A 227,672-nucleotide genomic window follows, 5' to 3' on the forward strand; every position below is an offset into this window, starting at 1 on the left:
GTGGTGGGGGGCGCCCGGCGCGGGGGGGGGGCGGCCCCAAAATAATTCCCCCCCCCCCCCGCACACCGGGGGGGGGGCCCCCCCCCCGCCGGGGCCCCCCCCCCCCGCCGTGTTTCCCTTGCGCCTCTTTCCGGCCCTTCAGGAGTCGAAAACCACCCTGAAGACGCCGCGCACCACCCGTACCACCGTGCCGACCACCATCCGCACGACCCCTTCGGCGAGGCCCGAGGTAACCACCTCGGCCCCGATCTCCGCGACGTCGTCGGACACGCCCTCGCGCCGGCACTGCCGGTTCCGGCACACCCGGCGCAAGGGGCCCGTCACGGGCCTTCCGCATCGCTTGCACTGCCGCCCACGGTTCCCCACGACCGTCCCCCGATCCACTGCCGTCCGCACTGCTGTCCGTGCGTCTGTACGGGAGATGACGCGCTCGCGAGCGGAGAAGTTGCCCGCGCCGGTGCGCACGTCACAGCGGTCGTCGTTACAGCATTTCCAGGGGCTGCTTGCGTACGGGTGCGGGGAACGCGGTGTCCAGCGCCGACAGGTCCTCGGCGGTGAGGGCGAGGCCGAGGGCCGCGTGGTTGTCCTCGACGTGCGCGACGGTGGCGGCCTTGGGGATGGCGATGACGTTGTCGTCGCGCAGCGCCCAGGTGAGCGCCACCTGCGTCGCGGTCGCCCCGTGCGCCTCGGCCACGGACTCCAGCACCGGGTGTCCCAGCAGCCTCCCCTGTTCCAGCGGGGAGTACGCCATCACCGGCACCGAACGCTTGCGGCACCAGGGGAGGAGGTCGTACTCGGGGCCCCGGCGGGTGAGGTTGTAGAGGATCTGATTCGTCTCGGGGAGGTCACCGGCGGGCAGTTCCTCCAGGTCGTCCACGTCCAGGTTGCTCACGCCCCAGGCACCGATGCTGCCGTCGCTCACCAGGCCTTCGAGGGCCTCGACGGTCTCGGCCAGCGGAATCCCGCCGCGCCAGTGCAGCAGGTACAGATCGATGCGGTCCGTGCCGAGGCGGCGCAGGCTCGCGCGGCAGGCGTCCACGGTGCCCCGGGCGTCGGCGTTCGACGGCAGCACCTTGCTGACGAGGAACACGTCGTCGCGACGCCCCCGGATCGCCTCGCCGACCAGTTCCTCGGCCGCACCACCGCCGTACATCTCGGCGGTGTCGATCAGGGTCATGCCGAGGTCGATGCCCCGGCGCAGGGCGGCGAGTTCGTCGGCGCGCCGCGCACGGCTGTCGCCCATGTACCACGTCCCCTGGCCCAGGGCGGGCACGCTCGCGCCGGAGGGGAAGGTCACGGTCCTGGCCGTCGTCATGGTGGGTACCTCTTCCTGCTCGTACGGGTGTGACGGGTGGTGCTGTCGCTTCGTCACCCGTGTTGCGGTGTCGCGCCCAGCGAGCACCCCACCACGCCCACCCGCCGCCGCACAAACGCGGCCCCTGGTCGTCGCAGGTGGGCGTACCGCCGTTGTCAGTGGCGGATGTCAGCATCGGGGGTATGAACACGCATGCTTTCAACTGGCGGCGGTTCCTCGTCCGGTGGAGCGAGGAGTGGGCCGACGTGCAGGAGGAGGGGCAGCCCGCCGAGGACGGGCGGCCGCACGCCTGGCTCGGCGGCGAGCCCGCCAGCGAGGCCGACCTCACCGCCATGGAGGCCCGGCTGGGGTGCGCGATGCCGCCCTCCTACCGGGAGTTCCTGCGGGTCAGCGACGGCTGGCGGCACGCGGGCGGATTCGTGTGGCAGCTCGCCGGTACGCGCGAGGCGCACTGGCACGAGGACGCGAGCGGCCTCGGCGAGGACTTCGACGTGTACTGGGACGAGGAGGGCAACCCACCGGAGGTGCGGGCGCAGGTCGGCCTGTGGGCCCGCGCGCTCCGGCTCGACGTCGAGTCGGACGCCACCTATGTGCTGCTCGACCCGCAGGACGTGGGACCGGACGGCGAATGGGCGGTACGGGTGTGGGCGGGCCGGCACGCCGCAGACCCCGTGCGGTACGCGTCCTTCGCGGAGTTCATGGTCGACATGCACCGGGAGTTCCACTCCCTTCAGGCAGGGCGGGAGGAGCCGGACGGCAGCCCCGCCTTCGTCAACGCCACCACCCGCACCCAGGACGCCGCCGTGGAACGGGCCCGCGCGGCCGCCCTGGGCGGCCGCCCGGAGGAGGCGGCACGACTGTTGGTGGAGGCCGCGAAGTACGGTCGCCCCCGTACGGATGAACTCCTCGGCCAGATAGGCCGGTTGAACGGAACCCGCGAGGCGGGCAGGCGGCTACCGCACCCCGACAACCCCCGCTTCCGCACCGAGCTCTTCCCCCTCCAGGTCGTCGGCCTCCGCCACCGCGAGGACCCCCTCGACGAGCGCCTGCGCATCGACCCCGAAGCCTTCCCCGACGCGGCCCGGGCCGCCGACGCCATCCTGCGCGAGATGCGCGCGGGGACCTACCGGTACCGGCCCGGCGGTGCGTTCGGCGAAGCGGTGGACAGGGCGTACGAGCTGGCCCGCTGGGGCGACACCGACGGCGCCTGGCACACGCTGCGGGCCGCGATCCGGCTGTGGCAGCCGCTGGGCCCCGACCACATCGCCCCGCTGGGCCTGCTCGCCGACCCCGTCCTCGCCCCGGTGCTCACCCCCGCACGCCGCCTGGAACTGCTGGCCACCCCGCGCGGCGGCGTACCCGGCCCCGCGCCGGAGCCCGCACCCGACGAGGACACGGGCGGCGGCCTGTCCTGGCTCGCCCGGCCCGGGGAGCTGCGGTGGAGCGCCCAGACACCTGGCGAGTACCAGATGATCCTGGTCGAAGGAGCCGCACCGGACGAACTGCCCGGGCTCGTCGGTTCCGTCGGCGGGGCCGGCGGCCGCCCACTCTCCCCGCCGTTGCGCGGCGACGAAGTCGACCCGTACCACCGCGTCGGCCGGGGCCCGTTCTCCACGTCCGACGACCCGGTGCTGTTCCGCGTCGGACGTACGGCGGCAGGCGACTGGAGCTTCGCCTTCGACGACAACCCCGCCCCCTTCGACGCCGAACGCTTCGTCTCGCCCGCCCCGTCCGCGTCGGCGGGCGGCCGCCGGGCGATCGCGGTCCGGGCCGACCGGTGGGGCGGCCGACCGCCGCTGCTGCACGTGTCGTCGGCCCGGAACGGCACGATGCGGTACGCGTTCACGCTGCGCGGCGACGGCCCCGCCGAGACCGGCACCGGCGAGGTACCGGCCGGGCTGCTCCCGGCGGCGCACACTCCCTTCGCCGCCGCCGGGGCCCACGTCCTGGACGCCCTCGCCGCCCGGTACGGCATCTCCCTCCCCCGCTTCGCCCTCGCGACGGGCCGCCTCCACTCCTTCGCAGCACCCCCCTGGGTCCCCCTCCCTCCGGAGAGGCGCATCGGGGGACCCATGAGTGTGCCGTAACCGGGCAATCCACACCTGAGCGGAATGATGCGGGGCAAAAGACTCCTCCGTGCCCCACGCCGCCGTGTGGAAGGGACCCCGTGATGACTGAGCCTCGCGCACCCCAACGCGCCCCCGACCGAGCCGGCCCGACCGGTGCCCGAAGCCCCGCCCCCCTCCGCGTCGCACTCGCCGCGGTGCTGGTCGGGGCCCTCGCCCTCACGGGGTGCGCGGGTGGCAGAGGCTCGGCCGGGGCGGCGGGCGCGCGGCCCGTCGTCACCGTCTGGGCCGACGACCAACGAGCCGCCGCCCTCCAGGACTTCGCCCGCACCTTCGGCGAGAAGTACGGGGCCAGAGTCTCCGTGCAGGCCGTCTCCAAGGACCTCCAGACCACCTTCGTCACCGCCTCCCAGGCGGGCGAGGGCCCCGACGTCGTCGTCGGCGCCAACGACTGGATCGGCAACCTCGTCCAGAACGGCGCCATCGACCCCGTACGCCTGAGCACCCGGCAGCGCGACTCCCTCGAACCGCGCGCCGTCCAGGCCGTCACCTTCAACGGCCAGACGTACGCCATGCCCTACGCCCTGGAGAACGTCGCCCTCATCCGCAACACCCGCCTCGTCCCCGACGCCCCGGACACCATCGAGGAGGCCGTCGCGACCGGACAGCGGCTGAAGAAGGAGGGCAGGGTCAGCGAGATCATGTCCGTCCCGGTGGGCCAGGCGGGCGACGCCTATCACGCGTACGCCCTGTACTCCTCCGCCGGCGGCTACCTCTTCGGCCAGGACGCCCAGGGCGAGTACAACCCCGCCGCCCTCGGCCTCGGCACGGAAGCCTCGGTGCGGGCCCTGGAGAAGTTCCGCGCACTGGGCGAGAAGGGCGCGGGGGCACTGAAGCGCACCATCGGCGCGGACAACGCCATCCCCACCTTCACCACGGGCAAGGCCCCGTTCCTGATCTCCGGGCCGTGGGCGGTGCCCGACATCAGGAAGGCGGGAATCCCGTACGACATCCAGGCGGTGCCCCGCTTCGAGGGGACCCGGACCAAGGGCGGCCCCTTCATCGGCGTGCAGGCCTTCTACGTGGCCGCCAAGGCGAAGAACAAGGCGCTCGCCCAGGAGTTCGTCGCCCAGGCGGGCGGCAGCGAGCGGACCGCGATCGCCCTCACCGAGGCCAACCCGCGCCCGCCCGCGCTGAAGGCGGCCCTCGCCCACTTCAAGGACAGCAACCCGGACCTGCGCAAGTTCCTCGACGCGGGGGCCGACGGAGTGATTCAGCCCGCCATTCCGCAGATGAACGTCGTGTGGGACCCCTTCGGCAAGGCCGAGGCGGCGATCATCGGCGGCGCGCCGGTGCGGTCGACCGTCGTCTCCCTGACCCGGGCCGTCGCCGGGCAGATCGGCCTCGACCCGGACAAGGCCATCCGCCTCCCCGACTCCGACGACGGCAGGGGCTTCCCCGACTCCGACGACGGCAGGGGCTTCCCCGACTCCGACGACGGCAGGGGCTTCCCCGACTCCGACGACGGCAAGGGTGTCTCCGACCCCCACGACGGCACGGGCTTCCCCCGCCCCCACGACGGCAAGGACTGACGACCGCCGATGACCGTCCCTCCCCGCACCCCCGTCCCGCCCCCTCCTCTCGGCAGCGCCGGGGTCCTCGCCAAGGCGCTGCTGCTCGGGCTCGCCCTCGCGCTCGCGATCTGGGGCGCGTTCCCCCTGGTCGAACAGCGCGACTGGCTCGCCCTCGCCGTCCTCGTCGCCGCGACCGCGCTGATCTTCTGGGTCTACCTCGCGAAGCGCCGCATCCCCGCGAAGTACCTGCTCCCCGGCACGCTCTTCCTCATCGCCTTCCAGGTGCTGCCGATCCTGTACACGGTCTCCACCGCCTTCACCAACTTCGGCGACGGCCACCGAGGCAGCAAACAGGCGGCGATCCACAGCATCGAGGAAGCCTCCGTCTCCCCGGTGCCCGGCACCCCCGACTACCGCCTCAACCTCGCTGTCGACAAAGGCAGTTCACCGCTCGACGGCCCCCTGGTCCTGCTCCTCACCGATCCCGCCACCGGCAAGGAACGCGCCGCCCGCGCCGACCGGGGCACCGTCACCGACCTCGCCTCCCGCGACGCCCTCACCGTCCTGACCGACCCCCAGGCCGCCCGCCGGGGCGCCGAGCTCGCCGCCCTGCGCATCGCCGACGGCGCAGGAGCGATCCGTACCGAAGGACTGGAACGCGCCTACGTCGGTGCGCCCGCCCGCCGTTACGACGCGTCTTCCGACACCCTGCGCGACACGAAGACCGGCACCGTCTGGAAGGCCGACGACACCACCGGCACCTTCGTCACCGACGCCGGTGAACGCATCAGCTCCGGCTGGCGCGTCAACGTCGGCCTCAAGAACTTCGCCGACGTCCTCACCAACCCCACCATCAGCGCCTACTTCGGCCAGACCCTGGTGTGGAACATCGCCTTCGCCGTCCTCACCGTGCTGATCACCTTCGTGCTCGGCCTGTTCGTGGCGCTGTCCCTGCACCATCCGAGGATGCGCGGGCGCTGGTTCTACCGGGCGCTGCTGATCCTGCCGTACGCCATGCCCGCCTTCGCGATGCTCATGGTCTGGGCGGACATGTTCAACAAGGACTTCGGCCTGATCAACCGGCTCTTCGGGCTCGACGTCAACTGGCTCGGCGAGGCCTGGACCGCGCGGCTCGCGGTGCTGCTCGTGCAGCTGTGGATGGGCTACCCGTACATGTTCCTGGTCGCCACCGGGGCGCTCCAGGCCGTACCGGACGAGGTCAAGGAAGCGGCCCGGGTGGACGGCGCCGGGCGCTGGACCATCCTGCGCAAGGTGACGCTGCCGCTGGTGCTGGTCGCGCTGTTCCCGCTGCTCATCGCCTCCTTCGCGTTCAACTTCAACAACTTCAACGCCATCTACCTCACCACCGCGGGCGGCCCCTTCCCGCCGGACAGCCCGATGGCGGGGGCCACCGACCTGCTCATCACATACACCTACCGACTCGCCTTCGGCGGCCAGGGCGCCCAGTACGGGCTCGCGGCGGCGATCTCGCTGTTCATCTTCGTCATCGTCGCGGTGATCTCCCTGGTCAGCTTCCGCCGCGCCCGCGCCCTGGAAGAGGTCACCCACTGATGGCCACGCCGATTCCCCCCGTCACGCCGATTCCTCCCCCCGCCGTACCGCGCCCCACCGGGAAGACTCCGTCCCGCCGGGGCGGGGTCGCCCACCGGGTCGGCTGGTGGCGGCACGTCGTCGCCCTGCTCTGCGTGGTCTTCGCCCTGGTCCCGATCGTCTTCGTCGTCTCCGCGGCCTTCAACCCGCGCGGCACCCTCGGCTCCACCACCCTGTGGCCCTCGGGCGCGGGCCTGGAGAACTTCCGCAAGCTGTTCACCACCACCGACTACGGGCGCTGGTTCGGCAACTCGCTGCTCGTCTCGGCCGCCGCCGGGGCCCTGTCGATGTTCGCCTCCGCCTGCGGGGCGTACGCCTTCTCCCGGTTCCGCTTCCGGGGCCGCCGGGCGGGCATGACCGGGCTGCTGCTGGTGCAGATGTTCCCGCAGTTCCTCGCAGTGGTGGCGATCTACCTGATGTTCACCTGGATCACCGCCCGCTACCCCGGCATCGGCTTCAACACCTCGTGGGCCCTGATCCTGCTCTACCTGGGCGGCGCGCTCGGCGCGAACACCTGGCTCATGAAGGGCTTCTTCGACACCGTGCCGACGTCGCTGGACGAGTCCGCGAGGGTCGACGGGGCCTCGCACTCCCAGGTCTTCTTCACCATCATGCTGCCGCTGGTCTCGCCCGTCCTCGCGGTGACCGGACTGCTCAGCTTCATCGGCACCATGAACGAGTTCCTGCTCGCCAACATCTTCCTCACCGACCCCGAGTCCAAGACCCTCGCCGTCGGCCTCTACGGAATGATCCAGGAGGGCAACCGGGACGCCAACTTCGGCCTGTTCTGCGCCGGTTCGCTCCTGATGGCGATCCCCATCGTCGCCCTCTTCCTCTACCTCCAGCGCTTCATCGTCTCCGGCCTGACCTCCGGCGCGGTCAAGGGCTGACGACCGCCCTTGTGCCTGCTCCCGTACGGATTCTCGTACGGGCTTCTGTACGGGTACGAGCGCACCCCTCCCCCCTCGCAGCGAAAGGCGCCACCCCCCCCATGAACCACCCCGCACCGCGCGCCCCCTGGTGGCGCGACGCCGTGATCTACCAGGTCTACATCCGCAGCTTCGCCGACGGGAACGGCGACGGCATCGGCGACATCGCCGGGCTCCGCACCCGCCTGCCGCACCTGCGCGACCTCGGCGTCGACGCCCTGTGGATCAACCCCTGGTACGCGTCGCCGCAGGTGGACGCCGGATACGACGTCAGTGACTACCGGCAGATCGACCCCGCCTTCGGTACCCTCACCGAGGCCGAGGAGTTCATCGCCGAGGCCCATGCGCACGGGCTGCGGGTCCTCGTCGACCTGGTCCCCAACCACACCTCCGACCAGCACCGCTGGTTCCGCCGGGCCCTCGCCGCGGGCCCCGGATCGGCCGAACGCACCCGCTACCACTTCCACGAGGGCCGCGGCGCGCACGGCGAACTCCCGCCCAACAACTGGCAGTCCATCTTCGGCGGCCCTGCCTGGACCCGCGTCCCCGACGGCCAGTGGTACCTGCACCTCTTCGCCTCCGCCCAGCCCGACCTCAACTGGGACCACCCCGAAGTGCGCGCCGAGTTCGAGGACATCCTGCGCTTCTGGCTCGACCGGGGCGCCGACGGCTTCCGCATCGACGTCGCCCACGGCCTCACCAAGGACCCGGCCCTCCCCGACCTGGTCGAGACGGACGCCGAAATGCTCGGCTCGGCCCAGGCCGTCAACCACCCCTACTTCGACCGCGACGCCACCCTCGCGATCTACGAGGACTGGCGCAGGATCACCGACTCCTACGCGGGCGAACGCATCTTCGTCGCCGAGGCCTGGGTGTCCTCGCCCGAACGCATGGCCCGCTACCTCACCCCCGGCCGCCTCCACACCGCCTTCAACTTCGGCCTGCTGGGCTGCCCTTGGGAGGCCGCCGCGCTGCGCCGCGAGATCGACGCCACCTTCACCGCCCTCGCGGCGGCGGACGCCCCGCCCACCTGGGTGCTGTCCAACCACGACGTCGTACGTCATCTCACACGGTACGCACGCGAGTTGACCTCCCTCGCGGACGCCAAGCGGCAGTACGGCCGGCCCGCCGACCTCGCCCTCGGCCTGCGCAGGGCGCGGGCCGCCGCACTGCTCAGCCTCGGACTGCCCGGCGGGGCGTACGTCTACCAGGGCGAGGAACTGGGCCTCGAAGAGGTCGAGGACCTGCCCGAGGAGGTCTGGCAGGACCCCTCCCGGCTGTGGGCCGACCACACGGACCCGGTGCGCGACGGCTGCCGTGTCCCGCTCCCCTGGAGCGGCACCGAACCGCCCTTCGGCTTCTCGCCGCCCGATGCGCACACCGCGCCGTGGCTGCCGCAGCCCGTCGCCTGGAAGGACCGTACCGCCGAGGTCCAAACCGGGGACGGGGCATCGACGTTGGAGTTCTACCGCGAGGCGTTGCGTCTGCGGCGCGCGCTGCCGGACCTGGGGGAGGGGCCGATGGAGTGGCTGCCCTCGGACGACGGTGTCCTCGCTTTCCGGCGGGGAGCGGGGGTCATCGTCGTCGTCAACACGTCGGCGCGACCCTGCGGGCTGCCCCAGCATCGTGAAGTCCTGTTGTCCTCCGGTCCGTTGGAGGGTGAGAGCCTGCCGGGCGACACGGCGGTGTGGCTGGCGGGGTGAGGCGGTGCGGGGTGCCCCGGTTGATGCGCGGGGCACCCCGTGGTCGCTGTCGAGCGTCAGTCGGGCAGGCGTTCGCCCGTCACGTCCGAGAACAGGTGCAGTTCGTCCTGGCGCGGGATCACCCGGATCGTCTGGTCCCGCAGACCGCTCTCCCGCCCGAACGTCCTCACGGTGAGCGGGGTTTCAGCGGTGTCGTGCGGGCCGCCCTCGACCTCGATGGTGCCGTACGCGTACCCGTCCGAGCCCAGCTCCTCCACGGTGAAGAAGGTGACCGGGAGGCCCTTGTCGCTGTGCTTCGCGTGGAAGTCCAGGTGCTCGGGCCGGATACCGATCGTGACGGTCGGCCCGCCCGCCGCCGCCCGGGCCGCCGGGCTGATGCCCAGCACACTGCCGCCGAAGTGGATGCCGTCCTCGTGCAGGGGGAGGGAGATCAGGTTCATCGCGGGCGAGCCGATGAACCCGGCGACGAACTTGTTGGCCGGGCGGTCGTACATGGTGCGCGGCGAGTCGACCTGCTGGAGCAGCCCGTCCTTCAGTACGGCGACCCGGTCACCCATGGTCATCGCCTCGACCTGGTCGTGCGTGACGTACACGGTGGTGGTGGCCAGGCGGCGCTGGAGGTTGGCGATCTCGGCGCGAGTCTGCACGCGGAGTTTGGCATCCAGGTTGGAGAGGGGCTCGTCCATCAGGAACACCTGCGGTTCGCGCACGATGGCCCGCCCCATCGCGACGCGCTGCCGCTGGCCGCCGGAGAGGGCCTTCGGCTTGCGGTCCAGGAACTCGGTCAGGTCGAGGATCTTCGCGGCCTCCGCGACCCGGCGGGCGATCTCCGGCTTCTCCACCCGGGCGATCTTCAGGGCGAATCCCATGTTCTGGGCGACGGACATGTGCGGATAGAGGGCGTAGTTCTGGAACACCATGGAGATGTCCCGGTCCTTCGGCGGCACATGAGTGACGTCGCGTCCGCCGATGGAAATCGTGCCGCTGGAGACGTCCTCCAGACCGGCCAGCATGCGCAGCGTGGTCGACTTTCCGCACCCGGAGGGGCCGACCAGGACGAGGAACTCGCCGTCCGCGATGTGCAGGTCGAGCGCATCCACGGAGGGGCGCTCGGCTCCCGGATAGGTGCAGGTGGCCTTGTCGAACGTGATCTCTGCCATGGGTGCGTCGTCCCTTTTCACCGGCGGTACGTGCCGGACGATCCGAGTGGGGGATACGGGGGGTTCCTTCCGCCGAATTGCACTCCCTTTTAACGTGCATTCGCCGGACCGAATCCCCGCCATCATATTTCGGGCTCACCCTGCAAGGCGCCGCACCCATTGTCAAAGACCCCGCACACCTCAATCCCGACCGAATTCCCTGCCCCTTTCCCGGCCCCCTTTCCCAGCCGCCTTGGGCGGCGGGGCCGCCCCCCGGGGGCGGGACGGGCGGGCAAGGGGGCGGCCCTTCCCGCTCCCGGCCCACCCGGGTGCCGCCCCTGCCCCAGCCCCTACGCCGGACGCCCGTTCAAAGAGGCCCCGGCCCGCCTCCCAGCACCCGGGCACGCGCAGCCCCGCCCCGCCCGGGCAAGGGGTCCCCAGCCCCGCCCCTTCACCTAAACCCGCGGGGGCATGCACGGTTCCCGTGCAGGGGGTGGTGGGTCTCCGGCCCGTGCGGGTGCGTCGTGGTTGCTCGCGCAGTTCCCCGCGCCCCTGAAGGGGCGCTGCCGCAGCGGTGGCGAGTCGTGCGCGCCCATCCACCCCCTGCGCGCAGCCGCCCACCCCCAGCCCCGCATGATGAACCCCATGAACCACCGCACCCGCACCACCACCGTCCTCCTCGCCGCCGCCCTCCTCCCCCTCCTCACCTCCTGCGGCCTCACCGGCGTCCTCTCGCCCGCCGAGGTCCGCGGGGAGGCCGTCGACGACGGGAGGTCCGCGAGTGGGCCGGTGGACTGCGCCAAGGCGAAGTGCGTGGCGCTCACCTTCGACGGTGGTCCCAGCGCACCCACCCCGAAGGCCCTGGACGTACTGAAGGAGCAGAAGGTGCCCGCGACCTTCTTCCTCCAGGGGAAGGGGCACACCGACACCTATCCGCAGACCGTGACCCGCATGGCCAAGGAGGGGCACGAGGTCGCGAACCACACCTGGTCGCACAAGAACCTGACCGAGCTGACCCCGGACCAGATCCGGGCCGAGATCGAGCCGGTGCAGAAGGACATCGAGAAGGCGACCGGCAAGGCCCCCACCCTGATGCGCCCGCCGGGCGGGGCCACCAGCAACGACGTCTCCGAGGTCCTGGGGGAGCTGGGCCTGGCCCAGGTCCTGTGGAGCGTCACCGCGAAGGACTTCCAGGTCAAGGACCCGGCCGAGGTCAAGAAGCGGGTCCTGGAGCAGACGAAGCGCGACGGCATCATCCTGCTGCACGAGCGCTACCCCGGCACGATCCCCGCGCTTCCCGGCATCATCGGCGAACTCCGCAAGCAGGGTTATACGTTCGTGACGGTCTCCCAGCTGATGTCTCCGGCGAAGCCCGAGGCCGGTGAGGTCTACCGCCCCTGACCGGGCCCCCGCTCGCCCCGCCCCGGGCAGCTCCGTCCCCGCCGGCACGGACGGGTCGGCGATCGTCCGGATCGCGGTGACGCGGCCGTCCGTGACCGTGAAGGAGTCGTCGTGGAAGGGGAGTTGACGGCCTGCGCGGTGGCGTCCCGCGTCCGTCAGGTCTCCGGTGCCAGCAGTGCCGGGATGTGGCGGAGCTGGGCGCGGTTGGGCACGGCGAGCTTCGCGTACGCGTTGGAGAGGTGGTAGCCGACCGTCCGCGGGCTCAGGTGGAGGCGGGCGGCGATCTCCTTGTTGGTGTGGCCCCGTGCCGCATGGCGGCTGATCCGCCACTCCTGGTGGGTCAGGCCCAGCCGGGCGGGGGAGCAGGGCAGGTCGTGCGCGAGTTCGCGTTCGGCGCGGGCCTGCCAGGGGGCGGCGCCCAGCGAGGCGAAGATCGTACGGGCCGCTTCGAGCGCCGTACGCGCCTGTGATCTGCGGCGCAGGCGGCGCAGGCACTCGCCGTGCAGGAGGTGCGCGCGGGCCAGGTTGAACGGGCGGTGCGGGGTGCGGGCCGCCTCGGCCCGCACCGCCAGGGCGAGATGGGGGAGCGCGGACTCCCGGTCGTCGGCGAGCAGCCCCCGGATGCGGTGGGCGGTCACCCGGGCGGTGCCGGTGTCCTGGCCGCCCGCGCGGTCGGCGTGCTCCGCGTAGCCGGTGCAGAAGGCGCGGACCTCGTCGACGCGCCCGGCGAGCGCCGCCGCCTCCGCCACGTCCGCCGCGACCAGGGCGGCCGTCGGCGGGTGGGCCGCCGGGCCCTGGTCGGCGATGACCGGCAGCCAGTGGTCCAGGGCCTGCGAGGGGCGGCCGAGGCCGAGTTCGAGCAGGGCGAGGGCGGTGTGCGCGAGCGCGGTCATGAAGGCGCGCGGGTGCGGGGACAGCAGCCGCAGACCGGTGCTGACGTGGCGGCGGGCGTCCTGTTCGGCCCCGTGCAGGGCGGCCAGCCAGCCGAGGCCGATCTCACCGGCGCCCTGGAGCGCCACCAAATCGTTCTCCCGGGACAGTTGGACGGACTCCCGCAGGTGGGCGGCGGCGGGCTCCCACTGGCCGGAGAGGATCTCGGTGGCGGCCAGGTCCGTGAGGACCTCCGGCAACTGGGCCAGGGACGCACCCGTGCGCCGCAGTTGGCCGGCCTTGCGCAGATAGGCGTCGGCGGCCAGGTCCTCGGTGTCGGTGGACACCGCGTGGTGCGACGGTACGGGTCCCAGGTCGAGACCGGCGTCGTGCGGCGGACGCCGCAGCCGCGAGCGCGGCCAGTCGTCGCGGGCCACGGGCGTGGGCACGGAGTCCAGACTCAGCCGGATGCGCTGGTGCAGTTCTTCGGCGAGGTCCGCGTGCCCGGCGAAGGGGGGCAGGTCCTGCGCGAGGGCGGCGATGCCCGCGAAGTCGCCCTGGGACCACAGGGCCCGCACGGCCAGGTGCAGGGTCCCGCACGTGTACTCGGGGTCGGTGGGGGCCAGCAGGCGGGCCGCCTCCACGGCCAGCCGGGCGGCCCGCGCCGCCGAGCCGCCGAAGAACTCCGTCAGCCCGTGCAGGGCCAGCATCCGGCCCCGTACCGGCGCTGCGGCCAGCGCCGGATCGGCGCGCGACAGCAGCTCGCGGACCTGGCGCACGTCGCCCGCCAGCCACGCGGCGTGCGCCGCCTTCGCCAGCCGTACGGTGCGGTCCGCCGGGTCGCCGGAGAGTTCGGCCGCACGCACCAGCGCCTGGAGGGCCGCGTGCGGGGCACCGCGCTCCAGGCACTGTCCGGCATGCTCCTGGAGGGCCGCGGCGACGTCGTCGTCCGGGTCGGTGAGGACCGCCGCCCGGTGCCAGGTCCGCCGTTCCGCCGTGGTGACCTCGGCGAGCGCCCGGTGGGTGAGCATCCGGCGGACCGGGCCCGCCTCCTCGTACACGGTCTGCTGGAGCAACGGGTGGCGGAACTCCGTGCGGCCCCGGTCGAAGCGCAGCACACCGGCGGTGAACGCCTCGTCCAGGCCGCGCACGTCCAGGTCCAGGAGCGCGGCGGCCTTCAGGAGGACGTCCAGGGACTCGTGCTGTCCGGCGGCGGCCAGCAGGAGCATGCCCCGGGCGGGCGCGGACAGTTGGCGGACCTCGTGGGAGAACGCCTGCCCGACCGGCAGCGGACCGGTGGAGGAGGCGGCGGTGGCCGTGCGTACGGTCTCGACCAGGGCGAGCGGATTGCCCCTGGCCGTGCGCAGGACGCGCTCCACCGTCGCGGGATCGGCGCGGGGCAGGTGGTGGGCCACGACCTCGCGCGACTGGGCGTCGGTGAGCGGCGGCAGGACGTACGGGCGCAGATCGGCCCGGTCGCCCAGGTGCCGCATGCCGGGGCGGGCTGTGAGGACGGCGGCCACCGGGTGGGCGCGCAGCCTGCGCAGGGCGAACAGCAGCGCGTCGCACGAGTCGCTGTCCAGCCACTGGAGGTCGTCGACGAGCAGCAGCACCGGGCGGTCCTGCGCGAGCAGATGCAGGAGCTGGAACAGGGCGGTGGCGACCGGGAAGCGCTCGGCGCGCCCGGTTTCGATGCCGAGCGCGCACTCCAGCGCGGCCCGTCCGGCCGGGGGCAGCCGGTGCAGGTCCGCGGCGTGCGGCCAGAGCAGTTCGTGCAGGCCCGAGTACGGCAGACGGCTTTCCGCGAGAGTGCCCCGGCACTGGAGGACGGTGGTGGTGTCGGCCGCCAGATGCGCGGCCCGGTCCAGGAGCGTCGTCTTGCCCGACCCGGGATCGCCGACGAACAGGAGCCCGCAGCCGGTGCCTTGCGACGCCCGGTCAGCCGGTGTCCGTCCCTCGGACGTCTGTTCCTCGGACGTCCGGTCCTCGGACGCCCTGGAGAGGAGCCGGCGCACCGCGTCCAGCTCCGTCATTCTTCCGATCATCACTGCGGCGATGATACGGGAGCACGTTGAACGCTGAATGAACTGGCGACGGAGCGTGGCCGTGACGGATGCCGTGCGGAAGATTCCGGAAGCGTTATGGGCTGTTGCGTGGCCATGTGAGCCGACGCCCGGTCACACCCCGTCATGGCGCGGGGCGTTGGCCGAGGAAACCCGGTCACCGTGACAGATCCGACGACCGATCCGCTCCGGGCCCGCCCCGGCGACAGTGATCACCGCACGCGCCGGTCGGCGTCACCTGCCGGACAGGAGCGGTTCGCCGACGAGTAGCACGGTGCAAGGCGAGCAGCACTGAGCAAGGAGAGCGGTACAGCCATGAACAGCACGGAGTTCGACAACATCGTCGTGGGCGCCGGATCGGCGGGAGCCGTCGTCGCACGGCGGCTGGTCGACGCGGGCCGCAAGGTCCTCCTCGTGGAGGCGGGCCCGGTCGACGACACCGAGGCCATCCACGACCCCACGGGTTCGATCCAGCTCTGGAACAGCCCCTGGGACTGGGCGTTCCGGACCGAGCCCCAGACGTACGCCGACGGACGCGAACTGCCCTGGCCGCGCGGCCGGACGCTCGGCGGCTCCAGCTCGTTCAACGGCATGATCTACGTACGCGGCGCACGGGCCGACTACGACTCCTGGGCCTACCAGGGTGCGGCGGGCTGGTCCTGGCAGGACGTGGAACCGTACTTCCGCCGCATGGAGGACTTCGACGGCGGCGAGGCGGGCGGCCGAGGCGTCGGCGGCCCCCTGCACGTGCAGCGCAACCCCGGCCCGGACGCCCTGGTGCGGTCCTGGGTGGAGGCCGCCCAGCAGTACGGACTGCCGTACAACGACGACTACAACAGCGGCGACCAGCACGGCGTGAGCTACACCCAGCACACCATCAAGGACCGCCGCCGCCAGTCGACCTGGGTGGCGTACGGGCACGCCGTGCGGGACAACCCGCTGCTGACCGTGGTCACCGACGCACTCGTGACGCGGATCGTCCTCGACGGGGACCGCGCGACGGGCATCGCGTACACGGTCGACGGGCAGGAGCACATCGCCCGGGCCGCGCACGAAGTGGTGCTCTCCGGCGGTGTGTTCGGCACCCCGCAGCTCTTGATGCTGTCCGGCATAGGACCGGCCGAGCACCTGCGGTCCTTCGGGCTGCGGGTCCGCGCCGACCTGCCCGGCGTCGGCCAGAACCTCCAGGACCACTGGTCGGCACCGCTGATCTGGAAGTCGCGGCAGCCGCTGCCCGCCTGGGCGGCGCAGGGGCTGGAGGCCCAGTTCTTCGCCACCACCCGGCCGGGGCTCGCCGTCCCCGACGTCCAGCCGCTCTTCCTGTCGTTCCCCTACCCGGTGCCGGGCGCGGACCTGCCCGAGCACGGCTTCTCCGCCGTGGGCCAGCTGCTGCACCCGTACAGCCGGGGCGAGGTCAGGCTGCGCTCCGCCGACCCGTCGGCGCCGATGGTCCTGGACCCGAAGGTGTTCTCCGACCCGCGCGACGTGGAGACCCTCGTCGACAACCTGGAGCAACTCCGCGACGTCGCCGGGCAGGTCGCGCTCAAGGAGTGGAACGACGGCGAGGTGCTGCCGGGCGCGGGCACCGCGACGCGGGCGCAGCTCCGCGACCACGTGCGGGCCACCGTCGTCTCCGGCCACCACCAGGTCGGCACCGCGCGGATGGGCCTGGACGCCCTGTCCGTCGTCGACCCCGAACTGCGGGTCCACGGGGTGCGGAACCTGCGGGTGGCCGACGCGTCGGTCATGCCGCACGAGACCACCGGCAACACGAACGCGCCGAGCATCATGATCGGCGAGCGGGCGGCGGGCCTGCTGCTGGGGCGCGACGCGCGGTAGGCCGTCCCGTCGTCCCGTCGTGCTGCCGTCTCGCCGTCAGCCGTACGACCTCACCTCACCCGTGACAAGGCCGGTCGCCCGGCCCTGCCGTGGGCGGTGCCCGACAGAATCTGCCGCGCACCGCCCATGGCGTCCAGCCCGCCGACCGGGCACGCCCCCGCCCCTGCCCGCCGACCGGGCACACCTCCGCCCCTGCCCGCCGACCGGGCACGCCCCCGCCCCTCTCCCTCGAAGTAGGCCCCCATGCCCACCACCGTCACCGCAGCCGTCTCCCGGATCCCAGGCGAGGACTTCCGTATCGAGGAACTCCGGCTCGACGACCCCCGCCCCGACGAAGTCCTCGTCCGCTACACGGCCGTCGGCCTCTGCCACACCGACCTGGAGGCCGCCGCCGGACACCTCCCCACCCCGCACCCGGTGGTCCTCGGCCACGAGGGCGCGGGCACCGTCGAGGCCGTCGGCGCGGCAGTGACCGGCTTCGCCCCCGGCGACCGGGTCGTGCTGAGCCTCGACTCGTGCGGCGTCTGCCGCAACTGCCTCGCCGGGCAGCCCGCCTACTGCGACCAGCACCTCCCGCTGAACTTCCACTCCCGGCGCGTGGACGGCTCGGTGGGTCTGCGCGACGCCTCCGGCGCCCCGGTGCACGACCACTTCTTCGGGCAGTCCTCGTTCGCCTCGCACGGCCTCGCCCACCCCCGTGGCCTGGTCAAGGTCGCCGACGACCTGCCGCTGACCACGCTCGCCCCGCTCGGCTGCGGGCTCATCACCGGTGCGGGTGCCGTCCTCAACTCGCTGCGGGTGCAGGCCGGAAGCAGTGTGGCGGTGTTCGGCCTCGGCTCCGTCGGCCTCGCGGCGCTGATGGCCGCCGTCGCCTCCGGCGCGACCCGGGTCATCGCGATCGACCGGAACGCCGAACGCCTGTCCCTGGCAAAGGAGTTGGGGGCGACCGACGTCGTCGACGCCGCCGCCGTCGAGGCCGGTGCAGCCGTCCTGGAGCTGACCGGGGGGCGCGGTGTGGACCACAGCGTCGAGTCGACCGGCGTCGTCCCGGTGATGAACACCGCCGTCTCGGTCCTGGCGCCGCTCGGCTCGGCCGCCGTCCTGGGCGTCGCCGCGCTCGACGCCGACCTGAAGGCCAACGCCTTCGAACTCCTCAAGGGCCGCACCGTCACCGGTTCCGTCATGGGACACCAGGCGCCCGGCCTGCTGATCCCCCGACTCCTGGACCTCCACCGCCGGGGACGTTTCCCGCTGGAGCGCCTGGTGACCACGTACCCGCTGGCCGACATCAACCGCGCGGTCGCCGACGTCAGGGCGGGCAGCACCGTCAAGGCGGTCCTCACCCACCACGCCTGACGCCGACCACCCGCAACACACCTGCTCCGGACGGCATCCCGCCGTCCGGAGCAGTTCCTCGTGCCCCGCCCCGTGAGCGCGCTCCCGGCCCCCGAACCCGACGTACGAAGGCAGCAACCGCCATGTCCCCACCGCCCCCGCTCCCCGCACGGCCCCGACGCACGTCCCTGCGCGCGGGCCTCGGCCGTACCGCGGCGTACCTTCTGGCGTTCGCCGTCCTGCACGGGCTCGCCGTGTGGACACCGGTCGGCCAGCGGGCGGAGAACGCGCTGGTGGTGGGCTACGCCGACCAGGCGCGGATCTTCCCCTGGGCCCAGTCCTGGGGGCCGCCGCCCCTCACGCACGAGATCCCGCTTCTTGCCGTGGGTCTGGCCCTGGTCGTGACGATTGCCGTCGTACGGCGACGCCTGCGCGAAGGCTGTGCGGCTGTCGCCACGGTGGTCGGCACGCTCGCCGTCACCGAACTGCTCAGCAAGGTCGTCCTCGTACGCCCGGACCTCGTCGGTGCCGCGTACAACCTCCGGGAGGCGAGCTTCCCGAGCGGCCACGTGGCGATCTCCGCCGCACTGGCCCTGGGGCTCGTGCTCGTCGTTCCCGGGCAGGTTCGGTTCCCGGTGGCCGCCGTCGGCGCCGTGTGGGTGGCACTCACCGCGGGCGCCGTCCAGGCGCTGTACTGGCACCGGCCCAGCGACGTGCTCGGCGCCGTCCTGCCGGCCTGCGCCGCGTTCACCGTCGCCGCCGGCCTGCTCGGCCCGGGCGCGGCGGTCGGCGGAACCCGGCCGCGCCTCCGTCACGTCATGTACGTACTGCCCGTGGCGGCCGCCGTCGCCGTGCTCGCCGCGTCGCGCGAGGACGCGGTGGCCCGGCCGCTGGTGTTCGCCGGGGCGGCCCTGGTCTGCGCGGTGCTGGTGCTGGCTGCCGTCGTACGGTCCCCATCGGCACCCCGCGTGCAGGACATGCCCGTGCCGGGAGCCACGGCGGCGGCTCCCGGCAACGGGACGACGCGTACGCGCGCACCCGGGGGAGCCGTCAGGCCGGAACCCGGTCGGCCCGCGCGGGGGTGAGTTCCGCGAGGCGGACCAGCTCCGCCAGCAGCTCCTTCAGCAGGCTTTCGGTGAACTCGTCGGCGAGGAACGTCCCGTCGGCGTCGAAGCGCTGATGGGAACGGAAGACGGTGACCTCCGGGTGGGCCACCACGGGCGCCTGCACCCGGTGCAGGATCTGCCGCAGGACGAGCTGCCCCCGCGCGGTGCCGAACTGCGAGGGCGAGGCGCCCAGGATGGCGGTGGGCCTGCCGCGCAGGCTGGAGTCGCCCGACGGGCGGGACAGCCAGTCCAAGGCGTTCATCAGGACGCCGGGAATGGCCGAGTTGTACTCGGGCGTCGCGATGATCAGACCGTCGGCCTCCCGCACCCGCGCCCGCAGGTCCTCGACCGCGGCGGGCGGCACCTCCTCGCGGTCCTGGTTGAAGTACGGCAGCTCGCCGAGGCCCTCGTGGACCTCGACGGTGACACCGGCCGGGGCCAGGGCCTTGAGGGCGTGCAGCAGGCCGGTGTTGTGCGAGCCGCGGCGCAGGCTGCCGGAGAGTGCGAGGAAACGCAGGTCGGACATGGTGGGTTGCTCCGGTTCGGTAGAAGCGCTGGTCATGACGGTGACCCTAGGGAGATCGAACACTCCCGCGCATCGGTCGCCGTATCGGTCGGACCTGCCGCCGCCCCAGCCGGGCGACGGGCGGGGCCGCATAGGATCACAAGGAAATGGTTGTGCACGGGCGGTATCAGGAGAAGGCAGAGCTCGACCGGGTCCTCGACGGGGCGCGTGCGGGCACGGGGGCGGCAGTGGTGCTCTGGGGCGACCCGGGCATCGGCAAGACCGCGTTGCTGGAGTACGCGGCCGAAGGCGCGGGGGACTTCACCGTCATCGGCTGCCGGGGCAGCCGGATGGAATCGGGCCTCGCCTTCGCCGCCCTGCACGGGCTGCTGTGGCCGCTGGCCGACCGCATCGACACCCTGCCGCCGCCGCAGGCCGCCGCGCTGCACGCGGCGCTCGGCCACAGCGGAGACGTCACCGACCGGTTCCTCATCGGCGTCGCCACCCTCACCCTGCTCGCCGAACTCGCCGCCGACAAGCCCCTGTTGATCACCGTGGACGACGCTGACTGGCTCGACGAGCCGACCGCCGAATGCCTGGGCTTCGTCGCGCGGCGGCTGCGTGCCGAACCGGTGGTGCTGCTCCTCACGGGGCACACCGACCCCGCCGCGGGCGGCCCCTGGGAGGGGCTGCGGGCACTGCCCGTGCCCCCGCTGACCGACGCCGAGGCCGCCGCGTACCTGCACGCCGAAGTGCCGGACGCGGACGAGGAGACCGTGCGGCGCACGGTGCGGCTCGCCTGCGGCAACCCGCTCGCCCTGCGCGAACTCCCCCACCGGGCCGCCGACTCGGGGGAGCGGCTGCCCGTCGGACCCCGGCTGCGCCGCGCCTTCGGCGCCCGTACCGCACGGCTGTCCGCCGCCGCCCGCACCCTGCTGCTGGTCGCCGCCGCCGAGGACCGGGGCGACCGGGGACTGCTGCGGGAGGCGGCGGGGGCGCTCGGGGCCGGGGAGGCGGCCTGGGAGGAGGTGACGCGGTCGGGGCTGCTCGCCGTCCGCGACGGCCGGGTCCGCTTCCTCGCGCCGCTCGTCGGGGCGGTCGTCTACGAAGCGGCCCCGTTCGCCGAACGCCAGGCGGCGCACCGTGCGCTGGCCCAGGCCCTGCGTACGCACGGCACCGAGGAGGGACTGCGGGCCTGGCACCTGGCGGCAGCCGCCGACGAGAGCGACGAAGAGGTCGCCGCCCTGCTCGAACGCAGCGCGCACACCGACCGCTCCCGCGGCGGATTCGCCTCCGCCGCCCGCGCGCTCGGCCGGGCCGCCGAACTCTCCCCCGACACCTCGGACGCCGCCCGCAGGCTCGCCCTCGCGGCCCGCGCCGCCTGGGAGTGCGGCCAGGTCGCCAGGGCGCAGGACCTGCTCGACCGGGCCAGCAGGCTGGTGCCCGAACCCCGGGTCGCCGAGGACAGCGGCGGGCTGCGCGGCGTCATCGAGTTCGCCCACGGCGACCAGGAGCGCGCCCACCGGCTGCTGCTGCGCCACACCCACGCCGTGACCGACCGGGCCCAGGCCGTCGAACTGGCCTGCCTGGCGGTACGGGCGGGCTGGTCCGGCGGTTCCCCCGGACGGCAGGCATCCGCGCTGTGCCGGGTGGCCGAACTGGCGGCGGGCGCAGGCCTGCCGGAGGCCACCCTGCTGCCCACACTGACCCAGTGGTGGGGCGGCGAGGACGTCGCCGAACAGCTCTCGGCCGAGGAGACCATCACCCGACTCGGCGCGGTGTCCTGGCAGTTGATGCCGCCCGCACCGCTGGCCGTGGCCTGGGGCGTCGAACGGGTGCTGGCCGAGGCGTTCCGCCGCAAGGCGGAGGACCTGCGCCGGATGGATGCGACGAGTGCCCTGGTGCTGGCGGTGCCGCAGACCGTCGTGGTCGACATCATGGCCGGACGGTGGACCGAGGCCACCGCGAACGCCTCCGAGACGCTGAAGCTCGCCACCGAGATAGGCGCCGACCACGCCGCCTCCCAGTGCCGCAACGCGCTCGCCTGGCTCGCCGCACTGCGCGGCGACGAGGAGCAGGTCGCCGAACTCACCGCGCGGAGCCTGGAGTTGTCGGTTCCGCGCGGAGTGCGGGCGCTCAGTGCCGCCGCCCACTGGCACCGGGCCCAGGCCGCCCTGTTCGCCGGACGCCCGCAGGACGCCCTCGACCGGCTGCTGCCCCTGGCCGAACCCGGGCACCGGGCCGCCCACTCCACCTTCGCGCTGCTCGCCGCCGCCGACACGGTGGAGGCGGCCGTCCGTGCGGGCCGGCCCGAGGCGGGCCGGCCCGCCCTGCGGGTGCTGCGCGCCTGGGCGGACCGCACCGGTGCGGCCTGGGTGGTCGCGGCCGCCCACCAGAGCACGGCGCTGCTGGTCGCCGACCGCGCCGAGGAGGAGTTCCGGGCCGCCCTCGACGTACCCGGGGCGACGGACCGTCCGTTCTCCCGTGCGCGCACCCGTCTGCTGTACGGCGAGTGGCTGCGCCGCGCCCGACGGCGCACCGACGCCCGCGTCCAGCTCGCCGAGGCCGCCGACGCCTTCCGCCGGCTCGGCGCTACACCCCTGCTCGAACGGGCCCTGAACGAACAGGAACTGACGGGCCAGCAGCTCCGCCGCGACAGCGGACCCGACGGCGCCGCGCTCACCCCGCAGGAACTGCGCGTCGCCCGCCTCGCCGCCGAGGGCCTGACCAACCGGGAGATCGCCGCCCGCCTCCTGATCAGCCCCCGCACGGTCGGCCACCACCTCTCCAACGTCTTCCCGAAACTGGGCGTCGTCGCACGCGGCGAACTGGCCCGGGTGGACTTCGACAACGGCATGCGCCTGATGACCTGACGGACACGGCGAGGGGAAGCGGCTGCCGCCCACGAGGGACCCGCCGACCTCACGGCCGGGTGGCCGTGCCCCGCCACCACGGCACGCCCCCCGAGGTGTCGCGCAGGGCGTTGGTCGCGCAGTGGACCTCGCCGCCCGCCAGGTGGGCCCACCTGAAGTTCTCCACCCAGCTCACGCGCACGCCCTGGCGGCGCAGGGCGCGCTCCGTCGCCGTACGGAACAGGTCCGTGCCGCCCACGCGAGGGCCGTGCGGGTCCGGGGCCGCGTAGTCCCGCGCGGTGAGGGACAGCCCGTTGGCGAGGCCCGGGGAGAAGGCGATGGCGCGCTCCTCGGGGGCCGAGGGGTCGTAGTTCCCCCAGGAGTACAGGACGGGTACGCGCACCACCTCACCGGCGGGCAGGCCGGTTTCCCGCGCGAGAACGGCGACCTGGTCGTCGATGCGACGGGCGGCCTTCTCGTTCCCGGCGAGGAACTTCGCGTCGCCGAGCGCCGCGTCCACCGTCGGACGGTTCTCGGCGGTCGTCCCCTCGAAGAGACGGCGGCCGCCCTCGCCCCGCGCGGAGGCCTCGCGCAGCAGGCGCGTCGCCAGCCGGGGGTCGGAGACCATCAGGGTCCAGCCGCGGGCGCTGTCGGACCGTACGACATGGACCGTCTCGTCCGTGTGCCCCACCAGCAGCCAGGAGGTGTCGATCGCGATCGGGTCCTGCTGCCCCTGCGCGGCGAGCATCCGCACGAACGACGGGTCGGGCGCCCGCTTCGCGCTGGTGCCGTAGACGATGCGGCCCTGCGGGTGCCCGGGGTAGGGGGGTACGGACTCGAAGTTCCCGGCGAAGTTCTGGAGGTCGCTGACGTTCTCGGGGCGGGCGCGGGTGAACTGCTGGACCACGCCCACGTCCGGGCCGCGCAGCTCCCGGAAGAGCAGCCGCGCCGAACGGCTCAGCGTGCTGGGACCCAACGCGCTCGCGGGCCACACCACGGGCGCCCGCAGCAGGATCCGCATCCGGTGCACGCCGCCCGGAACCGGCATGCTCACCGTGGCGGGCTCGACCATGTCCTGCCGCCAGATGTCCCGCCACCACTGCGCAGTCCCGGGCGCGAACGTCACCTTGGCGCGCGGCAGCCCGGCCCGCTCGGCGGCCCTGCGCAGCGAATCGGCGAAGGGCTGCCACTCCGTCGGTCGGTAGCGCGCCCCGATCCACTTCGGCACGATCCCGCTGCCGGGTCCGGGCGCGGCCGCGAACACCGCCTGGGCCCGCTGGAGATCGTGCTGTACGAGGACGGGCGCGACCCGCATCCGCACCCGGTCGGAAGCCGCCGGGACACCCTGCTGACGTACCGTCAGAGTGAAGTCCACTTCGCCGTTCCAGCGGCGCGGATCGCGCACCACGTCCCGCCCCTCGACGGCGAGTTCCACCCCGGCCCGCAACTCACGGGCCGTCAGATCGCCTTTCAGTGACTCCAGTTGGCCGCCACGCCGGACAAAGAGGCGTACGTACGGGGCCTGGGCGGCCGGAATCCCGACGCGGCCGGTGGCGTCGTCGGCCACCCGCATCGGGCGCACCCGCAGCGGGGCCAGGTCCTGGGCGTCGCGCTCCCCGTCGACCCGCTCGTCGGCGGCGTCGTGGCAGGCGGCGAGCCGCTCGTCCACGGCCGGGTCGACGCGGTCCAGGTCGGCGGCGGTGACCCGGCAGCGGCGGCCGTCGTCGTCCAGGTTCGGCAGGAACACCGCGCCACGGCCCGGCCGCCACTGGTCCTCACCGGGCTCGTCGGAGTCGCCGGTCAGGTCGACGCGGCCGTCCTGGTTCACGTCGGCGCGCAGGTCGGGGGGTGGGGGAGCGGCAGCCGACGCGGGAGGCAGGGCGACGGCCGTCCCGGCTCCGGTTCCGGTTCCGGCGAGGAGGGCGGCGAGCAGAGCCGATGCCGTACGCGTGGAGTGTCGCAGCATGACGTTTCCTTCCGCGAAGGATGGAGGGGAGAAGGGGGAACGGAAGCTCGGCCCCACTTCCAGGCTCGCGGCGGTGGTCCCGGCACGCGTCATCCGGGGTGACGAAACGGACGTACATCGTTGTGCGCAGTCCCCTCGGCCGTCCTGACACCGGGCCCGCGCGGGGTGTTCACGGCGTCGGCCAGGAGTGCCAGTGTGGGGCGGCAGTAGTCGTCGGGCCCGGCAGAGGACCCGGCGCAGGCCCGCGAGGGAGCAGTTCCCATGGCCACTGCATCGATCACCGGAGCCGTCCTCACCGTCAACGTCGAGGGCAGCACACCCCTCCGGCTGGACATGTCCCTGCAACGCCACTCCTACCGGCACTGCGCGACCAGCACGGTCGCCGGGACCATCAACAGCCTCCTGCACTCGAACGTCGACGACGCGACGATCGTCGCCGAGGGCATCGAGGTCGGCGAGCAGGTCGAAAAGCTGCTGGCGAAGGCGAAGGGCGACTGGAAGTCACTGTTCGGCAAGTCCCTGACGGTCGCGTCGGGCCGCACCTACCTGGTCGACAACAGCGCCCTGAACCCCAACGGCTCGCCCAACCACTACTTCGTCACCGGCGGCGAGGACGTCTGGGCGAAGATCTCGCAGGCCGACTACACCGCCGCCCGCGACGTCCGCCGCGTGGAGGAGGCCATCGCCGCGCGGCGCCGGCGGGACGACACGTACGACTACCTGAACCCGAAGAAGTTCCACGACAAGGAGAGCGAGCCCGGCGGCGCGACCAACCCGGTGGTGCTGGCCGTACGGGCGGCCCGCACCAGCCTGGGCCAGGCCACCGCCGACGACACCACCCTGATCGCCGTCTCGGGCCGCAAGGACCTGGTCGCGCTGATCCGCAACGTCTGAGGGGAGGGGCGGCAGTATGGGGGAGGATCGCGATCTTCCCCCTACTCCGTCCCCACGGATTCCCCCGGAGGTCTCTCATGTCCGAGCAGCGGGACACGGCGCAGCAGGACGCGGCGGAAACGTTCCCGGCGGTCTGCGGGTACACGCACCTCTTCCCGGGGGTGCGCTGCCGCCTCCAGGGCCTGCCCGACGCGGAGGCCTTCGTCGCCGGGCCGTGGGCGGTGGCGGTGGACCTGAACTTCTCCGACGGTACGGTCGCCGACGCGAACCTGAGCGTCGACGGCCCCGTGGGCCCGGTGGTCCTCCGCGTACCGGCGCACACGACCGGCGCGGGGCACGACATCGGTGAACGTTCCTGGCTGGTCCGGGAGTTGACCCGGCACGGGGACGAGGTGGAACTGAAGCTGGCCGCCCTGCCCGCACCATGAGCACCGCGCCCGGCCCCGGGGCTTTCCGGGACCGGGCGCGGCAGACTCGTACGCCTCAGACAGCTCGTACGGCTCGTACGGCTCAGATGGTCGACGTGTCGATCACGAAGCGGTACCGCACGTCACTGTTCAGAACCCGCTCGTACGCCTCGTTGATCTTGTCGGCGTCGATCAGCTCGATCTCCGCGCCCAGGCCGTGCTCGGCGCAGAAGTCCAGCATCTCCTGGGTCTCCCGGATGCCGCCGATGCCGGAGCCCGCGAGGGTCTTGCGGCCGCCGATGACGGAGAAGAGGTTGAGGGAGACCGGCTCCTCGGGGGCGCCGACGTTCACCATCGCACCGTCCGTGCGCAGCAGACCGAGGTACTTGTCCAGCGGCAGCGGCGCGGAGACGGTCGAGACGATCAGGTCGAAGCTGCCCCTGAGCTGCTCGAACGTGGCGTCGTCGCTGGTCGCGTAGTAGTGGTCGGCGCCCAGCTTCAGGCCGTCGTCCTTCTTGCGCAGGGTCTGCGAGAGGACGGTCACCTCGGCGCCCATGGCGTGTGCGATCTTGACGGCCATGTGGCCGAGCCCGCCGAGGCCGACGACGGCGACCTTCTTGCCGGGACCGGCGTTCCAGTGGGCGAGCGGGGAGTAGGTGGTGATGCCCGCGCACAGGAGCGGCGCGGCGACGTCGAGGGCGAGGCCCTCGGGGATGCGCACGGTGTACGCCTCGTCGACGACGATGTGGGTGGAGTAGCCGCCGTAGGTGGGCTCGCCGTTCTTGTCGAGGGCGTTGTACGTTCCGACGTTGCCCTTGGCGCAGTACTGCTCCAGGCCTGCCTTGCAGTTCTCGCACTCGCGGCAGGAGTCGACCATGCAGCCGACGCCCACCCGGTCGCCGACGGCGAACTTCGTGACCTCGGGGCCGACCTCGGTGACGACACCGGCGATCTCGTGGCCCGGGACCATCGGGAAGATGCCCTCGCCCCAGCCGTCGCGCGCCTGGTGGATGTCCGAGTGGCAGATTCCGGCGTACTTGATGTCGATGAGCACGTCGTGCGCCCCCACCGGGCGGCGCTCGATGGTGGTCCGCTCCAGGGGAGCCTTGGCGGACGGAGCCGCCCAGGCGGAGACGGTGGTCGTGTTCTTGGTGCTGGTCTGTGCGGTGGTCATGCGTCCACCGTGCCAGGCACGAAGGCATTCACCCAGGTCACCGTTCTGCCTACGTCCAGTGTTCCTACTACTGGCGGGGACAGTCTGGTGTGCGTACGACCCTGGATACTGGAAACCATGGACGCCTCCGCACTCTCTCCCGAGCCCCTGGACACCCGCGCCGAACTGAGCGAGTTCCTGCGCACCCGCAGGGCGCGGCTCCAGCCGGAGGACGTCGGCCTGCCGAACTTCGGCCGTCACCGCCGGGTGCCGGGCCTGCGCCGCGAGGAGCTGGCGCAGCTGGCGGGGGTGTCGGTTGCGTACTACACGCGCCTGGAGCAGGGGAACGGCCGCAACGTCTCGGGCGAGGTGCTGGACGCGATCGCCCGCGCGCTGCGGCTCACGGACGCGGAGCACTCCCACCTCCTGCACCTGGCCAAGCCCAAGGCCCACAAGAAGAAGCGGGGCGCGCGACCGCAGCGGGTGCGCCCCGCGCTGCTCCAGTTGGTCGACGCGATGGACGGCGTTCCGGCGTACGTGGTGGGCCGCAGGTCCGACATCCTGGGCTGGAACCGGATGGCTGCGGCACTGTTCGGGGACTGGGGTGCGCTGCCTGCGGAGGAGCGGAACTGGGCCAGGCTGTGCTTCCTGAACCCGTCGTCGCGCGAGCTGTTCGTGGACTGGGAGCAGAAGGCGGCCGACATGGTGAGCTTCCTGCGGATGGACGCGGGCTGCTACCCGAACGACCCGCTGCTCTCCGCGCTGGTCGGTGAACTCTCCGTCAAGAGCGAGGAGTTCCGCACGCTGTGGGCCAGGCACGATGTGCGGGAGAAGGGGCACGGGGTGAAACGGATGCGGCATGCGGTGGTGGGAGACCTGACACTGTCGTACGAGACGCTGCGGCTGCCGGACGACCATGAGCAGTCGCTGGTGACGTATCACGCGGAACCGGGGACGGAGTCGGAGGCGGGGCTGCGGTTGCTGGCGAGTGTGGGGGTCGGCCGGGGCGTGGTCGGATCGGCACCCGGTGCGGAGAGCTGGGGCGCGGGGCCCGGGTAGATCGGGTCGGCACCCGGTGCCGGGGCGGGTTTCTCCCCTCCCCGCCCCTTCCCGTAACCCTGCGGGGCTGGTCGTGGCTGGGGTTTTGCGCAGTTCCCCGCGCCCCTTTCAGGGGCGCGGGGAACTGCGCGAGCAACCCACCACAAGCCGCGCGGCCGAGCGCTTTAGGTGAAGGGGCGGGGCTGGGGCGAAAACACCCCGGCGCCGGGTGCGGGACACGAGAGGCCCGCCCCAGGGAGCCCCTCAGCCGCGCTCCGCCTGAAAGGCCAGCAGCAGGGAGGCCGCCACGCTCACCGCAATCGTCGCCGGCTCCTTGCCGGTAATGTCCGGCAGCCCGATCGGCGTCTTGATCCGGTCGATCGTGATGTCGTCGTGCCCACCCTCATCCGCCAGCCGCTTGCGGAAACGGGCCCACTTGGCGGCCGAGCCGATCAGCCCGATCGAGCCAAGACCAGGAGTACGCAGAGCCGCATCGCACAGAGCGGCATCCTCCGCATGGTCGTGCGTCATGATCAGCACGTGCGTCCCGGGCGCCAGCTCCGCCAGCACCTCCTCCGGGAGGAGCGGAACGTGGTGCGCGTGCACCTGGGCCACCGCGTCCGACAGCACGGAGAGCCGCTCCGCCGAGACCATCTCGGGCCGCGTGTCGATCAGATGCAGATCCACCTCGTGCCGCGCCAGAATCCGGGCCAGCTCCATCCCCACATGCCCGACCCCGAATACCGCCACCGCCGGAACCACCGGCAGCGGCTCCAGCAGCACCGTCACCGCGCCGCCGCAGCACTGCACCCCGTGCGGCCCCGACACCTTGTCGTTGAGGGCGAAGTCCATCAGCTCCGGCTCCGCACCCCGCGCCGCGATCAGCTCGCGGGCCCGGTCGATCGCGACGGCCTCGATGTTGCCGCCGCCGATGGAACCCCACGCCTCCTCGCGCCCCACGACCAGCTTGGCCCCGGCCTTGCGGGGGGCGTGGCCGCGTACGGTCGCGACGGTCACGAGGACGCCGGTCTCCCGGCGTTCCCGCAACCGCGCGACCGCGGCCACCCAGGTCATGTCAGGCATTGCTGAGAGCAGTCGTACCGGTGGTGATTCCCGTGCCTTCCTCGTCGCCCTCACGGGTCGACTCGATGGCCCAGAACACCGCTTCGGGCGTCGCGGGGGACGCCAGCTCGACGCTCGCCCCGGCGGGGCCGAACGCCGCAGCAGCCTGACGCAGTGCCTCACGTACCGAGAAGGCCAGCATCAGCGGAGGCTCGCCGACGGCCTTGGAGCCGTACACCGCACCCTCCTCCGTGGCGTTCTCCATCAGCGTGACGTTGAACTCCTCCGGCATCTCCGAGAAGCTCGGCAGCTTGTACGTGCTCGCCGCCTGCGTCTGGAGCCTGCCCCGGTGCGGTCCGTCGCTGGTGTCCCAGCGCAGGTCCTCCAGGGTCAGCCAGCCCGCGCCCTGTACGAAGCCGCCCTCGACCTGACCGATGTCGATCATCGGGGAGAGGCTGTCGCCGACGTCGTGCACGATGTCGACCCGGCGGATCTTGTACGCGCCCGTGAAGCCGTCGACCTCGACCTCGGTGGCGGCGGCCCCGTTGGAGAAGTACTTGAACGGCGTGCCGCGGAAGGCCTGGGCGTCCCAGTGCAGCCCCTCGGTCCGGTAGAAGCCGGACGCCGAGAGCTGGACCCGCTGGAAGTACGCGGTGCGCACCAGGTCGTTCCAGGCCAGCTCCTTGTCGCTGCCCAGGACCCGGGCGACGCCCTCCACGATGCGTACGTCGGAGGGGTTGCCGCCGAGCTGGGTTCCGGCCACCTGGTGCAGGCGGTCGCGGAGCTGCTCGCAGGCGTTCTTGATCGCGCCGCCGTTGAGGTCCGCGCCCGCGCTGGCCGCCGTGGCGGAGGTGTTGGGCACCTTGTCCGTACGGGTCGGGGCGAGCCGCACCTTGTGCAGCGGGATGCCCAGCGTGGTGGCCGCGACCTGCATCATCTTGGTGTGCAGGCCCTGGCCCATCTCGGTGCCGCCGTGGTTGATCAGGACGGAGCCGTCCTTGTAGATCAGCACCAGCGCGCCGCCCTGGTTGAAGGCGGTGAGGTTGAACGAGATGCCGAACTTGATCGCGGTCAGCGCGATGGCCCGCTTGGTGTGCGGGTGCGCGGCGTTGAATGCGGCGACCTCCCGCCTGCGTTCGGCGAGGTTGCCGTTCTCCTTGACCTGCTCCCAGACTGCGGAGATCCGGTCGGCCTGGGTGACCAGCTGACCGTACGGCGTGGTCTGGCCCTGGCCCGGCTGGTAGAAGTTGCGCTCGCGCAGCTCGATGGGGTCCATGCCGAGCTGCGGGGCCACCCGGCCGAGGATGTCCTCGATGACGAGCATGCCCTGCGGGCCGCCGAAGCCGCGGAAGGCGGTGTTGGAGACCGTGTTGGTCTTGGCGATCCGGCCGTTGACCCGGGCGTTGGGAATCCAGTACGTGTTGTCGATGTGGCACAGCGCACGTGCCAGCACCGGCTCGGAGAGGTCCAGGCTCCAGCCGCCGTCGGCGGTCAGCGTGGCGTCCAGGGCCTGGATGCGGCCCGAGGCGTCGAAGCCGATCTTCCACGAGGCGTGGAAGCCGTGCCGCTTGCCGGACATGGTGAGGTCCTGGGTGCGGTTGAGGCGGAAGCGCACCGGGCGGCCGGTGAGCTTGGCGCCGAGCGCGGCGACGGCCGCGAAGCCGTGCGGCTGCATCTCCTTGCCGCCGAAGCCGCCGCCCATCCGCAGGCACTGCACGGTGATCTCGTGCGCCGGGACGCCGAGGACGTGCGAGACGATCTCTTGCGTCTCGGACGGGTGCTGGGTGCTGGACTGGATGAAGAGCTGACCGCCCTCGTCCACCATGGCCAGCGCCGCGTGCGTCTCCAGGTAGAAGTGCTCCTGCCCGGCGAAGGTGAACTCGCCGGTGAACACGTGCGCCGAGTCCGCGAAACCGGCGTCGATGTCACCGGTCTCCATGTGCGGGCGGGCGCCGTGGAAGCTCTCGGCCTCGATGGCCTCCGCCACGGTGACGATCGCGGGCTTCTCGTCGAGCTCGACCTCCACGGCTGCCGCGCCGAGACGGGCCGCCTCCAGGGTCTCGCCCAGCACCCACGCCACGGCGTGGCCGTGGAACATGACCTCGTCGGGGAAGAGCGGCTCGTCGTGCTTCATGCCGGCGTCGTTCTCGCCGGGGACGTCCGCGCCGGTCAGGACGCGGACCACGCCGGGCACGGCGAGCGCGGGCTCGGTGCGCAGGGCGGTGATGCGGCCGTGGGCCTTCATGACCTGGACCGGGTAGGCGTGCAGGACGTCCTTGGTGCGGTACACGAGGTCGTCGGTGTAGAGCGCGGTGCCGGTGACGTGCTGGTACGCGCTCTCGTGCGGCATGGAGACGCCGACGACCGGCTTTTCGGGGCGTTCGGACAGCTGGCTCATGACGAAACCGCCTCGGTGGTCTGTGCGTACAGCTTCTTCAGGCTCGTGCCGAGCATCGCGGAACGGTAGAGGGAGCTGGCACGGTGGTCGCTCATCGGGGTGCCCTCGCCGCGCAGGATGCGGGCGGCCGCATCAACAGTCTCCTGCGTCCAGGGCCTGCCTTCCAGGGCGGCTTCCGTGGCGAGCGAGCGGATCGGGGTGGCGGCGACGCCGCCGAGGCCGATGCGGGCCTTGCGGACGATGCCGCCCTCGATGTCCACGGCGAAGGCGACGGCGACGCTGGAGATGTCGTCGAAGCGCCGCTTGGCGATCTTGTGGAAGGCGGTGACCTGCGACAGCGGCGTCGGGATGCGCACCGCGCGGATCAGCTCGTCGGGGCGGCGCACGCTCTGCCGGTAGCCGGTGAAGTAGTCCGCGAGGGGCACCACGCGCTCGCCGTCGGCGCTGGCGAGCACCAGGGAGGCGTCCAGCGCGAGCAGCACCGGCGGGCTGTCGCCGATGGGGGACCCCGTTCCGAGGTTGCCGCCGAGGGTGGCGCTGTTGCGGATGAGCCGCGAGGCGAACTGCGGGAACAGCTCCGCCAGCAGCGGTACGGTCCCGTCCAGGCGGCGCTCGATCTCGGTGAGCGTGACCGCAGCCCCGATCTCCAGGTACTCCGACTCGACGCGCAGCTCCCGCAGTTCGGGGAGGCGGTCGATGGCGACGACGCACTGGTCGCGCCGGGAGCGGATGTTGACCTCGACGCCGTAGTCGGTGCTTCCGGCGACCAGGACCGCTTCGGGGCGCTCGCGCAGGAGCTGCACGGCCTCGTCGAGCGTCGCGGGGCGCAGGAACGTGCTGTCGCCCTGGGTGTACGAGGTGGCCACCGGCTCCGGCGCGGCCTGCTCGCGGCGCTGGGCCAGGGGGTCGTCCTCGGCGGGCTCGCCGACCGCGTACGCGGCGTCGCGGATGGGGCGGTAGCCCGTACAACGGCACAGGTTGCCGCTCAGCGAGTGCAGGTCGAAGCCGTTGGGGCCGTGCTCGGCGTCGGCGTGCGCGGCCTCGGCCGCCTCCGCGCCGGTCTCGCCGTGCGAGCAGCGGTCGGGCCGGTAGTACTCCGAGGCCATGCTGCAGATGAAGCCGGGCGTGCAGTAACCGCACTGCGAGCCGCCGCGGACCGCCATCTCCTCCTGCACCGGGTGCAGGGTCGCGGGCGTGCCGTCCGCACCCGGAGTGGCGAGGCCCTCGGCGGTGACGACCTCCTGGCCGTCCAGCGCCGCGGCCGGGACCAGGCAGGCGTTGACGGCCACCCAGTCGGTGGGCTTGTTGACACCGGGCCGGGCCACCAGGACGGAACAGGCGCCGCATTCACCCTCGGCGCAGCCCTCCTTGGTCCCCGTCAGGCCGCGCTCGCGCAGGAAGTCGAGGACTGTGGTGTGGGGTGCGTCCGGGGCAAGGGGAGTTTCCTTCCCGTTGACCGTGATTCGCGCGCTTACCATGGCAAAACCTCTTTTTGGGGCACAGTCGACCTGGTCGCCGTAGCGGGCATTTCGGGAGCTTTCTCTTCTTGGCGGTGCAACCTACGGCAATGCGTCAGCCCCCGACGGCGCATCCCGGGATAGGGGAGCGCGAGTCGGTACGCGGGGAGGCGTGGGCTGTGCCGCAGGCGAGTGGCAGGAGATCAGAGAATGCCGGGTCCCTCGGTCGGGTCGCGCCGGCGAAGGGGCTGCCTCAGCAGCCGTGGGCCACACGACCCGGAACCCAGGCGGTGCGCCGGGCGAGGCGATGCAGGTCGGAGAGGATCGTCATCCGACGTTGCCTCCTTTCGGCTCGACGGCTCAGGGGTTGAGCTGTTCCTTTGTTGGGCTGTTCGAAATTAAGTCGCCGCAGGCAGACGGGTCAAGGAACCTGCGGCATCGTGCGGGCACTTCGGTGGAAGCTCCGAGTGGAGAAACGAATACCCCCGGGCGATGTGTACGTTCATCCCGCTGCGGGGCATCCCGCTGCCGGGGCCGCCCCGTCCCCCGTGGCGGCGTCCCCCACGGCCGCGCGCCGCAGCGTACGTATCGCCGGGATCGCGAACAGCGCCACGCAGCCCACCAGGCACACGCCCGCCGACACCAGCAGCAGCCGCGCCGGGGAGGCCAGCGCCAGCGCGGGCCCCGCGAGGATCTGACCGAGCGCGATGCCCGACACCGAGCCCGCCAGCTCGTACGCGGAGACCCGGTTGAGGACGGCGGCGGGGGTGTGGGTCTGCACGCTGGTCGCCCACATCACCGACCAGAACGCCATCGCCCCGCCGCCGAGCACGTGCCCCGTCAGCAGCACCGGCAGCCCCGCGTCCAGCGCCACGCACAGCGGCAGGACGGTGTAGAGCGCCATCGCCACCGCCCCGGCGGCCAGTGGCCGCTGCGGGCGCACCCGCAACGCCAGCAGCCCGCCGAGCACCGTCCCGACCCCCAGGAAGGAGACCGCCAGACCGTACGCGTCCGGGCCGAGCCGGGACCCGATCAGCCCCGAGCTGAGCGGCACGAGCGGGCCGAACACCAGCACCCCGTAGACCATCCAGATGAGGATGACCGACCACATCCAGGTGCGCGCCCGGAACTCCTGCCAGCCCTGCCGCAGGTCCCGGCGCAGCGAACTGCCGCGCACGGCGACCGCGACCCCCGGGGCGAGCCGGATGAACCCCAGGCACAGGGCGCTCAGCACGAAGGTGCCCGCGTCGATGGCGTACACCGTCCCGGCGTTGGTCAGCGCGATGAGCACACCGGCGAGGGCGGGCCCGACGAGGTGCGCGAGCGCGTCGGCCACCTTGAGGGTGGCGTTGGCGCGCTGCGGCTCGCGGGCGATCAGCGGGACCATGCCGTTCATCCCCGGCAGGAACATCGCGACGGCCGCACCGCCGAGCCCCGACATGGTCACCAGCAGCCAGAACGGGGGAGTGCCGGTGAAGAACGCGACAGCCAGCACGCCCTGCGTGACGACCCGCACGGCATCCGCGCCGACCATCATCCGGCGCGCCCCGAACCGGTCGGCGAGCACCCCGCCGAACAGCACCAGCGCGACGAACGTCCCCGTCCAGGTGCCCAGGACGAGGCCGACCCCCGATATCCCGTACACGGCCCCGACCGCGAGCGCGGCCGCCACCGGCATCATGGCGTCACCGAGCTGAGAGACGGTGCGGGCGGCGAAGAAGAGCGTGAAGGGCCGGTCCCACAAGGCGGGCCGGCCGGGCTTCGGCCCGCTCTTCAGGGGCAGCTGGTGCCGGTGTCCACGGTGCTGCGCGTTCGGTGAGTTCGTCACCTCCACATACTGGTTCAGACCAATCGGCGAATCCAGGTGTACGGAACGACGTCCCGCGGCTCGGACGCTTCAGCTCCGCCGCAGCAGCCGGCGCAGCCGGGACGGGCGCGCGGGCCTGCCACCGGCCCGCCCCGCCCCGTACCCGCGCGGCTGCCAGTGACCGTCGGGCGACAGCACCGGAGCCTGGCGCTCGGCCTGCGCCTTCACCTCCCAGTGCGCCTCGTGCGAGGTCACCCGGTACGCCTCCTCCCAGGCGGCCAGCGCCGAGGCGACGGCGGTACCGGCCGTGCCCCGGCGGCGCACATGCCGGGCCAGCAGGGCGAACGCGGCGACGGCCACGAGGAGGCCGCAGGTGATCAGCAGCGGCGGCAGGAGGTCGGCCATGCCGCCGAGGCTATGCGCGACGACCCCCGCCCGTCAGCCCTTTGCGGCCGGAGCCTTGCTGAGCCGCCCCGGCCACCACGCCGTCCGCCCGATGTCCCGCACCAGCGCCGGTACGAGCAGCGACCGTACGACCAGCGTGTCCAGCAGCACGCCGAACGCCACGATGAACGCGATCTGGAGCAGGAACGCCAACGGGATCACCCCGAGCGCCGCGAACGTCGCCGCCAGCACCACGCCCGCCGAGGTGATCACCCCGCCGGTCGCGGTCAGACCGCGCCGCACGCCCTCGCGGACGCCGTGCGCGAGGGACTCCTCGCGGACCCGGGACATCAGGAAGATGTTGTAGTCCACGCCGAGCGCGACCAGGAACACGAAGCCGTACAGCGGTACGGACGAGTCCGTGCCGCTCATCCCGAAGACGTGCTGGAAGACGAGTGCCGAAACGCCCAGCGTGGCCACGAAGTTGAGGGCGACCGTCGCCACCAGCAGCAGCGGCATCAGCAGTGAGCGCAGCAGCAGCGCCAGGATGACGAGGATGATCGCGAGCACGACCGGCACGATCAGCACCCGGTCCTGCGCGGCGGTCCGCTGGGTGTCGTACTGCTGCGCCGTGTATCCGCCGACGAGCGTGTCCCCGGCCCCCGGCAGCGCGTGCACCGCGTTCCGCAGCCGGGCCACCGTGTCCTTCGCGGCGTCGCTGTCGGTCGCGTCCTTCAGGGTCGCGTCGATGCGCACCCGGCCGTCCACCACCAGGGGTGCACCGCCCCCGGGCCGCCCGGAGGCGGTCACGGCCGAGGCGTCGGCGACGCCCTCGGTGTCCTCGGCGAGGGCCCGGACGGCCTCGGCCCGCCCGGCGTCCGTGATGATCACGGCGGGGTTGCCGGAGCCGCCGGGGAAGTGCTCGCCCAGGGTGCGCTGGGCGGTCACGGACGGGGCGCCGCCCACGAAGATCTCGTCGAGCGGCACGCCCCGCGAGGTCAGCGTCGGCGCGAACGCCGCACAGGCCAGCAGCCCGGCCAGGCACAGCGCCCACACCCGGCGCGGCGCACGGTCCACGAGCGCGGCCACCTGCTGCCACAGCCCGGAACTCCCGCCCCTGCCCTTGGAGCTGTTCGGCTTGGCGGGCCAGTACGCTGCCCTGCCCAGCAGCGCCAGCACGGCGGGAAGGAAGGTCAGCGCGCTCAGCACCGCGCACACGATGCCGATCGCCCCGACCGGGCCCAGCGCGCGGTTGTTGGTGAGGTCGCTGAGCAGCAGCGCGAGCAGCCCGAGCGCGACGGTCGCCGCACTGGCCGTCACCGGTCCCACTGTCTGCCGCCAGGCGGCCCGTACGGCGGTGAAACGGTCGGCCCCGCCCGCGAGTTCCTCCCGGAAGCGGGCGGTGAGCAGCAGCGCGTAGTCGGTCGCCGCCCCGATCACCAGGATCGACAGGATGCCCTGCACCTGCCCGTCGACGCGTACGACGTCGTGATCGGCCAGGACGTACACGATCGCGCTCGCCAGCCCCAGCGCGAACACCGCGCCCACGATGATCACGAACGGCAGCAGCACACTGCGGTACACCAGCAGCAGGATCAGCAGGACGGCCGCGAGCGCGACCCCGAGCAGCAGCCCGTCGATCCCGGCGAAGGCATCCTTGAGGTCGGCCTGACTGGCGGCCGGACCCGCCAACTCGACCTTGGTTCCCGCCACTTGCCCGGCGGCCTTCTTCACGCGCTCCAGCGTCGGGGCGAGTTCGTCGCCGAGGTCGGGGCGCAGCTGTACGACGCCCTGGAGTGCCTTTCCGTCCTTCGACGGCAGAGCGGGCGAGGTGCGTCCGACGAGGCCGGGGGAGCCGTTGAGCGAGGCCAGCGCGCGGCTCGCGGCGCTCTGCTGCTCCGCCCCCAACTCACCTCCCCCTGTGCCCTGTTGGGTCCAGATGACGATGGCGGGCAGGGTCTCGTCCTGCCGGAAGGCCTTCTGGGCCTCGATCGCACGGGTCGACTCCGCGTTCTGCGGGAGGAAGGCGGCCTGGTCGTTGGTGGCGACCTGGCCCAGCTTCCCGGCGTACGGGCCGAGCATGCCGCCGACGCCCAGCCAGACGATCAGCAGGACCAGCGGAACCAGCCGGCGGGCGGTGCGGGCGGAGGTGGACATCGTGCTCCCGGTGCCAAGTGATCAGGGCTTCTGGCCGGGAGCCTGCTGCCCCCGTCTCCACCCCGTGTCTCCATATATCTCAAGCAGAAACAATCTCAATGATTGAAATATATGGCCCGGGGGTGCGATCCGCAGGGCTTTCAGCGGCGCGGCGCGCGGACCGCGCCGAGTTCGCCGTTGAGGTCCGTGAGGAAGCGCAGGACGAGGGCGAGTTCTTCGTCGTCGAAGCGGGAGCGGGTGTTCTCGGTGGCCTCGGCGAGGGGCAGGAAATGGCTGCGGGCCGTCGACCGGGCGCTCGGCTCGTAGTGCACGTGCACCACCCGGCGGTCGGCGCTCTCCCGTGAGCGCCGGATGTGCCCGGCGCCCTCCAGCCGGTCCAGACAGGCGGTGACCGCGCCCGAGGTCAGCCCCAGGTGTTCGCGGAGCAGGCCCGGGGTGAGCGGGGTCGCGGAGTCCAGGATCGCGGCCAGCGCCTGGACGTCGGTGGCGTGCAGGCCCTGGCGGGCGGCGAAGCCGTGGACGAGCCGGTTGATCTCCCCGTTCATGCGGCGCAGTTGGACGGCGAACGCCTGGAGCGAGGCGCCGGGTCCCGCTCCGTCCGGCGCGCCCGTGTCCGGCCCCGCCGGGTCGGAGGCGGAGGGGGACGTGTCTCGCTCGTCTGTACTGGCCACGGGGTCACCTTATAGAGCCGTGAAATTCCGGCAGGACCCTTGCAGAGCGCATACATCGGGGCCAGGATGACCACGCTCGTCTTGTCTAGACCTCTCTCCCCCACTTCCTGGACTGGAGCACTCCCGATGCCTTCGGCGCAACCCACCCGACGCACCTTCGTCACCGGCACGGCAGCCCTCGCGGCGGCCGCCGCGCTCACTCCCGCCGTGGCGGGCGCGGCCCACGCCGGGAGTGCCGGTCAACCGGCCGACGCGGGGCGGCCGTTGACCGTACCCGGCCTCCAGCAGTGGACGCCCGGTCGCGGCTCCTACCGCTTCGGCACGGGCAGCCGTATCGTCCTCGACCGGGGCCGGCGCGCTCAACTGGCCGCCACCGCAGCCCTGTTCGCCGACGACCTGCACACCCTGACGGGCCGTCGGGTCGCCGTGGTCACCGGGCAGGCGCGGGCCGGTGACCTGTCGCTGACGCTGCGCGACGACAAGAACCCGGTGACCCGCGACGAGGGGTACACCCTTGTCTCCGGATCTGTCATGAACCTGTCCGCCGCAAGCGTGACCGGCGTCTTCCGGGGCACCCGCACCCTGCTCCAGCTGCTGCACCAGTCGCCCGTCGTCGCGGGCGGCACCGCCGTGGACTGGCCGCTCAAGCCCTACCGGGGGCTGATGGTCGACAACGGCCGCAAGTACTTCACGCCCGAGTGGCTCAAAGCCACCGTCCGCAACATGGCGTACATGCAGCTCAACACCCTGCACCTGCACCTCACCGACAGCGAGGGCTTCCGGATCGAGTCCAGCTCGCACCCCGAAGTCGTCTCCCGGGACGGCTTCCTGACGAAGCGTGAGATCCAGGACCTGATCGCCTTCGCGCAGCAGCACCACATCGAGATCATCCCCGAGATCGACGTCCCCGGGCACATGACCCAGGTGCTCTCCGTCCACCCCGAGCTGGGCCTGCCCGGCTCCAGGACCACGCTCGACCTGAGCAAGGACGCCGTCTACGCCTTCGTACGGGACCTGCTGGAGGAGTACCTGCCCCTCTTCCCCGGCCGCTACTGGATGCTCGGCGGCGACGAGGCCGACGCGGTGCGCAACAACGCCGCCTACATCGCGTACGCCAAGGCGCACTACCTCCCCACCGGCGGCGACCCGGCCAAGATCACCGGCAACGACTGCGTCTTCGGCTTCCTGAACTGGGCCAACGACATCGTCCGCCGCCACGGCAAGACCATGCGCATGTGGAACGACGGCCTCAACGGCATCACCACCGCCGTCGTCAAACCCTCGAACACCATCAACGTCGACTTCTGGACCTCGCGCGGCGCCGACCCCACCTGGCTCGTCGACCAGGGCTTCACCGTCATGAACGGCGGCAGCCCGCCCACCTACTACGCGGCCGGCGGCGGCTGGGACTACCGCAAGGACACCCCCTGGACGTACGAGAACTGGCAGGTCGACGCCTTCCTCAACTGGGGCCCGGACAGCGAGACCCCCTCCCCGTACCGCACGATCACCGGCGCCGCCAACCAGGGCACCGCCATGCACATCTGGTGCGACATCGGCGCCCCGGAGACCGAGGAGCACATCTCGGAGTGCACCGCCCGGCTCACCCACATCGTCGCCCAGGCGGGCTGGGGCTCGCCCAGGCCCGCCCCCGACTACCCGGCGTTCGTCCGCGCCCTCCAGCAGGTCGGCGACGCACCCGGCGGACGCGCCACCGCCGACCTCGCGATGGGCCGCCCGGTCCGCGCGACCTCCGGCCCGAACCCGGCGGCGGCGGTCGACGACGACCCTTCCACGGGCTGGAGCAGCGGCCCCGTGACCGGCGGGGCGACCGCGCTCACCGTCGACCTCGGCAGCCCGGTCGCCCTGGACCGGGCGGCCGTCCAGTGGGGCGTGCGCTTCGCGACCGCGTACCGGCTGGAGGTCTCCCCCGACGGCCGACGCTGGTACGCACTGGCCTCGACCGGCGCGGGCAAGGGCGGCACCACGCCCTACCGGAGGGCGACCACCCCGCAGGACCTGATCGACTTCGACCCGAGGGCGGTCGGCATCGAGGAGTTCGAGCGGCTGGAGGGGGTCGGCCGGTACGTCCGGCTGGTCGTGGAGAGCGCGAAGCCGGAGGGCGTGGACGTGATGTCGCTGCGGCTGTTCGGGGCGCCTCGGAGGTAAGGCGCGGAGGGGCCCGCAGGCCCGCGCGGCCTGTGGGCCCCCTCGTCGAGACCCGAGGGGGCCCGCCCAAGTACCCCCGGAATCGTGACCTTTGGCCGGGATTCAGGCCCTTCGTCCCTGCCCCCGCACGCCCCCTCCGTACCAGCATGGAGGCATGGAAACCCTCCCGGTGATCACCGCAGTCGACGGATCGGACCACAGCCTCAAGGCCCTCGAATGGGCCCTGGCGGCAGCCCGCGCACGCGGTGCGGAGCTGCTGGTCGTTCATGTCAGGACCGATCACACCAAGGCGTTTCCGATGCTCGGCTCCGTGCCCCTGCTGCCTCCGGCAGAAGCGGAAGCAGAAGTCCCGGTGTTCGCCGGGGTGCGGGAGCTGCTGGCGGGCCGCGAGAACCTGCCGCCAGTGCGGTACGAGACCGTCGACGGCAGCCCCGCCGCCGCACTGGTCGAGCTCAGCACACGGGCGCAGCTGCTCGTCCTCGGCTCGCGCGGGCGCGGCGGCTTCACCAGCCTGCTCCTCGGGTCGGTCAGCCGTGCCGGCACCGCGCGGGCGGCCTGCCCGGTCGTCGTCGTACCGCCCACGGCGCAGGGCGAGGGGCTCGGTCCTGTGGTGCTGGGGCTCGCGCCGGACGAGACCAGCGACGTCGTCCTGGAGTTCGCCTTCGAGGAGGCGCGGCGTCGCGGCGCCCCGCTGCGGATCGTCACCACCTACCCCGTTCCGCTCTCCACGCTCGCCCTCGCGGGCGGGTACGGCAACGGCACGGACGCCGTGCACGCCTCGGAGGGCCCGAGCATCGAGGCCGACCTCGGACGCGCCCAGGAACACCGGCTGCGGCCCTTCGTCGCGCGCTACCCGCAGGTCACGGTCGAGCGGGTGATCGCCGCGTCCGACGCGGCGGGCCGCCTCGTCACGGCCTCGCGGAACGCCGGGCTGCTCGTGGTGGGCAGGCACCGGCGGCGACTGAGCGCCGACTCCCTCCTGCTCGGCTCGGCGGCCAACGCCGTCCTGCTGCACGCGCACTGCCCGGTGGCCGTGGTGCCGCCCAGGCCCGCCGCCTGACCGGCAGCCCGACCGGCCCCGCTATCCCGGCGCGTCCACGGCCCCCACCGCGTCCAGGTCACGCACCGCCACCGCCGTGCGCCCGATGATCGCGTCGCAGATCGCGTCCGGCTGGTAGCGCGGCTGGATCGGATTGCGGCCCCGCGTCGTGAGCCAGATGTAGAGCGGGTACAGGCTCTGCCTGCGGTACGCCAGCCACGCCGCGTCCGGCGTCGGCGCGACGCCGCCCGCCTTCGCCAGGTGCTCCAGGTACAGGGCGAGCAGGTCCCGCTCCCAGGCACGCCGGTCCGCCACGGCCAGCCCCGAGGTGATCAGGTACGCGACGTCGCAGGCCCAGCTGCCGCGCATCATCACCTGCCAGTCGACGAAGCCCATGCGCCCGTCGGCGGTGCGGTACGTGTTGCCGATGTGCGCGTCCCCGTGCAGCAGCGTCTGCGGGCCCTCGGCGGCCTGCTCCAGGGAGCGGCGCAACGCGGTGTACAGGACGTCCGGCGCGGGACCGGGATCCGTCGGCAGCACGGGGGCCGACCTGCGCATGCCGACCCGGGAGCGCGCGTTCATGCCGATGAGCCGGTCGAGATTGGCGAAATGGACGTCCGGGGTCTTCAGGTACCCGTGACGGGACAGTTCCGGCGACGCCCACATCCGGCCGTGCCGCAGCGCCGTCTCCACCAGCAGCCCCTCCACCTCGGCGCGGGTGAACGGCGCCGTGGGATCGAGGAACACCGCGCCCTTGCTGTCCGCCACGTCCTCCACCAGCACCACGCTGCGCCCCGTCCCCGGATGGGCGGCGCCGTGAAAGCCCCGGGGCGCCTCGATGTCCAGGGCGGGCCGGATCTCGTTGTAGAAGGCGGGTTCCTGGACGAGGACGTCGGCCAGGTGCAGGGTGAGCCGTTGCAGCACCCCGGCGGTGGTCTTCGCGAACACCCGGCCCGGCAGCCCGGCCGCGACACCGGCCTCGTTGTACGTCACCGCGATCCGGAACCGCGACGAGGTGCCGCTGCTCACCGGCGTCACCTCGCACCCGGTCACCGCCGCACCCGGACTCCCGGCGCACAGCACGGCCGTCAGCCACACCGGGTTCACTTCCTGGGGACGTACCGGCACGTCACCCGCCCGCCGGGCGGGAACCGTGCGCACGGCCTCACCGGCGGCGGCCGCCCCGATCCGTACCAGATTCTCCAGAATCTCCCGCGCGGCGTTCTTGGCCATGTCCCACCCCTGTCCGTTGGACGTGCTGGACGTGACCGTCAGTCAATACGTCACGTGCGCCGTGCGGAAGAAGGCGTACGGAGGTGGGAGACGCCGTTCCGCTGCCCGCCCGGCGGGCTACTGCGCCCCGCCCTGGCCCGCGCTGCCGATCGGGCCGACCGTGACGGGCTTGCCCGAACCGTCCGTGACGGGCAGCGAGGCCGCGCCCGGCCAGCGGAGGGTGACCGAGGTCGTCTCGTCCGGCGGGGTCACCACCAGGCCGGTAATGCGGACGCCCGTGCCGCCGGTGTCGTTGGTCGGGTAGTGGATGCCGAAGTACGTCGACTCGCCGCTCTTGAGGGTGCCAGGGACGACCGGCTCGCCGGTGCGCTTGGCGGACAGCGTGCCCTCCTTCGTCTTCAGGTCGACGCCCGCGAACCCGGAGATCGCGCAGGTGCTGCCGCCGGTGTTCTTCAGCTCCACAGCGACCGTCTTGTCCTTGTCGCCGCCGACGGTGGCGTCCGTCGCGGTGATCTTCAGCCCGCTGGTGCGGCACTTGGCGACCTTGCCGCCGGTGTTGGAACCGGATCCGCTGCCGCCGGTGGTGCTCTTGCCCGCCGAACCACTGGAGCCCTTGCCCGGCACGGCGCCGCCCGCGTCCGCCGAATCCCCGCCCGCCGTCTCCCCGCCCGTCGACGCGCTGCCCGCCGACGACGCGGGCGACGACGACGGACTGCCCTGCGCCGCGCCGCCGTCGTTCTGGCAGGCGGTGAGCGAGAGACCGGCGACGACCGCGAGGGTGGCGAAGGTGAGCTGGTGAACGCGCATGGTTTCTTCCTCAGCATGGGTGGGCAGTGCCTGCCGCTCTGTGCGTCCGAGCGGCGTTTGTGATCACAAGGAGTCGCCCCGCCCGGTGAATCGTTCCGCCCGACCCGCCCCTCATACACAGCTGTTACAGGCCCGGCCGGGCCGGGACAGACCCGTGACACGAAGGATCTTGACCACAACCGCCCCCGCCGTGCTCCGCCGCACCGCCCGGCGGTTAGTTTGTGAGGCGGAAGTCAGGTTCAGGTATCCATGAGGACGACGGGTTCAGGTACCGGTGAGGACGAGAGGTCGGCCAAGTGACACTGCGCGGAGGTGACCCTGCCGAGATCGGTGGCTATCGGCTGGAGGCGCGCCTGGGCGCGGGCGGCATGGGCACGGTCTTTCTCGGGCGCACGGATTCGGGCCGCCCCGTCGCGATCAAGCTGATCCACCAGCAGTTCGCGGCCGACGAGGAGTTCCGCATCCGCTTCCGCCAGGAGGTGGCGGCGGCCCGCCGGGTGAGCGGGGCGTTCACCGCGGCCGTCGTCGACGCCGCCCCGGAGGCCGACCAGCCGTGGATGGCGACGACGTACATCGAGGGGCAGACCCTCGCCCAGCGCATCACCGCGCACGGCCCGCTCTCCGGTCCCGAACTGCGCACGCTCGCCGTCGGCCTGACGGAGGCGCTGCGCGACATCCACCGCGCGGGCGTCGTCCACCGCGACCTCAAGCCCTCCAACGTCGTGCTCTCCCCGGAGGGCCCGCGCGTCATCGACTTCGGCATCTCGCGCGCCGCCGACCAGCAGACGCTGACCATGACCGGCCGCGTCATCGGCACCCCGCCGTTCATGTCGCCCGAGCAGTTGCAGGCCCCGCGCGGCGTGGGCCCCCGCTCGGACGTGTTCTCGCTCGGCACCCTGCTGGTGTACGCGGCCACCGGCCAGGGCCCCTTCGACGCCGACAGCCCGTACATGACGGCCTACCAGGTCGTCCACGAGGAACCGGCGCTCGACTCCGTCCCCGCCCTGCTGCGCACCGTCGTCGAACCCTGTCTGGCGAAGGAGCCCGAGGGCCGCCCCACCGCCGACGAACTCCTCGTACGCCTGCGGGACCTGCCCTGCGACCTGGGCTCGCGCACGACTCCCACCGCCCTCACCCGCACCCGCGACACCGAGACCCAGCACCACCCGGCCCCGGGCCCCGACAAGCCCGCGGCCGGACGGCTGCGCCGCCGCTGGCGGTCCGTGCTCGCGGCGGCGGTCGCCGTGGCGGCGGTCGGCGGCGGCATCGCCGCGGTGACCTCCGACGGCCTCGGCAGCAAGACCGACCCCACCGACGACGGCCGCAGCCACAGCGTCGCCGCCCCCGCCGCCCCGCTCCCCAAGGGCTTCACCCCCTGGCACACCACCGTGCGGGGCGGCCGCAAGGACATCCCCGACGAACTGCGCTGCCTCACCCGCGGCGACGCCCTGTTCTGCGGAGGCGGCGGCGTCCTGGCGACCCGCCTCAAGCCCTCCGACGGCACCCGCGTCTGGACGCGCACCAGCCCCGGCGTCCCCGTCCAGGGCATGCACCTGGTCGGCGCCACCGACAACACGGTGCTGGGCTACCGGATCAGCGACCGCCACCCCCGGGGCGAAGTCGTCGCCCTCGACGCCGCGCAGGGCCGCGAACTGTGGGCCGAGCCCTCCGGCGCCCAGTCCATGGCCGTCACGGGCCGCTCGCGCGACGCCGTGGTGCTGGGCTCCACCGTGGTCATGGTCGACGCATCCAACTCCCTGCTGGAGGCCCGCGACGCACACAGCGGCAAGGTCGCCTGGCGGATGCCGTTCCCCGCACGCACGCAATGCTCGCCGGTCCCGGCGGGGGAGCGCCTGTACGCGATGTGCGCGCCCACCGCCGAGATCGACGCCACCGAGGTGCGCCACCCCACCCTGCGCCCCCTCGACCGCGCCACCGGCACCCCGGGGAGCCCGGTCGCCGTCCGGGGCCCCGCCGTGCCGATGGGCGTCGCCGACGGCCGCCTGGTCCTCCTCCAGGTCCACATGCGGGGCCCGGCCCCGGCGGGGTACGAAGGGGTGGCCCGCCTCGACCCGGCGACGCGCCAGGTGACGTACAGCCGTCTGCCGAAACCCGTCGAGGGCACCCCGGGAATGGCCGACGGCACGGTGTACGTCAGCGGGCAGACCGGCCGGGTCACGGCGCTGGACCCCCTGACGGGCCGCCAGAAGTGGAGCCGCCAGACCAGCGTCGAAGGGGCGTCCGGCCCCGTCCCCGGCCCCGGCGCGCTGTACTTCAGCTCCGCCACGGGCCGCGTGGTCGCCCTCAGCCCGCGCGACGGCACCCCGCTGTGGACCACCGACCCGCAGGCCGACGGCTTCACCGGCGAACAGGGCGCCAGCCCCCGGGTGACCGTCGCGGGACGCGCCCTGGTGGTGGCCGCCGCCAAGAACACCCTCTTCGCCTTCGACACCCGCAAACCCCCGAACACGGGCTGACCGAAGCCCCCGCACACGGGCCGACCGGCCCGGCGGCTCAGGCCACCGGCACGTGACGGCCCGGCTCGATCGTTCAGGCCGCCAGCGTGACCGGCAGCCCCTCCACCCGCGCCGCCGCCGTGCGCCACGCCTCGGTCACCGCCGCGTGGGCGTGCGCGGTACGGGCCGCCAGGTCCCCGGTCGGGCGGATCGGGGCACCGAGGTGGACGTGCAGCCGGGGCCGCCGCAGCGGAGCCGTGGCCAGCCCCGCGAGCTGCTTGGCCACGCTGCCGGACGTGATCCGCCGGGCCCCGGCCTGCCCCAGCGGCACCACGGGCGCCCCGGTGCGCTCCGCGAGCCGGGCCAGCCCGCTGCGGAAGGCCCCCGGCGCGGCCTCGCCCGCGTCCGGACGGTCCGGGATGCCGCCCTCCCCGTAGATCAGCACCACCCGGCCCTCGGCCAGCGCGTCGGCCGCCAGGTCCAGCGCGTCCGCCGCCCGCCGCGAACGCCGGTGCACGGGAATGTGCCCGCCCTCCTCCAGGACCCGGCCCAGCACCGGTACCCGCCACAGCCCGGCCGCCGCCATCACCGTGGGCCGCACCCCCAGCCCGTGGAGCGCGGCCAGCACGAGCGCGGGGTCGGCCAGCGAGGTGTGGTTGGCCGCCACGATGCTCCCCGGCACCACCTCGGCCCCGGCGTCGGCACTGACGGACAACCGCCCGGCCCAGGGCACCAGAACACCGGCAAGACGGCTGAGCATCACAGAACCTCCAGGTCAACGGCGCGGGACGATGACCTCATCCTGATCGCCGCGACAAACCCGGACGTGAGTACCCGTACTCAACTTCCCCTGTGCGCAGGGAGCCCGGCACCCGCCCATGACCTCACCAGCCCATGCCCTCACCAGTCCGTGCCCTCACCCGCCCCCGCCCGCACCCGCCGCGCGGCGGTCGGCTAGAAAGACCGTCGGCACGCACGTGGGCCCGGACGCCGCCGCACCGGCACCCGGACCCCGGCGCGCCCGCCGAGAACCACACCCGGAGGTCCGACCGCCCATGCCCACCGCCCAAGCCCCCTGGCTGCTGCTCGCCGTCTTCTCCGGCGCCCTGATCTCCCTGCAGGCCCGCATCACCGGGGGACTGGCCGCCGGGCTCGGCGGGGACGGGTTCGCCGCCGCCACGATCTCCTTCGGCTCCGGCTGCCTGGTCCTGGCCCTCGGGCTGCTCGCGGTACGCACCGCCCGGCGCGGGGTCGGCCGGGTCGTCGCGGAGGTCCGTGCCCGGCGGCTGCGCCCCTGGCAGGTGCTCGGCGGCTTCGGCGGGGCGGCCTTCGTCCTCACCCAGGGGCTGACGGTCGGGGTGCTCGGGGTGGCGCTGTTCAGCGTGGCGATCGTCGCGGGGCAGGTCGCGGGCGGACTGCTCTTCGACCGGATGGGCCTCGGCCCGGCCGGACCGCAGCGGCCCACCCGGCGCCGGGTGGTCGGCGCGCTGCTCGTGCTGGCGGCCGTCGTGCTGTCGGTGGCCGACAAGCTGGGCGGCGACCTGCCGTACGCGGCGCTCGCGCTGCCGCTGGTGGCCGGGGTGTGCGTGAGCTGGCAGCAGGCGGTCAACGGGCACGTGCGCAACGCCTCCGGGTCCGCGTACACGGGCACGTTCTTCAACTTCGTCGCCGGTACGGGCGCCCTGCTCGTCGTCCTGCTGGTGCACGCCGCCCTGACGGGCCTCCCGGACCGGCTGCCGACCGAGCCGTACCTCTACCTCGGCGGGCTGGTCGGGATCGCGTTCATCTCCATCGCCGTCGCCACCGTGCAGAAGCTGGGAGTGCTGCTGCTCGGGCTGTGCACGATCACCGGCCAGCTGGTCGGCTCCCTCGCACTCGACCTGCTGCTGCCGCACGGGGGCGCCGAGGTCACCGCGGCCACCGTCGCGGGCATCGTGCTGGCCCTGGTCGCCGTCACGATCGCCGCGCTCGCCGGCGGCGGCACCAGCAAGGTCGTCCGGCGCGGCGCGCCCGCACCGGCCGAGACCGCCGCGAACCCGGCGGCCGTCGCCGACACGGAGGGCGAGGCTACGACAGCCTCCGAGCGGCCTCGACGTCGTCCACGAGGTTGAGATAGCCGTCGGCCCGCGAGATCTCGAACAGACGGAACACCGAGGGCGAGAGCGGACCGGCGATCGCCAGCCTGCCGCCACGTTTCTCCAGCGTCCGGTGCGCCGTCAGCAGGGCGTGCAGCACGGACGAGTCGGCGAACGTCACCGTCGCCAGTTCCACGATCACCAGCGGGTCGTCGCCCGACGTCGCCCGCTGCAACCGTTCGGCGAAGTCCTCGGAGTTGTCCCAGTCCAGGTCGCCGGTGGCGGTGACCACGGGCACCGGCGCGGGCGACGGCACGGATCCGTCCGTCCCCGACGCGCCGCGGTCCGTCCTGCGCGCGGCGTGCTCGTCGTTCGGGGAAGTGCTCTGCTCCATGAGGAGAGAATACGACCCCCCACCCGTCGCCTCCGCGTGACCTCGACCGCAGGGCGGCGACGGCCCGGCGAACCGAACACCTCTGCGCAGAAGGAGAAATGAGCATCGAGATACACCCGATCGTGTGATCATCCCATCCTGTTTTGCGGGTACTGGTGCATGGGAAGCTGATGCGGCCGGTGCAGTGACATCTGCACCCGAAGGCGCGTGCCGCCCGAGCGCGGGCGGGTCACGGTGAACACCTCGGCCAGCCCCGCGACCAACGGTCGGCCGAAGCCGTCCGGCACCGGATGACACCCGGCGGACGCCCCCGTCGCGGGAGGGCCGTCGGCCGTGGTCACCGTCAGATCGAACGCGTGCGGGAACAGGGAGGCTTTGAGGAGTGCGATCCGGCCGCCGTGGTGCAGGGAGTTGCCCACCAGTTCCGACACCACCAGCAGGATGTCGTCGCGGGTACGCGCGTCGCATACCAGGGGCCGCTGGGCCAGCAGTGCGGTGACGGCCCCGCGCGCCTCAGCGGCGCTGGCGGGCCGCCCCACCACTGTCGAATCGAAGTGCAGCAGCGCCATCTGGACCGGCCCCTCGTTACGTCAGTTGATGTGACTTATTGCTTCGTTGCCCTGGGGCTGCCGAGAGATGCGGCGGCCCGACCAGGCTCACCCCGGAGGGGGACCGCGCGAATGCCTGCGCGAATGGTTATGAACGTACGAGAAGGAACGAGCGACCCGATGCCGGGCGAAGGCGACCCCACCTACACCCTGAGCATCACCATGGGTGCGGGCTGCTGCACCATACGCCTCACGGGCAGTGTCGACTGGCAGTCCGCGCCCACACTCCAACTCGCGCTCATCCAGGCGGCCCTCGCGGTGAGCGGTTCGGTACGCGTCGACCTGAGCGGCCTGGTGTTCGCCGACTCCTCGTTCCTGCACCTGCTGCTCGACATGCAGCGGCACTGCCGGGCCCGCGGCACGTCCATGGGGATCGGCAACCGGCTCCAGCCGGTGGTGAAGCGCCTCTTCGACCTCACCGGCGCCCGCTGCTACTTCGACTTCGTCGACCAGGAACTCCCCGACCGCACCGCCGTGGCGGACCCCCGGACCGGCTGACCGGCCGACGGGTCTCAGCTCAGCGGCAGCCGTACGGTCACGGTCTTGCCGGAACCCCCGGCGTGCATCCGCACCTCGGTCTCCGAGGCGACCGTCTGCACCAGCGCCCAGCCGAAGCCCCCCGGGTCCGTCCGCTCCCCGAAGTGCGCGACCGGGGGCAGCGCGCTGCGGTCGTCGGCCTCCACGAGCAGGTGCCCGGCCTCGATGCGGGCCGCGAACCGGGTGAGCCCGCCGCCGTGCCGGTGCGCGTTGCTGACCAGCTCCGAGCAGGCCAGCAGCGCGTCCTGCAACCGCGTCTGGAAGGACGCCCCGACCGGCCCCGGCGTGCGCCCGGCGGCCCAGGCCGTCATCAACTTCCGTACCTGCTCGCGCGCCTGTGCCGCCCGCAGGTCCCGCGCGGACTCAAGGTGCATGACGACGGCAAGGCCATCGTCGTGTGCGTCGGACATCCCGACGGTCCTTCCCCACATCACTCGCAGCCAGTGGCATTCCCGTCGGCCCGCGCACTCCCTTCCGCGCTCACGGGGGCCTCGACGTTCCCTGCATGGTCTCAGAGTCCGCCTCCGGTTGGGCAACGGGCCGCCCACCAGGGGCCGCCGCACACCGGGCGCCGCCGCGGAAATCCGCCACGACGTCCGCTGAGAGACTGTGCTCCCGAACAATGACGAAGGAGCACGCATGGACGCCATGGCCCTGGGCGACCTGATCGACGTCGTCCGCAGCCCGGCGTTGCGCCTGCTGGCCGTGCCGGGCGACGCCGCCGTGCGGATCAGCGACGTCCTGCTGTACGACGCCCACGCCCCCCTCCCGCACACCCCCGGCGCCCTGCTCCTGGCCGTCGGCGTGCGGGCGGGGGAGGCCGGTGGGCTCGTCCGGGAGGCGGCCGCCGCCGGAATGGCCGGGGTCCTGGTGCGCGGTGCCCAGGACGCGCCGGTCGCCGAGGCCGAGACGTACGGCCTGGCCCTGCTGTCCGTCGAGGAGGGGGCGGCCTGGCACCATGTGCACCTCACCCTGGCCTCGGCGATCGAGGCGCGGCCCGCGCGCGGCGACGGCCTCGCCGACCTGTTCGCCCTGGCCGGGGCCATCGCGGCCGCGACCGGCGGGGCCACCAGCCTGGAGGACCCGCACCAGCGCATCCTGGCGTACTCCACCGTCCCCGGGCAGCCCGTCGACGAGGACCGCAGGCAGGGTATCCTCGGCCTCCAGGTCCCCGACGGCCTGGGGAACACCGCCCAGTACCGGGCGGTGTTCGCGGCGCCCGGACCCGTACGGCTGCCGCCGCTGACCGACGACGACCTGCCGAGGCTCGCCGTCGCGGTACGGGCCGGGGACGAGCCGCTCGGTTCCATCTGGGTGGTGGACAGCGGCTCCCTGGCCGCCGACGCCGAGAACACCCTCACCCAGGGCGCGTCCACCGCGGCCCTGCTCCTGCTGCGCGCCCGCGCCGCCCAGGAGCTGGCCCGCCACCGCGACACCGATCTGCTGCGCAGGCTGCTCGACGGCACCGCCGACCCGGCCGCCGCGGCCCGGCAGCTGGGCGCGGGCCCGGTCCGGGTGGCCGCGTTCGCGCCGGCCGGCGCGGGCAGCGCCCCGGACTCCGAGTGGACCTCGCTGCGGCTGCTGGACGTCGTACGCCTCCAGTGCGAGGCCCGCAGCGGGCGGCACGCCTGCGTCCTCGTGGACGGCGTGGTGTACGCCGTGCTGGCCGCGCCCGGCGACGCCGCGCAGCACCGGCGGCTCGCCGAGGACATCGTGCGCCGTGCGGGAGGGGCCCTGCGGGTTCCGGTACGGGCGGCGCTCGGCGGCGTGGTGGCCGACCCCGGCGCCGTACCGGACTCGCGCGCGGACGCCGACCTGGTGCTGCGGCTGCTCCACGACGGGCTGCCGGTCGCCACGGTCGAGGAGGTGCGCGCCCGGGTGACGCTGCTCCGGCTCGCCGGGGTGCTGCGCGAGGACGCCCGGCTCCAGGTGGGTGTCTGGCAGCGGATGGTCGCCGCGGACGCCGACCAGGGCACCGAGTACGCCCGCACCCTGGCGGCCTGGCTGGACGCGGGCTGCGACGTGGCACGGGCGTCGAAGGAACTCTCCGTGCACCCCAACACCTGCCGCTACCGCCTCAAGCAGGCCGGGAAGCAGTTCGGCGTCGACCTCCAGGACCCCGACGAGCGGCTCGTGCTGTGGCTGCACCTGCGCACCCTGGGAGACGGACGAGACGGACGCACCGCACCTAGCGCGTGATCCACTCCCGGGACACGGTGACCGCCTCCAGCACCTCGGGCAGCGGATCGACCCCCAGGCCGGGCCCCTGCGGGACGGCCAGGTGGCCCTCCTCCAGCACGAACGGCTCCGTGAGGTCGGCGGCGAAGTAACGGTCGGAGGCGGAGGTGTCGCCGGGCAGGGTGCAGCCGGGGAGCGCGGCGAAGGCCACGTTGGCGGCCCGCCCGATGCCGGTCTCCAGCATGCCGCCGCACCAGACGGCGACACCGTGCGCCCGGGCCAGGTCGTGGATGCGGCGGGCCTCCAGATAGCCGCCGACCCGCCCCGGCTTGATGTTGATCACCCGGCAGGAGCCCAGTTGGATCGCCGCAGCCGCGTCGGCCGCCGACTCGATGGACTCGTCCAGGCACAGCGGAGTGCGCAACTGCCGCGCCAGCGCGGCGTGCTGGACCAGGTCGTCGTGGGACAGCGGCTGCTCGATCAGCTGGAGGTCGAAGTCGTCGAGCCGGGCGAGGTGGCGGGCGTCGGCCAGGGTGTACGCCGCGTTCGCGTCGACCTGGAGCGCCAGGCCGTCCCCGAACCGTTCGCGGACCGCCCGCACGGGCTCGACGTCCCAGCCGGGCTCGATCTTCAGCTTGATCCGTACGTATCCGTCGGCGACGTATCCCGCGACGGCGTCCAGGAGTTCCGGCACCGAGTCCGCGATGCCGACCGACACCCCGCACGCCACCCGGTCCCGCTCCGCCCCGAAGAAGGACGCGAAGGACTCGCCGGTCGTACGGAGCTGGGCGTCCAGCACCGCCGTCTCCAGCGCGGACTTGGCCAGCCGGTGCCCGGTGAACGGCCGCACCGCCCGCCCCACGGCCTCGGCGTCCACGGCGCCCCGGGGCAGGGCGGGTATCAGGAAGCGGCGCAGGACGTCCTGGGCCCCGTCGGTGTACTGGGAGCAGTAGCGCGGCTCGGACATCGCCCCGCACTCCGCCCAGCCCTCGGCGTCGGCGGTCACGACGCGCACGAGCAGCACGTCACGGGTGCTCTCGACGCCGAAGGAGGTGCGGAAGGGGGTGACGAGGGGCATGGCGATGCGGCGCAGTTCAATTCCGGTGATGTCCACCTGCGAAGAGTAGGAGCGCGGAATCCCCGCATTCTTTGGCCGGTGAAAAGAATGCGGGGCCCGCCTTTTGGCCACCCGGCCAAAGCCGTCCGGGCCGCTCGGCCGAAGCCGCGGGGGCCGCCCGACGTGGAGCCGGGCGGCCCGCAGGGTCTACGGCAGCCGGTAGTCCGCGTTCAGCACCGCCCCCTTCTGCGGCTGGTTCTGGTCGTAGCCGCGCGCGTCGCACTGGAGGCCGCCCACGACGCAGTGCTCGACCAGGGCCTTCAGCGTCCGCTCCTCCCACGCGTTGAAGAAGTCGTAGTGGAAGGAGTAGCCACGCCCGCTGGCCAGCCGCACCCTGCTCATGTCGCCGTTGACCGGCCACGCCATCTTGAACTCGATCATCGGCAGGGCCACCGGGTGGGAGGCCGGGCACATGTTGTCGTTGGTGCCGGGCTTCACGACCGGGTACGCCATGTGACTCTTGTGGTCGGGCGTGTCGAGGTACTTCCCGTCCCAGCAACTGGGCGCCTGCATCCGCAGGTTGAGCTGCACGTCGGGCCGCTGCGGACAGCTCGCGGGGATGTCGGTGTTGAAGAAGCTGTCACCGCACTCCCACCCCTCGACGAAGCCCTTGTGGGCGCGGAACTCCGCGGCGGACTGCATCGGGTTGCCGACCACGAAGCGCAGTCCCTTGGGGAAGGGGCGCACGCTGGTGTAGTCGGTGACGCCCGACTTGTAGTAGATGGTCTGCGGGCCGACCGGAAGGATCTTCTGGTCGCCGTTGTACAGCGAGGGCATCCAGTACGCGGACGCGTCGGCCGGGGCCTTGCAGGTGGTGTTCCCGCCGTAGAGGCTCGCGGTCGTACTGGCCGCGTTCGTGGACGTGTTGCCCATGAACGTGTGGTCGTGGGACTTGCCGAACTGCCCCGGGTAGACGATCGGGTCGTCCGGCGCGGTGTGCGTGACCGAGCAGTTGGCCTGGAACTCGTGGAAGTACGCCCGTGGCGGGGTCCTGTCGGACGGCGTCACCCCGGTGACCTGCGGGACGGCCGGAATGTAACCGTCCCCGTCGGGATCGTCGCCGGACGCCCGTGTGGAGGGCGCCATGACGTGCCCCGCGTGGGTGGCGGCCGATACCGCCCCGCCCGTCGTGTCCGGAGCGGCGGTGGCGACCGTGCCGACGCTCAGCGCGCCGACCAGCAGCGCCGTACTGACGAGCAGTGCCGGCAGGCCTCGCGACCTGGTCCTCTTGCTCATTCTCATGGGTTCTCTCCTGTCAGCGGTAGATCCCGAACTCGTGCAGCGAATAGCCCCAACCGGTGCCGCGCTGGGTGAGGTTGAGGCGTACGTGGCGGGCGGTCTCGTTCAGCCCGATGGTGTCGATGTCGCCATTGCCGGTCGTGGTGGAGTGCACCGTGCGCCAGGTGGTGCCGTCGTTGGACACCTGCACCTCGTACGCCTTCGCGTACGCCGGGTCCCAGACCAGTTGGAGGGTGCGGATCGGGGTCGGCGCGCCCAGGTCGGTGCTGATCCACTGCGGGTCGGACCAGTCACTGGCCCAGCGCGTCTCCTGCTTGCCGTCGACGGCGAGCTGCGGGCCGCACGGGCAGTCCCCGTACGACCCTTGGAAGGAGGAGGCGGTGGTCGGCTTGTTCAGCGCGACGTTGGTGCCGGTCACCGGCGGGGCGACGACCTTCACGGACTTCGTCTCGATGCCCGCGTTGCCGCGCCCGTCCTCGGCCTGGACGTAGACCTTCCACACGCCGAGCTTCTCCGGGGCGGTGACGGCGAAGGTGCCGTTGCCGGTCGCCCGCCACCGGGCCTCGATCAGACGCTTGTCGCCGTTGGCGTAGTTGCCGCTCAGGTAGATCTTGTACGTGACCGGGTCGCCGTCGGGGTCGCGCACGTCCGCCCGCACGGAAAACTCGCCGCCCGCCGGGGCCGAACTCGCGGGCGTAACAGTCATGTTGGAGACGACCGGCGGGGTGTTGTCCCCGGCCGTGCTGCCCTTGTACGCCTTCTTCACCGCGTAGTACGACAGCCGCTTCAGCCCGTCGGGCAGCAGGTTGAACCACACGCCGCCGAAGTCGTGCTCGGTGCCGTAGTGGAACATCGTCGCGCCCAGCGCCACCCCCGCGTGCCCGGTGACGCAGCCCCAGGCCTTGGCGTACCCCTCGGCCTTCTGCACGTCGGTGGGCTCGTCCGGGACGCCGTTCGCGTCGTTCGGCACCTCCCACTCACCGGCCGGGCCCGTCTCGGTGATGATGTACGGCTTGGTGTAGCCGCCGTCGATCCAGTCCTGGCGGACCTTGCACAGGTTCCCGTAGGAGTTCATCGAGTACAGGTCGAGGTCGGGGGCGTTGCGCTTGTAGTACGGCCACGCACCCGTCCAGGCGTCCGTCGACGTCACCGGGTGGTCGGGGTCGATACTGTGAATCTTCTTGGCGACGTCGTTGACGAAGGCGGTGTACGCGTTGCGCTGCGCTTCCAACTCCGTACCGCTGTAACAGTTCTGGAGCCCGAGCACCGACTCGTTGCCGACGTTCCACATCAGGGTGGCGGGGTGGCTCTTGTACGCGTCGACCCACCTCGCGAACTCGTTGAGGGAGTTCGTCTTGTACGTCGTGTCCGTGACGTAGTTGACGCAGCCGCCGCTTCCGGGGCCGCCGCCCGGCTGGAGCCAGAAGCCGTTGACCACGCGCAGTCCTTGGGCGGCCGCGCTGTCGAGCAGCGGCTTCGTCGAGCCGTCGGTGCCCCAGGTGCGGATCGTGTTGACGCCCATGGACTTCACGTCGGGCAGGTACTTCGGGGCGTCTGCGACGGACGGCCCCCAGGTCAGGCCCTTGACGGTGTACGGCTGGCCGCCGACCGTGAGCCGCCAGTTCCCCTGCGCACCGGCCACCTTGACGGGGCCGCCGGGCGGCGGGTTCGTCGTACCGTCGCCGCCGTAGACCTGGAACTCCCAGAGCGAGTAGCCGTACCCGCCCGCGCGGGCCACGCCCTGCATGCGTACATAACGTCCGGAGCCGGACACGGCGAGGTCGTCGGTGCCGCCGTCACCGCCGGTGACGCTCTTCAGGGTGCGCCAGGTGGTGCCGTCGTCGGAGGCCTGGATCTCGTACGACTTCCCGTACGCGGACTCCCAACTGAGCACCACCCGGCTGAGGTTGCGGGTCGCGCCGAGGTCGACCTGGAGCCATTCGGCGTCGGTCCACCTGCTGGCCCAGCGGGTGCCGGTGAGGTTGCCGTCGACGGCGGCCGGCGCGGCGAGCCCGTCGCCCTCCTGGGAGGAGGCGGTGGCCGGTCTGCCCTGGGAGAGGAGGGTGTCGGCCGCGTCGGCGGCGGGTGCGGTGGCGAGGGTGACGCAGGAGGCGAGGAGTGCCCCGAGGGTGATCAGCGCGACGGGGCCGCGCATCCGGGGTGGGGAGAGGGGGACGGGTGGACGGGTCATGACCGCTCCAGGGGGAGGGGGGCCGATTCGCGCCGGGCACGCCTGAGCGCTCTGTGGCATGCACCTGCCAAGATCGGCGATGCGGGGGAACCGGGCGTCGGACGGTGCGGTGGGGGCCTCTCCGGGCCGGGGTTTGCGGGAGGTGAGTGCCCCGGCCCGGAGAGGGGTGGTGCGCCCGTCACGCACCAAGTGCTGCTGCGTGACGGGCAGTTGAGGAGGTGTGCTTACGGGAACGACGTGACCGTGGACGGAATCGTCGAGGTCCCCGAGGTCGGCGCACCGGTGTCGTTGATGACGTGGTTGTACTGGCCGTTGCCGCCGAGCGAGACGGTCAGCAGGCTGTGGAACTTCACGCCCGGCTTCACCGGCACCTTGAACCCGTGGTCCTGGCGGATCGTCGGGTCGACGTTGTAGTAGCAGTAGCTGCCCAGGCCCCAGCCCTCGTGGGTGGTGACCGCGTCGTCGACCCGGTAGGCGGCGTAGCCCTTGGTGGCGCCGTTCTGGATGGCGGCCTGGTTCGGGGCGTCGTACGCCTTCTCGTTCTGGAAGAAGATCGTCCGGCCGCGGTCGCCGTACCACTCGACGTCGTACTTGTTGAAGTGCTCCACGAACAGGCCGGTGGTCAGGACGTCGTCGCCGTTGACCCGCAGCCCGTAGTCGGCCCGGTTGGTCTCCCAGCCGACGCCCGCGCCGTGGTCGGCGCGCCAGATCCAGGTGTGGTCGACGATGGTGTCGTCGTTGTTGATCACCATGCTGGTGGTGGCCCTGCCGGGGCCCGCGCCGCCGATGCGGACGTAGACGTCCTGGACGGTGGTGGGGTTGGCCGCGTGGTCGGCGGACGCGTTCTGCGGGCCGACTTCGAGGAGGGTCGGGGAGTTGACCGGTCCGGCGTCGATGAGGAACCCGGCCAGGCGGACGCCGTCGACGTCGGCGACCTTCATCGCGGTGACGCCGTTGTCCGGGATGATCGTGGCCAGGCCGAGGCCGAGCACGATCGTGTTGGCCCGGTTGATCTCGATGGGCCGGTCCACGTGGTAGACGCCCGGCGTGAACAGCAGGTGCAGGCCCTGCGCCACGGCCTGGTTGAGGGTGGCGGCGGTCGCGCCCGGCTTGACGACGTAGAACTTGCTCAGCGGGATCGACTCACCGGCCGGGGTCCCGTTCGCCCAGGTGGTGCCGCGTGCGTTGGTGCGCTTGGCGGGGGCGAAGACCTTGTACTCGGTGCCGTCGAGGTAGAGGAAGGGCTTCTCGCGGGAGACTGGGGTGGTGTCCAGGGTGGTGTAGCGGGGCTCGGGGAAGCCGGTGGCGGGAGCGCCCTCCGTACCGGAGAAGACCTGGTTCCAGACCGAGTTGGACCAGCCGCCGATGGAGCTGTCGCGGGTGTACCACTGCTGCTGCGAGTAGTTGCCGACCTGGCCGTCGATCTTGCTGTCGGCGATGTAGCCGCCGCTGGCCCAGCCGTAGCCGTCGGGGGCGAGGTTCAGGCCGCCCTTGACGTGCATGCGGCGGAAGGAGGCCGCCTGGGAGACCGCCCAGCGGTTGGTGCCGCTCACCGGGTTGAGGGTGAGGTTCTCGGCCGAGCGCCAGAAGTTCTGCGTGGCGTTGCCGTTGAACCAGCCGGCGTCGACGGTGACGTCACCGTTGAAGGTGGTGTCGCCGGGCTTGAGGCCGAGACCCGCGATCTGGGTGTAGAAGCCGATCTGGGCATTGAGGTTGTTGTACGTGCCGGGCTTGAAGAGCAGGGCGTGGCGTCCGGTGCCGAACTGGGCGGACTCCTGCTCCTTGAAGATCCGGTCCACCGTGGCCTGGATGCCGGGGGTGGAGGGGTCGAAGACGTGCACGTTCGGGCCGAGGTCACCGCCGCCGGGCAGGGTGGGGCCGCCGTCGGTCCCGCCGTACACCTGGAACTCCCACAGCGAGTAGCCGTAGCCGGTGGCCCGGGTCAGGCCGAGCATGCGGACGTAGCGGGCGGTGCCGGTGACGTTGAGGGTCTCGGTGCCGCCGGGGCTGTTCGCCGTGGAGTGGGCGGAGGTCCAGTCGGTGCCGTTGTTCGACAGCTCGATGCGGTACGACTTCGCGTGGGCGGCCTCCCAGCGCAGGACGACCTGGCTGACGGCCGTCGGCGCGCCCAGGTCGACGCTGATCCACTGGGGGTCGGCGAAGGCGCTGGACCAGCGGGTGCCGGTGTTGCCGTCCACGGCGGCGGTGGCGGGGGTGCCGCCGCTCTCCTGGCTGGAGGCGGTGACGGGCTTGCCCTGGGAGAGCAGGACGGGGGCGGCGGAGGCGTCGGTGGAGGGCAGCAGGACGAGCAGCGCCGCGGCCAGGGCGCCGACGAGGATTCCGGCGAGGGTACGGCGGGGTGCGTGTGCAGGGGGTCTGGTGAGGGGTGTGCCGACTGTGGGCATGAAGGTTCTCCTCGGATTCCCGTGCGGGTGAAGGGGGTTGGTGCGAGCGGCGCCGATCCTCAGGGGGCGGGTGTTCCAGGGGCGCGGGGAACTGCGCGACCAGCCACGACGCGCCTGCACGGAACCGTGCAATTGCCCCGCGGGTTGAGGTGAAGGGGCGGGGCTGGGGACCCCTTGGCCCGGCGGTCCGGGGCTGAATTTTCCCGGTACCGGGAAGCGGACTCGCCCTCTCAAGGGCGGTCCCGCCGGCCGAGGGCCCGGTGGACCTCGGCCGGGTCAAGGAGGCTAGGGAGCCGTAGCCGCACGGTGGGCACGGATGAGCTCCGCATAGCGGTGACCACTGGCCTTGACGGTGCGCCGCTGGCTCGCATAGTCCACGTGGACCAGCCCGAAGCGCTTGTCGTAGCCGTACGCCCACTCGAAGTTGTCCAGCAGCGACCAGGCGTAGTACCCGGCGAGGGGCGCGCCCTTGCGCAGGGCGCGGGCGCAGGCGGCGATGTGCTCTTCCAGGTAGCGGGTGCGCTCCGGGTCCTCGACGGTGCCCTCGGCGGTCACCGTGTCGGGGAAGGCCGAGCCGTTCTCGGTGACGTACAGCTCGCGCACCCCGTAGTCGTCGGTGAGCCGCATCAGCAGCGTCTCCAGGCCGCCCGCGTCGATCTGCCAGTCCATGCCGGAGCGCGGCACGCCGGGCAGCCGGATCTCACGGGAACGGATGGGGCCTGCGGGGTCGTCGGTGACCGTGACGGGGAAGTAGTAGTTGACCCCGTGCCAGTCCAGCGGGGCGGCGATGACCGCCAAGTCGCCTTCCTGCTCCGGGAGTTCGACCCCGTACAGCTCGCGCATGTCGGCGGGGAAGCCGCGCCCGTACACCGGGTCGAGGAACCAGCGGTTGATGTGTCCGTCCATGCGGCGGGCGGCCTCGATGTCCTCGGGGCGGGTGCTCGCGGGCTCGACGGGGGAGTGGTTGGTGACCAGTCCGATCCGGGCGCCGGGCGCGGCCGCCCGTACCGCCTGGGCGGTGAGGCCGTGGCCGAGCAGCAGGTGGTACGAGGCGCGGACGGCGGCGGTCAGGTCGGTGAGCCCGGGGGCCATCACGCCGTCCAGGTGGCCGATCCAGGCCGAGCACAGCGGCTCGTTGAGGGTGGCCCACTGGGTGACCCGGTCGCCGAGCCGTCCGGCGACGACGCTCGCGTACGAGGCGAGGTGCTCGGCGGTCTCGCGGACCGTCCAGCCGCCGCGCTCCTGGAGGATCTGCGGCAGGTCCCAGTGGTAGAGGGTGACCGACGGCTTGATCCCGGCGTCGAGGAGCCCGTCGATCAGCCGGTCGTAGAAGTCGAGCCCCTTCTTGTTGACGGGGCCGTCGCCGCCGGGCACGACGCGCGGCCAGGCCACCGACAACCGGTAGGTGTCGACGCCCAGTTGCTTCATCAGGGCGATGTCCTCGGGCCAGCGGTGGTAGTGGTCACAGGCCACGTCGCCGGTGTCCCCGTTGGCCACCTTGCCGGGAGTGCGGGAGAAGGTGTCCCAGATGGAGGGGGAGCGGCCGTCCTCGGCGACGGCTCCCTCGATCTGGTAGGCGGCGGTGGCCGTGCCCCAGGAGAAACCCGGGGGGAAGGCGGCGAGGTCGATGGATGCGGGCACGGGGAAGCCTCTCGGTGAGTCGGGCGGACGGTACGGAGGGCGCGCGGGCGCCGATCTCTGACGTACCGTCACAAAATGTGTGAGGGGGGCGACTTACTTGACCGCACCGGCCGTCAGGCCCGCGACCAGATAGCGCTGGAGGAGCAGGAACCCGGCCACCACGGGGATGCTCACCACCAGGGAGGCGGCCATGACCTGGTTCCAGTACACGTCGTTCTGGGTGGCGTACCCCTGGAGGCCGACCGCGAGGGTGCGGGTGGTGTCGTTGGTCATCACCGAGGCGAAGAGCACCTCGCCCCAGGCCGTCATGAAGGCGTACACCGCCACCGCGACGATGCCCGGCAGCGCGGCCGGCACGATGACGCGTACCAGTGCGCCGACCGGTCCGCAGCCGTCGACCTTGGCCGCCTCGTCCAGGTCCCGGGGCACCGAGTCGAAGTACCCGATGAGCATCCAGATCGAGAACGGCAGCGAGAAGGTCAGATACGTGATGATCAGGCCGATGCGCGAGCCGAAGAGCGCGAGACCGGTGGCGTTGCCGATGTTGACGTAGATCAGGAACAGCGGCAGCAGGAAGAGGATGCCGGGGAACATCTGGGTGGAGAGCACCGTGACCGTGAAGGCGCGCTTGCCCCGGAAGGTGTAGCGGCTCACCGCGTACGCCGCGAAGATCGCGATGATCACCGAGCAGACCGTCGCCGCGCCCGCCACTACAGCTGAGTTCACGAAGTAGTCGGCGAGCGGGACGGTCTCCCAGATGTCGAGGTACGGACGGAAGGTGAGCGAGGAGGGGATCCACTGGAACTTCCCCGACACGTCGGCCAGCGGCTTCAGCGAGCTGGAGACCATCACGAACACCGGCAGCAGCACAAAACCGGTGAGCAGGGTCAGGAAGATCCGCCGGGTCCACAGGAACGAGGGGGGAGCCGCCATGGGGGAGCGTGGAGTGCGTCCGGGCATTTCAGGCCTTCCTTCCTCGGGAGGTGACCGCCAGATAGACCCCGGTCACGAGCAGCAGGAACAGCAGCAGCAGGACCGACATGGCCGAGCCCGTGCCGAAGTTCCAGGTCTGGAACGAGGACTGGTAGATGTGCAGCGAGATCAGGTCCGCCGACTCGGGCGCGGCCTTCCCGAACAGCACGAACGGCGTGTTGAAGTCGTTGAAGGTCCACAGGAACAGGACCAGTACGAGGACCTGGTTCACCGGCGCCAGCGAGGGCAGCGTGATCCGCCGGATCTGCTGCCAGATCCCGGCCCCGTCCAGCGAGGCGGCCTCGTACAGGTCGCGCGGGATGTTCTGGAGCCCGGCCATCAGCATCAGGAAGGCGAACGGCCAGCCCTTCCACACCGACACGACGAGCAGGGTGACGAAGGCGTTGTCGCCGATCAGCCAGAACGAGCTGCCGTCGGTGATGCCGAGATCGCTCAGCACGCCGTTGACCAGCCCGTTGTCCCGCTGGAACATGAACGCCCAGGTGATGACGGCGGCGTACACGGGCAGGGCGTACGGCACCAGGAAGATCGTGCGGAGCAGTCCGCGCCCCCGGAAGTTCTCCTGGAGGAAGATCGCGGCCGTCACGCCCAGCAGCCAGCACAGGCCGACCGACAGGACGGTGAAGAGGCAGGTGGTGAGGAAGGAGGCGAGCAGGGCCTTGCCGACGGGGGCGTCGAAGTCGATTGAGACGCCGTAGTTGTCGAGCCCGGCCCAGGGGGCGGTGCCCCAGTTGCGTATGAAGAACTGGGTGAGCTCCTTGAAGCTCACGACGATGCCGATCACCATCGGCACCAGGTGCACCAGGAGTTCCAGCAGCAGAGCGGGGAGCAGCAGCAGGTACGGCAGTCCGACGCGGCGCAGCCGCCCGAAGCGCGGCGCGCGGGGCGCCGGCGCTTCGGAGGTGCTCGCACGGACCGTCCGCCCGCCTGCTTCGGGGGCGGCGGTGGTGGTCATGGGAGTGTCCGTATCTACTTCTTCGGCATCTGCTGCTGGGCCTTGTCGAGCTTGGCCTTCACGGACTCGGTGGTGACCGCCCGGCCCGCCGCCGCGTCCGCGAACAGTTCCTTGACGGCGGTGCCGACGACCGTCTCGAACTGGGACTCCTCGGGCACCTGCGGCAGGGCCGCCGCACTGGTGGCCAGGGTCTGGCGCAGCGGCGCGGTGGCGGGCCCGTTGAACGCGGGGTCGTCCTGCGCGGCCTTCACCGGCGGGATGGACCCGTACGCCGTGTTGAGAATCTTCTGCTCCGCGTCGCTGCCCATGAACTTCACGAACTTCAGCGCGCCGTCGGTGTTCTTGGTGTTCTTGAAGACGGCCATGTTGATGCCCGCGACCATCGAGTTGACGTTTTTGCCCGTGCCCGGAGTGCCGGACTGGACGGGGGCGGGGACCACGCCGTACGCGTCGTCGGCCATGCCCTGGGCCTTGAAGGTGGCGGCGGCGGTCTGCCACAGCACCATGCCGGTCTTGTCCTTGGTGAAGTCGCTCAGCGACTGGTTCTGCGCGTACTCGGCGTTGCCCGGGGCCACGATCTTGTCGGCGGCCATCAGGTCGACGTACTGCTTGACGGCGGCGACAGCGCCCTCGGAGGTGAAGTCGGCCTTGCCGTCGGGGGTGAAGAAGTCGGCGCCGTGCTGCTTTCCGAGGACAAAGATCTGGTGGATGTTGTTGGAGAGGTTGGAGCCCTCCACGCCGATGCCGTTCTTGCCCTTGGCCTTCAGCTTCTTCCCGGCCTCCACCACCTCCGCCCAGGTGGTGGGCGGCTTGGCGATGCCCGCCTCCTGGAACAGCTTCTTGTTGTAGTAGAGCGCGTACGCCATCGAGTACAGCGGCACCGCGGCCGGGGGCTTGCCCTCGACGCCCGTGGAGCCGAGCGCGGAGGCGACGTAGCGGTCCTTGCCGCCGATCTTCTGGAAGGTGGCGTCGTCCCAGTCGAGCAGTGCGCCGCCGGCCTGGAGGGAGGCGGTCCAGGTGTTGCCGATGTTGAGGACGTCCGGGCCCTGGCCGGACGTCGTCGCCGTGAGGATGCGGTTGAGCAGGTCGGCCCAGGGGACGACCTCCAGCTTGACCTTGATGCCGGTCTGCTTCTCGAACTTGTCGAGTTCGGGCTGGAGGACCTTCTTGTCGACCTCGATGCTCGCGCCCTGGTTGGAGGCCCAGTACGTAAGGGTCTTGGGCTGCTCGTTGGACCCGCCGCCGTTCGATCCCCCGCCGCAGGCCGTGGCGGACAGGGCGAGCGAGAGCGTGAGGGCACCGACGGCTGCGGCTCTGATTCTGGGCATGGCTCCAGGGCCTTTCGAAGAGGCTGAAGTCGCCTGCGGGGGAGGGGAGTTGAACGTTCCGCGTTCACCTTCTGAAGCCCCACACGGCTTAATTTATGGTGTGAGTTAAACCTCAAGGGAAAGTCGCGTCAAGGGCTGTGGCAGAGGTATGTTGCGGACAGGTTTCGAAAACATGGGGGGAACGGCGATGGCGAGTGGTGGACGCACGGTGCGTGACCTGCGGCGGGCGAACCGGACCGCGGTTCTGCAACGGTTGTATTTCGACGGGCCGATGAGCCGGTTCGCGCTCGGCCCGGCCACCGGCCTGAGTTCGGGCTCCGTCAGCAACGTGGTCGCCGAACTGGTCGCCGACGGCCTGGTGGAGGAGGCGGGTAGCGTGGACTCCGCGGGCGGCCGCCCGCGCATCCTGCTGCGCATCGCGCCGGACAGCGGCTATCTCATCGGCGTCGACGTCGGCGAAACCCGCATCAGGATCGAGCTGTTCGACCTCTCCCTCGCCGAACTTGCCCGCGTGGAGCGGCCGTTGGAGGCGGGCGGCCCTCGCCGCACCGACCGCTACGACGTGAACGTGGTCGTCGCCCACCTGCGCGACGGCATCACCGAGGTCCTCGCCGGCGCCGCCATCGCCCCCGAACTCCTCCTCGGCGTCGGCATCGGCGTCCCCGGCATCGTCGCGGGCACCCCCGCGGGCGGCGCGGTCGTGCACGGCCAGACCGTCGGCTGGGACGCCGTCCCGCTGGAGAAGCTGCTCCGCGAGACGGTCCAACTCCCGGAATCCGTCCCGTACTTCATCGACAACGGGGCCAAGACCCTCGGCCAGGCCGAGATGTGGTTCGGCGCGGGGCGCGGCGCCCGGGACGCGGTCGTGGTGCTCTTCGGCTCCGGCGTCGGCGCGTGCGTGGTCACCGACGAGGTGAGTCCCGGGCGCGGCCTGGAGTGGGGTCATCTGACGGTACGGGTCAAGGGCCGCCGGTGCCGGTGCGGCGCGCTGGGCTGCCTGGAGGCGTACGCCGGGGCCGAAGCGCTCCTGGACCGCTGGGCGGAGGCGGGCGGGCGGCCCCCGGCCGGGGCCGACGAGGAGACCGCGCTCACCGCGATGCTCGCCGCCGCCTATCCGCCGCCGGACGAGGACGGCACCCCCGCCGCCGCGGAGCCCGACGCCACGGCCCTCGCCGTGCTGGAGGAGACCGCCGAGTACCTCGGCGCCGGGTTCTCCGACCTGATCAACCTCTTCCAGCCCGAACGCATCCTGGTCGGCGGCTGGGCGGGCCTCCAGCTCGGCGCCCGCTTCCTGGACCTGGTGCGGGCCCACGCCACCTCGTACGCACTGAGCTACCCGGCGAGCCTGGTCACCGTCAGCCTCGGCACGCTGGGCCCCGACGCGGTGACCGTCGGCGCGGCGATCCTGCCGCTGGCCGACTTCTTCGCCCGGGGCGGGCATCCCTCTCCTGCCGAACCGGAGGAGACTGCTCCGGCGTGGCACCGCACGCTGCGGGAGCGCACGGCGACCTGAGCGTCTACCTTGCAGGCATGGCAACCGAGAGCTTCACGATCTACCTGGTGCCCGAGCACGTCGAGGGCCACCCCGCCACCGTGCAGGAGACGGCCGTCCGCGCGGAGGTGGTCGCACCCACCGGCGAGACCGGTGCGTCCGGCTATCCGCGCTATGCGGGCGGCGGTCTCGTCGCGGACATCGACGCCACGACACCGGCGGTCGAGGCGCTGCTGGTGGACGGCTCGGAACTGGGGTACGGGCTGCGGGCGGTGGTCCTGCCGTAGGTGGCGTGCGGGTCGGGGTTGGTCCGGGTCGGCGTCGGTCCGGACCGGCGTTGGTACGACGGCGCCCCGGCCGCCGGTGGGGGACCGGGGGCCGGGGCGCCGTACACGTACGTATGCGGAAGCCGTACGGGTCAGACCTGCGCCGAGTCGCGCTCCTTGCCCGTGCCGTCCTTGCCCGTGCCGTCCTTGTCCTTGCTGTCCTTGCCCGCATCGCCGGTCGTCGTGTCCAGGCTCGCGCCCTCGATGTCGAGGTCCGGCAGGGCCTTCTGGAGCGGTCGCGGCAGCCACCAGGCGGCGCGGCCCAGCAGCGTCATGATCGCGGGGACGAGCGTCATCCGTACGACGAACGCGTCCACGACGACGCCCACCGCCAGAGCGAAGCCGATCGACTTGATGATCGGGTCGTCGAGCAGCACGAACCCGCCGAACACCGCCGTCATGATCAGCGCGGCGGCGGTCACCACCCGGGCGTTGTGGCCGACGCCGCCGACCACGGCCTCCTTGGCGGGCGTGCCGTGCACGAAGTCCTCGCGCATCCGGGAGACGAGGAAGACCTCGTAGTCCATGGCCAGGCCGAAGAGGATGCCGATGAGCAGGATCGGCAGGAAGCTGACCAGCGGGCCCGGCGTGTCGATGCCCACGAGGTCAGCCAGGTGGCCCTGCTGGAAGATGGCGACCGTGATGCCGAAGGTCGCGCCGACGGTCAGCAGGAAGCCCAGCGCCGCCTTCAGCGGCACCAGCACCGAGCGGAACACCAGCATCAGCAGCAGCACCGACAGGCCCACGACGAGCCCGAGATAGACCGGCATCGCGTCCGACAGCTTCTCGGAGACGTCGATGCCGAGCGCGGTGACGCCGGTCAGCGCGATGTCGACGCCCTTGACCTGTTCGACGCGGTCACGGATGGCGTGGACCGCGTTCTCGGTGGCCACGTCGGTGGGACCGGCCTTCGGGATGACGGGGATCAGGGCGGTGGTGCCCGCCTTGTTGAACTGCGGCTGGGCGACGGTCAGGACGCCGGGGGTGTCGTTGATGATCCCGGCGGCCTGCGCGGTGGCCGTCTTGGTCTGCGCAGGGTCGTTGGAGGTGACCACCGCGAGCAGCCGCCCGTTGAAGCCGGGGCCGAAGCCCTCGCTGGTCAGGTCGTACGCCGTGCGGGCGGGGGAGCCCTCGGCGGCCGTGCCCGCGTCGGGCAGCGCGAGCCGCATGTCCTGGACGGGGAGGGCGAGCGCGCCCAGGCCCGCGATGCCGACGACCAGCAGCGGGATGCGCAGCTTGGCGACCAGACGCCCCCAGCGGAAGCCGAACGGCTCCTTCTTCTCGTTCTTCGCGGTGACCGGCTGCCCCGTGCGCAGACGGCGCGGCAGCACCTTCTCGCCCGCGAAGCCGAGGGCGGCGGGCAGCAGGGTGAGGGCGACGAGCACGGCGACCAGGACGGTTCCGGCGGCGGCCAGGCCCATGACGCTCAGGAACGGAATCCCGACGACCGACAGGCCGACCAGCGCGATGACGACGGTCGCACCCGCGAAGACGACGGCGGAGCCCGCGGTTCCGGTGGCCCGGCCGACGGCCTCCTCGCCGTCCAGGCCCTCGGCGAGGTACTGGCGGTAGCGGGAGGTGATGAAGAGGGAGTAGTCGATGCCGACGGCCAGCCCCAGCATCAGCGCCAGGATGGGTGCGGTGCTGGTCAGCTCGACGGTGCTGCTCAGCGCGAACAGCCCGGCCATGCCCGCGCCGACGCCGATCAGGGCGTTCAGCAGGGTCATTCCGGCGGCGACGAGTGAGCCGAAGGTGACGACGAGGACGACGGCCGCGACGGCGACGCCGATCGCCTCGGTCGAGCCCACCTCGACCTTGGCGGTCATGACCTCGCCGCCGTGCTCGACGGTGAGCCCCTTGGCGCTCGACCCGGCCTTTTCGAAGGCGGCGCGCTCGTCGTCCGTGACGTCCTCGGCGCTCTTGTCGAACTGCACCTGGACCAGGGCGTAGCGGAGGTCGGGGGTGAGGGCCTTGGCCTGGAAGGGGTCGATGGCGCCGAGCGCGCCGGGCACGTCCTTGGCCTCGCGCACGATCGGAGCGACGCGGGCCGGGGTCAGCTTCTCGCCCTCGGGCGCGGCCACCACGATCGTGCCGGTGGTCCCGCTCGCCTCGGGGAACTCCTCCTTGAGCGAGGTCAGGGCACGCTGGGACTCGGTGCCGGGCATGGTGAACTTGTCGGTCGTCGGCCCCTGGAAGAGCAGGGCCAGCGTGCCGAGCAGAGCGAGCAGAACCAGCCAGCCGGCGGCTATGCGCCCCCGGCGACGGAAGGAGAACCGGCCGAGCCGGTAGAGGAGGGATGCCATGCGGAGGGTGTGTCTCCTGGTTCGGTACGGAGGGCCTGCGGTGCGGAGGGGGTACGGGGTGGGGGCGTCCGGCGCGGGCCCTACTGGAGGGCCTCGGGGGCGAGCGTCCGAAGTGCACCGGCGATCAACTCGTCGCGCAGCACCTCGTCCGGTACGTCGACCTCCCCGGCACAGGTGACGAAGACCGCCCCGAGCACCATGTGCGCGGCGACGATCCGTCTGGGCTCTGTCGAGCCGCCGCTCATGGCGACGACGAGGCGCTCGCCCAGGGCCGGGATGTCGCCCAGGGCGGGGTTGCAGATCATGGTGGGCGTGTCCTCGAAGAGGATCTTCACCTCGCGCCGGTAGCGCAGGGCGAGGTCCACGTATCCGGTGACGGCCGCCGCCACCCGCTCCTCGCCGGACAGGGCGCCCAGGCGCGCGTCCAGGGCAGCCAGTCCTTCGCCCGCCGGGGTGAGCAGCTCGGTGAGGATCGCTTCCTTGGTGCTGAAGTGGTAGATCAGCGAGGCCTTGGAGCAGCCCGCGTCGGCCGCGATGGCGTGCAGGGACGTGCCGCCGAACCCGTTCACGGCGAACAGGCGCAGGGCTGACCGAAGGATGTCTCCGCGCATCGCGGACGCAGGGCGTGCCATGCGTCCACGGTAACTGTCCGATCGGTCAGTTCTGACCGATCGGACAGGGAAGTGGTGTGAGGTGCGCCATCGTGTGGGGCGCGGGATAGGGGGCACGCGCCCGCCTGCCCGCCCCATCTCTGGCTGCCTGCCGGGTCCCATCACCGGCAGGCGGCCGACGCCGGGGTGCGACGTCCGGACGTCCCGCCGCCTCCGCCGCGAGGGCCTGACGTCAGTGGCCCCGTGGTCAACTCCCGCTTCGTGGAGCCGCGTTCGGCGGAACGCTGCGCTTATGTGGCCCTGTGTAGCGTGGGGCCAGGATGCCCCGGCCCTCGGCTGCTTCCTTCTCCGGCAGCGGGGAGGAGCACGGGCGTCCGTACCCCGTCTCCGCGACGCGCACCCCCCTGCGACGGACGTGACGGCGCCGTGCGGGCCCGATCCGCTCCCCATGCCGCCACCGCGGCGTGACGGATTCCGTCCCGGCCGATTTCCGGCCCTACCGTTCCGCCCGAACCCCGGCGTGCGCGCGCAGTTCCGCGCGTCCGTCCCCCGGGCCGGAACCGGGAAGCGAGGCACCATGTCCACCGTCCGCAGCAGTCCCCCGCCCCCGCGCACAGGCACCGGGAGCGACTTCGCCCGGCTCGCCCGGCAGATCAAGGACGCCGGTCTGATGCGCCGCCGCCCCTTCTACTACGGCGTGCGCATGGCGCTGGTCCTGCTCGCCTACGTGGCCGGCTGGCTGGCCTTCGTGTCCGTCGGCGACAGCTGGTGGACCCTCGCCGTCGGCGCGTTCCTCGCTGTCGTATTCGGTCAAGTCGCCCTCGTGGCACACGATGTGGGCCACCGTCAGGTCTTCCGGCGCAGCCGGTCGAGCGCCCTGCTCGGGCGGCTGGCCGCCAACGTCGGGATCGGAATGGGTTACGGCTGGTGGCAGGACAAGCACAACCGCCACCACGCGAACCCCAACCACGAGGACCTCGACCCCGACGTGGTCCCCGACATCCTCGTCTGGAGCCAGGCCCAGGCCCGGGCGGCGACCGGCCGGGTGCCGCGCCTGATCGGCCGGGTGCAGGCGTACCTCTTCTTCCCCCTGCTGACCCTGGAGGGCATCAACCTGCACGTCTCGGGGATACGGGCGCTGGCGGACCGTTCGCTCAAGCGGCGCTGGACCGAGGGCGCGCTCCTGGTCGCGCACTTCGTGGCCTACCTCGGGGCGCTGTTCCTGGTGCTCCCGCCGGGCAAGGCCGTCCTCTTCCTCGTCGTGCACCAGTGCCTGTTCGGCGTCTACCTGGGTGCCATCTTCGCCCCGAACCACAAGGGCATGCCGACGCTCACCGGCGACGACCGCCCCGACTTCCTGCGCCGCCAGGTCCTCACCTCCCGCAACGTGCACGGCAATTGGTTCACCGACGTGGCGCTGGGCGGGCTGAACTACCAGATCGAGCACCACCTCTTCCCGAGCATGCCCTCGCCGAACCTGCGCCAGGCGCAGCTGATCGTGCGCCGGTACTGCGAGGGCCTGGGGGTCGCCTACCTCCAGACCACCCTCGTCGCGTCCTACGGCCAGGCGCTCCGGAGCCTGCACCGCGCGGGCCTGCCGCTGCGGGAGCAGGCCCGCACGACCGCACCGGCGCGGGGATGACCGATTGAGTGTTGATCAAATACCGGCGCTCACTCACACCGCGTCGGACGCGCCCACGCACTGCGGAGCTTCCCTGACCGCCCACTTTCTGTTTAGAGTGCCGTTCTAAACAGTACGTGTACGTGGAGGAGTGACGGCGTGCGACTGACCCCGACCGAACGTGACCGGCTGCTGCTCTTCGGGGCGGCCGAGCTCGCCCGGGCCCGCCGGGCGCGCGGGCTGCGGCTCAACGTGCCCGAGGCGACCGCCCTCGTCGCCGACACCGTCTGCGAGGCGGCACGCGACGGGCGGCGGCTCGCAGAGGCCATCGCGGCGGCCCGCAGCGTGCTCGGACCGGACGACGTCCTGCCCGGGGTGGCCGACGTGGTCACCGAGGTCCACGTCGAGGCCGTCTTCGACGACGGCTCGCGGCTGGCCGTCGTCAGCGACCCCTTCGGCGGCGGCACGCTCGGCGACGACGCCCCCGGAGCGCTGCTGCCGGGGCCCGGTTACGAGGACCCGGCCGCGACGGTGCGTATCACCGTGCGCAACACCGCCGACGTACCGGTCTCGGTCACCTCGCACTTCCACTTCTTCGAGGCGAACCCCCGCCTGGACTTCCCTCGCGCCGCCGCGTACGGCATGCATCTGGCCGTCCCCGCGGGCTCCTCCTTCCGCTTCGGCCCCGGCGAGAGCGCCGAGGTGGGCCTGGTCCCGATCGGCGGCGACCGCGTCGCGATCGGCTTCGCCGGGCTGGTCGACGGCCCCCTCGACGCGCCGGGCGCGAAGGAGGAGGCCCTGCGGAGGGCGGCGGCGTGCGGCTACCTCGGAGCCGCGGAGTGACCCGCCCGCCGGCCCGCCGTGCACCGTACGGCTCCGTACAACCCTCTCCGCCCCACCGATCCACTCCCCGTCCGACGGAGGCGCACCGATGACCGCTGGCATCACCCCCTACGAGTACGCCGCCGTGCACGGCCCCCGGGCCGGGGACCGGGTGCGGCTGGGGGACTCCGGGCTCGTCGTACGGGTGGAGTCCGACGCACAGCTGCCGGGTGACGAGTTCCTGGCCGGGTTCGGGAAGACCGCCCGCGACGGACTGCACCTCAAGGCCGCCGCCGTACGCGACACCTGCGACGTGGTGATCAGCAACGTCCTGCTGATCGACGCCGTGCAGGGCATCCGCAAGGTCTCCATCGGCATCCGGGAGGGCCGCATCTCCGGCGTCGGCCGGGCCGGGAACCCCGACACCCTCGACGGCGTGGACGTCGTCGTCGGCACCGGGACCACCATCGTGTCCGGCGAGGGGCTCATCGCGACCGCCGGAGCCGTCGACACTCACGTCCACCTCCTCTCGCCCCGCATCATGGAGGCGTCCCTCGCGAGCGGCGTCACCACGATCATCGGCCAGGAGTTCGGCCCGGTCTGGGGCGTCGGCGTCAACTCGCCGTGGGCGCTGCGCCACGCGTTCAGCGCCTTCGACGCCTGGCCCGTCAACATCGGCTTCCTCGCCCGGGGTTCGTCCTCGAACGGCGCACCGCTGGTCGAAGCGCTCGCCGAGGGCGGGGCCTCCGGGTTCAAGGTCCACGAGGACATGGGCGCACACACCCGCGCCCTGGACACCGCCTTGCGCGTCGCCGACGAGCACGACGTCCAAGTCGCCCTGCACAGCGACGGGTTGAACGAGTGCCTGTCCGTCGAGGACACCCTGCGCGTCCTCGAAGGCCGTACGATCCACGCCTTCCACATCGAGGGCTGCGGCGGCGGCCACGTCCCCAACGTCCTGAAGATGGCCGGAGTCCCGAACGTCATCGGCTCCTCCACCAACCCCACCCTCCCCTTCGGCCGGGACGCCGTCGCCGAGCACTACGGGATGATCGTCTCCGTACACGACCTCAAGACGGATCTGCCCGGCGACGCCGCCATGGCCCGCGACCGCATCCGCGCCGGAACCATGGGTGCCGAGGACGTCCTGCACGACCTCGGGGCCATCGGCATCACCTCCTCCGACGCCCAGGGCATGGGCCGCGCGGGCGAGACCGTACGCCGCACCTTCCAGCTCGCCGGGAAGATGAAGGCCGAACGCGGCGCGGAGGGCGACGACGACAACGCCCGCGTGCTGCGTTACATGGCCAAGCTGACCATCAACCCGGCCATCGCCCACGGCCTCGCGCACGAGGTCGGCTCGGTCGAGGTCGGCAAGATGGCCGACATCGTGCTGTGGCGGCCCAACTCCTTCGGTGCGAAGCCCCAGATGGTCCTGAAGTCGGGCTTCCCGGCGTACGGCGTCACGGGCGACCCGAACGCCGCCACCGACACCTGCGAACCCCTCGTCCTCGGCCCGCTGTTCGGCGCCCACGGAGCGGCCCCCGCAGACCTCTCCGTCGCCTTCGTCGCGCAGGCCGCCCTCGACCAGGGCAACGACACCATGCCGACCCGCCGCCGCAGGGTCGCCGTCCGGAACACCCGGGGCATCGGCCCCGCCGACCTGCTCCTCAACTCCCGTACCGGCTCCGTCGACGTCGACGGGCGCACCGGCCTGGTCACCCTGGACGGCGACCCGCTGCGCTCGGAGCCCGCCGACTCCGTTTCGCTCAACCGCCTGTACTTCCTCTGACCTCTTCACGCCTCTTTAAGGACGCCACGATGTTCCGCATGCCCGCCGAATGGACCCCGCACGAGCGCACCTGGATGGCCTGGCCCAGCGTCAACACCACCTTCAACGACCCCGCCGACCTCGCTGCCTCCCGCGAGGCCTGGGCCGCCGTCGCCCGCGCGGTGCGCCGCTTCGAACCCGTCACGATGGTGGTGGCCCCGGGCGACACCGAAAGTGCCGCCGCCCTCCTCGGACAGGACGTCGATCTTGTCGTACGCGACCTCGACGACGCCTGGATGCGCGACATCGGCCCGACCTTTGTCGTGGACGACGAGACCGGTGAACTGGCCGCCGTGGACTGGGTGTTCAACGGCTGGGGCGCCCAGGTGTGGGCCTCCTGGAAGCACGATTCCCAGATCGCCGCCCAGGTCGCCGACCTCGCCTCGGTCCCCGTCCTCCCCTCCCGCCTCGTCAACGAGGGCGGCGGCCTCCACGTCGACGGCGAGGGCACGGTCCTGCTCACCGAGACCGTCCAGCTCGGCCCCGAGCGCAACCCCGGCTGGACCCGCGAGCAGGTCGAGGCCGAGATCCACGCCAAGCTCGGCACCACCAAGGCCATCTGGCTGCCCCGCGGCCTCACCGGCGACTACCCGCCCCACGGCTACGGCACCCTCGGCCATGTCGACATCGTCGCGGCGTTCGCCGCCCCCGGCGTGGTCCTGGTTCACTCCCAGCCCGACCCCGCCCACCCCGACCACGAACTCTGCAAGACCATCGCGGCCCAGCTCCGCACGGAAACGGACGCGAAGGGCCGCCCCCTGACCGTGATCGAGGTCCCCGCCCCGGCAGGCGTCAAGGACGCGGACGGCGACTGGCTCGACCACTCCTACATCAACCACTACCTCTGCAACGGCGGCGTCGTCCTGTGCGCCTTCGACGACCCCCGCGACGAGGAGGCCGCAGCGATCTTCCGCCGCCTCTTCCCCGACCGCGAGGTCGTCCTGGTCGACGCCCGCACGATCTTCGCGGGAGGGGGAGGCATCCACTGCATCACGCAGCAGCAGCCCGCGACCTGAGGAACACCGGCGGCGCCTGCCTCTGACCCGCACGGACTCGACTTCGAGCGGGGCGGGGCGGGCCACGGAACGGACCGTCGCCCGGCGTCGCCGATTGCTGCGAGCCCTTGTCCAGGCCCCCCCGAACCCGAGCTTGCGCCAGCTCCGGAAGGAGGACCGTCCCGTTCGCCACGGCCGATGGTGTCAGCTGTCGGCGCCTTCGCCGATGACGGCGCAGGCGAGGCGAATTCCATCCACGTAGGGGGAGATGCCGTCATCGCCCTGCATGTGGGGCGCGTCCCGGAACCACTGCCGCCACAGGCCGCCCTCCTGGAGGAAGTGCCCGGCCCGGTCGCTGTGCAGGACGGAGTCGGTGTACGCCAGGGCGCCCATGGCAGTCGGCTGGTCGTAGGCAAGGTCGGGCCGACGCAAGTAGCGCTCCAGGTAGGCGGCGAGCAGGTCGGCGTCCCGTGCGGTGCCGAAGTTCGCCAACGCCGCGCAATAGGCTCCACCCGCGTAGCAGACCTCGCTCTCCAGCAGCAGTGCTCCCAGACGCTCGCGGTAGCGGTCACGGCACGAGACGGCAACGAGCCATGCTGCCGTGCGCCGCTCGCGCCAGCTGCCCTCGAAGAGGAGGGTGAGCTCGTCGTCGGTAACGGCCCTCGCATCACGGGCCAGGGCATGGACGAGCGGTTCGTACTCCTCGCGCGCCATGCGAAGCACCGCTCCGCCAAGCTTCAGGTAGCGGCGCGACGGGAGGCAGTAGCGACGGTACAGAGCCTGTGTCTCGGTGTCGTGGCGGATCATCACCCCGTCCTCTCGCGACGAGCACGCGGCGTGGAGCGTCTCGCCGGTCGTCAAGTACAAGACCGACGGCGCCTGCTGGCGGTCACGGAGCTTCCGCCGTCGCGGTGCGTCTCCTACGATGCGCAGGTCGGCCCGTCCTTTCGGGTTGTGGTGTCCGGCAGGTCTTCGCGAGCACCCACGGGTGTTGGGCTTCGGCCCGGGCCTGCCGGACGTACCCCATTGGCCGGACCCGTCGATGGTTGCGTAAATATTGGTGCGGGGGGGGGGGGGGGGGGGCAGCGCAGCACGGGTCGCTTAAGCACCGAAAAAAACCGGGCCAACACCGCTGTCGGGTCCGTGTGCGCACCGCGGCGGGGCGGCGAGCGGCCCCACCCCGAGGCCCCCCCCACCCCGCCCCCCCCCCCCCCCCCCCCCCCCCCCGCCCCCCCCCCCCCCCCCCCCCCCCCCCCCCCCCCCCCCCCCCCCCCCCCCCCCCCCCCGCGCAGCACGGGTCGCTTCAGCACGTCAATCACCGGGCGCAACACGGCTGTCGGGTCCGTGTGCGCAGCGCGGCGGGGCGGCGAGCGGCCGCAGCCGGAGGCCCTTCCGGGCCGGATCGGGCGGGCAGACCGGATCGGACGTGCACCGGATCAGGTAGAACGTACGGGTGAAGAACGACCCTGCCGACCCCCCGACCGCCCCCCAGCCCGGTCCCGCCCCCCGCCGCCGCAAAGCCGCGCCGCCCCGTGAGACCGTGTTCGCCGCTGCCATGGCCGCCATCGCCGACGGCGGACTGGACAGGCTGACCATGGCCGGGCTCGGGCGGGAGGTCGGCATGAGCAGCGGTCACCTGCTCTACTACTTCCGCTCCAAGGACGAACTCCTGCTGCGCACCCTGGAATGGAGCGAGGAGCAGCTCGGCGTGGAGCGCCGCCAGGCGCTGGCCCGGCAGATTCCCGTACGGGAGCGGCTCGACGCCTTCGTGCGGCTGTACGTTCCCCAGGCGCCCCGTGATCCCCACTGGACGCTGTGGCTGGAGCTGTGGAACCGGGCCCGCTCCCTCGACGACACCGCCCGCGACCGGCTCCTGGACATCGAACTGTCCTGGCACCGCGACCTGGTCGCCCTCCTGGTCGAGGGCGCGTCCCGGGGCGAGTTGCGCGCCGTGGACGCCGAGCGCATCGCCACCCGCGTCCGTGCCTTGCTCGACGGCTTCAGCACCCATGTCGCCATGGGGCTTCCGGGGTCGGACCGCGACCGCGTACTGGCCCACATCGCCGACTTCTTCGACGAGACGCTGAGCCCGTGAGGGTGCCCGGGGCCGGGCCCGTGCCCGTGTCCGTGCACCCGACCGCCTGACGCGCCGGTCGGCCGCAGCACCTCTTGACGGTGGTCCTGAGGTCCTCGCATACTGACGGCCAAATCGATTTGGCCGAATCGATTTGGCCCTCCGTCCAGGGCCGGAACGCCGCTGATGCCCGCGCATGTCCCATGCCCGAACGGAGCCGATCGTGTCCCGTCATCACCCGCACTCGCCAGGCACGCAAGCACCACCACCGGCGGCCCCCTCGCCGTCGGAGACCTCCCGGACGGAACCCCCCGAGACACCGACCACCCACCCCGTGGACGAGTCCCGTCCCCTTGCCCGGATCGTGCTCTTCGGGATCCAGCACGTCCTGGTCATGGCGGCCACCCCCATCTCGGCGATCTTCCTGATGAGCGCGACCCTGCGGCTCGACCCCGGACTGACCGTCAATCTCCTCTCGGCCGCCTTTGTCCTCTCCGGCGTCGGATCGCTGATCCAGTCGCTCGGGCCGTGGAAGTTCGGGCCCCGGCTGCCGTTCGTGATGCTGCCGGGCGGTGCGCCGCTGATCCTCTTCCTCGCCATCGCCGAACAGCACGGCATCCGCACCGCCACCGGCGCGGTCGTCCTCACCGCCGCCTTCTGCTTCGTGGTCCTGCCGGTCTTCTCCCGCCTGCTGAGGTTCTTCCCGGCGCTGGTCATCGGCACGATGATCGTCATCGTCGGCGTCAACCTGGTGAAGGTCGGTGCGGTGCTCGTCACCGGCCGCCCCGGCGAACCCGGCTTCGCCAACCCGACGAACCTCCTGCTGGGCATGGCGACCATCGGCTTCACCGTCGTCTTCTACCTCCTCTTCACCGGCCTGCTGCGGCAGTTGGCCGTCATGCTCGGCCTCCTGGCGGGGACCGTGCTGGCCGCCGCCCTCGGCCACATCGACTTCGGCGGGGCGGCCGACGGGGGCCTGCTCACGCTCCCGGAGCTGATGCCGTTCGGCTCCCCGCAGTTCAACCTGGTGGCCGCACTGCCGCTGATGCTCTACAGCCTCGCCTCGATGGCGGAGGCCACCGGCCAGACCGTCATCAACGCGGAGGCCGTCGGCAAGGAGATCGACCCCCGCGACGCCGTCCCCCGGACCGTCCGCGGCGACGCCCTGACCTCCCTCTTCGGCGGCTTCTTCGGACTGCCGCTGATGGTCACCAGCGGCGAGAACATCGGCATCGTCCGCGTCACCGGAGTCCGCAGCCGTTACGTCACCGCCGCCGCGGGCGTGGTCCTGATCGCCATCGGCTTCTGCGCCCCCGTCACCCGGGCGATCAGCGTCGTCCCCTCCGCGGTCGTCGGCGGCACGGCCATGGTCGTCTTCGCGGTGATCACGGTCCTCGGCGTGCAGATGCTGGGCCGCTCCGACCTCGACCGGCACACCAGCACCTTCGTCTGCGCCGTGGCCCTCGCACTGGGCCTGCTGCCGATCCTCGTGCCCGGTGTGTACGCGGGCTTCCCGCCGAACCTCCGCATCCTCCTCGAAAGCGGCGTCGCCGTCGGCGCGTTCGTCGCCGCCGTGCTCAACATCCTCTTCCACCACGTCCGGCCGCGCTTCGCCACGGGCCGGACCCCCACCCACCCCACCCCCACGGAAGGCGCCCGATGAACTCCCTCGCCCCGGCCCCCGCTCCCGACCGGCTCAGCGGCCCCGGCCCGCACCTCCTGGTGCCCGACGCGGTACTGCTGCCCGAGGGGCCCGCCGAGGGGCACGCGGTCGTCGTCGCCGACGGGGTGTTCCGCGCGGTCGGCCCGTACGACGACGTACGGCGCACCCATCCGGAGCTCGACGCCGTACGGCTGCCCGGCCACCTCCTCATGCCCGGCTTCGTGGACGCCCACCACCATCTGACCCAGAGCTTCGGCTCGGCGCTCGCCTTCGGGGAACCGTCCGAGATCTTCCGCCGGGTCTGGGTCCCGCTGGAAGGCGCCCTGGACGAGGAATCGGCGTACGTGGCAGCCAAGTTGGCGGCCCTGGAGGCGCTGCGCGGCGGCTTCACCACCGTCGCCGACGCCGGTACCCGCGCCGCCGTCGACGTCGGCGTGGTCGCCTCGGCCGCGCGCGACGCCGGAATCCGCTGTGTCCTGGGCCTCGTCTGCAACGACGCCCCCGAGGGCGACCACCGGAACACCCCACCCGGCGGCCCCGTCCTCGAAGCAGCCGAAAAGCACCTCGCCCGGTTCGCGGAGGAACCCCTGATCCACCCCTCCCTCGCCGTCTCCATCCCCGAGGCGGCCACCTCCGCCACGCTCCACGCCACCGCCCGCCTCGCCGCCGAAGCGGGGGCGGTCGTGCAGATCCACGTCAACGAGCACCTGGCGGGCGTCGAGCGTTCTCTCGTACGCCACGGACTGCGCCCCCTGGAACACCTCCACCGCATCGGCGCCCTCGGGCCCCAACTCCTCGCCGCACACGCCACGTTGCTCACCCCGCACGAGCTGACCCTGCTCGCCGACACCGGAACCGCCGTCAGCTACAACCCCGTCGCGAGCGCCTGGAAGGGCAACGCCGTCGCCCCCGCCACCGCCATGGCCGAGCGCGGCATCCGCTTCGGGCTCGGCACCGACGGCACCCGGGGCGACGGCTTCCGGCTCGCCGAGGCAGCCGAGTTCGCCCAGCGCCTCGCCTACGGGCTGGCCACCGGCGACTCGTCGTGCGGCGCGGGCTGGACCTGGCTGGAGCACGCCACCGCAGGCGGAGCCGACGCGGTCGGGCTGGGCACACGTACCGGAAGAATCGCCCCCGGACTCGCCGCCGACTTCCTCCTCGTGGACGTCACCACCCCCGAACTCGCCCTCTCCTGGGACGTCCCCTGGGAACTCGTACGCCGGGGGAACCGGGACCAGATCACGGGCGTGTACGTCGCCGGACGGCTGCGCATGTGGCACGGCGAACCGACCGGCTGGGACGCCCCCGCACTCGTACAGCAGGCGAAACGGCTGGCCCGGGCGGCCGTCGGGAAGTCGCCCATCACGCGCGTGCACCCCACGTCCACGGCCGCCCGCGAGCGGAGCCGAGCCCTGTGAGCACCGAAGCACTGATCGTCCTCGCCGCCACGGTGGCCGTCGCCGCGTTCGTCCAGGGCGGCAGCGGCCTCGGGTTCGCCCTGATCGTCGCGCCGGTCGCCGGAATCCTCGACCCCGGGCTGCTCCCGACGTTCGTCCTGGCCGCGATGATCCCGCTCAATGTGTACGTCGCCTGGCGCGAGCGCGCCGCTCTGGACCTGCGCGGTGCGGGGTGGGTCACCGTGGCGAGGCTCGCCGCCACGCCCGGCGGCCTGGCGCTGCTCTGGCTGATCCCGGACCGGAGCATCGGCCTGTTCGTGGGCGTCGCCACGGTGCTCGCCGCCGTCGTCAGCCTCGCCGCACCCGCGTTCACACCGGGCAGGCTGGCGTACGTCGGGGCGGGTGCGATCACCGGACTCACGGAGACCGCGACCGGCGTCGGCGGCCCGCCGCTCGCCCTCGTCTACCAGCACCGACCGCCCGCCGAACTGCGCTCGACGGTCGCCGCCTGCTTCCTCGTCGGCGAAGTGGCCTCCCTCGCCCTGCTGTTCGCGACCGGCGAGGGCCGCCCCGCCGACCTCGGCCTCGCGGCGGCCCTGATCCCGGTGATCGCGGTGGGCGCCTGGCTGAGCCGCCTGGTCCACGACCGCCTCGACGCCCGCCGCATGCGGCTGTGCGTGCTGGGGTTCGCGCTGGTGTCGGGCGTGGTGCTCATCGCGGGGGTGTGAGGCGGGCCGGGGCCCGGGCTCAGCGCAGGGTGGAAGCCCGGGCGACCACCCGTGGCTCGGGCGCCTTCGGCAGCGCGGCGGCGGTGGCGGGTTCGCCGCGCAGCCGGTTCAGGAGCAGGGCGACCGCGTCGGACGCGGCGCGGTCCAGGTGCAGGTCGACGGCCGTCAGCGGCGGCTCGCAGGTGCGGGCGCGCAGCCCGTCGTAGCGGGTGGCCACCATGACGTCGCCCGGCACGGTCCGGCCGCTGTCCCGCACCGCCCGCACCGCGCCGACCGCGAACGCGTCCACCATGGCGCAGACCGCGTCCAGGTCCGGATGCGCGGCCAGCAGCGCGGCGCAGCTCTCGTAACCGGCGTCCTCGCCGCCCTCCTCCGGGGCGTGCGCCACCACCGGCTCCCACCCGTACCGCGCGCAGACCCGCTCGTACGCCGCGAGCGCGTCGACGGAGGAGTGCCGTGAGCCGGACCCCACGATCAGCGCGGGCCGCCGGGCCCCCTGCTCGTGCAGATGCGTCAGCAGCAGCTCGGTGACCCGGCCGCCGTGCAGGTCCACGTACGGAACCTCCTCGTCCGCCGACACCGGCCGCCCCAGCGCCACGTACGGCAGGTTCCGCTCGCGCAGTTGCGCGGCGGCGGCGTCGTCCACGTCCGGTTCCACGACGATCGCCCCGTCGATGTCCACCGAGTACAGGGCCGACGTCGACTGCACGGGCGGTACGAGGACCAGCGCGTAGCCGTGCAGCAGCGCACTCTCGGCGGCGGCCGCCGCGACCTCCATGTAGAACCCGAGCCGCGAGGGCCCGCCCGCCACCGCGAACGGCATCGAGGAGGCGAGCGCGATGGCCTTCGCCTCACCGCGCCGCAGCCGCTGGGCCCGCAGATTGGGCCGGTACCCGAGGTCGGCGGCGGTCTTCCTGACGTGCTCCCGGGTGCGCGGGTCGACCTTCCCGATGCCGTTCAGGGCGTGCGAGACCGTGGTCCGGGACACCCCGGCGGCCTGGGCGACGTCGGAGATCGTCGGCGGTCTCGACCGGGAACCGGAACCGGATTGAGGCATCTGCGCGGACGCTCCTTGCACGGGCGGGTGGGCGGTACGGACGTACGGCCTCCCCACATCTTCGCCGACCGCATGCCGCCGGGGGTCGGCAGGTGCTACGGCCCGGCCGTCTCCCGCAGCCGTGCCCGCAGGCGGTCGACGAAGGCCGCCTGGCCCGACACCAGTCGCTCCGCCGCCTCCTCGGGCGTGCACCAGGCGAACCGGTCCAGCTCCGGGAACTCCCGCTGCACGCCGGACCCGCGCGGCCACTCCATGACGAACGTCCCCGGCACCGCGGTCGCCGGGTCGAGGTCCGCCTCCAGCGCCCAGACGACGACCGTCTTCCCGTTGTTCTGGCGCACCTCGCCCAGCGGCAGCCACGTTCCCTCCGGTACGGGCAGCCCCAGCTCCTCCTGGAACTCCCGGCGGGCGGCCGCCGCCGGTTCCTCCTCGGGCCCGTACTCGCCCTTGGGCACCGACCAGGCGGCCTGCTCGCGGTGGGCCCAGAACGGGCCGCCCATGTGCCCGAGGAGAACCTCGACGTCCGGGTGCCCGGCGGTGTGGGTGCGGCGGAAGAGGAGGAGTCCGGCGCTGCGGCGGCCGCGGGCCGTGCCCGTGCCCTTTTCTGTGGCCATGCGGTCCAGTCTGCGGGGGGAGCGGGACGGCCGCCAGCGGGGGACGGACCCGGTACGCACCCTGGTTGACGGGCCCTCAGATGTGTTTCGATGCGCGCCTGTGGCCACTGCGACACCAGGGAGACGAGTTGCGCATGGATCGACGCGGGTTCCTCAAGGGCGCGGCGGCCCTCTCCGCCGCCGGAGTCCTCGCCCAGGCCGGTACGGCATCGGCCTGGGCCGGTACGGTCCGCGGCCGGGCCGCCGGCCGGGCGTCCCGGGCCCTCGGCACGCAGGACTGGATGGCGGGGCTCGACTCCGCCCGGCCGCTGCGCACCCTGACCCTGCCCGGCACGCACGACTCCGGCGCCCGGTACGGCGGGCCGTGGGTGGAGTGCCAGAACACCACCGTGGCCCAGCAGTTGACCTCCGGCATACGCTTCCTGGACGTACGCTGCCGGGCTTTCGAGGGCTCGTACGCGATCCACCACGGCGCGTTCTACCAGCACCTCAACTTCGACGACGTGCTGAGCGCCTGCCGCGACTTCCTCGCCGCGCGCCCCTCGGAGACGGTGCTGATGCGGGTGAAGCAGGAGTACTCGGAGGTCTCCGACGCACAGTTCGGGGCCCTCTTCGCGGACTACCTCGACCGCCGGGGGTGGCGCTCGCTGTTCCTGATCGCCGACGCCCTGCCCGCCCTGGGACAGGCGCGCGGCCGGGTCGTCCTGCTCGCGGACAACGGCGGGCTGCCCGGCGGCATCCGCTGGGGCGACTCCTCGGTCTTCGACATCCAGGACGACTACCAGGCCGAGCCCTTCGCCAAGTACCGCAAGATCGAGGCCCAGTTCCGGAAGGCGGCCGCCCAGCCGGGCAAGCAGTACCTGAACTTCGTCAGCACCGCCGCCGGACTCCCGCCCCGCTGGAACTCCGACCGCCTCAACCCCCAGGTGCACGCCCTGCTCGACCGCCCGGAGGCGGACGGCTGGCGCGGCCTGGGCATCGTCCCGCTGGACTTCCCGCAGACCAGGCCGGGGCTGGTGGAGACCCTGATCCGGCACAACTGAACCGCCCGGGCGTCAGCCCGCCCGCGACGCCCCGCCCTCCCCGCCGCGAGCCTGCTCGTGCTCGCGGCGGGCCGCCTCCAGCAGGCCCTGCCAGGAGGTCACGAGGGGGCGGCGGCGCAGCAGGGCGCGGCGTTCGCGCTCGGTCATGCCGCCCCAGATGCCGTGCTCGATGCGGCGGTCCAGCGCGTGCGCCAGGCACTCCGTACGCACCGGACAGCCTCCGCACGCCGCCTTGGCGCGGTTCTGGGCAGCCCCCTCCACGAACAGGTCGTCCGGATCGAGGGTCAGGCACCTGGCCCGCTCACCCCATTCCTCACCGTCCATCACCACTGTGCGGTCCCTCCCACCCCGGCCCCGGCCCGCCTTCGGCAACGGCGAGCGGCAAGTGCCCCTGAACTTAAGCCAGTTGTCCCGTACAGGGAACAGGGGGGTCGCGCCACCACCCCATCCGGGCCCCTTTCGCGAGGGCGTACGAGCGCGGGGACGGCCTGTGTACGAGGCCGGGGCGACCTGCGTACGAGGCCGGGGGCGGCCCCGTACGCGAACAGGGCCCCCGCCCGCGCGGGCAAGCCATGGCCAAGGCGTCGTCTATGCTTCATGGCGGTCGCGGGGCAGCGACCCGTCGCCGAGACGGACCGCACAGCGGCCACGGCACGGTGAACGAGCGAAACCCTGGGGAAGAAAGCGGCCCGCCGGCCCGCGTCCCCGCGGTGTGGGACGCCCAGCCCACCCGGCCGCGCACAGCGGCCGCGTATGTGAAGACCCCCGGGGAGAAGCGAGGAATGGCAGTGATCTGCGTCGGTGGCATGATCGGGATCGGCAAGACGAGCGTCGCCGAGCTGATCGCCAAGGAGCTGGGCAGCGACGTCTTCTACGAGAGCGTCGACGACAACCCCATCCTCCCGCTCTTCTACACGGCGAGCCCCGAGGAGATCGAGGCCAAGCGCTACCCCTTCCTCCTCCAGCTCTACTTCCTCCAGACCCGGTTCGCCGCGATCAAGGAGGCGTACAAGACGGGCGACAGCGTCCTGGACCGCTCCATCTACGAGGACTGGTACTTCGCCAAGGTCAACCACGACCTGGGCCGGATCACCGCCCTCGAAATGCAGGTGTACGAGGGCCTGCTGGACGAGATGATGCGCGAGATCGAAGGGCTGCCGTACCGCAAGGCCCCCGACCTCATGGTCTACCTCAAGGCGGACTTCGCGACCGTGCTGCACCGCATCGGACTGCGCGGCCGCGACTTCGAGCAGGACGAGAGCCTCGTCGAGTACTACCGCACCCTGTGGTCCGGCTACGACGACTGGGTGCACCAGCACTACGCGGCCAGCGAGGTCCTCGTCGTGGACATGACCTGCACCGACGTGGTGAACAACCCCGATGACGCCGCCCGCGTCGCCCGCGAGGTCAAGCAGGCCCTGGCCGAGGCCAGGCTCCGCGCCGCCGCCTGAGGCGACTACTCCCCGACCTCCGGGTGCCGGCCGGGCCCGTCCGCCTGCGAGAGCAGGGGGGTCGGGGACAGCGTGGTCGGTTCCTCGCCGGACTCCAGGAGCGTGTCGGCGGCGCCGATGATCCGGGGGTCGGCCGAGCCGATCGCCGCCGCGTCCCTGGCGGTGTAGTCGCAGCGCAGCAGCAGGTGCCGCATCGCCTCGATCCGACCCCGCCGCTTGTCGTTGTTCTTCACCACCGTCCACGGCGCGTGCTCGGTGTCGGTGGTGCGGAACATGTCGACCTTCGCCGCCGTGTACGCGTCCCACAAATCCAGCGACTGGAGGTCGGTCGGGGACAGCTTCCACTGCCGTACGGGATCGACCTGCCGGATCGCGAACCGGGTGCGCTGCTCGCCCTGCGACACCGAGAACCAGAACTTCACCAGCACGAACCCGTCGTCGACCAGCATCCGCTCGAAGACCGGCGCCTGCGCGTAGAAGTGCTGGTACTCGTCGGTCGTGCAGAAGCCCATGACGCGCTCGACCCCGGCCCGGTTGTACCAGGACCGGTCGAAGAACACGATCTCCCCGGCGGCGGGCAGCTGGGTGATGTACCGCTGGAAGTACCACTGGCCGCGCTCGCGGTCGGTGGGCTTGTCCAGCGCCACGACACGGGCCCCGCGCGGGTTGAGCCGCTCGGTGAAGCGCTTGATCGTGCCGCCCTTGCCCGCCGCGTCCCGCCCCTCGCACACCACCACGACCCGCTGCCCGGTCTCGCGCACCCACTTCTGGAGCTTCAGCAGCTCGATCTGGAGGATGCGCTTCTGCCGCTCGTAGGCCGCGCGGCCCAGCTTCGTGTCGTACGGGTAGTTCTCCCGCCAGGTCCGCGGGGGCCGCCCGTCCTCGTCCAGCAGCACGGGCTGCTCGGGCCGCTGTTCGTCGACCTGGAGCCCGGCCAGCAGTTCGGCGGCGGCGGACGACCTGGTCACGCTCCACGACCGGGCGGCGGACTGCTCGTCGGGGACTGCCACGGGGGCTCCTCATCTGTGCGGCGGGGGGGGCTTTCCCTCGCAGTACCCGGGAAGCCGCGTCGTACCCCCGACGTCGCACACCCCTTCCGCAGCGGGCCGCAGCGGCGAGAATGATGGGCATGAGCATGGTGAAGGACATCGACGTCCGCGACACCCAGCACTGTGAGACGACCACCCTCGGCGTCCTGCTGCGCCACGAGGGAATCGACCTCTCCGAGCCCATGCTGTTCGGGCTCGGCTCCGGCCTGTCCTTTGTCTACTGGGACAGCAAGAACATGGGTTTCCCCTTCCTGGGCGGCCGGGTCAAGCCCTTCGAACTGACCCGCAACCTCGCCGCCACCCTCGGTCTCGACCTTCAGGTGGCCGAGACCACCTCCGCCCGCAAGGCCTGGCAGAACGTCACCGCCCCCCTCGACGCGGGCCGCCCGGTCGGCCTCCAGCTCGACAGCTTCCACCTGGAGCACTTCACCACCCGGGTCCACTTCGGCGGGCACGTCGTCGCGATGTACGGGTACGACGACGAGCGCGCCCACCTGGTGGACACCGCCCCGCAGGGCGGAGCCGTCACCACCGGCCTCGACTCCCTGGCCCGCGCCCGGGCCGAGCGCGGCCCCATGACCGCCCGGAACCGTTCCTTCACCCTCGCGGCGCCCACCACCCCGGTGCCCCCGCGCGAGCGGATCGTCCCCGCGATCCGGGCCTGCGCCGAGGCCTTCCTCGCCCCGCCCATCGCGAACCTGGGCCACCGGGGCATCGAGAAGGCCGCCCGGCAGGTGCCGAAGTGGCTGGAGCGCACCGACGACCCCGGTACGGACCTGCCCCGGGCGGCCCTCCTCATGGAGCGGGCGGGCACCGGCGGCGCACTCTTCCGCAACCTCTACCGGGACTTCCTCGCCGAGTCCGCCGAACTGATCGGCGGCAGCCGCCTGCGTACCGGACAGCGCCTGTACGCCGAGGCCGCCGCCCGGTGGACGGAGGTGGCCGGACTGGTCGAGGCCGCGGGCACGGCGGGCGACGCGCGGGACCTCGTACGGGCGGGGGCGCTCCTGCGGGACGTCGCCCGCACGGAGCGCGAGGCGATGGAGACCCTCGGCGGGCTCTGAGGAGCGGGCGGCGGGACGCGGATGATGTGGATCGGGCGGTGAGACGCGGGCTCTGAAGAGCGGGCGGTGAAGAGGCGTACACGCATTCGGCCCTGTCGCAGGCGCGGATCGGCGCGGGACGGGGTACCCGGGTGTGAATGATGCCGCCGACCGACACGGAGACGACCATGGCACAGCAGTCGCAGGACGTGGTGGAACTGATCCTGGACGACCACCGCCGCATGGAGGAACTGCTGCGACGGATGCGCAGTGTGGAGGACGACCGGGCCGGGGCGCTGCGGGAGTTCTCGGCGCTGCTGGTCGCGCACGGGGAGGCGGAGGAGGACGAGGTGTACCCCGCCCTCAAGCGCTACAAGCACATCGACGACGAAGAGGTCGAGCACGGCTCCGAGGAGCACACGGAGGGCAACGAGGCCCTGCTGGCGCTGCTCGAGGTCGAGGAGGTCGGCTCCGACGACTGGGACGAGAAGCTGGAGGAGCTGGTCGAGGCGGTCACGCACCACCTGGACGAGGAGGAGCGCACCATCCTCAACGGCGCCCGCGAGAACGTCGCCGACACCCGCCGCGCGGAACTCGGCCAGGCCTTCGTGAGCGCGCGCGAGGAGTACCTGAAGGACGACTGCGGCAGCGTGGAGAACGTACGCAAGGTGGTCGAGAAGTCCTGATGAGCAGATGGACGGGAGGCCCCCGCGCGGAGGCCTCCCGTTCCGTCCACGGCCGCACACGGGAGGCACCGGCTTCCGTCCAGGGCCGCACCCCGGAGGCACCGGCGACGGCGACCGCACACGGGGAGGCACGGACGTGATCCGAAGCGCGAGCGAGGCCCTGCGGAGCCGCCTGGGGAGCCGCTTGTTCACCCAGGTGGCCGGGCCGGACGGGCCGAGCAACCGGGAGCGCATCCACGGCACCGAGGGCCCCCGCTGGTTCGGCCCCGAGCGGCCGATCCGCGTCGTGCACGGGGACGCGTCCATGTTCGTGGGCGGGCTGCGCGCGCTGCTGCTCCAGTCCCTGCACCCCCTGGCCATGGCGGCCGTCGCAGCACACTCCGGGTACCGGGGCGACCCGTGGGGCAGGCTCGCCCGCACCAGCACCTTCCTGGCCGTCACCACGTACGGCACCGACGCAGACGCCTCGGCCGCCGTCGCCCAGGTGCGCGCGGTGCACGCCCGGGTGAAGGGCACCGCCGAGGACGGCCGCCCCTACCGGGCCGCCGACCCGCACCTCCTGGCGTGGGTGCACGCGGCGGAGGTGGACAGCTTCCTCACCGCGCACCAGGCCTTCGGCGCGCGCCCGTTGTCGCGGGCCGACTGCGATGCGTACGTACGGGACACCGCGCGCGTCGCCGAGGCGCTCGGGGTGGCGGAGCCTCCCTCGGACGTGGCCGGGCTGCGCGGAGTGCTCGCCGGGTACCGCCCGGAGCTCCGGGCGACGCAGGCCGCCCGGGACGCGGCCCGGTTCATCGTGGAGGAGCCCCCGCTCCCGTGGCCCGCCCGCATCCCCTACCGGGCCCTGACCACGAATGCGGCCGCCCTGCTGCCCGCCTGGGCCCGCACGGAACTGGGCCTGAGCGCGGGCCCGCGCCCCCTCGCCCCGCTGACGCGGACGTCGGGGGCGGCGGTGACGGGACTGATCCGCTGGGCGATGGCACCGGTGCGGCAGCGCTGACCACCGGCCACGGGCCCGGTCCGGCAGTCCGGCCCTGGAGGATCACGTTCCGGTCGCTGATTGATCGAATCGGGGGTAGGCAGGAAGACATGAATACTTCCCGGATGCTGGCCGCCGAGGGCGGACCCTCGTTGTTGCTGATCGTGGTCGGAATCGTGGTGGTGCTCTTCCTGCTGGGAGCGTTCTTCCTCGGCAGCCGACGGGCGGGGAGCAAGAAGCGCTCCGAGCCGCCGGTCCCCGGGGCCGGGCAGCCCAGCGGCGGCAGCCAGCGCGGTGAGACCTGGCAGACCATCGACGACGACCCCGACCAGGGCAACCCGCACCGCTGAGCACGCGCCGCCACTGAGGAGAGGTACGAGGAGACGTACGTGGACCAGCCGTCCGCGCCGGGCCGACCCGGGCAACAGGCCCTGTTCGGCTGGTCCGACGACGATGCGGGCCCCGGGCCGTCGGCCTTCGCGGGCAGCCCGCAGGCCCGCCGCCTGCTGGACGTGCGCGAGGTGTACGCCGAACCGGCCGCCCTCGACTCCCCGCGCGGCCGGCAGATCCTGGCCGGGCTGCCGGGCGTCCGCGTCACCGAGGTGCCGAGCCACTGGCGCATCCCCTCCCTCCACGGCAACGACGGCAACGTCGCCCGGTGGGTGCGCGTCAAGACCGAGACGCTCGTCCTGGGCGTGAAACGCATCCTGGAGACCCGTCCCAACGGCAGATCCGCCGACTGGATCGCCCCGGGCCCCTCCAACGGCTGTGCGATGGCCTGTGCCTACTGCTACGTCCCGCGCCGCAAGGGGTACGCCAACCCGATCACCCTCTTCACCAACATCGAGGCGATCACCGCCCACATCCGCCGCCACGTCCGCGCCCAGGGCCCCAAACCGGAGCCCAACCAGTGCGACCCGCACGCCTGGGTGTACGACATCGGCGAGAACGGCGACTGCTCCGTCGACGCGCTGATCTGCGCCAACACGGCCGACCTGATCGCCGCCTTCCGCACCCTGCCCACCGCCAAGGCCTCCTTCGCGACCAAGTTCGTCAACCCGGACCTGCTCGCCCTCGACCCGCAGGGCCGCACCCGGGTGCGGTTCTCCCTGATGCCGCCGGACGACGCCCGGCTCCTCGACATCCGTACGAGCCCGATCGCCGACCGGATCGCCGCAGCCCCCGACTTCCTCGACGCCGGGTACGAGGTCCACTTCAACCTCTCGCCCGTCGTCCTGCGCCCGGGCTGGCAGCGCGACTGGGCCGACCTGCTCACCCACCTCGACGACGTGCTGCCCGCACGGGTGAAGGAGCAGGCGGCGGCCGAGGTCATCATGCTGACCCACAACGAGCAGCTCCACGAGGTCAACCTGGGCTGGCACCCACGAGCGGAGGACCTGCTGTGGCAACCGGCCGCCCAGGAGACCAAACGCTCCCAGAACGGTGCCCTCAACGTCCGCTACTCCCAGGACGTCAAGCGCAACGCCCTCACCCGCCTCCGCCAGCTCCTGGCCGCACACGCTCCCTGGCTGCACATCAGATACGCCTTCTGAGCGGACCCCTACGCGGGCGTCGTCTCGAAGGAGATCCACACGTCGGGCGGCAGATCGGCTCGCCCCGGAACCGGCCGGTGCTCCTCCGCCCAGGCGTCGCCCGCGATGTCGGCGGCCACCCGGCGCCAGAACCGTACGGCCCCCACGTTGGCGTCCTGGAAGGCGACCTCCCACGGGCCCGGGTGCCGCGCCACGACCTCCGCGACGGCACGCGTGCCGAGGCCGGAGCGGCGCGCCCCGCGCACCACGAAGAAGCTGTTCAGGACGCGGGTGGGACCGACGATCCCACGGACGAAGGCGAACCCGACGGGGCTGTCGCCGCTCACCAGCAGATACGGCACCCGGTCGACGTCGTCGAAGGCCGCGTGCAGCCACTCGCTGCGGAACGACCCGTCCGCGAAAGGCAGTTGACCACCGAACTCGGACATGTCGTGGCGGAACATCAACCAGAGCCGCTCCACCACGGACCGGTCGGCCTCGTGCGCGCGACGCACAGAGAATGCGGGCAGCTCGGACATGGGACTCCTCTACGGGACGGGGGCAGGGGCGGCGGCACGCTGCGGCCAGCCCCCTGCGGGCACGTGCCCGGCCACGCGGACCACACCGCGTCAGGGCACGAAAAAAGCCTCCCGGCCGGAATCATCCGGACCCGAAAGGCTGAGGAGGTGATCTTAACAGTCGCCCCGGCACGGCCGGCAGGCCCGGTTCAGATCCCGTCCAGGCGCTTGCCGGGTACCCAGGCGACGGTCGGGCCGACGTGCGCGTCTCCCCCGCACGCGCCACAGCCGGATGCGGTTGCGGGTCACACAGTGCTCCGGGCGCGGAATATTCGGTTGCCGTTCCTGGGGGTGGCGTTCACCATGAGCGGGATGCCGGGAGCTGCCCGGTGCTTCACGAGAGGAGGCGCGACCGTGACCACGACTGTCTTCGGCCTGCCCGCAGTCCGGCCTTCCCTCATCTCCTGGAGCACCCTCAGCGATGTCTCGCGACGACTTCTCGCAGTACCCCGAACTCCCTTCCTTTCCTGACGACTTCCGCCCCGACGCCTACCGGTACGTCCCGCCCGTGGACGACCTGACGGATGTCGAGGAGCGGTTCGTCTTTGATTTCCAGTCCTACGACGACGAGCTGGAGGACGGCCAGCGCTGGTCGACCTGGCTCAGCGTCGAGCCCCTCAGCCGGGGCCCCGAGCCGCGCCCCGACTGGGTCGTGACCTCGCAGGGCGCGATCGACACCGAGCTCGGTGTCCTCAAGACCGGCAAGGAGGCCGACGTCCATCTGGTCGAGCGCGCCGATCCGCTCGCCCCGGACGCCGGTGTGGTCATGGCGGCCAAGCGGTACCGCTCCTCCGAGCACCGCAGCTTCCACCGAGCCGCTTCCTACACCGAGGGCCGTTCCATGCGGCGCTCCCGCGACGAGCGCGCCCTCAAGCGGAAGAGCACTTTCGGGCGACAGGTCGCGGCCGGGGAGTGGGCCGTGTCCGAGTGGGGCGCGCTGGTGCGGCTGTGGAGTCTCGGGCTGCCCGTTCCGTACCCCGTCCAGATCGACGGCACCGAGATCCTGATGGAGTGGATCACGGTCCCGGACGAGGAGGAGGGCACGGTGCGGACCGCACCCCGGCTCGCCCAGGTCCGCCCCTCGCCGGAACTCCTCGCGTCGTACTTCCAGCAGCTCACCGACGCGCTGGCGACGATGGTGCAGAACGGCTTCGTGCACGGCGACCTCTCCGCGTACAACATCCTGGCGGCGGGCGAGCGGCTGGTGATCATCGACCTGCCCCAGGTCGTCGACCTGGTCGGCAACCTCAACGGGATGACCTTCCTCCAGCGCGACTGCGCCAACATCTGCGCCTGGTTCCGCTCGCGGGGGCTCGTGGAGGCCGACGAGGACGCCCTGTTCGGGGAGTTGATGGCGCACGCCTTCTGAGGCAGGTGCGTTCGCGGGTGCGGGCAGGGGCCGGCCGGGTCCGCTGTGAATACGTCTGTTGACGGATGTACAGCCGGTGGGGGCAGGACGTTGGTTGTTCTCAGCGTTCCCCTGCTCGTTGTCATGCCGCAATGCCGCACCACCGCGCATCCCGGACCGTACCGCGAACCCGAGGGAGTCCCGACATGGCGCATCACGTCTCAGGCCTGGGCATCAGCCCCACGAGCATGGACCCGAGGAGCCACATCACCGACCTCTACGTGTTCCGGAATCCGCAGGACGCGGACCGCACGGTGCTCGTGGTCGACGTCAATCCGACCTCGCCGTTCACCGAGGACGCCGTCGACCACGAGTCGGTGTACGAGGTCGGCGTGGACACCGACGGCGACGCGGTCACCGACCTCGCCTTCCGCGTACGTTTCTCACCCGTGCGGGAGAACACGCAGACCGCCCGGCTGTACGTGGCGAACGGCCGGGAGGCCGTGGCCGACCCCGAGGCGGGGGAGACCGTCATCGCCGACGCCCCGGTGACCTTCGGCGCCGAGCCGCAGATCACCGAGGGCGGAGGCTTCCGGTTCTTCGCGGGGCTGCGCAGCGACCCGTTCTTCGCCGATCCCGTCGGCGCGGGCGACAAGTTCCAGTGGACCGGCACGGACTTCTTCGCCGACAAGAACGTGTTCGCCCTCGTCCTGGACGTCCCGAACAGCGCACTCGGCCCCAACCCGCAGGTGGGGGTCTGGGCCAGGGTCCTGGTCCCGCACGACGGACGCCTGGTCCAGGGCGACCGGGCCGGACGGCCCGGCATCGACAACAACTTCAACCAGAACGACGACGACAAACGCGTCTGGAACCAGCAGGAACCGATCCACGACCGCGAACGCTTCCTCGACAAGTTCGCGCACATCTTCGAGCACGCGGGCCACCCCAAGGACCGGGCCACCGCCCTCGCGGAAGGCCTCCTCCCCGACCTCCTGACGTACGACAGCACGAGCGCCGAAGGATTCCCCAACGGCCGCAACCTCACCGACGACGTCATCAACCTGGGCATCGCCCAGCTGACCGGCGGCGCCGTGCCCCACGACGGGCTGCGGCCGCACACCGACCTCCGCCCCGACTTCCCCTTCCTGGGGGACCCGCACCCGGCGAGCTGAGCGTCGCTACGGAAGCGGTTCGCCCCGCGCCGCGATCCACAGCTCGTACCACTCCTCGTGGGTGAGCTCCGGTGCGCGACGGACCGCGTCCGCGCAGTTCAGGATGCGTTCGGGGCGGCTGGAGCCGATCACCGGGGCGATGCGGGCGGGGTGGCGCTGGAGCCACCACAGCAGGATCGTCTCCGGCGTCGTGCCCTTGCGGGCGGCGAGGTCGGAGACGAGCCGCGCCGCCGGGGACGGTGTACGGCCGGTGTAGCGGCCCTGCGCGAGCGCGCCCCAGGCCTGGAGCTGGATGCCCCGGGCCTGGCAGTGCTCGACCGTCCCGTGCGGGAAGCCGTTGTCGGCCGCCGCCCGCGTGTTCAGCAGCACCCCGGACTCGACCCAGTCGCGGGCCGCCAGGCTCATCTCCAGCTGGTTGGTCGTGAGGGGTACGTCCAGGTGCGACTGGAGGAGGGAGATCTGGGCGGCGCTCATGTTGGACACGCCGAAGCGGCGCACCAGGCCCTGCGCGTGCAGCGAGCCGAGTGCCTCCGCGATCTCCTCCGGGCCGGTCAGCGGGTCGGGCCGGTGCAGCAGCAGGACGTCGATCACGTCGGTACGGAGCCGGGTCAGGCTCTCCTCGACGCGGCGCACGATGCTCGTGGCGCGCAGGTCGTACCGGCCCCCGTGGTTGCCGTCGGGCAGGCGGATGCCGCACTTGGTCTGGAGGGTGATGCGCTCCCTCAACCCGGCGTCCCTGGCGAGCAGTTCGCCGAAGACCGCCTCGGACTTGCCGTGCCGGTAGATGTCGGCGTGGTCGAAGACCGTGATGCCGATGGACAGCGCGGCCTCGACGGCGGCCTGTGCGTCGGCGATGTCCCGGGCGGTGTACGGCTCGGGGTCCCAGGTGCCGCCGAGGCCCATGCAGCCGTACAGGGGGTGGGGGGTGGTCGTCATCGGAGTTCCTCTCCTGCGGGGCCTTCGGGGAATGCCCCGTCCTGGCCCGCCTCGTCGATACGTACGCCCAGCCGCCCCGCGACCTCCGGCAGCACCTGCCCGAGCGGCAGCGCCACCCGCGCCAGCGCCTCGCGGTCGCCGCGCGTCACGTCCCGGTTGACGATCACCACCGGGGTGCCTTCCCGAGCGGCCTGCCGTACGAAACGAAGCCCCGACATCACCGTCAACGACGAGCCCAGCACCAGCAGCGAGGCCGCCTGCCGGACCAGTTCCCGGCACTGCTCGACCCGCTGCGGCGGCACGGACTCGCCGAAGAACACCACGTCCGGTTTCAGGACACCGCCGCAGACCGTGCAGGGCACCACGTGGAAGTCCCCGACCTGCGCGTCGGTGAGGTCGGCGTCGCCGTCCGGGTTGATCCCGGCGGCCACCGGCGCGAAGCCCGGGTTGGCCTCGGTCAGGCGCACGGCGAGCGCGCTGCGGGGTTCGACGGTGCCGCAGGTCAGGCACAGGACGCGGTCCAGACTGCCGTGGAGTTCCACGACGCCCTCGCTGCCCGCGGCCTGGTGCAGCCCGTCGACGTTCTGCGTGATCAGCCCCGAGAGCAGGCCGTGCCGGGCGAAGGCGGCGACCGCCCGGTGCCCGGCGTTGGGCCTGGCCCGGCCGAAGACACGCCAGCCCAGGTGGCTGCGGGCCCAGTAGCGGCGCCGGGCCTGCGGGTCGGCGGTGAATTCCTGGTACGTCATCGGGGTGTGCCGGCTCAGGCTGCCACCCTCTCCCCGGTAGTCCGGAATGCCGGACTCCGTGGAGATCCCCGCCCCGCTGAGCACCAGCACGCCACCGCGGTCCAGCACGTCGGCGACCGGCGTCCAGTCGGAGGTGCCGGGGGGCAGGTCACCGTCGGGAACCCAGTTCAGGGTGGGGCGCATATGCATGCTGCCAGGGTACGGAAGACGCCGGTCCGCGCCGGGGCACGGCTGTTCTCGCATATGTCCTGTTGCGCCCGTGACGGCGGGGGAGCGAAGACCCATACTGCTTCCGGACGGACCAATTCCGTACCGCGAAGAACGTTGGGAGAGAGCACATGACCTTCACCCGCACCCCTCTTCGACCCCTGGCCGCACTGGCCGCCTCGCTCGCCCTGGCCGTGCCGACGGCGCTCACCACCACCTCGACGGCCTCGGCCGAGCAGACCCGGGCGGCAGCCTCGTGCAGTTCGGGCTACGTCTGCATCTACAAGGGCGACATCTTCGACGGCAGCCCCAACCACCCCCTGGTCTACAGCTTCTACCGCTACGGCACGTACAACGTCGCGAACCTCATCGGCGACTACACCATCAAGAACTGCCAGACGGGCGGCGCCAAGGTGCAGGGCCTCACCGGCTACAACGGCACCGGAAGCGTGGCCTGGAACCTCACCGTCAACAACTGCAGCACCGGACTGTGGACCAGCCTGACCTCGACCAACTCGGTACGCGTCTATCCCTGATCCGGGTCCGGCGGAGCGCGTCACGGAGACGTGAGGCGGCGGTGCTCGGTCTCGTCCAGTTGCTCGCCCGACGAGGGCAGGAGCTGCGGGACGCCGTCCACGATCGGGTAGCGGCGGTGCAGCCTCGGGTTGTAGAGGGCGTTGCCGTCGGGGAGCAGCGACAGCGGGCCCTTGTCGATCGGGCAGGCGAGGATCTTCAGCAGCGGGTCAGTGGGGTTCACGGGTGAAGTCCTTTTCGGGTGAGGGTTGTTGTTGCTGTTCGTGCGTGGCGAGGCTGAGCAGCACCGCGACCGCCAGGGCCGCGCCCACCACCCGCAGCACCAGCCGCAGCGGATCGCCCGGCAGCGACTCGCCGAACGCCAAGCTGCCGAGGGTGGCGGTGTAGAGGCAGGACGTGGTGGTGCAGACCGGCACCACGAGGGAGGCCCGGCAGCGCTGGAGCGCGGTCTGCGAGAGGACGAGACCGGTGCCGCCGGTGACGAGCAGGAGATAGGGGTACGGGGAGGTGAGCACCGCGCCGAGCGTGCCGGGCAGGTCGCTCGCGTCGAACAGCGCCGAGACCCCCTTGATCGCCAGCGAGCTCACCCCGTACACGAACCCGACGGCCACCCCGTACGGCACACCGCTCGCCGGGGTGGTCCCGGCGGTGTCCTGCCGCGCGGCATCCCGGCGGTCGGCGACGACGTACACCCAGATTCCCGCACCGATGGACAGCCCGCTGAGCAGCAGGATCAGGGCGGGCGGCGAGTACGCGCCGACGTGCTCGCCGCCGGAGTCCAGCGACAGCACCACCATCAGCAGGGCGACCACCACCGCGGCCATCGCGTACCGCTCACGGCCCGACACGCGTTCCCCGAGCGCGCGGGAGGAGAGCAGCAGGAGCAGGACCAGGCCCGAGATGAACAGGGCCTGCGCGACCGTCATCGGCAGCGTGCGGTACACGACCAGTTGCGCGGCGAACCCGCCCGCGAGCGCCAGTGAACCGGCCAGCCACGGCAGGCTCCCCAGCAGCAGCCGGACCGCCCGCAGCGGGCGGTGCACGTCCAGGTCCGGCAGGTTGCCCAGCGCGCGCTTCTGGAGGACGAAGCCGCCGCTGTAGAGGACGTTCGCGAACAGTGCCGCCACCACTCCCCACCACATCACGGCACTCAACTCCCTTGCGGGGAAGGGTTGGTGGTCCTGCGTGCGTGGACGAGGAGGATCGACGCGGCGGACGGCGCGGCGCAGGCCAGCCGGTCCAGGGCGCGCAGCGGGCGGGGCACCCCGTGGAAGGGGGCGCCGGCCGTGCGGACGACCTCGAAGCCGGACGCGGCGAGCAGTTGGCGCAGGGCGCGGGCGGTGTAGAGCCGCAGGTGGCCGACGACCTCGCGGCCCGGCCGCCCGTGGATCGCGCGCAGGCTGACCTCGGAGAACACCGGCTGCACTCCTGCCAGGAGCAGGGCCCGGTTGTACCAGGCGGCCAGGTTGGGTGTGGAGAGCATGAGGTGGCCGCCTGGCTTGAGGACGCGGCGGATCTCGTCGAGGGCGCTGTCGGGGTCGACGAGGTGCTCGATGACTTCGCTGAAGAGGACGGCGTCGGCGGAGGCGGACGCGAACGGCAGCCCGCCGTCGGTGAGTTGACCCCGTACCGCACACAGCTCACCGCTGGTGGCGGCGAACCGCCGCGACGCCCTGCGCAGCGCGTCCTGCGACCAGTCGACGCCGACGAGACGGTGCCCGGGGAGCAGCGGGGCCGCCGTCACGGCGGCCGTTCCGTCGCCGCAGCCCACGTCGAGGACGGTGGCGCCGGGGGAGCCCGCGAGGGCGGCGGCGAGCATGCGGGCCTGGCGGAGGCTCCGGGGGTCGCCGGAGGCCACGGGCACGGCGGGGTTCTCGTAGAACTCGCGCAGGTGGTCGCGCGGTTCGGCGCGGGCTTCGATGCGGGCCTCGGTGCGCGCTTCGGCGCGGGCTTCGCCTCGGGGGAGCGATGGGTCGGCGGTGGGAGCCGTCATGGCGGCGATCCCTCCTCAGGGTCAAGGGGCCAAGGGGTCACGGAGTGGTGGTCGTGGACGTGGTCGTGGTCGGAGGGGCCGCGAGCGCGGAGGTCGACTGGAGGTGCTTCTCGAAGAGTTCGCGCAGGTGCTCGCCGTCGCGCGGCCCGAGCAGCGCACCCGACCAGCGCAGACAGAGGTGGAGGCGGCCGCCGGTGGCCGCGGTGGTCACGGTCAGCCCTCGGGGCATCCGCGCGGGCGCCGAGAACCACACCGCGCTCGCCCGCCCCACGCCCTCGCCGAAGTCCAGGGGGTAGGGGACCCGCCCGATGTTGCTGAGCAGCGTGGTGGACGTCCAGGCGCCGACCGCCCGCCGCAACTGCCGGGTGAGCCCCGCCCGTACGACCACGGGAACGACGGGCGCGGTGAGCAACCGCGCCCCGTGACCGAGCTGCGGCCGCGAGAGCGCCTTGAGGGCGCGCGTACGATCTGCGGTCCGCAGCAGCAGCCCCCGGGTGTCCGCGTCCGCCAACTCCTCCGGCCGGAAGGGGACTTCCACCAGCCGCGTCCCGTTCCCGATGGGCATGTCCATCCCCCGGGAGCGGTCGTCCACCGGCATGGTGATGCGCATCGGGCGGGGCCTGGCGCCCTGCTCGGTGTTCCACTCGGCGATGGTCCGGGCGGTGGCGACCATCAGCTGGTCGTTGACGGTGTACGGGACCCCGGGCGGCCGCCTGGGCACCGGCAGCTCCACGGCCAGCATGCCGTTGCCCGAGGTCTTCGCCGCGCCCGGTGTCCCGGCGGCGACGCGCGCCACCGGGGCGAACCCGGTTCCCCGGACCGGCTGCCGGGCGCGGTGTCCGGGCCGCTCGGGTGCGGCGGTGGCGGCGGGGGAGTTGTCGACCCCGCCGTAGATCTCGGCGGCGGTGGCGAGGACGCGCAGGCAGGCGGGGCCGTCGAGGGCGGTGTGGTTGAGGACCAGCAGCAGGACCCGGCCGATGATCTCCAGCCGTACCGGGGGCGACAGGGAGAGCGGCGGCGCATGGGTGAGCGCCCGCGCCCGGGCCTCCTCCAGCACGCGCGGCGAGGCGTCCTGGTGATGGACGACCACACCGGCGGTGTCCGGATGCGGGGTCAGCTCCCACGCGTACCGGCGCCGGTACCAGGGCCCGGGGGCCTCGCGCATCAGGATGCGGGGATGCTGCCGCAGCGCCTGGAGGAAGGCCTCCCGGAGCCGTGCCGGATCGGGGGCCTCCGGAAGATGCACCTCGATGTGTACGGTCTCGGGCTCGGCGGGGTCGAGACAGTGCCGGGTGATCTCGTCGACGACGGTGAAGGGGGTGGTGCTGGTCGGGGCACGCATCACGGGCTCCTCGGAGGACGAAGGTGGGAAGACCGAACCGGACCGCACCGGTGCCCGGCCCACTCGGTGACCGGACTACGGGGCCCCCGAGCCCGCGCCCGCGCTGCGGACAGTCGGGGCACGCACCCGCCCCGGGCGGGAGCTCTGTGCCGGGCGGGGGTCCCGTGCCCGGCCGCAGCCTCGTGTCGGGAGGGGGCTCGGTGTCCGGCGGGGGTCCCGTGCCTGGCGGGGGTCCCGAGCCCGGCGGATGCCGTGTGCCGGGCGGGGGTTCCGTGCCCGGCCGCAGCCTCGTGTCGGGAGGGGGCTCCGTGTAGGGCGGGGGGCCCGTGCCTGACGGGGGTCCCGAGCCCGGCGGATGCCCTGCGCCTGGCGGGGGTTCCGTGCTTGGCGGAGGCCATGTGCCCGGCGGAGGCCTCGGGTTCGATGGTGGCCCCGTGCCCAGCGGAGTCCTCGTGCTCGGAGGGGACCCCGAGCCTGGCGGACGCCGTGCGGGCGGGGACCCCGAGCCCGGCGTGGGCCCTGCGTTGTGCAGCGGTCTCGTGCCGGGCACAGTCCCCGTGCCGGGCACAGTCCCCGTGCCGGGCACAGTCCCCGTGCCGGGCACAGTCCCCGTGCCGGGCACAGTCCCCGTGCCCAGTGGAGCCCCCACGCCCCGCGCAGGTCACGCCCGTCACTCCTCCCTCCTGCGCCACGGCCACCGCACACTCGCTCCTGGCCCGGTCGTCGCCGCCGAACCCAGCGTCACCACCGCGGCCACCACGCCCACCACCGCCAGCGCCTGGGCCAGCGGGCCGAACGCGCCCGTCTGGGCCGCCACCGGAGTTCCCGCGCCCCAGGCCGCCGTCACTCCCGCGCCCGCCATCGCCGCCAGGGCGATGAGGGGGAGCAGCGCCGGACGCCAGCGGGCCAGGAGGGCGAGGACGGGGACGGCCAGGGCCAGGGGGCCCGCCACCAGGATCATGACCAGGGTGAGTACCGCCAGGCCCAACACGGCTCCCGGGGCGGGAGGTTGTTCGGCCGCGGCGGGAGCCGGCTCGCGCGGGTCGCGGCGGAACCACAGCACCAGCCCCGCCAGCGCCAGCAGCGCCACGCCGCCCGCGACGAGACCGCCCACGTACCAGCGGGCCGGGGCGAACTCCAGCCGCACCGTTCCGCCCTCGCCCTCCGGCACCAGCCAGCCCTGTTGCCAGCCGTCCAGCCGGACCGGGGCGAGTTCCTTGCCGTTGAGGGTCGCCTGCCAGCCGGAGTTGGCGTTCTCGTACATCTGGAGGTACGACGCGGAGCCCGCTCCCACGGTCACCTCCCGGGAGTCCCCGGACCAGTCCTTGAAGGCCAACTCGCGGGAGGCGGCGGAAGGTTCGGTGACGGTTCCCCGGGTCAGGGTCAGGTCCGTGATGGCGAGAGGGCCCGTGTCGCCCGCCTCCAGGCGGTGGGTGCCCGCCGCCAGTTGGGCCACCCCGTCGCGCTGGTCGCCCGCGCACAGCGACACCTCGATCGGGCGGCGCTCGGTCAGGTCGCGCAGGGTGCCCCGGGCGCTCGTCGCGTGCAGGGTGCCGTCGATGGACAGGATCGGGCCCTGGCCGCAGGGGAGGGAGAAGGCACGGGCGGGGTCGGGCTGCGGGACCCGGTAGTCGTCGAGAGCGGGGACGTACACCTCACTCAGTCCGATGGGGAGCTGCAACTCGCCCTGCGCCACCGGGTTGTGGATGGTGAGCGGTGCCGCCTTGGTGAGCGTGATGTCGAGGCGGTCGGTGGTGATCGGCTGGAAGCTGGCGAGACCGTTGGGGTCCACGGAGGCGGTCGCCGCGCCGTCCGGGGAGCTGATCTCGACCTGCTCGGGGCGGGTGGAGAGGCCGCCCGCCGCCGCGAAGACGATCTGCCCGACCGGGCGTTTCTCCGGCCAGCGCAGGTGCAGGACGGACGTGTTTCCGGAGATCCATGACGTGCTCAGGTCGCCGTCGACCAGGTTGCGGGGGCTCAGCGCGGTGCCGAGCTTCGCGGTCGAGTCGGCGCTGACCAGCAACTGCCGCCGCTGGTCGGGTGCTTGGCGGTAGAGGAGTTCGTCCAGCGCCTCGCCCGGAACGGGCAGCGCCGTCGCCTTCAGGGCGTACGCGCCGTCCTGCCGGGTGGTGAACTGGCGGTGCAGCCCGACCTCCGCCGAGACGGGGGACAGCCCGCCGGGGTCGCTGCCCCGGTGCAGGGAGATCACGTTCGGGTCCGTGCCGTCGTCGGCCGCGTCCCGGGGGAGGGCGAGGAGGCGTGTCACCGTCACGCCGGGGACGTCCACCGCGCTGAACCCCGCACCCATCAGCCCGGGGCGGCCCTGTTGCGCCTCCTCGATGGTGATCTTCAGCCACTTCGCCTCGCCCGGCGGGGCGTCCACCGTCTGCGTCTGCCCGTTCGGCTGGAGCGGGCTGGTCGCACCGCCCCGGTCGGTCTCCACCCGCACCACCGTCGGCGCGGCCCGCATCCCGTCGGAGGGCAGCGGGGTCAGGCGGAGCGTGGACGGCATCGTCACCGGGGCCGTGAAGTCGACCCGCAGCCACTGCCCGGCGGGCCGGGCCGCGCTGCCCTCCGCCCAGGCGGTCTCCGGGTTGCCGTCGAAGGCGTTCACCGGGTCGTACTGGGGGAGGTGGAACAGCCAGTTCCCGCTGCTGGACGCGGTCACCGACTTCGCGCCCCGCAGCACGGCCGTCGTCTGTCGGCGCGGATTGTCGTCGGGCAGGATCTGCCGCGGCTCACGGCCGGGGTCCTGCATGCTGCCCGGCTGATTGCGCTCCTTCTCGGTGTACGTGTACGAGGTGTTGGTGTTGACCAGCCCGAACCGGGTGTCCGCCCGGCGCAGCCCGTCGCCCGCCGCCCGCACCGGGGGCTCGCCGAGCCCGGGCGCGTTGTCCCCGGTCAGCACGGCCGGCCGGTCGCGCGTGGCGGGGTCGGCGGAGAGCCGCAGCAGCGACTCGGGGCCGCCGGACACCGTCATGGTGTCGGCCACCGGCTTGAGCGCCGCCCGCCCCGGATCGCCCGTGTTCCCGCCGGTCGGCACCGGCTCGTACACCTCGACCGCCTGCTGCCTCGGGTACAGGCCCTCGACCTGCACGGGCGTGTCGTCGGGGATGCGCCCGCCGGTGAGGACCGGGCCGAAGCCGGTCACCCGCCGGTACCCGGACGACTCCAGCGTGCGCTTCACGGTCTGCGGCGGTACGTAGCCGATCTGGTCGGGGTCGAGGTCGTTGCGTACGACGACGTAGTGCAGCCCCGCCCGGTTCAAGTAGGCGGCCAGGCCCGGGACTTCGCCGCCCGACATCAGCGACTGCTCGACCGCGTCGAGCACGCGCCGGTTGCCGGGTGCGCCGAACGGCACGAAGTCCCTTTGCGCCCAAGGGGATTCGGCGAGCACGTCCAGCGGCTGGTCGATGGTCGAGCCCCAGGTGTAGATGCCGTGCGCGGTCGCCGGGGTGACCAGGGCGCGCGTGTTCGGGGAGTGCTCCTTGAGCCAGGAGGCCGTCTGCGACCAGTGGTCGGGGAGCTTGCGGAACGCCCCCGGCTGGAGGATGGAGCCGTTGACGTACGGGAGCAACAGCCCCGGCAGTACCAGCAGCGCCGCCAGCACCGGCAGGTACGAGCGGCCCGGCACCCGCCGGGTCCCGCGCTGCTCCGAGGCCACCGCCACGGCGTGCACCAGCCCCAGTACGAGCACGAGCGCCAGGCCCGACTGGAACTTGTAGATGTTGCGGAACGGCACCAGCCAGCCGTTCAGCCAGTCCTGCACCGTCCCCGGGAACAGCGCCCCCAGCGAACCCCCGTACCCGGCAAGGGTGATGAGCACGACCGAGACCACGACGAGCAGCAGCCACCGCCGCTCGGGCACGTCCCGCCGGGCGATCCCCGCCAGCCCGATCGCCGCCGCACCGGCCGAGCCGAGGATCGCCGGCACCGAGGCGGCGACCGTCCACCCGGCGGGCAGCCACGGCTCGCCGAAGTTCAGGTACGCCGTCCAGTTGCCCGCACCGCGCAGCAGTTCGGTGGCGGACATGGTGTTCGTGGTGGTGTCCGCCTGCTCGACGTACGGCATGAAGTTCTCGCCGTGAATGCCCAGCAGCAACAGAGGCACCACCCACCACAGGGTGGCCAGCAGCACCCCCGGCACCCACCACAGGATCTGCGTCCGGCGGCGCGGGCCCCCCGGGCGGCTCAACAGGTACAGGCCCACCGGCAGCAGCGCCGCAAGCGTCGACGCCGCGTTGACCCCGCCCATGAACGGGATCAGCAGCGCCGAGCGCAGTGCCGAACTCCGCGCGCTCAAAGTCGCGTTGGCGAGCGGCAGCAGCACCCACGGCAGCAGCGCCCCGGGCAGCGCCGCGGCCGACGTCGACCCGATCACGATGGTGTACGTCGGCCACAGCGCGTACACCGCCGCCCCCAGCAGCCTGCTCCGCGAAGAGCCGACGCCGAGCCGCTCCGCGAGCCGCAGCGCACCCCAGAACGCGACCGACACCACCAGCGACAGCCACAGGCGCTCCGCCAGCCACACCGGCAACTGTACCAGGTCGGCCAGCGCGTAGTACGGCAGCATCGGGAAGGCGTAGCCCACGTACTGGTCGAAGATCCCGCCGAAACCGGCCCGCGAGTGCCACAGCTCGCCCAGGTCCCCGAGGAACCGGAACGGGTCGGCGGCCACCCCGAGCTTCGTCTCGAACGTCATCCGCCCCGGCGACACCGCCAGGAACGCCACGAGGACGACCGCCCAGAAGCCCAGCAGCCACCTGCGGGAGCGGGGCGCGTCGTCGGGTCCGCGCCCGTCCGGCACCGGCGCGGCGTGCGACGGGGGGCCGGGCGGAGCCTGGAGCGTGCTGGTCATGGACACCGCCGGAGGATGAGGAGGAGGTTCCAGGTGACGACTTCGCGCAGCACCGGAATGCGCGGCGCGAGCGTGGGCAGCACCGGCCAGTAGCGGGCGCGCGCGGACACCACCCGGATGTCCTCGCGCGCCCTGACCCGGCGCAGCGTGGTCCCGACGTGGATCGGGAAGAGGTTCTCGCCGACGGTGTGCTTGGCGGTGCGGCCGGTGCGCCGCTCGTAGCGGCGGCGGCCCCGGTCGGCGCCCAGGTAGTGCCAGGGCGCCCACTCGTGGCCGCCCCACGGCGAGAACCAGTTGGTGAACGACACGTAGATCAGACCGCCGGGCCGGGTGACCCGGACCATCTCGCTGAGGAAGGTCTGCGGGTCGGCGACGTGTTCCAGCACGTTGGAGGAGAAGCACACGTCGGCCGCGCCCTCGGCGAGCGGCAGCAGATAGCCGTCGGCCACCACCGCGCCCTCCGGCGCCTTGCGCCCGTGGAGCGTCAGCTCGTGGGAGTCCGGTTCGAAGAGGTACGTCTCCGCGCCCCGCCGCCGGAACTCCCGGGCGAAGTACCCGGGCCCGCCGCCGACGTCCACCACGACCCGCCCCTTCAGGGGCACGTGGCGCTGCACCTGGTCGGCGGCGTCCCGCGCGAGCAGCGTGTAGCAGTGCTCGGGGTCCTCCTGCTCGTGGAGGAAGGCCCGCAGGAGGGCGGCGGAGCGCCGGAAGGAGGGGTCCCTGAGGGGTGGAGTGCGGTCGGCGGTCGTCATCGCAGGGCGACCGCCGTGGTGGGGGCCGGGCCGTGCGGGTCCGGCTGCTCGGGCACGGACAGGGGCAGGGGTACGGGTGTCCCCGCCGCCTCGGCGGCCACCGCCCGGAACCCGCTGACCGTGCTGGACCAGCGGTAGCGCTCCGCCCGGAGCATCGCGGCCCGCCCCATCGCCGTACGCCGCTCTGCACTGAGCGCGAGCGCGCACCAGGCGGCGGCGAACGAGCTCTCGCCGCGCGCCAGCACCCCGGTCACCCCGTCCTCGACGGAGTCCCGCAGCCCCGGCACGTCGAAACCGACGGAGGGGGTGCCGCGGGTGGCGGCCTCGGTGACCACCAGCCCCCAGCCCTCCACCGCCGAGGGATGCAGCAACAGCCAGGAGGCGCAGAGGAGTTCGTGCTTCTCGGCCTCGGAGACGTACCCCTTGAAGACGACGCCGGGGCCCGCCGTCGCCTCCAGCCGACGGCGCTCGGGGCCGTCGCCGACGATCACCAGCCTGCCGCCGGTGACCGGGCGGACCCGCTCCCACAGCCGCAGCAGCAGATCGATGCGCTTGTACTCCACCAGACGGCCGACCGCGAGGAAGAGGGGTTCGGGGGAGCGGGCGGTGAGGGCCTGCGGGCTCTCGACGCCGTTGTGCACGACGCGGATGCGCTCGCGGTTCACGCCGAGCGCGCCCAGTGCGTCGGCGGTGGACGCCGAGACGGCGACCAGGAGGTTGTCGCGCTGGGCGGCGGACAGCGCCCAGTGCTCCAGGCGTCTGCCGAGCCCGGCGGCCGGGCCGGGGAAGCGCATGCCCCACAGCTCGGTGTGCACGTGGTTGACCAGGCACAGGGTGGGGCCCCGGTGCCAGAGCGGGGTGAGGTAGGGCAGGCCGTTGCAGACCTCGACCAGGAGGTCGCAGCCGCCGATGCGCCGCTCGAAGGTGCGGCGGGCGCGCAGGAAGTGGCCGAGGTCGCCGCCCGCCGACACGACGCGGTAGTTGCGCTGTGCGGCGGGCCCGCCGCACAGCAGGGTGACCTCGTGGCCGAGGGCGGCGAGACCGTCGGCCAGACGGTCGACCAGGAGTTCGGAGCCGCCCGCCGCCGGGTTGCCCAGGTCCCGCCGGGACAGGAAGACGATTCTGCGGGGGTGCGCCGGGGCGGCGGCCTGCGGCTGTGGGGGCCGCGGGGCGCGCAGGGGGAGGGGGGTCGGGGGTGCCGCGAGGGGTGCCGTGAGGTGTGACGTGGGGGGTCCGTGCTGAGGCATCCGGGCTCCAACTCGTGTCGAGGGTGCGGAACCGATGACTGGTTGGTGGGTGGCCGACGGGCAGCCGATGAGGGGTGAGGGGATTGCCGATGAAGGGGGACGCGCGGCGTTACGTGTGCGGTGGGGTGGTTAGGCAGTTTTCGCCACGTCGTTCGAGGCGGCTACTCACCTGCGTGACAAATTCGGCACCGATATCAGCTGACGCTTCATCACATCCCGCACGCTGTAAGCCATTTGACACCCTCATGCTGCTGACTCGGGCCTTCCGGAAGCCTTTCGGAGCGGCCACCGCAACGGCCTCCGTCCGACCCGGGGCGGGGTGCTCCTGCGTCCCCGTACGACCAGGAACAGCCCCGAACCCGCCAGTGCGACCCCCGCCGCCCCGCCGCCGATCGGCAGCGTCTCGCCCACCAGGCGCAGCTTGTCGCTGTCCGTGCCGGCCTGTGCGACCTGGGCGCGCTGGGTGGCGGGGGTGAACTCCATCCGCCTGCTGTCCAGCAGCACCAGCGCGTCCTTCTTCGCGCCCGGGGCCCGCAGCGTCTTGCGCGGGCCGATCGCCGCGTTCACGATCCGCCCGGTGCGCTGGTCCACGACCAGCTCGATGCCGTGGTTGGCGTACCACTCCTCGGCCTGGACCTGCCCCCGCTCGGGCAGCCCCACCAGGAGTCCGGGGACCATCCGGGTGCCGGTGCGCACCGGGGCCACGGTGCCGGTGAAGCGGTAGCCCTCGTACCCCTGGACCTTCTTCGTACCGCTGAAGCGGAGGGACACGGTGGAGCCGAGCGTGCCGTCCCACCAGCGGTACGTGCGCTTCTCGACGTCGAAGGGGAACTTCAGGTAGGCCTCGCCGTCGAAGGCGGGCTGTTCCTTGCAGCAGTGCACCGGCTCGTTGGTCCTGCGGTCGGTGACCCAGCGTTCCAGGGTCCACTGGAGGGAGTCGCTGGTGTCGGCGGCGGGCAGCGTGTCCTCGTTGTCGACCGAGGTGGACACGTCCCAGACCGCCCGCCCGCTGCTGACGCTGTCGGCGACGTCGCCGCGCACCTGCCGGGTGATCGTCAGCGGTTTGTCGTGGGCGGTCGCCAGGGCCTGGGTGTCGAAGTAACTCCCCGTGCCGGTGAACACGGTGGTCGTGCTGATGTCGATCGGGTTGCTCTTGGCGCGAGGAGACACGTACGAAACCAGCAGCGGGGCCAGGACCAGCAGAAACACGCCGGTGCCGAGCAGGATCAGCGACAGGGGGGAGGCGGTGCGACGCATACGGGGCGCTCCAGGGGGTGCCGTGGCGGAGGGGGACACGTGCACGGTGCGTATGGGCCGGGAACCGTAGGCGCGGATGTGACGGACTGTCAATTCCCGTGCGGCGACGGTCTTGACGGGCCGTCAGGGTCCGCGTGAGACTGTGGACTTGCTGTCAGGCCGCCGGTGGGGACCAGCGTCGGAGAGGCTTCCCACCATGCCCAGACTGATCTCAGCGCTCCTGACCTCCCTCGTCGCCGCCGCACTCGCGGTGGGTGCCGCGTTCGGCATCGTCGCTCTGCTCGACGCCACCCCGGAGCAGCCCAACGTGCCTCTGGTCAGCTACGAGACGGGGACACAGCGACGATGACCACCCCTGGTACGACCACCGGTGCGACGACCCGCACGGGTGCGGAGAACGGCGTGACGACCGGCGCCTCGGCCCGGAGCGCGCGGAGGGCCCCGGCCTCTGGCAGTCCGGTTACGGGCTCGGCGCATGTGGCCTCTGGCGGCCCGGTGACGGGTCCGGCGTACGTGGCCTCCGGTGGCCCGGTTGCGAGTCCGGGACACTCGGCCTCAGGCGGCCCGGCTGCGGGACCGGCGTACGTGGCTTCCGGCGGCCCGGTTGCGAGCCCGGCGCATGTGGCCTCCGGCGGCCCGGCGACGAGTCCGGCGTACGTGGCCTCCGGCGGCCCGGTTGCGAGCCCGGCGCATGTGGCCTCCGGCGGCCCGGCGACGAGTCCGGCGTACGTGGCCTCCGGCGGCCCGGTTGCGAGTCCGGCACACTCGGCCTCAGGCGGCCCGGCTGCGGGACCGGCGTACGTGGCCTCCGGCGGCCCGGTCACGGGCCCGGCACACTCGGCCGCCAGCACTGGGCCCTCGGCACTCGCCACCCCGCCTTCAGCGTCCACACCCGGCGCCGGGGTGTCGGCACAGGGCGCCGGCGGGTCTGTATCCGGCACCGCGCGGTCCGCCTCGGGTGCTGGGGCCGTATCCGGCACCGTGCGGTCCGCGTCGGGTGCTGGGGCGTCGGCGTCCGACGCCGCGCGGCTCGCGTCCGGCTCCGGCGCGTCTGTGCCCGGTGCGGCTCGCTCCGTGTCCGGTGCCGCGTCCTCCGCGTCCGACACGGGCGCGTCTGTGCCCAGTTCGGCCCGCTCCGAGTCCTCCGCGTCCGCCGCATCCTCCGCGTCCGGCTCCAGTACGTCCGTGCCCGGTGCGGGCCTGTCGGCGTCCGGTGGCGTGGGCTCCGCGTCCTCCGCGCCCGCCGCCCCGGCGGGCACGGCCGGAGGCGGTCCGCCCGTCGTGTCCGCCTGGGCGGACGTGCCCGCGTTGCAGATACGGCAGTTCGCCGATCTGGCGCTCGCCGAGGTGCCCGCCCTGGCCCGCGAGATCCTCGACGAGATCTGCCGCGAGCATCCCCGGATGCCGCTGATCCGCGACGAGCACGGTGACCTGATGGCGCTCGTCGGCATCCGCCGCGCGCTGGAGGACTTCGTACGGCATCTGGTCCGCCAGGACGGCCGCCGCCCCCACCTCGACCTGGATGTCTTCCAGGAGTTCGGCCGGGGCGAAGGTCTCCAGGGCAGGTCCCTCAACTCCCTCCAGGCCGTGTACCGCCTCGGCGTGCGGCTCGCCTGGCGACGCCTCGCCGAGATCGGCCAGCAGGTCGCCATCCCACCGCCCGCGATGTACGAACTCGCCGAGTCGGGCTTCGCCTTCCTGGACGGCCTGGTCGACGAGTCCCTGCGCGGCTACGCGGAGGCGGCCGCCCGCCAGGCCGGTGAACGCCTGCGCCTGCAACGCAAGTTGACCCAGGCCCTCCTGCACGAATCCTCGACCGGCGCGGCCGACGCCGCGAAGTCCCTCGCCGAACTGTCCGCGCACGCCGCCCGCATCGGCTGGGCGCTGCCCGAGCGGCTCGCCATCGGCGTCCTCGTCCGCCCCTCCCGGGAGAGCGTCGCCCCCGCCGTGGGCCCCGAAGTCCTCCTCGACATGGAGAGCGAACAGCCCCTCATGGTCGTCCCCGACCCCGGACAGGTCGGCCGCACCGAACAGTTGCGGCGCGCCACGGCGGGCTGGACGGGCGCCCTGGGCCCCGCCGTCTCCCTCGGCGAAGCCGCCAAGTCCCTCCGCTGGGCCACCGCCGCCGTGGGCCTCATGGAACGCGGCCTGCTCCCCTCCGACGGCCTCCTCTCCTGTACGGAACACACCCAGGCCCTGGTCCTGCTGCCGCCCGAGGCACTCATCGGCGACCTCTCGGCCCGCTGCCTGGCCCCCCTCGAACACTGCGGCCCCACCCAGGGCCGCCGCCTGGCCGAGACCCTGCTCGCCTGGCTGGAGATCAGGGGCGGCGCACCCGAGGTGGCGGCCCGCCTCGGCGTGCACCCGCAGACGGTCCGCTACCGCATGCGGCAGATCAGGGAACTTTGGGGCGACGAGGTGGACGACCCGGACCGCCGCTTCGAACTCGAACTGGTCCTGCGCGCCCAACGCCTGCGCGGCGAACTGGCCGAGCCCCCGCACCGGGGCGGAGCGACGGGTGGCTGAGCGCGGGGTGGCCGAGAAGGGGGTGGCGGATCGGCGTGTCGCTCGGGGGATGCGCAAGCCGCGACCGTACGCGATCGTGCTGGTCCTGCTGCTGCTCTGGTGCGCCACGGGCTGCGCCTTCTTCGCCGAGCCACCGGAGGAGGAACCGCCGCCCCCGGCCCCGCGCGCCCCGGCCGCGCCCACCGCGCAGAGGCCCGCCCCGACCGGGCACTCCCCGACCCAGGCCCCGGAGCCCCAGACCGTGCCCGACCCGCCACGGCCCCCGGGCGAACGCCCCACCGTCCTCTACCTCGGCGACTCCCTCGCCATGGAGAACCAGCTCTCCCTGGCCGAGACCGTCGCGGCGGACGGCCGCGCCACCGTGCACAGCGCCCCGTACTCCGGCACGACCCTCTGCGACTACCTCACCGGACGCCCCACCCGCTCCCTGGTCCCCGTCCGGGACAAGGCGGCCGCCCTGGTCGCCACGCACCGACCCCGCGTGGTCGTCCTCCAATTCTGGGGAAACGCCTGGGGGTTCACCCCCTGTATGGACAACATCCCCCAGTCCAGCGCCCGTTACTACACGCGCTACGCCGAGGACGCCGCGACCCTCACCTCCCAGATCGCGTCCGCCGCCCGCCGTGCGGGCATCCCCCGCCCCCGGATCATCTGGGTCCTCCAAGGCCCGGACGCCTTCGCCCATGACCGCATCCCCCGCGTCAACGACCTCTACCGGGCCCAGGCGGCGGCCTCCGGCGACGCCCTCGCCGACGCGGGCCGCGCCGTCAGCGCACCCGGCGCCCGCTACACCTGGCGCCGCCAACTCCCCTGCACCGATGCCGAATCCGCCACCCCCGACGCCTGCCGCAACGGACTCACCTCCCTCCACCGCACCGACGACCCCCTCCACTTCTGCCTGGCCCCCACCACCACGACGCCCCGCCCGTGCCCGGCTCCCTCCCCGGGCATCACCCGCTACACAAAAGCGATCGCCGACGTCGTCGACCGGCACGTACGCTGACCCACCATGCCCCTGCACGAAGACGAAATCCCGGTCGACGAGACGCTGGTCCGCTCGCTCCTCAAGGAACAGTGCCCGCACTGGTCCGACCTGCCGCTCTCGCCCGCCGGGGCGGGCACCGACAACACCATGTACCGGCTGGGCGCCGACCTTCTCGTCCGGCTCCCGCGCACCCCCGGCAACGCCCGGTCCGTACAGAAGGAACAGACCTGGCTCCCCCGCCTGGCCCCCTTCCTCCCCGCCCCGATCCCCGCCCCCGTCCACGCCGGGGCCCCCACCGACGCCTTCCCCCTCCCCTGGTCCCTGTACCGCTGGATCGACGGCGCCGAACCCGGCCCGGACACCGTCCACGACTGGGCGGCCTTCGGCTGTGACCTGGCGGAATTCGTACGCCGACTCCACCGCACCGACCTCATGGGCGCCACCCGCACCGGCGACCTCACCTGGTACCGGGGCGGCGGCCTGCGGGAGAGCGAGCAGGCCTTCAGCGGCTATTTCGACGCCTGCCGGGCCGTCGCGGGCCCCGACCTCGACGTCGACACCCTGGAACAGCTGTGGCGCTCCGGCCTCGCCCTCCCCGACGGCCCCGGGCCGCACGGCTGGCTGCACGGCGACCTGAAGCCCACCAACCTCCTGGTCAAGGAGGGCAGGCTGCACGCGGTCATCGACTTCGGCGGCCTCTCGGTCGGCCTGCCCGACGCCGAGCACGCCACCGTCTGGGACCTGCCGCCCCGGGCCCGCGAGGCCTACTGGAACACCCTGTCCCTGGACGACCCCACCTGGACCAGGGCCCGCGCCTGGGCCATCGCGGTGGGCATCAGCGGCCTCGCCCACTACACGGACACCTTCCCCGCCTTCGCCACCGAGTGCCGCACCCGCCTCCACGCGATCCTGACGGCCCCGCCGCGCTGAAGCACACTGCCCCGGTACGGGACGCCCACCGCACCGCGGCGGCCGGCCCGTACTCCGACTCCTACGACGCCCGGCTCAGGCCTTGACCGGGGCGGGGGCGCCCGCTTCCTTGACGAGGCGGTCGCCGGAGTCCAACGACTCCCACAGGGTCCCGTCGATCCGGACCTTCTTCGTGGAGCCGTCCGCCAGGCGCACCTTGACGTAGTGGTACAGGCTCGACCCGTCGGTCATGCCGCGCGACTTGTCGACGACGACACCGCTCCAGGCGTCCTTTTCATGGGTTTTGCGTGACTTGAACATGTCTCCACGGTACGGCCGGGACGGGCGGGCCGACCATCCTCCCGAGGGACGAACGGGCGGACGCGCCCGCTCCACCCCCGGGTGGAGACCGGTGGAGCCCCGCCCGGCCCGCCCTCAGACCCGTACCGCCGCACCCGTGACCCGCACCCCCGGCTCGCCCTCGCGCAGCGTGACCTCCAGCAGCGACGGGCTGCCCATGTCGTGCCCCTGGTGCAGCGTGAGCGTCGCCTGCTCCGGTACGAGGCCCAGCTCACGTGCGTACGCGCCGAAGGCCGCCGCTGCCGCACCCGTCGCCGCGTCCTCCACCACACCCCCGACGGGGAACGGGTCGCGGACGTGGAAGACGGTCTCCGACGCGCGCCACACCAACTGCACCGTCGTCAGGTCCAGCGCCCGCATCAGGGTCAGCAGCCGGTCGAAGTCGTAGTCCAGGTCGGCCAGTCGCTCGCGGGTGGCCGCCGCGAGGACGAGGTGGCGGACCCCGGCGTAGGAGATCCTCGGCGGAAGGGCGGCGTCCAGTTCGCCGGGCAGCCAGTCGAGCGCCGCCAGCGCCTCGGCCACGTCGTCCGGGGCGACGTCGTACACCTGGGGCGGCACGCTGGTGAGCGTCGCCCGGAGCCCTTCGCCGGACGCGGTGACCGTGATCGGCACCGGCCCGGCGTTCGTCAGGAACGTGTAGTCTCCCGCGCCGAGTTGCTCGCCGAGCGCCACGGCGGTGGCGACGGTGGCGTGGCCGCAGAAGTCGACCTCCGCCTTGGGGCTGAAGAAGCGCAGGCGGAAGGTCCGCGCGTCGTCCGCCTGCGGAGCGGGGGTCACGAACGCCGACTCCGAATACCCCAGTTCGGCGGCGATCGCCACCATCTCCGCGTCGTCCAGCGCGGAGGCGTCGAGCACGACCCCGGCCCGGTTGCCGCCCGCCGGGTCGGTGGAGAAGGCGGTGTAGTGGAGCACCTCGGAGGGAAGCGCCGAGGGAGCGGTCGGGTTCGTCACGGGATGTGTCATCGGTAAGTCCTCACTTCGTCATCTGCCTACGAGGTTTTCAGGGGGCAACGTACGGGAACGGGTCAGTCTTCCCCCGTCCGGGCGCACCGCTCGCGGGACGTCCGCCGGGCCACCACCGCCAGCACCGCGCCCGCCCCGAAGGCCACGGCGGCCGCCACCGCCGACACGTGCAGGCCCGCCGTGAAGCCACCTTCCGCAGCGGCGAACGTGCCGAACAGCGCCACCCCCACCGCACTGCCGATCTGTCGGGACACCTGGAAGGCAGCGGTGGCGATCCCCGTCCCGCCCGCCGGGGCGGCGTCGATGATCGCGGCGGTCGCCGCCAGCGCCGTCGTCGTCTGCCCCAGACCGGTCGCGATCAGCGCGAAGAGCAGGAAGGGGTACGAGGTGGCGGGCCCGGCGAGCAACCAGCCGAGGAAGCCGACTCCGCCCACCACGAGCCCGCACACCATCGGGAGATACGGACCCCTGCGCGCGGCGATCCGGCTGAACAGCGGCGCCGCGACGAGCCCCATGCACACCGAAGGCAGCAGGGCCAGCCCGGTGGCCGACGCGCTGAAGCCGCGCTCCTGCTGGAAGTACAGCGTGGTCAGGAAGAGCATCCCGTAGTACCCGAGGCTGATCAGCAGCCCGACGGCCGCCGTGGCGGAGAAGGCGCGCGCTCCGAACAGCGACGGCGGAAGCAGCGGAGCACGCGCCCCGCCGGCGGCCGACCCGGCCTCGACGGCACGTTCCACGGCGACGAAGGCGACCAGCGCCAGCACCCCGACCCCGAACGCGCCGAGTACCAGCGGTGACGTCCAGCCCCGGGTGCCCGCCTCGTTGAGACCACAGGCGAGCGCGACCAGGCCGACCACGCCGAGGACCTGACCGAGGGGGTCCGCCCCGCGTGCGGCGGCGGGCCGGGCGCCTCCGGGAACGTAACGCAGTGTCAGAACGACGGCGAGGACGGCGACCGGCAGGTTCAGCCAGAACACCGAGCGCCAGCCGAAGCCCGAGACCAGCAGCCCGCCGACGACCGGCCCCGCCCCGAACGCCGTCGCCGCCACCGCACCCCAGACCGCCACGGCCCGGGCCCGTACCGCCCGGTCCGGGTACGCGGCCTGGAGCAGGGCCAGCGAGGCGGGCACCAGCAGCGCGGCGCCGGCCCCCTGCGCGAGCCGCCCCGCGACGAGCACTCCCGTACCGCCCGCGCATCCGCAGACCAAGGACGCCAGGGCGAAGACACCGAGACCGGCCAGGAAGGTACGGCGGTGCCCGACGCGGTCGGCGAGGTTGCCGCCGACCAGCAACAGCCCCGCGAAGACGGTGCTGTAGCCGTCCACGATCCACTGGAGGACGGAGGGCCCGGCGCCGAGGGCGCGGTGCAGGTCGGGGAGGGCGACGTTGACTGCGGTGACGTCGAGCATGACGAGGAAGTAGCCGAGGGACAGCGCGACCAGCGGGGCCCGGGCGGCCCGGGCGGGCCGGGATCGCGCCGGAGCAGGTGCCGGTGCGGCAGGGGCGACGGGGTGTACGGAGGTCATGCGGACGATTCTTCGGGCCGGATGCTTCGTTGTCCGTCAAAGTGTCGTCGTTCTACGCTGCCCCCATGCCCGACGACAGCGCCCCCTTCGACCACCGGACCGACGCCGCACCCCTCAACCATCGGACAGACGGCACACCCCTCAAGCACCAGACCGACATCGCCCGCGCCGCCGCGCTGATCGCCGACCCGTCGCGGGCGCGGATGCTCAAGTGCCTGGCCGACGGCCGCCCGCTGCCCGCCGGGGCGCTCGCCGGGGAGGCGGAGGTCAGCGCCGCGACCGCGAGCGTGCACCTCGCCAAGCTGGTCGAGGGCGGCTTCGTGACGGTCGCCCGGCAGGGCCGCCACCGCTACTACCGCCTCGCGGGCCCGGACATCTGCGCCGCCCTCGAAGCCCTGGCGCTGATCGCCCCGCCCCTGCCCTTCACGTCCCTGAAGCAGTCCAACCGCGCCAACGCCCTGCACCGCTCGCGCACCTGCTACGACCACCTGGCCGGACAACTGGGCGTCGCCCTGATGCGCGCCCTCCTCGACCGGGGCGCCCTGACTGGCCACGACGGCGTCCACCGCCCGTCCGACGCGGTGCTCGACCGCCCCGCCGCGTACGGTCGCGACCTCCGCTACGAACTCACCCCCGAAGGCGCCGCCCTCCTCACGGACCTGGGCATCGACACCGCCGCCCTCCCGCCCCGCCGCCCGGCGATCCGCTACTGCGTCGACTGGAGCGAGCACCAGCACCACCTGGCGGGCGCCGCCGGTGCCGCCCTGACCTCGCGCCTGTTCGCCCTGGACTGGGTCCGCCGGGGCGCGGCCCCTCGCGTCGTCCACCTGACGGACCGTGGCGCGGCGGGGCTGAGGAGTGCGGTGGGGCTGGAGCCCTCCCTCCAGCCCTCCCATCCGTAGCGGCCGACCGCCTCGTCACCGCACCGCCGCGCATCCCCCGAAGCACGGGACCGGCGAGAGCCCACTCGGTAGCATCCCGGGCATGGCCATCAAACTTGAGAACGTCGGCATCGCCGTCCGCGACCTCGAAGCAACGATCTCCTTCTTCACCGACCTCGGTCTCACCGTCCTCGGCCGCGACACCGTCAGCGGCGGGTGGACCGACACCGCCGTCGGACTCGACGGAAACCACGCCAAGATCGCCATGCTCCAAACGCCGGACGGGCACGGCCGCCTCGAACTCTTCGAGTACATCCACCCCGAGGCGATCGAGACGGAGCCGACGCTCCCCAACGAGATCGGCATGCACCGCGTCGCCTTCTCCGTCGACGACCTCGACGCCGCCCTGGAGACCGCCGCGCAGCACGGCTACCGTCCGCTGCGCGGCGTGGCGACGTACGAGGACGTCTACAAGCTGACCTACCTCCGGGGCCCCAGCGGCATCCTGGTGATGCTCGCCGAGGAGCTGAAGAAGGGCTGACCGGCCCCCGTTCAGGGCCTGCGGGTGCCGATGACGGTCGAGAGGTCCGGGGCCAGCCGCACCTCGGTGCTCAGCAGCGCCGGATGCTCCAGCCAGGCCAGCCGCGCGGTGTCCGGCTCGCCGTCCATCAGCGGGGGCCACTGCGTCAGCGGCGTGAAGTCGTCGACGACCACCGTGCCCGCCGGACGCAGCAGACGCAGCGGATCGGCCGGTGGCGTCTTCTTGCCGTTGCCGCCACCGTCGGTCACGAGCAGGTCGAACGGGCCGCGCTCGTAGATGCGTGTCCAGTCGCCGCAGAGGATCTCCACGTCGGGGACGTCCGCGAACAGCTTGGCCGCCTCCTCGGCGCGTTGCTCGTCCCGCTCGACGCTGACCACCCGGACCCCGGGCCGACGCGCCGCGATCATCCAGGCGAGACCGACACCGCACCCGGTGCCGGTCTCGCCGATGCTCTCCGTGGCGCCCGCGGCCAACGCGTGCAGCAGCCGGCCCTGTTCCGGGCGGCACGAGGACGGAAATCCCAGCCGCCGGGCGAGGTCGAGCGCCGCCACCACGAGGTCGGGCAGGCCGACAGCGCCCGCGTAGGAGTCCGTACCGGATAGGGACATGTCTCTCCCGTCGTCAGATCCACCCCGTCCGGGGTGCAGTCCTCCGCGATCAGGCACGGCAGGAGGAGGTATTCACTCGGCGTGCGGGAGATCTCTGGGAGGACCTTCATGCAGCGAGATGGTAACGCGCTGCTGGTGCAGGCCGAACAGCCGGTCACGGCAGGCAGTTTCAGCGGTGGACGGGCGGCACCAGGTCGCTTTCGCTGACGGTGTGGGCGAGTTGGGGATAGGCGAAGTCCGTCTCCGTGTTCTCGCGGCGGCGGAGGCGGTAGAACGCGCGCCGCTGTTCGTCGTCGGCGGACGTGAGGGGTGTGCCCTCGGGGAGGTATGCCTGGCCGTCGCGGTAGTGCACGAGGGTCTTGGAGGTGCGGAACGTGAGACCCAGCCACTGGTTGTCCGGTGCCTGGTCCGGTGCCCGGCCGGACGTATCGAGGACGATTTTATGCCTGTGGCGGCGATTCGCCGCGACGGAGAACACGACGAACCCGTTGTGCGCGAGCGGGATTTCGGCCCTTTCGCCGTCGGCCTCCTTCGCTTCGACGACCAATTTCCTGAGAGGGCCCGTCTCGGGGTGCTGGTAACAGGAGAAGACGGCGATGAAGGAACCGTCGGCCAGGTCGAGGGCCTGGTCGGAATGGCTGCCCATGGTTCGGTAGGTGTTTGTGTAGCACTCGATGAGGGCGTTGTTGAAGGCGACCGGAAGGGCGGCGAACTCACGTATCTGGTCGGCGAGTTGCGTGTGCACCTGCTGGAAATGCTGTGCGGGGTTGGCGTATTGGGTGGTCGTGCGTACGAGAGGAACCCCGCCCGTCGCGTCGACGCGGGTGAGAACGCCGCCGAGCCGGCCCTTTCCCGTGTCTTCCCACAGGGCCGCAGCGGAAAGTTCCGGGAAGGGGTTCCGCTCGATGGGCAGGGCGCACGCGCGGAATTGGTCCGTGATCCTAGATGCGGGGGGCAAGGTAGTCTCCCGTGTTCATGCTGAAGAGGAATGCGTCGCCGTAGTCGATGAAGGACGAGGTCCGGTTCTCCTCGGCGTACAGCCTGCGCAGTTCGTTCATGCCCTCCTCGGTGGGCGGCCCCAGTTTCAGCACGGCGTCGCCCCGCTTGAGGAAGGTGTCGCCGTTCTGGTGCACGGCCTCGGTGTCGGAGCAGCGCACCACGTAACCCAGACGGGTCGGGAGCAGCTCGGCGTCCAGTGCCGACGGCCGGATCTCGTGCGTGTACAGGCGGTTGGTGGACAGCGGCATCAGGAAGACCGAGCCCGGGTGGAGCGTCACGGTGAACTGCGCGGGGAGTGCGGCCTCGTTGCGTACCCCGGCCGGGTCCTTGAGGCGGAAGTGGAGGCGGGTCAGCCCGCTGGAGCCCTTCAGTCCGTGGTCGAAGGGGTCGCCGGGCAGCGGGTGCAGCTTGTCGAGCCCGTCGTAGAAGGTGCAGAAGGCCATGATGCCGTTGGCGGGCATGTCCTTGGTCTTGTCGGCGTGGGCCGAGATCTTGGCCTTGGACTGTTTGCGTTCGGGCGTGGCGACGGTGTTGTGGTAGATCTGCGCCAGGACGTGATTGAGCGGGGCGTGATTCCGGAAGACGGCGTCGGCCTCGCGGTTGAGGGCCTCGACGATGCCCGTGTCGGTCGGGCGGAAGGTCTCGGTCGGCCCCGAGAGGTTCGTGGAGCACCGGAGCAGGCGGAAATGCAGGGCGTCGCCGTCGCGGGTGACGGGGGTCAGATAGATGCCGCTGCGGCGGGCGGTTCCGGGCTTGGTGGACTCGGTCAGCGACTGGAACGCGTGCTCCGCGCTGATCCGGCCGAAATGGTCGTCCTCGGGTGCGAAGAAGCGGGGGTAGTAGACGCCGACGCCGTGCACGCGGGTGGGTATCCGACCGGGGTCCACGACGGGCCAGGGGGCCGCGGTCTTCCCGTCGTGGTCGGCGGAGAGTCCTCGTACGGTGAACACCCGCGCGGCCGACCGGAGTTGGGTCGCGTCGATTTCGGAGACGTCGCCGCACAGGTAGACGGTCTTCCCCGCGAGGTCGACGGCACCCGCGACGAGGTCCTCCGGCGATATGACCGACCCGAAGAATTCACCGACCCCGGCGTGGCCGTGCAGCGTCGGAGGGGCGACCATGATGGTGCCCGCACTCTCAACGTACGCTTCCGTGACCTCTGTTGTGCTCATCGAGCGGCACCTGCCCTTCGTCTGCCGTCCCTCGCGGACAAGGCAACGGCCCGCGCTCTTTCGTACGCGTTCGCGTGGTGAGACGCGTACACAAGAGCGCGGACCGTTGGACCTCGATGTTCTCACGGGGGCTCGACGGCGGGCAACGGATTCCTCCGGCGCCCGCGACGTCGGCGAAGAGCGGCCGCAGCCGTCAGGAGAGCCCGCCCAGGATGCGGTTCGCGGGGGACTCCGGGTCGTCGGTGGTGAAGAAGTCCAGCCAGCGCGTGGCGTATTCCTCGCGGGTGATGGTGCCGTCGCCGTCGAGGTCGAAGACGCGCGCGGCCTCCGCTGCGTCGGCCTGGCTCAGGCCGCCCCGGGTGAACATCGCGACCAGCGCGGAGTCCGGGATCTCGTTGTCGTCGTCGGCGTCCAGGGCGCTGAAGACGGCGTCCACGGCCTGGCGGACAGTGCCCATCAGCGCCGGGTCGTCGGCGTCCAGCCCGGACATCGTGGCCCGGAACTCCTCCCGGGTGATGACGCCGTCGCCGTTCTGGTCGGCGTGCGCGAGGAGGGCCTGCCACCAGGCGTCGTAGTCCGCGGCCAGGGCGGCGGCCTTCGGGGAGTCGGCCGGAACGTTACTGCCGGCCAGGATCCTGCCGACCATGAGCGTGACGTCCTCGTGGTCGAGGTGGCCGTTGCCGTCGGTGTCGTACAGGGCGAACAGGCGGTCGCACTTGTCCTGGATGACGTCTGGCACGGGGTTGTCCTTTGCTGGCGGCCCGGCCGCGGTGGGCCGGGGGAGGGTGGTGCGGGGCGGGGAGAACCCTCGCAGAGCGCACCGGCCGGGGCGGCCCTCCGTGTCACCCGCTTGGCCCATTGCGCGGGAGCGGGCCATCCGATCGTGTGAGGCGGGTCGCGGAAACGCCCGGGGCGTACCGCGGAAACGTTCGAGCCGGGCCCCGGGGGCCCGTGAGCCGGGCTGCGGAAACGTCACTGTCCTGCGCGTTCGCCGATGCGCAACCGTTCGGCCGGACGCTCGTTGTGGTCGTCGATGCGCTGGGTGCGCACGGCTTCGTGAGCTGAAGAGGGTTGCTGGACATGAACGTTTTTCCTGTGGCCGACGGCGTGCCGTGGCACGTCTCCGCGTTCCGGCTGGACGGCCTGGCGGCCGGGGGGCCCGGGCAGGCGGAGGCCGTCGGGCGGATCAGGGAGCTGCGGGCGAGGATTCTCTTCGACCACGGCCGCCGGCCCGACTTCCGCACGGAGCAGGGTGGTTACGCCGACGACCAGGACCTGGACTTCGGCGCCTGGCACTTCATCGGCAGGCGGGAGCCCGGCGGCCCGCCGCTCGGCTATGTGCGGCTCTCGACGCCCGAGACGGGCGAGCTGTTCCAGACCCGGGCGTACCTGGGCCAGGAACCGTACGAGGAACTGCTCCGGGAGTGCGGGTTCGGTGTTGCGGAAACGTTCGAGCACAGCAGGCTCGTGGTCGAGCACCAGGCGCGCAAGCTGGGCCTGGGCCTGTACCTCAACGCCTTCGCCATCGCCGCCGCACGCTGCCTGGGGGCCAAGGCCATGATCGGCACCTCGGGCACGGCGGACGGGCAGGACCGGTTCCACGAGCGGTTCGGCTTCCGGCCGGTTCCCGGGACGCGGCGCTACGTCGAGCGGTACACCGAGGACGTCGTGATCATGCTGTACCGGTCCGCGCTCCCGGCGGGCGAACACGCCGCTCTCGTCGAGCAGTTGGAGGCCGCCTACCCGGCCGCGACCGTCCCGGCGGGGGAGGCGGGCCTCGGCGGAGAGCACGCGGCTCCCGTGGCGGACGCACGGGAAGAAGTCCGTGCGTGCGGGGAGCGGCTGGCCGGGGCGAGCCTGCGCAACGACCGTGCCGCCGAGCCCTGTTGGCGGCCCGTGCACTTCGACCTCGGGCGCGAGGAGGACCGGGCGCGACTGGGGGAGCTGCTCGACACGGGGGCGGTCCGCGAGGTGCTCGACACCCTCGGGGACCAGCTGGCGGAACTGGTCACCAGCCGCGACCCCCGCCTGCGCTCCTCGCCCGAGGCGGTGCAGCGGGCCGTGGCAGAGCAGCTGGGCGGGGCGGACCCGCAGGAGTACGGGGCCTGGGTCTGGTACCCGTGGTCGGGGCGGCTGGTGCATCTGCTGCCGCGCGAGGAGTTCCGCCTCGTACGCACCGACCGCAACCGAGGGCGGATCGACCGGGCTCAGCAACGCAGGCTGCTGGGGTGCCGGGTGGGTGTCATCGGGCTCTCCGTCGGCAGCAGCGCCGCCCTGACCTTCGCGATGGAGGGCATCGGCGGCTCGTACAAACTGGCCGACTTCGACTCCCTCAGCGTCTCGAACCTCAACCGGCTGCGGGCCGGAGTGCACCACCTGGGCCTCAACAAGTGCGTCGTCGCGGCCCGTCAGATGCTGGAGATCGACCCCTGGCTCGACATCGAGATCCACCCCGGCGGCCTCACCGACGACACCATGGAGGAGTTCTTCAGCGGCGGCACCGGGCCCATCGACCTCCTGGTCGAGGAGTGCGACACCCCGTACGTGAAGGTCGCCGCCCGTGAACACGCCCGCGCCCTCGGCATCCCCGTCGTGATGGACGCGAACGACCGGGGCCTGCTGGACGTCGAACGGTTCGACCTCGAACCCGACCGGCCCCTCCTGCACGGCCTCCTCGGCCGGACCACCTCCCGGGACCTGACCGACCTCACCCCGCAGCAGGCCGTCGACGTCATCCTCACCATGGTCGACCGGGAGCGCCTCAGCCCCGAACTCACCGCCGCCGTCAGGCAGATCGGCACCACCCTCAGCAGCTGGCCCCAGCTCGCCTCCGGCGTAGCCCTCGGCGGCGCGCTCACCGCCGAGGCCGCGCGCCGCATCCTGCTGGGCCTGCCCCGCCCGTCGGGGCGCTTCTACACCGACCTGGAAGTCCTCACCGCGGGCGACCGCAGCACCGTTTCCTAACGCGGTCCGTACGGACCGCCCCGCACCACCCCAACGACTGGAGCCCCCCATGACCGACATCCTGCGCCGGGTGACCGCCATCGTCGCCGCCGTCGCCCAACGGCCCGAGGCCGAGATCACCCCCGAGAGCCGACTGGTCGAAGACCTCGACCTGGACTCGCTGCAAGTGGTCGAGATCGCGGTACGGGCCGAGGAGGAACTCGGCACACCCGTCGACGACAGCCTGCTCGGCGAGCCGGAGACGACCGTCGCCCACTGCGCGCACGTGGTGCACGAGGCGTTGACACAGCAGGCCCGCACATGAGCCGCCTCCCGCTGCACACCGCGTGGGGAATCCACGGGCTCGGCGTCCACCTCCCCGAGCGGCGGGTGAGCAACGCGGACATCGCCGAGCAGTACGGTGTGGAACCCGCCTGGATCGAGCGCATGACCGGCATCACCCACCGGCACTACGCGGAACCCGACCGGACCACCTCGGACCTCGCCCTCGCGGCCGCCGCCGACGCCCTGGCCGACGCGGGCATCGCCGCCCGCGAGCTCGACGTGATCCTCCTGGCGACCAGCACCCCCGACCAGCTCGCCGTCGCCACGGCCTGCCGGGTGCAGCACCGCCTCGGCGCGGACCGGGCCTGGGCCACCGACATCGGCGGCGCCTGCGCGGGGTTCCTCCACGCCCTGAAGCTGGCCCGCGACGTCCTGACCGCCTCGTACCCGCAGGGACGTGCGCTGGTCGTCGGGGCCGAGACGTTCTCGAAGTTCCAGAACCCCCGGGACCGGTCGACCGGTGTGCTGTTCGCCGACGGGGCCGGTGCGGTCGTCCTGGGGCCCGCGGCGGAGGGAGAGGGCATCCTCGGCAGCGTGCAGGGGAGCGACGGCGCGCTCGCGGACATCGTCGGCATCCGCGCGGGCGGCAGCGCCCGGCCCGCCAGCACGAGCACCCTCGCCGAGGGCGGCCACTACCTCCACATGAACGGCAAGGCGGTCGCCGCCTACTTCCACGACGCCTTCCCGCGCATCGTCCAGGACGCCACCCGGGCCTGCGGCCTCGCCCTGGAAGACATCGACCTGGTCGTCCCGCACCAGGCCAACCCCCGCATGCTCCGCACCCTGGGCGCCGGCCTCGGCATCCCCGCCGAGCGCCTGGTCGTCACCGCGGACACCTTCGGCAACACGGGTGCCGCGTCGATCCCGATGGCCCTGCACGCGGCACGGGCCCGAGGCCGCCTCACCGCGCGGACGACCGTCCTGCACGCGGCGGTGGGCGCGGGGATGAGCTGGGCGGGGACGGTGCAGCGCTGGCTGTAGGGATGGTGCAACGCCGGCTGTAGGGGTGTCGCCCGAGGCGCGACTCCACCCCGGTCCGCCCCCCCGCCTCCACCCCGCGCTCCTCCCGGATCTCCACCCCCGGTTCCACCCGTGGGTCCAGGTGCGGGAGGCCGCCGCGCAGCAGGCTTGAGGGCATGACAACAACGGAGTGGATCACCGACATCGCCCTCGTCCTCATCGTCTTCCGGCAGCTGCGGGAGGGGCGGCTCGACCACAAGACGTTCCTGCTGCCGCTGGCCATCGTGTCCTTCGTCGCGTACTCGTACCTCGACGAGATCCCCACGGCGGGCAACGACCTCGTCCTGATCGCCGCCCTGATGTCCGCCGGTGCCGTCCTCGGCGTCGCGGGCGGCGTCTACACCCGCATCCGGTCCCTCGACGGGCACCTGCTGATCAAGGCGGGCGCGGTGTCGGCGGTGCTGTGGATCGTGGGGATGGGCGCCCGGATGGGCTTCCAGGTCTGGGTGGAGCACGGCGGGGGCGCCGACAACGTCGCCAGGTTCAGCGCCGCGCACCAGATCACCAGCGGGCAGGCCTGGGTCACGGCGTTCGTGCTGATGGCGCTCACCGAGGTCGTCACCCGGGTGGGCACGATCTTCCTGCGCAGCCGCAGGGTGCGGGCGGCGGTCCGGCCCGTGCCCGTCCTCGACCGTGCGGCCTGATCGTGTCGTACGTTGGGCCCGTGTCCGGGCCCGAGCAGCAGCACAGTGACCAGCGCCCCGGGACCACCACGGTCCCGGGGCAGGACCCGCGTGTGCAGTGGGTGGTGAGCCTCGCGGTGATCGCCGTGGGGGCCCTGACCATCCGGCCGATGGGCTTCACCGGTCAGGGGCTCGCCGTCGCCGCCCTCTTCGTGGTCAACGCGGCCTCGCTGCTCGCCCGGCGGCTGCCCGAGCACCGGGTGTCCCCGCGCCGCGCGCTCGTCTGGCTCGCGCTCGCCGTCCTCGCGGCGGCAGCCCTGCTCGCGGTCGGCGACAGCGGTACGGGTTTCCTCTTCCCCTTCTTCGTCGCGGGCCACATCGGCTTCCGGCTCCCGACCCGGCGGGCCCTCCTCCTCGCGGGGGCCAGTGGGCTCCTGTGCGCGGCCGTCCTGTGGCTGCGGCCGGGGGACAGCGGCCTGACCTGGGTGTTCGGTCTCGCCACCGCCGCTCCCGTGGTCATCGGCATCGTCAATCGCAGCCAGCGGCAGAGCGTACGGTCCGCCCTCGAAGCCGCCGAGGCGGCCGAACGCGCCGCGCGCGCCGAGGCCAGGACCGCCGTGCTGACCGAGCGCGGCCGCATCGCCCGGGACGTCCACGACGTACTGGCGCACTCGCTCGCCGGAATCAACATGCAGCTGGAACTGGTCGACGCCCTGATCGACACCGGCGACCTGGAGCGCGTCCGCGAGGCCAACGGCAAGGCCCACAGCCTGGTCAAGGAGAGCCTGAAGCAGGCCCAGTGGACCGTGCACGCCCTGCGCGAGGACGCGCTGCCGCTGCTGGAGAGCCTGACCGCGATGGTCGACTCGTCCGGCCACCGCGACGCCCTGAGCGTCACGGGGGAGGTGCGGGACGTACCGGCGAAGACGGCGCAGAGCCTGCTGCGGATCGCCCAGGAGGCGCTGACCAACGCCGCCCGGCACGCTCCCGGGGGAGAGGTCGACGTACGGCTGGCCTTCGCCGACGCCTCCACCACGCTGACGGTACGGAACGGTCCGGCCACCCGTGGGGCGCCCGGGCCGGGCGGCAGCGGGATGGGCCTGATCGGGATGCGCGAGCGGGTGGCCCTGCTGAGCGGCACCGTCACCGCGGGCCCGGTCACCGAAGGACCGTACGCGGGAGGCTGGCAGGTGGAGGCGGTGATTCCGGGATGAGTGGACCGGTGGCGAGGAGGATGCGTACATGACGAGGGAACAGGCCGACGGGAGCGGACGGCTGAGGGTGGTCGTGGCGGACGACCAGGCGGCCGTACGGGAGCCGCTCGCCGCGGTGCTCGCCTTGGCCGAGGACATCGACGTCGTGGCGGCGGCCGCGCACGGCGGCGAGGTGCTGGCGGCCGTCGACGCCGGGCCGGTCGACGTGGTGCTGATGGACCTGCGGATGCCGGTCATGGACGGCATCGAGACGACGCGACGCCTCGCCGAGGAGCACCCTGAGGTGGCCGTGGTGGTCCTGACCACCTTCGCCGACGACGCGTCGATCCTCGGCGCGCTCGGCGCGGGCGCCCGCGGCTACCTGACCAAGAACGCGGGACGCCAGGACATCACCCGGGCGATCCGCGCCGCTGCCGCCGGGCAGTCCGTGCTGGACCGCGAGGTCCAGGACCGGCTGCTCGCCACGGTGCGCACCCAGGCCCGGCAGCCGGAGCAGGAGGTGCCCGACGCCCTCCCCGACGACCTCACGCCGCGCGAACGGGAAGTGCTCGCGCTGATCGGGCGGGGGCTGCCGAACCGGGGGATCGCCGAGTCGCTCTTCATCAGCGAGGCCACGGTGAAGACGCACATCAACAACCTGTTCGCCAAGGCGGCGATCCGCGACCGCGCCGACGCCGTGCGACGGGCCATCGCGGCGGGCCTGGCCTGAGCGGCGGTAAGGGAGTTTAGGGTGGGGGCCTTGGGGCGGGTGGGAATGGGTGGGAGGTTCGGCGGCGCGTGTTCTCGGCGGATGTCGTAGCGGGTGGGCCGGGGACGGTGCTCCGGTTCCGGGGCGAACTGGACTTCGAGAGCGTGGTGCAGTTCCAGGAGGCGGCAGCGACCGTCCTCGCGGACGGCCCGGTGCCTCGGCTGGTGGTGGTGGACTGCGCGGGGCTCGAGTTCTGCGACTCCTCCGGGATCAGTGAACTCGTACGGTTCTACCTGCGGCTGACGGAGGCGGGCAGCCGGCTGCGCATGGCCGCCGTACCGACCTCGGTGGGCCGCGTCTTCGAGCTGACCGGACTGGACCGGGCGATCACGCTGTACGACGACGCCGAGGCGGCCCTCGCAGACGTCAGCACGGAGGCGGCCCTCGCGGACCTCAGCACGGAGGCGGCCCTCGCGGACGTCAGCGCCGAAGCGGCCGCGAAGGACTTCGCGGACACCCCACACGTCACGGGGGCGAATGCTTGTGCTGATCTCGGGGCAGGGGAAGGTGACCGGGTGGTTCGGGAGGGGCGGGCAGGATGACCAGCACACCGCGGCGACCGGGCACCCCGGCGCAGCACGACGCACCTCGGGTGCCCGCCGCACCGGCCGCGGAGGCGGACCTGAGGGCGCTCTTCGGCGAGTCGACGGCCGTGTTCGCCTCGGTCGCCGGACCCGCCCACCTCCTGGAGGCGGCGAACCCGGCGTTCTTCACCGCGATCGGCCGCACCGAACACGCCCGCACTGGTCTGCCCATCGCCGAAGTCGTGCCGGAACTGGCCGACCAGGGCTTCCTCACCCTGCTCGACCGCGTCTACCGCACCGGCCGGCCCAGCACCGTGCGCGACGCCCGGGTGGTGCTGGGCGAGGGCGGCAGCGCGCGCGAGGCCTTCTTCGACTTCACCCATGAGCCGCGCCGGGACGCGGGCGGCAACGTCATGGGCGTACGGATGATCGGCGTGGAGACCACCCAGGTCAAGCACGCCCAGCGGCTCACCGCCGAACACCGCGCCCTGCTGGAGCAGATCGCCCGGCAGGCCCCGCTCGACGAGGTCCTGGAAGGCATGGCGAAGGTCATCGAGACCCTGTCGCCGGAAGTGCTGGTCTCCGTCCTGCTCGCCGACCCCGACGGCCGCCACCTGCGGCACGGCACCGCCCCGAGCCTGCCCGACTTCTACAACCAGGCCATCGACGGCATCGCCACCGGCGACGGCGTCGGTTCCTGCGGCACCGCCGCGCACCGCAGACAGCGGGTCATCGTCACCGACATCGCCACCGACCCCTACTGGGACGACTTCCGCGACCTGGCGGAGCGTGCCGGACTCGAAGCCTGCTGGTCCACGCCCATCCTGGCCCGCGACAACCGCCTGCTCGGCACCTTCGCGATGTACCACCGCACCCCGCGCAGCCCCAGCGAGTCCGACCTGGCGCTCGCCGGGATCTTCGCCGACACCGCCGCCCTGGCCATCGAACGCCACCACGCCGAACAGGCCCGCCTCGCCGCCGAGGCCCGTGAGAAGGCCGCCCGCGACGACCTCACCTTCCTGCTCCAGGCCAGCAACGCACTGAGCACCGACCTCGACCACGCCCAGACCCTGCAACGGCTGGCCACCCTGTGCGCCCCGACCCTGGCCCCGCTGTGCGCGGTCGACGTCATCGAGGGCGGGCGGGTGCGCCGTATCGCCACGGCCGCCCCCACGGCGTACGAACGCAATCTGCTGGCCTCCCACATCCCGGTGTACGACAGCAGCGACGACGCCGTCGCCCGCGTCCTGGCCTCCTCCCTCACCGAGGTCGCCCGGCGCACCCCCACCGGCCCCGGCCCCTGGCAGGACCTGGGCGTCACCGGCTACCTGTGCGCCCCGCTCACCGACCGGGGCCAGACCTTCGGCACGCTCACCCTGCTCAGCACCGGTGACCACACCTTCGACGGGCACGCCGTCACCCTCGCCGAGGAGCTCGCCCGGCGTGCGGCGACCGCCGCGCACAACGCCCGCCAGTACACCCAGCGCGTCACCCTGGCCCGCGACCTCCAGGCCGGGCTGCTGCTGCCCGACCTGCCCACGCTGCCCGGGGCCGAACTGGCCACCTCGTACCATCCGGCGGGCGAGGGCCTGGAGATCAGCGGCGACTTCTACGACGTCTTCCCGCTGGACGACGGCCGTTGGGCCTTCATGCTGGGCGACGTCTGCGGACGCGGTGCGCTCGCCGCCGCGACCACCGCTCTCGTACGCAACACCGCACGCGCCGTCGCCCCGCTGCTGGCCGGTCCCGAAGCCGTCGTGCACGCGGTCAACCGGGCCCTGACGAAGCGTCACAACAGCCACGACACGGGCTTCGTGACCCTCGTGTACGGCCACTTCACGCCCACCGCCGACGGGCTGGACATCGAACTCGTCCGCGCCGGGCACACCCTGCCCGTGCACCTCACCGCCGACGGCGCCGCCCGGCTGGTGCGGAGTGAAGGCTCGCTGCTGGGCATCCTGGGCAGCCCCGTCCTGAGCGTACGGAGTCTGCGGCTGGCACCCGGCGAGAGCCTGGTGCTCTACACGGACGGCATCACCGAGGCCCGCGACGCCACGGGCGAGCAGTTCGGCGAGGACCGGCTGGTCCGGGCCCTGACCTCGCCGCCGCCCGGCGCGCAGGGTGTCCTGAAGGCGCTCAGCCACGCGGTGCAGGACTTCACCGACGGGCACGAGACGGACGACGACCAGGCGACCCTGGTGCTGACGGCCACGACCGGTTGATACGCAAGCGGGCTGACGGGCAAGCGGGCTGATCCGCAAGCGGGTTGATCCGCAAGCGGGTTGATCCGGAGTCCTACGCCGCTACCTGGCGGGCCAGCCACGTCAGCAGCGGCATGACCTCGTGCGCCGCCTCCACCAGGCGGTCCACGGGGGCGGCGGTCAGCGCCAGTTCGTCCCCGGCGAGCGGGCGGGCCACCCGCAGCGAGCGGTGCCGCAGCAGGTCGGCGCGGGGGTGGTCGGCGGGCAGGCCCCGGGGAACACGGGCCATGAGGTCGCCGGTGAGCGCGTAGCCGCGTCCGCGCAGGGAGTCCACCAGGGCGGTGAGTTCGCCGCCGGTGCCGTCGGCGGCGACCGCCGCCCGGTAGCGCGCGACCTGCCCGGGGAGCGGGTAGTGCCAGCCCGCCGCGAAATGGAGGCCGTCGAGGTCGAAGCGGAGCCCGATTTCGACCCGGGGCGCGATCCGGATTGCCGCGCTCTGGTGCTGCCACCACCAGATCTCCTTGCGGAATCCCCACACGGAGAAGTCGTCGAGGGCGGGGAACGCGTCGGCCGCGTCGTTCAGCAGGGCGATCATGGGCTGCCGGACATGGCGCTCCCGCTCCCGGCGCAGCGCCTCGCGCACCGCGAGCGGAGGGTCGCCCTCCAGGCGCAGCAGCACCGTGAGCGCCTGTTCCGTCCACCCGCCGAAGGCTCTGGTCATCCGCGCATCCTACGATCCGGTCCGGGATTCCCGGGGCTCGGGCCGCGCCTCCTGACGTCCGGTCCGCCCGCTCCGCCTGCGGGGCCGCCGCCCGCCCGTCGGCGCGTACGTCTCCGGCTCGGCCGACGGCAGTACGAAACCCACCTCCGCACCGCCCCCTTCGGCGTCCGCCGCGAACACCGTGCCGCCGTCGGCCGTGACGCTGTCGTGCACGATCGCCAGCCCCAGGCCGGAACCCGGTGTGGACTGGGTGCGCGCACCCCGGTAGAAGCGGTCGAACACCGCCTCGCGGTCCGCCGCGTCGATGCCGGGCCCCCGGTCCCGTACGGACAGACGGCACCCCTCGACGTGCACGGCGACCGGGGTGTCCGCCGGGCTGAACTTCAGCGCGTTGTTCAGGAGGTTGTCGACGCAGCGCTGGAGCGCCCGGGGTCTGGCCCGTACCGGAAGAGGACGGTCCGTGGTGACAGTGATCGTGCGGGCGGTACGGGCACGGTGGCGCAGCGCCGTGTCCTCGGCGAGGACCGCCAGGTCGACGGCCGCCGGGGGCTCGTCGGTGTACCGGTCGGTGGCCAGCTCGACCAGCTCGCGCACCAGGTCGTCCAGCGCGGCCGTCTCGGTGACCAGCGTGGACAGGATCTGCTCCTCGTCCTTCGCGGCGAGCCTGCCGCGCCCTCGCTGGAGGAGTTCCGCGCTGCCGCGCACCGAGGTCAGCGGGGTGCGCAGCTCGTGGCTGGCGTCCTGGACGAGACGCTGCTGCTGGTCGCGGGAGCGGCGCAGCGCCGTGAGCATGGCGGCGAAGCTCCGGGTGAGCTGACCCACCTCGTCGGACCCGGCGGGCGGCAGCTCGGCGGTCAGGTCCCGGGTGGCCGTGATGTGCGCGGTGGTCCGGGCGAGCCGGCGCACCGGCCGCAGCAGTCGGCCCACCACCAACCAGCTCAGCAGCGCGGACAGGGCGAGGGCCGCGGCCGTCGTGCCGGTCACCCGCCACAGGAACGCGTCGTCGACCCGGGCCGCACCCTCATAGCTCTGGGCCACCATCACCGCACCGCCGCGCGGCAGCGGCTGGGTCAGGACCCCGTACTCGGTGCCGTCCACGACCAGGTCCTCCAGATGCGTGCCCTTCCCCGTCCGGGCCACCTTCAGGGCGGCGGCCGAGACGGGGATGTCCGGGCCGGACGGGGCGAGTCGGCGTACGGTCCCCCGCTCGGACACCACCTGGTCGGCGATGCCCCGCCGGGGCGGCGGGGCCAGCCCCGCCGCGACCAGCGTGTGGACCGTGTGCATGCGGTCCTCCAGACCGCGTTCCAGCTCCTCGCCCACCAGGTCGCTGACACCCCGGTACGACATGACCGCCGCCAGGGTCATGGCGAGCGCGGCGGCCGCGACGACCACCGCCGTGATCTTCGTACGGAGCAGGGGGCGCACCCTGCCGTCGGTAGGCCCCATCAGGCGGCCCGCACCGTGTAGCCGACGCTGCGCACCGTGTGGATCAGCCGGGGCTCGCCGCCCTGCTCGGTCTTCTGGCGGAGGTAGCCGATGTAGACGTCCAGGGAGCGCGAGGTGGTGTCGAAGTCGTACCCCCAGATGCTCTCGTACATCTGCGAGCGGGTGAGCACCACACCGGGGTGGCAGAGCAGCAGCTCCAGCACGTCGAACTCGGTCTTGGTCAGGTCGAGTTGCCGCTCGCCCCGGAAGGCGAGGCGGGCCTCGGGGTCCAGGCTCAGGTCCCCGACCGTGAGCGCCCCGACGCCCTCGGCGGGGTCGGTGCGGCGGAGCAACGCCCGTATCCGCGCGAAGAGTTCCTCAGTGGCGAACGGCTTCGCGAGGTAGTCGTCGGCGCCCGCGTCCAGCCCGGCCACCCGGTCGCCCACCTCGTGACGGGCCGTCAGGACCAGTACGGGCAGCCGGTCTCCGCGTCTGCGCAGCATCCGGCACAGGCCAAGACCGTCCAGGTTCGGCATGACCACGTCCAGGACCGCCACGTCGGGGCGCTCCCGTTCCAGGAGGCCGAGGGCCTCCAGGCCGTCGGCGGCCAGCAGAACCCGGTAGCCCTCGAAGCGCAGCAGTTGGTCCAGGGTGCTGCGCACTCCGGGGTCGTCCTCGGCGACGAGCACCGTGCGGGGGCGCTCCGTTGCGTCTCTCATGTGATCATCTTCGCCGGTGTCGTGCCTGGTCACGGCACCGGGCTGCCCGTACTGGCCGTCCACGGAGGTCACTTGCCCACGGGGGCGACGGTGATCGGCTCCAGGCCGCGCGTGCAGGAGGTGTCACCCGTGCTGCCGTCGCGCAGGAAGCGGGTCGAGACACCGGTGACGCAGCCGGTCTGCTCCCACTCCGGGACGTGCCCGGTGTTGCGCACCGACAGGAAGCGGCTGTCACGGAACTGCTTCGCCGCCTTGACGCCGTTGGCGTCCGGGGTGTTGGCGTCGAGGTCGCCGGAGAGCACGAGGACCGGGACGTCGGGCAGCTTCGGGTGCGTGGGCTGCGGGTGCGGCGCGGTGTTCTCGCGCGGCCAGCCGATGCAGACGTCACCGCCGTCCGTGGGCCCCTCGTTGAACCCCGCGGCGCTGAACGCGCCGTGCTCGCCGCGCCCCGCGCCCGCCAGCGCCGCCCGGTACTGCCGCCACCGCTCGGCCACCGGGGCCTTCGCCGACCAGGCCTGCCGGTAGTCGTTGCACACCACCCCGATGTACGGGGCCTGGTCCTCCAGGCTGCCGGACGCCCCGTCCTCCTGGACCAGCGTGCGCAGGGGGGCGGTGTCGCCACGGGTGAACTTGTTCAGAGCTGCGGGCAGTTGACCGAGCAGCGAGGGCTCGCCGGGGGCGGCCCCGACCTCGCGGCTGGCCGCCTCGTACAGCAGGTTGGCGAGCTTGCCCTCGGTGAACCGTACGGAGTACGTGCCGTGCTCGGTGGTCACCGGCACGGTCATCGGCCGGGCCCGCAGCCGGGCGGCGACCGTCGTGAGGTCGTTCACGGCCTGCTTCCCGTCGCAGGCCTTGCGGAGGCTCCGCTCGCAGACGCGGTGCAGGGACTTCGAGACGGCCTGCGCCTGAGGCCGCGCCAGGGGGTCAAAGCCGAGGGGGTACGCCCCGGACTGCACGATCGAGCGCACCCGCTCCGGGTGCCGGGAGGCGTACACGGGCATCAGATACGTGCCGTACGACAGCCCGTAGAGGGAGAGTTGGCGCACCCCGATGCGGGCGCGGACGGCGTCGATGTCGTCGGCGGTGGCGGCGCTGGTGTACGCGGCGGCCTTCGGGCCGAGGTTCGTCGCGCACCGCTCGACGGCGGCGCGCTGCTGGGCTCGGGTGCCGAAGCGGTACTCGGCGTCGGTGACCCCGCAGGGAATGCGCTCGGAGCGGCCGGTGCCGCGCGGGTCGACGAGCAGGAGGTCGTGGTCCTTGAGCAGGTCGCCGAGTGCGTGCCCGAAGATCGGGGCGCGGTCGATGACGACCTCGCCGGGGCCGCCGGTGTTGACGGTTACGGTGCCCTTGGCGGGGCCGCTGCCGCTGTGCCGTACGACCGCGTAACTCACCGTGACCTTGCCCAGCGCGGGCCTGCCGGTGACCAGCGGGCGGTCCAGCGCGCCGCAGTCGACCCGGTGACCGGGGACGCCGGGGCACCACTGGGGCCCCGTCGTCGCGGTCCGGGAGGAGGCGACGGGGGCCGTCGCCGGAGTGCTCGTGGGCAGGGTGGTCGCGGCGGTGGCCAGCAGGGCGGTGAGGGCGACGGCCAGCCCGGCCCGCTTCGCCACCTTCTTGTTCGTGTACGTCATGGTCCGCTCCTCGTCGTTCGTACCCGGGCTCGTCCGGGCTGCAAGAACGACCTTGCCGGGCGTGCCGCACAGCGACGGCAGAGCAATGACAGAGCAACGTAAGAATCCGCAGGCGTGGGCGGAGCGCCCACCGCACGGGCGGAGCGCCCATCACGCGGGCGGGTGACTCGTTCGAACGACCATGTCGATAGGGTGCGGGTATGGCACACGTGACCGCGGCCGAACGCCGCCCCCAACTCGTCAAGGCGGCCATCGCCCTCATGACCCGCGAGGGCGTCGCCGCCGGCAGCACCCGCGCGATCGCCGCCGAGCTCGGCGTCGCGCAGGCCACGGTGCACTACACCTTCGGCACGAAGGAGGATCTGTACCGGGCCGTCATGGAGCAGCTCACCCAGAACCTCGTCGACCACGTCGAGCAGTCGGCCCCGACGGACGGCGGCTTCGCGGAGAGCCTGACGGTCATGGCCACCGCCCTGTGGCACACGGTCCGCGAGCAGCCCGCCACCCACCAACTGCTCAACGAACTCACCCTGTTCGCCCTGCGCACCCCGAAGCTGCACGACGTCCTGCACAGCCACCACCACCAGGTGGAGGTGGTCACGGCACGCCTCATCGAGGAGGTCGCCGACCGCTCGGGACAGCGGCTCGCCGTGCCCGCCACGGTCGTCGCCCACTACTTCCTCGGCGCCTTCGACGGCCTGAGCCTCCAGCTGCTGACCCTCCCCGACGAGAACGCCGAACGGCACTGCCTCCAGACCCTGGTCTCCAGCACGGTCACCCTGGCGGGCGGCACCCCGGCGGAGGTCCCGCTGCCCGCCGTCTGAGCGGGCACGCGTGAAGGCCCGCTCTCTTGAACGGGCACGCGCGAAGGCCCCGCGTCCGGTGATCACCGGACGCGGGGCCTTCGTACCGCAAGAGCGGGGCCTTCGTACCGTACGAGGGGAGGCGGTGGGTCAGCCCGCCCACACGTCCTCGGCGTACGTGCCGGACTCCCGCAGCGCGGCCAGCCACGCCACCGCCTCCGCGTCGTCCGCGCCCGTGTGCTCGCGGTACACCGCCATCAGGGCCTCGCGCACCGCCGGGGCCATGCGGCGGCCGTCGCCGCAGACCCGGACGTGTCCGCCCGCCTCCAGCACGGCCCAGACCTCGGCGCTCTCGCGGGCGATACGGTCCTGGACGTAGCGCACACCGTCCTGCGGGGCGCGGGAGTGGGCCGGGCGCATGCTCACCGCGCCCGCCGCCTCGGCCCGCTCGAACTCCTCGCGGTGCAGCCGGTCCACGTCCGGGTGGTCGCAGCCGAAGTAGCAGAGCAGCGGGGCGGTGGAGCCCTGGTGCAGCCGGTCCAGGACGGCCCCCCGGAAGGGCGCCAGGCCGGTGCCCGCGCTGATCAGGACCGCCGGGACGGTGTCGTCCTCGGGCAGCCGGAACGGTTCCGCGCACGGCAGCACCCGGGCCAGCACCTCGTCCCCGGCCTCCAGCGTCTGTACGTAGTGCGAGGCGACGCCCCGGAAAGTGCCGGAGCCACTGCCGTGCGGTGCGGCGAGCAGGGAGACCATCAGGTCGACCTCGCCGGGGGAGGCCTGCGCGGAGGAGGAGATCGAGTACTGGCGCGGACGCAGCACCGGCAGCGTCTCCAGGAAGCGTTCGAACGGCAGCGTGCAGGAGGCGTACGTCTCCACCACGTCCAGCACGCTGCGCCCGTCGGCGGCCTGCGCACCGGCGGCGACGAGCGCCTGCCGCTCGGGCGGGCACGCCGTGTGCTCGGCGATCAGGGCGATCTGTTCCGGGGTCGCCGGGTGCTGGAGCTCCACGAACTCGGTGAGCAGGCGTCGCAGGGTCAGCGGCCGGTCGACGGGCAGCGCACCCCGGCTGCGACGGCTCGTGTCGAGCCGGACGGTGCGGTCCAGGTCCAGGCCGAACCGGTCCGCGACCCGGCGCACGAGGGCCTCGGCGTTGCGCGGCAGGACGGCCAGGTGGTCGCCGGTGCGGTAGCGGACGCCCTCGGGCAGGCGGATCTTCAGGAACCGCTTCGAACGGCCCAACTCGTGTTCCATGTCGACCAGTTCGCGCGCTTCCACGACCCGCATGGGCCGTACGCCGTGCCGGTCGGCCAGCTCACCGACGGCCGAGGCGGGCACGTCGGTGAGCGTGTAGAGCCCGGCCTCGGGCTCCTCCTCCCGCTGCTGGGGCTCGCCGCCGTACTGGGCGAGCAGTGCCGCCCACAGTTCGGCGCTCCACCGGTCCACGGTGCCCGCGAAGTCCCCCGAGGCGTCCGCCGCCCCGCGCTCCAGGAGGGGCACGGCCCCGGCCGCCCGCAGTCTCTCGTCGATGAGCGTGGGTACGTGCTGGTAGGTGGCGGCCCAGTTGCGGTCGCCGACGCCGAGGACGGCGTACCGCAGCCCGTCGAGCGCACCCGGCTCCAGCCCTTCCAGCCACTCCACGAAGCGGGTGGCGTCGTCGGTCGGGCGGCCGTTGTACGAGGCGGCCACGATCACCACGGGCCCGTCGGCGGCACGGAGTTCACCGGCCCGCGCGTCGAGGGAGGCGACCGAGGCGCTGAACCCGTAACCGTCTCCGTCCGAGGCCAGGTCGCGGGCGAGGCCCGCGCAGGTGCCGAGGTTGGAACCGTGGAGGAGGGTCAACGCGGTTGCTGTGGCGCGGCGTTGAGGCTTGATGACCGGCGTGGCGGTCTCGTGCGTGGCGGCGGGTGTGCGCCGCTCGCCTGCCGTGCGCCGGGCGAGTCCGAGGGTGAATCCGTCGGGCTTGATGGTGAGCGACTGGTGGATCTTCAGCTGGTAGTCGGCGTGGTCGATCAGCCGGTAGCGGTGCACGATCAGCCCGAGCAGCAGCGTTGCCTCGTGCAGCGCGAACTGCCGTCCGATACAGGCCCGTTCACCGCTGCCGAACGGCTTGAAGAGGTGGACGGGCCGCTTCTCCTCACGCTCCGGCGCGAACCGCTCGGGGTCGAACAGCTCCACGTTCTCGCCCCAGGCCGGGTCCCGGTGCAGAGCCGGGGTGAGCACCATCAGCGTCTCGCCCTTGCGGACCGCGTACCGGCCGCCGATGACGGTGTCCTCCAGGGGCTCCACCGCGAAGGCGGGCGCGGTCGGCCACAGCCGCAGGCTCTCGTTGAGCACCTGGCGGAGGTACGTGAGCTTCCCGACGTCCCCGTACGAGGGGGAGGGTGCGTCCGTGTCGCCCCACAGGGCGTCGACCTCAGCCTGGGCGCGGGCCAGCACCTCGGGGTGCTTGGTCAGGTAGTGCAGGGCGAAGGAGAGCGCGCCGCTGGTGGTCTCGTGGCCCGCGATGAGGAAGGTGATCACCTGGTGACGGATGTTCAGGTCGTCCAGCGGCTCACCGGTGGCGGCGTCACGGGTGTGCAGCATCCGGCCCAGCAGGTCGTCGGTGGAGGTGTCGCCCGAGGCCCGGCGCTGCCGGATCACCTCGTCCACCAGGTCCGTCATGAGGGCTGCGTCCGCGCGGAACCGCTCCGCCTGCTTCCACCGGAAGATCTCCGTGCCCGGCAGCGACTCGCTCTTGGCCTGGGTGAAGGCCAGCGCGCGCCCCATCGCGTCCACGAAGGGGTGCGCCTTCTCGCTCCGGAACGACTCGAAGTCGTACCCGAAACCGCACAGGCCGATGGTGTCGAAGGTCAGCCGGGTCATGTCGGCGGGCACGTCCACCGGCGAAGTCCCCGCCAGGCGGTCCCACTTGGAGATCAGCGAGTGTGCGACACCCAGCATGGTGGCGTGGTATCCGCGCATCGCGCCCAGTGAGAACGCGGGCATCAGGATGTCGTGCGCCTTCTGCCAGTTGGGCTCGTCGGCGTAGGCGGTGAAGAGGCCGTCCCCGGCGATCCGCCGGATCTCGACCAGGTCCTGGTGGACGTTCTTGCGGAAGCGGGTCTCGTCCGCCAGCTCGGTGACCAGGTCGAGCCCTCCCACGACGACGTTCTCGTCACCGAACGCCCGCACCCGGTAGATCGGGCCCAACTCCTTGACCTCCTTGACGAGGTGGAGGAGGCCGTCCGCGCCCCGGGGGATGTCGAGGGCGTGACCGATCAGGGGCAGCGCGGGCCGCTCGGGAATCGGCGTGAGTGCTGCCGACGCCGCCACTGCCGTCTCCGTTGCTGCCGCTGCCGTCGCCGTCGTCTCCACCGGGGTCACCGTGGCTGTGTGCGTCATGGGTCCGTCCGCCTCTCGTCCTGTCCTGCGTCCTGCGTCAAGTCGCTTGCGTGGTCCACAACTTATCGCCCGACATTGTCGAGTGACAATGTCGGTGGAACGTGTCGCTCGACACAGCGGAGGAAGGCAACCGAAGGGGGCTTTACGGCGTCGGCCCCCGGCGACGCGATGTCTGACGGCGTGTCCGGCGGCATGTCGGACGGCGTTGCCCGGCGGCGTTGTCCGTCGGTGATGTCCGCCGTCCACGTGACCGTTCGGGGTGCCGCGCAGTTGGAGGGGGCGAATCCGTCATCGGCTCTCACCTCGGAGTTCCCATGTCACGAACCCGCACGTCCCTGGCCGCGTTGGTGCTCGCCGCAGCGGCGACGGTCGGTTCCGCCGCGCCCGCCCTGGCCGACTGCCCCGAGCACGGCACGCTGATCTTCTCCAACGAGAACTACGCGCGGTACCTCGACGCGTCCCCGGACGAGCGGCGGCTGATCGAGCAGGACCCCGCGTACTTCGAGGTCTGGAGCCGCTGCCTGCCGCCCCACCGGGTCGAACCCAACATCTGGGGCCCGGGATACGTCTGCATCCCGGAGGGCGCCGTGCAGTGACGGCCGCCCCGTGACGTGTTGCCCCTTGCCCCGCCCCCGCCAGGGCGGGGCTTTCTGCTGTGCACCGGTTTCCGGGAGCCGGTGGCGCACCGGGGCGATACTGGCCGTGACAGTCGCCCCGCCGCCGGCCGGACACGCATCGGGCCGGGCGGGTGACGTACTGCTGCCGACAAAGGTGAGGGGAGCCGGGCGTGACAACGGCGAAGGACTTGTTCATCACCGTCATGGACCAGGGGCCGGAGGACTCCGTGGGGCAGGGCGACCTGTCGCTCGCGCTGGCCGGGGCCGAGCTGATCGACCTCGTCGGGGCCGGGGCGGCCACCGTGGAGGGCGACCGCATCGTGCCGGGACAGCCGGGATCGTACGACCGCGTCCTGGGCGAAGCGGCGGCCGGAATCGTCCGGCAGGAACCGTACGAGCGGACGGCGGACTGGCTGTGGCGCCGGGGCCAGGGCCTCGCGGCCACCTACCAGGCGGCCATGGAGGAGGACGGCGAGCTGACGCGCAAGCGCGGCGGCAGGCTGTCGCTGGGCGCCAAGCGCGTGATACCCGCCGACACGCCCGCGCGGCAGGCGGCGGCCGACCGTTGGAACGCGCGGGAACCCGTCCTGACCGCCCTCGCCTCGGCGGTGGGCGTCGAAGGGGTGGGCGCTGCCGGCACAGAGGACAGGTCCGGCGAGGTCGTCCGCGACGAGGCGACGACGGCCGTGGTGGCCGCCGTGCACGACGCGCTGATGGAGCTGGAGGCCGTACGGCAGCGGCGCTCCATCGAGAACGCGGCCTTCGCCAACCTCTGGCGGGGCCCCTGAGCCGAGGGGCGTCCGGCGGCGTACGGAGAATGGGGCAGCCGCACCGGGAACACCCGGACAGGTCGGCACGGTTGCACCGAACACGACGTACGTTCCGCTGGAGGACCCTTTCATGACTGACCGGACTGACCGGCCGCTGACCCTGATGGCAGTGCACGCCCACCCCGACGACGAGGCCACCAGTACGGGAGGAGTCCTCGCGCGGTACGCGGCGGAGGGCTTCCGCACGGTCCTGGTGACCTGTACCGACGGCGGCTGCGGAGACGGACCGGGCGGCTCCAAGCCCGGGGAGCCCGGACACGATCCCGCAGCCGTCGCCCGTATGCGCCGCCAGGAACTCCAGGAGAGCTGCGAGGTCCTGAAGATCAGCGACCTGGAGACCCTGGACTACGCCGACTCCGGAATGATGGGCTGGCCGGGCAACGACGCCCCCGGAGCCTTCTGGCAGACCCCGGTCGAGGAGGGCGCCGCCCGGCTCGCGGACCTCATGCGGCACTACCGGCCCGACGTCGTCGTCACGTACGACGAGAACGGCTTCTACGGTCACCCCGACCACATCCAGGCCAACCGCATCACCATGGCGGCCCTGGAGCTGACCGGCCTGACGCCGAAGGTCTACTGGACCACCATGCCCCGCTCGGCGATGCAGCGGTTCGGCGAGACCATGCGCGAGCTGGACCCGGACATGCCCGAGCCGGACCCCGCGGAGACCGCCGCGATGGCCGAGATCGGGCTGCCCGACGACGAGATCACCACGTGGGTGGACACCGCCGCCTTCAGCGACCAGAAGTTCGACTCGCTGGCCGCGCACGCCAGTCAGGGCGAGAACATCTTCTTCCTGAAGATGGGCAAGGAGAAGTTCGGCGAGCTGATGGGCACGGAGACCTTCGTCCGGGTCAAGGACACCACCGGCACCCCCCTCCCCGAGACCGACCTCTTCGCGGGCCTGCGCTGACCTTCCGCCCGGACTACAGGTGGCGCGGCGGGCTGTTGCGCACGGCGGACCGCCGCGCCCACAGCGCCCCGGCGAGCAGTGCCAGCCCGGCGACGGCGAACGCCCAGGCGTCGCCGTCCCCGGCGATCGCCCCGACGGCCCAGGCCAACGACCACAGGGCGGCCAGCACGCACAGCGCGCTCCAGGCCACCGTCCACATGCGGTGGCGCGAGGCCACCCGCTGGGACGTGCCGCGTTCCATGGGGCCCAGGCCCCGCACCGTGTGCTCCTCGTGAGTGCTCATGGAACACCGGATGCCCCGGCCGGCCCGAAGAAATCACGCTTCCCGGGCCGGTTCGGGGATCCGCCGTGCACTCCGGTGCCGCAGGCACCTCCAGCACCGGAGTGCACCACTGGAGCCAGCCGGAGTGCACCACTGGAGCTAGAAGGTGTACTCCGCGGTCGCCGAGCACTTGCCGGTGCTGCCGCCCGTCTCGACCCCGTAGTCCACGCTCTCCCCGTTCGTCGCGGCGGTGACGCTGCCGCCGCCGAAGCCGCAGGACACGCCGACCTGGCCGCCGCTGTCCATGTCACCGGTGTCGGCGCCGATGCCCAGGCTCGCGCCGGGCGAACCGAAGCCGAAGCCGAGCGTGGGCTTGATCTCGTTGCCGTCCGTCTTGCCGCCGACGCTGATGCAGATGCCGTAGCAGAGCTCGCCCTTGAGCGAGCCGGTGACCAGACCGGACGGGTCGATCCGGTTCAGCGGGTCGCCCTCGGCGTACAGGTACGGGTTCTTCTCCTGGCCCGAGGGGTCGGGCTGGGTGAACCGGCCGATCACCGGGTCGTAGTAGCGGGCGCCGTAGTGGTAGAGCCCGGTCGGGTCCTGGTAGCCGCCCGCGAACCGGTACGGCTGCGGCACGGTCTCGCTGGTGCCGGTCCTGGCGACCCCGCTCGGCGTGTACCGGTAGGTGTTGACCCGCTTGCCCGCCTCGTCCACCAGCCCGATGACCGAGCCCAGCACGTCGGTCAGGTAGTAGTAGCTCTTGCCGCCGGTGCGCGCCGAGTTGAGGGTGCCGCCCGGCTCACGGACGAACTCGGTGTCCTTGGTGCCCACCGTCTGGCCCGAGAGGCCCAGCGGACCGTTGTGGAAGACGGTGTCGCCGAACCGGGTGCGCTCGCTGCTGTCGGTGCTCGCGTAGGTGCCCGCGTAGGAAGTGGTGCCCACCGTCACCGACTTGAGCTGCCCGAAGTCGGTGTACTTCTCCGTACTGCGCGCGGTCTCGGGCGTGGGCGCGCCCGCCGTCTCGTTGCCCGCCTTGTCGTAGGACCAGCCGGTCGTCACGCCGTTCTTCGCGGTGAGCTGGGAGGCGTCGTTGTACGTGTACTGGGTGGCCGCCCGGCAGCCCGGCGCGTCGCCCTGCGAGGTGAGGTTCCCGGCGCTGTCGAAGCAGTACTGCCAGGACGTGCGGACCCCCGAGGTCAGGGTCTCGGCGCCCAGCGAGAGGCGGCCGGTGGCGTCGTAGGAGTACGCCGTGCTCGCCTTGGTGAGGTTGTCGGTGCGGGAGCGGATCTTGGTGCCGTCCAGGGTCTCGGTCCCGGCGACGTACCCGTAGGTGTAGGAGAGGTCGCTCAGGACGACGCCCGAGGGGGCGATCGCCCGGATGTTCTCGGGCCGACCCGAGGCGTCGAGCTTCTGGCTCTGCACCGTGCCGCCGGGGTACGTGGTCTTGGTGCGGGCGTCGTTGTTGTTGTACTCGTACGTCGTCTTCTTGCCCTGCGGGTCCACCAGCGAGCTCAGCCGCCCGGCCGCGTCCCAGGCGTAGTCCGTGACGCCGCCCGGGTCGGTGTACGTGTCGACGTCGCCGTCCGCGGTGTAGGCCAGCACGGTCTGCGAGCCGTCCTGGAGGGTGCGGATCGTCTCCCGGCTCAGCGCGTCGAACTGGTAGGTCTGCACGCCGGTCGCGTCGGTGCGCGAGGACAGGTTGCCGTCGCCGTCGTAGGTGTACGTGACGGTCGCGTACCCGGAGGTGTCGACCTTGGTGATCCGGTCGCGCTTGTCGTACGTGTACAGCGTCTTCACGCCGCGCGGATCGGTGGCCGTCGCGGTGCGGCCCAGCGCGTCGTACGTGAACTTGGTGACGCCGAGCGGGGCGGGCGGGGTGACGGTCTGGAGGTTGCCGCTCGCGTCGTACCGGAAGGAGGTCTTCTTGCCGTTGCCGTCGGTGGCCGTGCAGCGCTGGCCCTGGAAGCCGCCGCAGGTGGGGGCGGCCTCGTTGTAGGTGAAGGTGACGGTGGCGCCGCCGGTGCCCAGGGTGGCGACCGAGGTCGTGTTGCCCGCGCCGTCGTAGGCGTAGTCGGTCTTCTGTCCGTCCGCGCCCGTGCTGCTCTTCTGCCGCTCGGTGCCGGCGACCGTCTGCCAACTGCCCGTCGCGGTCGCGCCGGTGGGCAGCTTGGCCGAGGTCGGGTTGTTGCGGGTGTCCCAGCCGTAGGTGGTGACGTTGCCGCCCATGCCGCCGCTGCCGGTGCCCATGGCGTCGGTGGCCGTCTGCACCTGGTGGTTGGTGTACGTCGTCGAGCGGGTGTGCCCGAGGCCGTCGAGGACCTTGGTGACCTCGCCGTCGGCGTTGTGGTCGTACGTCGTGGTGTGCCCCAGCGGGTCGGCGACCTTGGTGGTGCCCGCGTCGGTCGCGTACGGGGCGCTGTAGGTGTACGTGTACGTGGGCCCGCCGGTGCTGCCCTCGGCGTAGCGGCGGATCGAGGTGACCCGGTCCTGGGCGTCGTAGGTGAAGGAGGTCGAACGGTTCTGCGGGGTCGTCACCTTGGTCAGGCGGCCGTCCGCGTCGTACCCGAAGCGGGTCGACTTGCCCTCGGTGTCCGTGGTCCGGGTGACGTTGCCGTGCGCGGCGTCCAGGTCGTAGCCGACGGTGCGGCCGGTGTGGTCGGTGGCCTGCCAGTGGGTGGCGGTGGTGCGGACCAGGTCGACCCAGCGCCCGGAGCGCGTCTCGGTGACCTTGAAGCCGGTGTCGGAGCCGTCGGTGGTGTGCGCGGCGACGGTGATCTCGCCCTTGTTGCGGTCGGTGATCTTCGTGAGGCGGCCGTTGCCGTCGTAGGTGTCGGCGGTGCCGGACTTGCGGTCGGTGAGGGTGTAGGTGCCGTCGGCGTTCTTCACCAGGTCCTTGGAGTACCCGCTCGGGGTGCTCAGCGTCCCGTCCGCGTTCTGCGTGTACTCCACGGTGGCGCCGGACTCGTCGTAGAGCAGGACCATGCCGGTGAAGCTGAGGTCGAGGTTGCGTTCGTACCCCAGCCACCACGGCGAGGAGACCTGGCCGGAGGGGGCGTCGAAGGAGTTGTACGTACGGGTGAGGCGCAGCGACTGGCCGACGCCGCCCACCTCGAAGTCGGTGGCGGCGAGCATGAGGTTGCCGGTGGAGTAACTGACCCTGCCGACCAGGGAGTCGGTGATGCGGAAGTTGGAGATCCGGTGCCAGGGCACGTCGCCCTGGTCGCGCGGGACGTAGCGCTTGATGGTGCTCGGCGGCGGGTCCGACGGTATCGAGCGGGGCGGGAGCGTCTTCCCGGTGAGCACGGGAGGCATCGCGGCCCGGCCGTGGTCGCCCCAGTGCGATCCGCCGGGCGGCGGCGGGGGCGGGACGGCCAGCGCGGGGCTCACCACGGACGCGCCGAGCACGAGGGCGAGCGCGGTGGCGGAGAGCACGCGGACGGCCCGGGGCGTACGGGAGGCAGGGGAGGCATGGGACGTAGGAGATGTGCGGGAGGTACCGGGTCTACGGGAGGTACCGGATCTACGGGAGGCTGACACTTCGTCCCCAAGGTGAAAGAACTGTGGCCCTTGTGGTCACAGGCGCCCCTCAAAGTGACATCCGTCGCCCGGTCAACTCGCCGCCGTTCCCCCGGAATTGCTTTCCATGTGGTCAGGAACACGCCAAACGCCAGCAGCCCGTGAGCCGGATGTGCGCCGCCAGAAAGCTCTGACCTGCACCGCAGCCGAACAGGGGCGATGCGGAGAAAGGCGGGATCGGTTCCCCGGAAGCTCTCCTTCCGCCGGGATCGTGAAGGCGTTCACGTACACCGCTCGACCGCCTCACCTTTCACAAGCGGAACCCCACTCCCCGTACCGTCCTCACACCTGGAGCCCGCATGCCCCCGCACCTCCGTGCCCTGGCGACCGTGCCCGTCGCCGTCTCCGCGCTCTTCGCCGCCTCGCTCGCCCTGGCCCCGACGGCGGCCGCGGAGCCGAACCCGCCCGGCTGCGAGAAGGAGTACTTCTGCATGTACGCGGGGGAGGGCCAGACCGGTCAGCTCCTGGTCAAGACCAAGGACAACTGGACCGGAAACGTCCCGGCCCGCTCCGTCTTCAACAACGGCATCGCCTACCCGAACGCCGACCACGTCCAGCTGACCTGGACCTACAACGGCGGCACCTACGAGGAGTGCCTGCACTACAACCCCGGTCCCGACCCGTACCCCTACAAGCTGAGCTTCGCGGAGGGTGTGGCCGTCACGAAGGTGGTCTGGCGCGGCGAGTGCTGAACGCACGCGGGGCCCGGGAGGACGTCCTCCCGGGCCCCGCGTCACGGGTGGGTCTCACCGCCTCCTGCGCCGCAGCAGCAGCGTCACCAGAGCGATCGCGAACACGACGAAGACGATGACGAACACCGTCGCCCCCGTGCCCGACGCCCACATCTTGGCCAACTCGACCGACGACTGTGCCTCCACGCTGAGCCTCCTCCCCCCGGAACGCGCCGGGGCCGCCGTGCGGTGCGGATGCCCCCGGACCCCGGGCCGAATCCCCGCGCGCTCGACAGCGGCCGTCGGCGAGGCCGAACGGAGGTCCCTCGCGGGCACCGGGATTCACCCGGCGTCCGCCGGGAAGAAGTGAAGTCCGGAAGGGCGTCCGGCAACCGGGCGCGGCGCGACAGCGGTGAGGGAGGACTTGTGCACGATCTCGGATTCTTCTACCTGGTGGAGCGGCTCGCGGACCAGGCACAGGACGAGCGGGAGCACCCGGCGGGGCGTGCGGCCGTCGTGCGGAACCTGCGCAACGGCTGGGTGCCGCTGGCCCTCGCCGGAGCCCTGGCGGCGGCCACCGGCGTCGCCGCGGCGCGCGCCCGGCGCACCTGACGACCCCGCCCGGTGGGCCCGCCCCGTCCGGCGGGTGCCGGCCGCTGGTCGTGCCCGGCCGGCGGTGACACGTGGCGCGGCCGGGGGTGACACGTGGCGCGGGCGGTCAGGGCTCTTCGGCGGTCAGGCCTCTTCGGTTGCCCGTACGGCGTTCCTGCGGCGGTACACCACGACGCCGCACACCAGCAGCACCAGGGCGACGACCACAGCCACGGCGAGCGCCGTGTTCTCGGCGAAGAGGTTTCCCAGCACCTTCAGCGCGCCGACGCCCACCGTCGCGTACACCAGGGCCCAGGCCGCCCCGCCCAGGAACAGTGCCGGGAGGTAACGCGGCAGGGGCATGCGCATGGTGCCCGCGATGAAATTGGCGGCCGTCTGGAAGCCGACGGTCAGGAACGAGACCGCCACCACGGGCGCGCCCCACCGCTGTATCGCCCGCTCCACCCGCTGGAACCTGGGTCCGGACATCCGCTCGGCGAACCGGCTGCGCTGCGCCCCGGCATGGGCGAGCCGCCCGACGGCGTACGTCCCGCCGGCACGCAGCAGGACAATCACGTAGAGCCCGGCCGCCGTGAGCATGACCTCACCCATGACGAGCCGCCCTCAGGGCCGCATGCTGCATAGAGAGGCCTTCCTACGACCCGAAACCACCGCCGGCTGACACTCCAAGGTTAAACGAACGCATGTGCCCTGAATGCCGGGGGCCCGGCACCGGGGGAGCGGGCGCCGGGCCCTCTGCCTCCCCCGGAGCCGGGCGGAGGCGAACTTCCTTGCGGGGGCCACCGGTTGGCGCACCCCCGGGGATCAGAGGTGGGCGAGGACGTTGACGACGTTGCCGTCGCCGTCGCGGTAGAAGAAGCGCCGCACGCCCCACTCCTCCTCCGCGGGCCCGTACAGGATCTCCAGACCTGCGGCACGGGCCCCGTCGAGTGCCGCCTCCAGGTCCGCCACCTCGATGGAGGCCGCCGGGTTGACCGGCCCGGTGGGGTCCTTGGTGATCAGGCTGATCTGCACGGAGTGGTCCGTGGGCGGGGCCAGCGTGGCGATCCAGCCGTGATTCATGATCACTTCCATTCCGGTGGCCCGGGTGTGGGCCGCCACGGCGGCATCGAGGTCGGTCACCGTGAGCAGGGGCATCGCGCGGAGAGCAGACATGTGCGCCAGCGTAGTCAGCCCGCCGCTCGCTCCGGTGGGTTTTCGGGACCTCCTCCAGCAGTACGACCGCCGTCCCGCCCACCTCGTTCCGCGCCGTCGGCCCGGCCGGGGTCAGCGCACCATCTGCCCCAGCACCGTACGGAAGTCCTCACCGGGCTCCGGGCACAGTGCACCCGCAAGTCGGCGGGACGCGTAGTGCCAGCGGTGGTCGAGGTCCGGGTGCACCTCGTCCGCGTACCGCACCTCGCTCGTGCTGCCCAGCAGGCCGCGCAGTTCGCCGGTCAGCTCCGGCCAGCCGACGTGCCCGCCGACCGCGTTCGCCACCCCGTGCACCGGCGCGTCCAGGCACGCGGTGACCGCGCGGGCCAGCGCCGCCGCGTGCACCCAGGCCGCCCCGTACCAGGCGTGGCCGTGCGTGCCCGGCGCGGGCAGGGTGATAGGGGCGTCCGCCCGTGCCGCCTGGTAGAGCAACCCGACCGCGCCCCACCGGAGTTGGTCGCGCAGCCGGTCGTGCGCACCCCACACGAGGGGCGACCGCACGGCGCTCGCCCCGCCGCGCCCCTCGGTCCCGGCGACGGCCAGCAGGAGGGCCTCGCAGTCGAGTTTTCCCTGTCCGTACGGGCTCAATGGCGGCCCTGGCGGGGCCTCCTCCGCCACCTCGGCGCCCGCCGGACGGCCGTACGCGTCGACACTGCTCACGAACACGAACGGCCCCCGCCGCCACGCCTGCGTCATCGCCCGCATCGCCGCCACGTCCACCTCGGGCCGGGTGAAGGTGCAGGCCGCGTGGATCACCGCGTCCACTCCGGCGACGGCCTCGCGCAGACCGTCCAGGTCGGCGAGGTCGCCCTCCACCACCTCGACGCCGTCACCGGCCACCAGGTGGGCCGACTCGGGGCGGGCGAGCGCGAGCACGGGACGCCCCTGCGCGGCCAGTTCCCGCAGGACGAACGCGCCGACGCCGCCCGTGCCGCCGGTCACCAGGACGCTGCCCGGCCGCACCGAGCGGCGGCCCGTGGCACGTACGACAGGAGCGGCCGCACGCGCCTCGGCCCGGGCGTCCAGCAGGGCGGTGAGCGCACGCGCCGTCCGGGACTCCATCACGTCGAGCCCGGTCAGGGGCAGGGCGAGCCCCGTCCGCAGCCGCTCGGCCACCTGCACGGCGGCGAGCGAGTGCCCGCCGAGCGCGAAGAAGTCGTCGTCCGCCGCCGGGCGACGGCGCAGGACGTGCGCGAACGCCGCCGTCACGGCCTCGGCGCGCGGCCCGCGCGGCGCGGCGGCCCGGCCGGGGGCGGGAGAGCCGATCAGGGCGGCCGGGTCGACCGATCCGTCGGCCGTACGGGGCAGCGCGTCCAGCAGTGTGACCGCGACCGGGGTGTCCTGCGGGGGCAGGAACGACCGCAGGGCGGAACGGAGTTGGGTGGGAGAGGGCCCGATCCGGTCCCGCAGCACCGCGTACGCCAGCAGGGTCCCGTCCGGTGTCCGGTGCACGGCGGCGTCCTCGACGCGGGGATGCGCGCGCAGGGCGGCTTCGGCGGGGTGCCGGGAGGGTGCGCCGGGGAGTTCGGACAGCCGTAGCTCGGACAGCCGAAGCGAGGGGTCGGCGGCGACCGCTGACAACAGCGCGGCGAAGGAACTCCCCAGCGCCTGCCCCGTCGCGTCGTCGAGCGCACCCCGCGCGTACTGCACGAGGCCCGCCGGTTGCGCCGTGTCCACCAGACCGAAGGAGAGGTCGAACTTCGCCCCGGCGAGCGGGACGTCGACCGCCTCGGCGTGCAGCCCCGGCAGCCGCAGCGCGGTCGGCTCGCCCAGGACGTCGGCCGTGACCCGCACCAGCGCCGAGCCGTCGGCGCCGCGCGCCGTCGCGCCGAGCCGCTCCATGACGAGGTCGTACGGAACGTGCCGGTGCTGCTGCGCCTCCAGCACCGCGTCCCGTACGCGCTCCACCAGCGCCTCGAACGACGGATCGCCGCCGAGGTCCACCCGTATCGGCAAGGTGTTGACGCACAGCCCCACCAGCGCGGCCGCCTCCCGCCCCTCGCGGAGCCCGGCGGCGCAACCGATCACGAGGTCGCTCCCGCCGGTCAGCCGGTGCAACGCGGCGAAGGCGGCGGCGAGTTGGACGGTGAAGAGCGTCGCCCGGTGCTCCCTGCCCACCGTGCGCAGCGCGCTCACGACGTCACCGGCCAGGGGGGTGAGGCAGCTGGCCGAGGGGCGTTCGGCCAGGTCGGCGGGGGGTGCGACGGGCCGGGGCAGCGCGGGCGGGACGGCGGCGGCGAGGCGACGGGCCCAGTGGTCCAGGCTCGGGCCGAACCGGTCGTCGGCCGCGGCGTGCTCGCGCCGAGCGAAGTCGGCGTACTGGGGTGGGGACGGGAGGAGGGCGGGGTCGGGGGTGCCGGTCGTCCGGCCGTACAGCATGCTCAGCTCATCGGCGACCGTCACCAACCCCTGTCCGTCCACGGCTATGTGATGGATCGTCAACATCACCGTGTGATCCTCTGGGCCGTGCCGCAGCACCAGTGCACGCGGCGGCGCACCGGCGCCGAGGTCGAACGGAAGCGCGGCCTCGGCGGTCAGCAGGCCCACCGCCGCGCCGTCTGCGGGGTCGACGTCGACCACTCGCACCGGCACCGCGTCCGGCGCGGGCATCGCCTCCTGGTACGGCTCGTCGCCCTGCTGCCCGTACCGGGTGCGCAGGATCGCGTGCCGGGCGACGAGCGCGATGAGCGCCTCCCCGAACGCGTCGAGGTCGAGCGGGCCGGTGAGCCGGGTCGCGAAGGGGACGCTGTAGACGCCGTCGCGCTGCCCGAGCCGGTCCATCAGCCACATGCGCCGCTGGGCGTACGAGAGCGGGGCCCGGCCCGCGCCGGACCCGGCGGCCCCGGACGGGCGCGGGCCACCGACGACCCGGGACCGGGCCCGGCGCAGCAGTTCCGCCTGGAGGGCGGGGGAGGTGTCAAGGGACATCGTGGTGCTCCGGGGCGTCGTGAGAGGTGAGGGGCAGGGCGGGGGCATCGGCGGAGGGGCGCGGATCGCCGTGGGCGGCCAGCAGGGCACGCTCGACGAGGGCGGCGTGCCCGGCGACGGTGGGCAGGGCGAAGAACTCGGCGAGCGACAGCTCCACGCCGAGGTCCTCACGGAGGTCGTCGGCGACGGCGAGGGCGAGCAGGGAGTGACCGCCGAGGGCGAGGAAGTCGTCGTCGGCGGACCGGACTTCACACCCCAACGACCGCCCCCACACCTCGGCGACGACGGCTTGCAGCGGGGTGAGGCGGCCGGGCGCAGGGTCGGCTTCACCGGACACAGGCCCAGCCTCACCGGGCACCGGCCCGGGCCCACCGGACATCGGCCCGGCTTCATCGGGCACCGGCCCGGGCCCACCGGACATCGGCCCGGCTTCATCGGGCACCGGCCCGGGCCCACCGGACACCGGCCCAGCCTCACCGGGCGCCAGTCCGGGGCCACCGGGCATTGGCCTGGCCTCTCCGTGCACCGGTCCAGGCCCACCGGGCACAGGCCCGGCCTCACCGGACACAGGACCGACTGCCGTGCCCGTGCTGTGCGGGGACGTCGCGACCGCTCCCGGCGCTGAATACGGTGCACCGGTCCCCGCATCGCCCGGCTCACCGGCACTCGTACCGTCCGGCGCACCGGCACCCGTGCCGTCTGGCTGATCGGCACCCGTGCCGCCCGGCGCACCGGCACCCGCGCCGCCCGGCGCACCGGCACCCGCGCCACCCGGCGCCCCCGCACCAGCCCCCCACTCGGCCAGCACCCCCCGATCCACCTTCCCCGCCCCCGACAGCGGCAGGCGGTGCACCACCGTCAGCTCGTCCGGCACCAGATAGGCCGGAAGTCGCTCGGCGAGGCGGGAGCGGACGGTCGCGGCGTCCGACGCCGTCCCCGGTGTCAGCACGGCGAACGCCGTCAGGCGTGCGTCGTCCGGTGTCGCCCGGCGCACGGTCACCGCCGCGTCCTCCACCTCCGGAAGGTCCCGCAGCGCGTGCTCGATCTCGCCCGGTTCGATGCGGTGGCCCCGCACCTTCACCTGGTCGTCCGTCCGTCCGTGGAAGTCCAGCACCCCGTCCGCGCGCACCGAGGCCAGATCGCCGGTGCGGTAGAGGCGGCCGAGTGCGGGGTGTTCGACGAAGCGTTCGGCGGTCAGCCCTGGTCGGCCCACGTACCCGGCGGCCAGCCGCCCTCCGCCGATCCACAGCTCGCCGACCTCTCCCTCCGCGACCGGGCCGCCGTCCGCGCCCAGGACGTGCGCCGACGCGCCCGCGATCGGGCGGCCCACCGGCATCGGCCCCTTCAGGTCCGCCTCCGTGACGCGGTGCGCCGTGGCGAAGGTCGTCGTCTCGGTCGGCCCGTACCCGTTGACCAGCTCCAGCCAGGGGTACGCGTCGAGCACCACCCCCGCGTGCCGCACCGACAGCGCCTCACCGCCCACCACCACCGACCGCAGCAGCCCGAAGACCCGCGACCGGCGGGCGGCCAACTGGTGGAAGAGCGCCGTGGTGAAGAACGCCACCGTGACCGACTGCCGCTCCACCGTCCGGGCCAGGTCCTCGAAGGACGGCCGGTCGGCGGGGCAGACCACCACGGCCGCACCGTTCGCGAGGGCCACCCACACCTCGAACGTCGAGGCGTCGAACGTCGCGGGGGAGTGCAGCAGCACCCGGTCCCGGGCCCCCACCGTGACGTACGAAGGGTCCGTGACCAGCGAGGCGACCGCACGGTGGCGCACGGCCACGCCCTTGGGCTGCCCGGTGGACCCCGAGGTGAACATGATGAACGCCGTCGCGTCGGGGCCGGGCCCCGGAAGCGCCGTGACCCCGGCGGACGCGGACGCGGGCGCGTCCGCCTCCAGCACCAGCCGGGGCCCGCTCACCCCCGCCGCCTCCAGCAGGTCCCCGTCCCCGACCGTGAGCACGGCCCCGGAATCCGCGAGCACCGCCTCCGTGCGCGCCCTCGGGTGCGCCGGATCGAGCGGAACGCACACCGCGCCCGCCCGCCACAGCGCGAGCTGGGCCACGACGGTACGTATCGAACGCCGCACGAGCAGCGCCACGGCCTCACCCGGCCGCACCCCGCCCACCACGAGACGTACGGCCAAATCCGCTGCCGCACAATCCAGTTGACGGTACGTCAGGCAGGAATCTTCGCCGTCCGTCAGGGCCAGCGCGTCCGGCGTCCGCGCGGCCCGCTCGGCGAACAGGGCGGTCAGGTCGGGGTGCGTGCTCCCGGGTGCGTACGTCTCAGACACCGTGCACCTCCGCCGCACACCGCGCGTCGAGCACGGCGACGACCGCCCTCAGGTCGGGTTGGCGCAACAGTTCCGGCGCCCGCAGCCGCACCCCGGTCTCGCGCTCCACGGCGGCCAGCAGTCGGGCCGCCGCGAGGGAGGTCCCGCCGACGTCCGTGAAGTTGTCGTCCAGGACGACGTCCGGGCGGCCCAGCAGGACGCGTACGGTCCCCAGCACCAGTCGCTCGTTCGCGGACGAGCCGTCCACCGCCCCGGTGTCCGCCTCCCCCTCCAGCCCCTTCAGCAGTACGGCCCTGTCCACCTTCCCGTTGGCGTCCAGGACAAAGGAGTCCACGACCCGCACCGCCGACGGCACCGCCTGCTCCGGCAGCCAGCCGCGCACGGCGCTCAGCAGTGCCTCGGGCTGCGGAGGCGTTGCCGCCCCGCCGGCCGGCAGTACGTACGCGACGAGCCGGGCGCGGCCGTCCGCGTCCCGGGGCGCCACCACCACGGCACCGCGCACCGACGGGTCCTGCTCCAACGCGGCCTCCACCTCGGCCGGTTCGATCCGTACGCCGCTGATCTTCACCTGGTCGTCGAGGCGTCCCAGGAACTCCACCAGGCCGTCCGCGCGCATCCGCACCCGGTCCCCGGTCCGGTACACCCGCGCCCCGTCCCCCTCGGGCGACGCGACGAAGCGGCTCCTCGTCAGCTCGGCATCCAGGTATCCCAGCGCCAACTGGGCTCCGGCGACCAGGAGTTCACCCTCCTCGCCACGCGGTACGATCCGGCCCTGCGGGTCCGTGACCAGCACGCCCACCCCCGGCAGCGGAACGCCGATCGGCGGCGCGGCTTCCTCGTGCACGTCGGCGTCGGTGGCCCGCATGGTGTGCACCGTGGTGACCACGGTGGCCTCGGCGGGACCGTACGCGTTGTGCACCACGGCCGTCACGTCCGCGCCCGGACGGCGACGCATCCGGTCACCGCCGACGACCAGGTGCCGCAGCGCCAGATCCTGCGGCCACGGCGCGGCCAGCAGCGGCTCGGCCATCGGCGTCGCCGACACCGCCACCGTCACCCGGGCCTCCCGCCACCAGTCGACGAGCGCCGCCGGGTCCCAGCGCACCGCGTCCGGCGCGGGCACCAGCGCCGCACCGGAGGTCAGCCCGGCCCACAGCTCCATCACGTGCGGGTCGAAGGCGACGCCGATGAGCAGCGACTGCCGCTCGCCCGGACCGAGCCCGGTCGCCTCCCGGTACCAGCCCAGCAGCGCGCCCAGCGCGGGCTCCGCCACCGCGACCGCCTTGGGCCGCCCGGTGGACCCCGAGGTCAGGACCGCGTACAGGGCACCCTCCGGGGCCCGGTGGGCGCCGGGCGCGGGCGGCAGGAACGCCGCCACCGCACCGGCCGCCGCGTTCGCGCCCCCGCCCGGCAGCGGCAGTACGAGGTGCTCGGCCTCCCGGTGCGCGGGCGGCAGCACCTCGGGCGCCCCGATCAGACAGGCGACGCCGACGTCCTCACCGACGGCGGCGAGCCTGCGCTCCCCGGGGCGCGGCCCCAGCGGCAGGTACACCGCTCCCACGCGGGCCAGCGCGACGGCGGTCACCACCAGCGCGGCGGACCTGTCGAGGCAGACGCCCACCAGGTCGCCGGGGCGCACCCGGTCGCCCCAGGCGCGGATCAGCGCGTCCGCCGCCGCGTCGATCTCCCGGTACGACCAGGAGTGCGGCCCGTCGAGCACCGCCGGGGCGTCGGGGGTGCGGCGCACCCACTCCTCGTACCGGCCCCGCACGAGCGGCGCATCCGGGTCAACGGGCTTTCCGTACAGCACACTTCGCGTCACGTCCTGACGTCCCTTCGGCATGGTGGTTCTCGTGGTGCTCACGACGCGGTCGTGGCGGTCAGCGCGCGGGCCTGGTCCGCGAGCACGGGGTTCTGGAAGAGCACGCGCAGGGGCGGGCGGCTGCCGAGGTGCGGCTCCAGCCAGGCCGCGAGCTGTGCGGCCAGCAAGGAGTGCCCGCCCACCCGGAAGAAGTGCGAGCCCGGCGCGAACCGGCCGTGCCCGAGCACCTCCCGCCAGCCCTCGGCAAGGAGAGCCAGAGCGGGATCGGCGTCGGTGGCGGGCGAGAGGTCGACGCTGGGCTCCTCCGCGTGCGTCCCGGCCGATGCCTCCACCGCAGCCGCCAGCTCCACCAGCGCCGCACGGTGCGGCTTGCCCCCGGGCAGCGTCGGCATCGCGTCGAGCCGCACCCACGCCCCGGGCACGAGCGCGCCGGGCAGCCTCTCGCTCAGCGCGCGGTGCAACTCCCGCTCGTCCCAGGACCCTTCGGGCTCGCCGCCCTCCAGGAAGCCGACGAGCCGGGGGCTCCCGGCCGTCGACGTGTCGAGCACGACGGCACACGACCGGCCGCCGAGCACCGCCGACGCCGCCGCCTCGACCTCCTCCAACTCGATGCGGTAGCCGCGCAGTTTGACCTGGTTGTCGCGCCGCCCGAGGAAGCGGAGCAGCCCGTCCCGGCCCCGGAAACCGAGGTCGCCGGTGAGGTAGACGCGCTCGCCGCCGAGGGCGGGCACGTGCACGAACCGGGCTGCGGTGGCCTCCGGGTTGCCGAGGTAGCCCTCCGCCAACCCGGCCCCCGCCACGGCCAGTTCACCGACCGCGCCGTCCGGCAGCGGCTGGAGTCCCGCCCCGAGCACGTGCACACGCTCACCGGGCAGCTCCCCACCGAGCGGAATCTCGGTCGCGGCGCCCGACAGGAGCGCGGAGTCCACCTCGTACACCGTGGAACTGATCGACGCCTCCGTCACCCCGTACGCGTTGACCACGCGCACGCCGGGCCCGCTCCCGTCCAGGAACTCCCGCAGTACGTCCGCGGGCAGGCGCTCCCCGCCGAGCACCAGCAGCCGGGGCGACCAGTCGCCCCGCACCAGCGCGGCACGCAGTTCCTCGCGCGTCGCGAGGAAGTAGCTGGTCGGCAGGTTCGCCACCGACACCCTTGCCCCGCACAGGAGTTGGGCCAGTTCCGCCCCCGTGGGCACCTCGAACTCCGGCACCACCAGACACGCCCCCGCGTACAGCGACGGCAGCACCTCCTCCAGCGCCACGTCGAAGGACGGCTGGGCGAACACCAGCACCCGGTCACCGGCCGCCAGGGCGAACCGCTCGGCGACCCCGGTCAGGTGGTTGCGCAGCGCGCCGGGGCCGACCGCGACCGGCTTCGGCACGCCCGTCGAGCCCGAGGTGTGGATGACGTACGCCGCCGACGGCACGACCCGCGCCGGGGCGGCGGGCGGCAGCGCCTCGTCCCGCTCCGCCACCGACCCCGTCGGCAGCCCCGCCGGAACCCGCACGCCACTGCCCGGCGCGATGAGCACCATCGCCGGGGACAGCCGCTCCAGCAGCAGTTCCAGCCGGGCGGCCGGGTCGGACGGCGACAGCGGGCAGTACACCGCGCCGCTGCGCAGACAGGCCAGCAGCGTCACCACCGAATCCACCCCGCGCGGCAGTACCGCGGCCACCGGCTGCCCTGCCGTGACCCCGGCCGCGCCCAGACGGCGTACGAGGGACGACACGCGCGCCTCCAGATCGCCGTACGTGATCCGCCGGGCCCCGACCAGCAGGGCGGGCAGCGACGGGTCGTGCCCGAACAGCGGATCGAGCGGCTCGCGGCCCGGCACGCCCGCCGCCTCCGGCTCCGGGAGCGGGGCGGCGGCCGGGGGAGCGAGCGCCGCCAGGGCCGTGCCCGGGGCGTCCAGGTAGGCCCGCAGCAGGTCGAGGAAGCGTCCGGCGAGCAGCCGGGCCACGTCCTCCCCGTACAGGTCGACGTCGTAGTCCCACACCAGCGTCATGCCGGCCGCGCCCGCCCGGGGGCCGACCCCGCGCCGGTCGTCGGGCAGCAGCACCACGTCGAGGTCGAAGCGGGTGGTCCCGGTGTTGAACCCCTCGAACAGGGACACCTCAAGACCCGGCACCTCCAGGTCGGGCAGCACCGCGTCGTGCGCGCTGAACATCACGTCGAACAGCGGGTTGTCCGCCCCCGACGTGTGCAGTCCGAGCGCCCGGGTCAGCTCCTGGACCGGCACCTCCTGGTACGGCAGCGCCCGCACCAGCGTGTCCGTCACCTCGTCCATCGTGTCCTGCGCGGGGGCTTCGGCGTCCGGCCGCAGCCGCAGCGGGATGGTGTTGACGAACATCCCCACCGCGTCCTCGAACCCCAGCGGACGGTTCCCGACGGCCGTCCCGACCACCAGTTCCGGACGCCCGCTGTGCCGCCGCAGCAGCTCCGCGAACAGCCCCAGCAGCGTCGCGAACGGTGTCAGGCCGCGCTCCTTGGCGTGTGCCCGCAGCCGCTCGGCCAGGTCCGCGCCGATCGACTGGCGCAGCTGCCCGCCGTGGTGCCGCCGCACGGCTCCCGGTCGTACGAGACCCGGCAGGGGCAGGTCGAAGGACGCGCCCGCCAGTTCACGGGTCCAAAACTCCAGCCCCGCACGCACCTCGTCGGCCCGCCCGGGGCCGGACTGGGCGCGCACGTGGTCCGCGTACGAGGAGGCGGGCGCCAACTCGGCTGTCTCGCCCAGGACATGGGCCCGGTAGGTGCCGAAGACGTCGGCGAGGAGGATCGCGAAGGAGTGCCCGTCGTGGATGAGGTGATGCTCGACGTGGATCAGCCGGTGGTGGTCGTCGGCCATCCGCACCAGCGTCCAGCGCAGCAGCGGGGCCTCGAAGGTGTCGAGGGGGCGCTCGGCCTCCGCCCGCAGCAGTTCCCGGAAGGCGGCCTCGGGGTCGTCGTGGCCGCCGAGATCCACCCGGTGAAGGCGGGGCGGGCACCCGTCGGCGACCCGCTGCCCGGGCAGCGCGCCGGGCGCCGTACCGGGTGTCGGTACGAGCTCCAGGCGCAGGCCCGGATGCCGGTTCAGGGTGGCGGCGAGGCCCGCGCGCAGGGCGTCGGCGTCGAGGTCGCCCCACAGGTCGAGGGAGGCGGTGAAGTTGTAGGCGCGACTGCCGGGCTGCATCTGCTCGTGCAGCCAGACGATCTCCTGCGAGGAGGAGAGGGGGAGCATGGCGATCCCTGGGGTTGGAGGGTCGATGGGCCGTCGGACGGGGGCACGGGGTCGTGCTCCCGCCGCGTCGGGCGGCGGCACGCGGTGGTGCGTGGTGGTGCGCCGCCCGTCGGAGTCCCGGCGGGCCTGCGGGTTGCGCGGGCTCCACCGGTGCGAAGTCATGTGAGGTGGTGTCGTACGGGGTGGTGTCGTACGGAGTGGTGTCGTACGGGGTGGTGTCGTCCAGCGGTCGGGGCGTTACGAGGCTCAGCCGACCGGCAGGCCCGCCCGCAGCTCCCCGCCCAGCACGGCGAAGGCCTCCCGCGCGGCCGCGTCGCCGAGCACGGACCGGTCCCAGACCATCCGCAGCCGCAGCGTGGGCCCCTGCACCACCGACACGGCGAACGGGGCCCGCACCGGGCGGCCGTCGACCTGCGTCTCGCGGCCGGTCGCCCCGCCCAGCCGCAGCACGGGCCGACGCCGGGCGTCGTCTACCGTCAGCAGGCCGTCCAGCGCACCCGACCAGCGGGAACCTGCGGTGCGGGCCGCGTGCACGACCTCGTCGAAGGGGGTGTCGGCGCGGTCCAGGTCGTCCCACCACTGGGTGGCGGTCAACTCGGGTGCGGGGCGCGCCTCGTGCGTACCGGCCGGGAAGACGACCGTATTGAGGAAGCAGCCCACCACCGGGGGAGCCCCGGCGGGCCGCCCGCCCCACGGGTAGCCGACCGGCGGCACCTGCCCGGCCCCGTACAGCACGCGGGCGGCGGACCGGCAGGCGTCGAGCAGCGTCGCGAAGGGAACGCCGGACGGGCCGCCGGGGACGTCGAGTTCGGCGGCCCCGGTGGGCCGGGGCGCACCGGGCAGCGGGGCGCGCTCGTGCACCGCGCGCAGCCGGTCGCCCCAGTACGCGAGGGCGTCCGGGGAACTGGCCCGGTGCTCCGCCTCCAACTGGAGCAGGACCGCCTCCCGGTACTCTGCGAGCCCGGCGGCCCGTTCGTCCGCCGACACGTCCGTCGCGTCGAGGCCCGACAGGTAGGCCTCGCCGAGGTCCTCGACGATGCGGGCCAGGGACTGCCCGTCGCAGGCGGCGTGGTCCAGCACGACCGCGAGCACGTCCTCGCCCGGGTGCTCCCCGTGCTCCGGCCCGGTGTCCCGCGCGAGGAACAGCCGCAGCGGCGGCCCGTCCACCGCCCACGCCCCCAGCACCCGGCGCAGTGCGTCCCGCGCCCCCTCGCCGGGTGCCGCCCGCACCTCTTCCAGCGGTACGGCGGGCGACGCGGTCCGCAGCACGGGAGTGCCCCGGAACACCTGCGCCCGTGCCCGCAGCACCGGATGCCGGGCGGCGAGGTGCTCGGCGGCGTCCCGGAGCCTGCCGGTGTCCACGCTGCCGGACGGGAACGCGAAGAACAGGGGTACGGTGTCGGGCCGCCCGGCGGGGTCCATGGCCCGCACCAGGACGAAGCGGCGCTGTGCGCCGGTGACGGGCAGCAGGTCCGCGCCGTCCGCGCCCCGGCTGAGGCGCTGGTATCGGTCCAGGTAGGAGCCGGTGATGCTGCGGTGCAAGGGATCGATCCTCTCGGGTGAAGTCCTCGGGTGGGAAGGTGTCGGCGGCTCGGATCCGCGGCTGTCGCCACAGCCGCGGAACGCTTCGCTCAGCGGGCGGCCCGCGTCTCGGCCGGTGCCTCGTCCGTCTCCTGCGGCCCGTCCCCGGGCTCCCCCTGCGCCTCCGGCAGGTCCCGCAGGCCCCTCAGCCGCGAGAGCAGCAGGGGCAGCGGTACGAGGAGGAAACCGGCCGCGCACACCCACAGCGCGGCCCGCGCCCCGAATCCGTCGGCGACGGCCCCGCCCACCACGGCGCCCAGCGGCAGGGTGCCCCACATCAGGAACCGCAGCGTGGCGTTCATCCGGCCCAACAGCCGTGGCGGGCACAGCATCTGACGGAAGCTCACCTGCGCCACGTTGTAGACCACGGCCCCGAAGAAGACCACGCCGGACGCCACGGCGAACAGCGCTGCGGCCGCCCCCTCGCCCGCCAGCGGCCACAGCACCGCGAACGGGCCGGTGACCAGGCACGACAGCCAGATCAGCCGGGCCTGCCCGAACCGGCGGGCCAGCCTGCCCGCGCACAGCGCCCCGGCGAGCCCGCCGACCGCCGACGCGGACAGCATCAACCCGACGGCCCCCGGCCGCAGTTCCAGCACCCGTACCAGGAACACGGTCTGCGTGGCGAGGAGCATCGCGCTGAAGAAGTTCCCGAGGGCGGTCGCGGCGGCGATGACCCGCAACAGCGGCTGGCCGAGCACGAACCGCAGCCCCTCGGCGACGTCCTTGCGCACGGAAGCGCCCGGCACGGGTTCGGGCTTCGCCTCCGGCGTACGTATCGCCAGGAGGAACAGCGCCGAGACGGCGTACCCGATGGCGTCGGCCACGATCGCCAGGTGCGCGCCGACGAGCTGCACGAGTCCGCCGCCCAGCCCGGGACCGGCCACCTGCGCCGAGGACCGCACGGTCTCCAGCGCACCGTTCCCCGCCACCAGCCTCTCCCTGTCGAGGAGTTGGGGCAGGTAGCTCTGATGTGCCACGTCGAAGAAGACCGTGGCGGCACCGGTGGCCAGGGCCACCAGATACAGCTGGGCCATCGTCAGCACCCCGGCGACGGCCGCGAGCGGGATGCTCGCCATCGCCGCGCAGCGCACCACGTCGGCCCGGATCATCAGCGTGCGCTTGCGCATCCGGTCCACCCATGCACCGGCGGGCAGGCCGATGAGCAGGAACGCGGCCGTCTCGGCCGCCGTGAGCAGGCCCACCTGGAAGGCGGGCGCCCGCAGTTCGAGGACGGCCACCAACGGCAGCGCGACCAGGGTGACTTGGGCGCCGACCTGACCGGCGGCGGCCCCCGCGAGCAGGAGACGGAAATCGCGCAGCCGCAGCAGGCCGCCGGGAGCGGCTGGAGAGGAGGTGGACATGCACGAGACCTTCACCAAGGGAAGATCCAGAGTCAAAAGAGAACGGAGACTTCCGGTCGTTCTTCCTGTCGATCGGCCCAAGTCCCGCAAATTATTTGGCAGATATGAGCAACGTGGAGATGAACGGTGGGGATGTGGCGCACGGGCCGGACGGCTTGCGGCCGGTGTTCCGGGCCCCTTGGGTGATCTTGGGGTGACGGGGAATGGCCGATGACGCGCCGTAGGCACGTATGTCCGAAAGTAGTCATCCGAAGTCAGGGAATGATCAAAGACGCAACCTCGACGCGGGATCCGGGGTCGAGGGTGAGGGGGTGTGGGCGTGAGTGCGCGGGTGCGTGAAGTCAAGGCGGCAGCGCTCGGGTACCGCCAACGTGTGCCATCCACTGCCCCGTTCGTGTCCGGGGGCGCGTCGGCCACCGGGAAGCGCCCATGCTGCTGGGGTCGATTCGTATCCCTCGGGAGGGCCTTTCATGACCACCACTGACGTGCTCGGACTCAAGTACGACCGCATGTTCGACATGCTCGACGTGGATCTCAACGGGGTGCTGGAGGAGCAGGACTTCATCACGCTCGCCCGGTCGATCGCCCGCGCCACCGGCGTCGGCGACACCTCCCCCAAGGGGGCGACGCTGGTGCTGGAACGGCAGCGCTGCTGGGCCCTGCTGCTGGAGCACGCCGACGCCAACGGGGACGGGCAGATCAGCCGCGACGAGTTCCACCGGGCGATGTCGGGCGCGTTCGGCGACCCCTCGCTCCTGGAACGCAACCTGCGGGACGGCCTGCACGCCGAGTTCGCCGCGATCGACGCCGACGACGACGGTGTCGCCACGATCGACCAGATGGCGGCGTTCCTGACCGCCTGGGGCCTGGAGCACGAGGTGGCGTGGGCCTCGGCGACGAGCCTGGACCAGAACGGCGACGGCTGGATCACGCGCGAGGAGTACGTGGCGGGCTGGAGCGACTTCCTGCTCGACGAGGACGCGGAGGCGCCGGGCAGCACCCTCCTCGGCGCGGTCGCCTGACCCCGCGCGCCGGTCCCGCCCGTACGCCGGTCCCGTCTGCTGTGCCGGTCCCGCCTGCCGTGGCGGGACCGGCCCCTTTCCGTACGGACCGCCGCCCACGGACCCGATCGTCCCCCGAATGGCCGTATCCCGGCCCTCCGCCGGGGGCGGACCCCGCCGCCCGTTGATAAGCACGAAGCGGAGAAGTACCGCATCGACGGAAGGTCTGATCGTGCTTTCATCCCAGATCGTGGTCGCTGCCGCGCTCCCGCCCTCCGGGGACCGGGTGCTCGCGGTGGAGTTCCAGCAGGGCATTTCCGACGCCTGGTCCAAGGTCGCCCAGTTCGTGCCGAAGCTGGCCGGATTCCTGGTGATCCTCCTGGTGGGCTGGTTCGTCTCCAAGATGATCGCCAGGGTGCTCGACCGGGTCCTGCGCAAGGTCGGCTTCGAGCGGCTCAGTGAACGGGCCGGCTCCGCGAAGGTCTTCGACAACTCGAAGTACGACGCGACCTCCCTCGTGTGCAAGGTCGTCTACTACGCGCTGCTGCTGGTCACCCTCCAGCTCGCGTTCGGCGTCTTCGGGCCCAACCCGGTCAGCGGCATGATCGACGGCATCGTCGCCTGGCTGCCCCGCGCCCTGGTCGCCCTGGTGCTCGTCGTGGTCGCCATGGCCATCGCGAACGCCGTGCGGGGCATCGTCTCCGGCGTGCTGTCGGCCGCCTCGTACGGGCCGATGGTGGCCCGCGTCGTCTGGGCGGTCATCGTCGCCCTCGGTGTGATCGCCGCCCTCGGCCAGGTCGGCATCGCCACGACCGTCACCCAGCCGGTGCTGATCGCCGCACTGGCGGCCGTCGCGGGCATCCTGATCGTCGGCGTCGGCGGGGCGCTGATCCAGCCGATGCGCGGCCGCATCGAACGCTGGATGGACACCGCCGAGGCCGAGACCGGCCGGATGCGGGCGGCCACGGGCTCCGACACCGCACGCGACGGCGCCTACCAGGCCGGCCGCGAGGACGCCCTGCGCAACCAGCCCGTCGTGGACCCGGACCGCGTCGACCCCATGTGACGTCCCCATGTGACGTCCCCATGTGACGTCGCCCACCGACGGCCCGGCCCCCGCACCAGGTGTGTGGGGGCCGGGCCGTCGGGCGTTCAGCCGCGGGGGGCGACGAGGCGGTGGCGTCGTGCGAGATACGTCAGGGCGGTCAGCCGGCACACCGCGTAGTCGTACGCCACCGGCTCCCGCCAGTCGATCTCGGCAAGCGCGTCCAGGAAGCCCAGCGCGTAGTCGGCCAGCGCCGCACGGTCCGGGGCGGCGGGCTCCGGGCCTGCCGAACGCGCCCCGAGGCGCTCACGGATCTCGGCGGCGTGCTGGTCGACCGCGGCGGCGAAACCGGGCTCGAAGGCGAATTCGGCGAACCGCGCCTCGTAACCGGCGCACACCGTGGTCAGAACACAGGACATAACCCCGCGAGACTACAGGAACGCCGTGCCGGGGTTCAGGCCCGGTCCGAGGACGGCGAGACGGGGTTCAGGTTCGGTCCGAGGACGGCCAGACGTACGGCAGATCGTCCGGCACGTCCGGGAACAGTTCCCGGTAGAGCTCGGGAGCCTTGCGGACGAGCGCGGAGCGGTGACTGCGGTGGAACGCCGGGTCGCCGAGCCAGGGCGGCAGCTCCCCGGCGGCGGCGAGCCCCGGCTGCTCCCGCACCTCGCCGCCGCCCGGCCGCCACGCCAGGTAGTCCCGTACGAGCGTGGCGGCACAGGTGTCGGCCCGGCCCTCGGCGGTCCAGGCCGCGCAGACGTCCAGGCCGTACCGGACCAGCGCCTCCTCGTAGCCCGCCCACATGCGCACGGCCGGGTGCCGCCGCCAGCCGTAGCCGGGCACGGTCAGGCCGCGGAACACCTGGAGGGCCTCGACCCGCTGCTTGCCGAGCCGCCGCTGGTCGAGCACGGCCGCCGAGTCCGCGAAGCCGGGATGGGTGAGAAATGTCTGCATTGCGCATCCCTACCCGCGTGCGGCGGCCTCGGACAGGCCGGAGATCAACTGCGGAAGGGGCCGGTCACCTCGTAGGTGATGCCGCCGGACGAGCTGCCGCTCGTACCGCGCTGGCTGGAGAAGTACAGGCGCGACCCGTCCGGGGAGAACGCCGGACCCGTGATCTCCGACCCGGACTGCCCGGTCAGGCGCAGGAACGGCGTCACCACGTTCTCCCGCGTGATCACGCAGATGTCCATCGAACCGCCGTCCTCCGCCACGAACAGATCGCCCGAGGCGGCCCCCGTGACGTTGTCGACTCCGGTCAGCGGGGCGTCGCCGCCGGTCACCAGGGAGTCGTCGTAGACGAGGTCGAGGGTGGAGGCGGTGGCGTCGTACTTCCACACCCGGTTGTCGCCCTTGGTGGTGAAGTAGCAGACGCCGTCCGCGTAGTAGCAGCCCTCGCCGCCGTTGAAGCGCTTGGCGCCCGACACCTGGTTACGGGTGGCCTTCGACGCGCCGGACGGATCGGGCACCTTCGCCCAGGTGACCGGGCCGCTCGTCCCCGAACCCGCCTTCAGCACCTCCAACTGCCCGGCGGCGAGGTTGCCCCAGGCGGTGGGGGTGAAGCGGTAGAAGCACCCGTCGGTGACGTCCTCGGTCAGGTACACGACCTTCCGGTCCGGGTCGGCGGCGGCCGCCTCGTGCTTGAACCGGCCCATTGCGTCCCGCCGCACTGCCGGCTTAACACCCCACGGATCCGTCTCGTACACGTACCCCCGGTCGACCTCCTCGCAGGACAGCCAGGTGTTCCACGGGGTCTTGCCGCCCGCGCAGTTCTGCCGCGTCGAGGAGAGGATGCGGTGCGCGCCGGTGATCGCGCCGGTCGCGGAGAACCGGATCGCGCCCGCGCCGCCGGACGGGTCGACCTCCGAGTTGGAGACGTAGATCCAGCCGGTGCCGTCGGCGTAACAGGCACCGCCGTCGGGCGCCGGATGCCAGGTGTACGACGTACCGGCGACCTTCTGACGGGACCGGGCGACCACCCGGCTGCGGAACCCGGCCGGCAGCCGGACCCCGTTGGCGTCGGCGGCACCGAGCGCCCCGTAGGGACCGACTCCCGGCTGCGCGGGGTCGGCGTGGGCGGCGCCCAGCCACAGCGACCCGCTGAACGCGGTCGCGGACGAACCGATGACGGCGGCGCGCAGGAAGGTGCGTCGTTCCATGGTCGATCACTCCAGGGTTCCGGGGTGTGCTGGCAGGCAGACCGTAGGGTCACGGGATTGCTTGCACGGCAACGCGCCCTGAACGGCAGGGGAAGAGCCCGAACGCGTCGGGGCAGCGGCGGCCCCGCGGACCGGTAGGTCAACTCGCACCCCATGGAGGGTGGTTCGGTGCGAAGGGCACCCACGACGCCCGCGCCGGGCATGATGGGGCCCATGACGCACACGGCCCGCCGGATGTACGCGCTCCTGGAACCGATCTGCCTGGTCACCTACCTCGCCGACGAGAGCAACGTGGAACTCGCCGCGCTCGGACACCGCACCTACTGGGACGGCTACTTCGCCAGCCGCGCCGCGCCGCTGGGCCGGGTTCCGGCAGAGGTCGTGGACGCGGCCTTCTACAGCTTCGCCGACGGGGAAGTGGCGCGGCACATCCCCGCCGTGTGGGAGACGATCCCGCCCGAAGCATCCGTCGCCGCCCGGGAGCGGGGCAGCGCGGCCTCCCTGCGGCGCATCCTGGGCGACGGACTCGCGGCTTCCCCCGGGCTGGTGCGCGCCGCCGACCTGACCACCAGGGCCGCGACGAGCGCGCCCGTGGCGGGCCGGGTGATGTACGCGGGGATGCGGACCCTGTCGGTCCCCGCCGATCCGGTGGCCCGGCTGTGGCATTCGGCGACCACGCTCCGTGAGCACCGGGCGGACGGGCACGTCGCCGCCCTCATGGGGGCGCACATCGCCGGCACGGAGGCCCATGTCCTGTCCGCGCTGGCCATGGGCATCCACCCGCCGGAGTCCTTCGGCCGCATCCACCACCTGCCGAAGGAACGACTGGCCGAGGTCATGGCCGGGCTGCGCGCCCGCGGGCTGGTCGACGACGACGGCCGGTTCACCGACGAGGGCCGCGCGACGCAGCAACGCGTCGAGGACCTCACCGACGAACTCGCCGCCCCGCCGTACGAGTCCCTGTCACCGGCAGAGCTTGCCGAACTGATCACTGCGCTGGAGCCGCTCACCGCAAGGCTGGTGGCGGCGGGCTCGCAGTGATGCGCGACGGCTGACGTGCAGCCACCGGCCCGGGCCCCGACGTCTGGGGCTGTGACCCGCCGGACCCGGGCTTGGGCAACCCGGCCGACCCGCGCCCGGGCATCCCGGCCGACCCGGGCTTGGGTGTGCCGGGCGTTCCGCCCAGCAGCTCCGGTGTCCTGACCCGCCAGGGATGGGGGAATCGGCCCGCTTCCCTCCGGTGTCAGGACACCGGACGACACTGCCGCGTACGGCGCGCGAGCCCGTGGGCCCGTGGGTCACCCCTTCGTCGTCGCCAGCTCCCCCAGCAGGGCCCACGTGCGGCGGCGGTCGTCGTCCCCGGCGATCTCCGTGCCCGAGAAGACCACCTCCGTCGCCCCGGCGTCCCGGTAGCGCTGCACCTCGGCGGCCACCTCCCGCTCGGTGCCGATCACCGCGACGTCCACGGCCCGCCGTGCGCCGGAGAGCTCGATGGCCCGCGCGTACGAAGGGAACTGCTCGTAGAACGCCAACTGCCCGGCGGCCTCCTCCCGTACGGCGTCCGCGTCGTCCGTGACCACGCCGTACACCAGGGCGACGACCCGTGGCGCGGGCCGCCCGGCGGCCTCGGCCGCCGCGGTGAGGGCCGGGACGATGTGTTCGCCCAGTGCGCGGGGTCCCGCCAGGTACGGGAGGATGCCGTCCGCCAGCTCCCCGCTGACGCGCAGCGCCTGGGGGCCCATCGCGGCGACGAGCAACGGCACTCCGTCCTCGGCCCCCGGCACGCGTGCCGGGATCGGCGTCGTGGCGGTGAGCAGTTCGCCGTGGAAGTCCGCCGAGCCGGTCTCGGTCAACTGCCGCAGCGCGGTGAGGAACTCACGCAGCCGGGCGATGGGACGTTCGTACGGGATGCCGAAACCCGTCTCGGTCAGGAGCTTGGTGCCGAGCGCCAGCCCGAGGTGGTAGCGGCCGTGCGTGGCCGCCTGGGCGGTCAGGGCCTGGCTGGAGACCAGCAGTGGGTGGCGGCCGAAGACCGGGATCGCCGACGTGCCCACGTGCAGGCCGGGCACCTCCCGCCCGACGATCGCCGCGAGCTGGGGCGAGTCCGGGCCGAAGGTCTGCCCGAACCAGGCCGAGGTCAGCCCGGCGGCCGCCGCCTCCCGGGCGAGCTGCACGGTGGCGTCGATCTGGTTGACGGTGTCGGTGGCGCTGAGTGCTACTCCGGTAGTCATGTCAGGGGAAACGAAAGGGAGTTGACGATGCATTCCGCCCCCCTGTGACGGGCGTATGACATGCATGTGTACGCGACCGCTCCCGCGACCCTGACCGTCGCGACGGCCCACGAGAGTGACCGGCTACAGTGCCCGCGACGGCAGCCCGGCTACCCAGAGGAGGGAAACGGTGACCGAAACCAGCGAACCCCGTTCCGCCGACAACGCGGCGCCCGACGGACCTGTAGCACCCACAGAACCGACAGCGCTCGACGGACCTGTAGCACCCGCAGAACCGACAGCGCCCGCCGAACCCGCCACGCGCCCGAGCGTCCTGCACCGCGCGATGCGCTACCTCCCCCTGATCGCCCCCGTACTCCTCTGGGCCGTCCCCTGCTGGCTGCTCCTGCACGCGGGCCAGCACTGGCCACTCCCCGCCACCCTGACCGGCACCACCCTGTTCGCCCTCGGCCTCGTCGTCATGCCGCTCGCGATGGTGCGCGGCCACGGCCGCCGCCAGCAGGACCGGGCGGCGATCGTCGGCGACACCCTGCTGGGCGCCGTCTGGGTCCTGTTCACCTGGTCCGTCCTGCTCGGCACCGTCCTGCGGCTCGCCCTGACCCTGGCCGACGTCGGCGACGGCCAGGACCGGGCCCGGATCGTCACCTGGGCGACCCTCGCCGCCACCGCCGTGCTGCTGGCCTGGGGCTACGCCGAGGCCCGCCGCGTCCCCCGGGTCCGCAGCCTCGACGTACCCCTCCCGCGGCTGGGGGCCGGACTGGACGGCACCCGCGTCGTCCTGATCACCGACACCCACTACGGCCCGCTCGACCGCGCCCGCTGGTCGGCCCGCGTCTGCGACACGGTCAACACCCTGGACGCCGACCTGGTCTGCCACACCGGCGACATCGCCGACGGCACGGCCGACCGCCGCCGCGCCCAGGCCACCCCGCTCGGCACCGTGCGCGCCACCCGCGCCCGGGTCTACGTCACCGGCAACCACGAGTACTACACCGAGGCCCAGGGCTGGGTCGACCTCATGGGCGAGCTGGGCTGGGAGCCCCTGCGCAACCGCCACCTCCTGCTCGAACGCGGCGGCGACACCCTCGTGGTCGCCGGGGTCGACGACGTCACCGCCGAATCCTCCGGCCTCGCGGGCCACCGCGCCCACCTCGACGGAGCCCTGGACGGCGCCGACCCCGACCACCCCGTGCTGCTCCTGGCCCACCAGCCCAAGTTCATCGACCGGGCGGTCGCGGGCGGCGTCGACCTCCAGCTCTCCGGCCACACCCACGGCGGCCAGATCTGGCCCTTCCACCACCTGGTCCGCCTCGACCAGCCCGCCCTCGCGGGCCTCACCCGCCACGGTGCCCGCACCCTCCTCTACACCAGCCGGGGCACCGGCTTCTGGGGCCCGCCCTTCCGCGTCTTCGCCCCCAGCGAGATCACCCTGCTCGTCCTGCGCTCCCCGCAGGCCGGGGCCGCCGCCTGAGGGCGTCCGACCCCGGCCCGCCGGAGGCCGTCAGGCCGGTACCAGCTCCCGCCGGGCCGCCCGCCGTACCGCCGCCAGCACCGGGTCCAGCGTCGGCACGGCCGCCAGCAGTGCCTTCGTGTACGGCTCGGTGGGCGCCCCGTACACCTCGGCGACGGTGCCCTGCTCGACGATCCGGCCCTGGTGCATGACCGCGATCCGGTCACTGACCTGCCGTACGACCGCGAGGTCGTGCGCGACGAAGACCAGCGAGAGCCCGAGGTCCCGCTGCAACTCGCCCAGCAGCGCGATCACTTGGGCCTGCGTGGTGACGTCGAGCGCCGACACCGGCTCGTCACACACCACCAGCCCCGGCGACGGCGCGAGCGCGCGGGCGATGCCGACGCGCTGACGCTGCCCGCCGCTGAACTCGTGCGGGTAGCGGTCGGAGCGGTCGGGGTCGAGTCCGACCCGCTCCAGCAGCTCCCGCACCCGGTCCGCGATCACCTTCTCGTCGCGCTCCCCGGCCGCGCGCAGCGGATCGGCGGCGGCCTCCCCGATGCTGCGGCGCGGATTCAGCGACGCGACGGGATCCTGGAACACCATCTGCACCCCGAGGCCCTGATGCGCGCCGCGCTCCTTCTGCCCGCCGAGCCCCTTCTCCGTACCCCCGTAACGGAGTTGGCCCGACGTCGGCTCCAGCAGACCCACGAGCATCCGCCCGAGCGTCGTCTTCCCGCTGCCGCTCTCCCCGACGATGCCGAGCGTCTCGCCCCGGCGCACGGTCAGCGACACGTCGTCGACGGCGGTGACGGTCCTGCGACCCTGCCGGAACTCCCGCCGCAGGGACACGGCTTCGAGCACCGGCTCGCCGTGACCGACCTCCACCGGTGGGCGGTCGAGCGGTCCGTCCAGCCGGGGCACCGCCTCCAGGAGCGCCTTCGTGTACGTCCGGGCAGGCGCGGCCAGCACCTCGGTGACGGGGCCGCGCTCGACCGCCCGCCCCTCCCGCATCACCAGCACCTCGTCGACGCTCTCCGCCGCCACGCCCACGTCGTGCGTGACCAGGAGCAGCCCCATGCCCTCCTCGCGGCGCAGCCCGTGCAGCAGGTCCAGGATCTGGGCCTGCACGGTGACGTCGAGCGCGGTGGTGGGCTCGTCGGCGATCAGCAGCCTCGGCTCGCAGGCGAGCGCCATGGCGATGAGCGCCCGCTGCCGCATGCCGCCGCTGAACTCGTGCGGGCGTGACCTGGACCTGCGTACCGCATCCGGAATCCCCACCCGGTCCAGCACCTCGACGGCCCGCGCCCGCGCCGCCCGCCGGGACACCTTGCGGTGCACCCGCAGCACCTCGGCGATCTGGTCGCCGATCGCGTAGTACGGGTCGAGCGAGGACAGCGGGTCCTGGAAGACCATCGCCGCCTTCGCGCCGCGCAGCGCCCGCAGTTCGGCCTCCGAGGCCGCGCCCACGTCCACACCGGCCACCTTCAGCGAGCCCTCGACCCGGGCGCCGGTTCCCCGGTGCAGCCCGAGCAGGGCGAAGGCGGTCGCGCTCTTCCCGGAGCCGGACTCGCCGACCAGGGCGAGCGCACCGCCCTCGGGCAGCGAGAACGACAAGTCCCGTACCGCCGCGACCTCCTGGGTGCCGGGGAAGGTCACGGACAGACCCTCCACCTGCACCACCAAGCTCTCGCTCATGAGAGCACCACCCGTCGGTCGGCCACCGCGTACAGCAGGTCCGCGACGGCATTGGCCAGCACTACGAAGAACCCGGTCACCAGCACCATCCCGACGACCACCGGCAGATCGACGACCTTCACCGCCTCCACCAACTCCCGCCCCAGACCGGGCAGTCCGAACAGCGACTCGGTGAGCACCGCACCGCCGAACATCGACCCGAAGTCCAGCGCGCTCAGCGCGATCACGGGGGCGACCGCACCCCGCAGGGCGTGCCGCCCCACGAGCGCCCGCTCGCTCACCCCGTACGCGCGAAACGTCCGCACGTGATCCTCCGCGAGCGTCTCCAGCATCGAACTCCGGGTCAGTCGCGCGTACTTGGCGGACTCGATCGCCGCGAGCGAGACCCAGGCCAGCAACAGGTTCCACGCCCACTGCTCCGGGTTCTCACCGAAGGGCACGTACGTCGGGAACGGCAGCCACTGGAGCGTCGAGCAGAACACGATGATCAGCAGCAGTCCGATCACGAAGACCGGAGTCGCGGTCCCGGCGAGCGTCAGCCCGGTCAGCACCCGCTCCGTGGGACGGCCGCGCCGCCACACGGACAACACACCGGTCCCCACGCCCATCAGCAGCCACAGTACGAACGCGCCGATCACCAGGGACCCGGTGACGGGCAGCTTGTTCAGGATCAGCCGGGTGACCTGCTGGTCGCTCTGGTACGAGACCCCCAGGCACGGCGCGTCGCAGTGCAGCACGCCGACGCCGGACGAGTAGTCGCGGCCCGCGAAGATGCCCTGCACGAAGTGCGCGTACTGGAGCCACAGCGGGTCCCCGAGCCGCAACTGCTCGTGCACCTGCGCCACTTGGGCGGGCGAGCAGCGCGGACCGCAGGCGATCTGTGCGACGTTGCCGGGGGCGACGTAGAAGACGAGGTACAGGAAGACGCTCAGCGCGGCCAGGACAAAGACCGCCCCGCCGAGCCTGCGCAGCAGGAAGCCGGTCACTGGGCACCACCCTTGCGGCGGGAAAGGAATCCACGACGCGCCCCGCCCAGCCGCGAGCGCGAGCGCGGGTCGAGCGCCGTCCGTACACCCTCACCCAGCACCGTCAGCGCGAGCACCGTGACGAACAGCAGCGCCGCGGGGATGAGCAGGTACGAGGGCGCGGCCTGGTACCAGACGTCGGCGTCGGTGAGCATCTGCCCCCACGACGGCGTCGGCGGCTTGATGCCCACGCCCAGGAAGGACAGCGCCGCCTCGACGGTGATGTTCTGCGGCACCAGCAGCGCGGCGTACGTGATCACGGGCGCGGCCAGCGACGGCAGCATCTCGCGGCGGGCGATCTGCCACTTCCCCCACCCGCTGAGCCGGGCCGCCGAGACGTAGTCCAGCGACTTCAGCGCCAGGGTCTGGGCGCGCACGATCTTCGACGTACCGGCCCAGTTGATCAGGCCGACGACCAGTGCGATCAGCACCGGACGCGGGAACTCCGGCGGCACCACGGCGAGCAGCGCGAGGGCGATCACCATCAGCGGCATCGCCACGTTGACGTCGGTGATCCGGCTGAGGACCTGGTCCACGGTCCGGTTGCCGAGCCCGGCCGCGAGGCCGATCACGACACCCAGGAACACCTGGACGACGGTCGCGAAGACCGCCACGCCCAGCGACACCCGGGCGCCGTACACGATCCGGGCGAAGAGGTCGCGCCCGGTCTGCGGCTCGACACCGAGCCAGTGGTCCGCGCTGATCCCGCCGAAGGAACCGAGCGGCACGCCCCCGGCCGCCGAGTCGACGAGCGAGGGGTGGAAGGTGTTGGGGTCCTGCCCCTCCAGAGCGGTGAGCAGCGGCGCGGCGAGCGCCACCAGAACAAGAAGTGCCACGACGGACGCCGCGACGACGGCGGCCCGCTGCGCACGCAGCCGCCGCCAGAACTGACGGGCCCCCGAGGCGGGGACGGCGGCCGGCGCCGTCCCCACCTCCTGGGCCAACAAGGCTTCACTCATGGTTACTTGACCGCGACCTGCGAAACGTCCAGCACACCGGTCCAGTCGCTGATCACGATGTTCTTGACGTCCTTGCCGTACAGCCGCTTGTAGACCGGGTGGAACAGCGGCACGGTCAGCGCCTGCTCGCCGAGCTTCTTGTCCAGCGCACCCCAGCGGGCGGCGGCCGCCGTCAGGTCCGTCAGCTTGTTGATCTCGTCGATCTCCTTGTTGACGGCCGGGTCGTCGAGCTGCGCGTAGTTGAAGTTGGCACCGTCCTTGACGACCTGGCGGCCGTCGAAGAGCGGCGCGAGGAAGGGGCCGCCGGACGGCCAGTCGGCACCCCAGTGCGCGAGGAAGAAGCCGGGCTGCTTCTTCACGCTGTGGATGGTGTCGTTGTAGTCGTTCTCCTCAAGTCCCTTGAGTTCCAGGGTGATTCCGGCCTTCTTCAGGGCGTCCTGAAGTGCGGTGGCGATCTCCGGGCTGGTCTCGCGGTCCTTGGCGTTGGAGTGCGTGAGGGTGATGGTCAGGCCCTTCTCGTGCCCGGCCTCCTTCAGCAGTTCCTTCGCCTTCTCCGCGTTGCCGGACTCACCGGCCGGGAAGTGGTCGTACTTCACATACCCGAAGGACTTCTGCGGCGGCAGGTTCGTCGTCGCGGGCAGCGCCAGCGAGGAGCCGCCCGCCGCGTTGATCACCGAGGACCGGTCCACGGCGTACGCGACGGCCTGGCGCACCTTCGGGTCGTCGAAGGGCTTCACCTTCGGGTTGAACGCGAGGTAGTTGGTGTACCCGAAGTGCCCGGTGCCGACCCGGTCGGCGAGCTTCTTGTCCCCGGTGACCTTGGCCAGCTCGGCCGGACCCAGGTTGTTGTCCGTCGTCACGGCGGCGGAGTCGGCGCCCGCGCTCGCCGAGAGCCGCTGGTTGATGACGGCGGGGTCGAGCCCGGAGTGCACCTCGATCTTGTCGGGGTACGCCTTGCGCTCCTCGTCGGTCTTGGCGTCCCAGTGCGGGTTGCGCTCCAGGAGCAGCTTCTCGCCGTCGTTCTCGTTCTTGACGACCTTGTACGGTCCCGAGGAGACGGGGTGCTCCTCGTACTTCGCGCCCGTGTCCTTGGCCTTGGGCACCGGTGTGGTCTGCGTCTGGGTGGCCAGGTAGGGGAATTCACCTTCCGGCTTGTTCAGATGGAAGACGATCGTCTTCGCATCCGGAACCTCGATCGAGTCGAGCCCCTTCTTGTCCTTGTACGGCCCCTGGTAATCGGCGCCACCGATCAGCCAGTCCCTCAAGTACGGCGCACCGCCGGACAGTTCGGCCGCGAACGACCGCTCGATCCCGTACTTGATGTCGGCGGAGGTGATCGCCGTCCCGTCCTCGTACTTCAGCCCGTCCTTCAGTGTGTACGTCCACACCGTGGCGTCCTTGCTGGGCTTTCCGAGGTCGGTGGCGAGGTCCGGGACGACCTTGGTGCCCTCGGCGCCGTCCTCGCGGTTGCGGGTGGTGAGCGTACGGAAGACCAGGGACGGGACGTTGCCGCCGCCGGAGGTGTAGAGCCGGGCCGGGTCGAAGTCGGTCTGCGGCTGCCGGTTGAGGATCTGGAGGGTGCCGCCCTTCTGCGGGGCCCCGGCCTTGCCGCCCGCACCGCTCGCGGAGGCGGCGTTGTCGCCCTGCGGTCCCGCGCAGGCGGTGGCGGCGGTGGCGAGCGCGACACTGGCGGCGACGACGGCCACCCGGCGGGATATGACGGTTCTGGGCATGGAAAAGCGACCTCTCGGAATGCGGGATGCGGCAGGAAGAAATGCACGCAGGCGCACGGAACCCGAGCTGGGGATCACAAAAAGGGCCGCGCCTGCGGGCGGAATGCAGAAGAGACATGCATGGGGCCGAGCGCGACAACTACCAGGTGGAAAAGGTGAGTTCGGGTGCGCGCCGAGGCAGACGTCAGCGACAGAGAATGTCCGCCACGCAATGTGCGGTCACACCGATGAGCGCGAGCTCAATGGCTGCGCGATCGGTGGCGGCGGCGTGACGGGGCGACATGCCGAGAAATATGAACGACCCCACCCTTTATGTCAATCTCACTCTGAGACGCCGTCTCACATGTTGAGACCATCACGCCTTTTGCGTGTCGGTGGACGGCGCGTACTGGGCGGCCTGGGCGGAGAACATGGTGGCGTAGCGGCCGTGCGCCGCCATGAGTTCGTCGTGGGTGCCGTGCTCGGTGAGGCGGCCGTGGTGCAGGACGTGGATGTGGTCCGCGTGGCGGACGCCGGACATGCGGTGGGTGACCAGGACCACGGCACGGTGCGGGGCGGCGAGCCGGCGGATGCGGTCGAAGGCCTCGATCTCCGCCTCCGGGTCGAGTGCGGAGGTGGGCTCGTCCACCACCAGGACACTGTCCGCCTGCGACGTCCTGCTCCGCCAGTGGGTGCGCGCCAGCCCCACCTTCTGCCACTCGCCCCCGGACAGCTCGGTGGCACCCCGGAATACGCGGGCCAGCAGGCTGGTGAGTCCGTACGGAAGTCGGGCGACCAGGGTGGCGGCCCCGGCGTAGTCGACGGACGGTTGCAGATCCTCCGCCGTGGCGGGGCGCGCGGGGCGTCCGAGCCGGATGTTCATCGCGGCCGTCACCGGCCAGCGCTGGAAGTCCTGGGTCAGCAGCGCGACCCGCTCGAAGACCTCGGCACGGTCGAGACCGGTGAGGTTCTCCTCGCCCCAGTGCAGGGTGCCGCTCTGGGGCAGCAGCAGCCCCGAGAGGACCTTCATCAGCGTGCTCTTGCCGGAACCGTTCTCACCGACGACGGCGGTGACCGACCCCATGGGCAGCGTGAGCGAGACGCCGTCGAGCGCCGGGCGCTCGCTGTCGGGGTAGCGGTGGCTGACCTGGTCGAGGGTGACGTGGCGGACCCTCTCGGGGACCGGGGCGCCGCCGCGCGGGATGGCGTGCTCGGCGGCCTGGGCGAGGAACCGGCCGTGGTCGCGGACGTACAGGGACTCCTCGTGCAGGTTGTTGATGTTCATCACCAGCGCGCCCAGGCTCGCCGAGCCGGACCGTACGGCGACGACGGCGGTCCCGGCGACGGCCAGGCTCATCCGGCCGCTCGTGATCAGCCCGAACATCGCCCCGTACGTCGCCGCCGTCGCCAGCCCGGACAGCGCGGAGGCGATCCACTCGGTGACCGCCTTGCTGGCGGCCAGCCGCTCCTGCTCGGCCTCGGCACTCTGCGCCATGCCCTCGTACCGGCTGAGCAGGAACGCGCCGACCGCGTGGATGCGCACCTCCTGGGCGGCGCTGCGTTCGGTGAGGAGACCGCCGATCAGCCTGCTCGCCCGGACGTGCTCGATCCAGCTCATCACCGACACGTACCGCTCCTGAGCCACCCGCATGGCACCCCAGCCGCGCGGCGCGGCGATGAGGATCAGCATGGGCAGGAGCACCGGGTCCAGGACGGTGAGCACGCCCGCCGTCGCGATGAGGGAGATGGTGCTGTTCAGGGCGGCGACACTGACGCCGATCATGCGGCGGGCGGAGCCGGGCCCCTCCTGGGCGATGTCGATGAGCCGCCGGAACTCCGGGTCGTCGATGGCCTCCAGTTCGACGGAGGCGGCCGCGGCCAGGTACTGGGTGGTGGCGATCCGCTCCACGACCGGCTCCAGGCGGCCCGCCCTGGAGGTCGACCACCCGGCCAGCACGGAGTTGACGACGGCGATCGCCGCGGCGGCCAGCAGCGCGGGCAGGAGCGCGTGCACACGCTGGACGGGAGTGCCGGAGCCGCCCAGCAGCGCGTGCATGACGGCGTTGACGGCGAGCAGCCCCACCGCGGCGGCGACACCCTGACCGACCTCGCTGATCATCACGGCGAAGAGCCCCCGCCGGTCGGCCTGCCAGGCCATCCGCAGGGTGGCGCCGACCAACGACGGCATGGACCGCAGTGCGGACAGCATGGTCAGGTCGAGGGCGGCGTGCTCGTGCCGGGACCACCCCATGTCGTACCGCAACGGCCCGCCGAACAACTCCCGTTCGGCATCGGACACCTTGGGCTCGGCCATCCGCACGGGACCGAAGAACCGCTTCACGGAACACCTCCTGCGCTGCCGCGACGTCGACGAAGCCGAACGGAGAATCAGCCGGGGCGGATCGTCAGGGGTGGCCCGGGGCGGCGCCGAACAGGGGGTCCAGTGGATCGTCCTCGTCACCGACGACGAGGCAGGCCTCGGCGACGGGTCCCCGGGAGAGCTCCGCGAGCCGGGCCAGGGCCGCCGCCTCGGACGGCAGTTCCGCCGGATCGAGACCGAGTGCCCGGGCCGCGCGGTCGCGCCGACGGTCGAGGTCGGGCACGTCCTCCCGGTATTCGTCGGCGACCGCCCGGAGTTCGGAGGCCGTCCGTCCGGGAGCATCCCGCCACCACGGTGCCACCAGACACAGCCGCACCAGCTCCGGCAGTCCGAGCGCGAGCGGTCCCGCCGCACCGTCGAGGCTGATGTACACCACGGGGCGCTCCTCGCCGCCCTCGCCGACGAAACAGAAGGCGTCCCCCGCGCCCGCCCGCGCGAACTGCTCCAACCGGGCCCCGGAGGCGAGCCGGACCCCGTCCTCCAACAGGTGGTCGGCCGGGTTCGTCGCGTCGAGGTCCGCGACCCCCGCGAAGAAGGCGACGACCTCCGCGTCGGTACCCAGGAGCGGCAGCAACGCGTCGGGGCGGACGGGTGCTTGGGCGGGTGCGTTCGATCCGTTCACCCCAAAACCGTAGCCGGGACCACTGACAACGGCAGGCCGTACGTACGGAACGGCTCAGGTCGTGCTCTCGGCGCTCCCGGGTTTCCGCCAGCCGCCCTCGACGGCCGGAGCGGTGCCCGGGGGGATGCTCGATACCACCAGGGCTGCCGCCTCCGCGGGGTTCAGGCCGGTTCCGAGCACGCGCGAGGGTGCCTCGGCGGAGCCCTCCGAGATCACCTCCCACCACCCGTCCCAGGTCGGCGCCACATGCGGCAGCACCGAGTGGAAGGGGTCGGCGGTGCTGCTCAGCAGGCTGAACCGGCCGTGCGAAGGCCACGGGAAGAAGACGCGCAGGGCGGGCTGCGCGTAGAGCGCCTCGGCGAGTTCGGCGTTGCCCAGCCGGATGGCGCGCGAACGTTCCAGGGTCAGTCGCCACGCGGTGGACACGACCCTGCCGGGCGGTGCCGCCGCCAGCGGGTCGTCGGCGAGGAACGGCCAGTCGCGGCGCAGCGACGCGAGCGGTGCGCCTTCGTACCACTGGAGGAGGAGGTCGGCCACCACGGTCAGGCTGTCGGTGCTGCCGAAAGCCGCCCCGGGCCACCCGTCGTCGGCGGAGATCTCGATACGGAACTCGCGGTCGTCCCCGTTGGTCGCGTACGTGGCGAACTTCGCCTGCCCCCGGACACAACGCGCGGCCACGGACGGGGCGAACCCCTCCACGGCTTCCAGGTGCGGAATGCCGCCGCGCCCCGCGCGAGCCACCGCCTCTGCCAGGCCGCCCGGACCCGTCAACTCCGGATAGAGACCGGCCCGTTCCTCGCCCGAACGTATCTGCATGCGCTCACCCTAGAGCCGTACGGAAGTGCGGGGGGAGGCGCATGATCCACTGTCATGCCTCAACGGCCGCCACAGCTGCCACGGACTCGGCCAGGATGCGGTACAGCACCGGGACCGGAATCGCCGGATTGGTGACCGCCGTGCCCGCCGTGTCGCGGTGGTGCAGCAGTCCGGCCAGCACCCGGGCGGGCAGCCGCGGGCTGCGCATCGCCGCGCTGCGGACGGAGGCCGCCGGGTCGCTCAACAGCCGTACTGCGTCGGCCGGTTCCAGCCGGATGTCCTCGGCCGCACGCCGGCGCACCTCGGCCTCCGGGACGGGAAGCGGGTCGCGCTCGCCGATCGAGAGCACAAGAAGATCTTCTTCTGGAGTGTGGAGACGGGGCGCAGGGTCAAGGTGGTGAGCGGGGTCGACGGCGAACCCCTGGCTTTCAGTCCCGACGGCCGGACGATCGTTACCGATGCCGGTCAAGCCGTCGACGTGGCCTCGGGGGCCGTCCGTGACTTCGCGGGAAGGGGTGCGCAGCAGTTCGCCCGCGTGTCCTTCAGCGGCGACGGTCGGCTCATGGCGGCCAGCGACACCGACGGCGGCGTCGCCCTGTGGGACAGGGGCCTGCGGCGTCGCGTGGGGTACCTCGGACTGGACGTCGCCTTCGCACCCGGCGTGTACGGACGACCGGAGGGGAGCTTGGTGCAACTGTCGCCGGACGGCGGCACCCTGGCGGTGACCGCACTCGGCGGGGGATCGGTGCAATGGTGGGACACCACTGCCCTGCGCAGACTCGGTGACCCGCTGCCGCTGTGGGGCGGTGTGTCCGACATGTCCTTCACCGCGGGCACGAAGAGGTTCCTCATCACCGGGAGCGATCAGGACAGTTGGTCGAGCGACCCGCTGCGCATACGGGTGCCAGTCCTGCTGGAGCAGGTCAGTACCGATCCCGAGCGCATCGCCGAGGAAATCTGCGCGCAGATCGGACGCGGGCTCACCCGCGAGGAGTGGGGCACACACATCCCGAACCGGTCCTTCGTGCGGGTCTGCCCCTGAGGCCGAGCGCGCGTCAGAGGTGGAAGCTCGCCCGACGTCAGATCCGTCGAAGTTGGTTGCCCTCGGCGGCCAGCAGGTCCAGCAGGGTGAGACGGAACTGGTCCCGTGCCGCCGCCGCCGAGTGAACGGCGTCCCTGGCGGGCTGCGGGACCCCGTGTGTCTGCCCGGCCACGTTGTTGCCCACTGCCGCCCGCACCTGCCGGGTGGCCTCGGCCAGGGCCCCGAACAAGGGAGGAGTCGCAGCGCTGAGGTCGTCCGCCGACGCCACCCAGATGCTGTCGCTCAGCAGTGCGTCGGAGGCTTCGTCTGCTTCCCGGGCCAAGGCGCTGAACTGTGCGTCGAAGGCGTCGGGAGCGACCTGTTCGCCCTCGTCGAGCTGCTGTACCACCAGGTGGAGTTCCCGGAGCCACGCCTTCCCCACCCCGCGGAAACGGAGGAACCTCTGGTGCCGCTCGGCGGTCGCCCTCGCTCTCTCCAGCTCGCGCTGGTGGTTCTCCGCCGCTTGCTGGGTCGTCAGAGCGTGCTGAATCCGCATCCGCTCAAGGTCCAGCTCATGAGCAGTCTGCCGTCGCTGCAACTCCCGGGCATTCTCGGCTTGACGCCGCACGACCTTCACATTGGCCGCATAGCCGATCACCGCCGTGATGAGTGCGCCGATGGTGCCGCCGGCAAGCGCGACGAGCAGAGAATCCGCCATGCGCAGCATGATGACGCAGTGTCAGGTCCGACGTCACCCCCTCCGGCCCTGCATCCCTCAGTTCAGCAGGAGGGCCAGGCCGCCGATCGTGTACGTGATCATCAGGGCCAGCAGGGGCAGTTGGCCGACCACGGCGCGGGCGGGTGGGAAGAGGCGGACGGAGCGGTCGTGGGCCGCGATCACTCCCAGTACGTGGCCGGCGACGACGGCGGTCACCTGGAGGACGGCCAGGGCTCCGGGGCCCAAGGGGGGCAAGGGATCGGGGGCGTTGTCAGTGCCGAGTGCCATGCTTACCGTACGTGGTCCTTCGGTCACCAGGAGGGAGAAGTAGTGGGCCACGAGGTAGCCGAGCGCGATCGGCACCAGTGAGTGCGCGAAGGCCGTCAGCGGGGCGGGGTGCGGTCCGCTGAGGAGTCGGGTGGCTGCGGCGCACAGGCAGTAGAGGGCGGCGACGAGGGTGACGGCGCCGAGGAGTCCGAGGGTGGCTGTGAAGGTGCGGCCGAGAGGGGAGGTCTGTATCGCGTTGATCCAGGAAGGGCTGTCGGAGAAGCCGTCGTAGGCGGTGGAGCCGAGCAGGACGCAGACGGTGGCGACGAGTCCGGGACGCTCGGGTGTGGCGTCGAGTCCGTGGAAGGGGTTACGGAGCACCAGGCGGCCGTCCGCGCGGCGGCCGAAGGGGGAGAGGCGGGCCAGCAGGGTGGAGTAGGCCTCGAAGGGGTCGCCGTCGGCGAACCAGCGTTCGCCGTAGCGGGCGGCGAGGGCGAGTTGGACGACGACGTGGACGAGCAGGGCGATCAGGAGGGAGGTGCGGGCGGCGGGCTCGGGTGAGACGAGCTCCAGCCAGGTGAAGGCCAGCAGCCCGGCCGCGGCGGGCCATTGGCCGAGCCGGGGCGGGAGCGGGTGCGGGCGAGGGTCGGGTCGGCCGCGGCGGCGGGCCCGGGTGAGGAGCCGGTGCAGGGAGCGGAGCGGGTTGAGGAGGCGCCAGACGGGGCCCAGGAGGAGGGAGGCGGGCACGAGACCGACCCAGAGCAGCACGTAGACGGCGCCGGGAGCGGGATTGCGGTCGGGGTCGTCGGGTCCCAGGACGAGGTGCAGGACGAAGGCCAGTGCGGCGGCGAGGCCCAGCATCCGCAGGGTGGTCCGGGTGACCGGTGCGTCGACCGCGCGCTGGAGGCCGACGGGCAGGGCGAGCCCCGAACGGTCGCCGCGGAAACGGGAGGTGGACCAGAGCAGCCCCAGGGCGAGGAAGGAGACGAAGAGCGCCGCGAAGGCTCCGGAGAACGCGTAGAAGGGGGAGATCGGCAGGTCGTGCTGGGAGCCGATGCCGTGGGCGAGGATCACCGGCGGCTCACCGGACGAGGAGCTGGGTCAGGACCAGGCCGGACTCGTGGGTCTCGACCTCGAAGAGGCCGCTGCGGTCGACGGTCAGGACCAGGGCGGCCTCGCGGCCGGCGGGCAGCGGGAGTTCCTTGTCGTAGCCGTGGACGTGCAGGGTGTCGTCCCGGTCGCTGGTGACCCGCAGGGCGACCCGTTCGCCGCGCTTCAGCTCGGTGCGGCCCGGGGCGGGGGAGACCTTGCCGTCCCGCACCGCGATGGTCACGGTGCGGTCGGCCGCCGGGCCGCCCCGAGGCGGGCTGTCCTGTGCCGGGTCGCTCTGGCCCGGAGCGGGTGCGGGGTGGCTGTGGCCTCCGGTGGCCGGGGTGGACGCGGTCAGGGGGACGGCGACCTCGACCGGTTTGCCCGCGACGGCCCATGCGGTGTGGTCGTCCGCGTAGAGGCGGACGGTCAGGGTGTGCGCGCCCTTGGGCACCTGCGACGCGGGCAGGTGGAACCAGGGGCCGTACAGGCGGGCGATCTTGCGCTTGTCGAGCTCCAGGTGGGCGTGGCCCGTGCCGGGGAGGGCGGCGCCGCCGACGCTGTCGGGGGTGAACCGGAAGTTCCGTACCGTCAGTTGGAGGTTCCAGCCGTCCTCGGAGTCGGGGCGCACGGCCAGCTGCACCTGCGGGGCACCCTCGGCCGCGACCTCGCGAAGCCGGTGCCCGGCACCGTCGTCGGTGCTGAGCAGGGTGCCCACGTTGCCGGAGGCCTGCTGGTGGGTGGTGCCGGGCTTGTGGTGGGTGGTGGCCGGTTCACCGCAGCCCGCAGCCGTGGCGACCGTGAGCAGGATGAGTACGAGGAGGGCGCGGGGGGCGAGGAAGGGGCGGCGGGTGCGGTGGGGGCGGGAGTGGGGGTGGGGGTGGGCGAGTGGGTGGGTGCGGATGGTTGGGTGCGGGGCGGTGTCGGGCGTACTCGTCGCGCAGGCGGCGCAGCGGAAGCGGTCGCCTGCGGTACCGGCGGCTTCGGGCCGGTCGTCTTCGGGGCGTGCGGTCACAGTGCCTCCAGCGGCAGTGGGCGCGGCAGCAGCAGCGGCGGCGGCGTGGGTCCGGTTCACGGCGTCGGGTCCTGCGCGCCGGAACTCCCGGTCGGCCCGGTGCTCCCGGTCGGCCCTGCGCTTCCGGTCGGCCCGGAGCCGGAGCCGGACCCCGCTCCCGTCCGCGGAACCTTCGTGACCTTCGTGCTCGCCCGGGGCGAGCCACCGACGAGCGCGCCCTCGGCGGCGCCGTCGTGGGCCTCGCTCCCGTCGGGGTCGTCGCCCGAACCTTCGCCGGGCTGGGCCGCGGTGCCCGGGCGGCTTGCCGAGGCGATCACCGCCCACAGCACCCACACCACCGCGACCAGCGTCCGTACCCAAGCAGGACTGATCGGCATCCAGGGAACCATCAGCACGGCCTTGTCGAAGGCGTCCAGCAGAGTGAGCGCGCCCAGCAGCAGCGTGAGCCGGGCCAGCCAGGGCCGCGCCGGCCGCAGGGCGAGGCCCGCGCCCACCCACCACAGCCCGAGACAGAGCAGGGCCACGGCGGGTACGGGCGTGGGGGCCAGCGGCATGGTGGAGCCCGCCACGTCCAGGGCCAGACCCACCACGCCCAGCACGGTGGCCACCGTGCCCAGCCGGGACGTCCGCAGCCGCCGCCACCACAGCACCCCGCCCACCAGCAGCAATACGGCCGCGACCGCCAGCGCGATCTGCGTCTCCACGCGCTCCATCCCGCGCGCCCCGTACCAGTCGCAGCCCGAGGGCAGCCGCTTGGCCTGCACGCTGTAGTCGGCGCAGATCAGCAGCTGCGCCAGCTTGACCGGCTCGCCCACGAGCCGGTCCGAGCCGCCCGAGAGGTCGCCCCGTTCGTCGCCGCACAGCGGTACGGTCCCCGGGCTCGACCCGTCGGGCCCGTCCTGCCAGCAGTTCCCCTTGCCCTGTCCGTCCCAGGTCACGTCCATGCCGTTGGGTCGGGAGGCACCGCTCTTGTCCTTGCCGAGGACGTTGTGCGCGTAACGGTTGTGGTGCGAGGTGTCGGTCTGCTTGCCCCAGGCCTTCTCGCCTCGGATGAAGGCGGGGACGGCGTTGAGGTAGAAGGCTGCGCGCTGGTGTCCGTACACCCAGTTGTTCTCGTACAGGTTCCAGTTGCCGCCCGCGGTGATGATGCCGGTGCCCGGGGGCATCGAGATCTGCGGGCAGACCACGCCCCGCTCGTAGCCCCGGTCGACGGGCGCTTTGGCGCAGGTGCCGTCGGCGACGTACGGGTAGTAGTCGGCGTTGTTGTCGTGGATCAGGTTGCGCTCGAACTTGGCGTGGTTCTGGGGGAGTCCGGGGTGGCCGGGGAAGGCGCTGTCCATGGACGCGCCGCCCATGTTCTGGTCGAACTCGTTGTCGTGCACCCAGACCGAGTCGCCCGCCGTGCCCGAGTAGCCGACCATGTTGTGGTGGCTCCGGCAGCCGGTGATCTCGATCGAGTACCGGGGGACGTCGTAGCCGCGGCCGTTGTTGATGTTGGAGGCGCTGCCCGGGTAGATGCCGGAGTCCCCGTTGCCGTACGACTCGCAGTTCTTGTAGAGGCCGTGGTCGCTGGCGAAGGTCAGGAACCCGTACTCGTCGTTCCAGCGGGTCAGGACGTCGTCGATGACGAAGCCGTCGCCCGCGAGGACGTACAGCGAGTTGAAGGTGGTGCGCTGGGCGGTGAAGTTGCGGAAGTAGACGCCGTCGGACTCGTCGGCGCGAATCGCGTTCAGCTTCTGGTACTTGGCGTCGATGACGACGTCGAGCCGGGACGCGCCGGTGCCCTCGATCTGGAGGTTCTTCTTGCCGAGAATCGCCACCAGGTTCTGGTTGCGGGGGCACTGCTTCTGTTGCGCGTACGACAGGATCTGGTACCCGAGCGAGGAGTTGGGGGCCTTCAGCGCGGCGCACGCCCCGGTCGGCTTCGGCAGCGAGGGCTCCTCCTCGTACAGGCCGGGGAGGATCGCGATGTTCATGCCGGGCCGGTCCACGGCGTCGACGGCGGCCTGGAGATGCCGGTAACCGCTCTTCTGACAGCGCGCGTACAGGGCGAGGTTGCGCTGCTTCAGCTGCTCGGGGAAGGCGGCGATCCGCCGCTCGAACGCGGCCCGGTCGGTCTTGCAGACGACGAGATCGGGCTCTCCCGTCCGGTGGACGGGTACGGACCCGGAGCCGTCCGGAAAGGACACGGGCCGCTCCTCGTGCGCGCTCGCGGCGGGCGCGGCGATCACGATCAACAGCAGGGCGAAGAGCGCGGCGAGGAGCGCCGCCGGCACGGCAGGGAACCTGCGGGTCCACGACATGTGCGTGAGAGTAGAGCAATGTTCATCTTTTTGGACCCCCCGTGCACGCACCAAACGCACCGGCCGCGACGGCGCGCGAGATCTCCACGCCTGGCTCAACGCGCGTGCCTGGCAAGCCTGTTGGAAAGGGGGTCTCCCATGACGATGAACAACCCCGTGCCGGGTAGCCGGTGGGCATGAGACGACTGGTGCTGATCAACGCGGCGGGTGGAGTGTTCGTCGGCCTCGTTGCGGCGTTCCTGCCGATGCTCTGGATGGGCTCCGACGGTGCGGCGGCGGTGGGGCGCGGAGTCGCGGCCGGTGGTGCGTGGTGGCTGATCATGACGTTCAAGGACTGGTGGCGGCGCCGGAAGGCGTAGCGGGCGCACGCAGGACCCCGCCTGACCGCAAATGCCCTGAATGTACGCCGAGTTGGCGTCCCGTCGGGCACTCCGTAACATCCGCCGGGCATGGATGAGGCGGAGAGGCGGGAACCCCGTGAACAGCGACGACAGACAGCAGTACGCATGCGGCGAGAGCGACGTGGACTGGGAGGCGGAGTGGCGCTGGCACGACGCTCCCTGGGCGGGCAACGCGGCGATCCTGCTCGGCCTCGGTGCCGTGTCCGGCGTGGCCTGGTTGTTCGGCCCGAGGATCGGAGTCTGGGGCAGCGTCGTCGCGGTGGTGACGGCGAGCCTGCTGATCCTGTTCAACTCGATGGCCCTCAAGCGGCTCCAGCGCGAGACGGGACTCGGCCACCGTCGGCTCGCCGCCGTCCTGCGGCTCTCCCGGCGGGAGGCGATTCCGGCCGACCCGGTGGCCCGGCGGGCGATGTTCTGCCTGGTCAGGTTTCAGAACAGCAAGCGGGCGGGCGGACGCTGGATGAGGCCCGCGAGCGTGGTGCTGGTGCTCCTGGTCGCGGCCCTGCAACTGCTGTCGGGGAACGTGCTCTACGGGGTGAGCCTGGTCTTCGCGGCGGGCTACCTGGCCTCCCGGATCAGCGTGGTGTCCCGCCTCCAGGCCCGCCTGAACCGCCTGGAGGCCCGCCTCGCACCGGAGTTCGCGGCGGAGACCGCCACTGACCGGACGGACCGCTGACCACGAGCCCCCGGCCACCCGAATCGCTGACCACGAGCCCCCGGCCACCCGAATCGCTGACCACGAGCCCCCGGCCGCCCGAACCGCTGACCACGAGCCCCCCGTCCACCCGAACCGGTGACCGCGAGCAGCCACCCCATCCGTCAGGCCCCGACCCGCAACGCCCCCCCACCGCTCACCCCGCGAACGGCAGCTCCGCCACGCCCCGCCAGCCGTCCGCCCCGAGGGCGACCACCTGCATGCAGGTCACCGCGGTACGGATCGGCAGGCAGCCGGTGACACGCCGCGCGATGTCCCCGGCGGCACGGTCCTCCGCGTCCAGCGCCACCGTCACGTGCACCGGCGGATTCCGCCCGAACCGGCCGCCGTACGGAACCTGCTCGGGGAAGGCTGCGCGCACGGCGGTGGCCACGGCGTCCAGTTCCGGCACCGGGACCCCGACGAACGACCCGGCCCGCTCGACCTCGCCCAGCAGTACCGGAATCCGGTCGGCCCCCGCCACGGACCGCACCAGCGCGGCCCGCAGCCGGTCCAGCTCCGCCGGGCCGATCCGGTCGGCCGGAAGCCACGGGTAGAGCAGGGCCGCGTGTGCGGGCACCCCGGGCCGTACTGACCGGGGGTCCACCCGGGCCGCGAGGTCCAGCAGCGGGTCGGCGTCCGGCAGCAGCGCCAGGACGGCGGTCATCCCCACCTTGGGCATCGTCGTCATCCCCCGTTTCCACGATCGGGGCCCGGGCCCCGAACCGCCGTGGACAGCACCACCGGTCTACACCCCGCCCTCTCCCGCATCGCCCGCCGACGGTTCGAGCTCGATGGCGCCGAGCTGGTCGCGGAGGTAGTTCCAGACGACGGCCAGCAGCGCGGCGACGGGCACCGCGAGCAGGCTGCCCACCACTCCGGCCAGATTGCCGCCCAGCACCACCACCATGAGGACCACGCCCGCGTGCAGCCCCAGTCCGCGGCTCTGGATCATCGGCTGGAAGACGTTGCCCTCCAGTTGCTGGACCACCACGATGATCACCAGGACGATCAGTGCGTCCGTGAAGCCGTTGGACACCCAGGCGATCAGCACCGAGACGAATCCCGCGAACAGCGCACCGACGATCGGTACGAACGCGGAGACGAACGTGAGCACGGCCAGCGGCAGCACCAGCGGCACGCCCAGCACCCACAGGCCGATCCCGATGAACACGGCGTCCAGCAGTCCCACCAGGGCCTGCGACCGCACGAAGGTGCCCAGCGTGCGCCAGCACCGCTTCGCCACGACCGGCAGATCGGTGGCGGCCCGGCCGGGCAGCTGGCGGCCCAGCCACGGCAGGAACCGTGAGCCGTCCTTGAGGAAGAAGAACATCAGGAACACGGCCAGCACCGCGGTGACCAGCCCGTTGACGACGGTGCTCACACCGGTCCCGAAGGCGGTGAGCACGCTGCCCGCGCTGTTCTGGATGCGCTGGACCGCTTCGTCGAGGGCGCGGGTGATCTGGTCGTCGCCGATGTTCAGCGGCGGCCCGGCGGCCCACTCGCGCACCTGCTGGATGCCCGCGACCACGCTGTCGCTGAGCTGGCCCGCCTGGGACGCCACGGGCAGCGCGATCAGCGCCGCGACGCCCGCGACCACGAGCAGGAAGACCAGCGTCACCAGCCCGGCGGCCGCGGCCGGACGCCAGCCGTGCCGACGCAGGAAACGTACCGGCGGCCAGGTGAGCGTGGTCAGCAGGAGGGCGACGACGACCGGCCAGAACACCGACCACATCTGCCCCACCAGCCACAGCACCGCCGCAACGGCGACCAGCACCAGAAGCAGGTCCAGAGATATACGGGCCACTCGCCGAAGGGCGGCGGCAGATTTCGCGGAACTCAACATGTCGGGACATTCTGCCAGTTGCCTCGGCCTGTCGATCTCCGAAAAGTGCCGCCGTCCCGCATTACCTCGCGCGGTCGGGGCATGATCCTCCCGGATTCGCGCGGTGCGGGTCCTGGGATGCGTGGAAGGTACGAGCATGGCCAGTGGCACGGTGAAATGGTTCAACGCGGAAAAGGGCTTCGGTTTCATCGAGCAGGACGGTGGAGGCCCCGACGTCTTCGCCCACTACTCGAACATCAACGCCTCCGGCTTCCGCGAGCTCCAGGAGGGCCAGAAGGTCACCTTCGACGTCACCCAGGGACAGAAGGGCCCGCAGGCGGAGAACATCACCCCCGCCTGACCCCTTCCGCCCCGTGACGGGGCCACGGGTTCCTCCGCGACCGCCCGCGCACCCTGGTGTGGGCGGTCGCGGTCACGACGTACCACCGCACGACGTACCACCGCACGACGTACCACCGCACGACGTACCACCAAGGGACATGCCACCCAGGGCCGTGCCACCAAGGACGCCCGGGCGAGCGCAGGGCACAGGGCAGGGAGCGACATGAATCGTGGCGCACGACCTCTTCGGCCGCTTCGGCGTACGGCGTTGCAGGCCCTGGCGACGACAGGCGCCCTGGCCGTACTGACCGCCTGCGGATCGCAACCGGGCGACACCTCGCAGCGGTCGGCCCCGCCCACCGCCCCTCCGCCGCCCGCGACGGCCCCGCACACCCCCACGGACACGACGACCGCACCACCGGCCTTCCGGGGCCGCATGGATGTGACCTTCCGGCCCGAAACCCCGCGCGGGGACGCCGAGTTGCAGCGGACGGCCGCACTGATGCGCAAGCGTGCCGCCGCCCTGGGCATGAAGAACGTCGAGATCACCGTCACCGGGGGCGACGTCACGGTGTCCGCGACGAACGAGACCGAGGAGCGCCTCACCTCCCTCGGCACCCCCGCCGAGGTGGCCTTCCGCCCGGTCCTCGCCATCGGGCCCCCGAGCGCGAAGCCGTGCACACCGCCCCGCGACCCCGCGCCGTCGCGCCCGACGAGGGCCTGCGGCACCGGACCGGAGGCCGGGACCCCCTACCAGCTCGGCCCCGTCGGCATCGCAGGATCGAACGTCGAGAAGTCCACGGCCGAGTACGGCGAGCACACCGGCGCGTGGCTGGTCGCGCTGACCTTCGACACGGCGGGGTCCCGGCGCTTCACCGAGCTGACCGGTCGACTCGCCGCGCAACAGCAGCCCATGAACCAGTTCGCCATCGTCCGGGACGGCGAGGTGCTCTCGGCCCCCACGGTCAACCAGGCGCTCACCGGCGGCCGGGCGGAGATCTCCGGCTCCTTCACCCGGGAGTCGGCACAGGAGCTGGCCGCGCAGATCACCTCGGGATCGCTGCCGCTGCGCCTGCGGGTCTCCTCCGTCCAGCGCTACTCCTGACCCACCTTCACCAGGGGCGGCCCGGGCGGCGTCCTCTCGCCGAAGGGACGGCCACCCAGGTGTTCGCGGCCGTGCGGCGTGGTCCAGCCGTCGGTGTCCGGTCCCAGCGGCACGATGCCCGTCGGGTTGACGCCCGTGTGGACCTGGTAGTAGTGCCGTTTGATGTGGTCGAAGTCGACGGTGTCCCCGAACCCCGGCGTCTGGAAGAGGTCCCGGGCGTACGCCCACAGCACCGGGTTCTCGCTGAGCTTGTACCGGTTGCACTTGAAGTGGCCGTGATAGACCGCGTCGAAGCGGACCAGCGTCGTGAACAGCCGGATGTCGGCCTCGGTGAGCGTGTCACCGACGAGGTAGCGCCGGTCCGCGAGCCGCCGCGCCAGCGCGTCGAGGCGGCGGAAGACGTCCCGGCACGCACCCTCGTACTCGGCCTGGCCGGTCGCGAAACCCGCCCGGTACACACCGTTGTTGAGGTCGAGGAAGACCTCCTCCGCCACCTCGTCGATCTCCTCGCGCAGACGCTGCGGATACAGGTCCGGAGCCCCCGGACGATGCAGGTCCGTCCACTCGGTGGCCAGGTCGAGGGTGATCTGCTGGAAGTCGTTGGTGACCAGCTGCCCACTGGGTACGTCCACGATCGCCGGTACGCTGACCCCGCCCGGCGCGTCCTTCTCCCGGGCCTCGTACGCCTCGCTCAGATACCGGATGCCCAGCACCGGGTCCCGGCCGTCGGGGTCCAGGGTGAACCGCCAACTGCGGTCGTCCTGAAGGGGATCGGTGACGCCGAGCGAGAGCGCGGACTCCAGGCCGAGCAGCCGGCGCGCGATGAGCACCCGGTGGGCCCACGGGCACGCCAGGCTCACCACGAGCCGGTAGCGCCCCGCCTCCACCGGCCAGCCGTCGCGTCCGTCGGCGGTGATGCGGTCCGTGAAGTGACTGCGCGACCTCTTGAACTGCTTCTTGCCGTAGGCCTCGTTGCCCATCTCGGCCCTCCCTCTCGCGTGTCGGGCGTTGTGCGACGTTTGCCGATTCTGTCCCGTACGGAAGGCCGGTGTCATCCCCGCCTGGTCAGGCGCGGGCGGTGGAGGCGGCGACGATCCAGTTCCGGAACTCGACGGCGTAGTGCCGCAGGTGGTGGTCCAGGACCTCGTCGGGGCAGGTGACGGGGAAGTAGACCGTCAGGTTCGAGGTGAAGCCCTCGGCCGTGTCGCCGAACTGGATCAGTGCCCGCCCGACGACGGTGCCGTCGGCGAGGAAGAGGTTCGAGGACATCTTGCGCGGAAACTCCGACTCCGGGAGCAGCTCGGCCGCGTCCTTGGCCCAGTCCAGCGCGTCGGTGCCCCAGCCGCCCATGTAGAAGTCGGCGACGTGCGGGCCGATGTTCTCCACCACGCGCGCGCCGATCTCGTCGGTGCCCATCACGTAGTGCTCGGGGTGCGCGGCGAGGAGCACGCGCTCGTCCCCCGCGAACGCCTTGTCCATCCAGGCCAGGAACGCGCCCGAGGTCAGCCCCTTCGTCGCGAGCACGGTGGTGCCCGCCTTGAAGGCGCCTCGGGAGGTGCGGGCGCTCTCGCGCAGGACGGCGTTGCCCTCCTCGATGTCCGCGGCCAGGAGATCGAGGAGCCCCTGGCGGCCCAGCAGCGTCCGGAAGCGGTCCACCGCGCGGCGGGCGTAGAAGAGCTCGAAGTCGTCGATGCTCCCGGCCCCGGCGGGCCCGGCCTCAAGGGTCACGGTGACGGGCGGGGGCGTCGGGTGGGCGGTGGTCATGTGCTCGGTCATGGTCGAACCTCCGTCATGATGCGAATGTGAATTCACGTTCGCGTTTGAGAGTACGACGAGACGCGGCCAGGAGTCCAGACGAGGAGTCCGGCCGAAGCGTCGAGGGGAGCCCGGCCGAGGCGTCGAGAGGAGCCCGGCCGAGGCGTCGGGAGGCGTTCGGCAGAAGAGTCCACCGGTCGCCGAAGGCCCTGCTCAGAGCGGTGTGGATACGATGCGGAACATGATTCAGGAGCCGGAACGCGCGGCGGCCTACCGGGAGCCCCAGCAGGCCCGTAGCGCCGCGACCCTGGCCCGTGTGCTGCGGGCGGCCGAGGAGATCGCCGCCGCCTCCGGCCTGGAAGGGCTGACCATCGCGGGTGTCGCGCAGCGCGCGGACGTCGCCGTCGGGACGATCTACCGCCGTTTCCAGGACAAGGAACAGCTGATCACCGCCCTGAGCGAGCGGATGCTGGAACGCCGCGAGGAATACGTCGCCGAGCGGCTGCGGGCGGCCGAGCCCTCGCTCTCCGGTGTCATGGACGCCTACGCGCACGCCTTGCTGGAGTCCTTCGCCGACAGCAGCAGCCTCTTCCCCGAGCTGCTGCGCACCCGCGGGGCCAGGTCGCTGGACCGAGGGGCCCGCACCATCACCGAACTCCACCGTCTCCTGCTCGAAGCGGCGGACCCGTACACCGACCAGATCCGCCGCTCCCGGCCGCAGCAGGCACTCGACACCGCGGCCCGCGCCGTCCTCGGCGCCTGCTTCCACAACTCCCTGCGCCCCGACGCCGCCACCGGCGACGCGGCCCGACGCCGGTACGCCGACGAGCTCGGCGAGATGGCGACGGCCTACCTGCGCACTCCCGACCGTCCCCGCGACCCGTAGCCGCGGGGACGGCCGGCACGCCGCCGCACCGTCAGTTGGAGGTCAGGCCGCCGTCCACCGCCAATGCCGATCCGGTGGAGAACGTCGAGCGGTCGCTGCACAGCCACAGGGCGGCCTGGGCGATCTCGACCGGGTCGGCCATCCGCTTCTGCATCTGCCGCGCGACGAACGCCTCCTCGAACTCGGGCCGCGCCTCCACCGCCTGCGCGATCATCTCCGTGCGTGTCGTGCCGACCACGAGTGCGTTGATACGGATGCGGTGGGCCGCGTACTCGGCCGCCGCGGCCTTCGTCATGCCGAGCACCGCGTGCTTGGAGGCGACGTACGGCACGGGCGCGCCCGTCGCGACCATCGCGGCGGTGCTGGCGGTGTTGACGATCGAGCCCTTCCCGGCGTCGAGCATCACCGGGATCTGGGCGCGCAGACAGTTCCACGTGCCGCGTACGTTGACGTCCATCGTCCGGTCGAACGCGTCGTCGTCGAGCTGGTGCAGCGGCAGGAACTCCTCGCCCGCGTACCCGGCGTTGTTGAAGGCCGCGTCCAGCGCGCCGAAGTGCTCGCGCGTCGCCGCCACCGCACGCCGTACGTCGTCGGGCACCGCGACGTCGCCCGCGCTCACGGCCGCCCGGCCGCCCGACTCGGTTATCTCCTGGGCGAGTTGCTTCAGTACGTCCTCCCGGCGGGCCATCAGCAGGACCGCCGCTCCCTCCGCCGCGAAAAGGCGGGCGGCGGCGGCCCCGATCCCGCTCGACGCACCCGTGATCATGACGGCCTTCCCGGCCAGCATTCCGGTGGCCGTGCCGTTGTTCGTGCCGTTGTTCCATCCGTTGTTCATGCGGTGAGTAAATCGCCTGCGTGTGCGCCGCGCACCCCGATTGACGATCGGCCTTTGCCGCGTGGCGGGCGGCACCACGGGCTGACGACATGTCACGGTCCTGTCATACGACCGCCCCACCAGGAACCTCGCGGGGTCACCCCGGCATCTCACCCCGCAGAACCACGAACCACCGCTAGGGAGTAGAGACGATGCTCGTTCGGAAGAAGAAGACCTCGGTGTTCGCCCTCGCCGCTGTGGCCGCCGCCATGACGCTCACCGCCTGCGGCGGCAACGGCACCGACGGCACGCCCTCGTCCGCCCAACCCGCGTCGTCCAGCTCCGCCAAAGTGGGCGGACAGCCCCCGGCCGCCACGCCGGAGCCCGGCCGGAGCGGCTCGCCGAAGGCGCAGGAGTCCTCGAAGAAGGCCGGAGCCAAGTGCACCGACCAGATCAACTACGCCGACGACCCGCGCTCCAACGCCGAGATCAACAGCATCGGCGAGAGCACCGGCCGCTGCCCCGCACCGGAGAAGGCACCGAAGCCGCAGAAGCCGCAGAAGCCCGCGGGTACGCCCAAGAAGGCCGGGGTCAGCTGCACCAACCAGATCAACTACGCCGGAGACCCCCGCTCCAACGCCGAGATCAACAGCATCGGCGAGGACACCGGCTACTGCCCGCCGGTCAAGCACTGAGGTTCCGGGCCCCGGATCACCGCGCGCCGCCCCACCAAGGTGTTACCGGTCTCTTACGGCACCCCTCCACCGGTCGCCCAGCCGGTGCGGCCGCAGGTCTACTGGAGGCAAGAAGGCCCGGCCCGTCAAGGTCCGGGCCCCTCCCGTACCGCCTCCATGGAGTGATCCCCCATGTCCGCATTCGGCAGGTCCCGTCGCACCATCGTCCTCCTCCTCGTCGCCCTGGCAGTGGCCGCGGGAGCCGCCCTCTACGCCTTCCAGCCCTGGAAGGCGTTCACCACGACCACCGTGGACGAGGCACTCCCCGCCACCGCCTCCGGCCCACCGACCGCGACTCCGTCCCCGGGCGCGGCCGGGCCGGTCGACCTGGCCCGGGGCAGCTTCGTCAGCCATGAGCACGCCACCTCCGGCACCGCCCGCGCCGTCCGCCTCGCCGACGGCAAGCAGTCCGTGCTGCGCCTGGAGAACCTCGCGACGTCGGAGGGTCCGGACGTACGGGTCTACCTGTCGCCCCGTGACGCCGGGAGCGTGCCGAAGGGCCTCGGCAAGGGCGCCCTGGAGCTGGGCAAACTCAAGGGCAACCGGGGCAACCAGAACTACGCCGTCCCGGCCGGAACCGACCTCTCCGCCTACCGCAGCGCCGTGATCTGGTGCGCGCGCTTCTCCGTGTCCTTCGGCGCCGCCGACCTGACCCCGGCCGGCGCCCGGGCGGCGTGAGGAGGGCGGCGCGGGGCCCTCAGGCCGGAGCGGCCGGGAGGGTGACCTCGAAGCGGCAGCCGCCGGGTACGTTACGGACCTCCGCCCGTCCGGCGTGCGCCTCGACGATGCCGCGCACGATGGCCAGGCCCAGGCCCGCCCCCGCCGGTGGGGCCAGCTCCGCCCCCGCCGGTGGGGTCCGCGCCGCCGAACCGCGCCAGCCGGTGTCGAAGACCCGGGGCAGGTCCTCCGCCGGAATGCCGCCGCAACCGTCCGTGACGGACAGCACCACGCACGCGGCCCGCTGCTCGGCGGCGACCGCCACCGTGCCGTCGGCCGGGGTGTGCCGGATCGCGTTGACCAGGAGGTTCGCCAGCACCCTGGACATCTCCTTGCCGTCCACCTCCAGCGGAACCGGATCGACCCGCTCCCCGACGAGGCGCACCCCGTGCTCCCGGGCGAGCGGGTCGGCCCCTTCCAGGACCTCGCCGACCAGGTCGTACGCCGACATCCGGGCGGGATGCAGGGCGAGCGCCCCGGCATGGATGCGGGAGAGCTCGAACAGGTCGCCGACCATGGAGTTCAGCCGGTCCACCTCGGTGCGGATCTGCCGGTGGTAGCGGGCGGTGTCCTGCGCGACACCGTCCTCCAGCGCCTCGGACATGGCGCGCAGCCCGGCCAGCGGGGTGCGCAGGTCGTGCGAGATCCAGGCCACCAGCTCGCGCCGGGACGCCTCCAGCGTGCGTTCGCGCTCGCGCGCCGCGGCCAGCCGGTCGGCCGTCGCGGCGAGTTCGGCGCTGAGCGCGGCCAGTTCGGCCGGGGCGGCTCCCGGCGGGGGCGGCGTGAAGGTCCCACCGTCCCCGAAGTCCCGTGCGGCGCGGGCGAGTTGGCGGGTGCCGACGACGAGTCGGCGGCCGAGCAGGAGCGCGGTGCCGAGCGAGACGGCCGCCGCCATCGCCACGACCAGGGTGACCACGTAGAGGTCGTGGGGGGAGAGGAACATCGCCCAGGCCACGGCGAGCGTTCCGGCGAGCATCGCGCCCACCGCGACGGCGGCCACCACGGCGAGGGACACCGCGACCGAGCGACGCCGCAGCAGGTGCAGGACGGCCGCACCCAGCAGCCCGGCCCCGGCCGCGCCCAGGAAGGCGTACAGGGCGATGAGCAGGATCTCGTGCACGGGCGTCTCAGTCCTCTGCTGTCCGGTCCTGCGGCGGGTCGAACGTCTCGGCGTGCGGCAGGTCGGGCGTCCCGGATCCGGAGTGCGGCGGGTCGAAGCGGTATCCGGCGCCCCAGACGGTCTGGATGAGCCGGGGCCGGGCCGGGTCCTCCTCGATCTTGCTGCGCAGCCGCCGGACGTGGACGGTGACCGTGGAGAGGTCGCCGAACTCCCACCCCCACACCTCCCGCATCAGCAGTTCCCGGTCGCACACCTGCCCGGGGTTCCGCAGGAAGTGGGCGAGCAGGTCGAACTCCCGCTGGGTCAGTGCCAGTTCGCGACCGTCCTTGACGGCCCGCCGGGCCGCCGGGTCGACCTCCAGGCCCGCCGCCCGCAGCGCGGGCCCGGGGGAGGGGGTGCGCGAGGCGCGCCGCAGCACGGAGGCGACCCGCAGGACCAGTTCGCGGGGGCTGAACGGCTTCGTGACGTAGTCGTCGGCCCCCACCTCCAGGCCCAGGATGCGGTCCTCCTCGCCGCTGCGCGCGGTCAGCATGATCACTGGTACGGGGCCGTGCGCCCGCAGCCTCCGGCAGACCTGGAGGCCGTCCATGCCGGGCAGCATCAGGTCCAGGACCACCAGGTCGGGCCAGTGCCGCCGGGCGGCCTCCAGCGCAGCGGCCCCGTCGGCGGCGCGGTCCACCGCGAACCCGGCCCGCTCCAGGTATCCGGCGACCACCTCGGACACGGTCGGGTCGTCGTCCACGACCAGCACCCTCTGTACGTTCCCCATCCCCCCAGCCTCGCACCAGGACGGGCCCCGGAGGCGGCCACGGGCGGCGGGAGCGCCCAGATGTCCCCCTTCCGTAAGACTCGGGGAGGACTCGGGAAGACACCGGGACGACTTCGGGCGGGTGTCGAACGGTCCCGGACCGGCCGATACGGCCCCGGCCCGCCCCGCCCGCCGGACGGGGCGCGTACCGTGAGGTGACGACCCGCCGCCGGGAGGACCAGCCGATGAGCGCGCAGCCCGACCACACGCCCCGCACGCCGTACGCCCCCGCCCCCGGAGCCCCGGCCGAACTCCTGGCCCGGCTGCGGGCCGACCGCCGGGCGGAACGGTGGGTTCCGGCCTTCGAGCGGGAGTGGTCGGCCGCGCTGGAGCTGTCCCGCAGCACCTTCTCCCTCGCCGCCCTGTACGAGGTCGTCCAGGACTGGCAGGCCCGCCTCGCGTCCGCCCCGGCGGTGGACGCGTTCCTCGCCTCCGGCAGGGACGACACCGCTTTCGTGGACGCGGGAGAGATCCGGACCAGGCGCCGGTGAGCGGGGGACAGCCGTACGCGGTCAGGTTCTCGCCGTCGGCCGCGAAGGTGCTCGACGCACTGCCGGAGCACGTGGCACGGACGGTGTGGGACGTGCTGGACGCGGCGGCCGAGAACCCCTGGGGCTTCGCCCCGTGGGACGCGGGCGACGTGGAGGGCGAGGACGTGCGGATCGCGTCCGTCGGACAGGTGTCGGTCGTCTACTTCGCCAACCGTGCGACGCGCCACCTGTCCGTACTGGACCTCGTCTGGCTCGGCTAGCGAGCCACCTGCACGAGCCAGGCGTCAGGCCGGGACGATCGGCTCCTGGAGTTCGGTCACCCACTCGTCCTGGTGGGGCGGGCACTCCAGATTGATCTCCCGGGGGTACCCGGCCGAGCGGTGGCCGTTGGCCTCGATCCACTGGCCCAGGGTCTGGACGGGGGCGAGGATCGTCGTCATCGCCCCCTTGTGGACGATGGTGGCCGCCTGCTCGACGGGCGGCAGGTCCAGGACGCGCAGCGTGCCGTCGTCGCGCACCGGGGCCGAGACCTCGACCCCTGCGTGGACGAGGATGCCGCCCCCGGGAGCGTCCTCGTAGTGGGCGATACCCGGACCGGTGGGCGCGATGCCCGCCGCCTCCAGCCGCTGGAACAACTCCTCGTACAAGGGCTGGATCGTGGCGCCGACCGCGTCGAAGCCGGCCGCGACACCGGTGAGTTCGGCCACCCGGACGCTCGGCAGGCTCTTGACGACGACATCGTTCGTGGACATGTGTCCCTCACTCTCGATGGACCGGAGCCTCGCCTCGACCTGGCCCAGCCGGGTGGCCGCCTCGGTCATCGCCGTCTCCAACTCGGCCTGGCGCAGCCGGAGCATGGCGCGCAGTTCCTCGGCGCTCACCTTCTCGTCGAGGATCTCGCCGACCTGCTGGAGGGTGAAGCCGAGGTCCTTGAGCGCGATGACGCGGTTGAGCCGGGCGAGCTGGGCGGCGGAGTAGAAGCGGTAGCCGGTGGCGGGGTCGACCCGGGCTGGGCGCAGCAGCCCGGTGGCGTCGTAGTGACGCAACATCCGGATCGACACGCGGCCGAGTCTGGCGAAGTCTCCGATGGTGAACATGATGTCTCCGAGTTGAGGGCCTCACACGGTGTCAGGGTCAAGCACCGTCGGCCGACTTCCCCCGCCGATGTTGCACCCCCGCCCCACTCTAGGTCCCTGACCTGCGCGTTCCTCCTGCTTCCTCGGGCTGTCAGAGCCACGTCGTACCGTACGACCATGACCCTCACCGCCATTCGGCCCGCCACCCCCGACGACGTCCCCGCCGTGAAAGCGGTGACCGACGCGGCGTACCAGCACTACGTCGAGCGGATAGGCCGTCCGCCCGTGCCGATGCTGGCCGATCACGGGGCGAACGTCGCGGCGGGACGGGTGTTCGTCGTGGGGGAGCCGGTGCACGGGGTCCTGGTGCTGGTCCCGGAGCCCGACCACCTCTTTCTCGACTCGATCGCCGTCCACCCGGACCGGGCGGGCCAGGGTGTGGGGCGCGAGCTGCTGGCGCATGCGGACGCGTACGCACGGGAGTTGGGACTGTCCGAGATTCGGCTCTACACCAACGCCCTGATGTGGGAGAACCAGAAGATCTATCCGCGCCACGGCTACGAGATGGTCGAACGCCGCCTCGACGAAGGCGTCTACGACCGCTTCCACTACCGCAAGAGCGTGGGGCCGAAGGCTTGACCGCCGGGTCCCGCGACCGCCCGCTCGTGACTCCACCAGTGACAAGGAAACCCGTGATACGTACGTCGACCCGGCCCGCGGCAGTGGCCGTGCTGGCTGTTGGCCTGCTCGCCCTTACCGCGTGCGGCACCCTGCGCGCGGACGCGGGAGCCGGCCCGACGCCCCCCGGCGTCGACTCCTCCCTCACCTCCGCCTCACCCACCGCCCCCGACCTCGTCGCCTCGGCACGGGCCGCCCACGACAAGGCGTTCCCGGACGTCGCGGCCCGCTGCAAGGGCGTCATCGGCGGCAGCCCGACCGCCGGTCCCGGGACACCGGACCCGTTGCCCACCGATCCCGAAGCCGCCAAGTACGCCGAGAACCACGCCTTCAAGCAGCAGAAACGCCTCACGCCCGAAGCGCGCTGCCGTGGCGAGGCCCACGCCCAGCGCATCAGGAAGGCCCTCACCGGCCCGGGCGCCCCGGCCCCCGCGAACGAGGCCGACCTGACCTCCGCCCTCGCCCGGCTCGGCTATCCCGCCGACAGCGGCAGCGTCTACCGCGCGGGCGACACCCTCGGCTTCTCCTACTTCGTCCCCGAGACCGGCCCCTGCGTCACCGGACGACTCGGCACCCCGGCCACCGTCACGGCACACGGGGCGTACCTGGAAGGCGGCTGCACGGAACCGCGCGGCGGCCACTGACCCGCCCCCCCCAAGCCCGGGTCAGAAGACGGCGATCGGGTTGACGACGAGTCCGGTCGTTCCGGTGATGCGCGGCGGCGCCAGGACCAGCAGGAAGCCGGAGCGGTCCTGCGCCGAGCACACCTCGGCGAGCCGGTCCAGGTCCGCCGCGTCGACCAGCGGCATACCGAGCCGGGCCAGGGCGACGTGGTGCACGGGCAGGGGGAACGACGCCGGTCGCGCGTCACCGATGTCGCCGAGGTAGACGCTCACGCCCTGCTCGTCCAGCCACCGCACCGCGCTGAGATCGAGGCCCGGCACCGGCTCGTCGAGCGGACGGTTCGTGTCCCACCCGCCACGCACGGCGACGGCGTCCCCGCAGGCCAGTGTCGTACCTGCCCGATCGAGGGCCGCATCGAGGTCGGCCGCCCCGATCCGCCGGTCGGCCGGAAGACTGCCGCCGCCGGGAGCCAGGTCCAGCAGCACGCCCCGGGTCACGATCCCGGCCCCGAAAGGATCGGCCGAACCGCGTGCCACACCGGACGCGGTGACGGCGTCCCGGAGCGGCACACCGGGGTAGACGTGCCCGTCGACGGGCATGTGGGCGACGGCGTCGAGGTGCGTCACGGCGGCGTTGTGCGTGTTGATCACCAGGGTGTCCGTCATCGCGGCGGGGTTCACCCCGGTGAAGTTCATGACCTGCAGCACCCCCGCGGGCATCACGGCCGGGCTGCCGACGGGCCCGAGTCCCGTCGTCAGCCGTACGGGCTCGACGCGACGGGCGAGGCTGACGTGGTGACCGGTGCGTACCTCGGCGGCAGCCCGCATCCGTGCGGCCGCGTCGATCAGACGGAGGGTCCCTTGTTGGTCGTCGTCGCCCCACCGGCCCCAGTTGGTCGGAAGTCCCGTCTCGCTCACGCTGTGCTCCCTTCGGAGGCCGCCGCCGTCTCCCGCGGATGCAGGGCCTTCAACTGGCTTAGAACAGTGCGGAGTTGGGCCTCTCCGGTGCCGCGTGCGCTGAGGTAGCCGTCGGGACGTACGAGAAACCAGTCGCCGTCCCGCGCGGCCAGCGTGTCCTGGACCCGGCCGTCGGCGTCCCACACCCCGGGCCCGCCCTCGTCCGGTCGACGCCGGCCGATCTCCACCCTGCTCAGCCAGGCCGGGAGCGGCCGCACCGGGGCGGCGGCCTGCTGCCGGCCGGTGGCGTGCCCGCCGCTCCCGGTGAAGTCGAGCAGGTGCCAGGCCGGGGTCCGCAGGCGGGTGCGCAGTGCCGTCCAGCCGGGTGACTGGGCGTCGGCGGCGGAGATCTGCGTGAGCCGCTGACCGGGCCGGGGGCCCTCGGCGGGCCCGGCGCCGGACGTGATGTTGGGCACGGTGAGCGGACTGCCGGGGTAGGCGATGAGCAGGCCCGACATGTTCCGGATGAGGTGACGCATGAAGCCCCGGTCGGCGCCCCGGCCGTCGCCGCCCTCGGCTCCGGTGTCCGTGTCGACCATGGCGTTGTCCATCACCTCGCCGGTGGAGGCGAGGAGCGCCGCGCCGATGGGGACGCGCTCCGCGTCGTACGTGTCGAGCAGTGCGGGATCGGCCTGGCCCCGCACGACCATCGCCAGCTTCCACGCCAGGTTGTACGCGTCCTGGATGCCGGTGTTGAGGCCCTGCCCCGACGCGGGGGAATGGACATGGGCGGCGTCGCCCGAGACGAAGCACCGCCCCACGTGCATCGCGGGTACCGCGCGCTGCTGGATGGTGAACCTCGACGTCCAGCTTGGGTCCTCCACGGTGGTGTCGCGCCCCAGCGCCTGCGACAGCTTGGCGCTGAACTGCCGGGCGATCTGAGCGGGTTGCTCGGGCCGGCCGTCGCCGGTCGTGTCGAGCAGCCGCCACTTGCCGGGCTCCGGAAACGGGAACAGCATCAGTGCGCCGCCCGCGGGGAAGAGCCAGTGCACGCCGTCCCGGTCCAGATCCGTGTGCACGAGGGCGTCGGCGATCAGCCAGGTGTGGGCGGCCTCCCCCGCCAGCGGCAGCCGGAGGGCCTTGCGGACGGTGGAGTGCCCGCCGTCGCAGCCCCACAGGTAGCGGGCGCGCACGGTCTCCCGTACCGCGCCGGGTCCTTCGCCGCCCCTCAACAGGGCGGTGACCCCGTCGTCGTCCTGCTGGAACGACTCCAGTGCGGTGTTCCACTCCACCGCGACCCCGGCCGCCGCCGCATGGCCGCGCAGGACGCGCTCGGTGATCACCTGATCCACGTTGAACATGTACGGGAAGCGGGTCGCGAGCCCGGTGAAGTCGAAGTCGAGCCGGGTGGCGCGACCGGCCCGGTGGCGGATGAACGCGTTGACCCGCGTTCCGTGGGCGGCGATGTCGCCGAGCAGCCCGAGCTGATCGAAGATCTCCAGGCTGCGGGCATGGACCCCCAGCGCGCGGCTGGTCGTCGCCGGACCGGGTGCGGCGTCCACGACGCGTACCGAGACCCCCGACCGGGCCAATTGCAGTGCCGCGGTGAGCCCGACGGGGCCCGCCCCCACGACGAGGACGTCAACTTCCTTCTCTGTCACGGCAGTCCGACTCCTTCAGCCTTCTCCGCACTCCAGTGTCAGCTATGCTGACGCAGGAGGTTAGCCCACGAGTCGGAGGAACGCGAGCGATGAGCACCGAGGGCCGCGGCGAGGACCGTACCGAGGGCCGCGGCGAGCGCCGTGCCGAGGGCCGGTCGGACGCGGACGGCCCGTCCCTGCTCGCACTGCTCCAGCGCGGAGTCCGCTGGTTCTCCGAGGAGTTGGTGGCGGAACTGAACGCCGCGGGCGTGGACCCCATCACCCCCGCCCACGCGGCCGTACTCGCCCACCTCGACCGCGATACGCCGTTGACCATCGCGGAACTCGCCCGCCGGGCCGGTGTCGCCCGCCAGACGATGCACCGCGCCGTCACCCAACTCCTCGACGAAGGTCTGCTGTTCAGCACGCCGGGCGCGGGCTTTCCCCGCACGACGCTCATCGGACTGACCGACGCGGGGCGCCGACGCAGGGATCTCGCCTCGGGGATTCTGCGCGACCTGGAACAGACTCTCGCGGAGCAGTTGGGGCCCGAGGCGGCGGCCGCCCTGCGCGAGGGCCTGACGCGGGCGTGGTCCCGCTGACGGGCGCCCTGCCGTCCACTGCCTCCGGGCCTCCCCGCGCTGCCGGTTGAGGGCGTTGTTCACAGATCGTTCATGGATCTGGTCAAAACCCTTCCCCAGACAATGCGACATGTGAAATTTTACGCGTCACGTGTTAACTGCCCGTGCGCCCCAGCACGCGGCCACGACGGCCCCGGAGGCCCCCACCCATGCATCCGTTCCGCATAGCGAAGTCCCGTGCACGAAGACTTCCCGCGCTCGGCGCAGCCGTCTTTCTCACGCTCGGCCTGTTCACGCCGCAGAGCCAGGCGGCCACCGCCGGCGCCACCGGCCCCGCCGGTGCGAACGCGGGCAGGGCCGCGTCTTCGGCCCCGGCACTGCGGTCGATCCCCGTCCCCAAGTCGCCCGACGCGGTGAACAAGAACGCCCGCTTCCGGATCTCCTCGCAGGACAGCGCCAAGGAGTCCGCCCCCGCGCCCGCCCCCCGGCTCAAGGCCGCCAAGCAGTCCTCCTCCGCCGCCGCCGACGCGTGCAGCGACCTCTCCGGCGTCATCAACGCCACCGGCAGCGCACTGGTCCAGCAGCTCAAGGCCCTGCCCCAGATCACCTGTACCTACCCGCTGTTCAACCTCACCGGCGAGAACGCGCGCAAGGCCTTCCGCGAGCCCCAGATGGTCACCGTCGCCAACGCACTGCGCGACGCCTCCGCCTCGTACACGGGCAACAACAGTGCTTCCGTCGGTCAGTTGGTGCTCTTCCTGCGCGCCGGTTACTACGTGCAGGACAACAACGCCGACGTCGTCGGCGACTACGGCACCGCGCTGGACACCGCGGCCCGCGGCGCGCTGGACGCCTTCTTCGCCTCCCCGCGCAGCAAGGACGTCACCGACGCCAACGGCGAGATCCTCAACGAGGTCGTCACGCTGATCGACAGCACCCAGACCGCCGGCCGCTTCGCCGGTGTCGTCAAGTGGATGCTCGGCAGCTACGACGCCACCTGGCCCGGCCAGATGAACCTCGCCATGCAGCACGTCGAATGGGTCGTCGAGAACGGCTTCGACGCCAAGAACGACGCCCGCGGCTGGCGCGCCGCCCTCAAGGCCGACCCCGCCATCCTGGACACCTGGGCCGGATTCATCACACGCAACGGCGCGCAGCTCAACCGCCTGGACGTGGTGAGCAACGTCGGCCGCTTCCTCGGATACGCGCTCTCCATACCGGAGTTGAAGGACCGCGTCCGGCCACTGCTGAAGGACCTCATCAACCGCTACCCCAACGTCGGCCCCACCGCGCCGATCACCATGAACCTCGGCTGGTACACCCGCCAGTACGACCGGGGCAACTGCGCCGCCTACGCCATCTGCGACCTGGGCGAGCGCGTGCTCCCCGCGATCCTGCCGACCCAGCACACCTGCACCCCGGGCCTGAAGATCCGCGCCCAGGACGTCTCGCCCGGCCAACTGGCCGCCACCTGCACCAGCCTGGTCAACCAGGACGCCTACTTCCACCGGATCATCGGCGACAAGGGCCCGATCCCCGGTGACGTGAACACCAACCTGGAGGTCGTCGTCTTCGACGACTACACCCAGTACTCGCTGTACGCCTGGGCCATCTACAACATCGACGTCGACAACGGCGGCATGTACGAGGAGGGCAACCCGGCCACCCCCGGCAACCAGGCCCGCTTCATCGCCCACGAGGCCAGCTGGCTGCGCCCCGACTTCCAGATCTGGAACCTCAACCACGAGTACACCCACTACCTCGACGGCCGCTACAACATGTACGGCGACTTCGACGCGGGCATGACCACCCCGACCATCTGGTGGGTCGAGGGCATCGCCGAGAACATCTCCTACGGCTACCGGGGCGAGCGCAACGCCGACGCCATCGCCGAGGCCGCCAAGAAGACGTACAGGCTCAGCGACCTGTTCGACACCGTCTACGGCGGCGAGACCAACCCCGACGCCGACTCCAACCGCGTCTACCGCTGGGGCTTCCTCGCGGTCCGCTACCTCCTCCAGGCGCACCCCGCCGACGTACAGACGGTCCTCACCAAGTACCGCACCGGTGACTGGAGCGGCGCCCGCACCTTCCTGAAGCAGACCATCGGCACGCGGTACGACGCCGACTTCGCCACCTGGCTGACCACCACCTGCGCCACCGACGGCTGCGGCCCCCTGCCGGACGCCTCGACGACGCCCACCACCCCGACCACCCCGCTGTGTACCCTCAGCGACCCCCGCCAGTTCGACCAGAACTGCCGCCGCGACAACCTCGCCGCGCCCACCGGCAACATCAGCTACCACTTCGTGAACCTGCCCGCCGGGGTCAAGCAGCTGACCATCACCAGCACCGGCGGCACCGGCAACGCCGACCTGTACTACGGCGGCAGCAGCTGGGCCACCCCCACGAGCCACCAGTCGAAGTCCACCGGTACGGGCAATGCCGAGACCCTGACCATCGACAACCCGCCCTCCGGGTGGGTCTACTTCAGCCTCGCCGCCACGCAGGGCTTCAGCGGCGTGAGCCTCTCCACCCAGTCCAAGTAACACCCGACAAGCACCGGCCCCCTGCGCCCGGGCCCACGGCCCGGGCGCAGGGGGCACCTGTCACCCTGTCGTCGTGCGGCGTCAGTCGTCGAGGGCCTGGTAGAGGGTGGTCCAGAAGTCGAGGACGGCCCGCGCCGAATCCGGTGTCGACATTCCGGTCTGCGTGAGCAGGATGCCGACCAGCCCGTTCTGCGGGTCCGCGTACGTCGACGTGCCCGTCCCGCCGTCCCAGCCGAACTGGCCGACGGGCGCGTAGTCACCCCGGTAGGTGCGCACCGCCATCCCGCAGCCCCAGCCGCCGTGCTGCCCCTGACCGTACGAGAGATGCACGAGGTTGCGTGCCATGGCCGCCCGGGCGGACGTCAGTTCCGGTGTCAGGCGGTTGGTGGTCATCAGCTCGACGGCGGGCCGGGACAGGATGCGGGTCGTGCCGTGCCTGCCGTGGTTGAGCAGCATCCGGAAGTAGGCGTGGTAGTCGTCGACGGTGGAGTCGAGTCCGCCGCCGCTGGAGGGGAACGCCGGGGGCTGGCTGTGGTGCCCGCCCTCCGCCGGGTCCTCCACGTGGAACTCGCCCGTCTGCGGGTCGGGGGAGTAGAGCGGAGGCAGCCGGTGGATCTTGTCGGCGGGGACGTGGAAGCCGGTGTCCTTCATGCCCAGCGGTTCGAAGACGCGCTCGCGGAGGAACTCCTCGAACGGCCGACCGGTGACCCGGGCCACCAGGACGCCCAGGAGGTCGTCGCTGACGTTGTACATCCACTGCTCACCGGGCTGGTACATCAGCGGGAGGGTGCTCAGCCGGCGCATCCACTCGTCCGGCTCCACGGCGGGCAGCATCCACCCGTTCTCGCCGTAGACCTTCCGCTCGAAGTAGGCCTGCATCATCGGCGAGCCCATCGCCGTCGTCTCCAGACCGAGCCCGCAGGTGGACGTCAGCAGGTCCCGTACGGTGATCGGGCGCCGCGCCGGGACGGTCTCGTCCAGCGGGCCGTCGGGCCGCTTGAGCACCTGGCGGTCGGCCAGTTCCGGCAGCCACCGGTCTATCGTGTCGTCAATCCGCAGACGGCACTCGTCCAGCAGGACCATGGTCGCGGAGACCGCGACCGGCTTGGACGTCGAGGCCATCCGGAAGATGGTGTCCCGGCGCATCGGCGTGCCGCCGTCGTGGCGCATCGTCCCGAGGGTCTCGACGTGCGTTTCCTCCCCTCTGCCGACGAGGGCGACGAGCCCGGGGATCTTCTTGGACTCCACGTGTGCTTCCAGTACCTCGCGCAGGCGGCGCAGCCCTGCTGCGGAGAAGCCGTTGTTGCCGATTCCCATTCCCATGGTCGATCTCCTTGTACGCGTCGGTCGGTGCGGACGGGCGATGAAAGGCGATGCAGAAGGTGGTGCTCGGCCCCGGAGGGCTGGGGTGCGGCGGGGGCCCACCCAGGAGGGCGGGGTGGCCCCGGGGCCGGGTCAGGCCCGCGTGTCCCCGCGGCCGTGCGCGTCGTCGGCCGCGAGGTCTTCGGTCAGCCGCTTGCGCGCACTGGCGGGAACATAGCCGCCCTCGGTGTAGTTCTGGGCGTACTCGTTCAGAAATTCCAGCGGGTTCTCCCCGACGATCTCGCGGATCGGCGTGCCGTGGGCCGCCGCCTGCTCGAAGAGGTCGACGAGGTCTTCGAACATGGACGCGCTGCTGTCGGCGTCGTTCGGTACGAAGTGGTTCAGGTAGCGCTCGATGGACTCGACCGCCGAGCGGTAGTGCGCCGGAAGCTCCTTGACGCGCCCCTTGTAGGCCCTCCAGCGCTTCTTGGGCCCGATCATCTTCGCCAGGAATCCGCTGCTCTCGGCCTCGGACATGATCACTTTCCCCCTTCGCGGAGCTGTTCCAGTCGTTCCGTGAGGAAGCTCCACGTCCTCCAGAACTCTTCGAGGTACTCCCGCCCCTGTGCGTTCAGCGAATGCACTTTGCGCGGCGGCCCCTTCTCGGACGCCACCTTCTCCACGTCGACCAGACCGCGCTTCTCCATCCTCAGGAGCAGTGCGTAGACGGTCCCTTCGGCGATGTCGGAGAAGCCCTGCTCGCGCAGCCGCGCCGTGATCTCGTAGCCGTACGCGGGCCGGCCGGACAGGGACGCGAGAATGAGGCCGTCCAGCGTGCCCTTGAGCATCTCCGTCAACAGCTTGGCCATGCGCCACCTCCTCCCCGAGGTATTCGGTGTTGCTGAGTACCGGTACAACGTAACGCTGACTACTGGTACTTAGCAAGGGGGAGTAGTGAACTCGCGCGCCCGCACGGCGAGTTGCGGTCACCCTCGCCCGGGATGCGTCGCCAGGCTCGCATCCCGAAGAGGAACCGGGTCGCCCGCGCGCGCCGCACCAGCACCTCGTGCACGGCGAAGGTGACACGAGCGCGACGGTCACGAGCACCACGTACTCCACCAGGATCGCCGCCGACCACCCGGTCACGACGTACGCGACGGCGACCACCGGGCACCACCCCGCCGCCCCGAACAGCAGCCCGCCGAGCCGCGCCGCGACCGTGGCGTCCCGCCGCATGACGGTACGGAACCGGTCGTCGGCGGCGAGCGCGAACCCGGCCACGAAGAACAGCCTTCCGGTCTGCGGAGTCCCACGGGGCGCTATCCTGTCCCGCATGTCAGGACACGCCACGGGATCCTCGTACCGGGAACGCAACACGACGGCCGATCGCGCCCTCGACATCCTCGGGCTGTTCACGGACGAGCGGCCGGTGCTGTCCGGCATCGAGGTGGCCACCGCCCTGGGGGTGGCCAAGTCCACCGCCTACCGGTACCTCCAGAGCCTGGTCACCAACCGCTTCCTCGAAGAGGCGCCCGGCGGCGGCTTCCGCCTCGGCCTGCGCGTCCTGGAGCTGGCCCGGGTGGCGCGCCGGAGCTACGGGCTGTCCGACATCGCCCTGCCGACCCTCACGAAACTGGCCGAGGCCGTCCACGAGACGGTCCTGCTCACCCGCCGGGTGGGCGACCTCGTCGTCTGCCTGGACCGGGCCGAGTCGCAGACCCACCGGGTGCGCATCTCGTACGAACGCGGCATGACCCTGCCGATCAACGCCGGCGCCTCGGCCCTCGTCCTCCTCGCCTGGAGCCCCGCCGACGAGGTGGAGGCCCTGCTGCGCGGGGCCGACCTGCGCGCGTTCACCCCGGCGACGCTGACCGAGGTCCCGGACATCATGGAGCGCCTGGAGCAGATCCGCGGCCTCGGCCACGCGGTGGCGCGCTCCGAGCTGGACCACGACGTCCTGGGCGTCGCCGCGCCCGTCTTCGGCGACGGGGACACCGTGGTCGCCGCCGTCAGCGTCGCGGCGGTGGGTTCGCGTACGTCGAAGGTGGCGGAGGCGGCCATCGTCGAGAGCGTGCAGAAGGCGGCCCGTGAGATCGGCGAACGGGTCCGCACGGTCGAGTCCTGACCTGCCCGACGCCCGTCCTGAGGGAAGGGGGGGGCACGCTGTCGCCGGGTCGAGGACCCCCATCACGCATCAGGCCGACTCCGGCGGATCGGCCAGGCCCGCAGCCGCCGGGTCCAGCACGCGGGCGAGGAAGGCGCGGGTGCGGGCGTGGGTCGGGGCGTCGATCACCTGCTCCGGTGGGCCTTCCTCGACGATGACTCCGCCGTCCATGAAGACCACGCGGTCCGCGACCTCCCGGGCGAAGCTCATCTCGTGCGTGACCACGAGCATCGTCATCCCCTCGTCGGCCAGCGAGCGCATCACCGCCAGCACGTCGCCGACCAGTTCCGGGTCGAGCGCCGAGGTCGGCTCGTCGAAGAGCATCAGCTGCGGGTCCATCGCCAACGCCCGCGCGATGGCGACGCGTTGCTGCTGCCCGCCGGAGAGCTTCGCCGGATGGACGGACTCCTTGTCGGTGAGGCCGACCCGGGCCAGCCGGTCCCGCCCGACGCGGGCCGCCTCCGCCTTGTCCCGCCCGAGCACCCGACGTTGAGGGAGCGTCAGATTTTCCAGGGCCGTCAGATGCGGGAAGAGGTTGAAGGACTGGAAGACCATGCCGATCCCGCGCCGTACCCGGTCGATGTCCACGTCGGGGTCGGTGACCTCGTCGCCCGCCACCCGGACCGTGCCCGACGTGGGCTCCTCCAGCAGGTTCACACAACGCAGCAGGGTCGACTTCCCGGAGCCCGAGGGGCCGATGACGCACACCACCTCGCCGTACGCCACGGTGAAGTCGATGCCCGACAGCACCTCCAGCGAGCCGAACGACTTGTGCAGGGCCCGCACTTCGATCGCGTGCGCGTCCCGAGCGGTGCCGGACGCCTGCGGAGCGTTCTCCACGCTGCTCACCTCGCCTTCGACGTACGTGCTTCGAGCCGCCGCACCAGATGACCCAGCGGCAGGGTGATCACCAGGTAGCAGAGCCCGGCGATCAGGATCGGGGTCAGGCTGCGGTTCTGGTTCAGCGCGTCCCTGCCGAACTTCGCCAGCTCGTACTGGGAGAGGGACAGACCCAGCAGATACACCAGCGACGAGTCCTTGGTCAGCAGGATCAACTCGTTGGTGAGCGGCGGCAGTACGATGCGCAGCGCCTGCGGGATGACGATGGAGACCATCGCCCTGCCCTGCGACATCCCGAGCGAACGTGCCGCCTCGGTCTGCCCCTTGGGCACGGCCAGGATGCCCGCCCGGATCGTCTCCGCCATGTACGCGGCGCCGACCAGGCCGAGCGCCAGCATGACCGTCACGTACTGGTTGAGCGACATCTGGAAGGCCAGCGGCACGCCGAAGCCCAGCGCGATGAAGACCAGCAGCGCGGGCACGCCCCGGAAGAACTCGATGTACGCGACGGCCAGCCAGCGGTACGGCGGCACCTTCGAGAGCCGCATCAGCGCGAGCATCAGCCCGAGCGCCAGGCCGAAGCCGAAGCCGAGCAGGGTGTAGACGACCGTGTTGACCAGCGCGGTGGTGATGATGTCGGGGAACTGGGCCTTGGCGACCTCGACGTCGAAGAAGGCGCGCCGGATCTCGCCCCAGTCGGCGGCCAGCGCGACGACGAGCACCACCACGAGCAGTACGGCGTACTGACCCCCGCGCACCGCCCGCGCCCGCTGCCGACGGGACAACCGGGACTGCCGGGCGCCCGGGGCCCGCGGGGCCTGCGGAGCCCGCGGTGACTGTTGGGAATCGGACTCGGACTCGGACATCGCCGGAATCCTCACTTCACTTCTTGGGAGCGGCGGGGAACCACTTCTTGTAGATCGCGTCGTAACGCCCGTCCGCCCGCGCCGCCTTGACGACCTTGTCGATCTCCTCGCGCAGGGCCTTGTTGCCGGTCCGCACGCCGATCCCGTACTTCTCGCCCGTGTCGAACTCGGCGGTGACCGCCGTGTCGGGGTTCTTGCGGACGTACTCGTAGAGGACACCGTTGTCGTTGATGCCCGCGTCGACCTGCCCCGTCTTCACGGCGGTGAGCAGCAGCGCCACGTCCTCGAACTGCACGGTCTCGACGCCCGTCCCGTTCTTCTTCGCGTACGTCTCACCCGTCGTCCCCTGTTGCACCCCCAGCTTCTTGCCCTTCAGGCTCGCGAGGGAGGTGTACGGGGAGCCCTTCTTGGTGATCAGGGCCTGCGTGGCGTCGAAGTACGGCCCGGAGAAGTCCAGGTTCTGTTCGCGGACCGCCGTGATGGTCATGCCCGCGGCGGCCACGTCGCACTTGGAGGCGTTGAGGTCCTCGCCGGTCTGAATCCCCTCGAAGGGCGTGTCGACGATCTCCTGGGTGACCTTGAGGTCCTTGGCGACCAGGTCGACGATGTCGACGTCGAAGCCGACGACCTTGTTGTCCTTGCGGAACTGGAAGGGCTCGTACGGAAGATGGGTGCAGGTGGTGAGCTTCCCCGCCTTCACGAGCGAGATCTCCGACCCGCCTGAACCGGTGGTCTTGGTACTCGTGCAGCCGGTCGCCGACACCGCCAGAGCGGCGACGGCGGCGACGACGGTGACACGGGGCAGCGCGGTGCGAGCGGACAAGACGCCTCCATACGAGAGGTTCGGCCGACGCCCCGGGGGGAGGCCGGCCGCACGGAATCGTGGTGCGGTCGTGGTGCGCGTGCGTTGCGCCGATCTTGCCATCGCCGGTGCCGGATGTCTCCAGTACGGGCGACCTCCCTGGTGGGTGAGGCCTACGCGTTCGAGCAACGGCCGCCCGAAGACGACGAGTTGGCCCGGGCCCGCCGTCCAGGTGGCAACCGATGGGGCTCCGCCTGCGTCAGAGCGCTGTGCGGGCGTCGAGCGGGCGCCGGTCAGGGGCACCATCACGTCACGGGGCAGGTTGGAGTGCACATGCGCAGAGGACTGTCGCCTGTCGTCGGGCGCAGGTCGGGTCTGCTTCTGCTGGTCGTCGGTGCTCTGGGGGCGGCGGTCGGCTGTGGCTCCCCGGCGGCCGACGCCGCCGCCGACGCGCAGCAGACGGCCCAGCGGGCTCGGGAGGTCGGTGCGGCCTGGGACGGGTCATCCGCCGCTGAGCAGTGGGGAGTTGGCTACCACCCCCTGGGCGACGTGATCCAGCTTCCCCGGGGCGGCCTCCGTCAGGGGGATGACACTCGGGCCTACGCGGACCGCAACGTCGTGCTGCGGGGCACGCTTCCCGCCGCCCCCTCCCGCACCGGGCGGGTGGCGTGGGCCGGAGGGGAAACCCGCGCACTCCCCCTGCGGGCGGCGGCCGATACGTACCGGACACTCGTCGGCTCCCGGACGACGGACGGACCGCACCTCACGGTGACCGGGGCGAGGCTCGGGGAGATGACCGTGCCCACCAGCCGCGGATCGGCGGTCGTCCCGGCCTGGCTGTTCAGCCTGGAGGGGTACGACACCCCCTTGAAGCACGCGGCCGTCCAGCCGTCCCCGCTGCCCCGCCCGCCGATCGGGGAGGCCCGGGACGTGCCCGGCCAGCCGGTCCGGCAGCTGGTCCGCACCGGCGCCGACGGCCGGTCGGTGACCGTGGTCGCCGTGCACGGGGCCTGCGACGACGGTCCCGTGGTGGAAGCGCTGGAGACGTCCGGCAGCGTGGTGCTGTCGGTCACGGCCGGGCGCCGCACGCGGGACGGACTCTGCACGAAGGAGGGGCGGTTGCGGCAGGTGACGGTGACGCTCGACCGGGCGCTGGGCAAGCGGGTCCTGCTCGACGCGCAGACCGGGCTGCCGATCCCGTACCGGCCGTCGAACGGGCCCTCGCCGACCTGGCGTTGAGGACGTCGAGTGCCCGGCCGGTCAGGTGGTGTGGCGTTCCATCGCCGTGACGAGGCTCTCCAGCGCGCTGATCACTGTGGCGCGCTTCTCCTCCAGATCGGCGAACATCGCGCTCTCCAGGGCGAGTTGGCGCGGGAAGAGCGAGTCGACGGCCTCCTTGCCGAGGGGGGTGATGGTGACGAGGGCGGCCCGGCGGTCGGCCGGGTTCGGGGTGCGCTCGACGAGACCGCGCTTCTCCAGCTTGGCCAGCGCCTTGCTGACGGCCGCCTGCGAGAGGCCCATGTCGGCGGAGATGTGGCGGGCGATGACGGGCTCCGTGGCGTACCGGAGCGGAATGAGGAGGTCGAGCTCGGGCGCGGTCAGGGCTCCGCCCACGTACAGCGGCTCCACCGCGCTGTTCAGGAGGGCGGTGGCCCGCTTGAGGAGCGCCACGATCTCCATGGGGGAGACGTCGAGTCCGGGGTTGTTGTCCGCCCACCGGCGCTGGACCTCGGCGAAATGAGGGTGGGAGGGGGGTGCCACGGCGGCTCCATCCATTTGCTTAACCGGTGATGTATTGGTTACGTTTCAGTGCATGGTAACCCGGATACCCTCTCCCGGCCCGGCCGCCGACGCACTCGGCACGGCCCCCCGCACTCCTGCCCCTGGACGGTCCAACGCTCCGACCGCGCTCATCCTGGTGCTCGGCGCGCTGACCGCCGTCGCCCCCCTCGCCATCGACATGTACGTGCCGGGCTTCCCGACCATGGGTGCCGCGCTGCACACCAGCAGCTCGGCCGTGCAGGTCACCATGACGGCCTTCCTCGTCGGCCTCGTCGTGGGGCAGCTCGTCATCGGCCCGCTCAGCGACGGAATCGGCCGCCGCAAGCCCCTCCTGGCCGGGACGGCCGGCTTCCTGCTGGTCAGCCTGGTCTGCGCGGTCGCCCCGAACATCGAGACGCTCACCGTCGCGCGCTTCTTCCAGGGCGTGGCGGGCGCCGCGGGCATGGTGCTCGCCCGGGCGATCATCACCGACCGGTTCCACGGCGCCGACATCCCGCGCTACTTCGCCCTGCTCTCCCAGATCCTGGGCGTCGCCCCGGTCGCCGCCCCGGTGCTGGGCGGCGGCATCCTGGCCGTGTCCACCTGGCGCGCCGTCTTCGTCGCCCTGGCCGCGCTGGGCGTGCTGCTCCTCCTCGCCGTACTGGCCAAGGTGCCGGAGTCGCTGCCGCCGGAGCGACGGCGGAGCGGGGGACTGCGGGAGGCGTTCGGCGCGATGGGAACGCTGTGCCGGGACCGGGCGTTCCTGGGGTACGTACTCACCCTGGGCTTCGCGGCGGGCGCACTGTTCGCGTACGTGAGCGGGTCCAGCTTTGTCTTCGAGTCGCTGCACGACGTCTCGCCGACGACGTACGCGCTCATCTTCGCCAGCAACGCGATGGGCATGCTGGTCGCGGGCGGCGTCTTCGGGAAGCTGGCCGGACGGGTCAGGATCAACACGCTGCTGTGCACCGGCGTGGGCATCTCCCTGGTGGGGGCAGTGGCCCAACTCGTCCTCCTCGCCGCCCTCGGCGAGACCCTGGCCGGAACGTGGATCTCCCTGTTCGTCATCCTGCTGGGCGTCGGGCTGATCTTCCCGGCGACGATGACCCTCGGCCAGACCCTGGGCCGCCGCAGCCCGGGTGCGGCGTCGGCGTTCCTCGGCGGACTCCAGTTCCTCCTGGGCGCGGTCGCCTCGCCGCTGGTGGGGCTGTTCGGGGAGGACAGCTCGGCCCCGATGGCCGCGATCATGCTGACCGGCGTGACCGCCGCGGCCATCAGCCTGTGCTGCCTGGCCCGGCCGTGGCGCGGGGCGGGGGAGTCGACGAAGCGCAACTCCACATCAACGCAAGGGAGTTGACGAACCCCTCGCCGCTCATTCGGCGCTTCCCCACCACGCCTTCCCCTGGCGTCCTGGGGCCGCGCGGGCGAAGCGGAATGAGAGCAGCATGGCCGTGTCGGCCGTACCTCGTTGGGGAGTGCTCATGACGACAGGCCAGAACCACCACCCGTCCGCAGTCGCCCCCGAGGACGGAGGTGAGTGGCTGCCGGTTCTGGACGTCCCCGCTCCCGCACCCCAGCGGCGCTGGACCGTGCTGGTGCGCTGGCTGCTGCTGATCCCCCAGTTCGTCGTGGTCTGGGCGCTCGGCGTCGCGGCGTTCTTCGTCACGGTCGTGGGCTGGTTCGCCGCCCTGTTCACGGGCCGGCTGCCCGACGGGATCTTCCGGTTCCTGGGTTCCGTACTCGCGTACACGACCCGCGTCCACGCCGGCGCGGCGCTCCTCGTCGACAGCTACCCGCCCTTCTCGTTCGCAGCACCCGACTACCCCGTGCGGATCGAGGTGCGCGCCACCCCGCTCAACCGGCTCGCAGTGCTCTTCCGCCTGTTCCTGGTGATCCCCGCGGCCGTCGTCGCCAGTCTCCTGCAGAGCGGCTGGGCAGCCGTCAGCTGGGTGTTCTGGCTCGTGGCCCTCGTCCTGGGACGCCTTCCCGCACCGCTGTACGGTGCGACGGCCGCCGTCGCCCGCTATAGCTTCCGGCTGAACGCGTACGCGTACCTGCTCACCCCCGCCTACCCCAAGGGACTCCTCGGCGACGCGCCTTCCGCTGGTTCCACCACCTCCGCCTCCGCCGAGCGGGCAGCGGCCCCGTCCGGCACGAGGCCGCTGCTGCTCGACACCACCGCCAAGGTCCTCCTCGTACTGTTCCTGCTGCTCGGCCTGGCCGGACACGTCGTCAACGCCACGACCGACTACGACGCCGACCGCCGGGACGGCTTCTCCACCACCCCCTGAGCGGCCCCCCGAAGACCGCTCACCGTCGCTCGGCGATCTCCCGGGTGGAGCCGTGGAAGGTCGCGTATCCCACCAGCACCTTCATGTCCGCGCCTCCTCCTGCCGGTTCCGGGTCCTCCTCGCAGTGCCGGCGTGGTGCGGAAGGAGCCCCGGGGTGACCCGTACCCGTCAGGCGTGCGGGACCACCACCACCGGGCACAGCACGTGGTGGATCACCGAGTGGGCGGTCGGGCCGAGGCGCGGGCCCGCCTCGGCGGGACGGCCGACCACCAGCAGACTCGCGTCCGCGGAAGCCTTCAGCAGGTGGTGCCCCGCCAGCCCGTGCACCTCCTCCCGCACCACCTCCGTGCCCGGGAACTTCTGCTCCCAGGATTGGAGCACCGCCGCCATCCGGACCCGCTTCGCGACCCTCGGGTCCTCGGCCGCGGCGGAGGGCGCCAGCGGGACCGTCCAGGCGTGCAGCACGTGCAGCGACGTCCGTCGTACGGCCGCCGCCCCGAAGGCGTACTCGATCAGCTCGTCGCAGGGCCGTTCCAGGTCCAGGCCCAGCAGCACGGGGCGGTACGGAGCGTCGTGCGCGCCCCGCCGTTCGTCCTGGGGCTGTTCCCCGGCCCGTACGAGAGCAACCGGGCACGCGGCCCGGGCGGCCACCGCCCGGGCGACCGAACCGACCATCAGCCCGGTGAGGGCGCTGTTGCCGCGCGAGCCGAGGACCAGCAGGGCGGAGGTCTCGGCCATGGACAGCAGGACCGGCACCGGGGCGCCCTCGACCGGTTCCTCGATGATGCCGAGTGAGGGGTGGGCGTAGGAGAGGTGCAGCGTCGCGAGGTCGACGACGTTCTGCTCCCGGGTCCCGGCGGCGTCGGCGGAGGAGACGGAGGCGGACGGCTGCCGGGGATGCGGCGGAGTGGCGGAGGCGTGCACCAAGTGCAGGGACAGGCCGCGCAGTTGGGCCTCGCGGGCGCCCCAGTCCGCTGCGTCCAGGCTTTCGGGGGAGCCGTCGAGGCCGACGGTGACGGTTCGTTGGGTGAGCACGGTGCACACCTCCGTGGTGTGTGGATGGCAGGGCGGAATCAGCCGTTCCAGGTCCAGTCGGAGACCTCGGGCAGGTCGGTGCCGTGGGCGCGTATCCAGACGCGGTGGCGGGTGCGGACGTCGGCCATGGCCTGGCGGACACCCGCCGCGCGGACCGCGAGGCCGGGGACGCGGTCGACGACGTCCATGACCAGGCGGTACCGGTCGAGGTCGTTGCGTACGACCATGTCGAAGGGCGTCGTGGTCCGGCGAGTCGGTCGGGTGCCACGGTGCCTCCTGTCGGGGGTGGGCGGGGTGCGGCGGCAGTTCGGCGTGGAGGCACTCCGGCAGCACTCCGCGCGTCTGCACAGCTGCACCCCCTCCGGGTCCACACCTCGCGGGGCTCTGCTCCGGACGGTTGCACGCGGCGGCCCCGATGGGGAGGGGATAACCGGCCCCGGGCACCGGGACGACACTTCCGGGGCTGCGGCTCCGCGGCGCGGCCCTCCGAGGCTCCCTCGCGCCGGCCCCTTTACCAACGCCGGAGCGTGGTGTATTCCGCTGGAGCATGACAACAGCGAAGCCGGGCCGGGTCCTGGTCGTCGGGGGATACGGAGCCGTGGGTGCCCTCCTCGTGGACACGCTCCGTACGTGGCCGGGGCAGCCGGTCGTCGTCGGCGGGCGGGACGCGGCCCGGGCGGCGCGGCTCGGGGGAGTGCGGCTGGACGTCACCGATCCGGCCGACTTCCGGCGCACGCTCACCGAACTCGGCGACGTGTCCGTCGTCGTGATGTGCGTCGAGCCGCCCGACGCGGGCATCGCACGCGTCTGCTTCGAGCAGGGCGTGCACCTGGTCGACGTCGCGGCCACCCGCCGCCTGCTCGACGACATCGAGGACCTGCACGAGGCGGCGGCCGACACCCGCGCCACCGGTGTGCTGAGCGTCGGAGTCGCCCCCGGCCTGACGAACCTGCTGGCGCTCCGGGCACACGAAGCCGTCGAGGGCGCCGAACGCATCGACCTCACCGTCCTGTTGGGCGGCGGCGAGCGGCACGGCGCGGACGCCGTGCGGTGGACGGTCGAGCACCTCGCCGAACCCGCGTCCCCGGCCGGACCGGCACGCGTGGGCCTGCCGGGCCACGGCACCCGCACCGCCCACCCGTTCCCCTTCTCCGACCAGCACACCCTGCCCCGTACGCTCGGCGTCGAACGCGTCACGACCCGCCTGTGCCTGGACTCCCGGCTGCTGACCGCGAGCCTGTTCGGCCTGCGGCAGGCCACCCGGCACCCGACGGGGCGACGCGCCCTGACCGCCTCCTTCCGCCGGATACACCTGGGCAGCGACCACTTCGCCGTCCGCGCGGACGCCTACCGGGGCAGGGCCCACACGGCGTACGCGCTCACCGGCCGCGAGCAGAGCCGCGTCACCGCGCTGGTCGCCGCGTACACGACCCGCGAACTGCTGACCGGCACCCTGCCCCCCGGCGTCCACCACCTGGAGCAACTGCCCACCCTGGCCCACCTGCCGGAGACCCTCGCCGCGCACGACGTCACACTCCACCGGCTCCGCGCAACGAACCCACGGTAGGAGTCCAACGGATCGCGCAGGGCGGCCCGTTGGCCGGGCCGGCGGATCGTAGGCTGGGGCGATGGTCCCCCGAAGACCCCCTGCGCGTGCCCGTCGGACGCTCCGTGCTGTGCGCCTCGCCGCGGCGCTGCTCGTGCTGGTGTCCGCCGCCCTGGTGCTTCTCGTACGGTCCGGGCCCGCCCCGCGCCCCGACCTCCGGCGGTACGACCTCGTGACGGAGCGGGACTTGGGCCCCCTGTGGTCGCGCGTCGACCAGGCCCGCGTTCCCACCACCGAGGAGCCCGACGTGCCGGAGGCCCTCAACGCGGCCTGCCACCGCAACGAGAGCATCAGGCTCGCGTTCCGGCAACAGGTCGAGGAGAGTGTCCAACTCCCTGAATCCCCGGCCGCCTTCCCCGCCTCCTCCGCCGTCTTCGAGTCGGGCGGCGGGTACCTCCACAAAGTCAGCGTGCGGGCCGCCCGGCTCCCCGGCGAGGACATCGACCGCCTGGAGCGGTCCCTCCTCGCCTCGCCCCGGGCCTGCGACGGCCAGGTCGTCCCGGCGTCGGAGGAGGAACCGTACGGCTACACCGTCAGCGAGAACGCCCCTGCGGCCCCCGCACTCGGGGACCGCAGCGTCGCACTGCGGCGTGTCATCACCCTGGAGGGCTCCTCCGCCGACTGGCCCGCGGGCGGCGAGTCGCTGTACCTGATCCGCGAAGGCGACCACGCCGTCCTTCTCACCTTCGCGGACCACCAGGCGGACCAGGCCGCCACACAGGACTCCCTGGTCCGCCGCGCGCTGGCGCGTGTCGCCGAGCGGCTGCACCAACTGAACTCCTGACGAGGCGGCGGGAGTTGGCGATCCCGCGACGCGTCAGGGCCGCCAGGGCCGGATCGCGTCCTTCATCGCCTCCGTCATCGCGAACTGCAGCAGCGGGCCGTAGGTGATCCGGCCGACGCCGAGGCGGCGGAAGCGCTCCAGGTCGTGCTTGACGGGGTGGGCGGTGGAGTTCACGGGGACGCCGACGGCACCGATCACCGCCGTGAGCAGCTCGTCGTTGTCCTGGATGCCCACGGGGTAGACGCTGTCGGCACCGGCCTGTTCGAGGGCGCGCAGCCGCTCGATCGCCGCGTCGAGCACGCCGGCGGCGTCCTTTGCGTGCAGGAAGAGGTCGGTGCGTCCGTTGACCCACACCGGGACTCCGGCCTTGTCGGCCGCCGCGCGCAGACCGGCGACGTACTCCGCGTGCTCCTGCGTGGAGCGCACGCGTCCGCCGTCCGAGTGGACGGTGTCCTCGACGTTGAGGCCGACGGCGCCGACCTCGACGAGCCCGGCGATGAGGTCGGCGGGCTCCTGCCCGTACCCCGCCTCCAGGTCCACGGACACCGGAACGTCGACCGCCGCGATGATCGGCCGGACTGCGGCGAGCACTTCCTGGAAGGTCTGCCCCTCGTGGTCCTCGGCGCCCCGGGAGTCGGCGAGCGGGTGACTGCCGACGGTCAGCGCCGGGAACCCGGCGGACACGGCCGTCCGCGCGGACCAGGCGTCCCAGATGGTCGGCAGTACGAGCGGCTTGTTCTCGGCGTGCAGCGTCGCGAGGCGTCGGGCCCGCTCAACGGTGGTGTGAAAGTCCATGACGAGGACGCTACCTCCTGGACCGTCACGAACAAGTGCCGTTCCGGCCGCCCACGCGGGGGGAATGCGCCGGGAGGGACGGCGCGGGGCAACGACCCGCCCGCGCCGACCGCCGGCCCTCCCCCTCCGGGACGCGGTGACCGCCGCCGTGGCCCGACGGCGGTCACCGCGTCCCGGCCTCAGTGCTCACACAGGGAGAACGCCCTCTCGTACAGCTGCCCGTTGTGCTGGGCGACGAAGAACTTCCGCTCCTCCATGAGCTCTTCGCGGAACCCCTTGGCCTGCTCCAGTGTCATCGTCGAGGTCTCGGCCCACGGCTGCTGCGGCGGTACGTCGGAGGTCGAGACGATCGACGCCGACGGGTCGACCAGGAAGAACGCGAGGATCTTGCGGTGCCCCGGCCGGGCCGGGTCCGCGAGCCGGAACGGGCCGACGCGGTGCTGGAAGACGTTCGGGAACGCCAGGAAGCGCCCCTCGGGGGTCGCCACCGAGCCCAACTCCTGGTTCAGCGGGTCCTCGTCGTTGATTCCGTACACGTCGTTCAGACCGTTGCGGTCGTTCTGCTCGTAGTCGGGGTTGTCGAGCGCCGCCCGGAACGCCAGCCGGCTCTCCGTGATGTTCTCGCTGTCCGCGTAGTAGATGCCGGTGGAGACGATCTGCTCGTTCATCATCCCCTCGACGTGCCAGGAGCCGCCCGCGTACTCGGGGCGTTCCGGAGTGAGCTGGATCGTGGCGAGCTTCACGATGACCTGGAGCCGACGGCCGCGCAGGTCCACCCGTACGGAGTCGTCGGCGGGCTCGGGCGCGACGAACTCCGGGGCGTCCGGGACGTTCGGAACCCGGTCGTACCACCAGTTCTCCCGGGCCTCTTCATAGGCCTCGTACGCCGCCTCGTACGCCTCGTCACCGTCCTCGCCCTCGGGCTCGACGGGCTCGGTGCCGTCGTACCACCCGTAGGGGTCGGCCGTGATCCGCACGGGGCGCGGATGACGCAGATCCGTCAGTACGTTCTCCCACAGCGGGCGCGCGCGGGCGACGAGTTCCGGCAGGACCGCGCCGAGTTCGCGGTGGTCCACGGGGTGGAGGTTGTTCACGTACGAACGGAAGGCGACCGCGCCGTCCTGCGCGACCTCGACATCCGTGGGCAGCCACTGGAACCGCTGCGAGTACTCGTGCTGCCCCCACCGCGACTCCGGGTGCTGCCACGCCCGCTCGGGGCCCCCGCTCACCCCCTGCACCAGGCAGAACAGCGAAGGATGCACCAGGTCCAGCACCTGACCGCCGGAGCCCGGATGCCAGTCCCGCTCCTCCTCGGGAACCTCCTCCAGCACCCGCACCGCCTCGCGCAGCCGCTCCCGGAGCCCGTCCTCGACCAGGGTGTCCGAGTGCCACACCCCGTCGACGACGGACACCTCTATGCCCGTACGCTCCTCCCGCAGCCCCCGGTAGTACGCCAACTCGGCCAGCACATAACGGACCTGAGCCTCCGTCATGCCCTGCTCGACCGCTTCCCGCGTCCACCGCGCCACGATCTCGGGGTCGTCCATCTTCACGGCCCACGCCGCCTTCGACCGGATCAGCGCACTGAGCTGCATCATCTCCAGCTCCCGCAGGGTGCGGGGCTTCGCGTACGCCGTATGCGGGGAGGCGAGAAAGGGCAATGGGAAGGCAGAGAGGTCAGTCACGGAGCTCGATCCTTACAGTCGGTGTGGGGCGGCCGGAAGGATACGTCAGCGCACTGACACACCGGCCGTCCCCTGCGGCCCCGCCACTCCCGTACGCGAACGCCCCCGACGTGCCGAGGCCTTCACCCCAGCAGATCCACCACCTGGCCGGTGCACTCCTCGACCACCAGGTGTCCGGCGCCCGGGACCACACCCAGCGCGACCCCGAGCCGGTCGCGCACCGCGGGGCCGAGCCGTCGCGGCGGGAGGAAGACGTCGTACTCCCCGGTGACCACCAGCCGCTCCACGGCCCGCGCGGGCAGTTCGGCGACACCCGGCGCCCCGCTGGAACGCGAGTGGCGCGCGACCAGAGTCATCCACTCCACCAACGCGGGCCGAGGCAGGCGACCGGGCGCGAGCATGCACCGCAGCAGCCGGGCGCTGCTCGACCCGGTGGGGTGCACGAACCACGCCGCCGAGGCCGCGAGCATCCCCGGCGTGAGCCGGAGCCCGGACAGCCCACCGGGCGACACCAGGACGAGCCTGCCCAGGCGCGGTGAATCCGCGGCCAGCGCGATCGCGGCGCCGAAGGAGTGGCCCAGCACGGTGACGGCCCCCGAGCACGTCTCCTCGACCACCCGGCCCAACCACGCCCCGTACCAGGACAACCGCCCCTCCGCGAGCCCCCGCTCCCCGGAACTGAGCCCGGGCTGGCCGGGTACGTCCGGCAGCACGACCCGGTACCCTGCCGCGACCAGTGCCGTGGCCAGGGGCACGGACGCCGCCGCGTTGAAGTTCGTCCCGGGAACGAACACGACGGTCGGACCGGACCCGGCGATCACGACGTGGGTACGAGCACCGTGGGCCGTCACCGTCACGCACTCATGCGGCACCGCCCACGCGCCGAGCACAGCAACGCACCAGCTGCGAATGCGCTCCTCGCCCGCCGCACTGCGGTAGATCGAGCGCGGGGAAGCACCGGCCACGAGCGTCCTCCTCACCACGGGCACCTCACGGGGCGAAAGTGAATTCGAGCAGGAAGCCCACGATCAACGCCCACACGCCGACACCCACGAGCCAGAACAGGTCGGTGAGGAAGCCCGTCGTGATCAGCGCCGCCGCGGCGACGAGCAGCCCGCCGATGATGAGCTTCAGGTGCAGTGCCGATTGACGGAACGCGATCATCCTGAGAGCTCTTTCTCCTGGACGGAAGGGCCAACTCCCCACAACCTAGCGAGCCACGCGCCCGAGCGGGCCGTCCCGCCCCTTCGCAGGCGTCAAGGATGTGTGAATGCACGCGACGTGATCCCCCCATCGGCAGCCCCGCACCAGCGTCGGCCCGCCGCCTGTCGGCGGCCGGTGGCGGTGCGTTCAGGCGTACGCGTCCTCGACGACGACCCGGCGCACCTCGCGCAGCGTCGACCGGAGGGTGTCCGGATCGGTCGAGCCCAGGGCGAGGCGGATCGCCTGGGGCGTGGGCGTCGAGGTGGAGAAGGGCTCCGCCGTGGCGACCGAGATGTTCCGGCGCGCGAGCGTGGCGGTCAGCCGGTCGGCGCGGGCGTCCTCGGGCAGGGGCAGCCAGGTGAAGTACGACGAGGGGTGGCCGATGAGCGGCAGGCCCGCCAGTTCCTGCCTGAGGAGGGTCTGACGGGTCGTGGCGTCGTGTCGCTTCTGCGCTTCCAGGTGGTTCACGGTTCCGTCGTCGAGCCAGCGGCAGGCGATGGCGGTGGTGAGGGCGGGGGTGTTCCAGGTGGTCGCCCGGACGGCGCGTTCGAGCGAGGGCACCAGGGTCAGCGGGGCCAGGACGAAGCCGACCCGCAGGCCGGTGGCGATGCTCTTGGACAGCCCCGAGACGTACACGGTGATGTCGGGGGCGGTCGCGGCCAGCGGCGGGGGAGGGGCCTCGACCAGGTAGGCGTAGGAGGCGTCCTCGATCAGGAGCGCACCGTACCGCCGGGCGATCCCGATCAGACGGGCGCGGTCGGTCGCCGACATCACCCAGCCCAGGGGGTTGTGCAGGGTGGGCATGGTGTAGACGGCGCGGACGGGGCGGGTCGCGCACAGCTTCTCCAGGGCGTCCAGATCCGGCCCGTCGGCGGTGGTGGGGACGGGTTCCAGGTCGAGATGGAAAGCGTGCGCGAGCACCTTGAACCCCGGATAGGTGAGGGCGTCGACCGCCACGACGTCCCCGGCGTTCAGCGTGGCCATGACGGTGACGGCCAGGCCGTGCTGGGCACCGCCTGCGATGAGGATCCGGTCCGCGTCGGCGGTGATTCCCCGCTGCCGGAGGTGGCGTGCGACGGAGGCTCTGTCCTGTGGACGCCCCCGGTGCGGTTGGTAGCGCAGCAGCGCGTCGAGATCACCGGAGGCGGCCACCTCCCGCAGGGCCTGCCGCAGGAGTTCGGCCTGGCCGGGCAGCGACGGGTAGTTGAAGTTGAGGTCGACCGCGCCCGGGGCGACGGCCTGCTGATCGATGCCGTGACCGGCGGGGAGCGCGAGGTCGCGCACGAACGTGCCACGCCCCTGCTCCCGGCTGACCAGGCCCATCGCCTCCAGTTCGGCGTACACCCGGGTCGCGGTCACCACGGCGATGCCCTCGCGGGCGGCCAGAGCGCGGTGGGTCGGCAGCCGCACCCCCGGGGCGAGGCGCCCGGTCCGGATGCCGGAGGCGAACGCGTCGACCAGCTTCTTGTACCGAGGGGCTGCCATGCACCGGATTGTATGCAGGACAATTCTTGGACTGTCCTGCGCAGGGAGTCCTACGGTCGAGTCCGGCGCATCCCGCGCCTTTGGCCCGGAAAGGACAGCCGTCGTGCACATCGCCATTCTCACCTTCGAGGGCTACAACGAACTCGACTCCCTGATCGCGCTCGGTGTGCTCAACCGCATCAGGACCGACGGCTGGCGCGTCACCCTCGCGACCCCCAACCCTCGGGTGACGTCGATGAACGGGGTGGTCGTCGAGCAGATGTCCACCCTGGAGGAGGCCTGCGCCGCCGACGCCGTCATCGTCGGCAGCGGCATCGCCACCCGCGAGGTCACCGAAGACCCGACGATCATGAACGTCCTGCGCGGTCTGGACCCCTCGCGACAGCTCATCGCGGCGCAGTGCTCCGGCGCACTCGTCCTGGCCAGGCTCGGCCTGCTCGACGGTATCCCCGCCTGTACGGACCTCACCACCAAACCGTGGGTCGTCGCCGCGGGCATCGAGGTCCTCAACCAGCCCTTCCACGCCCGGGGGAACATCGCCACGGCCGGTGGCTGCCTGGCCTCGCCCTACCTCGCCGCCTGGATCATCGCCCGCCTTGCGGGCAACGAAGCCGCTGAAGCCGCACTGCACTATGTCGCCCCGGTCGGCGAGAAGGAGGAGTACGTCGAGCGCGCCCGGCGCACCCTCGCCCCCTACCTGCCCGCCCCCGCACCGACACTCGTCTGACCGACCCCGGATGCGCCGGAAGGCCCCCGAGCAGGCTAGTTTGCTCGGATGAGTCTTCTTGATGATGTGGCCGAGCGCGACGGCTGGCGCTGCTGGGTGTGCGACGAACCGGTCGACCCCGACGAGTCGGTGAACGACGCGCGGGGCCCCAGCGTCGACAGCCGTACCGCCGACCGGAAGGCCAAGATCCCCGAACGGCTCGCCCACCGCGGGTGCAACTCCCGCAAGGGCGCGGTCAAGGTGGTCATCGCCTGGCCGGACACCCTCCACGTGTACGAGCCCGCTCCGCTGCTCACCGTCGCCGGACGGCTGGAACGCAAGGGCGGCCGCGAGATGGTGGGCCGCTGCCCGACCAAGCGGGACGCCCAGGAAGCGGTGGACTGGCTGGTCGACCGGCTCTCCCGACTCGTGCCGGGCCTGCCGGTGACCGCCGCCGTCGAACCGGGCGGCGGCCAGTTCCTCGTCGTCCTGTCCACCGGCCGCCGCTGACCGCCGAGTTCGGAATCCCCCGCCCCGTGCCTCGCCCAACACCCCACGTATGACCGCGAATTGACCGGGTACCGGACCCCTCATGCAGCGAAACCTCTTCGATCCCGAGAATCTCGTCCAGCCCGCGTCGGCCCCCGGGCTCACGCAGGAAAACGCGATGGCGGTGCGGTACGCGGTCAAGGGCGAGGCCCGGGCCAGGCAGGGCACGATGGTCGCCTGGCGCGGGTCCTTGCAGTTCGAGCGCCAGGGCCAGGGTGTGGGCAACTTCCTCAAACGAGCGGTGACCGGCGAGGGCCTGGCCCTGATGACGGTCACGGGCGAGGGCGAGGCGTGGTTCGCGTCCGACGCGGCGCACTGCTTCCTCGTCGACGTCGACGAGAACCGGGGCCTGACGGTCAACGGCAAGAACATCCTGTGCTTCGACGCCGCCCTGACCTACGACATCACCACCGTCAAGGGCGCGGGAATGGCCGGCGGCGGCCTCTTCAACTGCACGTTCACCGGCACCGGCCGCCTCGCCCTGACCAGCGCGGGCATCCCCCTGGTGCTCCCGGTGACCCCGCAGGCACCCGTCTACGTGGACACGGACGCCGTCGTTGCCTGGAGCCCCCGACTGAGCACGTCCCTGCACCGCTCGCAGAGCGTCGGCTCCATGGTGAAGGGCGGCTCGGGCGAGGCCGTCCAGCTGAAACTGGAGGGAGAGGGCGTCGTGGTGGTCAACCCCGGCGAGCCCAAGCCCACGCCCGCGTCCTGACGCCGGGCGGTCGGCGGCCGGTTCTCGACCTGGCGGGTGTGGGGGGCCGGGAGTAGAGAGGGAGGTTCACCCAGGGAGGCCGGGATGGACAGGACCATCGGCAAGGGCACGTTCCGGGACGCGTTCAAGAACCAGGTCGTCACGCTCTCCGCGCTGCCACCCGGCACGGCGCAGCGGCTCGCCCGGCAGGTCAACGCGCAGGCGGGTCCGGCCGATGCCGTACTGCGGACGAAGGCCGAGTTCAGTGCGCTGTACGATGCGCTGCTCGCCGAGCAGGGGGCGCCGGCCGACAGCCTCGTCGTGCTCGACGGAGCCGGACAGCCCACCACGATCGGGCGGATCGTCGAGGAGTTCCGCGACGCGGCGCAGAACAAGACGGAGTTCTTCGCTCAGGACATGTATCAGGTCAAGGTCACCGGCTGGCCGCCCGGCGTCCTGACGGCCGACGACGTGATGGTCGCGCCCCAGGGGGCCCGGCTGACCCTCGCGCGGGCCGACGCCCCGGACGACACGCTGCTCGCGACACCGTCCTTCTCGATGGTCAACAGCGGCAACCTGACCGCCCACGCGCCCAAGCGCTCCTGGAAGATCGACTTCGAGGTCGGCGACAGCGAGGACCGGCTCTACGGCATGGAGCGGGTCAACCTCAAGGCGATGTACAACGACCCCTCGCAGATGCGCGAGGCCGTCGCCTGGCGGCTGCTGGAGCGAGCGGGCGTCCCGGCCGCGCAGCACACGTATGCGACGTTCCAGATCAACGACCGCTACATGGGGCTCTTCTCCGTCATCGAGCAGGTCGACAAGAAGTTCCTCAAGGACCACTTCGGCAAGAACTCCGAGGGCAACCTCTACAAGGCGTACTGCGGCGACGTCGGCTGCGCGACTCTGGAGCACCGCGCCACCGCGGACGGCTCCGACAGCGGCAGGCAGTACTTCACCGAGGGCAGTGCGGAGGACGACCGTACGTACCGGCTGAAGACGAACGAGGACGATCCCGCGACGAGTACCTACGACGACCTCGCCACCCTCATTCGCACCGTCAATGGTGTTCAACTGGGCGGAGGAGAGGGGAAGTTCGCGACGGATGCCTTCCGGGCGGCGGTGGAGAAGGTGTTCAACGCGCCGGCCTTCCTGCGCTGGGCGGGCGCCAACGTCCTCCTCGGCAGCTGGGACAACTACTTCGCGACCCCGTCGAACTACTACCTCTACAACTCGGGCAGGCTCGGCGACCCGACCCGCTTCATGGACCGCCCGTACTTCACGTTCATCCCCTGGGACTACGACAACAGTTCCGGCATCGACTTCTTCTCGACGCAGTGGCAGTACACGGACCTGCTCGACTGGCCCGCGATGAGCCGCAACTACTGCCGGATCACCAAGGCCCCGCACGAGACCTCGCACCTGCCGCTGTTCACCAACCTGCTGCGGCACCACGACTTCTGCCAGTACTACCTCGACCACCTCGAATACCTGCTGGACACGGAGTTCGGCCCCGAGCAGGTCGCCGCGCTGATCGGGGCGGAGGGTTTTGGACGTACCGACGGACTGTGGCAGCTCGTCTCGCCCGCCGCGTACGGCGAGTCCACCAGCCCGCACGGACAGCCCTTCACCGGCAGGCAGTTCACCAACGACGAGGTGTACCGCGCCGGGTACCGGCAGTGGGAGCTGAGCCGGGGCACGCAGTTCACGTACGGGATCTTCCACTACACGCGCATGCGGTACGACCACGCCCGCCAGCAGCTCGCCGAGCTGCGCAAGACCTATCCCAACGGCGCCAGCGGGGCACAGTTCCCCGGCGCGATGGAGGTACTGCCCTCATGACTGCCAAGAAACCGGCCACGAGCAAGAGCACTGCCGGGCCGAAGACCAGCACGAAGGTCCAGAGCGGTACGAAGGCCAAGACCAGCGCCAAGGCCAAGACCGGCGCCAAGGCCAAGGCGAGCAACAAGGCCACGTCCGCCGTGGGGAGCGAGCTGCGCCTGGTCAAGGAAGCCAAGATCCAGGACCTGATCGGCGACAGCGCGGGCACCCGGCTGGAGGCGAGCGGGGTCCTGTACCACGACGACGCCTTCCTGATCGTCTGCGACAACCTGCCCGCGCTCATCCGGGTCGGCAGCGAGCTGTCGCCCAAGGCGCCGGAGAACGAGGTCGTCAGGGCCGACCTGTCGAAGAGTCAGGGCAGTTCGGCAAAGGCGAAGTCGAAGGCGAAGACAAAGCCGCAGACGGAAGCGAAGGCAAAGTCGCAGACGGAGGTGCGGACACAGCCGCAGACGGAGGCGAAGACCGCCAACACCGGCTACGAAGACCTCGCCCACGACGAACTCCACGACCGCTACTTCACCCTGACCGAGGCCGAACCCGTCAAGCCGAAGGGCTTCCGCGCCCGCGTGCACGAGTACGACGCGAAACTGCGCCCCCTCGGATCGGCGCCCCTCGACTTCGACCTGGCCGACGCCAACAAGGGCATGGAAGGCCTGGAATGGGTGGACCGGGCAGGCACCGGACACCTCCTCGCCCTCTGCGAGGGAAACCGCTGCGAGGGCGGCAAGAAGGGCCGGACACCGGGCGGCGGCCGCATCCAGGTCTTCCGCCGCGAGGGCAAGAGCTGGACCCGTACGGACACGATCCGCCTTCCCGAGTCGCTGCCCTTCGAGGACTACAGCAGCGTGTCCGTGCGCGACGGACGGATCGCCGTCCTGTCGCAGGCGTCGTCCGCGCTGTGGGTGGGGCGGCTCTCCGCCAAGAAGTGGGAGGTCGACGCGGGCACGGTCCACCCCCTGCCCACGGACGGCAAGGGGCGCACGGTCTACGGGAATCCCGAGGGCGTGTCCTGGGTGTCGGCCGACCACGTGGTGATCGTCTCCGACCGCGCGAAGAAGGGTGCGTCGAACGAGCGGTTCCGTGCGAAGGACCAGTCGATCCACCTGTTCCTGATCCCGGGCGACACCACCTGAGCCCTCCAGGAGGGGGGCCGCAGCCCTCCAGGACCGCAGTCCGCCAGGCGGGGACACCCGTACGACGTGCTTGGATGGGCCCGTGGCCCAGATAATCGATACTCCGTTCGTCGGCCGGGCGGACGAACTCACCCGTCTCACCGGCGTGCTGGACCGGGCCGTGGCAGGCGACCCGCGCGTCGTCCTCGTCGCCGGGGACGCCGGAGTCGGCAAGACCCGCACGCTGACCGTGGCGGCCGCGCACGCGGCCGCCACGGGCATGACCGTCCTGACCGGCCACTGCGTGGACCTCGGGGACGTCGGCCTGCCCTACCTCCCGTTCACCGAGATCCTCGGCACGGCCGCCGCCGACGAACGGCTCGCCCCCGCCTTCGCCGCCCACCCCGCCGTGCAGCGCCTGATGGGCACGGCGGCGGGGGCCGGTCCCGGACCCGACGCCGGCGGTCGGCTCCAGCTCTTCGAGGGCATCGCCGGACTCCTCGCCGACCTCGCGGACCTGACGCCGCTGCTCCTGGTCGTCGAGGACCTCCACTGGGCGGACCAGTCCTCCCGCGACCTGCTCCGCTTCCTGCTGAGCCGGGGCGTCCTGCAACGGTCCACGCCCGGCGGCCCGCCCCACCGGCTCGCGGTCTTCGCCTCGTACCGTACGGACGACCTGCACCGGCGTCACCCGCTGCGGCCCCTGCTCGCCGAGCTGGTCCGGCTGGCCGCCGTCGACCGGCTGGAACTGCGCCCGCTGGCCGACGCGGACGTGGCCAAACTCGTGCACGCGCAGCGCACGGGCCCCGTCTCCGACAGCGCGGTGCGGCGCATCGTCGACCGCGCCGAGGGCAACGCCTTCTACGCCGAGGAACTGCTCGCCGCGCTGCCCCAGGACGACGACGGCGCGGACTCGGCCGCCATGCCCAGCGGCCTGGCCGACGTCCTGCTCATCCGGATCGAGCAACTCTCCGAGACGGCCCAGCAGGTCCTGCGCACGGCGGCCGTGGCGGGGCGGCGGGTGGGGCACGACCTGCTGCGCGACGCCGTGCGGCTGCCGCAGGAGGAGCTGGAATCGGCGCTGCGCGAGGCGGTCGGCCACCAGCTCCTGGTGACCGACGACGCCACCACGTACTCCTTCCGGCACGCCCTCACCCGCGAGGCCGTGTACGAGGACCTGCTGCCCGGCGAACGGGTCCGACTGCACGGGGTGTTCGCCGCGCTCCTCGCGGGCGAGGGCCGTACCGCGAACAGCGCGGCGGAGCGGGCCCACCACTCCCGCGCGAGCCACGACCTGGCCGACGCGCTGGCGGCCTCCCTCGAAGCCGCCGACCATGCCCAGCGCCTGCGCGCGCCCGCCGAAGAACTGCGTCACCTGGAGGCCGCGCTCGAACTCATGGCCGTCGTGGACGCCGCCGCGCACCCCGCACACAGCGACCCGGTCACCCTCACCCTGCGTGCCTCGGCCGCCGCCGCACACGCCGGGGACCCGCATCGCGCGGTCCAGCTCACCCGTTCCGCGCTCGCCCGGTCCGGCTCGGGGGCCGACTCCGAACTCGCCGCCCGCGTCCGCTACACCCTCGCGGGCAACCTGATGCGGATCGACAACCTGGAGGCCGCGTTCGCCTACAGCAGCGAGGCGCTCGCCCTGATCCCGGCCGAGCCGCCCTCGTACACCTGGGTGTGGGCGGCCGCGACCCATGTCATGGCCGCCCGCTCGGTGGGCCGCGACGCGGACGCCGAACGCGTCGCCCGGCAGGCCCTGGACACCGCCGAACGGCTCCGGCTGACGGACGCCCAGGCCGATCTGATGATCTCGCTGGTCGGCCTCGAAGCGTACAACCGGCGTACTCCGCAAGGCCGCCAACGTCTCATCGGAGCCCGTGAACTGGCCCGTACCGCCGGGAACCTCCAGGTGGAGATGCGGGCGCTGTACAACCTGGCGCTCGGTTGTTACGAGAGCGGCGAGCTGGACCAGTGCCTGGTCCGGGTCGGCGACGGGCTCGACCGGGCCCGCCGCGCCGGGCTCCTCACCTCGCCGTACGCCGTCGAGTTGCACTACCTCCAGTCCCTGCTGCTCTACACCCTGGGGCGCTGGGACGAGTGCGCGCGCGTGGCCGCCGACGACGCCACGCTGCTCACGGCCAACTCCGGGCTGGTGACCGCACCCGCGCTGTACGTCGCCGTGGCGCGCGGCGAGTTCGGTGCGGCGGTCGACGGCTCCCGCGCGCTGCTCGACGGCCCCCAGGACTGGATGGTCTCGCTCGTCGCGAGCACCGTGCTCATCGACGCCGCGGCGCTGCGCGGTGACGCCGAGGACTGTGTACGGCAGGTGAGGGCCGCGGTCGACGTGCTCACCGAGAGCGTGCCCACGGACCGGCCCGACGCCCTGATCCGGCTGGCGGCGCTCGCCCTGTCGGGCGTCGCGGACGCGGCGGAGGAGTCCCGCCGGGCCGGTGACGTGCCGGGCGTCCGCCGCTGGACGGACAGTGCGGCCGAGCTGGTGGAGCTGGCCCGGAGCACGGCGGCCCACCGGGACGGCACCGAGCTGGGCCCCGAGGGCCTGGCCTGGCTGGCCCGCGCCCGGGCCGAGGGAGTACGCGCCGCCACCGGCCCCGACGTCGCCGCCTGGGAGCAGGCCGCAACCGCCTTCGGCTACGGCGAACCGTACGAGCTCGCCCGCTGCCGACGACGGCTCGCGGAGGCCCTGCTCGCCGCCGCCCGCCGCGACGAGGCGGCCGAACAGGCGTACGCCGCCCGGGACACGGCCATACGACTTGGCGCCGTACCGCTGCGCGAAGCGCTCGACACCCTGATACGTCGCGGCCGCCTCGCCGACGCACCGGCCGCCGGGGAACGGATCGCCGACCTGACCGCGCGGGAGAGCGAGGTACTGCGGCTGCTCGGCCGGGGGCTCACCAACCGGCAGATCGGCGAAGAGCTGTACATCAGCGGCAAGACGGCGAGCGTCCACGTCTCCAACATCCTCGCCAAGCTGGGCGCCGCGAGCCGCACCGAGGCCGTCGGCATCGCCTACCGCGAGGGCCTGATCGAGCCGGAGACGAACGGGCCCGGCTGACCAGCCACGCCGACGCGGCGCCGACGCGGGGCGTCAAACCGGGCCCCCCAGGTCACCGGCCATGTGCGCGGCAGAGCCGAGATGCCGCAGGACGTAGGAGACGGTCAGCCGGTCGTCCACCTGACGGGCGAAGCCACGGGCGAGCCGGAACGCGGGCAACGCGGACTCGTTGCCGTCCCGGACCGGGCGTGGATCACCCGCCGACGCGCCGGCGCCAGCTCGGCCCCGACCGCGTCGAGCCCCCGGCCGGCGGCCACCAGGCCGTCGGGCTCGCCGCCGAACACGGCGCGCTCGTAAAGGAGTTCAGCCTGCTTGATCCGCTCGTCGACCGGCATGCCGCGACCGTAACGGCCCCTGACACGGCCCGTCGTGGCCTTCGCCCGGCGCGAGTCGCACCCACGTGTGATCCCGGCCGCCCGCCCGGGGGCGGCCGAGGCCGCTCCGCGGCGGCTCGGTTAGGCGCGCAGGTCGGGGGCCGGGGTGTCGTCCGCGTCGCGTGGTTCCGTGCGGTGGTCGAAGTAGGCCCAGGCGAAGATTCCGAGCAGCGCCACCGCTCCCACCGTCAGGTACTGCACCGCCGTGGGCGCGCCTTGGGTGAGGAATACGGCGAGGCCGGTCGCCAGGGCGCCGCCCAGCATGACCATGCGGCTGGCGAAGTGCTGCCCCGGGTCGATGCCGTCGCGTTCGGAGAACAGGCCTTGCGCCGCCTCCTTGGCCGGGTGTGCGGCACCCCTGCGCTTCTTCGACCGGTACTCCAGCCCGTACCCGATCAGCAGGTAGACCGCGAAGACGGCGCCGATCCACGCCCAGTC

Annotated in this window: 200 protein-coding genes and 1 pseudogene (1 of these 201 cut by a window edge); 89 read left to right on the top strand and 112 right to left on the bottom strand. The window is 72.5% G+C overall.

Annotation, left to right across the window (positions count from 1 at the left end):
* Positions 1–138 precede the first annotated feature (138 nt).
* The gene (locus ACIO3O_RS13230) at positions 139–324 is read right to left on the bottom strand and encodes a hypothetical protein (protein ID WP_401744967.1); all 186 of its coding nucleotides are present in this window, start codon (positions 322–324) and stop codon (positions 139–141) included.
* Positions 325–481: 157 nt separating this feature from the next.
* Complete coding sequence (locus tag ACIO3O_RS13235; protein ID WP_401744968.1) at positions 482–1,315, bottom strand: aldo/keto reductase; 834 nt, start codon at positions 1,313–1,315, stop codon at positions 482–484.
* A 182-nt stretch (positions 1,316–1,497) separates the two neighbouring features.
* On the opposite strand from ACIO3O_RS13235, the gene ACIO3O_RS13240 reads away from it, so the two are divergent.
* The 5 genes from ACIO3O_RS13240 to ACIO3O_RS13260 all read left to right on the top strand — a co-directional run bounded on the left by ACIO3O_RS13240 (position 1,498) and on the right by ACIO3O_RS13260 (position 9,198).
* A complete protein-coding gene (locus ACIO3O_RS13240) occupies positions 1,498–3,402 on the top strand; it encodes an SMI1/KNR4 family protein (protein WP_401744969.1) in 1,905 nt (634 codons plus the stop codon).
* A gap of 83 nt (positions 3,403–3,485) precedes the next feature.
* Positions 3,486–4,973 (top strand): extracellular solute-binding protein, encoded by a 1,488-nt coding sequence (locus tag ACIO3O_RS13245; RefSeq protein ID WP_401744970.1) that lies wholly within the window; start codon positions 3,486–3,488, stop codon positions 4,971–4,973.
* A gap of 9 nt (positions 4,974–4,982) precedes the next feature.
* A complete protein-coding gene (locus tag ACIO3O_RS13250; protein ID WP_401744971.1) occupies positions 4,983–6,527 on the top strand; it encodes an ABC transporter permease subunit in 1,545 nt (514 codons plus the stop codon).
* The gene (locus ACIO3O_RS13255) at positions 6,527–7,456 is read left to right on the top strand and encodes a sugar ABC transporter permease (RefSeq protein WP_401744972.1); all 930 of its coding nucleotides are present in this window, start codon (positions 6,527–6,529) and stop codon (positions 7,454–7,456) included. Before ACIO3O_RS13250 ends, ACIO3O_RS13255 begins: the two co-directional genes overlap by 1 nt.
* Before the next feature lie 101 nt (positions 7,457–7,557).
* Positions 7,558–9,198, top strand: coding sequence for a glycoside hydrolase family 13 protein (locus tag ACIO3O_RS13260; protein WP_401744973.1), 1,641 nt, complete (start codon positions 7,558–7,560; stop codon positions 9,196–9,198).
* A 56-nt stretch (positions 9,199–9,254) separates the two neighbouring features.
* On the opposite strand, the gene ACIO3O_RS13265 is transcribed toward ACIO3O_RS13260, so the two are convergent.
* Positions 9,255–10,358: an ABC transporter ATP-binding protein gene (locus ACIO3O_RS13265; protein ID WP_401744974.1), complete on the bottom strand. Its 1,104-nt coding sequence runs from the start codon at positions 10,356–10,358 to the stop codon at positions 9,255–9,257.
* A gap of 624 nt (positions 10,359–10,982) precedes the next feature.
* Between ACIO3O_RS13265 and ACIO3O_RS13270 the strand changes: the two genes are divergently transcribed.
* Positions 10,983–11,738, top strand: a complete 756-nt coding sequence (locus ACIO3O_RS13270; RefSeq protein ID WP_401744975.1) for a polysaccharide deacetylase family protein — start codon at positions 10,983–10,985, stop codon at positions 11,736–11,738.
* 155 nt (positions 11,739–11,893) lie between these two features.
* Here ACIO3O_RS13270 and ACIO3O_RS13275 read toward each other — a convergent pair whose 3' ends face one another.
* A complete protein-coding gene (locus tag ACIO3O_RS13275; protein WP_401745249.1) occupies positions 11,894–14,653 on the bottom strand; it encodes an AAA family ATPase in 2,760 nt (919 codons plus the stop codon).
* A gap of 333 nt (positions 14,654–14,986) precedes the next feature.
* Between ACIO3O_RS13275 and ACIO3O_RS13280 the strand changes: the two genes are divergently transcribed.
* The 3 genes from ACIO3O_RS13280 to ACIO3O_RS13290 all read left to right on the top strand — a co-directional run bounded on the left by ACIO3O_RS13280 (position 14,987) and on the right by ACIO3O_RS13290 (position 18,930).
* Positions 14,987–16,510, top strand: a complete 1,524-nt coding sequence (locus ACIO3O_RS13280; protein ID WP_401744976.1) for a GMC family oxidoreductase — start codon at positions 14,987–14,989, stop codon at positions 16,508–16,510.
* A gap of 243 nt (positions 16,511–16,753) precedes the next feature.
* Positions 16,754–17,866, top strand: coding sequence for an NAD(P)-dependent alcohol dehydrogenase (locus ACIO3O_RS13285; RefSeq protein ID WP_401744977.1), 1,113 nt, complete (start codon positions 16,754–16,756; stop codon positions 17,864–17,866).
* Between the two features lie 122 nt (positions 17,867–17,988).
* On the top strand, positions 17,989–18,930 hold the full coding sequence (locus ACIO3O_RS13290) for a phosphatase PAP2 family protein (RefSeq protein WP_401744978.1): 942 nt from the start codon (positions 17,989–17,991) through the stop codon (positions 18,928–18,930).
* On the opposite strand, the gene ACIO3O_RS13295 is transcribed toward ACIO3O_RS13290, so the two are convergent.
* On the bottom strand, positions 18,896–19,513 hold the full coding sequence (locus ACIO3O_RS13295) for an NADPH-dependent FMN reductase (RefSeq protein ID WP_401744979.1): 618 nt from the start codon (positions 19,511–19,513) through the stop codon (positions 18,896–18,898). The two genes, ACIO3O_RS13290 and ACIO3O_RS13295, sit on opposite strands and share 35 nt — an antisense overlap.
* Positions 19,514–19,629: 116 nt before the next feature.
* Between ACIO3O_RS13295 and ACIO3O_RS13300 the strand changes: the two genes are divergently transcribed.
* Entirely contained in the window at positions 19,630–22,329 is a 2,700-nt protein-coding gene (locus ACIO3O_RS13300; RefSeq protein ID WP_401744980.1) for an AAA family ATPase, read from the top strand.
* A 49-nt stretch (positions 22,330–22,378) separates the two neighbouring features.
* Here the strand turns inward: ACIO3O_RS13300 and ACIO3O_RS13305 are convergent, their stop codons facing one another.
* On the bottom strand, positions 22,379–24,274 hold the full coding sequence (locus ACIO3O_RS13305) for a protein-arginine deiminase family protein (protein WP_401744981.1): 1,896 nt from the start codon (positions 24,272–24,274) through the stop codon (positions 22,379–22,381).
* A gap of 261 nt (positions 24,275–24,535) precedes the next feature.
* Between ACIO3O_RS13305 and ACIO3O_RS13310 the strand changes: the two genes are divergently transcribed.
* Both ACIO3O_RS13310 and ACIO3O_RS13315 read left to right on the top strand, forming a co-directional pair.
* Positions 24,536–25,168 carry a hypothetical protein gene (locus ACIO3O_RS13310; RefSeq protein WP_401744982.1) on the top strand — a complete coding sequence of 211 codons (633 nt, stop codon included), beginning with the start codon at positions 24,536–24,538 and terminating at the stop codon, positions 25,166–25,168.
* A gap of 77 nt (positions 25,169–25,245) precedes the next feature.
* On the top strand, positions 25,246–25,596 hold the full coding sequence (locus tag ACIO3O_RS13315) for a hypothetical protein (RefSeq protein WP_401744983.1): 351 nt from the start codon (positions 25,246–25,248) through the stop codon (positions 25,594–25,596).
* 82 nt (positions 25,597–25,678) lie between these two features.
* Here the strand turns inward: ACIO3O_RS13315 and ACIO3O_RS13320 are convergent, their stop codons facing one another.
* Positions 25,679–26,749, bottom strand: coding sequence for an NAD(P)-dependent alcohol dehydrogenase (locus tag ACIO3O_RS13320; RefSeq protein WP_401744984.1), 1,071 nt, complete (start codon positions 26,747–26,749; stop codon positions 25,679–25,681).
* A gap of 117 nt (positions 26,750–26,866) precedes the next feature.
* On the opposite strand from ACIO3O_RS13320, the gene ACIO3O_RS13325 reads away from it, so the two are divergent.
* A complete protein-coding gene (locus tag ACIO3O_RS13325) occupies positions 26,867–27,787 on the top strand; it encodes a helix-turn-helix domain-containing protein (protein ID WP_401744985.1) in 921 nt (306 codons plus the stop codon).
* Positions 27,788–28,030: 243 nt separating this feature from the next.
* On the opposite strand, the gene xdhC is transcribed toward ACIO3O_RS13325, so the two are convergent.
* From xdhC to ACIO3O_RS13360, 7 genes are all read right to left on the bottom strand, one after another.
* Positions 28,031–28,840 carry a xanthine dehydrogenase accessory protein XdhC gene (xdhC, locus tag ACIO3O_RS13330; RefSeq protein ID WP_401744986.1) on the bottom strand — a complete coding sequence of 270 codons (810 nt, stop codon included), beginning with the start codon at positions 28,838–28,840 and terminating at the stop codon, positions 28,031–28,033.
* A gap of 1 nt (position 28,841) precedes the next feature.
* Positions 28,842–31,226, bottom strand: a complete 2,385-nt coding sequence (gene xdhB, locus ACIO3O_RS13335) for a xanthine dehydrogenase molybdopterin binding subunit (RefSeq protein WP_401744987.1) — start codon at positions 31,224–31,226, stop codon at positions 28,842–28,844.
* On the bottom strand, positions 31,223–32,704 hold the full coding sequence (locus ACIO3O_RS13340) for a xanthine dehydrogenase small subunit (protein WP_401744988.1): 1,482 nt from the start codon (positions 32,702–32,704) through the stop codon (positions 31,223–31,225). Before ACIO3O_RS13340 ends, xdhB begins: the two co-directional genes overlap by 4 nt.
* A gap of 481 nt (positions 32,705–33,185) precedes the next feature.
* The gene (locus ACIO3O_RS13345; RefSeq protein WP_401744989.1) at positions 33,186–34,511 is read right to left on the bottom strand and encodes an MFS transporter; all 1,326 of its coding nucleotides are present in this window, start codon (positions 34,509–34,511) and stop codon (positions 33,186–33,188) included.
* Positions 34,512–34,580: 69 nt separating this feature from the next.
* Complete coding sequence (locus ACIO3O_RS13350; protein WP_401744990.1) at positions 34,581–34,895, bottom strand: hypothetical protein; 315 nt, start codon at positions 34,893–34,895, stop codon at positions 34,581–34,583.
* Between the two features lie 33 nt (positions 34,896–34,928).
* Positions 34,929–37,031 (bottom strand): MMPL family transporter, encoded by a 2,103-nt coding sequence (locus ACIO3O_RS13355; RefSeq protein ID WP_401744991.1) that lies wholly within the window; start codon positions 37,029–37,031, stop codon positions 34,929–34,931.
* A 140-nt stretch (positions 37,032–37,171) separates the two neighbouring features.
* Positions 37,172–37,702, bottom strand: a complete 531-nt coding sequence (locus ACIO3O_RS13360; RefSeq protein ID WP_401744992.1) for a MarR family winged helix-turn-helix transcriptional regulator — start codon at positions 37,700–37,702, stop codon at positions 37,172–37,174.
* Positions 37,703–37,828: 126 nt separating this feature from the next.
* Between ACIO3O_RS13360 and ACIO3O_RS13365 the strand changes: the two genes are divergently transcribed.
* Entirely contained in the window at positions 37,829–39,871 is a 2,043-nt protein-coding gene (locus ACIO3O_RS13365; protein WP_401744993.1) for a family 20 glycosylhydrolase, read from the top strand.
* A gap of 154 nt (positions 39,872–40,025) precedes the next feature.
* The gene (locus ACIO3O_RS13370; protein WP_401744994.1) at positions 40,026–40,931 is read left to right on the top strand and encodes a universal stress protein; all 906 of its coding nucleotides are present in this window, start codon (positions 40,026–40,028) and stop codon (positions 40,929–40,931) included.
* 21 nt (positions 40,932–40,952) lie between these two features.
* Here the strand turns inward: ACIO3O_RS13370 and ACIO3O_RS13375 are convergent, their stop codons facing one another.
* Together ACIO3O_RS13375 and ACIO3O_RS13380 are read right to left on the bottom strand one after the other, a co-directional pair.
* Complete coding sequence (locus ACIO3O_RS13375; RefSeq protein ID WP_401744995.1) at positions 40,953–42,143, bottom strand: phosphotransferase; 1,191 nt, start codon at positions 42,141–42,143, stop codon at positions 40,953–40,955.
* Positions 42,144–42,260: 117 nt separating this feature from the next.
* Entirely contained in the window at positions 42,261–42,950 is a 690-nt protein-coding gene (locus tag ACIO3O_RS13380; RefSeq protein WP_401744996.1) for a DUF4232 domain-containing protein, read from the bottom strand.
* 296 nt (positions 42,951–43,246) lie between these two features.
* Here ACIO3O_RS13380 and ACIO3O_RS13385 point away from each other — a divergent pair, with 296 nt between their 5' ends.
* The gene (locus ACIO3O_RS13385; RefSeq protein WP_401744997.1) at positions 43,247–45,427 is read left to right on the top strand and encodes a PQQ-binding-like beta-propeller repeat protein; all 2,181 of its coding nucleotides are present in this window, start codon (positions 43,247–43,249) and stop codon (positions 45,425–45,427) included.
* A 73-nt stretch (positions 45,428–45,500) separates the two neighbouring features.
* Here ACIO3O_RS13385 and ACIO3O_RS13390 read toward each other — a convergent pair whose 3' ends face one another.
* The gene (locus ACIO3O_RS13390) at positions 45,501–46,166 is read right to left on the bottom strand and encodes a lysophospholipid acyltransferase family protein (RefSeq protein WP_401744998.1); all 666 of its coding nucleotides are present in this window, start codon (positions 46,164–46,166) and stop codon (positions 45,501–45,503) included.
* A gap of 295 nt (positions 46,167–46,461) precedes the next feature.
* On the opposite strand from ACIO3O_RS13390, the gene ACIO3O_RS13395 reads away from it, so the two are divergent.
* Positions 46,462–47,517, top strand: coding sequence for a DMT family transporter (locus ACIO3O_RS13395; RefSeq protein ID WP_401744999.1), 1,056 nt, complete (start codon positions 46,462–46,464; stop codon positions 47,515–47,517).
* Here ACIO3O_RS13395 and ACIO3O_RS13400 read toward each other — a convergent pair.
* On the bottom strand, positions 47,474–47,875 hold the full coding sequence (locus ACIO3O_RS13400) for an STAS domain-containing protein (protein WP_401745000.1): 402 nt from the start codon (positions 47,873–47,875) through the stop codon (positions 47,474–47,476). The two genes, ACIO3O_RS13395 and ACIO3O_RS13400, sit on opposite strands and share 44 nt — an antisense overlap.
* Positions 47,876–48,003: 128 nt before the next feature.
* The gene (locus ACIO3O_RS13405) at positions 48,004–48,444 is read right to left on the bottom strand and encodes an ATP-binding protein (RefSeq protein ID WP_401745001.1); all 441 of its coding nucleotides are present in this window, start codon (positions 48,442–48,444) and stop codon (positions 48,004–48,006) included.
* A gap of 159 nt (positions 48,445–48,603) precedes the next feature.
* Between ACIO3O_RS13405 and ACIO3O_RS13410 the strand changes: the two genes are divergently transcribed.
* Positions 48,604–48,981: an STAS domain-containing protein gene (locus ACIO3O_RS13410; protein WP_401745002.1), complete on the top strand. Its 378-nt coding sequence runs from the start codon at positions 48,604–48,606 to the stop codon at positions 48,979–48,981.
* A 14-nt stretch (positions 48,982–48,995) separates the two neighbouring features.
* On the opposite strand, the gene ACIO3O_RS13415 is transcribed toward ACIO3O_RS13410, so the two are convergent.
* Positions 48,996–49,430 carry an ATP-binding protein gene (locus ACIO3O_RS13415; protein ID WP_401745003.1) on the bottom strand — a complete coding sequence of 145 codons (435 nt, stop codon included), beginning with the start codon at positions 49,428–49,430 and terminating at the stop codon, positions 48,996–48,998.
* Between the two features lie 229 nt (positions 49,431–49,659).
* Between ACIO3O_RS13415 and ACIO3O_RS13420 the strand changes: the two genes are divergently transcribed.
* A complete protein-coding gene (locus ACIO3O_RS13420) occupies positions 49,660–51,219 on the top strand; it encodes a PucR family transcriptional regulator (RefSeq protein ID WP_401745004.1) in 1,560 nt (519 codons plus the stop codon).
* Here the strand turns inward: ACIO3O_RS13420 and menC are convergent.
* From menC to ACIO3O_RS13460, 8 genes are all read right to left on the bottom strand, one after another.
* Entirely contained in the window at positions 51,209–52,312 is a 1,104-nt protein-coding gene (gene menC, locus ACIO3O_RS13425) for an o-succinylbenzoate synthase (RefSeq protein WP_401745005.1), read from the bottom strand. The genes ACIO3O_RS13420 and menC overlap by 11 nt on opposite strands.
* 150 nt (positions 52,313–52,462) lie before the next feature.
* Complete coding sequence (locus tag ACIO3O_RS13430) at positions 52,463–53,557, bottom strand: DUF1996 domain-containing protein (RefSeq protein WP_401745006.1); 1,095 nt, start codon at positions 53,555–53,557, stop codon at positions 52,463–52,465.
* A 13-nt stretch (positions 53,558–53,570) separates the two neighbouring features.
* Positions 53,571–55,745: a discoidin domain-containing protein gene (locus ACIO3O_RS13435; protein ID WP_401745007.1), complete on the bottom strand. Its 2,175-nt coding sequence runs from the start codon at positions 55,743–55,745 to the stop codon at positions 53,571–53,573.
* Between the two features lie 224 nt (positions 55,746–55,969).
* Positions 55,970–58,150 carry a discoidin domain-containing protein gene (locus ACIO3O_RS13440; RefSeq protein WP_401745008.1) on the bottom strand — a complete coding sequence of 727 codons (2,181 nt, stop codon included), beginning with the start codon at positions 58,148–58,150 and terminating at the stop codon, positions 55,970–55,972.
* Positions 58,151–58,435: 285 nt separating this feature from the next.
* A complete protein-coding gene (locus ACIO3O_RS13445; RefSeq protein WP_401745009.1) occupies positions 58,436–59,791 on the bottom strand; it encodes a GH1 family beta-glucosidase in 1,356 nt (451 codons plus the stop codon).
* Between the two features lie 93 nt (positions 59,792–59,884).
* Positions 59,885–60,724 (bottom strand): carbohydrate ABC transporter permease, encoded by an 840-nt coding sequence (locus ACIO3O_RS13450; protein WP_401745250.1) that lies wholly within the window; start codon positions 60,722–60,724, stop codon positions 59,885–59,887.
* A 28-nt stretch (positions 60,725–60,752) separates the two neighbouring features.
* Positions 60,753–61,739 carry a carbohydrate ABC transporter permease gene (locus ACIO3O_RS13455; RefSeq protein ID WP_401745010.1) on the bottom strand — a complete coding sequence of 329 codons (987 nt, stop codon included), beginning with the start codon at positions 61,737–61,739 and terminating at the stop codon, positions 60,753–60,755.
* 14 nt (positions 61,740–61,753) lie between these two features.
* Entirely contained in the window at positions 61,754–63,067 is a 1,314-nt protein-coding gene (locus ACIO3O_RS13460) for an ABC transporter substrate-binding protein (RefSeq protein WP_401745011.1), read from the bottom strand.
* 187 nt (positions 63,068–63,254) lie between these two features.
* Between ACIO3O_RS13460 and ACIO3O_RS13465 the strand changes: the two genes are divergently transcribed.
* Both ACIO3O_RS13465 and ACIO3O_RS13470 read left to right on the top strand, forming a co-directional pair.
* Positions 63,255–64,580, top strand: coding sequence for an ROK family protein (locus tag ACIO3O_RS13465; RefSeq protein ID WP_401745012.1), 1,326 nt, complete (start codon positions 63,255–63,257; stop codon positions 64,578–64,580).
* 17 nt (positions 64,581–64,597) lie between these two features.
* Positions 64,598–64,846, top strand: coding sequence for a hypothetical protein (locus ACIO3O_RS13470; protein ID WP_401745013.1), 249 nt, complete (start codon positions 64,598–64,600; stop codon positions 64,844–64,846).
* A 131-nt stretch (positions 64,847–64,977) separates the two neighbouring features.
* On the opposite strand, the gene ACIO3O_RS13475 is transcribed toward ACIO3O_RS13470, so the two are convergent.
* Together ACIO3O_RS13475 and ACIO3O_RS13480 are read right to left on the bottom strand one after the other, a co-directional pair.
* Entirely contained in the window at positions 64,978–67,188 is a 2,211-nt protein-coding gene (locus ACIO3O_RS13475; protein WP_401745014.1) for an MMPL family transporter, read from the bottom strand.
* 80 nt (positions 67,189–67,268) lie between these two features.
* The gene (locus tag ACIO3O_RS13480) at positions 67,269–67,820 is read right to left on the bottom strand and encodes a TetR/AcrR family transcriptional regulator (RefSeq protein WP_401745015.1); all 552 of its coding nucleotides are present in this window, start codon (positions 67,818–67,820) and stop codon (positions 67,269–67,271) included.
* Between the two features lie 556 nt (positions 67,821–68,376).
* Between ACIO3O_RS13480 and ACIO3O_RS13485 the strand changes: the two genes are divergently transcribed.
* From ACIO3O_RS13485 to ACIO3O_RS13500, 4 genes are all read left to right on the top strand, one after another.
* On the top strand, positions 68,377–69,441 hold the full coding sequence (locus tag ACIO3O_RS13485; RefSeq protein ID WP_401745016.1) for a fatty acid desaturase family protein: 1,065 nt from the start codon (positions 68,377–68,379) through the stop codon (positions 69,439–69,441).
* A 138-nt stretch (positions 69,442–69,579) separates the two neighbouring features.
* Positions 69,580–70,263 (top strand): urease subunit gamma, encoded by a 684-nt coding sequence (ureA, locus tag ACIO3O_RS13490; RefSeq protein WP_401745017.1) that lies wholly within the window; start codon positions 69,580–69,582, stop codon positions 70,261–70,263.
* 88 nt (positions 70,264–70,351) lie between these two features.
* The gene (locus ACIO3O_RS13495) at positions 70,352–72,034 is read left to right on the top strand and encodes an urease subunit alpha (RefSeq protein WP_401745018.1); all 1,683 of its coding nucleotides are present in this window, start codon (positions 70,352–70,354) and stop codon (positions 72,032–72,034) included.
* A 29-nt stretch (positions 72,035–72,063) separates the two neighbouring features.
* The gene (locus ACIO3O_RS13500) at positions 72,064–73,089 is read left to right on the top strand and encodes an agmatine/peptidylarginine deiminase (protein WP_401745019.1); all 1,026 of its coding nucleotides are present in this window, start codon (positions 72,064–72,066) and stop codon (positions 73,087–73,089) included.
* A 183-nt stretch (positions 73,090–73,272) separates the two neighbouring features.
* Here ACIO3O_RS13500 and ACIO3O_RS13505 read toward each other — a convergent pair whose 3' ends face one another.
* The gene (locus tag ACIO3O_RS13505; RefSeq protein WP_401745252.1) at positions 73,273–73,875 is read right to left on the bottom strand and encodes a DUF6000 family protein; all 603 of its coding nucleotides are present in this window, start codon (positions 73,873–73,875) and stop codon (positions 73,273–73,275) included.
* Positions 73,876–74,521: 646 nt separating this feature from the next.
* On the opposite strand from ACIO3O_RS13505, the gene ACIO3O_RS13510 reads away from it, so the two are divergent.
* From ACIO3O_RS13510 to ACIO3O_RS13525, 4 genes are all read left to right on the top strand, one after another.
* A complete protein-coding gene (locus ACIO3O_RS13510) occupies positions 74,522–75,163 on the top strand; it encodes a TetR/AcrR family transcriptional regulator (protein WP_401745020.1) in 642 nt (213 codons plus the stop codon).
* A 313-nt stretch (positions 75,164–75,476) separates the two neighbouring features.
* Positions 75,477–76,805: a uracil-xanthine permease family protein gene (locus ACIO3O_RS13515; RefSeq protein ID WP_401745021.1), complete on the top strand. Its 1,329-nt coding sequence runs from the start codon at positions 75,477–75,479 to the stop codon at positions 76,803–76,805.
* Positions 76,802–78,223 (top strand): amidohydrolase family protein, encoded by a 1,422-nt coding sequence (locus tag ACIO3O_RS13520; RefSeq protein WP_401745022.1) that lies wholly within the window; start codon positions 76,802–76,804, stop codon positions 78,221–78,223. Before ACIO3O_RS13515 ends, ACIO3O_RS13520 begins: the two co-directional genes overlap by 4 nt.
* Complete coding sequence (locus tag ACIO3O_RS13525; RefSeq protein ID WP_401745023.1) at positions 78,220–78,930, top strand: TSUP family transporter; 711 nt, start codon at positions 78,220–78,222, stop codon at positions 78,928–78,930. The genes ACIO3O_RS13520 and ACIO3O_RS13525 overlap by 4 nt, the downstream gene beginning before the upstream one ends.
* Before the next feature lie 19 nt (positions 78,931–78,949).
* Here ACIO3O_RS13525 and ACIO3O_RS13530 read toward each other — a convergent pair whose 3' ends face one another.
* Both ACIO3O_RS13530 and ACIO3O_RS13535 read right to left on the bottom strand, forming a co-directional pair.
* Entirely contained in the window at positions 78,950–79,987 is a 1,038-nt protein-coding gene (locus tag ACIO3O_RS13530; RefSeq protein ID WP_401745024.1) for a substrate-binding domain-containing protein, read from the bottom strand.
* 95 nt (positions 79,988–80,082) lie between these two features.
* Positions 80,083–80,601: an NUDIX domain-containing protein gene (locus tag ACIO3O_RS13535; protein ID WP_401745025.1), complete on the bottom strand. Its 519-nt coding sequence runs from the start codon at positions 80,599–80,601 to the stop codon at positions 80,083–80,085.
* A 134-nt stretch (positions 80,602–80,735) separates the two neighbouring features.
* Here ACIO3O_RS13535 and ACIO3O_RS13540 point away from each other — a divergent pair, with 134 nt between their 5' ends.
* Positions 80,736–81,644 carry a phosphatidylinositol-specific phospholipase C gene (locus ACIO3O_RS13540; protein WP_401745026.1) on the top strand — a complete coding sequence of 303 codons (909 nt, stop codon included), beginning with the start codon at positions 80,736–80,738 and terminating at the stop codon, positions 81,642–81,644.
* Between the two features lie 12 nt (positions 81,645–81,656).
* On the opposite strand, the gene ACIO3O_RS13545 is transcribed toward ACIO3O_RS13540, so the two are convergent.
* The gene (locus ACIO3O_RS13545) at positions 81,657–81,968 is read right to left on the bottom strand and encodes a WhiB family transcriptional regulator (protein WP_401745027.1); all 312 of its coding nucleotides are present in this window, start codon (positions 81,966–81,968) and stop codon (positions 81,657–81,659) included.
* Between the two features lie 458 nt (positions 81,969–82,426).
* Between ACIO3O_RS13545 and ACIO3O_RS13550 the strand changes: the two genes are divergently transcribed.
* The gene (locus tag ACIO3O_RS13550; RefSeq protein WP_401745028.1) at positions 82,427–83,095 is read left to right on the top strand and encodes a deoxynucleoside kinase; all 669 of its coding nucleotides are present in this window, start codon (positions 82,427–82,429) and stop codon (positions 83,093–83,095) included.
* Positions 83,096–83,100: 5 nt separating this feature from the next.
* Here the strand turns inward: ACIO3O_RS13550 and ppk2 are convergent, their stop codons facing one another.
* Positions 83,101–84,063 (bottom strand): polyphosphate kinase 2, encoded by a 963-nt coding sequence (ppk2, locus tag ACIO3O_RS13555; protein WP_401745254.1) that lies wholly within the window; start codon positions 84,061–84,063, stop codon positions 83,101–83,103.
* Between the two features lie 161 nt (positions 84,064–84,224).
* Between ppk2 and ACIO3O_RS13560 the strand changes: the two genes are divergently transcribed.
* The 5 genes from ACIO3O_RS13560 to ACIO3O_RS13580 all read left to right on the top strand — a co-directional run bounded on the left by ACIO3O_RS13560 (position 84,225) and on the right by ACIO3O_RS13580 (position 88,405).
* Entirely contained in the window at positions 84,225–85,208 is a 984-nt protein-coding gene (locus ACIO3O_RS13560; protein WP_401745029.1) for a BtrH N-terminal domain-containing protein, read from the top strand.
* Between the two features lie 167 nt (positions 85,209–85,375).
* Positions 85,376–85,873: a hemerythrin domain-containing protein gene (locus ACIO3O_RS13565; protein ID WP_401745030.1), complete on the top strand. Its 498-nt coding sequence runs from the start codon at positions 85,376–85,378 to the stop codon at positions 85,871–85,873.
* 136 nt (positions 85,874–86,009) lie between these two features.
* Positions 86,010–86,873, top strand: coding sequence for an oxygenase MpaB family protein (locus ACIO3O_RS13570; RefSeq protein WP_401745031.1), 864 nt, complete (start codon positions 86,010–86,012; stop codon positions 86,871–86,873).
* Positions 86,874–86,962: 89 nt separating this feature from the next.
* A complete protein-coding gene (locus tag ACIO3O_RS13575) occupies positions 86,963–87,202 on the top strand; it encodes a DUF6479 family protein (protein ID WP_401745032.1) in 240 nt (79 codons plus the stop codon).
* A 39-nt stretch (positions 87,203–87,241) separates the two neighbouring features.
* Complete coding sequence (locus ACIO3O_RS13580) at positions 87,242–88,405, top strand: spore photoproduct lyase family protein (protein ID WP_401745033.1); 1,164 nt, start codon at positions 87,242–87,244, stop codon at positions 88,403–88,405.
* A gap of 8 nt (positions 88,406–88,413) precedes the next feature.
* Here the strand turns inward: ACIO3O_RS13580 and ACIO3O_RS13585 are convergent, their stop codons facing one another.
* Positions 88,414–88,914: a GNAT family N-acetyltransferase gene (locus ACIO3O_RS13585; protein WP_401745256.1), complete on the bottom strand. Its 501-nt coding sequence runs from the start codon at positions 88,912–88,914 to the stop codon at positions 88,414–88,416.
* A gap of 469 nt (positions 88,915–89,383) precedes the next feature.
* Here ACIO3O_RS13585 and ACIO3O_RS13590 point away from each other — a divergent pair, with 469 nt between their 5' ends.
* On the top strand, positions 89,384–90,331 hold the full coding sequence (locus ACIO3O_RS13590; protein ID WP_401745034.1) for a serine protein kinase RIO: 948 nt from the start codon (positions 89,384–89,386) through the stop codon (positions 90,329–90,331).
* Positions 90,332–90,516: 185 nt separating this feature from the next.
* The gene (locus ACIO3O_RS13595; protein ID WP_401745035.1) at positions 90,517–91,482 is read left to right on the top strand and encodes a DUF4331 family protein; all 966 of its coding nucleotides are present in this window, start codon (positions 90,517–90,519) and stop codon (positions 91,480–91,482) included.
* Positions 91,483–91,488: 6 nt separating this feature from the next.
* Here ACIO3O_RS13595 and ACIO3O_RS13600 read toward each other — a convergent pair whose 3' ends face one another.
* Together ACIO3O_RS13600 and ACIO3O_RS13605 are read right to left on the bottom strand one after the other, a co-directional pair.
* Positions 91,489–92,418 (bottom strand): aldo/keto reductase family oxidoreductase, encoded by a 930-nt coding sequence (locus ACIO3O_RS13600; RefSeq protein WP_401745036.1) that lies wholly within the window; start codon positions 92,416–92,418, stop codon positions 91,489–91,491.
* Positions 92,415–93,353 carry an NAD-dependent protein deacetylase gene (locus ACIO3O_RS13605; RefSeq protein ID WP_401745037.1) on the bottom strand — a complete coding sequence of 313 codons (939 nt, stop codon included), beginning with the start codon at positions 93,351–93,353 and terminating at the stop codon, positions 92,415–92,417. The genes ACIO3O_RS13600 and ACIO3O_RS13605 overlap by 4 nt, the downstream gene beginning before the upstream one ends.
* Before the next feature lie 149 nt (positions 93,354–93,502).
* Here ACIO3O_RS13605 and ACIO3O_RS13610 point away from each other — a divergent pair, with 149 nt between their 5' ends.
* A complete protein-coding gene (locus ACIO3O_RS13610) occupies positions 93,503–93,907 on the top strand; it encodes a hypothetical protein (RefSeq protein ID WP_401745038.1) in 405 nt (134 codons plus the stop codon).
* A gap of 20 nt (positions 93,908–93,927) precedes the next feature.
* Here the strand turns inward: ACIO3O_RS13610 and ACIO3O_RS13615 are convergent, their stop codons facing one another.
* The 8 genes from ACIO3O_RS13615 to ACIO3O_RS13650 form a co-directional block, all read right to left on the bottom strand.
* The gene (locus ACIO3O_RS13615; RefSeq protein WP_401745039.1) at positions 93,928–94,128 is read right to left on the bottom strand and encodes a Trm112 family protein; all 201 of its coding nucleotides are present in this window, start codon (positions 94,126–94,128) and stop codon (positions 93,928–93,930) included.
* Positions 94,115–95,047 (bottom strand): hypothetical protein, encoded by a 933-nt coding sequence (locus ACIO3O_RS13620; protein WP_401745258.1) that lies wholly within the window; start codon positions 95,045–95,047, stop codon positions 94,115–94,117. Before ACIO3O_RS13620 ends, ACIO3O_RS13615 begins: the two co-directional genes overlap by 14 nt.
* A gap of 8 nt (positions 95,048–95,055) precedes the next feature.
* On the bottom strand, positions 95,056–95,898 hold the full coding sequence (locus ACIO3O_RS13625; protein ID WP_401745040.1) for a methyltransferase domain-containing protein: 843 nt from the start codon (positions 95,896–95,898) through the stop codon (positions 95,056–95,058).
* Positions 95,899–95,935: 37 nt separating this feature from the next.
* Complete coding sequence (locus ACIO3O_RS13630) at positions 95,936–97,240, bottom strand: condensation protein (RefSeq protein WP_401745041.1); 1,305 nt, start codon at positions 97,238–97,240, stop codon at positions 95,936–95,938.
* Between the two features lie 670 nt (positions 97,241–97,910).
* On the bottom strand, positions 97,911–102,098 hold the full coding sequence (locus ACIO3O_RS13635; protein ID WP_401745260.1) for an alpha-(1->3)-arabinofuranosyltransferase family protein: 4,188 nt from the start codon (positions 102,096–102,098) through the stop codon (positions 97,911–97,913).
* On the bottom strand, positions 102,095–102,850 hold the full coding sequence (locus tag ACIO3O_RS13640) for a class I SAM-dependent methyltransferase (RefSeq protein WP_401745042.1): 756 nt from the start codon (positions 102,848–102,850) through the stop codon (positions 102,095–102,097). Before ACIO3O_RS13640 ends, ACIO3O_RS13635 begins: the two co-directional genes overlap by 4 nt.
* Complete coding sequence (locus tag ACIO3O_RS13645; RefSeq protein WP_401745043.1) at positions 102,847–104,097, bottom strand: glycosyltransferase family 4 protein; 1,251 nt, start codon at positions 104,095–104,097, stop codon at positions 102,847–102,849. The genes ACIO3O_RS13640 and ACIO3O_RS13645 overlap by 4 nt, the downstream gene beginning before the upstream one ends.
* Before the next feature lie 243 nt (positions 104,098–104,340).
* Positions 104,341–105,354 (bottom strand): DUF3068 domain-containing protein, encoded by a 1,014-nt coding sequence (locus ACIO3O_RS13650; protein WP_401745044.1) that lies wholly within the window; start codon positions 105,352–105,354, stop codon positions 104,341–104,343.
* Between the two features lie 196 nt (positions 105,355–105,550).
* Here ACIO3O_RS13650 and ACIO3O_RS13655 point away from each other — a divergent pair, with 196 nt between their 5' ends.
* From ACIO3O_RS13655 to ACIO3O_RS13670, 4 genes are all read left to right on the top strand, one after another.
* A complete protein-coding gene (locus ACIO3O_RS13655; RefSeq protein ID WP_401745045.1) occupies positions 105,551–105,703 on the top strand; it encodes a hypothetical protein in 153 nt (50 codons plus the stop codon).
* Between the two features lie 932 nt (positions 105,704–106,635).
* Complete coding sequence (locus ACIO3O_RS13660; RefSeq protein ID WP_401745262.1) at positions 106,636–107,880, top strand: helix-turn-helix domain-containing protein; 1,245 nt, start codon at positions 106,636–106,638, stop codon at positions 107,878–107,880.
* Between the two features lie 49 nt (positions 107,881–107,929).
* Positions 107,930–108,883, top strand: a complete 954-nt coding sequence (locus tag ACIO3O_RS13665; protein ID WP_401745046.1) for an SGNH/GDSL hydrolase family protein — start codon at positions 107,930–107,932, stop codon at positions 108,881–108,883.
* Positions 108,884–108,889: 6 nt separating this feature from the next.
* Entirely contained in the window at positions 108,890–109,795 is a 906-nt protein-coding gene (locus ACIO3O_RS13670) for an aminoglycoside phosphotransferase family protein (RefSeq protein ID WP_401745047.1), read from the top strand.
* Positions 109,796–109,870: 75 nt separating this feature from the next.
* On the opposite strand, the gene ACIO3O_RS13675 is transcribed toward ACIO3O_RS13670, so the two are convergent.
* The 3 genes from ACIO3O_RS13675 to ACIO3O_RS13685 form a co-directional block, all read right to left on the bottom strand.
* Complete coding sequence (locus ACIO3O_RS13675; RefSeq protein WP_401745048.1) at positions 109,871–110,095, bottom strand: hypothetical protein; 225 nt, start codon at positions 110,093–110,095, stop codon at positions 109,871–109,873.
* A 114-nt stretch (positions 110,096–110,209) separates the two neighbouring features.
* Positions 110,210–111,097: a PhzF family phenazine biosynthesis protein gene (locus ACIO3O_RS13680; RefSeq protein WP_401745049.1), complete on the bottom strand. Its 888-nt coding sequence runs from the start codon at positions 111,095–111,097 to the stop codon at positions 110,210–110,212.
* A 62-nt stretch (positions 111,098–111,159) separates the two neighbouring features.
* On the bottom strand, positions 111,160–112,623 hold the full coding sequence (locus tag ACIO3O_RS13685; protein ID WP_401745050.1) for an MFS transporter: 1,464 nt from the start codon (positions 112,621–112,623) through the stop codon (positions 111,160–111,162).
* A gap of 65 nt (positions 112,624–112,688) precedes the next feature.
* On the opposite strand from ACIO3O_RS13685, the gene ACIO3O_RS13690 reads away from it, so the two are divergent.
* Positions 112,689–113,525, top strand: a complete 837-nt coding sequence (locus ACIO3O_RS13690; protein WP_401745051.1) for an ArsR/SmtB family transcription factor — start codon at positions 112,689–112,691, stop codon at positions 113,523–113,525.
* An 82-nt stretch (positions 113,526–113,607) separates the two neighbouring features.
* A complete protein-coding gene (locus ACIO3O_RS13695) occupies positions 113,608–114,045 on the top strand; it encodes a VOC family protein (RefSeq protein ID WP_401745052.1) in 438 nt (145 codons plus the stop codon).
* A gap of 11 nt (positions 114,046–114,056) precedes the next feature.
* Here the strand turns inward: ACIO3O_RS13695 and ACIO3O_RS13700 are convergent, their stop codons facing one another.
* The 4 genes from ACIO3O_RS13700 to ACIO3O_RS13715 form a co-directional block, all read right to left on the bottom strand.
* Positions 114,057–114,653, bottom strand: a complete 597-nt coding sequence (locus ACIO3O_RS13700) for an O-methyltransferase (RefSeq protein ID WP_401745053.1) — start codon at positions 114,651–114,653, stop codon at positions 114,057–114,059.
* Positions 114,654–114,822: 169 nt separating this feature from the next.
* Positions 114,823–115,611: an alpha-ketoglutarate-dependent dioxygenase AlkB gene (locus tag ACIO3O_RS13705; protein ID WP_401745054.1), complete on the bottom strand. Its 789-nt coding sequence runs from the start codon at positions 115,609–115,611 to the stop codon at positions 114,823–114,825.
* The gene (locus ACIO3O_RS13710; RefSeq protein ID WP_401745055.1) at positions 115,595–116,824 is read right to left on the bottom strand and encodes a hypothetical protein; all 1,230 of its coding nucleotides are present in this window, start codon (positions 116,822–116,824) and stop codon (positions 115,595–115,597) included. The genes ACIO3O_RS13705 and ACIO3O_RS13710 overlap by 17 nt, the downstream gene beginning before the upstream one ends.
* 193 nt (positions 116,825–117,017) lie before the next feature.
* Entirely contained in the window at positions 117,018–117,563 is a 546-nt protein-coding gene (locus ACIO3O_RS13715; protein WP_401745056.1) for an EF-hand domain-containing protein, read from the bottom strand.
* Between the two features lie 341 nt (positions 117,564–117,904).
* Between ACIO3O_RS13715 and ACIO3O_RS13720 the strand changes: the two genes are divergently transcribed.
* The 8 genes from ACIO3O_RS13720 (at position 117,905) to ACIO3O_RS13755 (ending at position 126,463) form a co-directional block, all read left to right on the top strand.
* Positions 117,905–119,788 carry a ThiF family adenylyltransferase gene (locus ACIO3O_RS13720; protein WP_401745057.1) on the top strand — a complete coding sequence of 628 codons (1,884 nt, stop codon included), beginning with the start codon at positions 117,905–117,907 and terminating at the stop codon, positions 119,786–119,788.
* A gap of 49 nt (positions 119,789–119,837) precedes the next feature.
* On the top strand, positions 119,838–120,092 hold the full coding sequence (locus tag ACIO3O_RS13725; protein ID WP_401745058.1) for an acyl carrier protein: 255 nt from the start codon (positions 119,838–119,840) through the stop codon (positions 120,090–120,092).
* Entirely contained in the window at positions 120,089–121,093 is a 1,005-nt protein-coding gene (locus tag ACIO3O_RS13730) for a 3-oxoacyl-ACP synthase III family protein (protein ID WP_401745059.1), read from the top strand. The genes ACIO3O_RS13725 and ACIO3O_RS13730 overlap by 4 nt, the downstream gene beginning before the upstream one ends.
* Before the next feature lie 155 nt (positions 121,094–121,248).
* Positions 121,249–121,776 (top strand): hypothetical protein, encoded by a 528-nt coding sequence (locus ACIO3O_RS13735; RefSeq protein ID WP_401745060.1) that lies wholly within the window; start codon positions 121,249–121,251, stop codon positions 121,774–121,776.
* 2 nt (positions 121,777–121,778) lie between these two features.
* Positions 121,779–122,969: a sensor histidine kinase gene (locus tag ACIO3O_RS13740; RefSeq protein ID WP_401745061.1), complete on the top strand. Its 1,191-nt coding sequence runs from the start codon at positions 121,779–121,781 to the stop codon at positions 122,967–122,969.
* A gap of 28 nt (positions 122,970–122,997) precedes the next feature.
* Positions 122,998–123,678 carry a response regulator gene (locus ACIO3O_RS13745; RefSeq protein WP_401745062.1) on the top strand — a complete coding sequence of 227 codons (681 nt, stop codon included), beginning with the start codon at positions 122,998–123,000 and terminating at the stop codon, positions 123,676–123,678.
* A gap of 107 nt (positions 123,679–123,785) precedes the next feature.
* Positions 123,786–124,259 carry an STAS domain-containing protein gene (locus tag ACIO3O_RS13750; protein WP_401745063.1) on the top strand — a complete coding sequence of 158 codons (474 nt, stop codon included), beginning with the start codon at positions 123,786–123,788 and terminating at the stop codon, positions 124,257–124,259.
* Positions 124,256–126,463, top strand: coding sequence for a SpoIIE family protein phosphatase (locus tag ACIO3O_RS13755; RefSeq protein WP_401745064.1), 2,208 nt, complete (start codon positions 124,256–124,258; stop codon positions 126,461–126,463). Before ACIO3O_RS13750 ends, ACIO3O_RS13755 begins: the two co-directional genes overlap by 4 nt.
* Before the next feature lie 73 nt (positions 126,464–126,536).
* On the opposite strand, the gene ACIO3O_RS13760 is transcribed toward ACIO3O_RS13755, so the two are convergent.
* The 4 genes from ACIO3O_RS13760 to ACIO3O_RS13775 form a co-directional block, all read right to left on the bottom strand.
* A complete protein-coding gene (locus ACIO3O_RS13760; RefSeq protein ID WP_401745065.1) occupies positions 126,537–127,163 on the bottom strand; it encodes a DUF2461 family protein in 627 nt (208 codons plus the stop codon).
* Between the two features lie 9 nt (positions 127,164–127,172).
* On the bottom strand, positions 127,173–128,612 hold the full coding sequence (locus ACIO3O_RS13765; protein ID WP_401745066.1) for an ATP-binding protein: 1,440 nt from the start codon (positions 128,610–128,612) through the stop codon (positions 127,173–127,175).
* Positions 128,612–129,310 carry a response regulator transcription factor gene (locus ACIO3O_RS13770; RefSeq protein WP_401745067.1) on the bottom strand — a complete coding sequence of 233 codons (699 nt, stop codon included), beginning with the start codon at positions 129,308–129,310 and terminating at the stop codon, positions 128,612–128,614. The genes ACIO3O_RS13765 and ACIO3O_RS13770 overlap by 1 nt, the downstream gene beginning before the upstream one ends.
* Before the next feature lie 68 nt (positions 129,311–129,378).
* Positions 129,379–130,941, bottom strand: coding sequence for an alpha/beta fold hydrolase (locus tag ACIO3O_RS13775; RefSeq protein WP_401745068.1), 1,563 nt, complete (start codon positions 130,939–130,941; stop codon positions 129,379–129,381).
* A gap of 200 nt (positions 130,942–131,141) precedes the next feature.
* Between ACIO3O_RS13775 and ACIO3O_RS13780 the strand changes: the two genes are divergently transcribed.
* A complete protein-coding gene (locus ACIO3O_RS13780) occupies positions 131,142–131,765 on the top strand; it encodes a TetR/AcrR family transcriptional regulator (protein ID WP_401745069.1) in 624 nt (207 codons plus the stop codon).
* 129 nt (positions 131,766–131,894) lie between these two features.
* On the opposite strand, the gene ACIO3O_RS13785 is transcribed toward ACIO3O_RS13780, so the two are convergent.
* Positions 131,895–135,125, bottom strand: a complete 3,231-nt coding sequence (locus ACIO3O_RS13785; RefSeq protein WP_401745070.1) for a bifunctional cytochrome P450/NADPH--P450 reductase — start codon at positions 135,123–135,125, stop codon at positions 131,895–131,897.
* 314 nt (positions 135,126–135,439) lie between these two features.
* Between ACIO3O_RS13785 and ACIO3O_RS13790 the strand changes: the two genes are divergently transcribed.
* The 3 genes from ACIO3O_RS13790 to ACIO3O_RS13800 all read left to right on the top strand — a co-directional run bounded on the left by ACIO3O_RS13790 (position 135,440) and on the right by ACIO3O_RS13800 (position 137,485).
* Positions 135,440–135,721, top strand: coding sequence for a hypothetical protein (locus ACIO3O_RS13790; RefSeq protein WP_401745071.1), 282 nt, complete (start codon positions 135,440–135,442; stop codon positions 135,719–135,721).
* Positions 135,722–135,912: 191 nt separating this feature from the next.
* Entirely contained in the window at positions 135,913–136,530 is a 618-nt protein-coding gene (locus ACIO3O_RS13795) for a GPP34 family phosphoprotein (RefSeq protein WP_401745072.1), read from the top strand.
* A gap of 112 nt (positions 136,531–136,642) precedes the next feature.
* On the top strand, positions 136,643–137,485 hold the full coding sequence (locus tag ACIO3O_RS13800; RefSeq protein ID WP_401745073.1) for a PIG-L family deacetylase: 843 nt from the start codon (positions 136,643–136,645) through the stop codon (positions 137,483–137,485).
* Positions 137,486–137,498: 13 nt separating this feature from the next.
* Here ACIO3O_RS13800 and ACIO3O_RS13805 read toward each other — a convergent pair whose 3' ends face one another.
* Both ACIO3O_RS13805 and ACIO3O_RS13810 read right to left on the bottom strand, forming a co-directional pair.
* Positions 137,499–137,768 (bottom strand): hypothetical protein, encoded by a 270-nt coding sequence (locus ACIO3O_RS13805; protein ID WP_401745074.1) that lies wholly within the window; start codon positions 137,766–137,768, stop codon positions 137,499–137,501.
* Positions 137,769–137,906: 138 nt separating this feature from the next.
* The gene (locus ACIO3O_RS13810; protein WP_401745264.1) at positions 137,907–141,059 is read right to left on the bottom strand and encodes an RHS repeat-associated core domain-containing protein; all 3,153 of its coding nucleotides are present in this window, start codon (positions 141,057–141,059) and stop codon (positions 137,907–137,909) included.
* Between the two features lie 563 nt (positions 141,060–141,622).
* Here ACIO3O_RS13810 and ACIO3O_RS13815 point away from each other — a divergent pair.
* The gene (locus tag ACIO3O_RS13815) at positions 141,623–142,015 is read left to right on the top strand and encodes a peptidase inhibitor family I36 protein (RefSeq protein WP_401745075.1); all 393 of its coding nucleotides are present in this window, start codon (positions 141,623–141,625) and stop codon (positions 142,013–142,015) included.
* A gap of 54 nt (positions 142,016–142,069) precedes the next feature.
* Here ACIO3O_RS13815 and ACIO3O_RS13820 read toward each other — a convergent pair whose 3' ends face one another.
* Complete coding sequence (locus ACIO3O_RS13820; RefSeq protein ID WP_401745076.1) at positions 142,070–142,201, bottom strand: hypothetical protein; 132 nt, start codon at positions 142,199–142,201, stop codon at positions 142,070–142,072.
* Between the two features lie 219 nt (positions 142,202–142,420).
* On the opposite strand from ACIO3O_RS13820, the gene ACIO3O_RS13825 reads away from it, so the two are divergent.
* Positions 142,421–142,606: a hypothetical protein gene (locus ACIO3O_RS13825; protein WP_401745077.1), complete on the top strand. Its 186-nt coding sequence runs from the start codon at positions 142,421–142,423 to the stop codon at positions 142,604–142,606.
* A gap of 123 nt (positions 142,607–142,729) precedes the next feature.
* Here ACIO3O_RS13825 and ACIO3O_RS13830 read toward each other — a convergent pair whose 3' ends face one another.
* From ACIO3O_RS13830 to ACIO3O_RS13865, 8 genes are all read right to left on the bottom strand, one after another.
* Positions 142,730–143,197, bottom strand: a complete 468-nt coding sequence (locus ACIO3O_RS13830; protein ID WP_401745078.1) for a DedA family protein — start codon at positions 143,195–143,197, stop codon at positions 142,730–142,732.
* A gap of 213 nt (positions 143,198–143,410) precedes the next feature.
* Entirely contained in the window at positions 143,411–143,761 is a 351-nt protein-coding gene (locus ACIO3O_RS13835; protein WP_401745079.1) for a VOC family protein, read from the bottom strand.
* A gap of 111 nt (positions 143,762–143,872) precedes the next feature.
* Positions 143,873–146,728, bottom strand: coding sequence for a condensation domain-containing protein (locus tag ACIO3O_RS13840; RefSeq protein WP_401745080.1), 2,856 nt, complete (start codon positions 146,726–146,728; stop codon positions 143,873–143,875).
* Positions 146,718–149,027, bottom strand: a complete 2,310-nt coding sequence (locus tag ACIO3O_RS13845; protein WP_401745081.1) for an amino acid adenylation domain-containing protein — start codon at positions 149,025–149,027, stop codon at positions 146,718–146,720. The genes ACIO3O_RS13840 and ACIO3O_RS13845 overlap by 11 nt, the downstream gene beginning before the upstream one ends.
* Complete coding sequence (locus ACIO3O_RS13850) at positions 149,020–150,891, bottom strand: non-ribosomal peptide synthetase (RefSeq protein ID WP_401745082.1); 1,872 nt, start codon at positions 150,889–150,891, stop codon at positions 149,020–149,022. The genes ACIO3O_RS13845 and ACIO3O_RS13850 overlap by 8 nt, the downstream gene beginning before the upstream one ends.
* Positions 150,888–154,067 carry an amino acid adenylation domain-containing protein gene (locus ACIO3O_RS13855; RefSeq protein WP_401745083.1) on the bottom strand — a complete coding sequence of 1,060 codons (3,180 nt, stop codon included), beginning with the start codon at positions 154,065–154,067 and terminating at the stop codon, positions 150,888–150,890. The genes ACIO3O_RS13850 and ACIO3O_RS13855 overlap by 4 nt, the downstream gene beginning before the upstream one ends.
* A 246-nt stretch (positions 154,068–154,313) precedes the next feature.
* Complete coding sequence (locus tag ACIO3O_RS13860; RefSeq protein WP_401745084.1) at positions 154,314–155,609, bottom strand: non-ribosomal peptide synthetase; 1,296 nt, start codon at positions 155,607–155,609, stop codon at positions 154,314–154,316.
* Between the two features lie 89 nt (positions 155,610–155,698).
* Positions 155,699–157,012, bottom strand: coding sequence for an MFS transporter (locus tag ACIO3O_RS13865; protein ID WP_401745085.1), 1,314 nt, complete (start codon positions 157,010–157,012; stop codon positions 155,699–155,701).
* Between the two features lie 470 nt (positions 157,013–157,482).
* Here ACIO3O_RS13865 and ACIO3O_RS13870 point away from each other — a divergent pair, with 470 nt between their 5' ends.
* A complete protein-coding gene (locus ACIO3O_RS13870; RefSeq protein WP_401745086.1) occupies positions 157,483–158,034 on the top strand; it encodes an EF-hand domain-containing protein in 552 nt (183 codons plus the stop codon).
* Positions 158,035–158,245: 211 nt separating this feature from the next.
* Entirely contained in the window at positions 158,246–159,079 is an 834-nt protein-coding gene (locus ACIO3O_RS13875; RefSeq protein WP_401745087.1) for a hypothetical protein, read from the top strand.
* 86 nt (positions 159,080–159,165) lie between these two features.
* Here the strand turns inward: ACIO3O_RS13875 and ACIO3O_RS13880 are convergent, their stop codons facing one another.
* The 3 genes from ACIO3O_RS13880 to ACIO3O_RS13890 all read right to left on the bottom strand — a co-directional run bounded on the left by ACIO3O_RS13880 (position 159,166) and on the right by ACIO3O_RS13890 (position 161,217).
* Positions 159,166–159,477 (bottom strand): DUF6401 family natural product biosynthesis protein, encoded by a 312-nt coding sequence (locus ACIO3O_RS13880; protein WP_401745088.1) that lies wholly within the window; start codon positions 159,475–159,477, stop codon positions 159,166–159,168.
* Positions 159,478–159,544: 67 nt separating this feature from the next.
* On the bottom strand, positions 159,545–160,012 hold the full coding sequence (locus tag ACIO3O_RS13885) for an MSMEG_6728 family protein (protein ID WP_401745089.1): 468 nt from the start codon (positions 160,010–160,012) through the stop codon (positions 159,545–159,547).
* A 44-nt stretch (positions 160,013–160,056) separates the two neighbouring features.
* Positions 160,057–161,217 (bottom strand): alkaline phosphatase PhoX, encoded by a 1,161-nt coding sequence (locus ACIO3O_RS13890; RefSeq protein ID WP_401745090.1) that lies wholly within the window; start codon positions 161,215–161,217, stop codon positions 160,057–160,059.
* A gap of 213 nt (positions 161,218–161,430) precedes the next feature.
* Here ACIO3O_RS13890 and ACIO3O_RS13895 point away from each other — a divergent pair, with 213 nt between their 5' ends.
* Positions 161,431–162,258, top strand: a complete 828-nt coding sequence (locus ACIO3O_RS13895; RefSeq protein WP_401745091.1) for a MarR family transcriptional regulator — start codon at positions 161,431–161,433, stop codon at positions 162,256–162,258.
* 257 nt (positions 162,259–162,515) lie between these two features.
* Here the strand turns inward: ACIO3O_RS13895 and ACIO3O_RS13900 are convergent, their stop codons facing one another.
* Entirely contained in the window at positions 162,516–163,448 is a 933-nt protein-coding gene (locus tag ACIO3O_RS13900; RefSeq protein ID WP_401745092.1) for an LLM class F420-dependent oxidoreductase, read from the bottom strand.
* A 169-nt stretch (positions 163,449–163,617) separates the two neighbouring features.
* Between ACIO3O_RS13900 and ACIO3O_RS13905 the strand changes: the two genes are divergently transcribed.
* Positions 163,618–164,919, top strand: a complete 1,302-nt coding sequence (locus ACIO3O_RS13905) for a metallophosphoesterase (protein ID WP_401745093.1) — start codon at positions 163,618–163,620, stop codon at positions 164,917–164,919.
* A 30-nt stretch (positions 164,920–164,949) separates the two neighbouring features.
* Here ACIO3O_RS13905 and ACIO3O_RS13910 read toward each other — a convergent pair whose 3' ends face one another.
* The 9 genes from ACIO3O_RS13910 to ACIO3O_RS13950 all read right to left on the bottom strand — a co-directional run bounded on the left by ACIO3O_RS13910 (position 164,950) and on the right by ACIO3O_RS13950 (position 174,459).
* A complete protein-coding gene (locus tag ACIO3O_RS13910; protein ID WP_401745094.1) occupies positions 164,950–166,596 on the bottom strand; it encodes a dipeptide ABC transporter ATP-binding protein in 1,647 nt (548 codons plus the stop codon).
* Positions 166,593–167,582, bottom strand: coding sequence for an ABC transporter permease (locus tag ACIO3O_RS13915; RefSeq protein WP_401745095.1), 990 nt, complete (start codon positions 167,580–167,582; stop codon positions 166,593–166,595). Before ACIO3O_RS13915 ends, ACIO3O_RS13910 begins: the two co-directional genes overlap by 4 nt.
* Entirely contained in the window at positions 167,579–168,580 is a 1,002-nt protein-coding gene (locus ACIO3O_RS13920) for an ABC transporter permease (protein WP_401745096.1), read from the bottom strand. The genes ACIO3O_RS13915 and ACIO3O_RS13920 overlap by 4 nt, the downstream gene beginning before the upstream one ends.
* Positions 168,581–168,582: 2 nt before the next feature.
* Positions 168,583–170,313, bottom strand: coding sequence for an ABC transporter substrate-binding protein (locus tag ACIO3O_RS13925; RefSeq protein WP_401745097.1), 1,731 nt, complete (start codon positions 170,311–170,313; stop codon positions 168,583–168,585).
* A gap of 184 nt (positions 170,314–170,497) precedes the next feature.
* Complete coding sequence (locus tag ACIO3O_RS13930) at positions 170,498–170,596, bottom strand: Ms4533A family Cys-rich leader peptide (RefSeq protein ID WP_401745098.1); 99 nt, start codon at positions 170,594–170,596, stop codon at positions 170,498–170,500.
* A 72-nt stretch (positions 170,597–170,668) separates the two neighbouring features.
* The gene (locus ACIO3O_RS13935) at positions 170,669–172,606 is read right to left on the bottom strand and encodes an ATP-binding cassette domain-containing protein (RefSeq protein WP_401745266.1); all 1,938 of its coding nucleotides are present in this window, start codon (positions 172,604–172,606) and stop codon (positions 170,669–170,671) included.
* A 91-nt stretch (positions 172,607–172,697) separates the two neighbouring features.
* Positions 172,698–173,294 carry a hypothetical protein gene (locus ACIO3O_RS13940; RefSeq protein ID WP_401745099.1) on the bottom strand — a complete coding sequence of 199 codons (597 nt, stop codon included), beginning with the start codon at positions 173,292–173,294 and terminating at the stop codon, positions 172,698–172,700.
* 54 nt (positions 173,295–173,348) lie between these two features.
* Positions 173,349–174,110: a DUF6193 family natural product biosynthesis protein gene (locus ACIO3O_RS13945; RefSeq protein ID WP_401745100.1), complete on the bottom strand. Its 762-nt coding sequence runs from the start codon at positions 174,108–174,110 to the stop codon at positions 173,349–173,351.
* 52 nt (positions 174,111–174,162) lie between these two features.
* Positions 174,163–174,459: a hypothetical protein gene (locus ACIO3O_RS13950; RefSeq protein ID WP_401745101.1), complete on the bottom strand. Its 297-nt coding sequence runs from the start codon at positions 174,457–174,459 to the stop codon at positions 174,163–174,165.
* 48 nt (positions 174,460–174,507) lie between these two features.
* Here ACIO3O_RS13950 and ACIO3O_RS13955 point away from each other — a divergent pair, with 48 nt between their 5' ends.
* The gene (locus ACIO3O_RS13955; protein WP_401745102.1) at positions 174,508–175,152 is read left to right on the top strand and encodes a WD40 repeat domain-containing protein; all 645 of its coding nucleotides are present in this window, start codon (positions 174,508–174,510) and stop codon (positions 175,150–175,152) included.
* 37 nt (positions 175,153–175,189) lie between these two features.
* Here ACIO3O_RS13955 and ACIO3O_RS13960 read toward each other — a convergent pair whose 3' ends face one another.
* The 4 genes from ACIO3O_RS13960 to ACIO3O_RS13975 all read right to left on the bottom strand — a co-directional run bounded on the left by ACIO3O_RS13960 (position 175,190) and on the right by ACIO3O_RS13975 (position 180,523).
* Complete coding sequence (locus ACIO3O_RS13960) at positions 175,190–175,849, bottom strand: hypothetical protein (RefSeq protein WP_401745103.1); 660 nt, start codon at positions 175,847–175,849, stop codon at positions 175,190–175,192.
* A 57-nt stretch (positions 175,850–175,906) separates the two neighbouring features.
* On the bottom strand, positions 175,907–177,190 hold the full coding sequence (locus ACIO3O_RS13965; protein WP_401745104.1) for a hypothetical protein: 1,284 nt from the start codon (positions 177,188–177,190) through the stop codon (positions 175,907–175,909).
* 7 nt (positions 177,191–177,197) lie between these two features.
* The gene (locus ACIO3O_RS13970) at positions 177,198–178,016 is read right to left on the bottom strand and encodes a hypothetical protein (protein ID WP_401745268.1); all 819 of its coding nucleotides are present in this window, start codon (positions 178,014–178,016) and stop codon (positions 177,198–177,200) included.
* A gap of 260 nt (positions 178,017–178,276) precedes the next feature.
* Positions 178,277–180,523: a right-handed parallel beta-helix repeat-containing protein gene (locus ACIO3O_RS13975; RefSeq protein WP_401745105.1), complete on the bottom strand. Its 2,247-nt coding sequence runs from the start codon at positions 180,521–180,523 to the stop codon at positions 178,277–178,279.
* Positions 180,524–180,699: 176 nt separating this feature from the next.
* On the opposite strand from ACIO3O_RS13975, the gene ACIO3O_RS13980 reads away from it, so the two are divergent.
* On the top strand, positions 180,700–180,882 hold the full coding sequence (locus ACIO3O_RS13980; protein ID WP_401745106.1) for a hypothetical protein: 183 nt from the start codon (positions 180,700–180,702) through the stop codon (positions 180,880–180,882).
* 118 nt (positions 180,883–181,000) lie between these two features.
* The gene (locus ACIO3O_RS13985) at positions 181,001–181,600 is read left to right on the top strand and encodes a hypothetical protein (RefSeq protein ID WP_401745107.1); all 600 of its coding nucleotides are present in this window, start codon (positions 181,001–181,003) and stop codon (positions 181,598–181,600) included.
* A 175-nt stretch (positions 181,601–181,775) separates the two neighbouring features.
* On the opposite strand, the gene ACIO3O_RS13990 is transcribed toward ACIO3O_RS13985, so the two are convergent.
* Together ACIO3O_RS13990 and ACIO3O_RS13995 are read right to left on the bottom strand one after the other, a co-directional pair.
* The gene (locus tag ACIO3O_RS13990; RefSeq protein WP_401745108.1) at positions 181,776–182,309 is read right to left on the bottom strand and encodes a 2'-5' RNA ligase family protein; all 534 of its coding nucleotides are present in this window, start codon (positions 182,307–182,309) and stop codon (positions 181,776–181,778) included.
* A 57-nt stretch (positions 182,310–182,366) separates the two neighbouring features.
* Positions 182,367–183,464 (bottom strand): AI-2E family transporter, encoded by a 1,098-nt coding sequence (locus ACIO3O_RS13995; RefSeq protein ID WP_401745109.1) that lies wholly within the window; start codon positions 183,462–183,464, stop codon positions 182,367–182,369.
* Between the two features lie 136 nt (positions 183,465–183,600).
* Here ACIO3O_RS13995 and ACIO3O_RS14000 point away from each other — a divergent pair, with 136 nt between their 5' ends.
* Both ACIO3O_RS14000 and ACIO3O_RS14005 read left to right on the top strand, forming a co-directional pair.
* Positions 183,601–183,804, top strand: a complete 204-nt coding sequence (locus ACIO3O_RS14000) for a cold-shock protein (protein WP_401745110.1) — start codon at positions 183,601–183,603, stop codon at positions 183,802–183,804.
* 204 nt (positions 183,805–184,008) lie between these two features.
* The gene (locus ACIO3O_RS14005) at positions 184,009–184,890 is read left to right on the top strand and encodes a SecDF P1 head subdomain-containing protein (protein WP_401745111.1); all 882 of its coding nucleotides are present in this window, start codon (positions 184,009–184,011) and stop codon (positions 184,888–184,890) included.
* Here ACIO3O_RS14005 and ACIO3O_RS14010 read toward each other — a convergent pair.
* Positions 184,881–185,870: a glutathione S-transferase family protein gene (locus ACIO3O_RS14010; protein WP_401745112.1), complete on the bottom strand. Its 990-nt coding sequence runs from the start codon at positions 185,868–185,870 to the stop codon at positions 184,881–184,883. The genes ACIO3O_RS14005 and ACIO3O_RS14010 overlap by 10 nt on opposite strands.
* Before the next feature lie 85 nt (positions 185,871–185,955).
* On the bottom strand, positions 185,956–186,666 hold the full coding sequence (locus ACIO3O_RS14015) for a hypothetical protein (protein WP_401745113.1): 711 nt from the start codon (positions 186,664–186,666) through the stop codon (positions 185,956–185,958).
* Positions 186,667–186,886: 220 nt separating this feature from the next.
* On the opposite strand from ACIO3O_RS14015, the gene ACIO3O_RS14020 reads away from it, so the two are divergent.
* Positions 186,887–187,531: a TetR/AcrR family transcriptional regulator gene (locus tag ACIO3O_RS14020; protein WP_401745114.1), complete on the top strand. Its 645-nt coding sequence runs from the start codon at positions 186,887–186,889 to the stop codon at positions 187,529–187,531.
* A gap of 31 nt (positions 187,532–187,562) precedes the next feature.
* Here the strand turns inward: ACIO3O_RS14020 and ACIO3O_RS14025 are convergent, their stop codons facing one another.
* Positions 187,563–188,366 carry an SDR family NAD(P)-dependent oxidoreductase gene (locus tag ACIO3O_RS14025; RefSeq protein WP_401745115.1) on the bottom strand — a complete coding sequence of 268 codons (804 nt, stop codon included), beginning with the start codon at positions 188,364–188,366 and terminating at the stop codon, positions 187,563–187,565.
* A gap of 191 nt (positions 188,367–188,557) precedes the next feature.
* On the opposite strand from ACIO3O_RS14025, the gene ACIO3O_RS14030 reads away from it, so the two are divergent.
* Positions 188,558–189,040: a hypothetical protein gene (locus ACIO3O_RS14030; protein ID WP_401745116.1), complete on the top strand. Its 483-nt coding sequence runs from the start codon at positions 188,558–188,560 to the stop codon at positions 189,038–189,040.
* Between the two features lie 171 nt (positions 189,041–189,211).
* Complete coding sequence (locus ACIO3O_RS14035) at positions 189,212–189,757, top strand: DM13 domain-containing protein (RefSeq protein ID WP_401745117.1); 546 nt, start codon at positions 189,212–189,214, stop codon at positions 189,755–189,757.
* Positions 189,758–189,776: 19 nt separating this feature from the next.
* Here ACIO3O_RS14035 and ACIO3O_RS14040 read toward each other — a convergent pair whose 3' ends face one another.
* Positions 189,777–190,916, bottom strand: a complete 1,140-nt coding sequence (locus tag ACIO3O_RS14040; protein ID WP_401745118.1) for a sensor histidine kinase — start codon at positions 190,914–190,916, stop codon at positions 189,777–189,779.
* Between the two features lie 7 nt (positions 190,917–190,923).
* On the bottom strand, positions 190,924–191,685 hold the full coding sequence (locus ACIO3O_RS14045; RefSeq protein WP_401745119.1) for a response regulator transcription factor: 762 nt from the start codon (positions 191,683–191,685) through the stop codon (positions 190,924–190,926).
* Positions 191,686–191,909: 224 nt separating this feature from the next.
* Between ACIO3O_RS14045 and ACIO3O_RS14050 the strand changes: the two genes are divergently transcribed.
* Entirely contained in the window at positions 191,910–192,215 is a 306-nt protein-coding gene (locus tag ACIO3O_RS14050) for a DUF6247 family protein (protein ID WP_401745120.1), read from the top strand.
* Positions 192,212–192,475, top strand: coding sequence for a type II toxin-antitoxin system RelE/ParE family toxin (locus tag ACIO3O_RS14055; protein ID WP_401745121.1), 264 nt, complete (start codon positions 192,212–192,214; stop codon positions 192,473–192,475). Before ACIO3O_RS14050 ends, ACIO3O_RS14055 begins: the two co-directional genes overlap by 4 nt.
* A gap of 24 nt (positions 192,476–192,499) precedes the next feature.
* Here ACIO3O_RS14055 and ACIO3O_RS14060 read toward each other — a convergent pair whose 3' ends face one another.
* Positions 192,500–193,312: a MerR family transcriptional regulator gene (locus tag ACIO3O_RS14060; protein ID WP_401745122.1), complete on the bottom strand. Its 813-nt coding sequence runs from the start codon at positions 193,310–193,312 to the stop codon at positions 192,500–192,502.
* A gap of 156 nt (positions 193,313–193,468) precedes the next feature.
* Between ACIO3O_RS14060 and ACIO3O_RS14065 the strand changes: the two genes are divergently transcribed.
* Together ACIO3O_RS14065 and ACIO3O_RS14070 are read left to right on the top strand one after the other, a co-directional pair.
* Positions 193,469–193,930 (top strand): GNAT family N-acetyltransferase, encoded by a 462-nt coding sequence (locus tag ACIO3O_RS14065; RefSeq protein WP_401745123.1) that lies wholly within the window; start codon positions 193,469–193,471, stop codon positions 193,928–193,930.
* Between the two features lie 53 nt (positions 193,931–193,983).
* Entirely contained in the window at positions 193,984–194,613 is a 630-nt protein-coding gene (locus ACIO3O_RS14070) for a hypothetical protein (protein WP_401745124.1), read from the top strand.
* A gap of 21 nt (positions 194,614–194,634) precedes the next feature.
* On the opposite strand, the gene ACIO3O_RS14075 is transcribed toward ACIO3O_RS14070, so the two are convergent.
* Together ACIO3O_RS14075 and ACIO3O_RS14080 are read right to left on the bottom strand one after the other, a co-directional pair.
* Complete coding sequence (locus ACIO3O_RS14075; protein WP_401745125.1) at positions 194,635–195,510, bottom strand: cyclase family protein; 876 nt, start codon at positions 195,508–195,510, stop codon at positions 194,635–194,637.
* Positions 195,507–197,150 carry an FAD-dependent oxidoreductase gene (locus ACIO3O_RS14080; RefSeq protein WP_401745126.1) on the bottom strand — a complete coding sequence of 548 codons (1,644 nt, stop codon included), beginning with the start codon at positions 197,148–197,150 and terminating at the stop codon, positions 195,507–195,509. Before ACIO3O_RS14080 ends, ACIO3O_RS14075 begins: the two co-directional genes overlap by 4 nt.
* A gap of 89 nt (positions 197,151–197,239) precedes the next feature.
* Between ACIO3O_RS14080 and ACIO3O_RS14085 the strand changes: the two genes are divergently transcribed.
* Positions 197,240–197,731 (top strand): MarR family winged helix-turn-helix transcriptional regulator, encoded by a 492-nt coding sequence (locus ACIO3O_RS14085; protein ID WP_401745127.1) that lies wholly within the window; start codon positions 197,240–197,242, stop codon positions 197,729–197,731.
* 188 nt (positions 197,732–197,919) lie between these two features.
* Complete coding sequence (locus ACIO3O_RS14090; protein ID WP_401745128.1) at positions 197,920–200,259, top strand: collagenase; 2,340 nt, start codon at positions 197,920–197,922, stop codon at positions 200,257–200,259.
* Positions 200,260–200,340: 81 nt separating this feature from the next.
* Here the strand turns inward: ACIO3O_RS14090 and ACIO3O_RS14095 are convergent, their stop codons facing one another.
* The 3 genes from ACIO3O_RS14095 to ACIO3O_RS14105 form a co-directional block, all read right to left on the bottom strand.
* Positions 200,341–201,576, bottom strand: coding sequence for a serine hydrolase domain-containing protein (locus ACIO3O_RS14095; RefSeq protein ID WP_401745270.1), 1,236 nt, complete (start codon positions 201,574–201,576; stop codon positions 200,341–200,343).
* A 138-nt stretch (positions 201,577–201,714) separates the two neighbouring features.
* Positions 201,715–202,098, bottom strand: coding sequence for a DUF1048 domain-containing protein (locus ACIO3O_RS14100; protein ID WP_401745129.1), 384 nt, complete (start codon positions 202,096–202,098; stop codon positions 201,715–201,717).
* Between the two features lie 2 nt (positions 202,099–202,100).
* Positions 202,101–202,430: a PadR family transcriptional regulator gene (locus tag ACIO3O_RS14105; RefSeq protein WP_401745130.1), complete on the bottom strand. Its 330-nt coding sequence runs from the start codon at positions 202,428–202,430 to the stop codon at positions 202,101–202,103.
* A 197-nt stretch (positions 202,431–202,627) separates the two neighbouring features.
* On the opposite strand from ACIO3O_RS14105, the gene ACIO3O_RS14110 reads away from it, so the two are divergent.
* The gene (locus ACIO3O_RS14110) at positions 202,628–203,686 is read left to right on the top strand and encodes an IclR family transcriptional regulator (protein WP_401745131.1); all 1,059 of its coding nucleotides are present in this window, start codon (positions 202,628–202,630) and stop codon (positions 203,684–203,686) included.
* A 69-nt stretch (positions 203,687–203,755) separates the two neighbouring features.
* Here ACIO3O_RS14110 and ACIO3O_RS14115 read toward each other — a convergent pair whose 3' ends face one another.
* From ACIO3O_RS14115 to ACIO3O_RS14125, 3 genes are read right to left on the bottom strand one after another with little or no spacing between them, the layout of a single operon-like run.
* The gene (locus ACIO3O_RS14115) at positions 203,756–204,565 is read right to left on the bottom strand and encodes an amino acid ABC transporter ATP-binding protein (protein ID WP_401745132.1); all 810 of its coding nucleotides are present in this window, start codon (positions 204,563–204,565) and stop codon (positions 203,756–203,758) included.
* Between the two features lie 5 nt (positions 204,566–204,570).
* The gene (locus ACIO3O_RS14120; protein ID WP_401745133.1) at positions 204,571–205,431 is read right to left on the bottom strand and encodes an amino acid ABC transporter permease; all 861 of its coding nucleotides are present in this window, start codon (positions 205,429–205,431) and stop codon (positions 204,571–204,573) included.
* A 16-nt stretch (positions 205,432–205,447) separates the two neighbouring features.
* Positions 205,448–206,254, bottom strand: coding sequence for an ABC transporter substrate-binding protein (locus ACIO3O_RS14125; RefSeq protein ID WP_401745134.1), 807 nt, complete (start codon positions 206,252–206,254; stop codon positions 205,448–205,450).
* Positions 206,255–206,566: 312 nt separating this feature from the next.
* Between ACIO3O_RS14125 and ACIO3O_RS14130 the strand changes: the two genes are divergently transcribed.
* Positions 206,567–207,472: a hypothetical protein gene (locus ACIO3O_RS14130; RefSeq protein ID WP_401745135.1), complete on the top strand. Its 906-nt coding sequence runs from the start codon at positions 206,567–206,569 to the stop codon at positions 207,470–207,472.
* 21 nt (positions 207,473–207,493) lie between these two features.
* Here ACIO3O_RS14130 and ACIO3O_RS14135 read toward each other — a convergent pair whose 3' ends face one another.
* Positions 207,494–207,994, bottom strand: a complete 501-nt coding sequence (locus ACIO3O_RS14135; protein WP_401745136.1) for a MarR family winged helix-turn-helix transcriptional regulator — start codon at positions 207,992–207,994, stop codon at positions 207,494–207,496.
* 52 nt (positions 207,995–208,046) lie between these two features.
* Here ACIO3O_RS14135 and ACIO3O_RS14140 point away from each other — a divergent pair, with 52 nt between their 5' ends.
* On the top strand, positions 208,047–209,351 hold the full coding sequence (locus ACIO3O_RS14140) for a multidrug effflux MFS transporter (RefSeq protein ID WP_401745137.1): 1,305 nt from the start codon (positions 208,047–208,049) through the stop codon (positions 209,349–209,351).
* Between the two features lie 124 nt (positions 209,352–209,475).
* On the top strand, positions 209,476–210,285 hold the full coding sequence (locus ACIO3O_RS14145; protein ID WP_401745138.1) for a DUF4389 domain-containing protein: 810 nt from the start codon (positions 209,476–209,478) through the stop codon (positions 210,283–210,285).
* Positions 210,286–210,453: 168 nt separating this feature from the next.
* Here ACIO3O_RS14145 and ACIO3O_RS14150 read toward each other — a convergent pair whose 3' ends face one another.
* Positions 210,454–211,320 carry a universal stress protein gene (locus ACIO3O_RS14150; protein ID WP_401745139.1) on the bottom strand — a complete coding sequence of 289 codons (867 nt, stop codon included), beginning with the start codon at positions 211,318–211,320 and terminating at the stop codon, positions 210,454–210,456.
* A 38-nt stretch (positions 211,321–211,358) separates the two neighbouring features.
* Positions 211,359–211,568: pseudogene (locus ACIO3O_RS14155) on the bottom strand (hypothetical protein); the annotation flags it as partial.
* A 299-nt stretch (positions 211,569–211,867) separates the two neighbouring features.
* Here ACIO3O_RS14155 and ACIO3O_RS14160 point away from each other — a divergent pair.
* Positions 211,868–212,887 carry a saccharopine dehydrogenase family protein gene (locus ACIO3O_RS14160; protein ID WP_401745140.1) on the top strand — a complete coding sequence of 340 codons (1,020 nt, stop codon included), beginning with the start codon at positions 211,868–211,870 and terminating at the stop codon, positions 212,885–212,887.
* Positions 212,888–212,996: 109 nt separating this feature from the next.
* On the top strand, positions 212,997–213,710 hold the full coding sequence (locus tag ACIO3O_RS14165; RefSeq protein ID WP_401745141.1) for a hypothetical protein: 714 nt from the start codon (positions 212,997–212,999) through the stop codon (positions 213,708–213,710).
* 33 nt (positions 213,711–213,743) lie between these two features.
* Here ACIO3O_RS14165 and ACIO3O_RS14170 read toward each other — a convergent pair whose 3' ends face one another.
* The 5 genes from ACIO3O_RS14170 to ACIO3O_RS14190 all read right to left on the bottom strand — a co-directional run bounded on the left by ACIO3O_RS14170 (position 213,744) and on the right by ACIO3O_RS14190 (position 218,878).
* A complete protein-coding gene (locus tag ACIO3O_RS14170) occupies positions 213,744–214,505 on the bottom strand; it encodes an isocitrate lyase/phosphoenolpyruvate mutase family protein (RefSeq protein ID WP_401745142.1) in 762 nt (253 codons plus the stop codon).
* 179 nt (positions 214,506–214,684) lie between these two features.
* Entirely contained in the window at positions 214,685–216,190 is a 1,506-nt protein-coding gene (locus ACIO3O_RS14175; protein WP_401745143.1) for a DUF4246 domain-containing protein, read from the bottom strand.
* Between the two features lie 122 nt (positions 216,191–216,312).
* Positions 216,313–217,155 (bottom strand): alpha/beta fold hydrolase, encoded by an 843-nt coding sequence (locus ACIO3O_RS14180; RefSeq protein WP_401745144.1) that lies wholly within the window; start codon positions 217,153–217,155, stop codon positions 216,313–216,315.
* Between the two features lie 25 nt (positions 217,156–217,180).
* On the bottom strand, positions 217,181–217,354 hold the full coding sequence (locus ACIO3O_RS14185; RefSeq protein ID WP_401745145.1) for a hypothetical protein: 174 nt from the start codon (positions 217,352–217,354) through the stop codon (positions 217,181–217,183).
* A 186-nt stretch (positions 217,355–217,540) separates the two neighbouring features.
* Complete coding sequence (locus tag ACIO3O_RS14190) at positions 217,541–218,878, bottom strand: PLP-dependent aminotransferase family protein (RefSeq protein WP_401745146.1); 1,338 nt, start codon at positions 218,876–218,878, stop codon at positions 217,541–217,543.
* Between the two features lie 103 nt (positions 218,879–218,981).
* Between ACIO3O_RS14190 and ACIO3O_RS14195 the strand changes: the two genes are divergently transcribed.
* The 6 genes from ACIO3O_RS14195 to ACIO3O_RS14220 all read left to right on the top strand — a co-directional run bounded on the left by ACIO3O_RS14195 (position 218,982) and on the right by ACIO3O_RS14220 (position 226,860).
* Positions 218,982–219,605: a DJ-1/PfpI family protein gene (locus ACIO3O_RS14195; protein WP_401745147.1), complete on the top strand. Its 624-nt coding sequence runs from the start codon at positions 218,982–218,984 to the stop codon at positions 219,603–219,605.
* Between the two features lie 48 nt (positions 219,606–219,653).
* The gene (locus ACIO3O_RS14200) at positions 219,654–220,094 is read left to right on the top strand and encodes a hypothetical protein (RefSeq protein WP_401745148.1); all 441 of its coding nucleotides are present in this window, start codon (positions 219,654–219,656) and stop codon (positions 220,092–220,094) included.
* Positions 220,095–220,176: 82 nt separating this feature from the next.
* Positions 220,177–220,848: an AIM24 family protein gene (locus ACIO3O_RS14205; protein ID WP_401745149.1), complete on the top strand. Its 672-nt coding sequence runs from the start codon at positions 220,177–220,179 to the stop codon at positions 220,846–220,848.
* 84 nt (positions 220,849–220,932) lie between these two features.
* Positions 220,933–222,669: a CotH kinase family protein gene (locus ACIO3O_RS14210; RefSeq protein ID WP_401745150.1), complete on the top strand. Its 1,737-nt coding sequence runs from the start codon at positions 220,933–220,935 to the stop codon at positions 222,667–222,669.
* Positions 222,666–223,802, top strand: a complete 1,137-nt coding sequence (locus tag ACIO3O_RS14215; RefSeq protein WP_401745151.1) for a hypothetical protein — start codon at positions 222,666–222,668, stop codon at positions 223,800–223,802. Before ACIO3O_RS14210 ends, ACIO3O_RS14215 begins: the two co-directional genes overlap by 4 nt.
* Positions 223,803–223,884: 82 nt before the next feature.
* Entirely contained in the window at positions 223,885–226,860 is a 2,976-nt protein-coding gene (locus ACIO3O_RS14220; protein ID WP_401745152.1) for an AAA family ATPase, read from the top strand.
* 104 nt (positions 226,861–226,964) lie between these two features.
* Here ACIO3O_RS14220 and ACIO3O_RS14225 read toward each other — a convergent pair whose 3' ends face one another.
* Both ACIO3O_RS14225 and ACIO3O_RS14230 read right to left on the bottom strand, forming a co-directional pair.
* Entirely contained in the window at positions 226,965–227,195 is a 231-nt protein-coding gene (locus ACIO3O_RS14225; protein WP_401745153.1) for a hypothetical protein, read from the bottom strand.
* Positions 227,196–227,315: 120 nt separating this feature from the next.
* Positions 227,316–227,672: the 3' portion of a hypothetical protein gene (locus tag ACIO3O_RS14230; protein WP_401745154.1), read on the bottom strand. The gene runs 54 nt beyond the window's last position; 357 of the gene's 411 nt are visible here — the last part of the coding sequence; its start codon lies beyond the right edge, outside the window; its stop codon occupies positions 227,316–227,318.

The sequence above is a fragment of the Streptomyces sp. NPDC087440 genome, assembly GCF_044744005.1.
Lineage (GTDB): Bacteria > Actinomycetota > Actinomycetes > Streptomycetales > Streptomycetaceae > Streptomyces.

Coding starts and splice junctions, on each gene's coding strand:
- ACIO3O_RS13465 (WP_401745012.1), top strand. CDS start 63,255: ATGGCGAGTGGTGGACGCACGGTGCGTGACCTGCGGCGGGCGAACCGG.
- ACIO3O_RS13855 (WP_401745083.1), bottom strand. CDS start 154,067: ATGCTCCCCCTCTCCTCCTCGCAGGAGATCGTCTGGCTGCACGAGCAG.
- ACIO3O_RS13990 (WP_401745108.1), bottom strand. CDS start 182,309: ATGACGACGATGCCCAAGGTGGGGATGACCGCCGTCCTGGCGCTGCTG.
- ACIO3O_RS13495 (WP_401745018.1), top strand. CDS start 70,352: ATGACCGCTGGCATCACCCCCTACGAGTACGCCGCCGTGCACGGCCCC.
- ACIO3O_RS13930 (WP_401745098.1), bottom strand. CDS start 170,596: ATGTCGCCCCGTCACGCCGCCGCCACCGATCGCGCAGCCATTGAGCTC.
- ACIO3O_RS13700 (WP_401745053.1), bottom strand. CDS start 114,653: ATGTCCCTATCCGGTACGGACTCCTACGCGGGCGCTGTCGGCCTGCCC.
- ACIO3O_RS13895 (WP_401745091.1), top strand. CDS start 161,431: ATGACGCACACGGCCCGCCGGATGTACGCGCTCCTGGAACCGATCTGC.
- ACIO3O_RS13650 (WP_401745044.1), bottom strand. CDS start 105,354: ATGCGTCGCACCGCCTCCCCCCTGTCGCTGATCCTGCTCGGCACCGGC.
- ACIO3O_RS14170 (WP_401745142.1), bottom strand. CDS start 214,505: ATGGACTTTCACACCACCGTTGAGCGGGCCCGACGCCTCGCGACGCTG.
- ACIO3O_RS13885 (WP_401745089.1), bottom strand. CDS start 160,012: ATGCAGACATTTCTCACCCATCCCGGCTTCGCGGACTCGGCGGCCGTG.
- ACIO3O_RS13440 (WP_401745008.1), bottom strand. CDS start 58,150: ATGCCCACAGTCGGCACACCCCTCACCAGACCCCCTGCACACGCACCC.
- ACIO3O_RS13560 (WP_401745029.1), top strand. CDS start 84,225: ATGAGCATGGTGAAGGACATCGACGTCCGCGACACCCAGCACTGTGAG.
- ACIO3O_RS13565 (WP_401745030.1), top strand. CDS start 85,376: ATGGCACAGCAGTCGCAGGACGTGGTGGAACTGATCCTGGACGACCAC.
- ACIO3O_RS13265 (WP_401744974.1), bottom strand. CDS start 10,358: ATGGCAGAGATCACGTTCGACAAGGCCACCTGCACCTATCCGGGAGCC.
- ACIO3O_RS13635 (WP_401745260.1), bottom strand. CDS start 102,098: ATGACCAGCACGCTCCAGGCTCCGCCCGGCCCCCCGTCGCACGCCGCG.
- ACIO3O_RS13810 (WP_401745264.1), bottom strand. CDS start 141,059: ATGCCTCCCGTGCTCACCGGGAAGACGCTCCCGCCCCGCTCGATACCG.
- ACIO3O_RS13605 (WP_401745037.1), bottom strand. CDS start 93,353: ATGCATATGCGCCCCACCCTGAACTGGGTTCCCGACGGTGACCTGCCC.
- ACIO3O_RS13535 (WP_401745025.1), bottom strand. CDS start 80,601: ATGGCCACAGAAAAGGGCACGGGCACGGCCCGCGGCCGCCGCAGCGCC.
- ACIO3O_RS14205 (WP_401745149.1), top strand. CDS start 220,177: ATGCAGCGAAACCTCTTCGATCCCGAGAATCTCGTCCAGCCCGCGTCG.
- ACIO3O_RS13695 (WP_401745052.1), top strand. CDS start 113,608: ATGGCCATCAAACTTGAGAACGTCGGCATCGCCGTCCGCGACCTCGAA.
- ACIO3O_RS13730 (WP_401745059.1), top strand. CDS start 120,089: ATGAGCCGCCTCCCGCTGCACACCGCGTGGGGAATCCACGGGCTCGGC.
- ACIO3O_RS13340 (WP_401744988.1), bottom strand. CDS start 32,704: ATGGTAAGCGCGCGAATCACGGTCAACGGGAAGGAAACTCCCCTTGCC.
- ACIO3O_RS14200 (WP_401745148.1), top strand. CDS start 219,654: ATGAGTCTTCTTGATGATGTGGCCGAGCGCGACGGCTGGCGCTGCTGG.
- ACIO3O_RS13780 (WP_401745069.1), top strand. CDS start 131,142: ATGGCACACGTGACCGCGGCCGAACGCCGCCCCCAACTCGTCAAGGCG.
- ACIO3O_RS13355 (WP_401744991.1), bottom strand. CDS start 37,031: ATGTCCACCTCCGCCCGCACCGCCCGCCGGCTGGTTCCGCTGGTCCTG.
- ACIO3O_RS14210 (WP_401745150.1), top strand. CDS start 220,933: ATGGACAGGACCATCGGCAAGGGCACGTTCCGGGACGCGTTCAAGAAC.
- ACIO3O_RS13910 (WP_401745094.1), bottom strand. CDS start 166,596: ATGAGCGAGAGCTTGGTGGTGCAGGTGGAGGGTCTGTCCGTGACCTTC.
- ACIO3O_RS14015 (WP_401745113.1), bottom strand. CDS start 186,666: ATGACCGAGCACATGACCACCGCCCACCCGACGCCCCCGCCCGTCACC.
- ACIO3O_RS13800 (WP_401745073.1), top strand. CDS start 136,643: ATGACTGACCGGACTGACCGGCCGCTGACCCTGATGGCAGTGCACGCC.
- xdhC (WP_401744986.1), bottom strand. CDS start 28,840: ATGACCTGGGTGGCCGCGGTCGCGCGGTTGCGGGAACGCCGGGAGACC.
- ACIO3O_RS13610 (WP_401745038.1), top strand. CDS start 93,503: ATGACCTTCACCCGCACCCCTCTTCGACCCCTGGCCGCACTGGCCGCC.
- ACIO3O_RS13760 (WP_401745065.1), bottom strand. CDS start 127,163: ATGACCAGAGCCTTCGGCGGGTGGACGGAACAGGCGCTCACGGTGCTG.
- ACIO3O_RS13785 (WP_401745070.1), bottom strand. CDS start 135,125: ATGACGCACACAGCCACGGTGACCCCGGTGGAGACGACGGCGACGGCA.
- ACIO3O_RS13675 (WP_401745048.1), bottom strand. CDS start 110,095: ATGTTCAAGTCACGCAAAACCCATGAAAAGGACGCCTGGAGCGGTGTC.
- ACIO3O_RS14000 (WP_401745110.1), top strand. CDS start 183,601: ATGGCCAGTGGCACGGTGAAATGGTTCAACGCGGAAAAGGGCTTCGGT.
- ACIO3O_RS13645 (WP_401745043.1), bottom strand. CDS start 104,097: ATGCCTCAGCACGGACCCCCCACGTCACACCTCACGGCACCCCTCGCG.
- ACIO3O_RS13980 (WP_401745106.1), top strand. CDS start 180,700: ATGAGACGACTGGTGCTGATCAACGCGGCGGGTGGAGTGTTCGTCGGC.
- ACIO3O_RS14030 (WP_401745116.1), top strand. CDS start 188,558: ATGCTCGTTCGGAAGAAGAAGACCTCGGTGTTCGCCCTCGCCGCTGTG.
- ACIO3O_RS14060 (WP_401745122.1), bottom strand. CDS start 193,312: ATGTTCACCATCGGAGACTTCGCCAGACTCGGCCGCGTGTCGATCCGG.
- ACIO3O_RS13925 (WP_401745097.1), bottom strand. CDS start 170,313: ATGCCCAGAACCGTCATATCCCGCCGGGTGGCCGTCGTCGCCGCCAGT.
- ACIO3O_RS13245 (WP_401744970.1), top strand. CDS start 3,486: ATGACTGAGCCTCGCGCACCCCAACGCGCCCCCGACCGAGCCGGCCCG.
- ACIO3O_RS13935 (WP_401745266.1), bottom strand. CDS start 172,606: ATGGCCGAGCCCAAGGTGTCCGATGCCGAACGGGAGTTGTTCGGCGGG.
- ACIO3O_RS13295 (WP_401744979.1), bottom strand. CDS start 19,513: ATGACCAGCGCTTCTACCGAACCGGAGCAACCCACCATGTCCGACCTG.
- ACIO3O_RS13840 (WP_401745080.1), bottom strand. CDS start 146,728: ATGTCCCTTGACACCTCCCCCGCCCTCCAGGCGGAACTGCTGCGCCGG.
- ACIO3O_RS13805 (WP_401745074.1), bottom strand. CDS start 137,768: ATGAGCACTCACGAGGAGCACACGGTGCGGGGCCTGGGCCCCATGGAA.
- ACIO3O_RS13815 (WP_401745075.1), top strand. CDS start 141,623: ATGCCCCCGCACCTCCGTGCCCTGGCGACCGTGCCCGTCGCCGTCTCC.
- ACIO3O_RS13960 (WP_401745103.1), bottom strand. CDS start 175,849: ATGGCGGATTCTCTGCTCGTCGCGCTTGCCGGCGGCACCATCGGCGCA.
- ACIO3O_RS13620 (WP_401745258.1), bottom strand. CDS start 95,047: ATGTGGTGGGGAGTGGTGGCGGCACTGTTCGCGAACGTCCTCTACAGC.
- ACIO3O_RS13975 (WP_401745105.1), bottom strand. CDS start 180,523: ATGTCGTGGACCCGCAGGTTCCCTGCCGTGCCGGCGGCGCTCCTCGCC.
- ACIO3O_RS14050 (WP_401745120.1), top strand. CDS start 191,910: ATGAGCGCGCAGCCCGACCACACGCCCCGCACGCCGTACGCCCCCGCC.
- ACIO3O_RS13410 (WP_401745002.1), top strand. CDS start 48,604: ATGCCGGGCGAAGGCGACCCCACCTACACCCTGAGCATCACCATGGGT.
- ACIO3O_RS13260 (WP_401744973.1), top strand. CDS start 7,558: ATGAACCACCCCGCACCGCGCGCCCCCTGGTGGCGCGACGCCGTGATC.
- ACIO3O_RS13685 (WP_401745050.1), bottom strand. CDS start 112,623: ATGACCTCCGTACACCCCGTCGCCCCTGCCGCACCGGCACCTGCTCCG.
- ACIO3O_RS13480 (WP_401745015.1), bottom strand. CDS start 67,820: ATGGCACGCCCTGCGTCCGCGATGCGCGGAGACATCCTTCGGTCAGCC.
- ACIO3O_RS13370 (WP_401744994.1), top strand. CDS start 40,026: ATGGAAACCCTCCCGGTGATCACCGCAGTCGACGGATCGGACCACAGC.
- ACIO3O_RS13275 (WP_401745249.1), bottom strand. CDS start 14,653: ATGATCGGAAGAATGACGGAGCTGGACGCGGTGCGCCGGCTCCTCTCC.
- ACIO3O_RS13430 (WP_401745006.1), bottom strand. CDS start 53,557: ATGAGAATGAGCAAGAGGACCAGGTCGCGAGGCCTGCCGGCACTGCTC.
- ACIO3O_RS13920 (WP_401745096.1), bottom strand. CDS start 168,580: ATGAGTGAAGCCTTGTTGGCCCAGGAGGTGGGGACGGCGCCGGCCGCC.
- ACIO3O_RS14120 (WP_401745133.1), bottom strand. CDS start 205,431: ATGTCCGAGTCCGAGTCCGATTCCCAACAGTCACCGCGGGCTCCGCAG.
- ACIO3O_RS13595 (WP_401745035.1), top strand. CDS start 90,517: ATGGCGCATCACGTCTCAGGCCTGGGCATCAGCCCCACGAGCATGGAC.
- ACIO3O_RS13240 (WP_401744969.1), top strand. CDS start 1,498: ATGAACACGCATGCTTTCAACTGGCGGCGGTTCCTCGTCCGGTGGAGC.
- ACIO3O_RS13865 (WP_401745085.1), bottom strand. CDS start 157,012: ATGTCCACCTCCTCTCCAGCCGCTCCCGGCGGCCTGCTGCGGCTGCGC.
- ACIO3O_RS13320 (WP_401744984.1), bottom strand. CDS start 26,749: ATGACCACCGCACAGACCAGCACCAAGAACACGACCACCGTCTCCGCC.
- ACIO3O_RS13255 (WP_401744972.1), top strand. CDS start 6,527: ATGGCCACGCCGATTCCCCCCGTCACGCCGATTCCTCCCCCCGCCGTA.
- ACIO3O_RS13890 (WP_401745090.1), bottom strand. CDS start 161,217: ATGGAACGACGCACCTTCCTGCGCGCCGCCGTCATCGGTTCGTCCGCG.
- ACIO3O_RS13625 (WP_401745040.1), bottom strand. CDS start 95,898: ATGACGGCTCCCACCGCCGACCCATCGCTCCCCCGAGGCGAAGCCCGC.
- ACIO3O_RS13575 (WP_401745032.1), top strand. CDS start 86,963: ATGAATACTTCCCGGATGCTGGCCGCCGAGGGCGGACCCTCGTTGTTG.
- ACIO3O_RS13545 (WP_401745027.1), bottom strand. CDS start 81,968: ATGGACGGTGAGGAATGGGGTGAGCGGGCCAGGTGCCTGACCCTCGAT.
- ACIO3O_RS13600 (WP_401745036.1), bottom strand. CDS start 92,418: ATGACGACCACCCCCCACCCCCTGTACGGCTGCATGGGCCTCGGCGGC.
- ACIO3O_RS13880 (WP_401745088.1), bottom strand. CDS start 159,477: ATGTCCTGTGTTCTGACCACGGTGTGCGCCGGTTACGAGGCGCGGTTC.
- ACIO3O_RS14035 (WP_401745117.1), top strand. CDS start 189,212: ATGTCCGCATTCGGCAGGTCCCGTCGCACCATCGTCCTCCTCCTCGTC.
- ACIO3O_RS13505 (WP_401745252.1), bottom strand. CDS start 73,875: ATGATCCGCCACGACACCGAGACACAGGCTCTGTACCGTCGCTACTGC.
- ACIO3O_RS14190 (WP_401745146.1), bottom strand. CDS start 218,878: ATGGCAGCCCCTCGGTACAAGAAGCTGGTCGACGCGTTCGCCTCCGGC.
- ACIO3O_RS13380 (WP_401744996.1), bottom strand. CDS start 42,950: ATGCGCGTTCACCAGCTCACCTTCGCCACCCTCGCGGTCGTCGCCGGT.
- ACIO3O_RS14095 (WP_401745270.1), bottom strand. CDS start 201,576: ATGGGAATCGGCAACAACGGCTTCTCCGCAGCAGGGCTGCGCCGCCTG.
- ACIO3O_RS14025 (WP_401745115.1), bottom strand. CDS start 188,366: ATGAACAACGGATGGAACAACGGCACGAACAACGGCACGGCCACCGGA.
- ACIO3O_RS14145 (WP_401745138.1), top strand. CDS start 209,476: ATGACGACAGGCCAGAACCACCACCCGTCCGCAGTCGCCCCCGAGGAC.
- ACIO3O_RS13270 (WP_401744975.1), top strand. CDS start 10,983: ATGAACCACCGCACCCGCACCACCACCGTCCTCCTCGCCGCCGCCCTC.
- ACIO3O_RS13250 (WP_401744971.1), top strand. CDS start 4,983: ATGACCGTCCCTCCCCGCACCCCCGTCCCGCCCCCTCCTCTCGGCAGC.
- ACIO3O_RS13900 (WP_401745092.1), bottom strand. CDS start 163,448: ATGACTACCGGAGTAGCACTCAGCGCCACCGACACCGTCAACCAGATC.
- ACIO3O_RS13640 (WP_401745042.1), bottom strand. CDS start 102,850: ATGACGACCGCCGACCGCACTCCACCCCTCAGGGACCCCTCCTTCCGG.
- ACIO3O_RS13290 (WP_401744978.1), top strand. CDS start 17,989: ATGTCCCCACCGCCCCCGCTCCCCGCACGGCCCCGACGCACGTCCCTG.
- ACIO3O_RS14065 (WP_401745123.1), top strand. CDS start 193,469: ATGACCCTCACCGCCATTCGGCCCGCCACCCCCGACGACGTCCCCGCC.
- ACIO3O_RS13790 (WP_401745071.1), top strand. CDS start 135,440: ATGTCACGAACCCGCACGTCCCTGGCCGCGTTGGTGCTCGCCGCAGCG.
- ACIO3O_RS13770 (WP_401745067.1), bottom strand. CDS start 129,310: ATGAGAGACGCAACGGAGCGCCCCCGCACGGTGCTCGTCGCCGAGGAC.
- ACIO3O_RS13690 (WP_401745051.1), top strand. CDS start 112,689: ATGCCCGACGACAGCGCCCCCTTCGACCACCGGACCGACGCCGCACCC.
- ACIO3O_RS13755 (WP_401745064.1), top strand. CDS start 124,256: ATGACCAGCACACCGCGGCGACCGGGCACCCCGGCGCAGCACGACGCA.
- ACIO3O_RS13395 (WP_401744999.1), top strand. CDS start 46,462: ATGCCCACCGCCCAAGCCCCCTGGCTGCTGCTCGCCGTCTTCTCCGGC.
- ACIO3O_RS13415 (WP_401745003.1), bottom strand. CDS start 49,430: ATGTCCGACGCACACGACGATGGCCTTGCCGTCGTCATGCACCTTGAG.
- ACIO3O_RS13540 (WP_401745026.1), top strand. CDS start 80,736: ATGGATCGACGCGGGTTCCTCAAGGGCGCGGCGGCCCTCTCCGCCGCC.
- ACIO3O_RS13630 (WP_401745041.1), bottom strand. CDS start 97,240: ATGCGTGCCCCGACCAGCACCACCCCCTTCACCGTCGTCGACGAGATC.
- ACIO3O_RS13420 (WP_401745004.1), top strand. CDS start 49,660: ATGGACGCCATGGCCCTGGGCGACCTGATCGACGTCGTCCGCAGCCCG.
- ACIO3O_RS13835 (WP_401745079.1), bottom strand. CDS start 143,761: ATGTCTGCTCTCCGCGCGATGCCCCTGCTCACGGTGACCGACCTCGAT.
- ACIO3O_RS13500 (WP_401745019.1), top strand. CDS start 72,064: ATGTTCCGCATGCCCGCCGAATGGACCCCGCACGAGCGCACCTGGATG.
- ACIO3O_RS13485 (WP_401745016.1), top strand. CDS start 68,377: ATGTCCACCGTCCGCAGCAGTCCCCCGCCCCCGCGCACAGGCACCGGG.
- ACIO3O_RS13520 (WP_401745022.1), top strand. CDS start 76,802: ATGAACTCCCTCGCCCCGGCCCCCGCTCCCGACCGGCTCAGCGGCCCC.
- ACIO3O_RS13655 (WP_401745045.1), top strand. CDS start 105,551: ATGCCCAGACTGATCTCAGCGCTCCTGACCTCCCTCGTCGCCGCCGCA.
- ACIO3O_RS14045 (WP_401745119.1), bottom strand. CDS start 191,685: ATGGGGAACGTACAGAGGGTGCTGGTCGTGGACGACGACCCGACCGTG.
- ACIO3O_RS14100 (WP_401745129.1), bottom strand. CDS start 202,098: ATGTCCGAGGCCGAGAGCAGCGGATTCCTGGCGAAGATGATCGGGCCC.
- ACIO3O_RS14160 (WP_401745140.1), top strand. CDS start 211,868: ATGACAACAGCGAAGCCGGGCCGGGTCCTGGTCGTCGGGGGATACGGA.
- ACIO3O_RS13590 (WP_401745034.1), top strand. CDS start 89,384: ATGTCTCGCGACGACTTCTCGCAGTACCCCGAACTCCCTTCCTTTCCT.
- ACIO3O_RS14010 (WP_401745112.1), bottom strand. CDS start 185,870: ATGGGCAACGAGGCCTACGGCAAGAAGCAGTTCAAGAGGTCGCGCAGT.
- ACIO3O_RS14085 (WP_401745127.1), top strand. CDS start 197,240: ATGAGCACCGAGGGCCGCGGCGAGGACCGTACCGAGGGCCGCGGCGAG.
- ACIO3O_RS13530 (WP_401745024.1), bottom strand. CDS start 79,987: ATGCCTCAATCCGGTTCCGGTTCCCGGTCGAGACCGCCGACGATCTCC.
- ACIO3O_RS14020 (WP_401745114.1), top strand. CDS start 186,887: ATGATTCAGGAGCCGGAACGCGCGGCGGCCTACCGGGAGCCCCAGCAG.
- ACIO3O_RS13475 (WP_401745014.1), bottom strand. CDS start 67,188: ATGGCATCCCTCCTCTACCGGCTCGGCCGGTTCTCCTTCCGTCGCCGG.
- ACIO3O_RS13310 (WP_401744982.1), top strand. CDS start 24,536: ATGGCCACTGCATCGATCACCGGAGCCGTCCTCACCGTCAACGTCGAG.
- ACIO3O_RS13725 (WP_401745058.1), top strand. CDS start 119,838: ATGACCGACATCCTGCGCCGGGTGACCGCCATCGTCGCCGCCGTCGCC.
- ACIO3O_RS13455 (WP_401745010.1), bottom strand. CDS start 61,739: ATGACCACCACCGCCGCCCCCGAAGCAGGCGGGCGGACGGTCCGTGCG.
- xdhB (WP_401744987.1), bottom strand. CDS start 31,226: ATGAGCCAGCTGTCCGAACGCCCCGAAAAGCCGGTCGTCGGCGTCTCC.
- ACIO3O_RS14140 (WP_401745137.1), top strand. CDS start 208,047: ATGGTAACCCGGATACCCTCTCCCGGCCCGGCCGCCGACGCACTCGGC.
- ACIO3O_RS13945 (WP_401745100.1), bottom strand. CDS start 174,110: ATGCAGATACGTTCGGGCGAGGAACGGGCCGGTCTCTATCCGGAGTTG.
- ACIO3O_RS13745 (WP_401745062.1), top strand. CDS start 122,998: ATGACGAGGGAACAGGCCGACGGGAGCGGACGGCTGAGGGTGGTCGTG.
- ACIO3O_RS14090 (WP_401745128.1), top strand. CDS start 197,920: ATGCATCCGTTCCGCATAGCGAAGTCCCGTGCACGAAGACTTCCCGCG.
- ACIO3O_RS13375 (WP_401744995.1), bottom strand. CDS start 42,143: ATGGCCAAGAACGCCGCGCGGGAGATTCTGGAGAATCTGGTACGGATC.
- ACIO3O_RS13280 (WP_401744976.1), top strand. CDS start 14,987: ATGAACAGCACGGAGTTCGACAACATCGTCGTGGGCGCCGGATCGGCG.
- ACIO3O_RS13460 (WP_401745011.1), bottom strand. CDS start 63,067: ATGCCCAGAATCAGAGCCGCAGCCGTCGGTGCCCTCACGCTCTCGCTC.
- ACIO3O_RS13315 (WP_401744983.1), top strand. CDS start 25,246: ATGTCCGAGCAGCGGGACACGGCGCAGCAGGACGCGGCGGAAACGTTC.
- ACIO3O_RS14130 (WP_401745135.1), top strand. CDS start 206,567: ATGCGCAGAGGACTGTCGCCTGTCGTCGGGCGCAGGTCGGGTCTGCTT.
- ACIO3O_RS13765 (WP_401745066.1), bottom strand. CDS start 128,612: ATGGGGCCTACCGACGGCAGGGTGCGCCCCCTGCTCCGTACGAAGATC.
- ACIO3O_RS14215 (WP_401745151.1), top strand. CDS start 222,666: ATGACTGCCAAGAAACCGGCCACGAGCAAGAGCACTGCCGGGCCGAAG.
- ACIO3O_RS13235 (WP_401744968.1), bottom strand. CDS start 1,315: ATGACGACGGCCAGGACCGTGACCTTCCCCTCCGGCGCGAGCGTGCCC.
- ACIO3O_RS13450 (WP_401745250.1), bottom strand. CDS start 60,724: ATGGCGGCTCCCCCCTCGTTCCTGTGGACCCGGCGGATCTTCCTGACC.
- ACIO3O_RS13710 (WP_401745055.1), bottom strand. CDS start 116,824: ATGAGCACAACAGAGGTCACGGAAGCGTACGTTGAGAGTGCGGGCACC.
- ACIO3O_RS13735 (WP_401745060.1), top strand. CDS start 121,249: ATGACAACAACGGAGTGGATCACCGACATCGCCCTCGTCCTCATCGTC.
- ACIO3O_RS14185 (WP_401745145.1), bottom strand. CDS start 217,354: ATGATCGCGTTCCGTCAATCGGCACTGCACCTGAAGCTCATCATCGGC.
- ACIO3O_RS14225 (WP_401745153.1), bottom strand. CDS start 227,195: ATGCCGGTCGACGAGCGGATCAAGCAGGCTGAACTCCTTTACGAGCGC.
- ACIO3O_RS13830 (WP_401745078.1), bottom strand. CDS start 143,197: ATGGGTGAGGTCATGCTCACGGCGGCCGGGCTCTACGTGATTGTCCTG.
- ACIO3O_RS13350 (WP_401744990.1), bottom strand. CDS start 34,895: ATGGCCGACCTCCTGCCGCCGCTGCTGATCACCTGCGGCCTCCTCGTG.
- ACIO3O_RS13995 (WP_401745109.1), bottom strand. CDS start 183,464: ATGTTGAGTTCCGCGAAATCTGCCGCCGCCCTTCGGCGAGTGGCCCGT.
- ACIO3O_RS13390 (WP_401744998.1), bottom strand. CDS start 46,166: ATGCTCAGCCGTCTTGCCGGTGTTCTGGTGCCCTGGGCCGGGCGGTTG.
- ACIO3O_RS13775 (WP_401745068.1), bottom strand. CDS start 130,941: ATGACGTACACGAACAAGAAGGTGGCGAAGCGGGCCGGGCTGGCCGTC.
- ACIO3O_RS13720 (WP_401745057.1), top strand. CDS start 117,905: ATGAACGTTTTTCCTGTGGCCGACGGCGTGCCGTGGCACGTCTCCGCG.
- ACIO3O_RS13285 (WP_401744977.1), top strand. CDS start 16,754: ATGCCCACCACCGTCACCGCAGCCGTCTCCCGGATCCCAGGCGAGGAC.
- ACIO3O_RS13435 (WP_401745007.1), bottom strand. CDS start 55,745: ATGACCCGTCCACCCGTCCCCCTCTCCCCACCCCGGATGCGCGGCCCC.
- ACIO3O_RS13680 (WP_401745049.1), bottom strand. CDS start 111,097: ATGACACATCCCGTGACGAACCCGACCGCTCCCTCGGCGCTTCCCTCC.
- ACIO3O_RS13305 (WP_401744981.1), bottom strand. CDS start 24,274: ATGCTGCGACACTCCACGCGTACGGCATCGGCTCTGCTCGCCGCCCTC.
- ACIO3O_RS13325 (WP_401744985.1), top strand. CDS start 26,867: ATGGACGCCTCCGCACTCTCTCCCGAGCCCCTGGACACCCGCGCCGAA.
- ACIO3O_RS13365 (WP_401744993.1), top strand. CDS start 37,829: ATGCCTTCGGCGCAACCCACCCGACGCACCTTCGTCACCGGCACGGCA.
- ACIO3O_RS13870 (WP_401745086.1), top strand. CDS start 157,483: ATGACCACCACTGACGTGCTCGGACTCAAGTACGACCGCATGTTCGAC.
- ACIO3O_RS13670 (WP_401745047.1), top strand. CDS start 108,890: ATGCCCCTGCACGAAGACGAAATCCCGGTCGACGAGACGCTGGTCCGC.
- ACIO3O_RS13405 (WP_401745001.1), bottom strand. CDS start 48,444: ATGGCGCTGCTGCACTTCGATTCGACAGTGGTGGGGCGGCCCGCCAGC.
- ACIO3O_RS13665 (WP_401745046.1), top strand. CDS start 107,930: ATGCGCAAGCCGCGACCGTACGCGATCGTGCTGGTCCTGCTGCTGCTC.
- ACIO3O_RS14105 (WP_401745130.1), bottom strand. CDS start 202,430: ATGGCCAAGCTGTTGACGGAGATGCTCAAGGGCACGCTGGACGGCCTC.
- ACIO3O_RS13400 (WP_401745000.1), bottom strand. CDS start 47,875: ATGGAGCAGAGCACTTCCCCGAACGACGAGCACGCCGCGCGCAGGACG.
- ACIO3O_RS14005 (WP_401745111.1), top strand. CDS start 184,009: ATGAATCGTGGCGCACGACCTCTTCGGCCGCTTCGGCGTACGGCGTTG.
- ACIO3O_RS13550 (WP_401745028.1), top strand. CDS start 82,427: ATGGCAGTGATCTGCGTCGGTGGCATGATCGGGATCGGCAAGACGAGC.
- ACIO3O_RS13470 (WP_401745013.1), top strand. CDS start 64,598: ATGGCAACCGAGAGCTTCACGATCTACCTGGTGCCCGAGCACGTCGAG.